212 protein-coding genes, 2 tRNA genes, 1 other RNA gene, 4 pseudogenes and 1 riboswitch (1 of these 220 only partly in view) are annotated in these 228395 nt (G+C 45.7%); of the genes and pseudogenes, 134 read left to right on the top strand and 85 right to left on the bottom strand.

Annotated features, from left to right (window positions below; genetic code table 11):
- Positions 1 to 240: two-component regulator propeller domain-containing protein (locus LRY47_RS13495; RefSeq protein WP_295226296.1), on the bottom strand; the 240-nt coding region annotated here is incomplete at its 3' end.
- A gap of 290 nt (positions 241 to 530) precedes the next feature.
- On the opposite strand from LRY47_RS13495, the gene LRY47_RS13490 reads away from it, so the two are divergent.
- From LRY47_RS13490 to LRY47_RS13440, 11 genes are all read left to right on the top strand, one after another.
- Entirely contained in the window at positions 531 to 2969 is a 2439-nt protein-coding gene (locus LRY47_RS13490) for a SusC/RagA family TonB-linked outer membrane protein (RefSeq protein WP_295226294.1), read from the top strand.
- 8 nt (positions 2970 to 2977) lie between these two features.
- Entirely contained in the window at positions 2978 to 3628 is a 651-nt protein-coding gene (locus LRY47_RS13485) for a hypothetical protein (RefSeq protein ID WP_295226292.1), read from the top strand.
- A gap of 11 nt (positions 3629 to 3639) precedes the next feature.
- Entirely contained in the window at positions 3640 to 5367 is a 1728-nt protein-coding gene (locus LRY47_RS13480; RefSeq protein WP_295226290.1) for a RagB/SusD family nutrient uptake outer membrane protein, read from the top strand.
- 11 nt (positions 5368 to 5378) lie between these two features.
- Positions 5379 to 5903 (top strand): TonB-dependent receptor plug domain-containing protein, encoded by a 525-nt coding sequence (locus LRY47_RS13475; RefSeq protein ID WP_295226288.1) that lies wholly within the window; start codon positions 5379 to 5381, stop codon positions 5901 to 5903.
- On the top strand, positions 5851 to 8349 hold the full coding sequence (locus LRY47_RS13470; protein WP_295226286.1) for a SusC/RagA family TonB-linked outer membrane protein: 2499 nt from the start codon (positions 5851 to 5853) through the stop codon (positions 8347 to 8349). The genes LRY47_RS13475 and LRY47_RS13470 overlap by 53 nt, the downstream gene beginning before the upstream one ends.
- 51 nt (positions 8350 to 8400) lie before the next feature.
- Entirely contained in the window at positions 8401 to 8628 is a 228-nt protein-coding gene (gene vapB, locus LRY47_RS13465; RefSeq protein ID WP_295226284.1) for a type II toxin-antitoxin system VapB family antitoxin, read from the top strand.
- Entirely contained in the window at positions 8625 to 9023 is a 399-nt protein-coding gene (locus LRY47_RS13460; RefSeq protein WP_366043847.1) for a type II toxin-antitoxin system VapC family toxin, read from the top strand. The genes vapB and LRY47_RS13460 overlap by 4 nt, the downstream gene beginning before the upstream one ends.
- A 118-nt stretch (positions 9024 to 9141) precedes the next feature.
- Positions 9142 to 9717 carry a sigma-70 family RNA polymerase sigma factor gene (locus tag LRY47_RS13455; RefSeq protein ID WP_295226280.1) on the top strand — a complete coding sequence of 192 codons (576 nt, stop codon included), beginning with the start codon at positions 9142 to 9144 and terminating at the stop codon, positions 9715 to 9717.
- On the top strand, positions 9695 to 10141 hold the full coding sequence (locus LRY47_RS13450) for a zf-HC2 domain-containing protein (protein WP_295226278.1): 447 nt from the start codon (positions 9695 to 9697) through the stop codon (positions 10139 to 10141). The genes LRY47_RS13455 and LRY47_RS13450 overlap by 23 nt, the downstream gene beginning before the upstream one ends.
- On the top strand, positions 10138 to 10848 hold the full coding sequence (locus tag LRY47_RS13445) for a hypothetical protein (RefSeq protein WP_295226276.1): 711 nt from the start codon (positions 10138 to 10140) through the stop codon (positions 10846 to 10848). The genes LRY47_RS13450 and LRY47_RS13445 overlap by 4 nt, the downstream gene beginning before the upstream one ends.
- Before the next feature lies 1 nt (position 10849).
- On the top strand, positions 10850 to 12208 hold the full coding sequence (locus LRY47_RS13440) for a Do family serine endopeptidase (protein ID WP_295226274.1): 1359 nt from the start codon (positions 10850 to 10852) through the stop codon (positions 12206 to 12208).
- A gap of 64 nt (positions 12209 to 12272) precedes the next feature.
- Here LRY47_RS13440 and LRY47_RS13435 read toward each other — a convergent pair whose 3' ends face one another.
- Positions 12273 to 13955, bottom strand: a complete 1683-nt coding sequence (locus LRY47_RS13435; RefSeq protein ID WP_295226271.1) for a methyl-accepting chemotaxis protein — start codon at positions 13953 to 13955, stop codon at positions 12273 to 12275.
- A 260-nt stretch (positions 13956 to 14215) separates the two neighbouring features.
- On the opposite strand from LRY47_RS13435, the gene LRY47_RS13430 reads away from it, so the two are divergent.
- Positions 14216 to 14662, top strand: coding sequence for a DUF3124 domain-containing protein (locus tag LRY47_RS13430; protein WP_295226269.1), 447 nt, complete (start codon positions 14216 to 14218; stop codon positions 14660 to 14662).
- Positions 14663 to 14948: 286 nt separating this feature from the next.
- On the opposite strand, the gene LRY47_RS13425 is transcribed toward LRY47_RS13430, so the two are convergent.
- Positions 14949 to 16208, bottom strand: coding sequence for an ammonium transporter (locus tag LRY47_RS13425; protein WP_295226267.1), 1260 nt, complete (start codon positions 16206 to 16208; stop codon positions 14949 to 14951).
- A gap of 249 nt (positions 16209 to 16457) precedes the next feature.
- Here LRY47_RS13425 and LRY47_RS13420 point away from each other — a divergent pair, with 249 nt between their 5' ends.
- The 13 genes from LRY47_RS13420 (at position 16458) to LRY47_RS13360 (ending at position 28640) form a co-directional block, all read left to right on the top strand.
- On the top strand, positions 16458 to 17177 hold the full coding sequence (locus LRY47_RS13420) for a glycosyltransferase family 2 protein (RefSeq protein ID WP_295226265.1): 720 nt from the start codon (positions 16458 to 16460) through the stop codon (positions 17175 to 17177).
- A complete protein-coding gene (locus tag LRY47_RS13415) occupies positions 17164 to 17826 on the top strand; it encodes a lipid-A-disaccharide synthase N-terminal domain-containing protein (protein WP_295226263.1) in 663 nt (220 codons plus the stop codon). Before LRY47_RS13420 ends, LRY47_RS13415 begins: the two co-directional genes overlap by 14 nt.
- On the top strand, positions 17774 to 19465 hold the full coding sequence (locus tag LRY47_RS13410) for a glycosyltransferase family 39 protein (RefSeq protein WP_295226261.1): 1692 nt from the start codon (positions 17774 to 17776) through the stop codon (positions 19463 to 19465). Before LRY47_RS13415 ends, LRY47_RS13410 begins: the two co-directional genes overlap by 53 nt.
- A 76-nt stretch (positions 19466 to 19541) precedes the next feature.
- Positions 19542 to 20843, top strand: a complete 1302-nt coding sequence (locus LRY47_RS13405) for a phenylacetate--CoA ligase (protein ID WP_295226259.1) — start codon at positions 19542 to 19544, stop codon at positions 20841 to 20843.
- Between the two features lie 10 nt (positions 20844 to 20853).
- On the top strand, positions 20854 to 21285 hold the full coding sequence (locus LRY47_RS13400) for an ACT domain-containing protein (RefSeq protein WP_295226257.1): 432 nt from the start codon (positions 20854 to 20856) through the stop codon (positions 21283 to 21285).
- 130 nt (positions 21286 to 21415) lie between these two features.
- Complete coding sequence (locus tag LRY47_RS13395; RefSeq protein ID WP_295226255.1) at positions 21416 to 22279, top strand: branched-chain amino acid ABC transporter permease; 864 nt, start codon at positions 21416 to 21418, stop codon at positions 22277 to 22279.
- Entirely contained in the window at positions 22276 to 23211 is a 936-nt protein-coding gene (locus LRY47_RS13390) for a branched-chain amino acid ABC transporter permease (protein WP_295226254.1), read from the top strand. The genes LRY47_RS13395 and LRY47_RS13390 overlap by 4 nt, the downstream gene beginning before the upstream one ends.
- A complete protein-coding gene (locus tag LRY47_RS13385; RefSeq protein ID WP_295226253.1) occupies positions 23204 to 23956 on the top strand; it encodes an ABC transporter ATP-binding protein in 753 nt (250 codons plus the stop codon). The genes LRY47_RS13390 and LRY47_RS13385 overlap by 8 nt, the downstream gene beginning before the upstream one ends.
- The gene (locus LRY47_RS13380) at positions 23949 to 24674 is read left to right on the top strand and encodes an ABC transporter ATP-binding protein (protein ID WP_295226252.1); all 726 of its coding nucleotides are present in this window, start codon (positions 23949 to 23951) and stop codon (positions 24672 to 24674) included. The genes LRY47_RS13385 and LRY47_RS13380 overlap by 8 nt, the downstream gene beginning before the upstream one ends.
- Complete coding sequence (locus LRY47_RS13375; protein WP_295226300.1) at positions 24671 to 25972, top strand: phenylacetate--CoA ligase; 1302 nt, start codon at positions 24671 to 24673, stop codon at positions 25970 to 25972. The genes LRY47_RS13380 and LRY47_RS13375 overlap by 4 nt, the downstream gene beginning before the upstream one ends.
- The gene (locus LRY47_RS13370) at positions 25956 to 26540 is read left to right on the top strand and encodes an HD domain-containing protein (protein WP_295226251.1); all 585 of its coding nucleotides are present in this window, start codon (positions 25956 to 25958) and stop codon (positions 26538 to 26540) included. Before LRY47_RS13375 ends, LRY47_RS13370 begins: the two co-directional genes overlap by 17 nt.
- Entirely contained in the window at positions 26506 to 27039 is a 534-nt protein-coding gene (locus LRY47_RS13365; protein WP_295226250.1) for a hypothetical protein, read from the top strand. The genes LRY47_RS13370 and LRY47_RS13365 overlap by 35 nt, the downstream gene beginning before the upstream one ends.
- Before the next feature lie 263 nt (positions 27040 to 27302).
- Positions 27303 to 28640, top strand: coding sequence for an MATE family efflux transporter (locus LRY47_RS13360; RefSeq protein WP_295226249.1), 1338 nt, complete (start codon positions 27303 to 27305; stop codon positions 28638 to 28640).
- On the opposite strand, the gene LRY47_RS13355 is transcribed toward LRY47_RS13360, so the two are convergent.
- Positions 28621 to 30597: an EAL domain-containing protein gene (locus LRY47_RS13355; protein ID WP_295226298.1), complete on the bottom strand. Its 1977-nt coding sequence runs from the start codon at positions 30595 to 30597 to the stop codon at positions 28621 to 28623. The two genes, LRY47_RS13360 and LRY47_RS13355, sit on opposite strands and share 20 nt — an antisense overlap.
- Before the next feature lie 187 nt (positions 30598 to 30784).
- On the opposite strand from LRY47_RS13355, the gene LRY47_RS13350 reads away from it, so the two are divergent.
- From LRY47_RS13350 to LRY47_RS13340, 3 genes are all read left to right on the top strand, one after another.
- Positions 30785 to 31153 carry a response regulator gene (locus LRY47_RS13350; RefSeq protein WP_295226248.1) on the top strand — a complete coding sequence of 123 codons (369 nt, stop codon included), beginning with the start codon at positions 30785 to 30787 and terminating at the stop codon, positions 31151 to 31153.
- A 141-nt stretch (positions 31154 to 31294) separates the two neighbouring features.
- A complete protein-coding gene (locus tag LRY47_RS13345; protein ID WP_295226247.1) occupies positions 31295 to 31633 on the top strand; it encodes a metalloregulator ArsR/SmtB family transcription factor in 339 nt (112 codons plus the stop codon).
- 29 nt (positions 31634 to 31662) lie between these two features.
- Positions 31663 to 34269, top strand: a complete 2607-nt coding sequence (locus LRY47_RS13340; protein WP_295226246.1) for a PEP/pyruvate-binding domain-containing protein — start codon at positions 31663 to 31665, stop codon at positions 34267 to 34269.
- Here the strand turns inward: LRY47_RS13340 and LRY47_RS13335 are convergent.
- Positions 34209 to 34502 carry a hypothetical protein gene (locus LRY47_RS13335; RefSeq protein ID WP_295226245.1) on the bottom strand — a complete coding sequence of 98 codons (294 nt, stop codon included), beginning with the start codon at positions 34500 to 34502 and terminating at the stop codon, positions 34209 to 34211. The genes LRY47_RS13340 and LRY47_RS13335 overlap by 61 nt on opposite strands.
- Positions 34503 to 34674: 172 nt before the next feature.
- Here LRY47_RS13335 and LRY47_RS13330 point away from each other — a divergent pair, with 172 nt between their 5' ends.
- From LRY47_RS13330 to LRY47_RS13320, 3 genes are all read left to right on the top strand, one after another.
- The gene (locus LRY47_RS13330; protein ID WP_295226244.1) at positions 34675 to 35460 is read left to right on the top strand and encodes a carbon-nitrogen hydrolase family protein; all 786 of its coding nucleotides are present in this window, start codon (positions 34675 to 34677) and stop codon (positions 35458 to 35460) included.
- Between the two features lie 114 nt (positions 35461 to 35574).
- The gene (locus tag LRY47_RS13325; protein ID WP_295226243.1) at positions 35575 to 38394 is read left to right on the top strand and encodes a hypothetical protein; all 2820 of its coding nucleotides are present in this window, start codon (positions 35575 to 35577) and stop codon (positions 38392 to 38394) included.
- Positions 38395 to 38576: 182 nt separating this feature from the next.
- Positions 38577 to 38786 (top strand): hypothetical protein, encoded by a 210-nt coding sequence (locus LRY47_RS13320; protein ID WP_295226242.1) that lies wholly within the window; start codon positions 38577 to 38579, stop codon positions 38784 to 38786.
- 21 nt (positions 38787 to 38807) lie between these two features.
- Here the strand turns inward: LRY47_RS13320 and LRY47_RS13315 are convergent, their stop codons facing one another.
- The gene (locus tag LRY47_RS13315) at positions 38808 to 40160 is read right to left on the bottom strand and encodes an HD domain-containing phosphohydrolase (RefSeq protein ID WP_295226241.1); all 1353 of its coding nucleotides are present in this window, start codon (positions 40158 to 40160) and stop codon (positions 38808 to 38810) included.
- A gap of 140 nt (positions 40161 to 40300) precedes the next feature.
- On the opposite strand from LRY47_RS13315, the gene gltX reads away from it, so the two are divergent.
- Together gltX and LRY47_RS13305 are read left to right on the top strand one after the other, a co-directional pair.
- Positions 40301 to 41767, top strand: a complete 1467-nt coding sequence (gltX, locus tag LRY47_RS13310) for a glutamate--tRNA ligase (protein WP_295226240.1) — start codon at positions 40301 to 40303, stop codon at positions 41765 to 41767.
- An 11-nt stretch (positions 41768 to 41778) separates the two neighbouring features.
- Positions 41779 to 43458 carry a glutamine--tRNA ligase/YqeY domain fusion protein gene (locus LRY47_RS13305; protein ID WP_295226239.1) on the top strand — a complete coding sequence of 560 codons (1680 nt, stop codon included), beginning with the start codon at positions 41779 to 41781 and terminating at the stop codon, positions 43456 to 43458.
- 75 nt (positions 43459 to 43533) lie between these two features.
- On the opposite strand, the gene LRY47_RS13300 is transcribed toward LRY47_RS13305, so the two are convergent.
- The 6 genes from LRY47_RS13300 to LRY47_RS13275 form a co-directional block, all read right to left on the bottom strand.
- Positions 43534 to 46527 carry a hypothetical protein gene (locus LRY47_RS13300; RefSeq protein WP_295226238.1) on the bottom strand — a complete coding sequence of 998 codons (2994 nt, stop codon included), beginning with the start codon at positions 46525 to 46527 and terminating at the stop codon, positions 43534 to 43536.
- 135 nt (positions 46528 to 46662) lie between these two features.
- Complete coding sequence (locus tag LRY47_RS13295) at positions 46663 to 47691, bottom strand: spermidine/putrescine ABC transporter substrate-binding protein (protein ID WP_295226237.1); 1029 nt, start codon at positions 47689 to 47691, stop codon at positions 46663 to 46665.
- Positions 47688 to 48455 (bottom strand): spermidine/putrescine ABC transporter permease PotC, encoded by a 768-nt coding sequence (gene potC / locus LRY47_RS13290; protein WP_295226236.1) that lies wholly within the window; start codon positions 48453 to 48455, stop codon positions 47688 to 47690. Before potC ends, LRY47_RS13295 begins: the two co-directional genes overlap by 4 nt.
- Positions 48452 to 49303, bottom strand: a complete 852-nt coding sequence (potB, locus tag LRY47_RS13285) for a spermidine/putrescine ABC transporter permease PotB (protein WP_295226235.1) — start codon at positions 49301 to 49303, stop codon at positions 48452 to 48454. Before potB ends, potC begins: the two co-directional genes overlap by 4 nt.
- Positions 49296 to 50390: a spermidine/putrescine ABC transporter ATP-binding protein PotA gene (gene potA, locus LRY47_RS13280; RefSeq protein WP_295226234.1), complete on the bottom strand. Its 1095-nt coding sequence runs from the start codon at positions 50388 to 50390 to the stop codon at positions 49296 to 49298. The genes potB and potA overlap by 8 nt, the downstream gene beginning before the upstream one ends.
- A 104-nt stretch (positions 50391 to 50494) precedes the next feature.
- Positions 50495 to 51673 carry a class I SAM-dependent rRNA methyltransferase gene (locus LRY47_RS13275; RefSeq protein ID WP_295226232.1) on the bottom strand — a complete coding sequence of 393 codons (1179 nt, stop codon included), beginning with the start codon at positions 51671 to 51673 and terminating at the stop codon, positions 50495 to 50497.
- Between the two features lie 124 nt (positions 51674 to 51797).
- Here LRY47_RS13275 and LRY47_RS13270 point away from each other — a divergent pair, with 124 nt between their 5' ends.
- The 12 genes from LRY47_RS13270 to LRY47_RS13215 all read left to right on the top strand — a co-directional run bounded on the left by LRY47_RS13270 (position 51798) and on the right by LRY47_RS13215 (position 63324).
- Positions 51798 to 53483, top strand: a complete 1686-nt coding sequence (locus LRY47_RS13270) for a methyl-accepting chemotaxis protein (RefSeq protein ID WP_295226229.1) — start codon at positions 51798 to 51800, stop codon at positions 53481 to 53483.
- Positions 53484 to 53585: 102 nt separating this feature from the next.
- Entirely contained in the window at positions 53586 to 54284 is a 699-nt protein-coding gene (locus LRY47_RS13265) for a response regulator transcription factor (RefSeq protein ID WP_295226228.1), read from the top strand.
- Positions 54281 to 55846: an ATP-binding protein gene (locus tag LRY47_RS13260; RefSeq protein ID WP_295226226.1), complete on the top strand. Its 1566-nt coding sequence runs from the start codon at positions 54281 to 54283 to the stop codon at positions 55844 to 55846. Before LRY47_RS13265 ends, LRY47_RS13260 begins: the two co-directional genes overlap by 4 nt.
- Positions 55847 to 55952: 106 nt before the next feature.
- Entirely contained in the window at positions 55953 to 56588 is a 636-nt protein-coding gene (locus LRY47_RS13255) for a YkgJ family cysteine cluster protein (RefSeq protein ID WP_295226225.1), read from the top strand.
- Between the two features lie 85 nt (positions 56589 to 56673).
- Positions 56674 to 56973 (top strand): c-type cytochrome, encoded by a 300-nt coding sequence (locus tag LRY47_RS13250; protein ID WP_295226223.1) that lies wholly within the window; start codon positions 56674 to 56676, stop codon positions 56971 to 56973.
- Between the two features lie 4 nt (positions 56974 to 56977).
- Positions 56978 to 57886: an SCO family protein gene (locus LRY47_RS13245; protein ID WP_295226221.1), complete on the top strand. Its 909-nt coding sequence runs from the start codon at positions 56978 to 56980 to the stop codon at positions 57884 to 57886.
- Entirely contained in the window at positions 57876 to 59492 is a 1617-nt protein-coding gene (ctaD, locus tag LRY47_RS13240) for a cytochrome c oxidase subunit I (protein WP_295226219.1), read from the top strand. Before LRY47_RS13245 ends, ctaD begins: the two co-directional genes overlap by 11 nt.
- Complete coding sequence (locus LRY47_RS13235) at positions 59485 to 60084, top strand: cytochrome c oxidase subunit 3 family protein (RefSeq protein WP_295226217.1); 600 nt, start codon at positions 59485 to 59487, stop codon at positions 60082 to 60084. The genes ctaD and LRY47_RS13235 overlap by 8 nt, the downstream gene beginning before the upstream one ends.
- Positions 60085 to 60092: 8 nt before the next feature.
- On the top strand, positions 60093 to 60392 hold the full coding sequence (locus tag LRY47_RS13230) for a cytochrome C oxidase subunit IV family protein (protein WP_295226215.1): 300 nt from the start codon (positions 60093 to 60095) through the stop codon (positions 60390 to 60392).
- A 1-nt stretch (position 60393) separates the two neighbouring features.
- Positions 60394 to 61605, top strand: coding sequence for a cytochrome c oxidase subunit II (coxB, locus tag LRY47_RS13225; protein WP_295226213.1), 1212 nt, complete (start codon positions 60394 to 60396; stop codon positions 61603 to 61605).
- Entirely contained in the window at positions 61606 to 62442 is an 837-nt protein-coding gene (locus LRY47_RS13220; protein ID WP_366043820.1) for a protoheme IX farnesyltransferase, read from the top strand.
- Between the two features lie 60 nt (positions 62443 to 62502).
- On the top strand, positions 62503 to 63324 hold the full coding sequence (locus LRY47_RS13215) for a hypothetical protein (RefSeq protein WP_295226209.1): 822 nt from the start codon (positions 62503 to 62505) through the stop codon (positions 63322 to 63324).
- Here the strand turns inward: LRY47_RS13215 and LRY47_RS13210 are convergent.
- The 5 genes from LRY47_RS13210 to LRY47_RS13190 are packed head-to-tail and all read right to left on the bottom strand — an operon-like array spanning position 63321 to position 66905.
- Complete coding sequence (locus tag LRY47_RS13210) at positions 63321 to 63617, bottom strand: AzlD domain-containing protein (RefSeq protein WP_295226207.1); 297 nt, start codon at positions 63615 to 63617, stop codon at positions 63321 to 63323. The genes LRY47_RS13215 and LRY47_RS13210 overlap by 4 nt on opposite strands.
- Entirely contained in the window at positions 63604 to 64284 is a 681-nt protein-coding gene (locus LRY47_RS13205) for an AzlC family ABC transporter permease (protein WP_295226205.1), read from the bottom strand. Before LRY47_RS13205 ends, LRY47_RS13210 begins: the two co-directional genes overlap by 14 nt.
- Positions 64285 to 64328: 44 nt before the next feature.
- Positions 64329 to 64955 (bottom strand): LysE family translocator, encoded by a 627-nt coding sequence (locus tag LRY47_RS13200; protein WP_295226203.1) that lies wholly within the window; start codon positions 64953 to 64955, stop codon positions 64329 to 64331.
- Between the two features lie 3 nt (positions 64956 to 64958).
- A complete protein-coding gene (locus tag LRY47_RS13195) occupies positions 64959 to 65981 on the bottom strand; it encodes a radical SAM protein (RefSeq protein WP_295226202.1) in 1023 nt (340 codons plus the stop codon).
- A 42-nt stretch (positions 65982 to 66023) separates the two neighbouring features.
- On the bottom strand, positions 66024 to 66905 hold the full coding sequence (locus tag LRY47_RS13190) for a LysR family transcriptional regulator ArgP (protein WP_295226200.1): 882 nt from the start codon (positions 66903 to 66905) through the stop codon (positions 66024 to 66026).
- A 93-nt stretch (positions 66906 to 66998) separates the two neighbouring features.
- On the opposite strand from LRY47_RS13190, the gene LRY47_RS13185 reads away from it, so the two are divergent.
- Positions 66999 to 67595, top strand: coding sequence for a LysE/ArgO family amino acid transporter (locus tag LRY47_RS13185; RefSeq protein WP_295226198.1), 597 nt, complete (start codon positions 66999 to 67001; stop codon positions 67593 to 67595).
- A gap of 11 nt (positions 67596 to 67606) precedes the next feature.
- Positions 67607 to 68956, top strand: coding sequence for a deoxyribodipyrimidine photo-lyase (gene phrB, locus LRY47_RS13180; RefSeq protein WP_295226196.1), 1350 nt, complete (start codon positions 67607 to 67609; stop codon positions 68954 to 68956).
- Positions 68957 to 68972: 16 nt separating this feature from the next.
- On the opposite strand, the gene LRY47_RS13175 is transcribed toward phrB, so the two are convergent.
- Entirely contained in the window at positions 68973 to 70571 is a 1599-nt protein-coding gene (locus tag LRY47_RS13175; protein ID WP_295226194.1) for a methyl-accepting chemotaxis protein, read from the bottom strand.
- Between the two features lie 199 nt (positions 70572 to 70770).
- Between LRY47_RS13175 and LRY47_RS13170 the strand changes: the two genes are divergently transcribed.
- Positions 70771 to 71034 (top strand): hypothetical protein, encoded by a 264-nt coding sequence (locus tag LRY47_RS13170; protein ID WP_295226192.1) that lies wholly within the window; start codon positions 70771 to 70773, stop codon positions 71032 to 71034.
- Here the strand turns inward: LRY47_RS13170 and LRY47_RS13165 are convergent.
- Positions 71018 to 71917, bottom strand: a complete 900-nt coding sequence (locus LRY47_RS13165; RefSeq protein ID WP_295226190.1) for a CorA family divalent cation transporter — start codon at positions 71915 to 71917, stop codon at positions 71018 to 71020. The genes LRY47_RS13170 and LRY47_RS13165 overlap by 17 nt on opposite strands.
- Before the next feature lie 153 nt (positions 71918 to 72070).
- Here LRY47_RS13165 and LRY47_RS13160 point away from each other — a divergent pair, with 153 nt between their 5' ends.
- From LRY47_RS13160 to LRY47_RS13125, 8 genes are all read left to right on the top strand, one after another.
- Positions 72071 to 73060, top strand: coding sequence for an MFS transporter (locus LRY47_RS13160; RefSeq protein ID WP_295226188.1), 990 nt, complete (start codon positions 72071 to 72073; stop codon positions 73058 to 73060).
- Entirely contained in the window at positions 73020 to 73265 is a 246-nt protein-coding gene (locus LRY47_RS13155; RefSeq protein WP_295226186.1) for a hypothetical protein, read from the top strand. The genes LRY47_RS13160 and LRY47_RS13155 overlap by 41 nt, the downstream gene beginning before the upstream one ends.
- Before the next feature lie 78 nt (positions 73266 to 73343).
- Positions 73344 to 74963, top strand: coding sequence for a methyl-accepting chemotaxis protein (locus tag LRY47_RS13150; RefSeq protein WP_295226184.1), 1620 nt, complete (start codon positions 73344 to 73346; stop codon positions 74961 to 74963).
- A complete protein-coding gene (locus tag LRY47_RS13145; RefSeq protein ID WP_295226182.1) occupies positions 74963 to 75874 on the top strand; it encodes an ATP-binding protein in 912 nt (303 codons plus the stop codon). The genes LRY47_RS13150 and LRY47_RS13145 overlap by 1 nt, the downstream gene beginning before the upstream one ends.
- Before the next feature lie 89 nt (positions 75875 to 75963).
- Positions 75964 to 77328 (top strand): sigma-54 dependent transcriptional regulator, encoded by a 1365-nt coding sequence (locus LRY47_RS13140; protein WP_295226180.1) that lies wholly within the window; start codon positions 75964 to 75966, stop codon positions 77326 to 77328.
- An 851-nt stretch (positions 77329 to 78179) separates the two neighbouring features.
- A complete protein-coding gene (locus LRY47_RS13135; protein WP_295226178.1) occupies positions 78180 to 80138 on the top strand; it encodes a HAMP domain-containing sensor histidine kinase in 1959 nt (652 codons plus the stop codon).
- A 12-nt stretch (positions 80139 to 80150) separates the two neighbouring features.
- On the top strand, positions 80151 to 81152 hold the full coding sequence (locus tag LRY47_RS13130; RefSeq protein WP_295226176.1) for a phosphate/phosphite/phosphonate ABC transporter substrate-binding protein: 1002 nt from the start codon (positions 80151 to 80153) through the stop codon (positions 81150 to 81152).
- Between the two features lie 62 nt (positions 81153 to 81214).
- The gene (locus tag LRY47_RS13125; RefSeq protein ID WP_295226174.1) at positions 81215 to 81655 is read left to right on the top strand and encodes a redoxin family protein; all 441 of its coding nucleotides are present in this window, start codon (positions 81215 to 81217) and stop codon (positions 81653 to 81655) included.
- 193 nt (positions 81656 to 81848) lie between these two features.
- Here LRY47_RS13125 and LRY47_RS13120 read toward each other — a convergent pair whose 3' ends face one another.
- From LRY47_RS13120 to LRY47_RS13060, 13 genes are all read right to left on the bottom strand, one after another.
- Positions 81849 to 83045, bottom strand: a complete 1197-nt coding sequence (locus LRY47_RS13120) for a class I SAM-dependent methyltransferase (RefSeq protein WP_295226172.1) — start codon at positions 83043 to 83045, stop codon at positions 81849 to 81851.
- Between the two features lie 160 nt (positions 83046 to 83205).
- The gene (locus LRY47_RS13115) at positions 83206 to 83694 is read right to left on the bottom strand and encodes a HyaD/HybD family hydrogenase maturation endopeptidase (RefSeq protein ID WP_295226170.1); all 489 of its coding nucleotides are present in this window, start codon (positions 83692 to 83694) and stop codon (positions 83206 to 83208) included.
- 1 nt (position 83695) lies between these two features.
- Positions 83696 to 85378 (bottom strand): nickel-dependent hydrogenase large subunit, encoded by a 1683-nt coding sequence (locus LRY47_RS13110; protein WP_295226168.1) that lies wholly within the window; start codon positions 85376 to 85378, stop codon positions 83696 to 83698.
- A 20-nt stretch (positions 85379 to 85398) separates the two neighbouring features.
- On the bottom strand, positions 85399 to 86610 hold the full coding sequence (hybB, locus tag LRY47_RS13105; RefSeq protein ID WP_295226167.1) for a Ni/Fe-hydrogenase cytochrome b subunit: 1212 nt from the start codon (positions 86608 to 86610) through the stop codon (positions 85399 to 85401).
- Complete coding sequence (gene hybA, locus LRY47_RS13100; protein ID WP_366043810.1) at positions 86610 to 87584, bottom strand: hydrogenase 2 operon protein HybA; 975 nt, start codon at positions 87582 to 87584, stop codon at positions 86610 to 86612. The genes hybB and hybA overlap by 1 nt, the downstream gene beginning before the upstream one ends.
- Positions 87562 to 88665 carry a hydrogenase small subunit gene (locus tag LRY47_RS13095; RefSeq protein WP_295226163.1) on the bottom strand — a complete coding sequence of 368 codons (1104 nt, stop codon included), beginning with the start codon at positions 88663 to 88665 and terminating at the stop codon, positions 87562 to 87564. Before LRY47_RS13095 ends, hybA begins: the two co-directional genes overlap by 23 nt.
- Before the next feature lie 1036 nt (positions 88666 to 89701).
- On the bottom strand, positions 89702 to 90649 hold the full coding sequence (locus LRY47_RS13090) for a clostripain-related cysteine peptidase (protein WP_295226161.1): 948 nt from the start codon (positions 90647 to 90649) through the stop codon (positions 89702 to 89704).
- Between the two features lie 67 nt (positions 90650 to 90716).
- A complete protein-coding gene (locus LRY47_RS13085; protein WP_295226158.1) occupies positions 90717 to 91133 on the bottom strand; it encodes a hypothetical protein in 417 nt (138 codons plus the stop codon).
- On the bottom strand, positions 91130 to 92542 hold the full coding sequence (gene pyk, locus LRY47_RS13080; protein ID WP_295226157.1) for a pyruvate kinase: 1413 nt from the start codon (positions 92540 to 92542) through the stop codon (positions 91130 to 91132). The genes LRY47_RS13085 and pyk overlap by 4 nt, the downstream gene beginning before the upstream one ends.
- A gap of 59 nt (positions 92543 to 92601) precedes the next feature.
- On the bottom strand, positions 92602 to 93342 hold the full coding sequence (locus LRY47_RS13075) for a HesA/MoeB/ThiF family protein (protein ID WP_295226155.1): 741 nt from the start codon (positions 93340 to 93342) through the stop codon (positions 92602 to 92604).
- Between the two features lie 91 nt (positions 93343 to 93433).
- Positions 93434 to 94354, bottom strand: coding sequence for an MFS transporter (locus tag LRY47_RS13070; protein WP_295226153.1), 921 nt, complete (start codon positions 94352 to 94354; stop codon positions 93434 to 93436).
- A gap of 434 nt (positions 94355 to 94788) precedes the next feature.
- A complete protein-coding gene (locus LRY47_RS13065) occupies positions 94789 to 95349 on the bottom strand; it encodes a hypothetical protein (RefSeq protein WP_295226152.1) in 561 nt (186 codons plus the stop codon).
- Between the two features lie 180 nt (positions 95350 to 95529).
- On the bottom strand, positions 95530 to 97041 hold the full coding sequence (locus tag LRY47_RS13060) for an FAD-dependent oxidoreductase (RefSeq protein ID WP_295226150.1): 1512 nt from the start codon (positions 97039 to 97041) through the stop codon (positions 95530 to 95532).
- Between the two features lie 107 nt (positions 97042 to 97148).
- On the opposite strand from LRY47_RS13060, the gene LRY47_RS13055 reads away from it, so the two are divergent.
- The 4 genes from LRY47_RS13055 (at position 97149) to LRY47_RS13040 (ending at position 101189) form a co-directional block, all read left to right on the top strand.
- A complete protein-coding gene (locus tag LRY47_RS13055) occupies positions 97149 to 97544 on the top strand; it encodes a cytochrome c3 family protein (RefSeq protein WP_295226149.1) in 396 nt (131 codons plus the stop codon).
- A gap of 300 nt (positions 97545 to 97844) precedes the next feature.
- The gene (locus tag LRY47_RS13050; protein WP_295226147.1) at positions 97845 to 98753 is read left to right on the top strand and encodes a transporter; all 909 of its coding nucleotides are present in this window, start codon (positions 97845 to 97847) and stop codon (positions 98751 to 98753) included.
- Positions 98754 to 98980: 227 nt separating this feature from the next.
- Complete coding sequence (locus LRY47_RS13045; protein WP_295226145.1) at positions 98981 to 100675, top strand: FAD-dependent oxidoreductase; 1695 nt, start codon at positions 98981 to 98983, stop codon at positions 100673 to 100675.
- A gap of 13 nt (positions 100676 to 100688) precedes the next feature.
- Complete coding sequence (locus tag LRY47_RS13040; protein ID WP_295226143.1) at positions 100689 to 101189, top strand: cytochrome c3 family protein; 501 nt, start codon at positions 100689 to 100691, stop codon at positions 101187 to 101189.
- Positions 101190 to 101317: 128 nt separating this feature from the next.
- On the opposite strand, the gene LRY47_RS13035 is transcribed toward LRY47_RS13040, so the two are convergent.
- The 3 genes and pseudogenes from LRY47_RS13035 to LRY47_RS13030 form a co-directional block, all read right to left on the bottom strand.
- Entirely contained in the window at positions 101318 to 102934 is a 1617-nt protein-coding gene (locus LRY47_RS13035; RefSeq protein ID WP_295226141.1) for a sigma 54-interacting transcriptional regulator, read from the bottom strand.
- A 229-nt stretch (positions 102935 to 103163) separates the two neighbouring features.
- Positions 103164 to 103442 (bottom strand): restriction endonuclease, encoded by a 279-nt coding sequence (locus tag LRY47_RS14210; RefSeq protein WP_366043845.1) that lies wholly within the window; start codon positions 103440 to 103442, stop codon positions 103164 to 103166.
- 49 nt (positions 103443 to 103491) lie between these two features.
- Positions 103492 to 104076 (bottom strand): annotated as a pseudogene (locus LRY47_RS13030) (winged helix-turn-helix domain-containing protein); the annotation flags it as partial.
- Positions 104077 to 104163: 87 nt separating this feature from the next.
- Between LRY47_RS13030 and LRY47_RS13025 the strand changes: the two are divergent.
- A complete protein-coding gene (locus tag LRY47_RS13025; RefSeq protein WP_295226138.1) occupies positions 104164 to 104310 on the top strand; it encodes a hypothetical protein in 147 nt (48 codons plus the stop codon).
- Positions 104311 to 104328: 18 nt separating this feature from the next.
- On the opposite strand, the gene LRY47_RS13020 is transcribed toward LRY47_RS13025, so the two are convergent.
- The 6 genes from LRY47_RS13020 to LRY47_RS12995 all read right to left on the bottom strand — a co-directional run bounded on the left by LRY47_RS13020 (position 104329) and on the right by LRY47_RS12995 (position 109253).
- Positions 104329 to 104414 (bottom strand) — tRNA-Leu (locus LRY47_RS13020).
- 86 nt (positions 104415 to 104500) lie between these two features.
- The gene (locus LRY47_RS13015) at positions 104501 to 106366 is read right to left on the bottom strand and encodes a cation-translocating P-type ATPase (RefSeq protein WP_295226136.1); all 1866 of its coding nucleotides are present in this window, start codon (positions 106364 to 106366) and stop codon (positions 104501 to 104503) included.
- Positions 106367 to 106373: 7 nt separating this feature from the next.
- A complete protein-coding gene (locus LRY47_RS13010) occupies positions 106374 to 106649 on the bottom strand; it encodes a metal-sensing transcriptional repressor (protein ID WP_295226134.1) in 276 nt (91 codons plus the stop codon).
- A 149-nt stretch (positions 106650 to 106798) separates the two neighbouring features.
- Positions 106799 to 107953, bottom strand: coding sequence for an SH3 domain-containing protein (locus LRY47_RS13005; protein ID WP_295226132.1), 1155 nt, complete (start codon positions 107951 to 107953; stop codon positions 106799 to 106801).
- A gap of 92 nt (positions 107954 to 108045) precedes the next feature.
- On the bottom strand, positions 108046 to 108879 hold the full coding sequence (locus tag LRY47_RS13000) for a PhnD/SsuA/transferrin family substrate-binding protein (RefSeq protein ID WP_295226130.1): 834 nt from the start codon (positions 108877 to 108879) through the stop codon (positions 108046 to 108048).
- On the bottom strand, positions 108834 to 109253 hold the full coding sequence (locus LRY47_RS12995; RefSeq protein WP_295226128.1) for a CoA-binding protein: 420 nt from the start codon (positions 109251 to 109253) through the stop codon (positions 108834 to 108836). Before LRY47_RS12995 ends, LRY47_RS13000 begins: the two co-directional genes overlap by 46 nt.
- Positions 109254 to 109295: 42 nt before the next feature.
- Between LRY47_RS12995 and LRY47_RS12990 the strand changes: the two genes are divergently transcribed.
- Complete coding sequence (locus tag LRY47_RS12990) at positions 109296 to 109580, top strand: flagellar basal body rod C-terminal domain-containing protein (RefSeq protein ID WP_295226126.1); 285 nt, start codon at positions 109296 to 109298, stop codon at positions 109578 to 109580.
- On the opposite strand, the gene LRY47_RS12985 is transcribed toward LRY47_RS12990, so the two are convergent.
- Positions 109561 to 110652, bottom strand: coding sequence for a HAMP domain-containing sensor histidine kinase (locus tag LRY47_RS12985; protein WP_295226124.1), 1092 nt, complete (start codon positions 110650 to 110652; stop codon positions 109561 to 109563). The genes LRY47_RS12990 and LRY47_RS12985 overlap by 20 nt on opposite strands.
- Before the next feature lie 374 nt (positions 110653 to 111026).
- On the opposite strand from LRY47_RS12985, the gene LRY47_RS12980 reads away from it, so the two are divergent.
- The 11 genes from LRY47_RS12980 (at position 111027) to LRY47_RS12930 (ending at position 120969) form a co-directional block, all read left to right on the top strand.
- Positions 111027 to 111884 carry an SPOR domain-containing protein gene (locus LRY47_RS12980; protein ID WP_295226122.1) on the top strand — a complete coding sequence of 286 codons (858 nt, stop codon included), beginning with the start codon at positions 111027 to 111029 and terminating at the stop codon, positions 111882 to 111884.
- Positions 111884 to 113038 carry a poly-beta-1,6-N-acetyl-D-glucosamine N-deacetylase PgaB gene (locus LRY47_RS12975; RefSeq protein WP_295226120.1) on the top strand — a complete coding sequence of 385 codons (1155 nt, stop codon included), beginning with the start codon at positions 111884 to 111886 and terminating at the stop codon, positions 113036 to 113038. Before LRY47_RS12980 ends, LRY47_RS12975 begins: the two co-directional genes overlap by 1 nt.
- A 65-nt stretch (positions 113039 to 113103) precedes the next feature.
- Entirely contained in the window at positions 113104 to 113790 is a 687-nt protein-coding gene (gene elbB / locus LRY47_RS12970; protein ID WP_295226118.1) for an isoprenoid biosynthesis glyoxalase ElbB, read from the top strand.
- 222 nt (positions 113791 to 114012) lie between these two features.
- Complete coding sequence (gene surE / locus LRY47_RS12965; protein WP_295226116.1) at positions 114013 to 114780, top strand: 5'/3'-nucleotidase SurE; 768 nt, start codon at positions 114013 to 114015, stop codon at positions 114778 to 114780.
- A complete protein-coding gene (locus LRY47_RS12960; protein WP_295226114.1) occupies positions 114767 to 114898 on the top strand; it encodes a hypothetical protein in 132 nt (43 codons plus the stop codon). Before surE ends, LRY47_RS12960 begins: the two co-directional genes overlap by 14 nt.
- 13 nt (positions 114899 to 114911) lie before the next feature.
- Entirely contained in the window at positions 114912 to 117563 is a 2652-nt protein-coding gene (locus tag LRY47_RS12955; protein ID WP_295226112.1) for a hypothetical protein, read from the top strand.
- A gap of 13 nt (positions 117564 to 117576) precedes the next feature.
- Positions 117577 to 118194 (top strand): MotA/TolQ/ExbB proton channel family protein, encoded by a 618-nt coding sequence (locus tag LRY47_RS12950; protein WP_295226110.1) that lies wholly within the window; start codon positions 117577 to 117579, stop codon positions 118192 to 118194.
- A complete protein-coding gene (locus tag LRY47_RS12945; RefSeq protein WP_295226108.1) occupies positions 118195 to 118596 on the top strand; it encodes a biopolymer transporter ExbD in 402 nt (133 codons plus the stop codon).
- A gap of 3 nt (positions 118597 to 118599) precedes the next feature.
- Positions 118600 to 119337, top strand: a complete 738-nt coding sequence (locus LRY47_RS12940) for a hypothetical protein (protein ID WP_295226106.1) — start codon at positions 118600 to 118602, stop codon at positions 119335 to 119337.
- Positions 119337 to 120470 carry an SAM-dependent methyltransferase gene (locus LRY47_RS12935; RefSeq protein WP_295226104.1) on the top strand — a complete coding sequence of 378 codons (1134 nt, stop codon included), beginning with the start codon at positions 119337 to 119339 and terminating at the stop codon, positions 120468 to 120470. The genes LRY47_RS12940 and LRY47_RS12935 overlap by 1 nt, the downstream gene beginning before the upstream one ends.
- Before the next feature lie 55 nt (positions 120471 to 120525).
- Positions 120526 to 120969 carry a hypothetical protein gene (locus LRY47_RS12930; protein ID WP_295226102.1) on the top strand — a complete coding sequence of 148 codons (444 nt, stop codon included), beginning with the start codon at positions 120526 to 120528 and terminating at the stop codon, positions 120967 to 120969.
- A gap of 67 nt (positions 120970 to 121036) precedes the next feature.
- Here LRY47_RS12930 and bioD read toward each other — a convergent pair whose 3' ends face one another.
- Positions 121037 to 121639 carry a dethiobiotin synthase gene (gene bioD, locus LRY47_RS12925; protein WP_295226100.1) on the bottom strand — a complete coding sequence of 201 codons (603 nt, stop codon included), beginning with the start codon at positions 121637 to 121639 and terminating at the stop codon, positions 121037 to 121039.
- Positions 121639 to 122964: an adenosylmethionine--8-amino-7-oxononanoate transaminase gene (bioA, locus tag LRY47_RS12920; RefSeq protein WP_295226098.1), complete on the bottom strand. Its 1326-nt coding sequence runs from the start codon at positions 122962 to 122964 to the stop codon at positions 121639 to 121641. Before bioA ends, bioD begins: the two co-directional genes overlap by 1 nt.
- Before the next feature lie 50 nt (positions 122965 to 123014).
- Here bioA and LRY47_RS12915 point away from each other — a divergent pair, with 50 nt between their 5' ends.
- Genes LRY47_RS12915 through LRY47_RS12900 form a run of 4 tightly spaced genes read left to right on the top strand, consistent with a single transcriptional unit; the run spans position 123015 to position 125470 of the window.
- Positions 123015 to 124172 (top strand): 8-amino-7-oxononanoate synthase, encoded by a 1158-nt coding sequence (locus tag LRY47_RS12915; RefSeq protein ID WP_295226096.1) that lies wholly within the window; start codon positions 123015 to 123017, stop codon positions 124170 to 124172.
- On the top strand, positions 124169 to 124492 hold the full coding sequence (locus LRY47_RS12910) for a hypothetical protein (protein ID WP_295226094.1): 324 nt from the start codon (positions 124169 to 124171) through the stop codon (positions 124490 to 124492). Before LRY47_RS12915 ends, LRY47_RS12910 begins: the two co-directional genes overlap by 4 nt.
- A 31-nt stretch (positions 124493 to 124523) precedes the next feature.
- Positions 124524 to 124733, top strand: a complete 210-nt coding sequence (locus tag LRY47_RS12905; RefSeq protein ID WP_295226092.1) for a hypothetical protein — start codon at positions 124524 to 124526, stop codon at positions 124731 to 124733.
- On the top strand, positions 124730 to 125470 hold the full coding sequence (locus tag LRY47_RS12900; RefSeq protein ID WP_295226091.1) for a methyltransferase domain-containing protein: 741 nt from the start codon (positions 124730 to 124732) through the stop codon (positions 125468 to 125470). The genes LRY47_RS12905 and LRY47_RS12900 overlap by 4 nt, the downstream gene beginning before the upstream one ends.
- Positions 125471 to 125662: 192 nt before the next feature.
- On the opposite strand, the gene LRY47_RS12895 is transcribed toward LRY47_RS12900, so the two are convergent.
- A complete protein-coding gene (locus LRY47_RS12895) occupies positions 125663 to 127204 on the bottom strand; it encodes a sodium/solute symporter (protein ID WP_295226090.1) in 1542 nt (513 codons plus the stop codon).
- A gap of 18 nt (positions 127205 to 127222) precedes the next feature.
- On the bottom strand, positions 127223 to 127516 hold the full coding sequence (locus tag LRY47_RS12890) for a DUF485 domain-containing protein (protein ID WP_295226089.1): 294 nt from the start codon (positions 127514 to 127516) through the stop codon (positions 127223 to 127225).
- 489 nt (positions 127517 to 128005) lie between these two features.
- Between LRY47_RS12890 and LRY47_RS12885 the strand changes: the two genes are divergently transcribed.
- The 3 genes from LRY47_RS12885 (at position 128006) to LRY47_RS12875 (ending at position 131770) form a co-directional block, all read left to right on the top strand.
- Complete coding sequence (locus LRY47_RS12885) at positions 128006 to 129925, top strand: putative nucleotidyltransferase substrate binding domain-containing protein (RefSeq protein ID WP_295226088.1); 1920 nt, start codon at positions 128006 to 128008, stop codon at positions 129923 to 129925.
- 70 nt (positions 129926 to 129995) lie between these two features.
- The gene (locus LRY47_RS12880) at positions 129996 to 130385 is read left to right on the top strand and encodes a hypothetical protein (RefSeq protein ID WP_295226086.1); all 390 of its coding nucleotides are present in this window, start codon (positions 129996 to 129998) and stop codon (positions 130383 to 130385) included.
- A gap of 29 nt (positions 130386 to 130414) precedes the next feature.
- On the top strand, positions 130415 to 131770 hold the full coding sequence (locus LRY47_RS12875; RefSeq protein ID WP_295226084.1) for a hypothetical protein: 1356 nt from the start codon (positions 130415 to 130417) through the stop codon (positions 131768 to 131770).
- Here LRY47_RS12875 and LRY47_RS12870 read toward each other — a convergent pair.
- Positions 131743 to 132633, bottom strand: a complete 891-nt coding sequence (locus LRY47_RS12870) for a DUF6731 family protein (protein WP_295226082.1) — start codon at positions 132631 to 132633, stop codon at positions 131743 to 131745. The two genes, LRY47_RS12875 and LRY47_RS12870, sit on opposite strands and share 28 nt — an antisense overlap.
- Positions 132634 to 132703: 70 nt before the next feature.
- On the opposite strand from LRY47_RS12870, the gene LRY47_RS12865 reads away from it, so the two are divergent.
- The 3 genes from LRY47_RS12865 to LRY47_RS12855 all read left to right on the top strand — a co-directional run bounded on the left by LRY47_RS12865 (position 132704) and on the right by LRY47_RS12855 (position 133718).
- Positions 132704 to 133000, top strand: coding sequence for an MTH1187 family thiamine-binding protein (locus tag LRY47_RS12865; RefSeq protein ID WP_295226080.1), 297 nt, complete (start codon positions 132704 to 132706; stop codon positions 132998 to 133000).
- 65 nt (positions 133001 to 133065) lie between these two features.
- Positions 133066 to 133260 (top strand): hypothetical protein, encoded by a 195-nt coding sequence (locus tag LRY47_RS12860; RefSeq protein WP_295226079.1) that lies wholly within the window; start codon positions 133066 to 133068, stop codon positions 133258 to 133260.
- Positions 133260 to 133718 carry a hypothetical protein gene (locus LRY47_RS12855; RefSeq protein WP_295226077.1) on the top strand — a complete coding sequence of 153 codons (459 nt, stop codon included), beginning with the start codon at positions 133260 to 133262 and terminating at the stop codon, positions 133716 to 133718. The genes LRY47_RS12860 and LRY47_RS12855 overlap by 1 nt, the downstream gene beginning before the upstream one ends.
- A 33-nt stretch (positions 133719 to 133751) precedes the next feature.
- Here LRY47_RS12855 and metE read toward each other — a convergent pair whose 3' ends face one another.
- Positions 133752 to 135971: a 5-methyltetrahydropteroyltriglutamate--homocysteine S-methyltransferase gene (gene metE, locus LRY47_RS12850; RefSeq protein WP_295226075.1), complete on the bottom strand. Its 2220-nt coding sequence runs from the start codon at positions 135969 to 135971 to the stop codon at positions 133752 to 133754.
- Between the two features lie 139 nt (positions 135972 to 136110).
- Positions 136111 to 136225, bottom strand: a riboswitch (cobalamin riboswitch).
- Between the two features lie 191 nt (positions 136226 to 136416).
- Between metE and LRY47_RS12845 the strand changes: the two genes are divergently transcribed.
- Complete coding sequence (locus LRY47_RS12845; protein WP_295226073.1) at positions 136417 to 136818, top strand: hypothetical protein; 402 nt, start codon at positions 136417 to 136419, stop codon at positions 136816 to 136818.
- 242 nt (positions 136819 to 137060) lie between these two features.
- On the opposite strand, the gene LRY47_RS12840 is transcribed toward LRY47_RS12845, so the two are convergent.
- Complete coding sequence (locus LRY47_RS12840; RefSeq protein ID WP_295226071.1) at positions 137061 to 138338, bottom strand: type II toxin-antitoxin system HipA family toxin; 1278 nt, start codon at positions 138336 to 138338, stop codon at positions 137061 to 137063.
- A complete protein-coding gene (locus LRY47_RS12835) occupies positions 138332 to 138667 on the bottom strand; it encodes a helix-turn-helix transcriptional regulator (RefSeq protein ID WP_295226069.1) in 336 nt (111 codons plus the stop codon). The genes LRY47_RS12840 and LRY47_RS12835 overlap by 7 nt, the downstream gene beginning before the upstream one ends.
- A 229-nt stretch (positions 138668 to 138896) precedes the next feature.
- On the opposite strand from LRY47_RS12835, the gene LRY47_RS12830 reads away from it, so the two are divergent.
- A complete protein-coding gene (locus LRY47_RS12830) occupies positions 138897 to 139334 on the top strand; it encodes a hypothetical protein (RefSeq protein ID WP_295226067.1) in 438 nt (145 codons plus the stop codon).
- Positions 139335 to 139432: 98 nt separating this feature from the next.
- On the opposite strand, the gene LRY47_RS12825 is transcribed toward LRY47_RS12830, so the two are convergent.
- The 3 genes and pseudogenes from LRY47_RS12825 to rpsT (LRY47_RS12815) form a co-directional block, all read right to left on the bottom strand.
- Positions 139433 to 140332, bottom strand: coding sequence for a glycosyltransferase family 9 protein (locus tag LRY47_RS12825; RefSeq protein WP_295226066.1), 900 nt, complete (start codon positions 140330 to 140332; stop codon positions 139433 to 139435).
- 69 nt (positions 140333 to 140401) lie between these two features.
- Positions 140402 to 140518 (bottom strand): annotated as a pseudogene (gene rpsT / locus LRY47_RS12820) (30S ribosomal protein S20); the annotation flags it as partial.
- Between the two features lie 10 nt (positions 140519 to 140528).
- Positions 140529 to 140672 carry a 30S ribosomal protein S20 gene (gene rpsT, locus LRY47_RS12815; RefSeq protein WP_295226064.1) on the bottom strand — a complete coding sequence of 48 codons (144 nt, stop codon included), beginning with the start codon at positions 140670 to 140672 and terminating at the stop codon, positions 140529 to 140531.
- Positions 140673 to 140817: 145 nt separating this feature from the next.
- Between rpsT (LRY47_RS12815) and LRY47_RS12810 the strand changes: the two genes are divergently transcribed.
- Positions 140818 to 141159, top strand: coding sequence for a hypothetical protein (locus LRY47_RS12810; protein ID WP_295226062.1), 342 nt, complete (start codon positions 140818 to 140820; stop codon positions 141157 to 141159).
- On the opposite strand, the gene LRY47_RS12805 is transcribed toward LRY47_RS12810, so the two are convergent.
- Together LRY47_RS12805 and LRY47_RS12800 are read right to left on the bottom strand one after the other, a co-directional pair.
- A complete protein-coding gene (locus LRY47_RS12805; protein ID WP_295226060.1) occupies positions 141156 to 141800 on the bottom strand; it encodes an alanyl-tRNA editing protein in 645 nt (214 codons plus the stop codon). The genes LRY47_RS12810 and LRY47_RS12805 overlap by 4 nt on opposite strands.
- A gap of 5 nt (positions 141801 to 141805) precedes the next feature.
- Positions 141806 to 142537, bottom strand: coding sequence for a FadR/GntR family transcriptional regulator (locus tag LRY47_RS12800; RefSeq protein ID WP_295226058.1), 732 nt, complete (start codon positions 142535 to 142537; stop codon positions 141806 to 141808).
- A gap of 225 nt (positions 142538 to 142762) precedes the next feature.
- On the opposite strand from LRY47_RS12800, the gene LRY47_RS12795 reads away from it, so the two are divergent.
- The 4 genes from LRY47_RS12795 to LRY47_RS12780 all read left to right on the top strand — a co-directional run bounded on the left by LRY47_RS12795 (position 142763) and on the right by LRY47_RS12780 (position 147294).
- Positions 142763 to 143104 (top strand): cytochrome c3 family protein, encoded by a 342-nt coding sequence (locus LRY47_RS12795; RefSeq protein WP_295226056.1) that lies wholly within the window; start codon positions 142763 to 142765, stop codon positions 143102 to 143104.
- Between the two features lie 103 nt (positions 143105 to 143207).
- The gene (locus tag LRY47_RS12790; RefSeq protein WP_295226054.1) at positions 143208 to 144737 is read left to right on the top strand and encodes an FAD-dependent oxidoreductase; all 1530 of its coding nucleotides are present in this window, start codon (positions 143208 to 143210) and stop codon (positions 144735 to 144737) included.
- Between the two features lie 58 nt (positions 144738 to 144795).
- Positions 144796 to 146028, top strand: coding sequence for an OprD family outer membrane porin (locus LRY47_RS12785; protein WP_295226052.1), 1233 nt, complete (start codon positions 144796 to 144798; stop codon positions 146026 to 146028).
- A 102-nt stretch (positions 146029 to 146130) separates the two neighbouring features.
- A complete protein-coding gene (locus LRY47_RS12780) occupies positions 146131 to 147294 on the top strand; it encodes an MFS transporter (RefSeq protein ID WP_295226050.1) in 1164 nt (387 codons plus the stop codon).
- A gap of 6 nt (positions 147295 to 147300) precedes the next feature.
- Here LRY47_RS12780 and LRY47_RS12775 read toward each other — a convergent pair whose 3' ends face one another.
- Entirely contained in the window at positions 147301 to 147894 is a 594-nt protein-coding gene (locus tag LRY47_RS12775; protein WP_295226048.1) for a TetR/AcrR family transcriptional regulator, read from the bottom strand.
- Positions 147895 to 148121: 227 nt separating this feature from the next.
- On the opposite strand from LRY47_RS12775, the gene LRY47_RS12770 reads away from it, so the two are divergent.
- From LRY47_RS12770 to LRY47_RS12755, 4 genes are all read left to right on the top strand, one after another.
- Positions 148122 to 149663, top strand: a complete 1542-nt coding sequence (locus LRY47_RS12770; RefSeq protein ID WP_295226047.1) for an FAD-dependent oxidoreductase — start codon at positions 148122 to 148124, stop codon at positions 149661 to 149663.
- A gap of 24 nt (positions 149664 to 149687) precedes the next feature.
- Positions 149688 to 150068 (top strand): cytochrome c3 family protein, encoded by a 381-nt coding sequence (locus LRY47_RS12765; protein WP_295226044.1) that lies wholly within the window; start codon positions 149688 to 149690, stop codon positions 150066 to 150068.
- Positions 150069 to 150086: 18 nt separating this feature from the next.
- Positions 150087 to 151328: an OprD family outer membrane porin gene (locus LRY47_RS12760; RefSeq protein WP_295226042.1), complete on the top strand. Its 1242-nt coding sequence runs from the start codon at positions 150087 to 150089 to the stop codon at positions 151326 to 151328.
- A gap of 191 nt (positions 151329 to 151519) precedes the next feature.
- Complete coding sequence (locus tag LRY47_RS12755; protein ID WP_295226040.1) at positions 151520 to 152683, top strand: MFS transporter; 1164 nt, start codon at positions 151520 to 151522, stop codon at positions 152681 to 152683.
- Positions 152684 to 153070: 387 nt separating this feature from the next.
- Here the strand turns inward: LRY47_RS12755 and LRY47_RS12750 are convergent, their stop codons facing one another.
- On the bottom strand, positions 153071 to 153460 hold the full coding sequence (locus tag LRY47_RS12750) for a cytochrome c3 family protein (protein WP_295226038.1): 390 nt from the start codon (positions 153458 to 153460) through the stop codon (positions 153071 to 153073).
- A gap of 11 nt (positions 153461 to 153471) precedes the next feature.
- Entirely contained in the window at positions 153472 to 155040 is a 1569-nt protein-coding gene (locus LRY47_RS12745; RefSeq protein WP_295226036.1) for an FAD-dependent oxidoreductase, read from the bottom strand.
- Between the two features lie 430 nt (positions 155041 to 155470).
- Between LRY47_RS12745 and LRY47_RS12740 the strand changes: the two genes are divergently transcribed.
- The 4 genes from LRY47_RS12740 to mscL all read left to right on the top strand — a co-directional run bounded on the left by LRY47_RS12740 (position 155471) and on the right by mscL (position 161635).
- A complete protein-coding gene (locus LRY47_RS12740; RefSeq protein ID WP_295226034.1) occupies positions 155471 to 158524 on the top strand; it encodes a sigma 54-interacting transcriptional regulator in 3054 nt (1017 codons plus the stop codon).
- A gap of 155 nt (positions 158525 to 158679) precedes the next feature.
- Positions 158680 to 159921 (top strand): OprD family outer membrane porin, encoded by a 1242-nt coding sequence (locus tag LRY47_RS12735; RefSeq protein ID WP_295226032.1) that lies wholly within the window; start codon positions 158680 to 158682, stop codon positions 159919 to 159921.
- A 72-nt stretch (positions 159922 to 159993) separates the two neighbouring features.
- Positions 159994 to 161151, top strand: coding sequence for an MFS transporter (locus LRY47_RS12730; RefSeq protein ID WP_295226030.1), 1158 nt, complete (start codon positions 159994 to 159996; stop codon positions 161149 to 161151).
- 82 nt (positions 161152 to 161233) lie between these two features.
- Positions 161234 to 161635: a large-conductance mechanosensitive channel protein MscL gene (mscL, locus tag LRY47_RS12725; protein WP_295226028.1), complete on the top strand. Its 402-nt coding sequence runs from the start codon at positions 161234 to 161236 to the stop codon at positions 161633 to 161635.
- Between the two features lie 193 nt (positions 161636 to 161828).
- Here the strand turns inward: mscL and LRY47_RS12720 are convergent, their stop codons facing one another.
- The 9 genes from LRY47_RS12720 to LRY47_RS12680 all read right to left on the bottom strand — a co-directional run bounded on the left by LRY47_RS12720 (position 161829) and on the right by LRY47_RS12680 (position 173047).
- Positions 161829 to 162482 carry a molecular chaperone TorD family protein gene (locus LRY47_RS12720; RefSeq protein WP_295226026.1) on the bottom strand — a complete coding sequence of 218 codons (654 nt, stop codon included), beginning with the start codon at positions 162480 to 162482 and terminating at the stop codon, positions 161829 to 161831.
- A gap of 59 nt (positions 162483 to 162541) precedes the next feature.
- Positions 162542 to 163156, bottom strand: coding sequence for a 4Fe-4S dicluster domain-containing protein (locus LRY47_RS12715; protein ID WP_295226024.1), 615 nt, complete (start codon positions 163154 to 163156; stop codon positions 162542 to 162544).
- 10 nt (positions 163157 to 163166) lie between these two features.
- Positions 163167 to 165869 (bottom strand): DMSO/selenate family reductase complex A subunit, encoded by a 2703-nt coding sequence (locus LRY47_RS12710; protein WP_295226022.1) that lies wholly within the window; start codon positions 165867 to 165869, stop codon positions 163167 to 163169.
- A gap of 11 nt (positions 165870 to 165880) precedes the next feature.
- The gene (locus tag LRY47_RS12705; protein WP_295226020.1) at positions 165881 to 166348 is read right to left on the bottom strand and encodes a hypothetical protein; all 468 of its coding nucleotides are present in this window, start codon (positions 166346 to 166348) and stop codon (positions 165881 to 165883) included.
- A gap of 10 nt (positions 166349 to 166358) precedes the next feature.
- On the bottom strand, positions 166359 to 167786 hold the full coding sequence (locus tag LRY47_RS12700; protein ID WP_295226018.1) for a hypothetical protein: 1428 nt from the start codon (positions 167784 to 167786) through the stop codon (positions 166359 to 166361).
- Between the two features lie 181 nt (positions 167787 to 167967).
- On the bottom strand, positions 167968 to 168666 hold the full coding sequence (locus tag LRY47_RS12695) for a response regulator transcription factor (protein WP_295226016.1): 699 nt from the start codon (positions 168664 to 168666) through the stop codon (positions 167968 to 167970).
- Positions 168667 to 168774: 108 nt separating this feature from the next.
- Complete coding sequence (locus LRY47_RS12690) at positions 168775 to 169209, bottom strand: hypothetical protein (RefSeq protein ID WP_295226015.1); 435 nt, start codon at positions 169207 to 169209, stop codon at positions 168775 to 168777.
- Between the two features lie 95 nt (positions 169210 to 169304).
- Positions 169305 to 171680: a molybdopterin-dependent oxidoreductase gene (locus tag LRY47_RS12685; RefSeq protein ID WP_295226013.1), complete on the bottom strand. Its 2376-nt coding sequence runs from the start codon at positions 171678 to 171680 to the stop codon at positions 169305 to 169307.
- A complete protein-coding gene (locus LRY47_RS12680) occupies positions 171677 to 173047 on the bottom strand; it encodes a HAMP domain-containing sensor histidine kinase (RefSeq protein WP_295226011.1) in 1371 nt (456 codons plus the stop codon). Before LRY47_RS12680 ends, LRY47_RS12685 begins: the two co-directional genes overlap by 4 nt.
- 206 nt (positions 173048 to 173253) lie before the next feature.
- Between LRY47_RS12680 and LRY47_RS12675 the strand changes: the two genes are divergently transcribed.
- Positions 173254 to 173730, top strand: a complete 477-nt coding sequence (locus LRY47_RS12675; protein WP_295226009.1) for a hypothetical protein — start codon at positions 173254 to 173256, stop codon at positions 173728 to 173730.
- Between the two features lie 44 nt (positions 173731 to 173774).
- Here the strand turns inward: LRY47_RS12675 and LRY47_RS12670 are convergent, their stop codons facing one another.
- The 3 genes from LRY47_RS12670 to LRY47_RS12660 all read right to left on the bottom strand — a co-directional run bounded on the left by LRY47_RS12670 (position 173775) and on the right by LRY47_RS12660 (position 175968).
- Complete coding sequence (locus LRY47_RS12670; RefSeq protein WP_295226007.1) at positions 173775 to 174311, bottom strand: flavodoxin family protein; 537 nt, start codon at positions 174309 to 174311, stop codon at positions 173775 to 173777.
- A gap of 7 nt (positions 174312 to 174318) precedes the next feature.
- Positions 174319 to 175107 carry a LarC family nickel insertion protein gene (locus tag LRY47_RS12665; protein WP_295226005.1) on the bottom strand — a complete coding sequence of 263 codons (789 nt, stop codon included), beginning with the start codon at positions 175105 to 175107 and terminating at the stop codon, positions 174319 to 174321.
- Between the two features lie 468 nt (positions 175108 to 175575).
- A complete protein-coding gene (locus LRY47_RS12660) occupies positions 175576 to 175968 on the bottom strand; it encodes a TetR/AcrR family transcriptional regulator (protein WP_295226004.1) in 393 nt (130 codons plus the stop codon).
- Between the two features lie 205 nt (positions 175969 to 176173).
- Between LRY47_RS12660 and LRY47_RS12655 the strand changes: the two genes are divergently transcribed.
- From LRY47_RS12655 to LRY47_RS12605, 12 genes and pseudogenes are all read left to right on the top strand, one after another.
- Positions 176174 to 177607 carry a hypothetical protein gene (locus LRY47_RS12655; RefSeq protein ID WP_295226003.1) on the top strand — a complete coding sequence of 478 codons (1434 nt, stop codon included), beginning with the start codon at positions 176174 to 176176 and terminating at the stop codon, positions 177605 to 177607.
- A 9-nt stretch (positions 177608 to 177616) separates the two neighbouring features.
- Positions 177617 to 178081, top strand: coding sequence for a hypothetical protein (locus LRY47_RS12650; RefSeq protein ID WP_295226001.1), 465 nt, complete (start codon positions 177617 to 177619; stop codon positions 178079 to 178081).
- A gap of 17 nt (positions 178082 to 178098) precedes the next feature.
- A complete protein-coding gene (locus tag LRY47_RS12645; protein ID WP_295225999.1) occupies positions 178099 to 181155 on the top strand; it encodes a molybdopterin-dependent oxidoreductase in 3057 nt (1018 codons plus the stop codon).
- Between the two features lie 12 nt (positions 181156 to 181167).
- The gene (locus LRY47_RS12640) at positions 181168 to 181776 is read left to right on the top strand and encodes a 4Fe-4S dicluster domain-containing protein (protein WP_295225997.1); all 609 of its coding nucleotides are present in this window, start codon (positions 181168 to 181170) and stop codon (positions 181774 to 181776) included.
- A gap of 58 nt (positions 181777 to 181834) precedes the next feature.
- Complete coding sequence (locus tag LRY47_RS12635) at positions 181835 to 183100, top strand: radical SAM protein (RefSeq protein ID WP_295225995.1); 1266 nt, start codon at positions 181835 to 181837, stop codon at positions 183098 to 183100.
- Positions 183090 to 183758 carry a molecular chaperone TorD family protein gene (locus LRY47_RS12630; protein WP_295225993.1) on the top strand — a complete coding sequence of 223 codons (669 nt, stop codon included), beginning with the start codon at positions 183090 to 183092 and terminating at the stop codon, positions 183756 to 183758. The genes LRY47_RS12635 and LRY47_RS12630 overlap by 11 nt, the downstream gene beginning before the upstream one ends.
- 2 nt (positions 183759 to 183760) lie before the next feature.
- Positions 183761 to 183982, top strand: a pseudogene (locus tag LRY47_RS14205) (4Fe-4S dicluster domain-containing protein); the annotation flags it as partial.
- Positions 183983 to 184000: 18 nt separating this feature from the next.
- Complete coding sequence (locus LRY47_RS12625; RefSeq protein WP_295225991.1) at positions 184001 to 184774, top strand: 4Fe-4S binding protein; 774 nt, start codon at positions 184001 to 184003, stop codon at positions 184772 to 184774.
- A 186-nt stretch (positions 184775 to 184960) separates the two neighbouring features.
- Complete coding sequence (locus LRY47_RS12620) at positions 184961 to 185680, top strand: response regulator transcription factor (protein ID WP_295225989.1); 720 nt, start codon at positions 184961 to 184963, stop codon at positions 185678 to 185680.
- A gap of 485 nt (positions 185681 to 186165) precedes the next feature.
- On the top strand, positions 186166 to 186375 hold the full coding sequence (locus LRY47_RS12615; protein ID WP_295225987.1) for a type II toxin-antitoxin system Y4mF family antitoxin: 210 nt from the start codon (positions 186166 to 186168) through the stop codon (positions 186373 to 186375).
- Positions 186368 to 186676, top strand: a complete 309-nt coding sequence (locus LRY47_RS12610) for a HipA N-terminal domain-containing protein (protein WP_295225985.1) — start codon at positions 186368 to 186370, stop codon at positions 186674 to 186676. The genes LRY47_RS12615 and LRY47_RS12610 overlap by 8 nt, the downstream gene beginning before the upstream one ends.
- A complete protein-coding gene (locus LRY47_RS12605) occupies positions 186673 to 187593 on the top strand; it encodes a HipA domain-containing protein (protein WP_295225983.1) in 921 nt (306 codons plus the stop codon). Before LRY47_RS12610 ends, LRY47_RS12605 begins: the two co-directional genes overlap by 4 nt.
- Positions 187594 to 187770: 177 nt before the next feature.
- On the opposite strand, the gene LRY47_RS12600 is transcribed toward LRY47_RS12605, so the two are convergent.
- The gene (locus LRY47_RS12600) at positions 187771 to 188157 is read right to left on the bottom strand and encodes a biopolymer transporter ExbD (protein ID WP_295225981.1); all 387 of its coding nucleotides are present in this window, start codon (positions 188155 to 188157) and stop codon (positions 187771 to 187773) included.
- Positions 188138 to 188605, bottom strand: coding sequence for a TonB-system energizer ExbB (gene exbB / locus LRY47_RS12595; RefSeq protein WP_295225979.1), 468 nt, complete (start codon positions 188603 to 188605; stop codon positions 188138 to 188140). The genes LRY47_RS12600 and exbB overlap by 20 nt, the downstream gene beginning before the upstream one ends.
- Positions 188606 to 188845: 240 nt before the next feature.
- On the opposite strand from exbB, the gene LRY47_RS12590 reads away from it, so the two are divergent.
- From LRY47_RS12590 to LRY47_RS12555, 8 genes are read left to right on the top strand one after another with little or no spacing between them, the layout of a single operon-like run.
- Positions 188846 to 189730, top strand: a complete 885-nt coding sequence (locus LRY47_RS12590; RefSeq protein WP_295225977.1) for an ABC transporter substrate-binding protein — start codon at positions 188846 to 188848, stop codon at positions 189728 to 189730.
- Positions 189727 to 190743, top strand: a complete 1017-nt coding sequence (locus LRY47_RS12585) for an iron ABC transporter permease (protein ID WP_295225975.1) — start codon at positions 189727 to 189729, stop codon at positions 190741 to 190743. The genes LRY47_RS12590 and LRY47_RS12585 overlap by 4 nt, the downstream gene beginning before the upstream one ends.
- On the top strand, positions 190740 to 191516 hold the full coding sequence (locus tag LRY47_RS12580) for an ABC transporter ATP-binding protein (RefSeq protein ID WP_295225973.1): 777 nt from the start codon (positions 190740 to 190742) through the stop codon (positions 191514 to 191516). Before LRY47_RS12585 ends, LRY47_RS12580 begins: the two co-directional genes overlap by 4 nt.
- Positions 191516 to 193699 (top strand): TonB-dependent receptor, encoded by a 2184-nt coding sequence (locus LRY47_RS12575; RefSeq protein ID WP_295225971.1) that lies wholly within the window; start codon positions 191516 to 191518, stop codon positions 193697 to 193699. Before LRY47_RS12580 ends, LRY47_RS12575 begins: the two co-directional genes overlap by 1 nt.
- Positions 193700 to 193706: 7 nt before the next feature.
- Positions 193707 to 197597 (top strand): cobaltochelatase subunit CobN, encoded by a 3891-nt coding sequence (gene cobN, locus LRY47_RS12570; RefSeq protein ID WP_295225969.1) that lies wholly within the window; start codon positions 193707 to 193709, stop codon positions 197595 to 197597.
- Positions 197594 to 199450: a VWA domain-containing protein gene (locus LRY47_RS12565; RefSeq protein WP_295225967.1), complete on the top strand. Its 1857-nt coding sequence runs from the start codon at positions 197594 to 197596 to the stop codon at positions 199448 to 199450. The genes cobN and LRY47_RS12565 overlap by 4 nt, the downstream gene beginning before the upstream one ends.
- Positions 199443 to 200429, top strand: a complete 987-nt coding sequence (locus LRY47_RS12560) for an ATP-binding protein (protein ID WP_295225965.1) — start codon at positions 199443 to 199445, stop codon at positions 200427 to 200429. Before LRY47_RS12565 ends, LRY47_RS12560 begins: the two co-directional genes overlap by 8 nt.
- Positions 200429 to 201133, top strand: a complete 705-nt coding sequence (locus LRY47_RS12555; protein ID WP_295225963.1) for an energy transducer TonB — start codon at positions 200429 to 200431, stop codon at positions 201131 to 201133. The genes LRY47_RS12560 and LRY47_RS12555 overlap by 1 nt, the downstream gene beginning before the upstream one ends.
- Positions 201134 to 201262: 129 nt before the next feature.
- On the opposite strand, the gene LRY47_RS12550 is transcribed toward LRY47_RS12555, so the two are convergent.
- Positions 201263 to 201348, bottom strand: a tRNA-Leu gene (locus tag LRY47_RS12550).
- A gap of 158 nt (positions 201349 to 201506) precedes the next feature.
- Here LRY47_RS12550 and thrS point away from each other — a divergent pair.
- From thrS to LRY47_RS12510, 8 genes are all read left to right on the top strand, one after another.
- A complete protein-coding gene (thrS, locus tag LRY47_RS12545; protein ID WP_295225961.1) occupies positions 201507 to 203420 on the top strand; it encodes a threonine--tRNA ligase in 1914 nt (637 codons plus the stop codon).
- Between the two features lie 33 nt (positions 203421 to 203453).
- On the top strand, positions 203454 to 203981 hold the full coding sequence (gene infC, locus LRY47_RS12540; RefSeq protein WP_295225959.1) for a translation initiation factor IF-3: 528 nt from the start codon (positions 203454 to 203456) through the stop codon (positions 203979 to 203981).
- A gap of 18 nt (positions 203982 to 203999) precedes the next feature.
- The gene (rpmI, locus tag LRY47_RS12535) at positions 204000 to 204197 is read left to right on the top strand and encodes a 50S ribosomal protein L35 (protein ID WP_295225957.1); all 198 of its coding nucleotides are present in this window, start codon (positions 204000 to 204002) and stop codon (positions 204195 to 204197) included.
- An 18-nt stretch (positions 204198 to 204215) separates the two neighbouring features.
- A complete protein-coding gene (gene rplT / locus LRY47_RS12530; RefSeq protein ID WP_295225955.1) occupies positions 204216 to 204563 on the top strand; it encodes a 50S ribosomal protein L20 in 348 nt (115 codons plus the stop codon).
- Between the two features lie 192 nt (positions 204564 to 204755).
- On the top strand, positions 204756 to 205769 hold the full coding sequence (pheS, locus tag LRY47_RS12525; RefSeq protein ID WP_295225953.1) for a phenylalanine--tRNA ligase subunit alpha: 1014 nt from the start codon (positions 204756 to 204758) through the stop codon (positions 205767 to 205769).
- A gap of 14 nt (positions 205770 to 205783) precedes the next feature.
- Positions 205784 to 207814 carry a phenylalanine--tRNA ligase subunit beta gene (gene pheT / locus LRY47_RS12520; RefSeq protein WP_295225951.1) on the top strand — a complete coding sequence of 677 codons (2031 nt, stop codon included), beginning with the start codon at positions 205784 to 205786 and terminating at the stop codon, positions 207812 to 207814.
- 2 nt (positions 207815 to 207816) lie between these two features.
- Positions 207817 to 208149, top strand: coding sequence for a hypothetical protein (locus tag LRY47_RS12515; protein ID WP_295225949.1), 333 nt, complete (start codon positions 207817 to 207819; stop codon positions 208147 to 208149).
- 131 nt (positions 208150 to 208280) lie between these two features.
- Positions 208281 to 209030, top strand: coding sequence for an SDR family oxidoreductase (locus LRY47_RS12510; RefSeq protein WP_295225947.1), 750 nt, complete (start codon positions 208281 to 208283; stop codon positions 209028 to 209030).
- A 33-nt stretch (positions 209031 to 209063) separates the two neighbouring features.
- Here the strand turns inward: LRY47_RS12510 and LRY47_RS12505 are convergent, their stop codons facing one another.
- The 5 genes from LRY47_RS12505 to LRY47_RS12485 all read right to left on the bottom strand — a co-directional run bounded on the left by LRY47_RS12505 (position 209064) and on the right by LRY47_RS12485 (position 216212).
- Positions 209064 to 211202 (bottom strand): cation-translocating P-type ATPase, encoded by a 2139-nt coding sequence (locus LRY47_RS12505; protein WP_295225945.1) that lies wholly within the window; start codon positions 211200 to 211202, stop codon positions 209064 to 209066.
- A gap of 11 nt (positions 211203 to 211213) precedes the next feature.
- The gene (locus tag LRY47_RS12500; RefSeq protein WP_295225943.1) at positions 211214 to 211573 is read right to left on the bottom strand and encodes a metalloregulator ArsR/SmtB family transcription factor; all 360 of its coding nucleotides are present in this window, start codon (positions 211571 to 211573) and stop codon (positions 211214 to 211216) included.
- Between the two features lie 70 nt (positions 211574 to 211643).
- The gene (locus LRY47_RS12495; protein ID WP_295225941.1) at positions 211644 to 213341 is read right to left on the bottom strand and encodes a metallophosphoesterase; all 1698 of its coding nucleotides are present in this window, start codon (positions 213339 to 213341) and stop codon (positions 211644 to 211646) included.
- Positions 213342 to 213404: 63 nt separating this feature from the next.
- Complete coding sequence (locus tag LRY47_RS12490; RefSeq protein WP_295225939.1) at positions 213405 to 215222, bottom strand: metallophosphoesterase; 1818 nt, start codon at positions 215220 to 215222, stop codon at positions 213405 to 213407.
- 165 nt (positions 215223 to 215387) lie between these two features.
- Complete coding sequence (locus LRY47_RS12485; protein WP_295225937.1) at positions 215388 to 216212, bottom strand: GDSL-type esterase/lipase family protein; 825 nt, start codon at positions 216210 to 216212, stop codon at positions 215388 to 215390.
- Between the two features lie 144 nt (positions 216213 to 216356).
- Between LRY47_RS12485 and LRY47_RS12480 the strand changes: the two genes are divergently transcribed.
- The 6 genes from LRY47_RS12480 (at position 216357) to LRY47_RS12455 (ending at position 221206) form a co-directional block, all read left to right on the top strand.
- Positions 216357 to 217085: a glycerophosphodiester phosphodiesterase family protein gene (locus LRY47_RS12480; protein ID WP_295225935.1), complete on the top strand. Its 729-nt coding sequence runs from the start codon at positions 216357 to 216359 to the stop codon at positions 217083 to 217085.
- 54 nt (positions 217086 to 217139) lie between these two features.
- Positions 217140 to 218084 (top strand): 4Fe-4S binding protein, encoded by a 945-nt coding sequence (locus LRY47_RS12475; RefSeq protein ID WP_295225933.1) that lies wholly within the window; start codon positions 217140 to 217142, stop codon positions 218082 to 218084.
- 43 nt (positions 218085 to 218127) lie between these two features.
- An RNA gene (rnpB, locus tag LRY47_RS12470) (RNase P RNA component class A) lies at positions 218128 to 218473 on the top strand.
- Positions 218474 to 218629: 156 nt separating this feature from the next.
- The gene (locus tag LRY47_RS12465) at positions 218630 to 219301 is read left to right on the top strand and encodes a GntR family transcriptional regulator (RefSeq protein ID WP_295225931.1); all 672 of its coding nucleotides are present in this window, start codon (positions 218630 to 218632) and stop codon (positions 219299 to 219301) included.
- A gap of 22 nt (positions 219302 to 219323) precedes the next feature.
- Positions 219324 to 219992, top strand: a complete 669-nt coding sequence (locus LRY47_RS12460) for a GntR family transcriptional regulator (RefSeq protein ID WP_295225929.1) — start codon at positions 219324 to 219326, stop codon at positions 219990 to 219992.
- Between the two features lie 32 nt (positions 219993 to 220024).
- Positions 220025 to 221206, top strand: a complete 1182-nt coding sequence (locus LRY47_RS12455) for an HD-GYP domain-containing protein (RefSeq protein WP_295225927.1) — start codon at positions 220025 to 220027, stop codon at positions 221204 to 221206.
- 250 nt (positions 221207 to 221456) lie between these two features.
- Here LRY47_RS12455 and cysS read toward each other — a convergent pair whose 3' ends face one another.
- The 3 genes and pseudogenes from cysS to LRY47_RS12440 form a co-directional block, all read right to left on the bottom strand.
- A complete protein-coding gene (gene cysS, locus LRY47_RS12450) occupies positions 221457 to 222899 on the bottom strand; it encodes a cysteine--tRNA ligase (RefSeq protein WP_366043841.1) in 1443 nt (480 codons plus the stop codon).
- Complete coding sequence (locus LRY47_RS12445; RefSeq protein ID WP_295225923.1) at positions 222896 to 223675, bottom strand: ATP-binding cassette domain-containing protein; 780 nt, start codon at positions 223673 to 223675, stop codon at positions 222896 to 222898. The genes cysS and LRY47_RS12445 overlap by 4 nt, the downstream gene beginning before the upstream one ends.
- 2 nt (positions 223676 to 223677) lie before the next feature.
- Positions 223678 to 224723 (bottom strand): annotated as a pseudogene (locus tag LRY47_RS12440) (methyl-accepting chemotaxis protein).
- A gap of 1071 nt (positions 224724 to 225794) precedes the next feature.
- Here LRY47_RS12440 and LRY47_RS12435 point away from each other — a divergent pair.
- Positions 225795 to 226268, top strand: a complete 474-nt coding sequence (locus LRY47_RS12435) for a hypothetical protein (protein ID WP_295225921.1) — start codon at positions 225795 to 225797, stop codon at positions 226266 to 226268.
- A 56-nt stretch (positions 226269 to 226324) separates the two neighbouring features.
- Here LRY47_RS12435 and LRY47_RS12430 read toward each other — a convergent pair whose 3' ends face one another.
- The 4 genes from LRY47_RS12430 to purD form a co-directional block, all read right to left on the bottom strand.
- Positions 226325 to 226672 carry a cytochrome c3 family protein gene (locus LRY47_RS12430; RefSeq protein ID WP_295225919.1) on the bottom strand — a complete coding sequence of 116 codons (348 nt, stop codon included), beginning with the start codon at positions 226670 to 226672 and terminating at the stop codon, positions 226325 to 226327.
- 85 nt (positions 226673 to 226757) lie between these two features.
- On the bottom strand, positions 226758 to 227285 hold the full coding sequence (locus LRY47_RS12425) for a Sua5/YciO/YrdC/YwlC family protein (protein WP_295225917.1): 528 nt from the start codon (positions 227283 to 227285) through the stop codon (positions 226758 to 226760).
- Positions 227286 to 227351: 66 nt separating this feature from the next.
- Complete coding sequence (purE, locus tag LRY47_RS12420; protein ID WP_295225915.1) at positions 227352 to 227846, bottom strand: 5-(carboxyamino)imidazole ribonucleotide mutase; 495 nt, start codon at positions 227844 to 227846, stop codon at positions 227352 to 227354.
- Positions 227839 to 228395: the final stretch of a phosphoribosylamine--glycine ligase gene (purD, locus tag LRY47_RS12415; RefSeq protein ID WP_295225913.1), read on the bottom strand. Its footprint extends 733 nt past the window's final position; 557 of the gene's 1290 nt are visible here — the last part of the coding sequence; its start codon lies off the right edge, out of view — the gene reads right to left on this strand; it ends in the stop codon at positions 227839 to 227841. The genes purE and purD overlap by 8 nt, the downstream gene beginning before the upstream one ends.

The following is a 228395-nucleotide window of genomic DNA, read 5'->3' as shown; positions in this document are numbered from 1 at the left end:
GTTTTCATTCAATAAGCCCGGCCTGTACACGGTGAAGGAATAGCCATCGAACTTATTTAACCCATCCGGAGTGCCAATCCAGATAAAACCCCTGCTGTCCTGTAACATACATTCCACAACATTATGGGATAATCCATCCTCGATGGAAAAGCTTTTGAATTTAAAATCAAAGCCTTGACTAAATACGGAATGACAAAAAAGAATCAAAAAAATTATTTCAACTATTTTTATTTTATTCATACCAGGTATCATAATTTCCACTAAAATACTTCTATAATTTGCCAATATGTAAAGGCAGTAACACTGCTACACTACATTTGTAACATTTCTCTCCTTCGCTAATCAATGTAGTCGATACTTTTGATCAGACATATAAATATTCTGCCTATTGAAAAATCATTCCAATTAAATTAACCAACAAAAGACGGTCTTATAAGTACAATTTTAAAAGTATCAATTTATGAAAAAAACGAGTTTTATGAACTGTCGTATCTCCGATACCTGAAAAAACTACTCCTGACAATAAAAATATGTCTGTTTTTTCTACTGTTTCCGCAACGACCACTGTAACTGCGATGGATAACCCGGACGAAATAAATTCTGAGGTTGATCAACCTGACCAACGAAAGGAAATAACCGGGAAAGTGACTGATAATAAAAATGTGCCAATTCCAGGTGTAACAGTAGCTATTAAAGGAACTGTTACAGGAACGATTACCGATGGGGGTGGTAATTTCAAACTGGTTTACGCCGGAGAGGCAAAAACCCTGTTATTTTCCTTTGTTGGGATGAAAATCCAGGAAGTTTCTGTCGGCAATAAAAATTACTTCTCTATTGTAATGGAAGAGCAAACAGTTGAGGTTGGCGACGTTGTGGTAGTTGGATACGGTACGCAAAAGAAAGCTTCGATCACCGGTTCAATTGCAGCAATCGGGACGGAGGATTTGTTGCAGTCGCCCCAGGCAAACATCAGTAATGCCCTTGTTGGCCGAATGACGGGATTATTATCCGTTCAACGAAGCGGACAACCGGGAGAGGATGTATCAACCTTGAGAATAAGGGGTATCGGAACTTTTGCCGGAGAACAGGAACCACTTATCATGGTTGACGGAATTGAAGCAGATAATTATAATAATATTGATCCGAATGAAATTGAAAGTATCTCTATTTTAAAGGATGCTTCGGCGACGGCCGTTTATGGGGTAAGGGGAGCCAACGGCGTGTTGCTGATTACCACTAAAAGAGGAAAAGTAGGAAGGCCACAGGTCAGTTACACAGCCCAATATGCCATTTCACATTTTACAGATGTTCGTCATAGCATGAATGCCTATGACTATGCAACGAGTTTCAATGAAGCTAAAAAGTACGACGGGTATATTACAGGTGGATATGCGCCTCAATATTCTGATGAGGCTATTGCCCATTATAAAGCACACGACGACCCGGTTTTTTATCCTGATATAGACTGGTTTCCCTACATGTTTGATAAAAATGCCGGTCAAACCCAGCATAACGTGAATATTTCGGGAGGAACTGATAACGTCAAATATTTTATATCCGGGGGCTTTTTTGACCAGGAAGGTCTGATTAAGCATACGGATGTAATTGAAGATTTTGATGCCCAGATGAAATATAAAAGGTACAATATCCGTTCAAACTTCGATTTCAATGTTACCAAACGCCTCTCCGTGAGCATTAATCTGTCAGCCCAGATAGAACAAAGAAAGGGAACGGCTGCACCAGTTGAAAGAATATTTGAGGCCAGCTGGGCCGGGAATCCTGTTGATCATCCTGATCTTGCTGATACTGGTGGCAGATATGTAATTCTTGACGGCGCTACAACCACGATGACACCAATTTCCTGGTTATTAAGTGAAGGATATCAAAAAAATTACCGGGACTACCTGAACAGTTCTTTTCGGGTTGATTATGATCTTGGTTTTATTACCAAAGGATTGGTGACACATTTCACCTATTCCTATAATAATTATAACGAACATGATAAAAATTATAAGGCGCAAGCGGTGACTTACAGGGCTCAACGATTAGAGGATCAGTCTATCGTATACATCCCTCAATCAAATCCTGAACCGTATACTTTTACTGAAACGATCAGTAAAAACAGAAAGACATACATAGAAGTCGGGGTTAATTATGCAAGGAAATTTGGGTATCATAATTTGAGCGGCTTAGTCATGTACAACCAAAGCAAACGGCACGATCCGACTTTGCAGTACCTGGTTCCAAACGGGTACCAGGGTATTGTAGGTAGGGTAACTTACGATTTTAAGAGCCGCTACCTGGCAGAATTTAATCTTGGCTATAATGGGACGGAAAACTTTGCACCCGGGAAACGATTTGGCTTTTTCCCCGCCTATTCTCTTGGTTGGATCCCAACAGAAGAATTGTTCTTCCCCCAGAATGATTACCTGACCTATATGAAAATCAGGGGTTCATACGGAGAAGTCGGGAATGACAAAGTGGGTGGAAACAGATTTTTATACCAACCTGCAGCCTATAGCTATACGGATAATTTTTATCAGTTTGGAGAATACGGATCAACCCAAAATGGTTATCAGGGTTCTCTGGAAGGTATGCTCGGTAATCCCGATCTTACCTGGGAGAAGGCAAAAAAGTGGGATTTAGGAGTGGATTTGGCCTTACTAAAAGATAAAGTAAAAGCTTCGTTTGATTACTTTAGGGAAAACCGGAACAATATCCTTTCTTCCAGAAACACGGATCCTGTAATTGTCGGGGCAACACTTCCCGTCTATAACCTCGGTAAAATGAGGAATACCGGATATGAAATTGAGGCTTCATTCAGTGATAGGTTGGGCAAATTAGATTACTGGGTAAAAGCAAACTACAGTTACGCGCATAACAAAATCATCTATATGGATGAAGTAAAAATACTTATTCTTATCAAGACGAAACCGGTAGGCGATATGGACAATATTTCGGACTTATAGCCGATGGCTTGTTTAATACATGGGAAGAAGTTAATGATCCAAACAGGCCTGTTTACAATTGGCAAAGTAATAAAATTCAACCGGGAGACATCAGATATAAAGATGTCAACGGAGACGGAATAATTGACAATGACGATTCAGTTCCCATAGGATATTCTAATTTCCCTGAAAAGATATTTGGGTTCTCATTTGGCGGAGCGTACAAAGGATTTGATTTTTCAGTTTTATTTCAGGGAGCAGCCAATGTTTCTGTTCAATATTCAAGACGTTATATCATGGGATTTGCTGAAGGAGCAAATGCTCCGGACTATTTGATCGAAAGCTGGAGCCAGCAACGTTACGAAAAGGGACTTCCAATTAATTATCCTCATTTTAGCGCGGGGGATAATTCAAGCAACTATCAGAATTCTACTTTTTGGACCAGAGATGCCAGTTATCTTCGGCTGAAAAATGCTGAAATAGGGTACACCCTTCCAGATAAAGTACTCAGGAAAATCGGGATTTCCTACGCCCGTATATATCTTAACGGAAGCAACCTGACCACATGGGATGATATGCTTCCGGGTGCGGATCCGGAATCTACAGCGACCGGGGAAATAAATGTTGAGCCGTATCCGGTTACCCGGACCTTTAACATGGGAGTCAATGTCAAATTCTAACAATCACGACGATGAAAAATATTAAAATATTACTGCTTTTTGGCGCCTCTATTTATACGCTGTTTTCTTCATGTGACGATTATCTTGAAAAAGCTCCCGGAGTGGATGTAACAGAAGATACAATTTTCTCATCAAAGGTACAGGCCGATACTTATATCACCGGCACCTACCGATACGGAATTCACTCTATTTTACCCAGGAATGAGACTACCTATACCGGAACCCAATATGGTATAATGGCGACTGCAACAGATGAAGCGGAGTCCGGGGTTACGTGGCCCATCGAACAGAAGTGGAATATAGGTGATATCACGATTGATAATATCAGCGAACAAGACTTTCGGTTTGATATTCGTTTTGAGGCTATCCGCAGGACCAACATATTGATGGAAAGAATTGATGAAGTTCCGGATATAGATGCCGAATATGCCGGCCAGGTGAAAGGTGAAGCGAGATTTATCCGTGCACTGAATTATTTCGAAATGCTTAAAAGATATGGTGGTATGCCGATAATCGAGAAAAAATTTGAACTTAGTGATGATCTTTTACAGAATAGGAATACATTTCAGGAAGTTGTTGATTTTATCGTTTCAGACTGCAATGCGGCGATCGCCTCTTTGCCTGATGCATACACTTCTGATTTAAGAGGCCGTGCAACGAAAGGGGCCGCGTTAATATTAAAAGCAAAAACGCTTCTTTATGCAGCAAGTCCGCTTTTTAATACAGCAGATCCTTATCTCGATATGGACGACCCGTCTGAAAATAACCTGATTTGTTACGGCAACTATGACCTGAACAGGTGGGAACTGGCAGCCGATGCTGCGAAAGCGGTCATAGACTGGGCCCCTTCGGGAGGAATAAGTTTAATAACCAGCGAAGGCGCAGACAAAAATTACAGGTATATCTTTGAAAAAAATGATAATTCAGAAATTATCCTGGCTTGTAAAGCCTTCGGAAGTACCGGTATTTGGGGCTGGCCATGGACAAGTTTGATGCCTAAGGGATTTTACAGCGTTACCTGGTGGATGGGATATAGCATGACTTTTAATTTCCTGAAGAAATACGAAAAGCAGGACGGAACCTCTCAAACCTGGGACTTTGCCGGGGGGAGCGACCTAATTGAAAAGTACAATGAATTGGATCGTCGTTTTAACCAGTCAGTGGCTGTTGCAGGTTCCTATTGGAACGTCGATATTCCGATGGTAAATTCACAGGTAGATGGATCTTTCTATTCCGGATGTACCGGTGGTCAGTGGATTACTAAATTTATTCCCCAGAGTTTGACTAATTCTCAGAATTATGCTATGGCGAATGATATCATTTTCAGGTTGGGGGAAGCATACCTTGATTATGCCGAAGCATTAAACGAAGCAGAAGGACCGGTATCCAATGCCTATGATGCCGTTAATATCATCCGTCAACGTTCCGGGCAGCCTGATCTTCCAGCCGGCCTTGACCAGGATCAATTCCGGGAAAAGGTCAGAAATGAGCGGGCCATTGAATTGTTCGACGAAGATCACCGTTTCTGGGATGTCCGCAGATGGTTAATTGCTGAACAGGATGGAATCATGCAAGGTGCTTTTTACGGGTTGAAAGCCTATTCAAATCCGTCCCCACCTGATTTCAGATACGAGATTTATCAGTTTGAAACCCGGTCGTTTGAAAAGAAACTGTATCTATTCCCTTTCAGACGGGATGAGGCCTTGAAAGGATATTTGACCCAAAACCCCGGATGGTAATTTTCAACCTTATGAAATCATTAATACTGAAACTTATGACATTAAAATATAGCAGAAGCCTAATATTGGCCTTTTTGATCAGCATAGGCATAAGTACTTTCTCATTAGCACAGGATTCTATACAGTATATTACACCGGTTAACCGGCAGGAGAAAGCCCTCAATGTTGCGTATGGCACACAACCTGCCTGGATGGTAACAGGTGCGATATCCACGATAGACGGGAATGATGTTGAGGATCCTTTCACGACTCATTTCACAAACAGGTTGTTTGGCCGGATTCCCGGACTAACGGTTAATGCATCCAAGGCAGAACCCGGCAATGAATCCAACTCAATGTTCAGCCGCGGTATAAATACTTTTGGCGTTGCGCAGACAGGTATGCTAATCCTGGTTGATGGGATCGAGGCTAACTATTCAGACCTGGTTCCGGAAGAAATTGAATCTGTTTCACTTTTGAAAGATGCCTCCGCTACAGCTATGTATGGAAGCAGGGGGGCAAACGGGAGTATTGCTTATTACCACCAAAAGAGGTAAAAAAGGAGATCTGAAAATCGTATTCAGTGCCCAGCAAGGAGAACAAAGCGACAGAAGACTACCTAAATTTCTGGGGTCATATGATTATGCCAGGCTTTACAATGAAGCATTGGTAAATGACGGTAAATCTGAACTTTATACTGCAGAGGATTTGTCTGCATATCAAAATGGCACTGATCCTTATTTTCACCCGGATGTTAACTGGTACAAAGAAGTATTAAGAAACTCCTCTCCAATTTCCAATTATAACCTTAACTTTTCAGGAGGTGATAATTCCGTTCGTTATTTTGTTATGTTGAACTATGTAATGAACAACAGATTGTTCCGGAGAACCGGTAAGGCATCCGAGTTTAGTACCTCCAGCCGTTACAACAGGCTAAATTATCGTACAAATGTCGATATAAGCCTTACCAAAAGACTTTCTGCTTTCCTGACTTTAGGAGGCACTGTTGAAGACCGGTATAATCCCGGCGGAAACACAACCGATGAAATTTTCAATGCCATGTCATTAATTCCACCCAATGCCTTCCCTGTTTATAACCCAAATGGGACATTTGGTCGAAATCAATTATACTCCAATCCGCTTGGCGATATTCTGAATACCGGGTATTATACGTCAAACGGACGGACGATCCAAATTACGGGCGGACTTACGGAACAGCTTGATAAACTTACTCCCGGGTTAAGCATCACCGCCAGAATTGCATATAACAGCTACTTCCTTAGCCAGTCAAACAAAACAAGGACTTACGAGAGTTTTTCAATTTCAAAAAACAGTAATGGAAATACTGTTTACACAAAATATGGAGAAAATACCTCTTTGGAAGGGAGTGAATCTACATCCGATCAAAACAGAAACAGGGTTTTTCAGGTATCTCTTAGCTACGATCGCACCTTTGGCGCGCATACTGCAAGTGGAATCCTGATGTTTAATGAAGATAAGTATACGATCAGCGGAAATAATTTTCCTGTTATGCATACCAATTGGAGTGGCAGGTTAACGTATGCCTGGAATCAAAAATACATTGGCGAGTTCAGCTTCTCCTGTATGGGATCTGAAAATTTCCCGAAACACGACAGATATGGATTTTTTCCTGCAGGTTCTTTAGGATGGATCATTTCGGAGGAAGATTTCATGAAGGATAATAAGGTATTCAATTATCTGAAAATAAGAGGTTCTTATGGTCTGGTCGGAAATGACAAAATCGGTGGTGACGATCAAAGATTTATGTTTGACCAGATTTATCCTTATACTTCTGCATACTATTTTGGCTCTTCAAACGATATTTATTACGCCATTGTTCAGGGAGCTCCTGCAAATACCGATGTAACATGGGAAAAAGAAAAAAGCGCCAATTTTGGTATCGAAGCAACGTTATTGGATCATCTGGATTTTACGTTTGATCTGTTTAAGCGCGACCGGCATGACATTCTTGTCCGGCCAAACAGAACTGATCCTGATTTCATGGGTTATACAAAACCATATCTGAACCAGGGAAAAGCAGAGAATGAAGGTTTCGAAACGAAACTGCGTTACTACAATGATAACGCAGTCTTAACCTTTCAAACGCCGTGGCGCTTGTGGGTTACGATATTCTGCGCCGAAGGGACTTTGAAGGACTGGACGGGCATTGGATGGGACCTTCAACGGGGGAAATATATGCTTAGAATCGGTCAGATTGATTACGCAAACGTGTATCCTATATTCCATCATCTACAGAAAGAGAAAGGCTTTAAGCTCATAAAGGGCGTTCCTTCATACCTTAACACTGCAATACGCGAAGGCGTAATAGACCTTTCGCCGTGCAGCTGTATAGAATACGGGAGAAATCCTGAGAACTATTATATAATTCCCGATATTTCAATCAGCAGTATAGATCAGGTTAAAAGCGTTCTTCTGTTCTCCGACCTTCCCATTGAGGAGCTAGGCGGAAAGCAGGTTTACCTTACATCGGAATCGGGTACCTCCGTGGTGCTTTTTGAAATACTGATGCGTGAGCGTTACGGTATTGCGCCGGAGTTTACCAAAGAGAACACCGATGCGCCCGCGAAAGTCTACATCGGCGACACGGCGCTTTTCGGTTATTACAACGACAACGCGAAATATATATATGACCTCGGAACTCTTTGGAAAGAATTCACAGGACTTCCGTTTGTCTTTGCCCTTTGGATAATCCGCAAGGACACGGCAGATGCCAACCGCAAAGAGACCGAGGATTTTGTCAGACTGCTTGCCCGTATAAAAAAGGACAGTAAGGGAAACCTCGCATCCCTTATAGACCACTATCAGATGAAGGGGCTGACTTCCTATCAGATCATCGACTACTGGGAGATAATCAACTATGACCTCTCGGAAAACCATATAAAAGGGCTTCTGACCTATTACAGTCTCGCGCATAAAATTGGACGCATCAAAAAGATGCCCTCGCTGGATTTCTTTGTCTGAAAGGCTTGCTAAAAAATGTATATACATTATAGTATATACACGAGGTGCCGTATGAGCCATGCGAAGATTTTTAAAAGCGGAAACAGTCAGGCGGTAAGGCTTCCCAAAGAATTTCATATCAGCGCGGAAGAAGTTCGCATAAAAAAAGTTGGGAATATGCTTATCCTTATTCCTGAAGTAGACACATGGGATAGCTTTGAGCAGAGCCTTGATATGTTTGATGATTCTTTTATGCCCGACAGAAACCAGCCTGATGTTCAGGATCGGGAGGTCTTCTGATGTATATGCTGGACACAAATATCTGCATCTATATCATTAAGAGCAAACCTAAGAATGTCATTGAGAAATTCAGGACTTTCAGACCTTCTGATATATGCATGTCTTCCGTAACATTCGCCGAACTGGAATACGGCGTTGCAAAAAGCAGGGCTATTGAACGCAACAGGGATGCTCTGGCAATGTTTGTTGCGCCTCTTGAAATACTTCCGTTTGAAGGCACAGCTGCGGAAGCATATGGAAGTATAAGAGCAGGGCTTGAGACCAGCGGACAGGTAATCGGTTCCATGGATATGCTTATTGCCGCCCATTCAATAGCTGTTAATGCAGTGCTTGTAACTAATAATGTTAAAGAGTTTGAGCGTGTTAAAGGACTGCGGGTTGAGAATTGGGTATAATGTGACGCTTTTATGGAGAATGTAAAATTCCCTTTAAAAATATTTTTTACGGTAGTATATTTTTGTTTGAACTTATAGATTGGTGGTCAGTCTTATAACCATACGATTCGGAGGAAATGTGAAAGATACGGCAATTATCGAAAAAGTGCTGGATGGCGATTCACAGGCGTTTGAAATGCTGATACTCAAGTATCAGTCGAAACTTTTCGCCACCTCGATGAACGTGGTGAAAAACAGAGAGCTGGCAGAGGACATAGTTCAGGAAGCTTTCATGAAAGCTTTTATGAAACTTGATTCTCTGAAAAACAGAGAACAGTTCTACCCATGGCTGAAACGCATCGCCCTTAACATCGCCCTTAACCATTTTGAAAAAGAGAAAAGGGTGATGGATGTTGAGACGGAAGACGACGAAACGAGCTTCTTTGAAAACATCGGCAGCGGCGAAAGCCCTGAAGAACTCACTCTGAAAGAGGAACTTCACAAATATGTGAGAAGCTATGTGGATTCCCTTCCCGACAAACTTCGTGTGGTCATCGTTCTTCGCGAGGTCGAAGACATGAGCTATGAAGAGATTGCCGAGATGATGAACATACCGCTGGGAACTGTCCGCAGCAGGCTGTTCAACGCCAGACAGATTATAAAAGACAGACTCATCAATCAGGGGTTGGCAGATGGAATGTACCAAATTTCATAAACTGATTTCATCATACATAGACGAAGAAGCCTCTTCTCTTGAAAGACAGGCGGTCGAAAGACACGTTGCGGCTTGTCCCGCTTGCCGCTCTGAGCTTACGAACGAACTTCGCCTTAAAGACATGGTGAAACTTTCATATGAAAGAACTGCGGAAATCGACCTTTCAAAGAACATTATGGCTATGATCGCGCCGAAAGCCGAAAAGCCTGTTCAGAAAAAAGGTTCCTACTATAAAAAATTCTCTGTGTTTGCGGCGGCGGTTGCGGCTCTGTTTGTTCTTGCTTTTGCAGCTATCATGACCATGGGTACCGAAGAGACTCAGGTAGCAGGTAACGAAAAGCTTGAAGAATACGTTATTGAGCATGTGGGCGCCGGAGTCGCAGACTTCAACGGAACACTTGCTACTGTAAATTATAAAAAATGATCAGATTTTTCCTGTTTTTCGGTATTTTGATACTTTCCTTCGAGTCTTACGCCGCTGAACAGGTTTATTTTAAAGTGGCAGTGGACAACAGCACCTATACCGCCTTTATGGGCGGAAAAGCAGGGCTGGACAACACTACTCTGAACTATCTTGCATCAAAGATGCGGAACCAGCAGTTTAAATTAAGCGATATTGACAGGGCATATTATGATATAGCTCAGCCGGTATCGATGCGTTTTGCGGGCAGGGACGTTCTGCAGTACGATCTTAAACCCAAAAACGGCGACAGGTTCAGGCATATGCTGATGGTGGATTCCACTAACGAGATAGTTCATAAAGACGTGTACGACCCGTCGGGCAAGCTGGTGTATTCGTTCACCATTCTTGAGCCGGAGGATTCCTCTTCAAAGTCTGTTTCAACGGAAGGGAATCTGGACAAATCAGGACGCTGTTTTCTGGGGTTCTGTGTTGTCGGCAAAAGGATGCTTAAGGACGGAACATCGCACATAATGCTTTCGGACGGAATAAACAAATTTTCAATATTCAGAAAGAGAGTTTACGGCGAGGTTCCTGCAAGCAAAAAGATAGTTTACGGTAACTACGTTATGCGCAGAAAACTTGGCGACGAACTGTTTACAGTTGTCGGAACGATACCTTACAACGCTATGCAAACCATGATTGAAAACTACTCAAAACTGGAGGAATAGTATGAAAAAATTCCTGATACTGACACTATTTATTATTTCAACGGTAACTGCTTTTGCGGCAGGCACACCGGAGTCGTTCTCCGGAGTTTACAAATCCACAAAGGATGCGGTGGTGAACATCTCCACCACAAAAGTGATGAAAAGGTCTGCGCACCCGTCGATTAATGACGATGTGTTCAGAAGATTTTTCGGTGACGATTTCGGAAATATGGTACCCAGCGTACCCAAAGAGTACAAGACGACTTCACTTGGTTCCGGTTTCATAATTGAAAACAACGGGCTTATAGTTACAAACAATCACGTTATTGAAGGAGCAAGCGAGATAATCGTTAAGCTCAACGATGAACATAAATTTCCCGCAAAGGTAGTTGGCAGAGACCCGCTTACAGACCTTGCGCTTATTAAAATAGACCCGGGCAGCGTTAAACTTTCGTCTCTTTCACTTGGAGATTCCAATAAGGCTGAGATAGGCGACTGGGTTATAGCTATCGGCAACCCTCTCGGACTTGAGTGGACTGTTACAGCAGGCATAATCAGTGCGAAAGGAAGAGAACTCGGCAGCAGCCCATATGACAACTTTATGCAGACGGACGCATCAATTAACCCCGGAAACTCCGGCGGTCCCCTGATAAACATGGATGGTCAGGTTGTGGCTATCAATACGGCAATCATCCCCTCCGGTCAGGGGCTCGGCTTTGCAGTTCCGGTGAATATGCTTAAAGAACTGCTCCCGAAACTGAAACAAGGGTCTGTTAAGAGAGGCTGGCTCGGTGTTTCCATTCAGCCTATTGACGACAAGCTTGCCAAAGGTTTCGGAATGAAAGACGCAAAGGGCGCTCTGGTTGCGGATATCACAAAAGATGATCCTGCGGATAAGGCAGGTGTTAAGGCAGGCGACGTTATCCTTAAAGTCAACGGTCAGCAGATAACAGATTCCAAAGACCTCGTTACTCTGATAGGCTCATACAGCCCCGGACAGACTGTGACACTGGATATTCTGCGCGACAAAAAAGAACTTAAGATCCCTGTAAAACTCGGCACCAGAAAGGGCGAAGGTGAAGATGACGACAGTTCTGTCGGAACACCCGGCGCCACTATTTCAGTTGCTCCTCTTAATAAAGGCGAGATGGCAAAACTGAATCTGAAATACGGTGTTAAGGTTCTTAATGTTGATGAGAAGAACAACGCTTATGAGGCGGGAGTAAGACCCGGAATGATAATCCTCACCATTAACCGTGAGCAGGTGAGAACAGCGGCGGAATTTACCGCAAAATACAATAAGATACCAAAAGGCAGCGTGGTTGTGTTGCAGATATATGCATCCGGAAGAAGCAACTTCATAGCCTTCGATAAAGAATAATTTCAGTAAACGAAAAAGGCGCACCCGAAAGGATGCGCCTTTTTTATCTTAAACCTTTCTTCGGTTATATTTTGAACTGACTCATCAGAACCATGAGGTTTTCCGACTGCTTTTCAAGGTCGGAAACAGTTCTGGTTATCTCCGCCAATGCGTGTGTACTCTGCTCTATACCTGCTGAAATTGTCTGTGCGTTGTCGTTTATATTTTCAATAGCCTGAACCTGTTCTTTGATGGATGTTTCTATCACGCTGTTCATATTGCTCATGTCATCCACAGACGCCACTATCTTGTCGAAAAAGGTTGAGGTTGTCATCATGGTTTTAACACCTGAATCAACCTGAACAAGAGCAACGCCCATGTCGTCTGATGCTCTGTTGGATTCTTTCTGGAGGTTTCCTATAATACTGCTGATTTCGCCTGTGGCGCTTTGTGTGCGCTCTGCCAGTTTGCGCACTTCGTCGGCAACAACGGCGAATCCGCGTCCGTGCTCTCCTGCTCTCGCTGCTTCTATTGCGGCGTTAAGGGCGAGAAGGTTTGTCTGATCAGCGATATCGCTGATGACGTTCAGTATCGCTGTTATCTCCTGAGATGAATCAGCCAGACTTCTTACCGTTGAACCAAGTTCATCCACCTTGTTTTTTATCTGCTGTATCTCGTCCACAGCCTTTTTAAGCATCTTGCTGCCATCCATGGTGTTTTTTGCCGTTTCCTGTGCAACTCTCAGACTGGCATCAAGGTTTTCGTTTATAAGAGTTGATGAAGCGCTCATCTCCTCTGTTGCGGAAGCAACTCCTGTGACCTGTGATGCCTGATCTCCCATGGTCATAGAGAGTTCTTCTGTTGCCGCAGCAAGTTCCGTGCTTCCGGATGCAACGGAATGTGCGTTCTCCTGAACCGTGGACACTATGCCGCGCAGTTTGTTTATGAATTGATTGAAATATTTGGAAAGCTGCCCTATCTCATCTTCTGACGTCACTGGAAGCTGTTTTGTAAGATCACCTTCACCGGATGCGATATCCCGCAGAACGTCTGCCGCCGTTTGTATTCCTTTTGTCATTCTGCCTACCATTACTGTTGTAATGACGACCGTTATCACAAGTGCAACTACGGATAATCCGAATATGCTCAGAAGCATGCTTTTTATGCGCGCGTTTGACTCTTCTTTAAGCTTTTCCAGAGCTACGTCAATGTCGTCAATATAGACGCCTGTACCTATCATCCAGTGCCATTCTTTAATTTCAGTGGCATAGCTTAATTTCGGCATGTCTTTACCTGCGGATGGTTTAAGCCAGATATATTCAACGTAGCCTCCGCCGTCCAGTTTTGCTTTATCAAGCATATCTCTCACGAAATAAACGCCGTTGGCATCCTTGGTTTCCATAAGGTTTTTTCCGACAACTGCTTTGTTCGGTCCAACAGTTAAAGCCGTTCCGTCGAAAGTATATGTAAATATATAACCGTCACCTGCAAAGCGGATGCTTTCAAGGATTGCTTTTGCCATCATCTGCGCTCTTTCGGGTGTAAGTTCTTTATGATTAACGAGAGGTTGCATGGCTGTCAGAGCTATGTCCACATTGTTCTTCAGTTCCTCTTTTTTACCGTTGAGCATCTTTTCTCTTGCCTGTATTATCTGCTCTTCCGTTGTTTTTGTTACATCTCTGTAAACAGTGAAAAGAACTATGCAGGTAACGGTCAGAAGAGGAATCAAAACCAGAAGCAGTATCTTTGTTTTTACTGATTTCAACATGTCATTCTCCAGAATAATTTATTTAATTATATCGTCCATTAATTGCATTTGAAACAAAATTTAAACATTTTTTTCTTGACTTTAAGAGGATGTTTTAAGTATTTTTATCGTTTTTGATTCATACCTTTAACATTTTAAATATATATTTCAAGATAAAATAACAATTAATGTGTGCCTGATTCCGGTCTTAAGTGAATATTCCGGCTCATTAATGTTTGAAAAAAACTTCCAGGCGTTTATTATATGATGAGAGGTGCATTATGAAAAAAATGTTATTACTTGTTTTTTCGGCTGTTTTGCTTTCCGCGACAGCTTTTGCATATAAAGGGGCTTCTGTTTATGTTCCTGTGTATTCTCATATTTACACCGGAGACAAAGAAAAGCCTTTTCTGCTTGCCGCCACAGTCAGCATAAGAAATACGGATATGAAAAACAGAATAACACTGCTCTCTGCCGACTATTACGGTTCGGACGGAAAACTGATATCAAAATATGTCGATAAGGCGATTGTTTTAAATCCTCTTTCGTCAGTTCGCTTTGTTGTGAAAGAATCCGATACGGCTGGCGGTTCCGGTGCCAGCTTCATCGTCAGATGGAAATCGACAGCGGATGTTACCGATCCGGTCATTGAATCTGTTATGATAGGAGCAAAGACGCAGCAGGGGATATCCTTTACATCACGCGGAGTCATCCTTTCCCGCGACTGACGGTGATACACTGTGCATAACTGCGTCAGTTTTTCCTCAGAACGGCTCACATACAAATCCGTATGCTCACCGCCCGTTCGTCAAATCTTCCTTGTTCTGCTTGCGTCTGACCGTCAGTCAGTGCTTACGGTAGATAGCGTATAACTACTCGCTTCTAAGTGTCGAATAAGATTACATTTATACGTCTTCGCGAGGAGCGTAGCGACGCGGCGATCTGGTCTTTTTCTGATTTTGGACATAAAAAAAGGGAACCGAAGTTCCCTTTTTCAATATAAGAAATACGATCTTAGTTGTAAGCTTTCTCGCCGTGCTGATTAACGTCCGTACCCTCAGACTCCTGTTCGGGTGTAACTCTTATCCCGATGGTAGCCTTAAGAGCATAAGCAATAACCAGTGTGACTACGAACGAATACAGACCTGCGGAGAGAACGCCGATCGTCTGAATACCAACCTGTGCGGAGTTTCCGCTTACAAGACCTTTACCCTCGATAGCAAGAACACCCGTCATGATAGCGCCGAAAAGACCGCCAACGCCGTGTATGCCGAAAACGTCGAGAGAATCGTCAAGTTTAAGTTTGAATTTAAGTCTGACTGCATAACAGCAAAGTACGCCAACCAGAAGACCGAGAACAAGCGCTCCCCAGGGAGCAACGAAACCCGCCGCTGGTGTGATTGCAACGAGACCCGCAACTATACCTGAAGCAACGCCCAGTGCGCTGGGTTTGCCATGTGTCCATTCAATAAGCATCCAGCTTACGCCGGCAGCAGATGCCGCAATCATTGTGTTTGCAAATGCAAGACCTGCAAGAACGTTTGAACCGAGAGCTGAACCTGCGTTGAAACCGAACCATCCGAACCACAGAAGACCCGCACCTATGAGTGTTTGTGTCAGGTTGTGGGGAATTGTGGCGGATTTGAGGAAGTCCTTTCTGTTGCCGAGAACTATTGCAAGCGCAAGAGCCGCGCAGCCTGATGAGAAGTGTACTACGGTACCGCCGGCGAAATCCAGAGCGCCCATTTTAAAGAGCCAGCCGGAACCTGCCCACACCCAGTGTGCGACGGGAGCGTATACAACGATCACCCATGCGACCATGAAGATTACCCATGCGGAGAATTTCATCCTTTCAACAATAGCACCGCTGATGAGCGCGACAGTGATTATCGCGAACATACCCTGAAACATTGCAAAAACTGAAAGCGGAATGGTTCCTGACATCGCTGTCATGAAATCACCGCCCATGAAAAGGTACTGCATGCTTCCGACAAAAGGAGATTCGGTTTCACCGAATGCCAGTGTAAAGCCTATCACCATCCAGACAACTCCGACAACCGTGAGAGCTGTGAAGCTGTAAAGGAATGTTGAAAGAACGTTTTTCGCTCTGACCATACCGCCGTAGAAAAGTGCAAGACCCGGCATCATGAGAAGAACGAGAGCAGAAGACATAAGAAGCCAAGCTGTATCGCCTGTGTCAAGAGCCGGCGCCTCGTCGGCAAATGCCGTGAAAGCCGTAAGTACCAGAAGTGTTGTTAGGAGAGATTTTTTCATATCTGTCACCCCGTGTTTTAATCAGTGAGCTTATATGCAAACGACGTGCCAATTGGGCGGAAACTGTAGAATGCGCTTTTGTCATATTCTTAACACTCTATATGGTTATTATATCACCATTGTGTGGTTATATTTTAATCAGATAGCATGAATTGAACTTAATATTATTTGGAGTTGTCTAAAAACCGTAAATATGATAGTTATCTCTGTTCATATTTAATGAATAAAGAAATGCCCGTAGGATGACGGATGGAAAAAATATCTTATGTGATACCGGTTTATGACGAAGAAAATAATCTCAATCCCCTTTATGATCAGATAAAAAAAGTCTGCGAAAAGGTTGGCGGTGAGTATGAGATAATATTTGTTGACGATTTCAGCCGCGATAAAAGCCTTGAAATAATAAAATCTTTGGCAGAGCAAGATTCATGTGTCAAATATATAGCCTTTGCAAAGAACACCGGTCAGTCTGCAGCTCTTTACTCAGGATTTCAGCATGCGTCCGGTGATATTATAATCACCATGGACGCCGATCTTCAGAACGACCCTGCGGATATACCCGAAATGCTTAAACTTTTCGGCGAATACGATATGGTGAACGGATGGAGATTCAATCGCAAGGACACTCTTTCAAAACGTCTTGCCAGTAAACTGGGCAACAGAATACGCAATGCGGTCATAAAAGAAGACATACATGATACAGGATGCTCGCTTAAGATTATGCGCGCTTCCATGCTTAAACGCGTGAAAATGTACAAAGGTCTCCACAGATTCCTTCCCGCCATGATGAGGATGGAGGGTGCAAAGGTGGTTGAAATGAAGGTAAACCACAGGGAGCGTCACTCCGGCGTTTCAAAGTATACAAACCTCAAAAGGGGCTACGAGGCTCTTTATGACCTTATCTGTGTCCGCTGGATGCAGAAGCGTTATCTCAGAATAAGCGTCAGAGAGAATAATGTCGGCTCTTAATCCTTCAGTTCTTAAGACCGCTCTGATAGTGTTCGGTTTTGCCGGACAGGTGCTTTTCTTCATGCGCTTCATTCTGCAGTGGCTATACGCAGAAAAGTATAAAAAAAGCGCTGTGCCTATGTCTTTCTGGTATTTCAGTCTGGCGGGCGGTTTTGTGCTTTTGACATATGCGATACTGGTCAAGGATCCCATATTTGTTCTGGGTCAGTCCACGGGCGCAATAATTTATTTGAGAAATATCTCCCTGGTGATGAAGGAGAGAGGTACCAGACCCCGTTCGTTCGGGTTTTGGATGGTGATAATGCTGATAATCTATTTCGGAATGGTCGGCGTTGCCGCATATTATTTTCCGGATGTTGTCAGCAAAGACAAACCTCATTACACAGGGTTTATATTTGCGGTGGGTATCATCGCACAGGGAATGTTTTTTCTGCGGTTCCTCGTTCAGTGGATCATGTCGGAAAAGGCAAAAAAGAGCGTGTTTCCGGTTATGTTCTGGTGGTTCAGCCTTGGAGGCAGCGTTCTGCTTTTAATATATTCAGTAATGGTACACGATGCGGTGTTTATCGCCGGACAAAGTGTCGGAATTTTAATTTATGTCAGAAACCTATACTTCATCAAGCTTGAAAAACAGCCTCAGTCTGGTTGAAGATACCAGATTTTACATCTTTCTTGCGCTCTATTTTGTTGCGCTTCTGCTTCCCGCCTATTGGCTGGACATCATGGAAACAACGGATGCCCGATATGCCGAGATGGGCAGGGAGATGCTGCGCAACAGGGATTATATCACGCCTTTTTATAATGGTATAAAACACTTCCATAAGCCTCCGCTTACATACTGGATGACGGCTTTCGGTCTTGACATCTTCGGTGTGAACGGTCTCGGGGCAAGGTTTTTCCCCGCCGTTTTCTCTGTTCTGACGCTGATATACACCCGCAGAATGAGCTTTTCACTTACGGGAGACAGGGACAAGGCACAGCTCTCCGTACTGATACTGGCTTCGTCTGTACTGTTTCTGATTGTCAGCCGCGTCATATCCACGGATATCTATCTGACCTTCTTTACTGTTGCGGCTCTGGCATATATGTTTGAGCAGATATACGGTAATAAGACGCTGAAAAATGCCGTTTTTGCAGGTATATTGTTCGGTCTGGGATTTCTTACCAAAGGACCGATAATTTTCCTTTTCACTCTGCTGCCTTTTACGGTTGTCTGCCTTTTTGACAGAGACCACAGAAGGGCGTTCGGATGGCTTGATTATCTGCTGATGCTTGTTATGTTCGTTGTGGTGGCGCTGCCATGGTATATAGGCGTGGTCATGTCCAACGACGGACTTCTGAAATATTTCCTTTATGACCAGACTGTTGAGCGTGTCACTGATGCAGAGAGATTCAGCAGGTCACAGCCTTTGTATTTCTTTCCGCTGGTCATACTCGGAACATTCCTTCCGTGGCTGTTTTATTTCTTTGCAAATATCCGAAACAGCAACTTTGTTAAAGGCGGCTGGCACATATATCTTTATGTACTTGTTCCGTTTATTGTTTTTGAATCTTCCGCAAGCAAACTTGCAACGTACATCCTTCCGTTTTACCCTGTGATGGCAGTTCTGGCATCGGGCAGGGCTGAACGTCCTCTGATGCCCAAAGCGATAGGCTACATATTCGTTGTTCTGGGCGGACTTGTCGCTCTTGTGCCTCTTTTTGTGGAGCATCTTCGTGAGTTCTGGATGTTCATAGCCGGCGGTTCGGCGGCATACGTTCTGCTTATGACAACTATGATAGAGAAAAAATGGTTCATCCGCAGATATCATTTTTCGGTTTCCGCTGCAATCATTCTGCTCACACTGCTTATATACGGCGGCATGACGTTCGCAGGACCTTATATAAAAGGTTACAGGCTTTCCGGCGAGGATATAAAGAAATTCGACCCGCAGGGTAAATACGATGTTATCATCTATGCCGCGTTCACACCTTCGTTAAGCTTTTATCTTGACAGGGTGGTTCCGATCGTATTCGGAAAGAGGCGTGAAGTGCAGTTCCAGACCTATGAAGAATATAAGAACGTATGGATGAACACAAACGACGAGATGCTGGACTATCTTGATCAGCGCAATGAATATATTCTTTTTACATACAGGAAGAACGTTGACAGATATCTTGCACTGACAGGGGACAAATGCGTACTCTTTTCAGACAGAGGCGAGAAGAAAGTCGCCTATTTCTGTAAAAAGGGGACGAGACCAGGTGCCGAGATGCGTTTAGGCGACCTGCACAGATATATACCCTGATTAAACCGAATTGGTTTGACATTTCGCTCCTGTCTTGTTAAGTTTCTCTACCGCCACAAAAGGCTTGGAGCGTGCTATGATCTGGAACCAGCAATATGAGACCATGCCGCGGGACGAACTGCGGAAACTTCAGCTTATGAGACTGAAACAGCTTGTGGAGAACGTATACCACAGGGTGCCTTTTTACAGATGCTCATTCGATAAAGCGGGCGTTAAACCGGAAGATATAAAATCTCTGGACGACCTTCAAAGACTGCCTTTCACATATAAACAGGACATGCGCGATAACTACCCGTTCGGGATGTTTGCCGTTCCGCAGGAACAGGTTGTGCGTATCCATGCATCAAGCGGCACCACAGGAAAACCTACCGTTGTCGGGTACACCGCCAGAGACGTCGATACATGGGCGGAACTCATGGCGAGAACAATGTCTGCGGCAGGTGTCGGCAGGGGCGACATACTTCAGAACGCATACGGCTACGGACTGTTCACAGGCGGTCTGGGTGCTCACTACGGTGCTGAAAAAATAGGCGCATCCGTTATCCCCATTTCAGGCGGAAATTCAAAAAAACAGCTTATGCTTCTTAAAGATTTCGGTTCAACAGCTATATCGTGTACGCCAAGTTATGCTCTCAGCCTCTATGAAACGGCGATTGAAGAGGGCATTAAGATAGAAGACCTTAAACTCCGCGTCGGTGTTTTCGGCGCAGAACCCTGGACAGATGCCATGCGTCAGGAAATCGAGTCAAAATGGCAGATAGACGCGCTGGACATCTACGGTCTCAGCGAAATAATAGGTCCCGGCGTCGGTTACGAGTGCGTTGAAGAGAAACGCGGAATGCACATCAGCGAAGATCACTTCATTGTTGAGACCATAAACCCCGACACAGGCGAGGTTCTGCCCGCCGGAGAAGAGGGGGAGCTTGTTTTCACCACTATCACAAAAGAAGCTATCCCGCTCATAAGATACCGCACCCGCGACATAACCAGTCTGATAACCGATCCATGCAAATGCGGACGTTCGTCCGTTCGTATGCGGAAGGTTACAGGCAGAAGCGACGATATGCTCATCATCCGCGGCGTGAACGTATTCCCGTCACAGGTTGAGGCTATCATTGTGACAAAGCAGGAACTTTCGCCCCATTATCTGCTTATTGTTGACAGAGTGGACAATCTTGATACTCTTGAGGTGCAGATAGAGCTTGCGGAAGGTATCTTTATGGACAGAATCAGCAGGCTGCAGGATCTTTCCAGAGCTGTTGAGAAAGAGATAAAAGATATGATAGGCGTAACCTGCAAGGTGCGCATAGTTGAACATAAAACCATAGCCAGAAGCGAAGGCAAGGCTATGCGTGTGCTTGATAAAAGAAAGCTTTGAGAGGTGTAGTATGAAACTTCAGCAGATCTCTGTTTTCATCGAGAATCAATCGGGAAGGCTTTATGACGTGGCAAACCTTCTTGGTCAGAACGGAATAAACATCAGGGCGCTCTCTCTGGCTGACACGTCGGATTTCGGGATTTTAAGACTTATCGTCAACAATCCGGAAAGCGCTTATAAGATACTGAAAGACAATGAATTTACAGTTGGACGTACGGAGGTCGTGGCTGTTGAGGTTAAGGATCGACCGGGCGGACTTGCGGAGATTCTGGGTGCTCTCAGCAGAAACGAAATTAACGTAGAATATATGTACGCCTTTGTTGAACCCACAGGCAGCAGGGCGATAATGATATTCCGCTTTGACGAGACAGACAAGGCTGTTGAAAAACTTTCCGCAGAAGGATTTACACTCATTCCGGGAAGCAAGATTTACGGGATATAATATCAAATATTAAGAATGAGATCGCCGCGTCGCAGTGTTCCTCGCGAAGACATATATTCGTCTCTGCGAGTCATGGCATGACGAAGCAGTCTAATCCTTTCTGACGGAATAAATTTACGGACGGTTATTGATGCAATTTTTGTATTCGGGGCTTACCAGCGGGAGTATATACGGACTGGTTGCTCTGGGGTTTAACATTATCTACAACACCACGGGGCTGATAAACTTTGCGCAGGGTGAGTTTGTCATGCTGGGCGGAATGCTTATTTATACCCTGTTCTGCATGTTTGAGATTCCTTTTTACACAGCGCTTCCGCTGACACTCGCCGGATGTTTCATCATCGGCGTGCTTTATGAAAGGGTCTTCATCCACCTTGCCAGATATAAGACAGAGATAAACCTTGTTACGCTCACCATCGCCGCATCTATCATAATGCGGGATGTTGCAATGCATATCTGGGGACGCGACAGCCTTCGGGTTGACGATTACATCCCTGTGGTCAACGTTCAGATGCCGGGCGGGGTCATATCCAGCCAGAGCATACTGATAATTGCGGTCTCTCTGCTGGTGGCGTGGGGACTGAACTTCTTCCTCAAAAAATCAAAATACGGAAAGGCAATGCGAGCCTGCTTCGACGACCAGACAGCGGCAGAGACCTGCGGCATAAGCGTGCGCAACGTACGCATAATGTCGTTTGCGGTTTCCTCTGCAATGGCAGGTATAGCTGGAGTAATAATTTCTCCCATCACATTTGTAACATACGACGACGGTATCATGATAGGACTTAAGGGTTTTGCCGCTGCCATTCTCGGCGGACTGGGCAATTTCTGGGCGGCTGTTGCGGGCGGCATACTCCTCGGAATATTCGAGAGTTTCTCCGCAAGCGTGATTCCCTCCGGATACAAAGATGCCATGGCGTTTTTCGTCATCCTGCTGATACTTTTCATTAAACCGGACGGACTGTTCGGACGCAAAAAGGCAACCCGCGTATGAAAAGGCTCAATTTTACTTTTATAATCATTATGGCATGCGTGCTTGCCTACATCGGCACACAGGTTTCAAACGAATATTACATAGGCGTTGCAACACTGCTTCTGATACACGCAGTGAACGCGACGGCGCTTAACATACTGCTCGGATATACAGGCATCATCTCCATAGGTCAGGCGGCGTTCTTCGGGCTTGGCGCATATGTTGCGGCGGTTCTTTCCACAAACTACGGAGTGAATCCGCTTCTGACCATGCCTATAGCGGCTGCGGCGGCTTTCGCAGTTGCTTATCTGGTGGGGTCTCCCATCCTGAAACTCCACGGAAACTACCTTGCAATGGCGACGCTCGGCATGGGAATGATACTTTATATCTTCATGAACGAGATGGACTTCATTACAGGCGGTCCGTCAGGGTTTGTGGGAATAGGCGACATCATAATCGGTAAATTCGACCTCGCGGATGAGAAATCGTTCTTTGTGTTCATGAGCATCTTTTTTATGGTGTTCCTGTTCATCTGCGAGCTTTTCGATAAATCGTTTCTGCACAACAAGCTCAAGTTCATCAAGAACTCTGAGAGCGCATGCAGAAGCTACGGCATAACGCCTGCAAAAACAAAGGTTATGGTGTTTGCGTCCATGGCGGCATTGACTGCCTTTAACGGCGCTATATTCACCTTTTACACCCATTTCATAAGCCCCGTGTCGTTCAGTTTCAAATATTCCGTTGAACTGCTCGCCATGGCGACAATCGGCGGTCTGGGATATATCACAGGCGGCGTTGTGGGCGCTGTTCTTCTTGGGCTTGTGCCGGAACTGTTTTCCGCTTTTGAGGAATACGAAATGATAATTTACGGCGGACTGCTTGCCGTTGTTATCATGTTCCTGCCCGGCGGAATATCGGGAACTCTGAAAAGGCTGGTGAAGAGAAATGCTTGATATAAACAACATCGGAGTAAGCTTCGGCGGCGTACACGCATTAAGCAACGTTACGTTCGCCATGCCGCAAACAGGCATTTCCGCGCTCATAGGACCCAACGGTGCTGGAAAAACGACACTTTTCAACGTTATCACCGGATTTGTTACCCCGAAAGAGGGTTCTGTCAAATTTGACGGAAAAGAGATAACAGGTTTTAAATCAGAGCAGGTTTTCATGGGCGGCATATCAAGAACCTTCCAGAACCTGAACATCATACCGGAGCTGACACTCCGTGAGAACATGTATCTCGGTTTCATCGGCAAGGAGAGACCCTCCGCCTTTGCGACCATGACGAGGCTGAACAGAAAATACTGGAAAGAGACCTCGCAACGCATCGAAGAGTGTATGAACTTCGTCAACGTCACCGAATATGCGGATATGACGCCGGGAAGCGTGCCTTACGGCGTTCTGAAAAACTTTGAGCTGGGCAGGGCTGTTATGTCTAAACCCAGACTGCTTCTCCTGGACGAACCCGCCGCGGGGCTTAACCTTGCGGAGAAGGAGAATCTGGCGGACATGGTTCGCAAGATACAATCCATGGGTGTATGCATACTTATGGTGGAACACGACATGCAGTTCATTTCGTCGCTGGCGGATTTTGTGGTGTGCCTGAACTTCGGTCAGGTCATTGCCGCAGGAACCTATGCAGAGGTTCGGGAGAACAAAGAGGTTCTTAGAGCCTATCTGGGGGACGAGGATGCTTGAGGTAAAATCTCTTTCGGTTTCATACGGCGCTGTACAGGCGCTTTCAAACGTGTCGGTACACGTTGCGCCCGGGGAGTTCGTGTCCCTCATAGGCAGCAACGGCGCAGGCAAGACCACACTGCTTAACAGCATTATGAATATAATCGGCAACTCAAAAGGTAGTGTCACTTTCGACGGAAAGGACGTTACCAAGGCGAGAACGCCTAAAATCGTTACGAAGGGTATGGCGATCGTTCCTGAGGGAAGGCGCATTTTTTCAAACATGACAGTGCGCGAAAACCTTGAGATGGGAGGTTTCACCCGTCCCGCAGGAGAGGTTAAGACCAATCTGCAAAAGATGTTCGATCTTTTCCCCGTTCTTGAGGAGCGCCAGACACAGACCGCAGGGATGCTTTCCGGCGGTGAACAGCAGATGCTTGCCATAGGCAGGGCGCTCATGACCTCGCCGAAACTTCTGCTGATGGACGAACCGTCAATGGGGCTTGCGCCCCTTGTCATAAAAGAGGTATATGAGAAACTGAAAGTTCTGGCGGCGGGCGGTCTTACGATACTGCTTGTTGAGCAGAACGCCACCATGGCGCTGAAATATGCCCAGCGGGGCTATGTTCTGGAGAACGGACGAATCATTCTTCAGGGCAAAGCGTCCGAGCTGCTCGGCGACAACGAAGTGAAAAGAGCATATCTCGGAAAGGAGTACAAGGAAAAATGGGAGAGATGAAATTCTGGCAGAAAGACGAAGAAACGATGCCCGTTGCGCAGAGGCAGGTTTTTCAGCTTGAGAGACTCCAGACTACCGTTAACCGTGCCTATGACAAGGTTGACTTCTACCGTAAAAAATTCAACGAGCTCAATATAAAGCCGGACATCATAAACGATCTGTCCGATATATCAAAACTGCCGTTCACCACGAAACAGGATCTGAGGGATAACTATCCCTACGGAATGTTCGCGGTACCCCTGCGCGATATCGTGCGCATCCACTCATCAAGCGGCACAACCGGAAAACCTACCGTAGTTGGCTACACAGCGAGCGACCTTAAGAACTGGAACGACCTCGTTTCACGCGTTATGGTTGCGGGCGGGGTCAGCCGTGAGGATATAGTTCATATCTCATTCACATACGGACTGTTCACAGGCGGATTCGGGCTTCACTACGGCGCGGAGAACATCGGAGCATCCGTTATCCCCGTTTCAAGCGGCAACACGGCAAGACAGCTTGCCATCATGGAAGACTATAAAAGTACAGTTCTGGTTGCCACGCCTTCATATGCGCTTCACATAGCTGAGACTATGGAGAAAGCGGGGATCACAAAGGACAAACTGAGCCTTAAGATTGCGCTTCTCGGCAGCGAACCCTGGGGCGATAAGGTAAGAGCGGAGATAGAAGAACGTCTTGGCGTTCAGGCGTTCGATAACTTCGGTCTTTCCGAACTGATGGGACCCGGCATCTCCGGAGAGTGCGAGTGTAAAAGCGGTCTTCACATCAACGAGGATTTTTTCTATCCGGAGATAATCGACCCAGTTACATTACAGCCGCTTCCACTTGGTGAAAAGGGCGAACTGGTGCTTACGACGCTCAAACGTGAGGGTATGCCCCTCATAAGATACAGAACACGCGATATAACAAGACTTTACAGAGAGGAATGTCCATGCGGCAGAACTCTTATAAAGATGGAGAAAGCGAAGGGAAGGACAGACGACATGCTTATCATAAACGGTGTGAACGTGTTCCCGTCGCAGGTTGAGGAGGCACTTTCCAAGGTTGACGGTGCATCCCCCCACTATATGATCTTTGTACGCAAAAAAGGCGCACTGGACGAAATGGAGATAAAGGTTGAGGTTACGGAATCTATATTCTTCGACGAGATGAAGAAGCAGAAAAAACTTCTGGAAGACATCACTGCACAGCTTGCCAAAATACTCCAGTTCAAGCCGAAGGTTAACCTTGTCATGGGACAGACCCTCGAAAGATTTGAGGGCAAAGCGAAAAGGGTTGTTGATGAAAGAAATATCTGACAGAAGTGCCACGTTCTTTTATGAACTGGGCATCCTGCAGACCATGAAACGGTCGGGGCAGGACTATCTGGGGTCTGGCACCCAGTCCATTGCAGACCACATTTTCCGCACCGCCATGATAGGCTTTACCATGGCGAAGATGGTTCCGTGTGATGCGGATAAGGTGCTTAAGATGTGTATGTTTCATGATCTTGAAGAATCCCGCACGGGCGACCTCAACTATTTACAGCAGAACTATGTAAACTCCGACGATGAGAAGGCTCTGAACCATGTTGTAAAGGGACTTCCCATTGAGGAGGAGGTCAGTACCTGTATAGACGAATATGCCGCCCAGCAGAGCCTTGAGGCGTTGATAGCCAAAGATGCGGATACCCTTGAGCTTATCTTCTTTTTGAAAGAGCAGCTTGACAAGGGGAACAAGCAGGCGGAAAATTGGATAAAAGCCTCTTCTCAGAGGCTTAAGACTGACATTGGAAAAGAGATAATGCAGTCCTGTCTCGAAAGAATGTATTACGAGTGGTGGTACAGTAAGGATGAAAACTGGCGTCGCGGCAGTAAAAACTGGTAAGAAACACCCATCCCCCCTGCACACGGCTGCACTCTGCATCCGTCTGATATTTTTCAGTGAAAAAGCGCTTTACGCAGTATTTTTAAATAATGCACACATGTTCAATCTTGTGTGCATGTTCATAGTGACATTGTTTATTCCTTACAAAGACATGGACGGAAACGTCGCGCCTGCCGGAATGGATAGTATACTGGAAGGACTTGTTTTCACAATGATCTTCATCGGGCTTTTGTTCCTTTATCTGCCGAAGACCGTACCCGTTTTCTTAGGTTTTTTGCGGGTGATGCTTGGTTTCGAGGTGATGTCCCTGCTTCTGCCTTTCAGCTTTCTTGTTCCGCCGCAGCATCTTAAGATATTCCATACTGTATTTCTCGCGTGGTATCTGAGCCTCGTTGTTTATGCCTACAGCCGGATCAGAGGTTTCGGGTATCTGCGTTCAACTGTGATAGTTTTTCTGGTGTTCATCTTCCTGATGTTCATCCCCGCTCTTTTTTCGTAACGAATATTTGACTTGCTAATTATTTAATGCAGGAGTATATTTCCCAGACCAAACTGAGAGGTGCAGAAAAATGATTGAGTCGGTAATTTACAATCTTTGTGATTAATAATCGAAATAGTTCAACCCTCTCATCGTAACCATTTCAATTTACGGATCACATTCAAGGCAAATTTAGTCACAACAATTTAGTATTATTTTTAGGTGCAGTTTTGGAAACTGGTAATAATTCAGTCGTTCACGCAAAAAGCGGAGGCGTGCGTGAAATGATATCTATCGCGCTGCCGATGGTCATATCCAACGGGTGTGAAACGATTATGGTTTTTACGGACAGGCTCTTTCTCTCACGCATGGGAGCAGAGCAGATGAGCGCCGCCATGGGGGGCGGTCTGTTCATGTTTACAATGATATCCTTCTTCATAGGGCTTCTTGGATATTCTGCGGCAATCACAGCGCAGTATCTCGGTTCCGGACAGAGAGAGAAATGTCCGACGGTTACGTTTCAGGCGGTGCTTACCGCGCTGGCGGCTTATCCGTTGATAATTCTGCTGTTCATACCCTTGGGGCATTATGTGTTCAGGGTTTCGGGGATATCTTCGGTTCAGCTGGGATTTCAGTATTCATACTTTGACATACTGATGTTCGGAAGTGTGCTGATGCTTGTCCGTGCAGCGTTTTCAGGATTTTTCATAGGGGTCGGCAACACCCGCGTGGTGATGTTTTCATCCTTTGCGGCGATGATACTGAACGTCGGTTTCAGTTATGTGCTGATATTCGGCAAATTCGGTCTTCCGGCGATGGGTGTCAACGGCGCGGCATACGGAACGCTTCTTGGCGGTCTTTTCGCTCTTCTGATACTTATATACTCATACATACGATATGCGAAAAGCTCACGTCTTAACCTTAAGGTATCGTTCAGATATGATATAAACATACTCAAGACGCTTCTGCGGTACGGCTTTCCTGCCGGTCTTGAGTTTGTTCTGGGGCTCACGGCGTTCACCGCCATGATCTTTATGTTTCATGCCCGCGGTCCTGAGACTGCTGCGGCTGTAACAATAGCGTTCAACTGGGATCACGTCGCTTTCGTTCCTCTCATGGGGCTTGAAATGGGCGTGACCAGCATATTCGGAAGATATATGGGGGCAAAACGTCCGGATATAGCCCACAAAGCGCTGTTTTCCGGCATTAAAACCGGAGTGTTCTACTCAACGGCAGTGACGTTCTTCTTTGTGTTTTTTCCCGCAATGCTTACGGATGTTTTTCGTCCCGGGCATTACGATCCGGCATTTGAAAACTCAAGGGAACTCGCCGTGTTCATGGTGCGTACAGCATCCATTTACGTTGTTCTTGAATCACTTATAGCATCCTGCGCAGGAGCCTTGCGAGGAGCGGGCGATACATATTTCGCTATGCTTATAACGGTTGGCGGAACATGGCTGGTTGTTTTTGCTGTGTTTGTCAGTCTGCATGTGCTTGGCGTTTCAATGCATACGGCATGGATGACTATGGTTCTGACATTTCTGACAGTTCCTGTAATGCTTACCCTGCGTTACCGCAGCGGCAGGTGGAGAGATATAGCTGTTATAGGGAATCCGACATAAGTTTGTTGATGATTTCCGGAGATGATGGTCTGGCGAGCAGAAAACCCTGAATATCGTGGCATTTGAAGCTGCGCAGGGTATTCAGCTCGTCTTCCTGCTCCACTCCTTCCGCCGTAACTTTCAGTTTAAGGGTTTCCGCCATGGCTATGATAGCCTGAGTGATAGCGGCATTGTCTTTGTCGTTCATGATGTTGGTTACAAATGAACGGTCTATTTTAAGTCTGTCTATAGGGAAGAAGCGCAGATAGTTCAGTGACGAGTAACCTGTGCCGAAATCGTCTATGGAGAGTTTCAGACCAAGGTCTTTCAACTCTTTAAGTGTCTGGAGTGTCTGGTCGACGTCTGTCATAAGGACGCTTTCTGTCAGTTCGAGTTCTATGCAGGCAGGGTCTGCGCCTGTAACTTTTAATATATTCTTTATACTGTTAAGGAAATTCTTCTGCTTAAACTGCACTGCGGATATGTTTACAGAAGTGATTATCTTCTGTCCGGTGTTCATCTCCCACTCTTTGTTCTGGAAGCAGGCGCGCAGAAGCACCCACTCGCCTATGGGGAGTATAAGTCCGGTGTCTTCGGCAAGGGATATAAAACTTGCGGGGGGCATGATGCCCTTTTCCGGTTTATGCCAGCGCAGAAGAGCTTCCACGCCGAACATTTTTCCTGTGTCAACGTTGTACTGCGGCTGATATTCGAGATAAAATTCATCCCTGTCCATAGCATGACGCAGATCATTCTCCATAACAAGCCTGTGCATTACCTTGTTATTCATATCCAGAGAGAAGAACTGGAAGTTATTGCGTCCCTGTTCCTTCGCCTGATACATTGCCATGTCAGCGTTTTTAAGGAGTGTTTCTCCGTCTTCCGCATCTGAAGGGAACATACTGATACCGATGCTGAGGCTGGAGAAAAGCTCGTGTCCGTTGACAAACTGGGGTCTGGAAAGCATATTCATCAGCTTTCCGGCTATGTGGCTTACGGTCTTTTCGTCAACGTTCGTAAGCACAATGACAAACTCGTCGCCGCCCAGCCTTGCAACCGTGTCGCAGGAGCGGACGTTTGCCTTAAGAATGTTCGCTATATTCATAAGGAGCTGGTCGCCTGCGGTATGCCCCAAAGTGTCGTTTATGGTCTTGAAACGGTCTACGTCTATGAAAAGCACTGCGAACGTTTCTTCATTACGCTTGGAGTGTTCCACCATTATCTTTATGCGGTCGAGCAGAAGCTGGCGGTTTGGTAGTCCGGTAAGTGTATCGTAATAAGCGAGTTTTTGTATCTTGTCCTCTGCTTTTTTTCTTTCGGTGATATCCTGAATAGTGCCGACAATGGCTTCAGGTTTCCCATCGGAGTTTTTCAGCAGTGCCTTTGAGAAGATAACGTTTCTGCTGCCGCCGTCAGGCATGGTTATAACTGTTTCGTATGGCTTCAGCTTTCCGGTGCCGAGAATCTGCATATCTGTGCGTGCGCACTGGAATTTCCAGTCGTGGGATGTTATGTCGCGAACGGTTTTGCCTGCAAGTTCTTCTTTTGAAATTCCGACATATTTTTCAAACATTTTGTTGCAGCCTATGTATTTTCCGTCGGGAGTTTTATAGAAGATCGGGTTCGGGATGGAATCCATCATTGATTGAAGGAAACTGAGTCTGCTTTTCAGTTTTTCCTCTTCTGAAATATCTGAAAATTCTATGAGAAGAGTTTTTTTATCGGGAGAAACAGGTTTTATCCTGATGTTGTAAATTGAGATACCTTCATCAACTTCAAGTTCACGTCTGAAAGATGCTTTTCTTTCGCCTGAAAGCCTGAAATCGTCTATGTCTTTTTTCAGAAGCTCCATCATGCATTTTTTCCCGAAATGCCTGTGTGCAGCTTCGTTCAGCCTCAACGGAGTGTCCCCTTCAAGAAGCACCACCGGGTCGGACATATCTTCAAATAGTGTGCGAAAATTACTGGAACTTAAAATGACAGTCTCCGCAAAAATAATAATTATCTTACATTAGCAGTTTTCTTTTGGTTTTTCAATCATCTGATTTCATTCATGGAAAATGAACAAAAAGATAAAAACAGTGTATTTTGACATTAATTCTTTATTCTAACTTAAAAACATGTATAATATGTTTTAAGACAACAGTTTTATAAGAAGGCAGCAGATGGATTCATTGGAAAAGCTGAAAGAGTTCAAGGTTCTTTATGTTGAGGACGATGATATCACACGCGAAATGGCCTCAAGGATGATTTCTAAGTATTTTAAAGATATTGTTATTGCCGCCGACGGAAGGGAAGGGTTGGAAAAGTTCTCCTCCGAATCGCCGGATATCGTTATCACAGACCTCTCAATGCCGGAAATGAGCGGGTTTGAAATGATCTCACACATCAGAAAAATGAACCAGCAAGTACCGATCATCGTTACCACTGCCTACCGAAATGAAACTGAATGTCTTGAAGATGTCAACGCCGTTGTGTTTAAGCCAGTTAACAAAAAACTACTCCTTCAGGCGATATCAAACCTTTACGATTGATTTATTGTGAATTATGGCTAAAATTTAGCTATATAATAGTTTGATTTTTGACTATTTTGGGGATATGATTATTTGTTCTGATATTTCAAGAATTAACGGTGTTAATATCTCGTCAGAATTATTTTTTTCAGGTGGGTTCTAATGAATTCAAAGGTCGAAGTTTTTAAAGCATTGGGAGACAGCAACAGGCTGAGGATAGTTTGTATGCTTGGTATTCGCGATCTGTGCGTATGTGAGATCAATGCGGTTCTGCATATCTCCATGTCCACTATTTCGTCACACCTCAAAGTGCTTCGCAACGCAGGCATCGTTACCTCTAAAAAAGACGGCAGATGGATCATCTACAGCCTTAACAAAAAGGACAGCTTTGTTGCGGACATACTTAACGTTACAGTTAACGGTATGAAACAGGACGAAACGGTTGTTCAGGATACGCAGAAACTTAAGCATATTAATCCTAAGAACTGTTCGGAGCAGTAGTTTTTAAAAAAAATACTGGCAGAGGTTGAATGAACAGACGTTTGTCGGGCGGCGGCATTGTTACATTAGCGGGCGGTTTACGTCAGGGTGACGGTGTCGTTTTTCAGATGGAAAACCCGCAAAGCTATATGCAGATAGCGGAAACTCTGGTTTCCGACATGAGCGGCTTCGGCGGAAAATTTCATTTTATCAGCTTCTGCCGGGATTTTGATCAGGATATATTCTCTGAAAATATAACTGTTTTCCGTGTGGATCCCTCTGCGGGATTCGAGCGTTTTGTAGAGGAATGTTCCAGATACGTTATGCGCGTTGACGACGGCGATATTGTAATTATGGACTGTCTCACCGGGCTGATGGCTTACTGGGGTTCCGACTGGCTCATCGGTTATGCGTATCAGCTGATCATGGATTTTGCCAAGATGCGCAGGCTTACCACTTTCACCGCTGTTCAGCGGAAATGCCACAGGCAATTTACTTCCAGAAAGATAACAGACGTTGCCACAGTATCAGTCCGCGTAATGCGGGACAACATGGGCAGATATTGCCTGGTTCCCAGAAAAGCGAAGGACAGACACTCCGCGGCAATGTACAAACCATACATAATGGAACCGAAAAAGGGCGTGCGTCCAGTTCAGGATACGATGGAAGCCCTTAAAATGCAGAACCCTCCTGACAGACGGAGCGATATGCAGTATTTCACCTGTCTGGACGATCTGTTTCTCGGCGACGAAAACACCGAAGAGCAGGAGGCTGTGAACAGGCTTTGCAAAGTTCTGCTCGGCATGGACGAACGCATACTTGAGCTTGCCGCAAACAACTTCACCCTTGAGGAGATGAAGATAATCCGCAAGCGCACCATCGGTTCCGGTTTCATAGGCGGAAAGGCGGCTGGTATGCTCATCGCCAGAAAGATTATCCGCAAAAAACTTCCGCACCTTCTTAAATATTTTGCAGAAAGCGACGACAGCTTTTTTCTCGGCGCGGACGCTTTCTATACTTTTCTGATTTACAACAGCATATGGGACGATTATATCTCGTTTTCCCACGATCCCGACGGAAACAAGAGCAGAAGGCTCCACAGGCTTGTCATGAACGGCAAGATGCCGCCTGAGATACTGGAACGTCTGGAAGATCTTGTTGACTATTACGGTCACTTTCCCATCATCGTGCGTTCAAGCTCATTACAGGAGGACAGCTTCCGCAGTTCATATGCGGGCAGGTACGAAAGCCGTTTCTGCATCCTTTCCGGTGATGACGCGCAGATGCTTTCACAGCTTGGCGACGTTGTTAAGTCCGTCTTCGCAAGCACCTTCGCACGGGAGGCGCAGAGTTATAAAAAAGCGGCTAGGCTCCACGACAGAGCGGACGTTATGTCCGTGGTGATTCAGCGTGTTTCAGGAGTTTATCAGGGTAATTTCTTCTTCCCACACATAGCAGGTGTTGGACATTCTTATAACTCGTTCGTATGGGATAAAAAAATAGACCCCGAATCAGGACTTCTGCGCATGGTGGCGGGGCTTGGAACAAGGGCTGTGAGCCGATGCGGAACAGACTATGCACGGATGATAGCCGTCAACAGACCAAACGACAACCCTATGCCAGGCGCCGAGAACAAAAGGGCATACAGCCAGAGGCTGATGGATGTTGTTGATACTGTTGCAAACAGGATAAGAGAGATAAAACCGTCAGATCTCGATCAGGACTCTTTCAGACCGTCTCTAAACCTGATAGCGTCGAGAGATATAGAGACAGAGAAAACCATTTACCGTGCCACAGGGTCGAATATCACATCATGGATGGTCGATCTTGACCATGTGATAAACAGAACGTCAGTAATAAAAACGCTGGCAGAGGTGCTGAAAACCCTTGAAACGGAGTACAACAGCCCTGTGGAGATAGAGTTTACCATCAGCTTTCAGGATGAACAGCAGTATCTCATAAATATTCTGCAATGCAGACCTGTTCAGGTTCAGCGTATCAGCGATGAGGACAACCGCGCCGGAAGCCGAGAATATACCGTATTCAAGGCGAAGGGAACGTTCCTCGGAGGCAACAATTCAATACCCATTGATACGGTGATATACGTCAACTGGGAAGAATACGTTCTTCTGCCGCCTGATAAGAAAAAGGAATGTGCGAAGATAATCGGCATACTGAATCAGCGGGTGAAAGAGAAAGGGTTCAGCAGTGTACTGATGGGTTACGGCAGGTGGGGTTCCAGCGTAACGTCCCTTGGGGTTCCGGTGAGCTTTTCGGATATAGACGGTATGCAGGCAGTTGTCGAAATAGGCAGGATTGAGCGCGGGCTGGTGCCGGAGATGTCATACGGAACGCACTTCTTTCATGAAGTTGTGGAATCGAACATGACATATATATGCGTGCTTGAAGATAAGGAAAACTTCCTGATGGACGATACAATCGTTAAGGCTGTCAATATGATAAGAAAGGCTGTTGAAGAACCTGAAGGGCTTGAAAAAGTTATAGGCTACTTCAGATTCTCCAAAAAACCTTTAAGGCTGGTCACAGACATCCGCACACGCACAGTGGCGATATACCGCGAAATCCAGCCGTGGTATTATTTACAGTCGCAGCCGCAGCCGCCTTCTTCTTCGTCTTCCTCACAGCAGTTAAGCTGATCCGTGTCGATAAGAGCGAGTTCGCCGTTTGTGATGGCAATACCAACTTCCATACAGTTGTAGATGAACTCTTCAAAGCTCATTTCGTTTGCTTTCGCAGCTTCGTTAAGCTCTTCAAACATTGATTTTTCAAGATTGAATGCGAAGCTCATCATCTCTTCGGGAGTTCCGCAACCGTCGCTTTCACAGCCGCATTTGTCTTCCTTATGGTTGTTTCCGCCGCAGCAGCCCATATTTCACCTCATTTTTTGTTTATAAGAAAATAACAAAGGTTATTTTATTCCGAATTTGTGTGCTTGCTTTTAAAAAGCCTGCCTCATACAATATGAACAACAGTAACAACTGCAAGGTTTTTATCAGCTTTTGAATGATAATGCAAACAAAGACTTGTAAAAACGGTGATATATGAAACTTGCGATCTTTCAGATAAAACACGGACAGAATAAAAAAGAGAACCTCGATAAGATATTATCGGCAATCAACCTCCATGGGAAGGACTGCGACCTGATACTTTTTCCTGAAACCTGCATGGGTATTAAAACTGATTCGGTGTCGCTTTCCGATATGGCGGAGGATATACATAACGGAGAGTTCATATCCGCTGTTCGGGCAGCCTGTGCCGAAGCTCAGGTTCACGCCTGTGTATGTCTCTGGGAAAAGGCGACTGCCGAAAAAGTATATAATACTGCAGTGGTGGTTGCTCCCGACGGAAGTACAAAGGCTGTTTACCGCAAGCTGCACCTTTTCGATGCCCTGTCGGTTAAGGAATCGGACGATATGACCGCCGGAAGCGAGCTTCCGCCGACGTTTGAAGTGTGCGGAGTGAAATGCAGTCTCGGAATATGCTATGATTTGCGCTTTCCGGAGGTTTTTCGCGGTGCGGCGCTTGGCGGTGTACAGCTTTTTCTCATCCCTGCCGCGTGGTATGCCGGTGAACACAAATTAAATCATCTTAAAACGCTTCTTGCCGCGCGCGCCCTTGAAAACACGGCATATTTTGCATGTGCGGATATCTGCGGAGGCAGTTTTTCCGGTCATTCAGCAGTGTATTCCCCGTTCGGACTCTGCGAAGCGGAGGCTGGTGCTGACGAATGTGTCATATACGCGGATATAGACACTGATAAGGTGTCGTCTGTAAGGAAAATACTGCCCTGTCTTGAAAATATCTCTGCGATATTTAAAGAATTATGATTTTGTCCATGGTTTAAACACAAGTTGTCTTGTTTAGTTCTTTCTACACGTATATACTTCGGGTATTATTCAGGCTTTGATCGGAGGAACGTTGTGTTTAATGTCAGGTTGATCTTGTTGTGTATTTTCTCGGTTCTGCTGGTCTCATGCGGGGGCGGCACTACTGCTTCTAAAAGCAGATATTCAGCGAAAGTCAAACTGGACTTTGAAGACCTTACCACTTCAAAAAGCGGCGTAACAAGCAGGATGCAGGTCGGAAGCACGCTTATTAATTCCATAATAATAGGTTACGGCTACGGTTCAAACCTCAGCACAAAAGAGGTTATTTCCAGCGTTCAGAATGAAAGCGATATTTACATCAACGGGCTGGAACCCGGACAGGAATACAGTTTCAGCGTGTCGGCATACGGACCCACAGGCAGCATGGTCTGCATGGGCGGAGACACTGCGACCATTATTCCCGGGCAGGTTGTCGACGTCAATCTCGTATGTACATTTAAAGATAAATATGCGGTTGAGAACATGCTTCTGAGTGTTGCCTCACAGGGGATGGCGGGAACGCTTTCCGAAGAGGACGCGGAAGCCGTTGTTGCCACGAATTTCGGTGTTAAGGACGGAATGGACAGGGACGCTTTCATAGCCGATCTGAGGCAGGAAGAAGCGAATAAGTTTGCTTTCGATTCCGGTATAAGCCTTTCCCGTGTTGAACTTGTTCAATGGACAAGAAGCGCAACAGCCAAAACAACAGCCGAGGACGACGGAACACTTTCACAGAACAGCCATCTTATTAAACTGATATATTCCGACGGTTCGGTGGATTATGACGATATAGATATGGTCATTGAGGGCGGCGAATGGAAAATAGCAGGAAACGGTCTGCAGTACGGCATGAAAATACGCCATGCCGCCGTGGAGTTTGTTGACTACCCTCACACTACAATATACGGTCTTGAAGTTTATAAAAACTATGACGACGGTTCGGACAACATAGACAGCCTTTCGGTTTCAGGCGACGGGATAACGACAACAGGTTATACGAAAACGCTTAATCCCGATACCGGCGATTACGAAATGCGTCAGGACACGGCTTTTGACGAAAACCTTTCCATACCTGATGATATAAATTACGGACTTATACCCTACACAGGAGACGTTGCGAACGGCGCTTCTGTTGCGTTCGGCATAACGGAAGGTTCCGATACCGACAGCGAAACGTATCATATACGCGGTGGTCACGATTACGATTCCCCCGCATATTCCGAAATACCGACCATATCTCCCCTGACCAGCGCCGACAAGATGTCGTTTCTGGTTCAGATTCCTTCGTGGGTTATCCGTGCAGACGTGCATTACAAACTTGATGACGGGCAGGGGCAGAGCGACGAGGGCGAAAGCTGGCTTTCGATGCAGAAACCTTCATTCTATATTGATACAACATCCCTGACAATTTCAGGTATATCGGACGGTGCGTTCACTTTCAATTTTTATGACAGCAATGACAGTGTCTATACCGTTTATATGCCATACAGCTATTTTACGAATAACGCCGTTAACGGCGAGCTCACCGATGATTCCTTTCCCGCTCTTGGCGGCGGTTTCTCCGGCAGTCTTTCACAGGTTGTAGCGACGGGTCAGTCAGGTGTCACCCTGAACGACATTTTCTACAGTTCTTCTTCAGCTGTTTTCGCAGTCGGTTATTCCGTCTTCACCACGTCTGACAATGTAAACTATAACCCCATAGTTATGAAAGGCAGTTTCACAGCCAGGGGACACAGTATTAAAGCAGGGCTTATCAAGATGTCCCAGCATAATATGGAGCTTTACAACGCGCAGGTTGAAGGGGTTCTCGGAAATGAGGTACTGCTTGCGGCAGGCATTAAAGATACCAACAAGGTTGTTGTTATGCGTCTGTCTTCCGACCTTTCAAGTATAAAATGGGTTAACACCTATTCAAACGGCAACGACGGAACTTCATCCTTCCCGGGATTTGTTTCCATGGCACTCGTAAAGGATTCAACAGAAGTTGCCGTTCTTATGAAAGGTTACGAGAGCGGAGTTAAGACCGCGAATATGATCAAGATATCCGCGGCAAACGGAGCCGTACTTTCTGCCGTACATCTGGCGGATAATACCGGAGCAGATATAACTCCTGTGGCTATGGGTGTTGTAAAAAGCAAAAACAGAGTGGTGCTTCTTACACAGAAGGCGACAACCGGAGAAAACAGCACATGTAATATGCTTGTGTTCGATTCCGACCTGAACCTCATAGGCAACAGCACTGTTATAGAAAACAGAGCTGTCAAAGACCTCAATCTGGTGGTGGCAGGTTCTAACGACAAAATATATCTTTCATACTCTGAAAAGCATGAAAACCAGATACTTTATCAGCCTGTTCTGGATGAGCTTGAACATAATCTCAGCACCAATAACGGAACCTACGGTTTCAGCTTTGTGTCTCACAATGTGCTGACACCCGCAAATGCACAGCTTACTCTCGAATCTTATTACACTAAGCTTCAGGATAGCGGTGACAGGCTTTATATGTTTGTTTCGGGCGGTGATGATGATTCTCAGAATCCTGCACTGTATAATGCAGTTGCGGCTGTGGATATGGCAAGCGGAGATGTTCCGTGGATAATGAGCTTACCGGATATTATGGGTGTGACTGCTATGTCAGATGCGTCCGGTGATTCGCTCCTTATGACGGCGGGAACTCAACTGTTCAACTTTAATTCTGACGGCGAAGTTAAAGGCTACAGTATCCACGATGTCAGCACTGATCTGCATTTTACGACAACCTTGGTGACTCCTGTCTCCGCTGCAAATATAAATGCATCCGCTTTTGTACCGACTGTTAATGCAACCTCGTCTGATACCGAGATGGAGGCAGTCCAGTCAGTCACCGTCAAATCAAATCTGATATTGGTTTTCTGAACGTTATATATCTTCAGAATGGGGCATATGCTTAGCATATGTCCCATTTTTCTATTGTTTAACAGGTTTAACAAATATTGCATTAATTTGACATTAATTTTGGAACGGATGTGATATTGTGCGATATCAAGTGACGAATATCGTCAAAAAACATGTATTCTGATCAATGCGGAGTTGAGAAGATGGCTAAAAAGTCCTTTGAATGTAAAGACTGTGGCACAAAGATAACTGTTAAACAGGCCGGCGCTGTACGTTGCGAAACCTGCGGAGCAATTTACAAATGCTACTTTGAGATCAAAAAAGAATCCAAAAAGAAAGTGATCCCCAAGCAGGTGGCTCAGGAAGAGAAGCAGACATCAATGCTTCATTTCTTCGACGACAAGACCGCCTGAGGAAAGGAATATCACGGTTCATCACTGCAGTGCCGTGATGAACCTAATGTTCTTTTTACATATTTTATTATTCATTATTGCGTTTTTGAACAGTTCAAATGTTTTCATTTCATCTGCCTGACTTAACTGTCTGACACTGTTTATGTCTTCAAAATTATCAAGTACGGTTGAAGCGACAAGTTTGTCGAGTTTGCCGGTCTGAACCATCTCCTGTATTATCTGCGCCACCTTGTCTTTAGGCATGGAAGACCTGTATGGACGTTCCTCTGTGAGTGCCGTGACAATATCCGCCAGTCCCAGTATTCTGCATCCGAGATCAAGCTTGTCGTCTGTGAGATGGAACGGGTATCCGCTTCCGTCGAGACATTCGTGGTGAAAAGCCGCCCAGTTTTTTATTTTGTCAAATATCTGGAAGGTGTTAAGTATCGAATAGGTGTAATAAGGGTGCTTGCGCAGAATAAGTATTTCATCATCATTAAGAGCGCTCTGCTTATAAAGGATAGACGACGGGATGGCGAGCTTGCCTATATCGTGCAGATATCCAGCTATCATCATGGATTTGCAGTCGCGTTCAGGAAATCCGAGTTTTTCAGTTATGAGCTTTGCCACAGCCGCAACGCCTGCGGAGTGGTTTGCAGTAAACACACATCGGAAATCTATGATCCGGCTCAATAGTTTTGCAGTTTCCAGAATACTGTCAATGTCCATGTTGATATGAGAAAAATGGAATCTATGTTTAAGAAGTTTATATTTTTCCTGCTCCTCAATGTCGAACCAGAATGATTCCCTCTCTGACAGTCTGTTAAATGCCGCAAGGTGGTCGGGATTGAATTTTGTTCCGCCGAAACGGTTCACGTTTTCTATTATTCCGTTCTTCTGGTCGAGTGAAGGCTCTGTGCGGCTCAGAAGAACGTCTATGCGGTCTGCCAGATGTATCACCATGGCGCCATCCGGGATAACCTCGTCGCAGGTTTCAGCAAGGTGGTTTATTTCTCCGCCATATGGCGAATGATGGTATTTTACCAGAGCCGGAAGTTCAGGAAACAGTTTAAGGCAGGTGAGCAGGTGCGAACCTACAATTGCGTGACAGAATTCCGAATCACCTTTTTTGTCACTGGTGTCCGCCAGCTCAAGGAATTCGTTCTCCATAACAACGCCTATGTCATGTATGAGTGATGCCAGTACGATGTTTTCTATTTCTTTTGAAGGAAGTCCGGCTTCGGACGCAATGCTCCCCGCTATGAAGGCAACACGCTGATGATGGTTGTTTATCATGGGGTTGACAAGGTCAAGCGCCCTTGAAAGGGCGTAGGCTATGTCGAATGAAGTAGTGACGTATATATCAAAAGGATCTGAATCAAGCTTTTGGTTCATTTCTTCTCCAACGTGCAATAAAACATGTTCCGCAGATAAAAATAATAAAATGCTTCCGATGTTGAAAATAAACTTGGAATACGCTAGTATAACAGGTTAATCGGTATTGTGAATTAGTTTTTTCTTTTTCAGGAGTCAAAATGAGCGAAAATCGTATCAGGGTGCGCTTTGCTCCCTCGCCCACAGGCTATCTGCATGTCGGCGGCGCAAGAACAGCCCTTTTCAATTACCTGTTTGCTAAGAAAACAGGCGGAACGTTTCTTCTTCGTATTGAGGATACGGACAGGACACGTTTTCAGGAAGATTCTCTTAAAGAGATATTCGAGAGCCTTAAATGGATGGGAATAGAGTGGACGGAGGGTCCTGAAAAAGGCGGAGACTTCGGTCCTTATATCCAGTCTGAAAGGCTTGACATATATAAGAAATACGCACAGATACTCTGGGACAGAGGACAGGTCTACCCCTGTTTCTGCACGCCGGAGCGTCTGGAAAAGATGCGCAAGGAGAAGGAACTTCGCAAAGAGATACACGGCGGATACGACAGAAGATGCCGCGATATTTCCAAAGAAGAGGCTATGAAACGCATTGAGGTGGGGGAACCCTACGTTCTCAGGCTGAAAGCGCCGCTGGAGGGCAGCATATCATTCATAGACGGTATCCGCGGGGAGATAGAAACTCCCGTCACTATGGTTGACGATACCGTGCTTATGAAAACAGACGGTTACCCGACTTATCACCTTGCAAGCGTTGTTGACGATCACCTGATGGAGATTTCACACGTTCTGCGCGGCGACGAATGGATAGCCAGCACACCCCGTCACATCCTGCTTTATAAAGCGTTCGGATGGCAGCCGCCCGTCATAGCGCACCTTCCCGTTATCCTTTCGCCCGACGGCGGAAAGCTCTCTAAACGCAAGGGTGCCGCATCCGTAATGGATTACAAACGCGCAGGTTTTCTGCCGGAAGCTCTTCTGAACTTCCTTTCACTGCTGGGCTGGAACCCCGGTGACGACAGGGAGATAATGTCCGTTAACGAGATAATGGAAGCTTTCGATATGCACCGCATATCCGCAAAACCCTCTGTTTTCGACGAGCAGAAGCTTGAGTGGATGAACGGTCAGTATATGGAGCATTACGATTCCGCCAAACTGCTGGCGGACATAGAACCAATGTGGGCAGAGAAGGGACTTCCCGTTGCTGATTTCAGCGCAGAATACAAAGAACGCGTTGTATCGCTGTTCAAGACCCGCTGCAAGAAAGTGACAGAATTCGGCGAGAATGGCGGCTATTTCTTCAAAGATCCCGAAGAATATGATGCAAAACAGGCGGGCAAACAGTTCACTGCGGCTGTTAAACCTGCTCTTGATAAGATAGTTGAAAAGACTGACAGTGTTGCCGACTGGAACAGAGCGGCTCTGGAAGAACTTTTCCACGGCATAGCCGATGAACTTGGCATGTCAGCCGGAAAGATAAACCCTGCCGTAAGGCTCGCTGTAACAGGCGTGGGCGGCGGTCCAGACCTGTTCGACATGCTGGAACTGCTTGGCAAGGATTGCGTTAAACGCAGAGTTGCGGCGGCGTCCGCATGGATAGAAAAAAACGTATAAAGGATTGATACATGGAAGAAGAAGTATCCAAACCGTCCAATTTTATAAAAACCATAATCCGTAAGGATCTGGAAGAGGGCAAGAACGAAAGCCGCGTGCATACCCGTTTCCCGCCGGAACCCAACGGATATCTGCATATAGGACATGCAAAGTCCATCTGCATCAACTTCGGGCTGGCGAAAGAGTTCGGCGGCAAGTGCAACCTGCGCTACGACGACACCAACCCTGTTAAAGAGGATGTGGAGTACGTCGATTCAATCCGCGAGGACGTGCGCTGGCTTGGGTTCGACTGGGACGACAGAGAGTTCTATGCATCCGACTATTTTGAATTTTTCTACGAGTGCGCGGTCAACCTCATCAAAAAGGGCAAGGCATACGTCTGCGAACTGAACGCGGAAGAGATGCGCAAGACCCGCGGCACGCTGAAAGAGGCGGGCGTGGAAAGCCCCTACAGAAACAGAAGCATTGAGGAGAACCTCGACCTGTTTGAACGCATGAGAAAAGGCGAGTTTCCTGACGGCGAAAAAGTCCTCCGCGCAAAGATAGATATGGCGTCTCCCAATATGAACATGCGCGACCCCGTTATCTATCGCATCGCACATGCGCACCACCACCGCACAGGGGACAAATGGTGCATCTATCCAATGTACGACTTTGCCCACGGGCTTGAAGACTCCATGGAAAAGATAACCCACTCCATCTGTACGCTGGAATTTGAAGACCACAGACCCCTTTACGACTGGTTCCTTGACGAACTGGGCGTTTTTCATCCCCAACAGATAGAGTTCGCGAGACTGAACCTCACATATACCGTTATGAGCAAAAGGAAACTCCTTACTCTGGTTCAGAAAAATTTCGTGAACGGCTGGGACGACCCGCGTATGCCTACAATAGCGGGACTTCGCCGCAGGGGTTTTACGCCGGAATCCATAAGGAACTTTGCCGAGATGATAGGCGTTGCCAAAAGCAACAGTACTGTCGATTACGGTCAGCTTGAATACTGCCTTCGCGAAGACCTTAATAAAATAGCCCAAAGGGTTATGGTTGTAACAGACCCGCTTAAAGTGGTCATAACCAACTATCCTGAGGACAAAGAGGAATGGTTTGAGGCGGAGAACAACCCCGAAAACGAGGCGGACGGTTCAAGACAGGTGCCTTTCTGCCGTGAGGTATACATAGAGCGGGACGACTTTATGGAAAACCCGCCTAAAAAGTATTTCAGGCTCTCTCCCGGACAGGAGATGAGACTTAAACACGCATATTACATCAAATGCGAAGAGGTCATTAAGGATGCCGACGGCAATATCATTGAGCTTCGCTGTACGTATGACCCCGCAAGCCGCGGCGGCTGGACGGAGGACGGACGTAAGGTCAAGGGAACTGCCCACTGGGTAAGTGCCAGACATTGCGTAGAGGCGGAAGTACGCATGTACGAACACCTCTTTAATACTCCGAACCCCGATAAAGCACCGGAAGGGCTGGATTTCACCGCGAATATCAATCCCGATTCGCTGAAAGTCACCACATGCCTTGCGGAACCCTCGCTGAAAGATGTCGAACCGATGCAGAAGTATCAGTTCCTCCGCGTCGGATATTTCACAAGCGACAAGGACTCCAAATCGGGTAAGCCTGTGTTTAACAAGACTGTTGGTTTAAAGGATAGTTGGGCGAAAGCACAGAGCAACGGTTAGAATTTTTTTAATCATAAAATAAAAGGCGGAGAGCTTATGCTTTCCGCCTTTTTTATTCTACCTGATTCTTTATTGTCAGGGCATGTCAGCCAGATCCATAATAGAAAGTTCTCTTTGGGTTAAGCTGAAGGAACTAACGGCGATATCCTCAACATTCATATTGGTTATCACTGCGTTACTGAGTCCTATTGTGTTCAGGTCGTTCAAAGGGTCTCCCGTGGAATAACTTGAGAATGAAAATGCGTTGGTCGCACTGTCTATAGGGATATCTCCGACTTCTCCGTCAACGTTAACGCTGACAGAGCTGTTGAAATTTGTCAGGAAAACAGACGATGCCGCTCCTCCTGAAAGCTGTCCGCCGGGCATTTGCATATTCGGAATTATTATCGCCCAGTTATATCCGGTGCCGTTTGCAAGGCTGGATCCGTCAAAAGCCGCTTCTGTCAGCTGGGCGAGTACAGGCAAATAGACAGTTATAACTATGTCGCCGCCAGCTGAACCTATTGACATTGCATAGCAGTATATAAGGTTTTCTGTTCCTGAAGGTGCAGTTACTACAGCTATTCTTGGAGTGAAGTTTTCATAGCCGATGTTAGCGTTATCCATACTTATGAACGATACGGATTGTATTTCATATGCGGAATTGTATTCATTAAGATCGGTGGATATTTCCGCAACAGACAGGTCTGAATAGTTTTCTGAGAAAATTACATATAGCTTTCCGTTGATGCCTGCCGCCATATCAATATTATCAAGTAATGTTTCATCCGCATTATTGTCGCTGATTGAGTTCATAACACTGTCAAAACCTTGGTAGAACTCTTTTGAGTTCTGCAGTGTAAGCTCTGAATCCAGAGCCAGAATCGACAGGGAAGAATAAGCTGTTCCGTCGTCCGCACATGTATACGCCAGAACGGCAACTGCATCGTAAGGTTTAATTACTGCCATTTTTATGGGAACTATACCGCCGTTGGTGTTTGTTACGGTTGTTATACTGCTGTTGAGAATGCTTCCATCCTCTGAAGATACTTTGAGCATCATGACGGTCGAGTTGAATTGTGCATCCTCGTTCTGACCTTTGATAAGCAGCAGAATCTCTTCCGCGCTGTCGGTGTCGTCAACGGAATCCGATATCAGCGACGCGTCGATGAATTTGTGATATTCGTTATTGGCTGTGTCGCTGCTTTGATATTTTTTTATCCAGTCGATATCGTCGCCTGCGGCATTTATCTTCATAACACTTACGAAATTGTCGTTGTCGTAGTTTCCTGCTGCGATGAACTGTGAACCGTCGGATGTTTTAAACACCTTCACCCTGAACATGGTGTTTTCAGAGTTTGCATCCGTATGCTGAACAGAATATGCGCTTGCCGGTGTGCCGTCGCTGTTAAAGGACGCTACCACCGGTTCATAATAGCCATCTGAGTATATATCTGAAAATAATTCTGTACTGAGCACTCCGTAGAAAGAATTATCCGAATTGACTCTTATCCCGTTGAATTTTACGGAGTAATTCATTCCGTCTGTAGAGAGGCTTGCCAGATTGTAGTATCCGTCAACAACAATATCGTCGTCGCTTCCGCCTGATCCGCCGCCGGGTGTACATCCGTTGTCGGCGGATATGCCGAGATTTTCAAATGAGTAATATGTTGAAAAGGCTCTTCCTGTCGGATCGTATGTTGTTAACTTAATTTCTGAATATTGCGGAGAGCTGCCGAGTATGTCAGTCATATCTACAGAGGCTGTTGTTGCGTTGATAGGAACTTTCACAGAACCTGTTACAGCCGTTGAATGACTGTCTAAAACTAAAATATCTATCTGAGCCCAGCTCGGTGTGTATGCTGTCGGCATAGTGAGGTTTACAGTTTTTGTGCAGTAGTTGTCCTGCACAACGGTTGCGGTGGGGAAAACATCCTGTTCCATTTCGGCAGCGGTTATGCCGTCTCCGTCTATATACTGTGTGTCGGTTTTGGATTCGCTGTTGACAGTGGTTATCGCGAAAACGTATGGGTCGCCGTCATTAACGGCTGAGGCATTGCCGTACATTGTCATGTTTTCGTTTATCTCTTTGAAATAATAAGATGACGATGGAGAGGTCAGTTTTGCATATATCGGGTCGGAATCCGTGACTATTGAATAGTTTGCACTGCTTATGCCGTCTCCGGACATTGCGAAGGATGCGATACTGTCTTTAGATACACTTCCGGCACCCACTGTAATGCCTGCAAACTTATCAGGATCCGTCTGGCTGGCAGTGCTGAAAAGCTGTGCCGCCTGATTCTTTATGGAAAGGTCGTAACTGTGTCCGTTGCCCACCAGCTTCCATTCATCGTCTATCTTTGCCGCCCAAAGTTCTTTAAACCGGTATGAGCCGTCGCTGTAAATATATTTAACCTTTGCCGTTGCCGTGCTTTCAGAGGTTTTTGATGATTTTGCTTTAGGATCAAGCATCTGAACGGAAATAAGGCTGAGTCCGTTATCCTTCATTTCTATACGTTCCGCAATGAAGTCTGAAATAAAAGCGTCTCTGTCCAGACCGTTGTAAACGCCGAAATCGGAACTGTCGGCTACGTAGTCTTCCAGATCGGATTCCGTCATGGTTTCGTTTATCATTCCGGTTTCAATGTTGAAAACGAAATTTTCAATAGCATACTTGTCCTGAAAACTGCATGTCAGTGTTAAGTCTGATTCTGTGTTGGGGACTATTGTCAGCGTATCGCCGCCCTGACAGACAAGTGTGTCTGCACCGCTGTAAGCCGCTACGGTGAAGCTGTATTCTTTGCCCGCCTCAAGCTGCGAAATGGTTACGGAAGACTGGTTTTCCGCCTCAGTGGTAACGTCCAGAGAGGTCATGTTTCCACCTGTAAGCCCATATCCTATCTGAACTTTTGATATGCTTGTGTTGCCGATGGTAAACCTTGGAGAACTTTTTGTGCGTTTCTTTGTATCGCTGGGAAGCTGTAGTTTAATTGCTATGCTTGTTTTTGTTTTTGATGTTGTTGTCCCGCCTCCGCATGAAGCGAGAAGAGCGGTAATAAATACGATAGTGATCAGTTTAAAATAACGCATATTGCACCGTAGTGAGAAAGATGATCGATTATCCTCCAAAATGAAGAAAATCTCAATAGAAGCGGTGTCAGATATTTGTAACCTACCTGAAAGAGTAGGTGGAAAGCGGAGGTTAAAAACCTCCGCTTTGTTTAATTATTTTCCTGATTTCAGCAGGTTCCAGTATTTCTCGTAAACTTTGATGGCGTCGCCGACATCAAGCTGAAATTCGCCCTGTTTTATGATGCTGAGAGGGGGATAGATTGTCGCGTTGGTACGGACTGATTTGTCCAGCAGGGCAACGCCCGCCTTGTTGGGGCTGGGGTAACCTACTTCTTCGCTTATCAGTTTGGCGACTTCCGGTTTCATTATATAGTTGATGAACTTATGGGCGTTCGCAACGTTCTTTGAACCTTTGGGTATGCACATGCTGTCCACCCAGAAGATTGCTCCCTCTTTGGGGTAGATGTATTTGATTGCAGGGTTTTCCTGTGCGGCAGCATACATTTCACCGTTGAATGTAAGTCCCAGAGTTACTTCGCCGTTGATGAAAGGCACTTTGGGCGAGTCAGAGTTGTAAACGCGCACGTTGGGACGCAGTTTGCGCAGAAGCTCGTATGCCTTCTTAATTTTCTCCGGATCGGTTTCGTTTCCGGAATATCCGAGGATTCTAAGCGCAATATGAAAAACTTCGCGCAGGTCGTCGGTGAGTATCACCTTGCCTTTATATTTGGAATCCCAGAGGATGCGGTAAGTGTTCGCTTTCTTTTCGTCAACGAAGTCAGAGTTAATTGCAAGAGACGTTGAACCCCAGAGATAGGGAACGCTGTATTTGTTGCCCTCGTCGTAAGGTTTGTTCATAAGCGAGGGTTCCATGTTTTTGATATTTGGCAGAAGCTTTTTGTTCAGCGGGGTAAGAAGTCCTTCCTTCTGCATCCTGTTCACATAGTAGGTGGAGGGGAAGATAACATCATATCCTTTGCCGCCAAGCACTTTCACTTTTGAATACATCACCTCGTTGCTGTCGTAGGTGGTGTATATCACCTTGATTCCCGTCTCTTTTTCAAAATTGCTGAGAACCTGTTCGGGGATATATTCCGACCAGTTGTAGACGTAGACCACCTCTTTGGCGAAAGCTGAAGATGCCAAAAGGCAAAGAAGAATAGCAAAGATCAGTCTTTTCATTTTCTCTCCCTGTTAAGTATTTGAGATATCATAACTATCACAAGCGAAAGAGTGAACATCACTGTACAGAGGGCGTTCACTTCCGGCTTAACTCCCAGCCTGACCATTGAGTATATGCGCAGAGGCAGTATCTCAAAGTCGGGACCCGTTACAAAGAAGCTTATGATAACATCATCCATAGAAAGTGTAAATGCCAACAGCCAGCCCGCGGCAACGGCGGGAAGCATCATGGGAAACAGAACATGGCGCACTGTCTGAAATTCTGTCGCGCCAAGATCCCCCGCCGCATCGAAAAGGTTCTTGTCAAACCCCTTCATGCGCGACATGACAGTAACTGCCACAAAGGGGATGTTGAACGTTATATGTGAAAGCAGAAGGGTTATGAATCCCGGCTCCATATGTATTGTTATGAAAAGTATCAGAAGGCTGATACCCATGACTATGTCTGGCGCCATCATAAGGATGTACACCAGCGACATTATCACTTTTTTACCCCTGAACGTGTATCTGTAAAAAGCAACAGCCGCCAGCGAGCCTATTATCGTTGCGCAGGTTGCGGAGAGTGTTGCCACAAGAACGGAATTGCCCGCCGCCGTCATAAGTGACGAGTTGTCAAGCAGGCTCTGATACCATTTGAATGTGAATCCCTGCCACGATGTACCGAATTTTGAAGCGTTGAATGAATAGACGATAAGTACGAATATCGGCACATACAGGAAAGCGTAGACCAGAGTTGAATATCCTATTTTCAGCGAACGCATCATATGGCTTCCCTGCCTGTTTTCTTGGTGCTTCTATAGTAAATGTATATGACGATGAACATCAGTACGGTGAGTATCATACTTGCCGCCGCGCCCATGGGCCAGTTGCGGGTGAGCAGGAACTGGTTGCGTATGAAGTTGCCTATCAGCAGAGATTTTGCGCCGCCCAGAACGTCTGAAATGTAGAACAGACAGAGTGTCGGCAGGAAAACAAGCATGCTGCCTGCTATCACGCCGGGCATTGAGAGCGGAATCACCACATGCCAGAAGGTGCGCATACGTCCCGCGCCGAGGTCTTTTGCCGCCTCAATAAGTTTGCCGTCCAGCTTTTCAAGCACTGCATACAGCGGAAGTATCATGAATGGCAAAAGTGAATAGACCATACCCACAAGAACGGCCGTTTCCGTGTACATTAGCCGGAGCGGTTCGTCTATGATGCCCACAGCCATCAGTATATTGTTAAGCACGCCGTTGGTCTTGATTATGATGATTATGGCATAGGTGCGTATCAGTGAACTTGTCCAGAACGGAATGATGATAAGCACCAGCAGAAGGCTTTTGAATTTTCCTTTATATTTTGAAAGATTATACGCAAACGGATAGCCTACCAGAAGGCAGAGAGCCGTCGTTATGAATGCCATCTCGAACGAATCCGCCAGAACCTGTAAAAACAGAGGGTCTCTGATAGCCTTATAATTGCTTAGAGTGAAGACAGGAGATATTTCACCCGGAGTATTGCTGGTCATGAAGCTGACCGCTATGACCATCAGCGTCGGCACAAGCACCAGAAGGATAAGCCAGACGGAGATGAGTGTTACGGAAAAAGTTTTAAAACGGTTCTTCTCAGTCATCGGGAAGCAGTACCTCCCAGCCGTCAACCCATTTAACGGCAACCTTTTCACCTGTCTTATATTCAAATTCGGGGTCGTCCTCGTCAAAGAACTCGCTCGCCATTATCTGTGTTCCGCTGTCCAGCCGGACTGTGGAATCAAGCGTAGCGCCCTTGTAAGTCGTTTCTTCTATGATACCCTGAAGCGGATAGTCGCTGTCGGCATCCTTGATGTGTTCAAGTCTGATATCTTCAGGGCGCAGAAGGAGTTTCACTTTGTCGCCTTCGACATATGTATGTTTTTTGGTAAGCCGGCACTGCCTGCCTTCGACGTTTGCGCGGAGCTTGCCGTTAACTGTTTTTTCAATGACCGCCTGAAGAACGTTTATTTCGCCGACGAACTTTGCCACGAACATATTCTTCGGGTTTTCATAGACCTCTTTGGGGCTGCCGTCCTGCTGGATAACGCCTTCGTTCATAACAACCACGCGGTCGGACATGGAGAGAGCCTCCTCCTGATCGTGTGTGACAAAGACGAATGTTATGCCCAGTTTGCGCTGAATATGTTTCAGCTCGGTCTGCATTTGCTTGCGCAGTTTATAATCCAGAGCTGAGAGGGGTTCGTCCAGAAGAAGCACCTTCGGGCGCTTTACGATAGCCCTTGCTATTGCCACCCTCTGTTGCTGACCGCCGGAAAGGTTCTGCGGCATGCGATCCGCGAAGTTTGAAAGCATTACGGTATCAAGCGCTTCTTTGACGCGCTCTTTTATCTCAGCTTTCGGAACTTTGCTCATTTTAAGTCCGAAAGCGACGTTATCGAATACTGTCATATGGGGGAAGAGTGCGTAGCTCTGGAAAACGGTATTCACTTCACGCTTGTTCGGGGGGATGATGCTGACATCCTTGCCGCCGATGAATACTTTTCCGAAGTCCTGTGTTTCAAGTCCCGCTATGATGCGCAGAAGTGTTGTCTTTCCGCATCCTGAGGGACCGAGAAGCGTCACGAACTCCCCGTCCTTTATGCACAGGTCAAGGTTATAGACAACGCCGTGTCCGCCGAATGATTTAGAGATGCTTTCCAGTTTTACTATGTCGTTTTCGCTGCTCATTATCCACCGAGTAAAAGAATCTGTACTTATAATACAAACAATGTGCAGCAGTCTATAAAAAACTGACCCGAAAAGCAAGAAATCACAAAATTATAACAAAAGCATTATTCAACTATGCCGACAATTCCTTTAAGGTATTCTGATTCAGGGAAAAACGGGTTTATCGGATGATCGCAGCTCTGGGAGAGAAAACCTGTTATTCTTAAGGTTCTGCCTGCATCTTTTGCCGCCCATGCCACAGATTTTATGAAATCTTCTCTGGAAACCCTGCCTGAACAAGAGAAAGAAATGAATATTCCGTTATTTTTCATTTTTTTCATTCCGAGCATATTCAGGTCTTTATAAGCGCGCAAAGCCTGTTCCACAGAGGATTGGGACTTGGCGAGCTTGGGCGGGTCGAGAATTATGATGTCGTGTTTTTGTGAATCTGCGTTTCTTTCGCGAAGATACTCAAAAATGTCAGCTTTTACCGTATCAGGAGCCTCAAGACCGTTTAGGGCGAAGTTCTCCTTAAGGTTGGAAAGGGCATCAGCCGAGGAGTCCACGCTGGTGATGGATTTCGCGCCGTTTGCCGAGGCGTTCAAAGAAAAGCCTCCGGTATAACAGAAACAGTCAAGAACATCCTGACCCCTGGCATAAGCCGCCGCAATGCGTCTGTTTTCGCGCTGGTCAAAGTAATATCCTGTTTTCTGTCCGCTTATAAGGCTTGCGGATATCTTAAGTCCGTTCTCCTTTATAATAATACTTTCTGGTGTATTCCCGTATATACACTGCTCAGGATAACGTATCATCTCTTTCTTTGCCAGTTCGTCTGCCGGGCGGACATATATAGATAGCGGGCTTATTATCTCTGTCAGTGCTTCTTTCATCATCGGCAGATAGTAAACCGCTGAAGCGGTGTTTACCTGCAGTCCGACGTGTCCGCTGTATATATCGGCGATGTAGCCGGGCAGTCCGTCCGCCTCGCCGTATAGCAGGCGGTAGCTGTCTGTATTTTCGCTGTTTATGAGCCTTTTTCTGGCAGCGAGAGCTGATGTGAGTCTTTGTTTGAAAACTCCCGCGCCGAAGGTTTCGTCTTCGTTCCAGGAGAACAGCCTTAGGGTTATCGCGCTGAATTCGCTGTAAAATCCGTATGCGATGAACCGTTTTTCAGAATCGAGTACTTTTACTGTTTCGCCGTTTATGATTCCCTTGTCTGCGGAGTGTATTGCGCCGGAAAATATCCATGGATTTTTGTTCTTTGCCAGTTTGTCTTTGAGTTTTTTGAGTGTTACAGTTTTCATTCTTCTATTCACCATAATTGGATGATTATTTCAAGGTCATAGTAATATTTACTTGAAATTTATTAAATAAAAAGTAACAATTGTCAGAATAAATACACATAATTATTTGTTTTCCGGAGGCACGATGAATCTTTCCATAAGATACAAAATTGCTTTGATGGCAGTGGTTCCAGTTCTTCTGACAGCATTGTTCCTCAGTATTTTTACTTATTATCAGCTTAAGAAAATTGGAGAATCTGAAATTGCGGATTTCAGTGAGAGTATGCGCTTTGCGAAAGAGCAGGAACTTAAACAGTATATTGACATGGCTCTTTCTTCCATCAAAGATATTTATGACAACGCATCCGCCGACGACGAAGAGGCGAAGGCCAAAGTGGCGGCTAAGATACAGTCTCTTTATTACGGCAAAGACGGCTATGTATTTCTCAATGATGCTGACGGTATTGCGCTTGCGAACAGAGCCAAACCGGAGCTTATCGGTCAAAACCTGATAGATATGCAGGATAAGAACGGCGTATATCTTTTCAAAGAGCTTATAGCGGCTGCGGAAAAAGGCGGCGGTTACGTCAGCTATCAATGGTTTAAGGCGTCAAAGGGTACCGAAGTCGAAAAACTCAGCTATGCGGTTGCACTTAAAAAGTGGAACTGGGTAATGGGAACCGGCTTCTATATTGACGACATACAGGATGCCGTTAACGCAAAAGAGGCGAGACTTAAAAAGGTTATCGCCAAAACTATTATGATAATTGTCGGTATGTCCATTCTTATAACTTTCGGCATAGTGATAGTGGCATTCGTGCTTTCAAGCGTACTTACAAAGAGTATTAAAGCTATAAATCAGTTCCTTAAAGAAGTTTCAGACGGTGAGGGCGACCTCACCCGCGATCTGCCCGTTCTTTCCAATGATGAAATGGGTGAGATGGCGCAACACTTTAACAAATTTATAGGAAAGCTTAACGAAATAATTTCAATAGTTAAAGACGGCTCAGAAAATGTCGCTTCCGCAAGCACCGAGCTTGCCAGCACAACCGAGGAACTTACTGTTACGTTTCAGGATCAGGCAAGTCAGGTTACCTCTGTTGCCAGCGCAACAGAAGAGATAAGCGTCACTTCTCAGCAGGTTATGCAATCCATAAGTGAGGCGAACGATCAGGCAGCCAATGCAGAACACCTCACCAAAAGCGGAAAAGAACAGCTTTTAACCTCCGTTTCCGAGGTCATGGGCATCAAAGAAAAGGTTGAAAAACTCGGCAAGACAATTGACAGCCTTGCGAATTCATCCTCTGAAATAGGTAATATTACAAACGTTATCAACGATATTGCAGACCAGACAAACCTGCTTGCCCTCAACGCTGCCATTGAAGCGGCAAGGGCAGGTGAACACGGACGCGGTTTCGCTGTTGTTGCCGACGAGGTTCGTAAGCTTGCCGAACGCACTCAGAGCGCTACGAAAGAGATTGAAAACATTATCATAAGTCTGCAGAACGAAACCAAAACGGCTACTAAAGACATGGAGGAAGCAACGAACAAAGTTGTTTCCGGTGCAAAAGCCATAGAAAGCACGGAAACGGTTTTCGAGCAGATAGTGGATTCTGTCGGAAATATCAACGCGACCAACCAGACCATCAACAGCTCCATTCAGGAACAGGTCACAGCCATTGCCAACATTAACGATAATGCACAGGTGATATCGTCAGGCATTGACGAAAGCTCAAACGCTCTGGCACAGGTGACTACAACAGTTGCCGATCTCCAGAAGCAGGCGGATGACCTTCATTCAATGGTCAGCAGATTCAAGACCAGAGGTTAATACATCTCCGCATGGGTTGTGAATACAGGCTCATGCGGAGAATTTTGCTTTTCAGTGAAAATAATGTTAAACTTATCCATAGCTTAATAAATAAGGTGGCAGATGAGTACGACTATTCTGGTGATTGACGACGATCAGGAAATCCTTGATATTCTTAAACTCCTTTTAAATCTCGAAAAGTATAACGTACTTACGGCTCCCAATGGTATGACCGGACTCTCTCTGGCAAGGGAGAACAATCCTGCCATGATCATTTTAGACCTCAATCTCCCGGATATTGACGGTCAGCAGATATGCAAGATAATCAGGAGCGAACTGGATGTGCCGATACTTATCCTTTCAGCCCGCGATAACGTATCCGACAAAGTGGTCTGTCTTGAGTACGGTGCCGACGATTACATGACAAAACCGTTTGAGAACATAGAACTGATTGCCCGTGTTAAGGCGATTCTGCGCCGCGCCGAGAAAACTGTCCCAGCTTATGAGGATGAGAACGGCGAAAACACCGTTTTTCATCACATGAATATCGACAGGTCGAACAGACAGGTATTCATCAAGGGTGACAAGGTGAACCTTACTCCGAAGGAATATGATATTCTGCTCTATTTCATAGAAAAAGCGGGACAGGTTCTTTCCCGCGATACTATTGTTAACGATATATGGGGCAAAAATTCTATCTATTCATGGTCAAGAAGCCTTGATGTGCATATCAAAAATCTGCGCCAGAAGGTTGAGATTAATCCGAAGAATCCGGATATCATTAAAACGGTTTCCGGTGTGGGTTATAAGATCAGAAAATGAAACTTACCGTAAAGCTGATCATCAGCATAACGCTGGTGACAATCGTTATTATTCTTGCCATGACTAACGTCTTCATTGAGAATCAGAAGAAGATTCTTTTACAGCAGGCACACACTCAGGCGAAAACCATGTTCGACATGATAGTGGTTACACGCCAGTGGGTTGCGGAGAACAGAGACCAGATAAAGCCTGTTCCCGCCGTTGCAACTAAGGAACTTTCAAAATACGCGGAACGCATGACCGATTTCAGGTTTCACATAACCAGTATGCAGCTTATCAATCCGGAGAATGCACCGGATGAATACGAGATAAAGGCACTGGGACTGTTTGCGGAGGGTGCGAAAGAGCATCAGGAGATAATCACCGTCGGCAAGGACAGATTTTACCGTTATATGGCTCCCTTGTACGTCAATAAGGCGTGTCTTGAGTGTCACGATTATCAGGGATACAAAATAGGCGACCTGAGGGGCGGGATATCCGTTACCATACCCATGAAGTCTCTTGAAAAGGCAATGGCGGTGAATAACCGGAACTACCTGATAACAGGCTTTGCCGCATTCCTCGGAATAGTTTTTACCCTTACGCTTCTGCTGCGCATGATGGTGCTTAAAAACCTTTCAACGCTCACCGGTGCCGCTGTTTCCTATAAAACCGGCGACTTCACCAAAAAGGTCAATATAAAAACCGGCGACGAAATTCAGGAGCTTTCAGAAGCTTTTGAGATGATGCGCCACAGTATACTTGAGAACGAGGACAGGCTGAAAGAACAGCTCGCCAGAGTAACAGAACAGTACAAGACCGTTCTTGAGGTTCTGCAGACCAGAAACGACGAACTGAAAACCATAAATTCATTTAAATCAGATATACTTGATTCGCTGGCTCACGAACTGCGCACTCCTTTGACAAAGATAATATCTTATTCCGAAGTGCTTATTACACAAGGACTTGACTGTTCGCCGGAAGTTAAGGAAAAGTCCCTTGCTACAATCGCGAAAAGCGCAAGACTTCTTAACACTCTTTTCAGCGAGATAATAACGTTGTCCAGACTGGACAGTAATCAGTATCCTTACCACTTTATGCCGCTGAAAATCAGCAGGCTGGTTTCAGAGGTTGCCGCTGAACACGAAAAAGAGATAACTGACAAGAATATCAGCTTTGAAATAGAGATTCCCGAAGATGCAATGGTGTGTGCTGATGCGGAATCTTTCCGTCATGTGTTTGCAAACCTGATATCAAATGCTGTGAAATTTTCACGCGGCGGCGGCTTTATAAAGGTCAGGCTGAAAGACAGTGAAGAATACAGCATCATAGAGGTTGAAGATTCGGGCGTCGGTATCCCTTCTGATGAGATAGAAAAGATTACCAAACGTTTTTACAGGGCTACAAATGTTAAACGTGAATTTTCAGGTACCGGTCTGGGACTGTCAATTATCTCGCGCATAGTTGAAGGGCACAGAGGCAGACTGGAAATAGAATCCGAGCAGGGCAAAGGCTCACTGTTCCGTGTGTATGTCTCAAAGAGCATTGCGGACGAGGAATCTGTAGAACACGATGAACTATAGTTAATAAATAATTAATTTATTTATTATCTGTTTATTAATTTAAGTGAACTAAAATTCATTATTATCAGTGCTGTACACAAAGAGCTGTCCGTGTTATAATTATTTCATGGCAGGCATAAAGATATATGACTTCCACGAAACAGTTTATTCATCCGTCACTGATTCGGTGAAAGCCGGCGAAAGCCCCGCCGAAATCATGGACAGGATACATCAATTGACACAGCAGAGGGCGGCGGAGGATATTTCCGATGAGGAAGCGTCCCACATTAAGTGCCGCAGAGGCTGTAGCCATTGCTGTCGTGTCCACGTTCCCGTTCTGTGCCTTGAGGCTGACACCATCGCGGAATATCTTTTATCATCCCTTTCAGCAGACGATATTGAAGAGCTTAAGAGAAAACTTCATTACATCAAAGTGCATATCGCAGGATATGACGAACAGGAACGCATCATTGCTAACATCCCCTGCGGGTTTCTCGGCAGCGAGGGCGAATGTACGATACATCCGGTGCGTCCGCTTGTATGCCGTTCTGTCACGAGTGCCGATGCGGACGCCTGCAGAAGGGCGATGACAATGTCAATCTGCGAGGAGAACGCATTCATACCAATGAATATTTTACATAAAAGTATACACGATTCCGCTTTCATCGGGCTTGCAGATGCTATGAAGGATATGGGTATAGACTGCCGCAGTTTTGAGATAACGGAAGCGGTGCTTCAAAGACTCGGTAAACGTATTGTTTAATACCTTTACAATGTTTATTTGACGAAAGGCGTTATAAAATATAAAATTAAGAATGTCTCCTATTTTTGTTAGCGAGGTAATAACCATGAAAAAGACTATCGGATTTATTGTGTTTCTCACTGCAGTTTCAACAGCGTTTGCCGCTGCCGACGGCGCCGCACTTTATGCAAAGTGCAAAGGCTGCCACGGCGCCGACGGGTCAAAGAAGGCTCTCGGCGTAAGCGGAGTTATTAAGGGACAGCCTGCCAAAGATATCGAAGCCGATCTGAAAGGTTATCAGGCGGGCGAAGGCGGAGCTAAAAAAGCAATTATGCAGTCTCAGGTTGCCAAACTGACTCCCGAGGAGATCAAGGCTCTTGCAGACTATATTTCAAAACTGAAATAAGCCTATGATAAAGCAGACATTAAAATTTGCCGGCATTTTTCTGACAGTATTATGTCTGACAGGTTCGTTTACCACCCGCTCCGCTTATGCGGCGGATGGTGACGCCCCTGCGGAACATATGAACCATGAAGACATGCAAAATATGGATCATGGCGATATGGCGAAAGAGCATGTCCACAAGGAACCCACGCCTCAGGAACAGTCGAACGTCGGCGTAACGGAGCATCTTGGTTCCATAATACCCCTTGACCTTGAGTTTCAGACTTCCGACGGACGCACCGTCACTCTGAAAGAGATAGTGGATAAACCTACGCTGTTCGCCCCTGTTTACTACAGCTGTCCGAACGTGTGCAATTTCCTCCAGTCAAGGCTTGCGGATATCATCCCGCAGATGAAAATGAAGGTCGGAGAGACGTTTCAGGTGGTTTCAGTCAGCTTCGACGAATATGACACACCTAAAACAGCGGCAGAAAAAAAGGTCAATTACATGAAGGCGGCAAACGGCGCCATTCCTGATAACGGCTGGATATTTCTGACCGGTTCCAAAGAGAATATAGACAAGCTTATGAACGCTCTGGGTTTCAGGTTCCAGAGAAAGGACAGGGATTTTCTTCACCCTGTTTCAGTAATGGCGGTTTCCAGAAGCGGAAAGATAGTAAGGTACTTATACGGAACGGACATTCTTCCGTTTGAAATGACCATGTCGGTTGTTGAGGCAGAAAAAGAAACTCCCGGACTTTCAGTTAAAAAGCTGGTTGCTTACTGTTTCAGCTACGACCCGCAGGGTAAGAAATATGTTTTTGACGTTATGAAGGTTTCAGGCATCGTCGTTCTTCTGGTGATAGCCGTTTTTGCTTCATATCTGTTTTTTGGCGGAAAAAAGAGAAAAAAACGAGGTTCGCATGAGCAATAACTCTCTTTCGTTCTGGGAGGATTCGGGAAGCAGCCGTTCCGGTATCATGGCATGGCTGACCACCACCGACCATAAGCGCATCGGGCTTATGTATATGTATATCATTCTGGCGATGTTCATTGCCGGACTGTGTCTCGGACTCGCGATCCGGCTTGAGCTTATCGCGCCGGGCAGAACAATAATGGATGCACAGACATATAATACGGTTTTCACTCTCCACGGGGTGATAATGATATTTATCGTGGTGATCCCCAGCATACCCGCCGCAATAGGCAACCTTGTACTGCCTATACAGCTTGGGGCGGAAGACGTGGCGTTTCCGAGACTTAACCTGTTTTCATGGTACCTTTATGTAGGCGGAACGTTACTCGCTCTCGTATCCCTTTTTACAGGCGGCGGCGCACCGGACACAGGCTGGACGTTTTACGTTCCGTTTTCGGAGTTCACCACAACAAACGTATCAGTTGCCGTCATAGCGGTGTTCATTCTTGGCTTTTCATCAATACTTACAGGACTTAACTTCATAACAACCATTCACAGGCTCCGCGCGCCTGGCATGACATGGACGAAGATACCTCTTTTTACATGGTCGCTCTATGCCACAGGCTGGATTCAGGTTCTTGCAACCCCTGTGCTTGGTATTACGGTGCTTCTGATTTTTGCCGAACGGGTTCTGGGTGTAGGTCTTTTCGACCCGAATAAGGGTGGCGACCCCATTCTTTATCAGCACCTTTTCTGGATATACTCTCACCCTGCGGTGTACATTATGATACTTCCCGCCATGGGTGTTGTTTCGGATATTATCCCCGTCTTTGCCCGCAAACCGATTTTCGGGTATAAGGCGATAGCCTTTTCCAGCCTTATGATAGCCTTCGCAGGTTCGCTGGTCTGGGCGCATCACATGTTCACATCGGGCATGAGCGACACGGCGGTTCTCATCTTCTCGCTTCTGACATTCGTGGTCGCCATTCCGTCGGCTATAAAAGTATTCAACTGGACGGCAACCCTTTACAAAGGTTCCATATCCGTTGAACCCCCTCTGCTTTACGCACTGGGATTCATCTTCCTGTTCTCAGTCGGCGGTCTTACGGGGCTGATCCTTGGTTCTGCCGGAACGGATGTGCACGTTCACGATACCTATTTTGTCGTAAGCCACTTCCACTACGTTATCTTCGGCGGCACCGGATTCGGCATGTTTGCCGCGGCTCATTTCTGGCTTCCGAAGTATTACGGCAGAATGTATAACAAAAAAATAGCTAAAATCGCTTTTTATATCCTGTTCGTGGGCTTTAACCTGCTCTATTTCCCGCTGTTCATCATCGGGCTTGAGGGTATGCCCAGACGTTACTACGACTACCTGCCGCAGTATCAGGAGGGTCATGTTATCTCCACAGTGGGATCATGGATTCTTGCCGTCGGCATAATTATAATGCTTGTCAACCTCTGGAGAGGTTTTACGAAAGGCGAAAAGGTCGGGCGCAACCCTTGGGGTGCCGCCACACTGGAATGGGCTACCCCCACGCCTCCGCCCCTTCTGAACTTTGACGAGGAACCGGACGCATCCCGTAAACCATACGATTTCAGGGGGATAACGCCTGATGAGTAATACACATAAGGATTACGCCGGCGCAAAGCTCGGCATGTGGTTGTTTTTGTTTACGGAAGTGCTGCTTTTCGGCGGTATGTTCGTGCTTTATGCAGCATATCTGCATGAATACAGAGCGGATTTCCATGTGGGCGGAAAACAGCTGGACGTGTTCATAGGAACACTTAACACTGTGGTACTGCTGTTCTCCAGCTTTGCCATAGCGGCGGCGATCACTTTTATCCAGCAGGGAAAAAAGAAGCTTGCCGTTAACTTTACATATCTGACGATAGCCTGTGCGGGCATTTTCGTGATAAACAAGACGATAGAATGGCGCGCAAAATTCCACCACGGCATCTGGCCGGACTCTCCGCACCTTCGCGAGATGTCCCACGGTGAGAATATCTTCTTCGGGCTGTATTTCCTCATGACAGGGCTTCACGCCGTTCACGTCGTAATCGGAGCAATTCTGCTTTCGGTTATGGTGTGGTTCATGAAGAAGGACGTTATCAATCAGCAGGATTTTGTGAAACTGGAAAATGCAGGTCTTTACTGGCACATAGTTGACCTCATCTGGATATTCCTGTTTCCCCTGTTCTATCTTGTGTTGTGAGGTCTGTTATGAGTGAAAATCATGAACATCAACATCATATACTCAGTATAAAGACGGCAGGGATAATCCTTGTCCTGCTGCTTCTGCTGACCGGTACAACAGTTGCAGTGTCGCGCATTGACCTCGGCTTTCTGAACGTTGCTGTTGCGCTTACGCTGGCTGTTACAAAGGCTCTGCTGGTCATATTGTTCTTCATGCACATGAAATATGAGAACAGGTTTATGCAGATGATAGTTTTTCTGTGTTTCCTGCTGCTCGCCATTTTCATAGGCATGACGTTCTTCGATCTGGCATACAGGGGAGGCTGATATGGATACGACACTGATAGATGCCGTAAGCAAAGTTGACACGGCATTTAAATTTATATTCGGGATATCTTTTATCATCCTGTTTCTGATAACGGCGGTAACTCTGTATTTCCTTTACAGATACAGCAGAAAAAGAAACCCCGAACCGTCGCAGATAGAGGGCAATCTTGTTGCGGAACTCATCTGGACCATCGTGCCGTGCATCATAGTCGGCGCAATGTTCTGGTACGGCTGGGTAGGCTACAAGGCTCTTCGCGAAGCCCCAGCCGACAGTTATGAGGTCAAGTGTACCGCCCGCATGTGGTCGTGGAAATTTGAATATCCCAACGGAAAGACCAGCGACAAGCTGTACGTTCCTGCGGATACACCGATAAAAGTTGACCTGACTTCGGTTGACGTTATCCACAGCTTTTATGTCGCTGCGTTCCGTGTAAAAATGGACACAGTGCCGGGTATGCACACATATGTGTGGTTTAACAGCGGCGAACCAGCCGAATATGAGATACAGTGTGCCGAATACTGCGGCGTGCGTCACTCCTACATGCTTTCCAAGGTCGTTGTAGTTCCGAAGGAAGAATTTGACAAATGGCTGAACGCTTCATCCTCCGCCACGGAAGCTCCCAACGAAGGCGAAGAGGTGATGAAGAAACACGGCTGCTTCGACTGTCACACTACAGACGGAACAGAGCTTGTGGGACCCAGCTTTAAAGATATATACGGACGCGACACGGTTGTTATGGAAAACGGCAAAGAGAAAACAGTTAAAGCCGACGACGCTTATATTGAAAAATCTATTCTTGAGCCCGGAGCCGACATTGTAAAAGGTTACGAGGATATGATGCCTCCGACCGAGGTTTCCAAAGAGGAACTTGCAAAAATGCTTGAATACTTCAAGGGCGGCGGCAAACCTGCTGTTAGGGCAGGGGCTAAGGGTGCCGAGGTAGCCGAGCGCGAAGGCTGTACCGGATGTCACTCCGTTGACGGAAGCGAGATGGTCGGACCTAGCTTTAAGGGGCTGATGGACAGAAAGACAACTGTTCTGAAAGACGGCAAAAAGATGGAGGTCACTGCAAACGTGGAGTATATAATAAGCTCCATCAAACATCCGTCTGAGTACGTTGTTGACGGTTTTGAACCTTCAATGCCGGAATACGAAAGCCTCAGCGACGACGACATGAAAGCGCTGATAGAGTACATCAGCACACTGAAATAGATGCGAAGCATAAAGCATCTTGTCAGATTACGATTATCATCAATGGTAGGCCTTTCCGCTTTTGCGGGGGCCTGCCTTTCTTTTCGCCATATTGGTGTTACGCATCTTTTGGCTGTATGCGCGGCATGTTTTCTTTCTTTCGGCTGTTCCGCACTGAACCAGTATCAGGAGCGGGAGATGGACGCGATGATGACGCGCACAATGAAGCGTCCTTTGCCAAGGGGCTTCATAATGCCAAAAGAGGCGCTGATGTTTTCAGTTGTGCTGATACTCATAGGGTTCTGTTTCATAGCCATAAGCGGTAGCGTCGCAGCTCTGGTCATAGGTTTGCTGGTGGTTCTGGGGTATAACTTCATATATACGCCTTTCAAAAGGATATCTCCTTTTTCCGTAATGCTCGGTGCGCTGACAGGCGCTATGCCGCCAATGCTCGGCTACAGCATGGCAGGCGGCAACCCTTTCGACAGAGAGATATTGCTTGTCACAGCCGTGCTTTACCTCTGGCAGACGCCGCATTTTGCCGTTCTGGCTGACATCTATGCAGACGACTACAGACGCGCAGGTTTTAAGACGCTGACGTTTTCATACGGCGCGGACAAGAGCAGGCTGTTTGTTCTGGTCTGGGCTGTCGGGTATCTTACGGCACTTCTTTTCATCTCTTTTTCCGAAGTGTATAACAGCAGATTTACTGCCGTGCTGAATATCGCAGCTGTGATACCTGTTGTATTCTTCATCTTTGGCTATGCAAAAAAACCTATGCTCCGTTTCAACTCACTTAACCTTTCTGCTGTGCTGTTTTTTCTTCTTCTCATCGGCGACAGAGTTCTGATTCATTAATCCTTGCAGTATAAAGCATAACACGGTATCATCTCATTTCTGAAACAGCGGAGGTGCGTTATGAGCGCGAATGTTACCGAGGTTATGAAACGTCACCATGAGACTGCGGAAAAGTATGCCGCGGCGATGGAAGCTGCTAGGGAAAAACAGGAATTCATCTCTGCTATGAAGATATGCGCACAGGAGGTCAGGGCGCAGTATGAAGACCTTGAAGCCGTCAGTACGAAATACGCGGAACTTATGACGCTGGGCACTGCAAGTGCGGAACTGCGCGAAATGGCGGAGAAAACAGGCGACTGTTTCGGGAAGAGGATATCAAATATTTACTCAAAAACAGCCATGTTTTTTACCGACGCTGAGTTTAAAAAAGCCGAACAGGAGCTCTATCAGGTGCTTACTGAAAATCCGCTTTTCATGGGCGCTATGGAACAGGACGGAAACTTTGATGAAGTTGCAAAGTCCTTTGCAGGTTCTGTGAACGCCATGGCTGAAAAGCTGAACGCCGAAACCTCCGAAGCATCAGAGGAGCAGGTGGCAGAGCTTGAGGCTGTGCTGAAAGAATTCGATTCGCTGGCGAAACGCTATGCGGCGGCTCTTCAAAAGGCAGAGACCGTGCGTAAATTCGTAAATGCCAACGAGCTTTTCGTGGATGCGGTGAAAAAACTTGTTCCCAGAATGACAGCAGTGGCGGACACCATGCGCCTGCTTTCTGCAAAGAACGCTCTGCCTCAATCCGTTTCGGAGGCGGGCAAAAGCCTGCGCAACACACTGGGCAAGGAACTGTCTGAAATTCTGAAAGACAAACGCGACCTTATGACAGATGCGAAAGTGAAAAAATCCGTTGAAAAGATAGGAAAACTTCTGGAAACACTCCCTTTTTAAAAGATATATCTGAAGAAATTGATAGCCATGATGCCCACAGCGAGACAGAAAAGAAGTCCGCGTCCGGTTATCGCAGTGCCTATAACCACCATCGCCGAAAGTATTTCAGGAATTGAACCTTTTATTATCGTCGGAGCAACAATCGATACCAGTATTGCTATCGGGATGCTTTGCAGTGCGTAGCGGAATCTGGGCGTGAGTTTGACTTTTCCCGCTATATAGAACCCGAGAACACGGGTGATATATGTTGCTATCCCCATTCCGAGAATGGTCAGAAAACTAGTCTTGTCCATAACTTATCCATGCTGTAAATCCGCCGGCGATGCCGCCCGCCAGTATGTACCATTTCCCGCCCACATAATGCTCGAAAAGACAGGAAACTATGACTGCCACAACTATGACGGGTATGTCCTTTCTTCCGCGGAAACCGGATATAGCCATTGTTATGAACACAGCCGACAGAGCGAAATCTATACCCAGCTTTTCAGGAGAAGGGATGAAAGCTCCTGCCTGTCTGCCTATCATGGCGGAAGCCAGCCAGAGAAAATAGAGGATGAATCCTGTACCTGCAAGGTAACCTATGCGTTCGGCAGTGCGTGCCATTTTGCCCATGGTCAGCGCCCAGCCTTCGTCCACCATGAAGAACAGGCTGATGTAGCTCACCCATTTTTTCTCTTTTTCCGCATAGGGATATATTGATGCGCCCATGAGTATGTGGCGGATATTGACTATGAACGTTGAAAGGATCAGAGCGAAAACAGGGAGTGGAGAGTTCCACATTTCAAGCGCCATTATCTGTGATACTCCGGCAAAAACCACCATGCAGGACATGACGGTTTCCCATGTTGTCAGGACGCCCTGTGTGAGCATGCCGTACACAACCCCGTATGCCGCAACGCCCAGTGCAACGGGCAGTCCCTCTTTGATTCCGAGTTTGAACGCCTGATAATTCGTATTCATCGGAAAGGATTATACCGTTTTGTAATGAAAATTACATCAAGTTTTTATGATCTTTTTGAAAAAGCCAGCGCAACGCCCAGTCCCATCAGCACTGCACCTGCCGCCTTGTTAAGATAACCGGCACCTTTGGAGTTTTTGAGTTTTTCGCCTATCTGTCCGCTGAAAAGAGCGCAGGCTGAAAACACTATGAAGGTGCATATGATGAAGAGCAGTCCCAGAAGCGCCATCTGGATTGCAGGGTGTCCGTTCTGCGGTTTTATGAACTGCGGAAAGAAGGCAATGAAAAAGAGCGCAACTTTGGGGTTCAGAATGTTTGCGGTGATGCTCTGTATGAAAACAGCTTTGGGGCTTAATATCTTCGTGTCCTTTTCGGCGGTTGCCCCGCCTTTGCTGGTGAAGGTCTTCCATCCGATGTAGATAAGGTATATCGCGCCCGCTATCTTTATGGCGGTGAACGCCAGAGCGCTGGAACGGATTATTGCCGACAGACCCACAATGGCAAAGGTGGTGTGTGCTATGTTGCCGAGGGAAAATCCCGCCGCCGCCGCCATGCCGCTTTTGTGTCCCTGGGTTATGCCGCGGGTGATGACATAAATGATGTCAGGTCCCGGTGTGATGGCGAGCAGGAGTGATGTGGAGCAGAAAAGGATGATCTGTGTGCTGTCGAGCATGTTTTATGCCTCCGCTAGAACGTTGTGCTTTTTGTTATAGTATATGGAAGGGCGTTTGCCAACCTGCCAGTCTGCTTCTGCGAAAAGTTTTGAGCAGTCGGCAACGGACATTCCTCTGTTCTCTTCCGTTTTTTCGTTTGTATCCCTCGGATTTGCGCCGACCTCTGCCCAGAAAAGGGTTGCACCTGACGAAGCACCCAATATGTTCGGTTCGTGGGTACAGTTGCCCAGAACGCTCATGGGGGTGGCGATGCGTGTGATGGCAACAATCTGCGCCAGACGCAGTTCGGAGATCATTCCGTATTGTTCAAGGTCGGAACCGGGTATGGTTATCCTGCGCATTGCACCGCTGAACGCGGGGTCGAATGATGCCGCAAGGAGTATTTTTTCGGCTATTTCGTCGTTGGTGTGTTCAGGTCCGATGGGTTCCACGCAGGTGCCGACAACAAGACCCGCATCCTGAAACGCGCGTATGGATTTCAGCCGCTGTTTAACGGGTGCGTTGGTTTTGTCCCCTTCGCCCATGCGGATTGCGTGGTATGTGCCGTTGAATCCTGCATTTTTCATTTTGACAGCCTGTTCGGGGGACATGTCGCCAACGTTGGCTATCATGAGGGTTTCAGGACGAAGCATTTTACGGACTTCCTGCGAAATCTCCATGAATTTTCCGAAATCGTAGTTTGCTGTTGTCATAAGGAAAACTGCGGCGTTTTCCGGTGCGTTGTCAAAGCCTTTTGCGTAATCTATTGATTCCTGAACGGTGAGTTCCTTTGGTTCCTTGAAGATGCCGTATTTTGCAGCAAATGCGCAGAAGCGGCAGTTTACAGGGCAGGGCGCAAGGTTCAGTGCGAACTGTCCGTGTACCTCCGCTGTGTTGTCTGTCAGTTCACGGGAGATTCTGGCTCCCTCACCCATCAGCAGGTGAGCTTCTCTGGATTTAGGGTCTATTTCAAGCATCGAAACAACTTCTGCGTGTGTAAACGCTTCTTTGTCACGAACTTTCCTGATTATATCGTGAACGTTCATATATGCCTCCAAACAAACAAATAATTTCCAGAATATATTACATTATGCATCTTTACAATAGCGAATCAGTGCTTTTGTAAGTGCGTCCAGAGGCTTTGAATCTATGTTCCATCTGTGCCAGTAAAGATGTGCTTCGACAGTGTGCGGAGCCGCCGCATCGGCTATCATTCCCTGTTCGAGATACGCTTTGCACTGCTGGTCGGGCATCATGCCGATGCCGAATCCACGCATAACGGCATCCAGATATTTTTCAACGGACGGGATGAACAGTTCCGGATGGGCAACGTTCTCCTTGCCCAGCGCCTTGCGGAACATCTGGGTGTGAAGTGTGTCCCGCTCGTTATAGATTATCACAGGAACATTCTGTAATGCTTCCTGAGTAAAGCCTTTCGGAAACCATTCTTCATGTTTTTCGGGGGAAACGTACATCCGGTAGGTTGTTTTGCCGAGATAATGCACACTGCATCCCTGCATTGGGGTGCTTCTGGTGCTGATACAGCCGGACACTACGCCGTTTTTCAGCATTGAATGGGTAACTTCCTGATCGTCCACACGAAGTTTTAAAAGTATCCTTTCACGCTTCACCGTTTCTTCTATGGCATCAAAGAACCATGTGGCGAGGGTATCGGCGTTCAGACCTATGCTGACGCTTGTGAAGCCGCAGTCCTCATCGTGACTGAGCGCTTTTTCAAGTTCATCCTCAAGGGAACGCACTTTATTGAAGTGCGCCATGAACGCTTTGCCAGTATCTGTTGGCATGGGAGGATTTGAACGCACAAGGAGAACGGATTTCGCCGCGTCCTCAAGCTGACGCACACGCTGCGAAACTGCCGACTGGGTTATAAAAAGTTTTTCAGCCGCCTTTTCAAATCCGCCGCACTCGACGACAGCGCAGAAGGCTTCCAGAAGTTTGTAATCATACATAGATTAATATTAGCAAAACTTATGTATTATGAAAACAATTAATTTTACTTTTTATGAGCTATGTCATATGTTCTCTTACGAAAGGAGAGCGAAATGACTGCATTTGTTAGCGGATTTTCAACAGGAGCCGGACTGATAGTAGCGATAGGAGCGCAGAACGCGTTTGTTCTGACCCAGAGCGTAAAGAGAAATCACCATTTTAAGGTGGCTCTGGTGTGCGCCATATTCGACGTACTGTTCATCATGACAGGCGTTGCAGGTGTAGGAACTTTTGTTGCGTCAAACCCGACCCTTATGAAGATAGCAACTTGGGGCGGAGCGGCTTTTCTTTTCTGGTACGGTTTTCTGTCCCTCCGGTCTGCTTTTTCCGCCCGCAGGATGGAACTGAACGAAAAGACCGATTCCAGCGTAAAAAAAACTCTCCTCGCTACTCTGGCTGTCACAGTGCTTAATCCTCACGTCTACCTTGACACAGTGCTTCTTGTTGGAAGCATCAGCGCCGGATTCATCGGAAGCGGACGCTATGTTTTCGGGCTTGGCGCGTCAACTGCATCCATCGTGTGGTTTTTTGCGCTTGTTCTTTTCGGTTCCGCTCTGGCAAGAGTGTTTGCCAGACCCATCGTATGGCGTATTCTTGACGGACTTGTCTGCTGTACAATGTGGGGAGTGGCAACTTCGCTCATAATATAGTACAATGCCTTATGGATATAAGGCGTACTTTTTCACTCAACGGCAGACCAGCAAAGGCTGGCAAAACAATCTACTGGATGTCCAGAGACCAGCGCGCAAAAGACAACTGGGCGCTTATCTATGCCGCAGAACTGGCTATGGCGGCGGACAGCGCTTTTGCTGTACTCTTCTGCCTGTCACCTGATTTTCCAAACGGCAATTCATTTCATTACAGATTCATGATAAACGGGCTGAAAGAGACCGCGCAGGAGCTTGAAGCCCTCAATATACCGTTCTATCTGCTAATCGGCAGACCCCATGAAAAAATACCGGAATTTGTCAGACAGCACAAAGCGGACACGCTGATATGCGATTTTATGCCGCTGAAAGTGCCTATGGCATGGCGTGCGGACGTTGCTGCGGCTCTTGATATACCCGTCATTGAGGTGGATGCTCACAACGTTGTCCCCTGCCGTTTCGTATCGCAAAAACAGGAATATGCCGCGAGAACCATCAGACCGAAAATACATCGGGTTCTTGGGGATTTTCTGACGGAATTTCCTAAGATGCAAAAGCAGACGACCGTTTTTTCTGAAAACATTCAAAAACCTGACTGGGCGAGGGCGGAAGCGCTTTATTCATACAGCGGTGCTTTCCCGATTGTTTCGGGCGCTAAAGCGGCTATGGAAACCCTGAGAGAATTTGCCGACGAAAAGCTATCTTGTTATGACGAAAAACGCAACAATCCAAACTTTGATGCTCAGTCAATGATGTCTCCTTATTTTCATTTCGGACAGGTTGCTCCACAAAGGGCGGCGCTTGATGTTATGAAAGCTGATGCGCCTGATGAGGATAAGGATGCCTATATTGAAGAACTGATCATCCGCCGAGAACTTTCAGATAATTATTGCCTGTACAATCCTGAATATGACAGCATAGATGGTGCCGACAAGTGGGCATTGAAGACCCTTGACGAGCACAGAAACGACAGACGGGAATATATCTATCCCTATGAAGCGTTTGAAACTGCCCAGACACACGACACGCTTTGGAACGCGGCGCAGATGCAGATGAGGCTGACCGGAAGGATGCACGGCTATATGCGGATGTACTGGGCGAAAAAGATTCTGGAATGGACTGAAAGCCCCGAAGACGCTTTCAGATATGCTCTGCTGCTGAACGATACCTATGCGCTTGACGGGCGTGATCCGAACGGCTATGTGGGTGTGGCGTGGAGTGTTGCCGGTGTGCATGACAGGGCATGGACAGAGCGTCCGGTTTACGGCAAAATACGCTATATGAACCGCAACGGATGCCGTTCAAAATTTGATGTGGACGGGTATATAAGAAAGATTGAAAACATAAAAAAAGGCGGTGTGTGATTACACCGCCTTTGCTTTATACCGTAAAGTGTTTAAGCATGGACGAAAGCTCCATCGCCTTTGCGTTCAGCGACGCGGCGATCTGGCTTACATCGTCCCCTGCGTGAGTATTCTGCTCGGAGAGTTTGTAAAGTTTCTGCATTATGAGTATCAATTCTTTTGTTCTGGTGGCAATTAGTGTTGTCTTGCCGACAAGTGTGGCGGAGGTGTTCAGTGAAACGCTGAGTTCGTCTTTTGTGCTGGTCGCCAGATTTATCAGGTCGTTGGACTGGTCAGCGACACCGAGTATTTTTTTGGACAGTTTATCGGTTTCTCTGCTGATTGACTCAACACTGTTGACCAGTTCGCTTGTGGTAGTGTTTATATTGCCCAGTGAAGCCTGTGTGCGTTCTGCCAGTTTACGAACCTCGTCTGCGACAACTGCAAAACCGCGCCCGTGTTCACCGGCTCTTGCCGCCTCAATGGAGGCGTTCAGCGCCAGCAGGTTTGTCTGGTCTGCAATGTCCGCTATCATACCCAGAACAGACGATATCTGCGCCATCTGCTCGTTGAGAGCTTTGATGCGCTCTGAAAGTTCCGACTGTCTTTTGCTGTCCTGAACTATTGAAGCGGAAAAAGTGTTGAGATGAACGGTGAATTCCTCAAGCTGCTTGTTACCTTTTTCTATGACTTCCGTGGTGGTTACAGCCATCTCTTCGGTTATATCAAGCTCCTGTCCAACTTCGGATGTAAGCTCGCCGCTTTTTGAAACAAGTTCCATCTGTTCATGGATGTTGTTGGAAAGGGATTCTGCAGTTGTTGAAAGCTTTATACTTGATTCGTATGTTTCATCAGCGTTGCGCATTGTCGACGATACCACTTTGTGTACCGTATCTATAAAATGATCCACATGGGTTGCGGCAGTGCCGATCTCGTCGTGACTTTTAACGTTGAGTCTCAGTCTGAGGTCTCCGTTGCCCTCGGATATATCCCTCATTTTGGTTTTGAACGTGTTTATGAATCCTATCATCACCTTTGATGCAAACATCAGAAGCATTACGGATAAAATTATGATTGCGGTGAAGAATAGCTGGAGTCTCAGCATGTTCATGATTTTTGCCTCGGAGCTTTCCTGAAGCATGGTGACAGCTTTGTTCATTTCTGCCATGAGCGGCATGTTGTTCTGCATTATGTATTCGAGATCCTGCTTGTCGCCTGTTTCAAGATATTTTGTAAGATTAGCGGCAAACGTATCCCACATCAGTTTCACTTTTTCAAGCTGTGCATGTGCCGGATCGCCCACGGCATAGATGAAAACCATTTCACCCTCAGGGTCGTTGGAGAGCGGGACTTTGCCTGAATTCAGAAGTCCTTTCAGGGTTAGATCGAAATTTTTAACTGAACCTGCGATATTTTTTTTCACTTCGTCTTTTGCTTCACCTCTGCTCAGCTCATATGTCAGTATCTCTTTCGTCATTTTTTGAGATATCATGCGCTGGCGACCGGCGATATTGACGATCAGTGCATCTTTCTCCTGACCTTCTATAACTATCCAATTCGCTATAAAAGATATGATAACAATAAGAAAAACTACAGCGGTAGGAATAAAGAGCTTTTTCATAATGCTTAATTTCATAAGAAAACCTCATATTGTGTTGATTTGATAATAACAAGAATCTTTACATTTGTCCGCATAAACTTGTTTTAAAACCATCCTTGAAAATGGTAGTGATTGACGTGAATACTCTTGTCAGCAGCATTTAATTAAAAGAGAGTAATAAAGTCCTGTTTGCGTTTTGTTCAAAATGCTATATATTGAACCAATGGTGTTTTATATGCAAAACTATAAAGTGAATGTTGAAGGCATGGGGTTTGAATACGGGACGGTTTGCGTTCCGTGTGTGTTTGCCTTCATGGATGAAATGAAAAAGCAGGAAGGGATTGAAGATGTCAGTTTTGTCATAACGGAGAAGCTTTTTTATGTCACATCTGAATGCGGGCATAAAAAGACGGAAAAAAGAACTGCGGAAGCACTTGAAAAAGCCGGTCTCCGGCTTGGCAAAGATTTCCGTATGGTTTCTCTTACTGTTTCCTGTTGAAACGTTCCAGTCTTTTGAACGCAACTATCTGTATTAAGATTACAAGCACCAGCACTATGATAAATGTTGCAAAGCCTTTTTCACTTTTACCCCCGGGAATCCCTCCAAGGTTGACCCCGAAGAGACCGGTCAGGAAAGTTACCGGAAGAAACACTGCCGCCAGCATTGATATGAAATACATGTTTTTGTTTATTCTGTCGTTGGTGATTGCCGCCACTTCGTCCTGAAGGACATAGCACCTGTTGTCAAGTGCGTCCAGATCCTCTATGAATTTACTGATCTTGTTTATACATTCCTGAATCCTCTGTTCTTCCGAAGCATTGAACAGGCTACCTTTCGCCGCTGCCAGTTTTGCCGCAGCATCCTTTTGCGGTGAGAAATAGCGGGTGAAAGTTATGACTGCACGCCGTATTTCAGATATCTGCCTGCGCTGGTTTATATCGGATTCATCTATAATTTTGTATTCAAGCTCATATGTACTGTCTTTCAGATCGGTGATGTAGCTTTCCGCCCGCTCGGTGAGAAGTTCCAGCAGAAGAGTGACAAATTCGCCTGTGGTGCGCGGGGCTTCTTCTGTTTTAAGTGCGGCTGCGAGGTCTTCAACAGCATGGCACTGGCGTTTTGATGTTGAGATTATCCTGTCGGGCTGAACAAACATGCGGATGGAGACCATGTCGTGGGGATCCCGTTCAGAGTTCAGGTTAACGGCGCGCAGGTTGACCATATATCCGTTCTGATAGAAAGCCGTACGCGGACGTGTGTCCTCTTCCAGAAGGCTGTCGATGGCCAGAGAGTCTATGTTCTCCTGTTCGTTCAGCCAGCTCAGCGTTCGTTCACTGTCCGCTTCCATGTGTACCCATGAGAGTTTTCTTTTTATATTCACTGAAGGATGAGTGCGGTCAGTGTCAATCCATCCGTTTGTGTCCGATAGTATAAAACTATATGTGATATATGACTTATCCATTGAATATTACCTCAAAAAGAGTATACCTGATATAATCGAAGCGTTCTATTATTATTTGGAGAGAAGACTTTAATGTTGAGTTCATTCAAAATCAAAAACCCGTCAATTTATATTATATTTCTTTCACTGATCGGAGCAACCCCGCCTCTGGCAACTGATATGTATCTTTCGGCTATTCCCACTATAGCGGCAGACTGGAACGTTCACGTTTCCGTGGTCAATCTTTCTCTGGTTCTCTGGTTTGCCTCTTTCAGTTCGTCTCTTTTGATATTCGGACCACTTTCAGATAAGTTCGGACGCAGACCGGTACTGCTTTTCGGTCTTTGGCTTTTCGTTATTTCCAGTTTTCTGTGCGGATTTGCAACGAACCCGCAAATGCTTATCCTTTTCCGCATTATACAGGGAATGGGAGCCGCCGCGCCGTCCGCCATGGTTATGGCAATATGCAGGGACAGATATGAAGGAGCAGAACGCCAGAAGGCGCTGGCATATATAGGTGTTATTCTTGCAGTTGCGCCGATGGTTGCGCCCTCCATAGGCACAATGCTTCTCGGACTTGGATCGTGGAGGCTTATATTTTTTGCACAGGGTACCATGGTGCTTATCACTTCGATGATAGCTTTGGGATATGAAGAGACATCAAAAGAGTTTATTAAGGGGAGTATCATTTCTCTTTTTCTGCGCTATAAATCGTTATTGTTCAATAGAGAATATGCTGTGGCAACAACCGTTATGGGGCTTTCCATCTCCCCGTTTTACGGCTTCATAGCGTTCTCTCCTATTGCCTACATTAAGGTATACGGGCTTTCCGGTCAGCTTTTCAGCCTTCTTTTCGGGCTTAACGCAGTTTGCGCCATGGCTGGGTCATTTGCCAGCGCTAAACTTTCCATAAAGCTCAAACAGTCCAGAATGCTCACCACAGGTTTTATCGGTACGTTTGTCGGCGGACTTTTTGTGCTGCTCTTCAACCACCTCGGTTATGAATTTTTTGCAGCCGGTATGTTCATATTTGCTTTTTTTTATGGGTTTCAACAGACCTGTCAGTTCAAGTCTTGTCCTTGAGCAGGTTCGTACAGACATAGGCTCTGCATCATCCTTCATGGTTTTTTATCAGTTCATGGCGGGCGCTCTCTGTATGTGGCTCGTTACACTGCCTCACCCTGATCCTCTGCGCTATTACGGTTATATGATAATGTCTATTTCGCTGGCTGTGCTTATCATATGGCCATTTCTCTTTATGTGGCTCAGAAAAAAGGGAAGAATATAGCACAGAACATTCACTTGTTAAATTAAGACGGAATCGGTATATTCTATTAGCTAATAAGTTTTTATTTTGAGGTGCGTTATGACCATAAGGGCAAAGCTGAATTTATTTTTCTCTGTACTGTTCGCTGTTTCCGTATTTACCGCCGTATATCTCGGCGTCAAACTTTCGGGGGCGAAATCCGCTTCTGAGATGCAGGATTCCAGAACCCGTGAGATTCTTGATGTTAACCTCCTGAAAACTTACAACAGCGGCATTGCTCTTGCGGCAATGGATATTATTGTCGACAAAGATTCAATGCAAATTGCCCCTGAACTCATAGATGAGATCAGCGCTCACTACAAAGATATTGATGCAATGACCTCCGGTTTCCGCGACTATGCAGATACGGAAGAGGAAAAAGAGGCTATCGAAAAGATACTTGCTCTGTTTGCGAAACAGAAAGAAATCATTGAAGGCGAACTCTTTCCGGCTGTAAAAAACGGTGGCGGAGATGAAGTTTTTGCCGCTCTGGATGACAAAATAGATGGTATTGCGAGCGAGAACAGCTCTGAAATTGACCTGCTGGTATCATCCATTACAAACGAATATGAGATGGCATCAGATATAAACAGAGAGGCTGTGAGTTCTGCAGCATTCTGGGTATACACAACTTCGGTACTGATAACAGTCCTTTCCGGTCTGATATATCTTTTCGTTTATACGTCAGTAATTAAAAGATTATATGGTTTTATTCATATCCTTAAGGATTTTACAGGCGGCAAGGGAGACCTTACGCGCCGCATCAATATAAATACCAAAGACGAGATAGGCGAAATGTCAGGTTATTTCGACAGTTTTGTCGGCAGTATTCAGGAGATAGTCTCCGACGTTAAGGAGAACGCATCCGGACTCAGCGTCAGCGCGGAAGAGCTGAACTCCACAATGAGAAATATGACAGACGCGTTTATGGATCGCTCCCGTCAGGTTGAGTCGATAGCGTCTGCCATAAGTCAGATAAGTGCTACCAGCGATGTCATGGTTGATAACATTCAGCAGGCGTCCGTGCCTCTTAACGAAGCGGTTTCAAGTACAAATGACGGAGCTGAAAAGCTTGAGATGGTGAAGTCCGGCATGGAAAGCATTACTCATTCAACTGCGAAACTTGCTGAAACCATAGAAAGCCTTACGACTTCGTCTGGGCAGATAGGAGAGATACTGAACGTAATCAGCGATATCGCAGATCAGACGAATCTTCTGGCTCTCAACGCTGCCATCGAAGCGGCAAGGGCGGGGGAAGCGGGCAGAGGTTTTGCAGTTGTTGCCGACGAGGTTCGTAAACTTGCGGAGAGAACCCAGTCCGCCACATCTGAAATAGATTCTATTATAAGAACCTTTATTGCGGATACTAAATCGGCATCAACCGAAATGGGAACCGCAGAAAAGAACATAAATACAGGTAATAAACTTATTGAAGAGACAGACTCTTCCTTTAAAAAGATAGTTGATGCTATTAATGAAGTGAATCTCAGCAACAGCGCTGTGCGCCTTGCCATCGGCGAACAGAGCGAAGGTATTCAGAATGTTAATGAGAACGCCGTGCAGATGTCGCAGGGACTGGAACAGAACGTAAACACTATGACAGAAGTGAACAGCACCATAGACCAGCTTGCGCAGCAGGCGACACATCTTAATGCTATGGTGGATAAATTCAGGGTGTAATGAGCAGATTTCTTAAGTTTTACAGAGCGATCATTATTATTGACGATAACGGAGACACTGTCTATGCGGATGAAGTCGGCAAACTGCTTTTAAACGAGAGCGACGCCGCATTAAAACTTAAAGATGCCGGTGACGGAACCGTTATAAGCATAGTGAAGAATTCCGTTGCTTCGGATTATTCAGTTGCTTCTGAAAAGGTCGGAGGCAGCGGTTACAGTCTGATCATCCTTGAGAATGTCAGTGAACGCGAAAGAGCATCCAAACTTTTGTCGCTTGGTGAGATAATGCCCTCTCTGGCGCATGAGATACGCAATCCTCTTGCAGGCATAGGGGTTCTTCTTGATGACATCCACGACAGAATGACCTGTGCGGAGAATGAAAGACATCTTCTCCGTATGGCAATATCTGAATTTGATCGTCTGGAAAGGATGCTTACCGACGTGCTGACATATTCCGGCGGCGATCTCCGCGCCATGGGCGAAGAGGATATTGCGGCTGTGCTTTCCGAAGTGCTGATGCTCAACAGCAAGCTTTGCGTTATCAACAGAGTTAACGTCCAGACCGATATCGAACCGGATATCCCGCACATACTCGCCGACGGCAGCAAACTGCGCCAGGCATTTCACAATCTCATTATCAATGCGGTTCAGGCTATGGCAGGTGGCGGAAATCTGACAGTGACCGCAAAGGCGGCAGACGGCTGCATTTGTATTCACTTTAAGGACACAGGCTCAGGAATCTCCACGGAAAAGCAACATATGATCTTTGAACCTTTCTTTACCGATAAAAAAGACGGAACAGGAATAGGACTTTCCGTTGTTCGCGACATAGTACGCAGGCACGGAGGCGAAATCACCGTTGAGAGCGAGTCCGGTAAGGGTACGGATTTTTGTATCAGATTTAATTTATAGTGATGGCGAAAAACCGCCATGTTTTTCTTGCTATATTTTCATAATACCCTATACTGCTTTTTATACACATTTATTTGCATGGATCGGATATGGAAAAAATACTCGTTGTCGATGATGAAATATTTATTCGCGAAAACCTCGAAAGAACTCTCACATTAAAAGGATATGACGTTGCTGTTGCCCAGAACAGGCATGAGTCAATTCATATGCTCACTGAAGGGGATATTGACCTTGTTCTTCTCGATCTGAATCTTGGCAGGGACAGCGGACTTGATATCCTGCGGGAGATGAAAGAGGTGGATCCTGAAATTCTTGTAATAATCATAACAGGTTATGGAACCGTTGAAAGTGCTGTTGAAGCTCTTAAGATGGGTGCCTACGACTATATCAAAAAACCTTTCAAGGCTGATGCTCTTCACCTTATCGTGCGGCTGGCTCTTGAGACCAGAAGCCTCAAGCGTGAACTCAAATCATATAAACGTGACGGCTCGGTTCTGCCGGAAGTTGTCGGTGTCAGCCCGGCTATGACTGACGTTTTCATGAAAATCCGCGAGGTTGCCAAACACGAGACAGCTACAGTGCTTATTACGGGTGAAAGCGGCACGGGGAAAGAGGTTGTATCCAGAGCGATACATAACCTTTCGCCGCGCAAGGGCAAGCCGTTCGTCGATATAAACTGCGGGTCACTTCCGTTCAACCTGCTTGAGTCCGAGCTTTTCGGACATGAAAAGGGTGCGTTTACTGATGCCAAAACAAGAAAGATAGGTCTTTTGGAGGATGCAGCCGGAGGAACTGTATTTCTGGATGAGATAGGCGAGATGGATATGAACCTTCAGGTGAAGTTTCTGCGGGTTCTGGAAGAGAGAAAGATACGCAGGCTGGGCAGCACCCGGAATATTGACATAGATGTCCGCATTATTGCGGCAACAAATAAAGACCTGCGCGCCGCCATAAACGATAAGGAGTTCAGAGAGGATCTGTTTTACAGACTCAATGTGTTTCCTCTGTCTCTGCCGCCGCTGCGGGAGCGTACAGAGGATATAGCACCGCTCCTTGATCATTTTATCAAACGTTACAACACTGAGTTCAAAAAGAATATTAAAGAGGTTTCAAAAGAGGCTCTGGAGCTTTTCAAGGCGTATCAATGGCCGGGTAATATCCGTGAGATGAAGAACATTGTGGAACGCATCTGTATCATGTACAGCAAGGAGATCATCACCCCTGATATGCTGCCTCGCGAAATTTCCGGTGAAAAACCTAAGAACGGGGTTCAGAATAATTTGCATATACCCCACGAAGGAATGGATTTTGAAGCCGCTATGGAAAACATCGAAAAACAGCTTCTTTCGGAAGCTCTTGTTCTCACAGGTGCAAACGTTCTGCGCACCTCCAAACTTCTGAACATCCCCAGAGGCACTTTAAGGTATAAACTGGAAAAATACGGACTGGTGTAAAAAGTCCGGAGCATATCTCTACATGAGTCGCATATTATAAGATGAGACTGCTTCACCCCTGCAGGGTTCGCAGAGACGAGGTGAGAGAAGCAATCATTGTTTTTTGTGCTTAGATGCGGGTTATGCAAGGAAGGCTTCTGTGAGACGAGCAAGAGCGTACTCGAATGTACGCGTTGCGAGCGAGCGGAAACTGACGAAGCAGAACGCAGCAGCTAAGTGCAAGGAAAAGAGATAAAAAAGCCCTGCCGGTATTGGAGACCTCAGCAGGGCGAAAAGCGGTTGATACCGCCTATGCATCTATTGATTTGTGGCTATTTGCTTTTTTACTGTCCTGTCAGCGGGCAATCCGCCCGCCGAAAAGACACTCCCCCTCGGCTTACGCCGAACCCATGTTTAAATCTGATACCTATTGCGTACGTTTCAGTACTTATTAGAGCAATGCGTGTGCCAAAAATGTAATATTTATATTTAGCGTCTCTAAGTATTTGAAAGATAATGAATAGTTTTTTTATTTGGTTCCCTTTCCACACTTTTACTACAGTGCCGGTGTGGCGAAAATCTGCCAATAAGTCTTTTATTCGTTTTTATGTTGGCTGTTTTTCGCCAGCAAGCATCGTAATAGTTATATATGCTATTGCTATTGAAGAATATTTTTGATAATTCAGAGTGTATTTTATGAATCAGTGATTAATTGAAGTTAAGTGTATTGTATTTACTTATGGAATTATTTCTAAATCTATTGTGAATATCCTCAAAATGATATAAGATTCAACTATAGAATACACAGACAAGGCTGGCTTTTTACTACTTTCCGTACCGCTTTGTAATGCGGTTGGCCCGGAGAAAGCTGTATGATTATCCCTGAAATTAAGAGCGTCAGAACAAAGCTTTTTATTTTTGTGATGCTCACAATACTGCTTATGTGTGCCGTTTTTGCAGTCACTCTGTACACTATGACCGTGTCAAATATAAACTGGCGCACCGCCTCTTCCTTCAGAACCTCCTTCGCAGTTCTCAACGAAAAGATCAAAAGTCTTCAGGTAGACCTTCTTAAATACACAGACGTTATATCGAGTTCGGATTATTTCGGGATAATGGATTTTTCTTCTGAGACCGGACTCTTTAAAGAAGCGTCGAAGCTGTCTGAGATGGCGAATCTGGGCAACGTCGGAGCGCTTGCCGTTTATGACGGACAGATGAAACTGCGGGTGTTTGCTTTTCGTGAAAACGGAGACTATTACGGCGGTTATATTGATACAGGCGGAAAACCTGTCATTATCAGAAACGGTGAGATACTTCCTGATTTCGGGAATGTGGCTTTCGTAAAAGATTTTCTTTCAAACTCAAAACACATCCGCAGAGGCTACAGTTTCAGCGATATTTCGGGAATTCTTACGGTTCAGTATTCGGCGGAGGCTGTAAGAAACGGCAGCCGTATGACCGTTATGTCAGCTGATTTTCTGGACAGCACTTTTGTGCGTCAGGTTGAGGCCGCCACCGGAATGGGATTTACTTATTATATCAATGGCTGGACGGTTTTTGACGATACAATAAGACCTGATAATAAGTACACGACACTTTTCCCTGAAAGCTTCACCACTGCTGAACGTATGCAGCGTGCGGACGGTATGAACATATATTTCCAGAGATGGGTGATAGACGGCGATACGTCGGTGGATTTCGGATTTTCCGCCCACGACTATGCCGTGCGTGACATCCGCCAGAGCATCCTCATGGGATTTATAATGATATCATTTTTTGTTCTGGTTCTTGTGGTGCCTGTAAGTCTGTTTTTGCTGAATTTAGCAGTGACAAAGCCTTTGAAAGAGCTTCAGACAGCGGTGCGCAAAGCCGAGTCTCTGGATTATGACCAGTTCTTGCCCATAAAGAGAAGCGATGATATCGGTGAGCTTGTTTCCGCATACAACGAGCTTATCAAGCGGATAAAACAGCGCGAGACAGAGCTTCAGGATATCAACGGCAGACTTAAGAACATGGTTGAACTTGAGACCGGACTCAGGCAGAAGAACGAACAGCTTCTCTTTGAACAGCAGAAGTTTGTGGATATGGGACGCATGGTTAACGCAATTGCGCACCAGTGGCGTCAGCCGCTTAACATTATAGGACTTGCCGTTCAGAGTTATCTGATAACCCAGCGGGACGGGCGGTTTGATGTGGAAGAGGCGGCCGATTTTGAAGAGAAGATAATGACAATGCTTCAGCATATGTCCACCACGATAGATGATTTCAGAAACTTCTTCCGCGCGGACAAGACAGAAAAACAATTCTCCATCATTAACAGTATGATAGAGGTTATAAGGCTTATAAGCGCTCAGATGAAATACAACGGTATCACACTGAACTATACATGCAGAAGCGGCGGCGATATATTCGTTTATGCCGAAGGTATTAACGAAAATCCGGGAAAAATGGCTGAAACCGCTATCGTGAGCGGATTTCCGGGCGAAATGAAACAGGCGGTTCTGAACATAATTCAGAATTCAAAGGACGCCATACTCAAAGAAATCCGCGCCGGAAAAATAAATGAAGGTATAATTGATATAATACTTGAAGCGGATGGGAACCAGATCACCTTCTATATATCCGATAATGGCGGCGGGATAGACGATACCGTAATGGAAAGGATGTTCGAGCCGTATTTTACCACAAAACAGAACGAGGAAGGTACGGGCATTGGTCTGTATATGACCAGAGCCATCATTGAAAACCACATGAAGGGCAGCATCACCGCATCCAACACAAAAGATGGCGCTATGTTCACTGTGATACTGCCGAAATTCACTGCCTAGGCGAGGAATTTTATGCGTAAAATGATTCTTCTGGCTGTCTTCGCACTGCTTTTTGCCGGATCAGCTCACGCTGACAGGGAAAAAGTATTCACTGTTGGTGTCAGGGCGTATAACGGTATTCAGGAAGCCTATCAAATGTGGTCTCCCACACTTGCATATCTTGAACAGCAGCAGAGCAAATACTCTTTTTATCTGATGCCTGTTTTCGGCTTTGAACAGATGCGCAAACTGATGGAAACGGGGCAGATTGATGTTGTCATAACACAGCCCGCCGAAGCGGTTATTCTGAAAGAGAAGTACGGTGCGCGTATAATACTGACAGAACTTAAGGAATACAACGGAAAAACAGTTTCATATTTTTCTTCTGCTGTGTTCACCCGCGCAGACAGAAACGACATAAACTCGTTCAGGGATATAAAAGGAAAAGTGTTTGCCGGTATAGATCCGGAAGGGTTCGGGGCTTACTGGATGGGGCTGAAAGAGGTGCGAGACGCTGGACTTAAAGAGGGCAGAGACTTCCGCGTTGTGTTCACCGGAACTCAGGATAAGGTGGTGGATTATGTCCTTTCGGGCAAGGCGGACGTCGGAAGTGTCCGTTCCGGCATACTTGAGAACATGGCAAAGAAAGGAAAAATAGACCTGAAAAATGTGAAAGTGCTGAACAGTGTTTCAGACGGACTGCCTCTTCTGCACAGCACAAAGCTTTATCCTGAATGGGCGTTTATGGCGGGAAAGGACGTTCCTGATCAGGTTGTTACGGATATTCAGAACATCATGACAAACATTCCCCATGACGCACCCGTGCTTAAAGACAGCAATTATGCAGGATGGATAATGCCGGTCAGCTATATCAGCATATACGAACTGATGCGTTCGCTGAATATAGGGCTTTATGAGAAAAAATCGTTTATGGGCTTTTCCGAATGGCCGTTCTATCTTAAAGTGCTTATACCTATCGCGGTGATCTGGGTGCTGATATTGGCGTATGTAGGATATTCAGTATATAGAAAATAGTTTATATTGATTTAATTCCCCGTCGGAGGTATGTTTGCGTATATTTTATTGTTGAGGGAAATATGCGCAAAATATTTTTTATTACACTTCTGGTACTTCTTACGGCTCAGCTTTTTGCCGCACCTTTAAAAACTGTTGAAGCCGAAGACATAGTCAGAATGTCAAAATCCTTTAACGGAAAGACTGTTGTCGTTTTCTGGGCTCCCTGGTGTCCGCACTGTATGCGTGAGATGCGCATGCTCAGAAACAGTCCTGAATTTATCAAAAAGAACAACATTCAGATTATCGGAATAACAAAACCTGCTGACGAAAGATATGCCGAATCCACTATTAAAGAGGAAAAATTTCCTTTTAAATTTTTCACAGGATCGATTGCTCTGCACAAGGAGCTTATGAAGATAGACGCTGTTCCTTTCACTAAGGTATATAACAGTAAAGGTGAAGTGAGCGATGAGGAATACGGCTCCCAGACACTCGAAGACATAGAGGTAATGCTTAACTGAATCTCAGTATGAGATTCGCGGAGTTTGTTGAGGCTGCTTCAGCAGACGAAACGAACATAGCGTGAGCGAAAGGAGGCTTCTGCCGACTACTAGCCGAAGGCTGAATGAGTCCAAATATTGACAATTGTCGAATAGAGCGTTGACGTATTTTTTCCATGGATGGATAAAAATACGCATGAATAATAGGTAATGCTTAACTGACTTTCATATAAATACATTTCAGATATGCGCCCTCGGCGAATCCCACGGGATGGTCGGGGGCGTTCAGTGTTCTTTCAATTTCAGTAAATTTTCTTCCCGAACGTTTCATGGTTTTCAGCACAGTAGTGAAGAAATCATCAGCGCTGACCCTTGCGGAACAGGACGCGCATATGAGTATTCCGTCCTTTGCAGTCAGATTCACAGCCAGTTTTGTGAGCTTTTCATATGCCGCCAGTGCGTTTGGTATGTCCGCCTGTTTTCGTGCGAAAGAAGGGGGATCGACAATCACCATGCCGAACCGTCTGCCTTTGTCTGCGAGTTCCTTCATTGCCTCAAAAGCATCAGCGCAGAGCGTTTCGTGAGGACAGATAATTTCGGGGTTCAGCGCAAAGTTGCGTTTTGCCGCCTCCAGCGCCTGCGGAGCGATATCAAGGCTTATGACAGACCTTGCGCCGCCTTTTGCCGTGTAAAGCGAAAATCCACCGTTATAGGCGAATATATTAAGCACGTCTCTGTCTTTTGCCAGCTTTCCTGATCTTGCTCTGTTTTCCCGCTGGTCGAGAAAGAATCCGGTCTTCTGCCCGTTCACAGGATCGGCTTCAAAGAGTATCCCGTTTTCAGAGAAGACAACGGCTCCATCGACAGGTTTTCCGTAGAGGATGCATCCGTCTGAATATGACCCTTTAGGGGCGACAGTACGGGACAGGCGCAAAACTATTGTCTGCGGGCGCACCAGCTCTTTAAATATATCGCAGATAAGCTCCAGATGGGGCATCCATGCTGATGTATCCAGTTTTATCACCAGAACATGACAGTAGATATCCGCCACCAGCCCGGGGATGCCGTCGTTTTCTCCGTGGATGAGACGGAATCCGTCGGTGGATTTATCGTTTATGAGTGATTGTCTGGCAGAAATTGAATATTGTATGGCCGTTTTCAGCCATTCATTGTCAATGGTGGTTTTTGGCTTCGTTGTGAGTATCCTGATTCTTATGGGAGAGGTGGGGTCATAAAGTCCCAGACCGATGAAATCCCTTTTGGAGCTGAATATAGCCGCTATGTCGCCTGCGTCCGCCTCTCTTGCGGTTTTAAGCACTGCATCAGCATAGACCCATGGATGACCTTTCTTTATGCTCTTCTCTGCGGCAGGCGTCACCTGAACCGAGACTGCGGGTGCTATGGGCGGCATGTTTGCTCCTTTGTGTGATGTGGGAATATACAGGAAAACAGAGGAAAATACAAAAGAATAAGTATCAGACTGCCGCGCTTACGCTCGCAGAGACAGAAAAGAATAAAAGGGAGTGATGAAGGGGGTTATTCCATCACTCCCAAAGAAGAGGTATGGGAAATTATGCCGCTATAACGGGCGACAGAACAATATCCATCCTTTTAAGTTCGTCAATGATAAGAGCTTCTATCTCGTCAAGTCTCCGGTCAACTTCGGGGCTGAGTTCCACCGAGCTGTCGAGGCTTGCGGGGATAACACCGTAAAATGTTATCGTTTCTGGTGCTTTTTCTCTCAGCTCGCTGAGGGTAAGCACTTCCTGAAGTCCTATCTGGTGAGGAGACATCTTTGCGGGAATTTTTTCCAGCATGATATCTTCTTTTTTGTAGACCCTCAGTTCACCGGGAACACCCTTTGCGTCGAGGCTGTCTACGATAATGACGTGGGCGGTCTCCTCAAGTTTATGGGTGGCAAGAATACCCATAGTCCCGCCGTCATAGAACTCGACATCATCTGAAGGTTCATATTTCTCATTCATCCTTTTTACAAGGTGAACGCCAAGCCCTTCGTCGCTGAGGAGCATATTTCCTGCTCCGAAGACCACCACCTGCATATTATCTAACCCTCACGTTTGTAATCTCTTTGCCCTCAGGGTCGATAGAGTGCACTGCACAAGCTATACAGGGGTCGAAAGAGTGAACAGTTCTGATAACTTCCAGAGGTTTGTGTGCGTCTGCAACGGGGTTTCCTTTGATACTTGCTTCATAGGGACCTGCTGCGCCGTTTTCGTCTCTGGGGCCTGCGTTCCATGTTGAGGGAACAACAGCCTGATAGTTTTTAAGTTTTTTGTCCTCGATAACCATCCAGTGTGACAGTGTGCCTCTGGGTGCTTCGTGGAAACCAACGCCTTGGTATTCGCCTTTAGGCATTTCAGTGTGGTTAGCGTACACTGTGTCGCCTTTGGCGTAGTTTTCGATAAGCATATCGAGGTATTTAAGTGATTTTTCAGCCATGATGACGGAGCGGATTGCACGTGTAACGTGGCGACCCATGGTGGACTGAAGCGCGTTAACGCTGATTCCCAGTCTGCTGCATACGCTGTCGACAAGAGCTTTAACTTCTTTGTCGCCTGCGGCATAGGAAGCGAGGATCTGAGCAACCGGTCCGACCTGAACGGGTCTGCCGTCAAGTCTGGGCGCCTTGCACCATGTGTATTTGCCGTCGGGGTTGAAATCTGTGTATTCAGGTTCTGTAACGCCTTCAAAGGGGTGTTTCGGTTTGTCGTCTCTGTACCATGCGTGAGCAGTTGATTCAGTGATTCCTTTGATGAGCGCTTCGTCAGTGTGAGTGGTAAGTTTACGGAAGTTTTTAAGGTCTCCTCCGTGGATGATACCGCCTGACATGTCGAATTTGGTCATTTTGCTGTCAAGGGGGAACTCGGGAACAGCGAGGTAGTTGTCTACGCCGCGTCCGTATGTAAACCAGTCTTTGTACATTGAACCGATAGCCACAACGTCGTTGAAAAGAACTTCTTTAACGAAGTCTCTTGTCTCTGTCATAAGGCTTCTGAGCAGTGCGATGCGCTCCATGTTGATTGCTGCTTCGTTATCCATGTTAATAGCCGTAGCAACACCGCCGAGGCAGAGGTTTTGTATGTGGGGGTTCTTACCGCCGAGGATAGCAACAGCGGCAGCAGCCTTTTTCTGATAGTCAAGGGCTTTCAGATAGTGAGCGGCAGCCATAAGGTTAGCTTCTGGCGGAAGTTTCATTGCGGGGTGTCCCCAGTATCCGGAACCGAAGATACCGAGTCTGCCTGTCTGTACGAAAGCAGTCAGTTTTTCTTTAACGGCTCTGAATTCAGTTTCGCTGTTTCCGGGCCAGTTTGATATAGACTGAGCAAGCTGTGCAGTCTTTTTGGGGTCTGCGGAAAGAGCGGAAACGATATCAACCCAGTCAAGTGCTGACAGGTGATAGAAGTGAACTATGTGATCCTGAACGGAGTGCTGTGCGATGATAATGTTACGCACGAGCTGCGCGTTAAGCGGAACTTCAACGTTCAGAGCATTTTCAAGTGAGCGGATAGAGCTGATAGCGTGTACTGTGGTACAAACGCCGCAGAATCTCTGTGCGAAAACCCACGCGTCTCTGGGGTCGCGTCCCTGAAGGATTTTTTCGATACCTCTCCACATCTGTGCGGAAGACCATGCTTTGGAAACCTTGCCTCCCTCCACTTCAAAGTCAATGCGGAGGTGTCCTTCAATTCGTGTAATAGGGTCAATTGTGATTCTATTGGACATCTTCGTTTTCTCCTAAAAAATTAATGAGCCTTCGCTGCTTCCGCGCCATGCTCGCCGTGAACTTTGGGCATGATGGGGAACAGTTTTACGAGTAACATGTATCCGAGTATCTCGAATGCAACGAGACCCACGGTGATAAAGAACTCAGGCAGTGAAGGGAAATAGCTCCAGTTGCCGTGAGGCTTAAATCCGATAAGGTAAACATTGAAACGGAACCAGCCGCCGCCTATCAGAAGGAACATCGCAGCGATGAAAACCATTCTGGGGGATCTTCTGTATTGGTTCCACATCAGTATGTATGTACCTGTGAGTATCAGAAGCATTTCAGCCATAAACATCCATGAATAGAAGTCTCCGGCGAAAGCCGCGCTGAGCTGTCCTCTGATATAAAGATCTATGAAACGTACTGCCAGCCATATCCCTGTTACATAAGGAATGATTTTTGAAAGCTGCTGAACTTCTTTTTCAAAAGGTCTTCTGAATGCCATCGATGAAGCGAAGGATTCAAAAATTACTGTTGCATAGCCTATGTAAAGGGCGTTGATGATGAACAGCAGGGGAAGCATCTCTGTGTGCCATATGGGATTCAGTTTAGACTTGGCTATGATAAGCATCGAGCCGAGTGAAGACTGGTGCATAGATGGCAGGGTGATACCAAGAACAACTATGAAGATCAGTACCTTGTCAAGTTTAGGGTAGATGATCATTGCATAGTGTTTGATTTTCGGGAACTTGTCGTTTTTCATATGAATGAAGCGCTCAAGTATCGCAGGCAGAACTTCGATGATAAGAACCACGTTGTATGCCATGATACAGACCGCAACTTCAAACATTACCGAGTTCGGCTGCCAGCGCGAAGGGATGAAGAAACTGTAAGCGTTCCAGTAACGCCCCACGTCAACCATAACGGACATACCGGCAAGCATGTAACCGAACATACTTGTAACCAGAGCCGAACGGATAAGGGGGTGATATTTCATCCTGTTCATGATGTAAATGACAAGCGCCATGGCGTAGCCGCCGCACGCAAAAGCCGTACTGGTTGCAACGTCATAAGCGATCCAGATACCCCATGGGTAGCCGTCTGAAAGGTTTGAAACGGCGCCGATACCCATCACAAATCTGTATGCGATGAGCAGGAAACCGAGAACTGTAAAGAAAAGAAGCACATAGAAGGCAGGAGTAAGGATCTTCGCCCTATGTACCTGATATTCGTCGTGATGTCCGGCCATTAGTGTTTGCCCTCCTTCTCTTCTTTCTCCTTCTTAAGCTCTTGTTCGATTTCAACTGCAAGCTCGTGTTCTGTCTCGTGTTCGTGTGCCACTTCTTCAGCAGATTTCCTGTTGCGCAGGGCGACGAAAGCAAGGAAACCGTACAGTGCAACGGGGGCTATAAAGCCTTTGTAGACTGTGTGCTGTACGTGTTCGGACATAAGAGCCGCAGATTCTGATTCGAGCTCAGGGAATCCGAGGTTGCTGAAATCTGTTCCCGCAAGGTAGATAACGTTTGTTCCGCCGACTTCAAACTCGCCGTAGATATGTTTTTCATATTTACCGGGGTTTTCAGCCTGACGACGTTTTGCTTCCGCCAGAAGGTCTTTGCGTTTGCCGTAGATAACAGCGTTCGTGGGGCAGACCTCGCAGCATGCGGGGATATTTTTCAGTTTAAGGTTGGTAAATTTGCAAAGGTCGCATTTTACTATTTTCGGGAATGTCTCCGGCCATTCAAATTTGGGTATGTTGAACGGACAGGCAACCTGACAGTAACGGCAGCCTATGCAGATATTTTTGTCATAGAAAACGATACCTGTGCCTTTTTCTTTCTGCATTGCAGAAACGGGACATGCGGAAACGCATGACGGTTTGATGCAGTGCATGCACTGGTATTTTACATAAGCGTGCTTTTCCGGGTCTTTTTCATCTTTATAAAGTTTGATGATGTTTCTTGTGCGGTAGTCAAGATCCTCGGGAGCATCCCATACCCTGTCGCTGTCGCCGGGCATAGGTGCTGCCGCCATGTCGTTGACCTGCTTGCACTTTGAAACGCACGCCTTACAGCCGACGCAAAGTGTTGAGTCATAGAACATGCCTACGGCTTCGTCATCGGCTTTGATTTCTTGCTGCGCGGATGCAGAAAGGGGCGCAATCATCAGCGCTCCGCCCACTGCGGCAGTTTTCAGGAAATCACGCCTTGTCTTCTTCATCATCCCCTCCTTTAGGCAGCTTGTTCGCCATGATCGCACTTGCTGCGATAGCGGCGCCTGCTACCATACCGATAACGCCGGTTGTGACCGGATCAGCACCTTTGCCGCGGGGTGCGGGGTTGGCGTTGGGGTAGAAATCGGGCGGAGTAATTTCATGGATCTGCGCTTTGTCATAGATGGATGTGTGGAACATAACATCGGGTTCTGTACAGCCGATGCAGGGGTGACCCATAGAAACAGGCCATACACCGACGTCGTTGAAACGCTGTACGGAGCAGTTTGCAAATGTAACGGGACCTTTGCAGCCGAGTTTGAAAAGACACCAGCCTTCAGAGTGACCTTGGTCGCCGAACTGTTCTGCGAATCTGCCCGCGTCAAAGTGGGGTCTGCGTTCGCAATGTTCGTGTATTCTTCTGCCGTATGCAAATTCGGGTCTGCCGAGTTTGTCGAGTTTGGGCAGTTTGTTGAATGTCAGGTAGTAAAGGATTGTTGCAAGCAGGTTGTAGGGGCTGGGAGGACATCCGGGAATGTTGATTACAGGTTTGTCCTTAACAAGGCTTGAAGCCGATACAGCCTGCGTTGGGTTGGGGTCAGCAGCCTGAACACCGCCGAAAGCAGCGCAGGTACCGATGCATATAACAGCAGCAGCGCCTTCAGCGGCATCTTTAAGTGAGTCCACCGCTTTTTTGCCTGCTACTTTGCAGTAGATTCCGTCTTCGGCGAGTGGCACAGCGCCCTCAACGACGAGGATGTATTTGCCCCAGTTTGCTTTCATGCTGTCTTCAAGTGATTTTTCAGCCTGGTGACCGGAACCGATCATAAGTGTTTCGTGATAGTCAAGTGAGATAAGGTCGAGGATGAGTGCTGCCGGATCCGGATGTCCTGAACGGATGAGGGATTCGGAACAGCCTGTACATTCCTGGAAGTGAAGCCAGATTACGGGCGGTCTGTTGTCCGCTGTGGCCGCCTCAGCAACCTTTGTGTGCATAGCGTAAGGAAGACCCATCAGAGCGGTCAGACCTGCGGTAAGACGCAGGAAATCACGTCTGTGGAGCCCTGTGCTGAACAGAGTGTTATCAGACATTTTAAACCTCAAAAAGTTAAAATTAGTGGATCAGTGAAACGTAAACAATAATAGGGATCTTCAAACGTATGCAAATAATGAATAGTTCGGTCTATATATGTGTGTGACCGTTAGTATCTAAATACATACAAAATAAATTAATGCAATAGTCGATTCTTAGTTGATTTTTTTTAAAACACCGATTCAAACAGTTTTCAAAAATCGCAGAGGGATAGTTTTTGTTTTTTTCTGTTTTCAGATAAATTCATATCTTTTAAATATGTAATCATTGAAATATGTTTAATGACAACTGTTTTGCTCCTGTTTTTCTGGCTGTATTTTTTTTAGTAATACTATTAAAATGTTAGTATGAATTGCATGTGTTCATAATAAATTGTTTAAAAAAATATTTAAAAATCCACATGTCTCTTGAAATAGAACTTTGTTATACATGATATTTTGACGTTACATGCATTTTTACCATATTTATCCTCTGAAAAGGTTCTGACGCTCAAAATTATGGTATACCGTATACAGTATCCATTGGTTTTCGGCTTAGATTCTAAGGCAGTGAATCAAAGGCAGTGTTTTTATAATGCCGTCTGTTTTTTAAGGCTTATAAATTAAGCTTATATCCTGTTCATCCCAACGGATGCAGGGAGCATGTCAGCTGACCTCATCCTCAGAGCCAGCGCCACAGTGAGCGCTTTCGTTGCTATGCTCAGCATTTCCCGGAGGTTGAATGTCCTTTCAATCCGTACTGAAACCATGTCTCTTACTGATTCAAATTGCCAGAGAGATCTCGGATCGTCAGACGACAAAGGATAGATTGTATAGTCCGTGCGCCGACAGGTTCCGCCCCCCGTCTCCCATGTTTTTAGGCACTGCTTGTGGAAGAGGTAATCGAAAACAAGCTGTAGATCCGAATCAGTTATATCCGCGCAATGTTGTATTACACTTCCGCCGATCTGAATTGTGTTGTGTTTGTTTATCATGAACTTAATATCGGACTTTAATGTTAAAAATCAATGAATAAATTGTACTGAATCTGTCTTATTTAATAAAGTCTGAGGATATCAGCCCACTCTGTGCCGAGATTGTTTTGTTTCAGAAAAAGCCTGTATCCGTAAAGTGTCTGATTAAGAATAGTGCGCCTGACCGGAAAGAAAACTCCCACGCCTTTCAATGATGCATTTCTGCTGTAAGTCTCTATGAACAGGTCTTTATGTTCAACTTTCAGAGCGTTGAGAAGTCCGTTAAAATCACCGCTTATGCCGAACAGAGTAACTGCACTTTCCGGCAGATTATTGTAGGGGCGCACGCTCAGTTTCCTTATTCTGTCGCGGAATAGACCGACTGTTTGGTTAAGCGGTTCTCCTGTGTCCGCAATGAAGACTGTGAGGGGCTGATCGCTGTTTTCATATGATTTTCTGTAACCGTTCAGATATGCTCTTGCTGCATTTTTTGGTGGAACCTCTGCATGTCGGACAAAATAGTCTATGAAAACGGCATAATCGTTTCCCTTTGCAGGAACCGTTGTGGATGCCGAAACGATATACTTTGCAGTGTCCTTAAGCACCAGCAGGCTCTCAATACTGCCCATATAGCACATGTCGAGACCCAGTACGTCGGGTTCGATACCTTTGAGCGCCTCGCGTATCTGGAGCGCGTTTAAAGACCCTTTATCATTCATATAGGGCGGTACGCCGTGTGCAGTTATGGAATAGAAATATCTGTCTGACTGGTAGTTTTTCCGTACATAAGAAAAGAAGGCTTTCAGTGTGTCAGTGCTGTATGTTTCTGTTGAAATCCCTTTTATATCAATGAATCCGTCGCAGTCTGAAACGTAGGTGATGTCTTTGAGATTTGAAACGTCATCACTGTTCTTTTTCCGGTCGTGCAGAAAGATTATTTTTGTGTTCTTGGGTCTGTTCCGGCATATCTCCTGAACGTTCTCCTGCTGTTCGTGATAGAAATTTATCCCGTCCGCAAGATAGAAAGCCAATGTCCAGCTTTCAGCGGCATTGGCAGCGTAGAATAACGAAAAAAGAATAACGACCGTCAGAAAAGGTTTAATCTGCGGTGTCCTGCGTGTTCGTGTTCTGTCTGTGTTCGTCCAGAGCGTTATGCCCTGCAGCTGTGAGTATCAAAGCAACGCAAAGCAGGAATATTTTCATATAGACCATCGGTTTAAAGTTATGAGCGCGCAGTTTTTTAAGCCGCAGCGCAATACCTGTCAGCGCGGTTGCCGCAATTATCAGAACACCCGCAACAAGTATCAGCGGGCGCTTATCTGTTGTGAAAAAATGCACCAGAAGTACGGCGAACAGTGCCGGAGTCAGGTAAAAATGAATTTTTACCAGCAATGGACGCTTGATATTTACGATCCCTTTTATCTGGGCATACTGAAAGGCAGCCATGCCCATCACCACAAGGCACACTAAAAGCGTGACCGCCAGGGAACCTGTTATGTCGTGCAGTTCTCTCATATTTCAAATACCTTCACCATATTTGTTGAGCCGCGTACACCGAGGGGTGTTCCGGCTGTGATAACGATTCTGTCTCCGGATTTTGCAAGACCTTTTGCCACTGCAAATTCGGCAGCGTTCGCAAAAAGTTCGTCGAGATCTGAAAATCCGCCGCAATGTCCGGGAATAACGCCCCAGAACATATTAAGCTTGCGGAATGTGCTTTCGTTTGGGGTAAGCCCCAGGATAGGACATACCGGACGAAAACGCGCTACGGAAGAGACTGTGAAGCCAGATTCAGTATACGCCACTATTGCTTTTGCGCCAAGGTCTTTCGCAAGCCAGCTTGCGGAGCGCCCGACAGCCCATGAAACGGATTTTGTGTGCGTGTCCTCTGACGGGCTGTTTACGCCCATTTCATAGTTGATGTGGCTTTCCGTAGCTTCCGCCAGTTTGTTCATGACGTTGACTGCTTCAACGGGGTAAGCGCCGGATGCTGTCTCTTCGGAGAGCATTATGCCGCATGTTCCGTCGAACATGGCGTTTGCAACGTCGGTACATTCCGCGCGGGTGGGGCGGAAGTTGTCCACCATGCTTTTAAGCATCTGTGTGGCGGTTATGATTATCTTACCCTCTTTGCGGGCTTTTTTGATTATCTGCTTCTGAACCACAGGCACTTCATAAAGGGGCATTTCCACACCGAGGTCGCCGCGGGCAACCATTATACCGTCGACCATTGGGAGTATCTCGTCCAGATTTTGCACTGCCTGCGGTTTTTCTATTTTTGCGATGAGCAGGGGAGAGCTGCTCTGCTTTGCCAGTATCGAACGTATCTTAACAAGGTCTGCCGCGCCGCGAACGAATGACAGCGCGACGGCGTCCACGCCTTTTTCAAGTCCGAACATCAGGTCGGCACGGTCTTTTTCTGTGAATGCAACTATGCTGAGGTTGGTTGAAGGCATGTTAACGCCCTTTTTGGTGTATGCGGTGCCGCCGTTCATAATACGGCAGGTAACTATATGTCCTTCTATAGCCTCAACTGTAAGTTCCATTGCGCCATCGGCAAGGAGAACTCTGTCGCCGACGTTCAGGTCTTCGGCAAGATTGGGGTATTGTACCGGTATGATTTCGCCTTCCGCATGTCCTTCCGATGCAAGTTGACATGTCTTGCCTGATTTAAGCTCAATTCCCTCTTCGGGCAGGATGCCAAGCCGTATTTTAGGGCCGCAGAGGTCTTGCAAAATGGTTATTGATGTGCCTTTTTTGTTCGCCAGTTCGCGGATGGTATCTATCATCTCACCGTGGGATTCATGTGTCCCGTGGGAGAAGTTAAGGCGGGCAACGTTAAGCCCCGCATCTATAAGCTGTGAAAGTGTTTCCTTGTCTCCGGAAGAGGGTCCTATGGTTGCGACGATCTTTGTTTTTCTCACGTTTGTTCCTCCAAATAAATCATACCATAAGGATAATGGATACGGAGGAATTTACAACCTTATTTGTGTGAACATACGGGGCATGCAGGGTTGCGCTTGAGCGTTGGCATAACTGTGCGCATTTTCATGAAGTCTATGTGCATCATACGCCCGTTGAGCGGTTCACCGTGTCCTGTGAGTATCTTGATCATTTCAACCGCCGCCAGACAGCCTATCGTTCCTGAAACAGCGCCGAGGACGCCGAATCCCAACTCTTTCCAGTCCTTGTCATTTTCAGGCATGTTGCATGCGAGACAGGCTGTTTTATGGGGTACCACTGTGAAAAGATATCCGTACATGTCGTCCATTGCCGCCTCGACCATAGGAATGTTCAGGTCAACACATGCCTTGTTCATGGCGAGACGCTCGGGGAAGTTCGGGCGGGCGGACATTGCTATGTCACATCCTCTGATCAGTTCTTTTGCCTTTGACTTTGATTCGTCCAGACGGACGTTGTGCATCTCCAGTCTCATGTCCGGATTTATCTTTATCAGGTTTTCATATGCTATTTCAATGCGGGGTTCACCCACACGGTTGATATCCATGAGCAGCTGACGGTTCATGTTGGTTTCGGTGAGGTTTCCATAGTGGGATATGATGAGCCTGCCGATGCCTGCACTGGCGAGATACGCCGCAGTCGCTCCGCCAAGCCCGCCGATGCCGCCCACAAAGACCGATGCATTTTTCAGCTTCTCCTGCTTTTCAGGTGTAAAGTCCTTCATCATCATCTGGCGTCTGTAGCGTTCGTTGTAATCGTGCATGGCGAAACCTCCCTTTCGGGTCAGTGTATTACCATGAATTTTGGTTGGCAAGTGGGAATAACGGTTTGGAGGATAACATTATCAAAGGTTCTTATTCTTTTGATACAAACCATTTTGTTACAAAGAAGAATGTTTTGGTATTAAGGAAGAGAATAAATGAGCACATGGAAACCAGACCAATGATGCCTGAGTTCACAAATATATCTTTTATAGGCACATACTTGGTTAATATTGAACAGAAAAAGGCGCCAACAGCATACCCGATACCCATGACGCTGTTAAGTCTTCCAACGGCTTCAACCGATGTGTTAGGAGACACATTGTTCAAAAGCAGTGTCACACTTGAAGGCTGAGACATGGCGCTGAAAAAACCACAGAAAGCTGTGAAAATTATTGCATCATTGAACGAGTCTATTAACGGAAAAAGAAGATACGCCGTTGATGTCATTATTCCGCCGATAAAGACAAATAACCCGTTGGTCTCTTTGTCTGCAAGATCACCCATAGGTTTAAGAAAAATACTCATCATTGTAGCAGGGATGGCGAGAATAATCCCGACTTTTAATGAGCTCAAATGTGTTTCATTTACAAGGAAAATAGGAAAGAAAATGGTCATACATGCCAGCATTACGGATTTACCCATTATAAAAAAATAAAGAGAATATTCCGCCTTTGAGATACTTTCATCTGAATAGACCGGATTCTCATTTACGAAATTATATTTATCGTTAATTATAAAATATTTATTTATGGCAATAGCGATGGCGCACAGAATACATAAAGCTATAAAAAGCCACCTGAAACCAAGAATGTCTTTTATCAGACCGCCTAAACACGGTCCGACTGCAAGTGCGGCATAGAATGAAATATCAAATATGCCGAACGACCTGCCTTTATCTAAGCTGTGTGAATTTACTTTTGAATCAAGCATTCCGTATATCACAGGTCTGAAAGATGCACATGCGATTCCCTGAATGATCCGCAATACGATGATAACGTACAATCCCTGCATGAATAAAAAAAAATACTGCTACCAGGCTGTAAAGAGCCAGACTGAAAAACAGAACAGACTTTAATCCGTATCTTTCAACTGCCATTCCTATAAAACGACTGAATATTATCTTAGACAATTGATAAGATGCTGCGGAAGCACCGAGAAGAATTGCCGTTGCGCCGATGCCACTGTAGTAAATGGAAAAAAAAGCATCAGACATGCAGAAACCGAGATTTATGCAAAAATTTATCAGAAAAACAGCAATGAACCATTCTTTAAAATTAACTGTTTTCATTGCCCATGAATCCAGTCTATCCCCTTACGGACTTCGCAGGAGCTGAAATGGTAAACACCATATTCTTTGTATATGAGATTTTTTTTAGTGAAATTATTGATAAGTCTATCAATTGTTATCAGGCTGACATACAGGAGACCGGACAGTATCTCACGGTTTACCTTAAAAGGTATGGTGAACCATTTTTTTTGATATCAATGTTGAAGTGCAAAGCAATAGCTCCCATGAGTATCCAGAATTTGTCTTCCGCAGGCAAAGTCAGCATTGCCAGCATAGATGTTATTTCGGATCTCATGCAATATCCGCAATAGGTCATGAAAGAGTTATAAGCTTTATTATTTTTGCTGAAATAGCGATCAAGCTGTTTGAATGGGACAGCTATAGCCTCTGAATTACATAATGCTGTGGTTCTCAGAGGAGGCTGGTGTTTAACAAGATATCTTGCATAGCCGCATATTGTGCAAGGGATGCATATGTTTGATATTAAAAACGGTTTACTCAGCTCATGGTAAGTTGTCAGGCTTACGAGTAATCCTGAGGTGAGAAAGATGACTTTCTGGGAACTTTCATATTCGGACGTTATGATCTCGTGTTTTTCATATTTTGAAGGTTTTCCTTCGCTCTGAATGAATGATATAAAGTCATAATCTTCAAAAACGGGTGACAACCACGGCAATATGCTGGTGCTTGAATTATTAGTTGCGTCAGAGATAAGCATTTCACCCTCCATTACTTATATGACGTTTTGCATGGCAATTAATGTGCCATTTGTAAATAATTGTTGAGCAAAGGATTGTTTTGAGATGATTTCTATAAAAGAGAATTATTTTATATTTTCTGGAATTTTCATGGTTTAGAAACGGAGCCGAACTACACGGCTCCGTTCTTTGATGTTGGGTTATTTGTAGTTATCTGCAATATAGCTTATGGATAATCTGCCTCCGTTGATTGCCCATGAACTTGCTGTTCCTTCGGCTATGTGCATATCGTAAGAATCGCTGTAAAGACCGCCGGCGTCCTGTCCGATAGCAAAAAGTCCGGGAATTGCTTTTCCGTTAGTATTTATAACCTGAAAGTTTGAATTAACTTTTGCTCCACCTGTGGTTGAATACATGCGCAGACTGCCTTTCAGAGCATAATATGGCGCTTTATCCACCGCGCGCAGCCATTTGGGGTCTTTGTAGAACTGGCTGTCATATTTTGCTTCGGTCATTTTGTTCATGTTTGCAGCAGTAGCTTTGAGAACTTCAGGATCCATTCCTGTCATTTTGGCAAGTTCGTTTAGCGAATTTGCTTTAAACGCCCACCCTTGTTTGATACCATCTGCCAGCATACTATCAAAATTTTCTATTTTTTCCATTCTCTCAACAACGCCGAAATAACCTCTGATCAGACCGGTATTTTCCCAGAGTTTCTTGGTGTTTTCGTCAAATACAGCAAAACCTTCTCCGCCTACGCCTTCAAAAGCGTTTGAAATGTATTCAAGAGATTGGGTTTCATCAACAACTCTGTTACCTTGCAGGGATGTGAAAAGATATGGCTGATTAAGAGCCGCAATCATTTTGACATATTTGGCACCTCTGTGGAATTGCTGGTCTGTGGAGACACCTTGAAGCCAAAGACCTGCCTGCATCACAACGTTCATGTTGACCAGCTTGGCTCCTGCTGCCTCCATCATTCTTATACCGTCGCCTTCACGTCCGGCAGCGCCGGCATACTGATAACCTGCATAAGGAAGATATTTTTTGATCATTTCCTTGTTGCAGGGGAATCCGCCAGTGGCAACAATAACTGCCTTTGCGTTAACGGTGACTTTTTCGCCGTCAGCGTTTTCAGCAATCACACCGACAACTGTGCCATTTTTTATGATGAGTTGTTTGGCGGGGGTCTCTGTCAGTATTGTACCGCCGTTGTCTTTGATCTGCTGTGCGAAAGCTTTGATCAGAGATGAACCGTGTCCGCCTTCAAACATGTGCCATGTTCTGTTTCCGTCGATAAAAGCTGTCGTTACTTTTTCAAAGTGAATACCATGCTGTTCAAGCCATCTTATTGTATAAGGTGTTTGTTTAAGCCACGCATTAAGAACATCAGGATCAATGCGCCAGTGGTGAAAATTCATGACAGTTTTAAACTGCTTCTCAGGGTTGATACCGATATTTTCTCTGATCTGCATATCACTGCCCACTGCGAAAGTACCCTCCATGTAGTTGCCTGAACCGCCGATGCCGGGCATCTTTTCAAGAATGATAACTTTCATCCCCTTTTCCAGAGCAGCTACTCCGGCTGTCATGCCGCCTGCGCCTGCACCAATAACAACAACGTCTGTGTTGTAAACTTTATCCGCGTAAGCATATGCGGATACAAGGATAAAAAGAAACGTAAAGACAAATGATAAGCCAATTTTCCTCATTTTAACCTCCCTGGTATTTGAAAACCTTGAGTGCAGAATAAAAGCAAACAAATGGAATAAATACCATCATATGATGGTTTTTTTAACTAGTTAAGCTGTTAAAAAAATTGAAATTGAAAGAAGGAGCAGCTTTTATGATGTTTCAGAGAAAACGGGTTGTATTTATTTTCTCAGCCGTCTTTATTGTCTTTTCTTTTAGTGTCTATGCGCAGAATACCATCAACCCTAAACACTCAGATGCTGGGTTGACCTGCAAAGATTGCCATGCCACAGGTACCCCTGATAAAAAAGCGCCGGCATCGACTTGTAAATCTTGTCATTCTAAAGAAGATTTAACCAAAGTTGTTTTGTTTGAAGATGAGACCGGAAAAAAACAAAACATCAATCCGCATGATGCCCATGCGGGCGATCTGCGTTGTACGTTGTGCCATAGTATCCACGGAAAATCTAATCTGTATTGCAATACCGGATGCCATCATACTTTTAAATATGATGTACCTTAATCTGCTCGTTTCATATTCCACCTGTCCTTTTCCTTCTTGGGCGTATTTAATACGCCCTTTCTTTTTGTTTAACATATCATATTACAACCATTTACTTTCTTATTTTAAATAACCAGATCCAATCGGTCTTTTGTTTTAAACATTCTCATAAATAGAAATGTTTCTATTTTTTGGAAGATATTCATAAAAAGGAATAAAGAGTTTCTTTCTTTATGGTGTTGTTAAATAAAGATAATTTCCTTTTTTCGTTCTGTGGCACCGACGTTGCTTAACGTTATTATCAATTTTTCGGAGGTTTATATGAATCTTTGTTTTTTTGTAAGAAAGCTTGGAGCAATTCTTTTTCTTTTTGCAGCTCTGGTATTTCTTCTTTCAGTTAACACTGCCCATGCGCAGAACTATGGTGTCGGATCTGAAGGTATCAAGGGTGCTACCTTGCCAGGTCCCGGATATTATTATGTCATGTACAACCAGCTTTATTCGGCTGACAAAGTTACTGACAAAGACGGAGATGAAATTCATAACGGCTTTGATCTCACCACAGTTGCCAACGTACACCGTTTTGTCTGGATCACGGACAAAAAGATACTCGGAGCCGATTACGGAATGAATCTGATAGTTCCGCTTGTTAATGTTGACATAGAAATGTCAGACCTTGGCGTAGATGAATCCAGTTTTGGGCTTGGCGACATCAACTTAGAACCTTTTGTTCTGGGTTGGCATGGACCTCAGTATGATTATGTATTCGGGCTTTCGATGTATTTCCCAACAGGCTCCTATGACAAAAATGACCCTTCTTCAACGGGTAAAGACCACTACGATATTATGCTTTCGACCGGAGGAACTTATTATCCGGATGCCGCTAAAAAGTGGAGTGTGTCTGTTCTTACCAGATATGAGAAGCACCTTAAAAACAGAGATCTTGATGTCACTTATGGTGATGACTTCAGTCTTGACTGGGGTGTCGGTAAAGTTGTGGGACTTTTTGATGTCGGAGTGTCCGGTTATGCTCACTGGCAGATTACTGCGGATGACGGTGATGATGCCACATCAAACGATAAGGATAGCATTATGGGAATTGGTCCTGAAGTGAACTACGCAATTCCGTCAATAAAATCTCAGGTAAAAGTGAAATTTTATAAGGAATTTAACGCAAAAGATACCACCGAAGGAAACGCTTTGTGGGTTACATTCGCTAAAGCGTTTTAAATTTAGTCCTCCATGTGATGAAAAGAGGGGCGTGAAATGCCCCTCTGAATATTGTTCTCAAAGTTAGAAAGGTATTCCAATTTTTAGAAAAAAGCGGTTGGGTTCATTTGTGTAAGTCTTTATATATTAGATATTTATCCTCATATCGCAAATGGCACCAGCATTGCTTTTTACTTTAACAGTATCCGGACAGTTACATCCGGATAACAAAATAAGGAGAAGTAGCAATGGACGAAAAGAAAAAAGGTACAATTTCCAGACGTGACTTTCTCAGAGGGAGTATGATAGGCGCTGCTGCCGCAATATCTGTAGCAGCCGTTCCTTCTGTTAGTGAGGCTTACCCGAAAGCTCCTCATGATCCCAGAAAATGGAGTTGGGAAGCACCTGCAAAACCTATTTCCAAGTCAGATATTAAAAAAACAGTTAACACTGATGTTCTGGTTATCGGAGCCGGTCTTTCCGGTATAGTTGCGGCATTATCTGCAGCGGAATGCGGAGCCAGCGTTCAGGTCGTTGATAAAAATGCGACATGGGCGGCAAGAGGCGGACACATTACAGCTTTTGGCAGCAAAGTTCAGAAAAAAATGGGTATCGAGAACGATCACCGTCAGATAATCCGTGACTGGATCGCTTGGGCTCAGGGACGCGTTGAAGAAAGTCTTCTTTGGGAATTCGGCAGGAAAAGTGGCGCATGTATGGACTGGACAGTTGATATAGCCGCTAAACATGGTCTTGAAGTAGCTATGTGGGACGGATATTACAAAGGACCGGATTATACCGAATATCCTGTTACGCATTTCTTTTATAAAAAAGGCGGTAATGCTGCATATGTGAACGGCGTTGCAACTGAAGCCGGAAATATTGTTCTTGTGCCTGCATTGGAGAGTGAAGCAAAATCCAAAGGCGTCGTTTTCAACTATAAAACTCCGGCAGTGCGTATTCTCAAAGACGCGTCCGGTAAAGCATCCGGTGTTATTGCCGGAAGAGCAGGTAAGTACACTCAATTTAACGCAAAAAGTGTAATTATTGCTACCGGTGACTATGCATCCAATCTGGAAATGAGAGAATGTTTCGCTCCTTTCACACTTCTTGCAGATGCTCAGATATATTTCCCTAATAAGTGTAACACAGGTGACGGTCTTGTTATGGCTATGCAGGCTGGCGGCGCAATGCAGAGACATGATCCCCATGCTGCTGTTATCCACCTTGAGGCAGGAGCCGGAAGCTATGGTTTCCTTCACGTTAACGCCTTGGGTGAAAGATTTAAAAATGAAGACGTCAACACCCAATCCAAAAGCTGTACCAAAGAACTTGAACCAGGCGGTATCGCTTGGACAGTTTATGACAAATACGGTATTGATCAGGTTAAACAACAGCTTGATGCAGGATTGGCAGGCGGTCTTTTCTATGGTCAGACATTCCAGAAGTGGGGATCAGGTTTTGATGTTGAGATGGAAAAATCCATTCAGCAACAACATATCAAGGATGGAAAAATTCTTGTGGCTGACTCTATAGAGGAACTTGCGCGCAAAATGAATGTTCCGGCTGATAAATTTAAGGCTACAATCGCCCGCTACAACGAACTCTATAAAATGCAGGACGACCCTGACTATGGTAAGAGAAAAGAGCTTCTTACCCCAATTGGGACGCCTCCTTTTTATGCAGGTAAACTGATAAGCACTATTCTGACCATGTGCGGCGGTCTGCGTACTGATACCAGCCTTCAGGTTCTGACTGAACAGGGAGAGCCCATCAAAAATCTTTATGTTGTCGGTTCTGCACAGGGCGAATTCTTTGCCAATGACTATCCTACCATTTGCCCCGGTATCGGTCACGGTCGTTGCATAACTTTCGGCAGAATGGCAGGGATACTCGCAGCCGGAGAAGACCCAGACGTACTTATTCCTTCGATAAAAATATAATTTTATGAGGACTATGATGAAGATTACCTGTGTTTTATTATTGTTATCTATTCTTTTCTGTGGTCTTACGACATGGGCGGGGTCACCTTCCGATGATGGCTGCATAAAAAAATGTCACATTATCAAACCATATGTTAAGAACTCAGATAATCCTAATCTGCTTGTTTCAAAACATAAAGCTCAAGGGCTTGGCTGTGAAAGCTGCCATGAACGTGATGCCGCAACAGTTAAGGAAGAAGAAAAAAGATATAAGAGTAAAGACTACTCAGATCCAATTGAGCAAAGGCAGTACGAAGCTGAATTCTGTTTGAAATGCCATGAGAGCTATCAGGCAGTTGCTGAAAGAACAAGTCATCTCAAAGAGGAATGGGGACGTAACCCGCACGAATCACACCTCGGAGAAATTGACTGTTCCGAGTGTCATAAAATGCATGGACCATCTAAATTTGTCTGTGCCGAATGTCACACAGCAAACTGGAAAGAACGTCTGCCGCAAGGTTGGGTCACAGAGTAGACCGTAAACGTTAGGGGAGCAACGGAGGGGTGTTCCCCTTTAATTTTTTATGATTTTTGTTGATAAGTGTTGAGTATATTTGGAAAACACAAAAGCGGTCTGACAACATGTCACGACCGCTTTTTATTTTAAAGATCAATGTTGTAATCTTTAAGTTTTTTATACATTGTTGAAAGCCCGATCTTAAGTTTATCTGCTGTCGCCTGTTTATCATTGTTCATAACTTCCAGAGCAGCAAGAAGATATTGTTTTTCCATTTCCTGCATGGGGATAATACTGGAAGCAATAGTCGGAATGTGTGCCCTGTTCTGCAATTCAGATGGCAAATTATCTTTGCATATCCAGTTTTCATCTGAAAAAGCCACAGCTCTTTCTATTGCATTCTGAAGTTCTCTTACATTGCCGGGCCATTCGTAACCCATGATAGCTTTTGCCGCCTCAGAGTTTATTCCTGTAACCGTCTTATTCATTCTTTTTGAGGAAGCTTTTAAAAAAACATGTGCTAATGGCAGGATATCTTCCGGACGGTCGCGAAGAGGGGGGATATCAATTTCAATTACGCGCAGCCTGTAATAAAGGTCTTTTCTGAAGTTGCCGTCTGCAACCTCCTGCGTCAGATTTTTATTTGTTGCGGCTATGATGCGGACATCAATTTTTCTCGGTATATTGTCGCCTACACGTCTGATTTCTTTTTCCTGCAGAACTCTTAAAAGCTTTATCTGCATAGGAAGTGATGTTTCGCCTATTTCATCGAGAAAGAGAGTGCCTCCGTTTGCAGCTTCAAAAAGCCCCATGTGGTCTCTGTTGGCTCCTGTGAATGACCCTTTAACGTGACCGAAAAGCTCACTTTCCAGAAGAGTATCCGAGAATGCACCGCAGTTGACTGCTATAAAAGGCTTCTTTGACCTGGATGAATCATCATGTATGAATCTGGAGATAACTTCTTTACCGACGCCGCTTTCACCTGTCACAACAACGGATGAATCAACTTGCGATGATCGTTTTGCTATATCTATGATATTTTGCATTTTTTTACTGCGCGCAATGATTCCGTGGAAAAAGTCGTTGTTAAAGTCATATTTGCTTCTGCACTGTTTCAGCGATTCCTGTGTTTTGTGGAGTTTATCTGAAATTTCGTTCAAAAGCGCATTGGCAGAAGAGATTCCGTAAAAAGGTAGCTGTTCGGCTAATGTTGCTTCATCCCATTCGTCCTTGGGCTTTGACAACATTATGCAGTGAGGGTCACCTTTTCCAACACATTCAGTCTCGAAACAATAAGTTTCCATTCCGGTTCTCGATGATTCAAAACCGCTGGCAAAACCTGTGATGGTCCAGCAGATCGCCTCTTCGGCAATGCCAAAATGGAGCAGGTGTTGCTCTGCTTCATAAGAATTTATGAGCTCGCATTTGATTATAAAATTTCCGTTTGGCAGGTATTTTCTATCAATGTCAACTGTGCATGTTGCTCCATAAAGAAGGTGGTGTGAAGCTCCGGCACAAAGAACTTCAAGAGCTTCAGGGTCTTGCGCTCTGAGTGTCTCTCCGATCCTGTATCCATGGGCATACCCAAATCTGGTAAGTACATTTCTGGCGCCGAACACTCCGAACATTTCGATCAGCTCACGTCTGAGAAGTCCAAGCGTCATTGCATCAAACATGAGCAGTCTTTCCCCTGTGACACTCATGATTTTTTCTGTTTCTGTGAAGTCAATGTAATCACGTAAATCTATCTTATGGATTTTCATATTTCTGCCTCAAGTTATTGTACCATAAATAAAAAAAAATTCAATTTTGTGTGAGAAAAATGTGCATAATTCGGCATGTTTACAAGAAAATTTATCTTTTTAGTTCGGATATTTTTGAGTAGTTCGATGGTATTAAAAGACCGATATTTTCAGATGTAAAATTAAGTCATGGAATATTATTATGTCATCTTTATGGCAAGTGTGAATAACAAGGATAAAGGGAGAGTATTTAAATTACAAAATAGTCTGAGTTGATTTCTTTTATTTCGATTGTATCCACAGTGGATACCCCAACATTATATTTTATCATGAAAGAAGTCAGTTGTTTTCCATCTATAAGAATAATTTTTTGATTATTAAGTTTAGTTACAAATTCTTTTGCAGCATTAGAAAAATCGGATGTTGTTATAAAAATCCCTTTTGTTGCATTCTGGCCAGAAAGAGCACCTGAAAAATCCCTTACATCCGCAGGGGAAACAGGTTTTTTCCACCTTTTTTGCTTGGATATAAATTTTGTCTAAACCAAGGATATCCTCTTTTATTACACCATCAACTCCACCATCATTTGAACGACCTATGGCTAGGCCTGCGTCTTCAAAAGAACCTCCGTAGCCCATTGATAATAGTACGTCAATTACAATTTGCTCAAAATATGATGGTGAGCATTGCATAATATTATCAAGCAATTCTTTTGATAAAGTATTTTTTATGTTTTTTGCTATCTCTTGAAGTTGCTCAAGAGGTGTTTGCGTAGATTCTTTTTGAGAATCATTTTTTGAGGAATTACTGTTTGTTGAAGTAAAATCGACAAATTCTCTAAATTGAGATAATATTTGTTTATTTAATTCATTAATTGATTCATCAGCAAGTAGTTTTTTCCCTCTTTTGGTTATAACAAAAGAACCTCTTTCTGGATAACTTATTAGGCCAGCCATTTTGAGATATGTTTTTGCCCAAGCTGCCCTATATGCAAAAACAGTTCTGTGACTGTTTTGATTTGGCATTCTTACCGTACGTTCTTCTTCAGACACTTTCATTGACTGCGCAAGTTCATCTATTACATTGTTAAATATTCTTTCTCTTCCATCTTCTACTAATTTAAGCATGGGGTATAATATTTGATCATAACTAGGTATTGCCATAATTCACCAATTCGTTGATTTTTAGTAATATTATACCGGATATGAAAATTGTGCAATTCTTATGCCTTCGGTGGGGGGACTCGCTTTTTGTCTGCCTGCGTCGTGCAGTCAGCCAAAAAGACCAGCCTGCTCACTTCCGCCTACATCCTGTCGGCTCATCCTCCCTATCCGGTCGGCGTTCGCATCCGTTCGAGTCCCACCAAGGCAGAATACAAAAAAAGCCACACCCTTTAGGGTATGGCTTTTTTTGTATGCCGAGGGGGGGGACTCGAACCCCCACAGGATTAACTCCCACAGGTACCTGAAACCTGCGTGTCTACCAATTCCACCACCTCGGCTCTCACCGCTTCATCAGCGGTAAGGGGGTTTATACCGTTTTATGCAATTCTTGTCAAGCTACTTATTTCGTATCAACAATAAAAATTTATGCCGACCTGAACTTAAGAAGCACAGCCGAATTCAGTATAACCGCAACCGAACCCACGTTATGTACCAGAGCGCCCATAATTGGGTTCAGCGTGCCGTTCATTGCAAGGATTATCGCCGCGAAATTTAACAGCATTGAGAGCGTCAGATTCAGCTTTATAGTACCCATCGTGCGCTTTGCAAGCTTCATAAGATGTGGAATGTTTTTGATATCGTCGCCCACCAGCGCTATATCTGCCGCATCAACCGCGATATCGCTGCCTATGCCGCCCATTGCAACGCCGACGTGTGCCTTTTTAAGTGCGGGAGCATCGTTTATGCCGTCGCCTACCATGCACACCATATCGTTGTCTTTCTGGTATTTATCAATTGCCTCCATCTTGTCTTCCGGCAGACAATCAAATTTTACGTTATTTATGCCCGCCGTCCGCGCAATGAAGTTTGCGGCATGCATGTGGTCACCTGTCAGAAGTACACTTTCAACGTTGATTCCGCGCAGTTTGCGGACTATTTCCCTTGTTTCCGGTCTGATAACGTCTGAAAGGGCAACAAAACCGACCGCTTTGCCATCTTTTGCAACATAAATTACAGTGCAGCCCTCGTTTCTGTGTTTTGTCGCGTCATCAAGCATCTCTTCCGACAGTTCTACGCCATTTTCTGCCATCATGTCAGCATTTCCGGCAAAAATCTGCGAGCCTTCTATAACAGCCTTAACGCCTCTTCCTGCCTTAAGCGAAAACTCCTCCGGCTGGGGCAGGGCGTGTTCGGAAACTTTTTTATAATGTGTTGTAATTGCTTTGCCCAGCGGGTGTTCGGAGCGCTGTTCAGCCGCCGCAGTGAAACGGAGCAGTCCTTCGTCGCTCAGCCCTTCCTGATAGCTTTTGGCATATGTGACTTCCGGCTTGCCGAATGTCAGTGTTCCTGTTTTGTCAAAGGCTATTCTGGAAACCTTTGCGAGTCTCTCAAGTGCGTCGCCTTCGCGTACGAGTATGCCGTATTTGGTTGCGTTGCCGATGCCCGCCATAATGGCTGTGGGTGTTGCAAGCACGAGAGCACACGGACAGAAAACAACAAGAATGGTGACCGCGCGGATTATCTCGCCTGTGAAAAACCATGTTCCTGCCGCCGACACAAGGGCTATGACAACAATCCATGTCGCCCATCTGTCCGCCATTCCCACGATCTTTGCTTTGCCTGCGTCCGCAGATTCCACCAGCCTTATCATTCTCTGGATAGAGCTGTCCTCGCCGACCTTTACCGCCTGCATATCGAATGCGCCGAACTGGTTCACCGTACCGCTGAAAACCTCGTCTCCTTTGCTTTTGTCAACGGGAAGAGATTCACCGGTCATAACTGACTGGTCCACGGAGGTTTGACCGGAGATGATTGTCCCGTCGACGGCTATGGTTTCGCCCGCCAGAACGCGCAGAGTGTCGCCCACATGCACTTCTTCCGCCGGAATAACGTGTTCCTGACCGTCCCTTACGACCCTTGCCGTTCTTGGGGTCAGGTGAACGAGTTTTTCGATGCCGGCGCGTGCTTTCGCCACCGTGCGTTCCTCAAGCATAGCTCCCAGAGCCATGATGAAAGCTATCTCCCCTGCGGCAAAGATCTCCCCGATGATAACCGATGCCACGAGAGCCAGAGAAACCAGAACGTCCGCCTTTATATCAAATTCAGTTACCAGCCCGATGATGGCTCCTTTGATGATAGGCAGACCGCAAAGGATTATGGCAACCCATGCTATGTCCGGTCGGATGTCAACAATTTTGAAGAAACTGAGAATCAGAGATATGAAGGACAGTGCCAGAAAAAGCATTGTCCTTTTTTCGTCATCTTCAATAAAATCCTTAATAAATGCCATATGTTACTTACCCCATCCTTGAAAAATGTTCCACCGCCTTTGCAAAATCGTCGATTGTCTTTTCAGCGTCGCCGTGTTTGATTCCGTCGTAGACGCAGTGGTGAAGGTGTCCCTCCAGAACCATTTTGCCAACCTTGTGCAGGGCGCTTTTCGCGGCGTTTATCTGGATAAGGATGTCCTCGCAAGGAACGTCCTTTTCAACCATTTCGGAAATGCCTCTGAGCTGCCCTTCAATTTTTTTCAGTCTTGTCTGAACTTTAGGTATGTCGATACACTGACGCATATTGCCCTCCGCTAACATATACCCCATAGGGGTATGGGGTATATTTAAATTTATTGATATTGATTGTCAATATAAAACTTTAAAAAGGTATAAAAAAACCGCCCGATCGTTTCCGAAGGGCGGTTTTGAAGTTTGTGATGTTGTTATTGTCAGCGTTCGAGATACTCAGCGGCAACCCAGCCTTTTCCTGTGTCCACCCAGCCGTATTTGCGGTCGTATTCGCAGACGGTGTCGCCTTTGCTGTAGGTTTTGAGAACTTTTGAACCAGCATCCGGCTTTTTGCGGGCTTTCAGAGTGGCGGAGCCGACAGTGAAACATTTTACATCTTTGAGGTTGGCAAGGTTTACCCAGCCTTTGTCGCTTCTGCCCCAGTCGTCGTTTATCTCATAGAGGCATACTTTGTCGCCCCTGTCGAAATTGCCCACAAGCTTTGATTTTTTTGATGCGGTCTTTCTGATATTTGCTTTGCTGTATGAAACGTACATACATTTGATGATTTTGTCTTTAGGTGCTTCTTTTTCTGCTGTTTTTCCGCCGGAGGGTTTATCAGAGACATATTCAGTGCTGACCCAGCCTTCTGAGGTTCTTATCCATCCTTTCTGGCTTTCAAGAACTTCGATTTTTTCGTTTTTCTGGTATTGTCCGACAACATCTGCCCTCAGGTCTGCAAGGGAGCGTATATTCACTTTTGCGCCGGTAACATATTTATACTCAGCTTTCGGCTGATTTTTAGGTTTGACGGTCTCTATTGTTTTTGTGTTTTTTGATGTTTTCTGATTTCCAACCGGATTGTCGTAATTGTATTCCGTCATGCGGGTTTTTGTCTCTTCCTCTGCGGCGGCGGTTTTCTGTTCTGGCTTTGCGATGTCGTCAGGCATTTTTGCGGAGAGGAATTTTGTGTTTACCCATCCTTTGCCTGTATCAATCCATTCGCCGATGCGGTTTTCTTCGCAGATATAGCTACCTTTTTTATAGACTCCGGTTCTTTCTGAAAGAAAAGAAGGATTATTTCTGATATTCGTGACCTGAGAAGTTACATAATAACATTTTGTATCGGAAGAGGATGTCTTCTCTGTCTGCTGTTGTTTTTGGGGTTGTTTGGAGAATTTTGTATTATCCTGCCATTTGACAGGGTCTGCAACAGGAGCTGTTTCCTGAGTTTGCTGGCTTGCCGGAGTTTCTTTAAGACCTATACCTGTCTGTCCCAGAATACCCCTTACGTTATTTTTAGGTTGTTCGTCCGCAGAGGCGGAATTGACTATAAGAAATGCGGAAACTATTGCTGGAAATATATATTTTTTCATACGAACCTTTGTCTGTTTTAATGAATATGCATTATAACAGTATGGTCGCTTTTGTCCATATTTTTTTAAAAATGTTAAATATTATGTACTTTTTATGGAACAGGAAGGCTTTTGAACAGGTTTTTCCAGTCAAAATCAATGAGCGATAAGCTGTCTATTACTGATTCCCTGTTTTTCTCTTCATTACCGAACACCAGACATGAGCGGATGAGAAAAGATTTGTTTTTATCGTTGCGGATATAAAGGAACAGCCCCGGAACACTTTCTGTTTCTGCAATTGTACGAAAGGTTGATTTGTAAAGCGGGGGCAGGACGTTTTCATAGTCGGTATATTGAGTTGCTCCCGCGTCAGCTTTTTTCAGGAAAACCTGTGTGAATACGTCGTCCCAGCTCTCTGCGAAAAGACTGGCGAAAGGAGCGCCGTAAAGCATTTTGCGCATGTGGGAATAGGAGAGATAGTAGCCGCCTGTGGAGTATGAGGAAGAGAAAGCGACGGTTTTGTTTTTCAGATCGCTTATCCATTTAACCGGAGATTCTTTGAGAACAAAAATGCACGATTTAACGTATAGGCTGTTGTTTGCAGTAACCACCATATCAGGAATATTCTGATGATTTCTATGTATAATAGCCGACGGATATATGGAAAGGAGAGCCATATTTATGCGCCCTTTGGTCAGGGCATCTGCAGTTTCCTGCGGGCTGTCTGTTTCGACTATTTTATATCCGGAGTATTTTCCGCTGTGCATGATGAAATCTGCAAACGGGCGCAATTCATCCGTGCCTTTAAAATAATCGTTTTTCAGTATGCCGATTTTTAGTGTTTCGGCGTATGACAGACCGGCAGATAAAAAGAGAGCGGCGGCAAAAACCGCCGTCCGTATTATTTTCCTGCAAGCCCCAGACGCAGATATTCTTTGAATATGCATTCATCCTCTACATAGGGAATATTTGCGTAGGCTGCTATTTTTTTAGCCTCTTCAGATTCGACGCCTTCCTGAAGCCAGATGAGCTTTGCATTTTTTCCGGCTGCCTCGCGGACGACTTCTGCGGCAAATGCACTCTGGCGGAAGATATCCACGATATCAGGTTCAAAATCCAGTTCCTCCACACAGTCGACCGTGGGGATACCCAGAACCTCTTTTTCTATGGGGTTGACGGGAACGCATTTATAGCCGTTCTTCATCAGAAATTTCATTATTCCGTTGCTGGCGCGTTCGGGTTTATTTGATGCGCCCACTATCGCAACTGTTTTCGCGTTTGAAATAAGTTCCTTAAGCTGTTCATCTGTGAGATTGGTCATTGAAATCCTCCGATTTGAGTGTATTATAGCAGAAGGGAACATATGATACAAGGATTGTATAACAGCCTTAACGGCATGAATACACAGGTTGATGCTCTGGACAGAACGGCGAACAACGTTGCCAATATAAATACGCCCGGATATAAAACCGTTGAAACAGCCGCCGCTGACGAAAATATGGACAAGGTTGATATACAGTGGTCCGGTGTGGATGCCGGAAAAGAGATGACCGATATGCTTGTGGAAAAGCGTGCCTTCCAGTTTAACGTTGCCGCGTTGAAAGCTCAGGACGAGATGCTCGGAACAGTTATCGACCTGAAAGGCTGAGAGGCAGTTCTATATAAAATACCGTTCCTGTTTCCTCGGTGGAGCTGAAATAGATGGCTCCTTTCAGATACCTTTCGGTAAGAAGCCTCATGCTGTATGTACCAAGTCCCCTACCCATACCCTTGGTGGAGAATGAACGCTGAAAAATTGACGCCTTTGTTTCCTCTTTCATTACAGAATTGTTCTGGACGTAAATGATAAGTCTGTCGTTTGTAACCCTGCTTCCCATTATTACCGTGTCTTCTTCTCCCGATGCCTCGACAGCGTTTTTTGTCATGTTTGTAGTGACTCGTTTAAGGATGTTCTCGTCGGTGTTGATGATTGTTTCTTCCCTGTCGTTTTCTATAACGAAGGTTATGTTTTTGTCCGGTGTGGTCTCTTTGAAAAAGGAAGCAACTGAAACGAGTGCTTTCGTGATGTCGCATGGTTCCTCTCTGAGATCCAGCTCGTCTTTTTCCGCCAGCGCCAGCATATAGCTTGAGCGCAGTTCATTGTTCAGGCTGCTCATGGCGCCTGTCAGCAGAGGGGTTGTTTCTTTTATAGCCTCAATATCATCTTTTTTCGCATAACTGTCGATAAAATCGACTATTAGGGACAATCCGCCTGCAAGATTGTTTATGTCGTGGAAGAATATCTTTTCGAGAGCCTGCTTTCTGTTTTCTGAACTGGTGTCCAGTACGCAGAAAAGGGTAAATTCGTTCGCTTCGATGGTTATTCTGGAGGTGCTGACTTTAAGATCATAAGCAGTTCCGTTTTCTGCTGTGATGCGGCACTCTTCGATGTGTCTTTCCGTGTCGGTCAATGCGGCGGTTATCGCCTGATATGCTCCGCAATAACGGCAGAACTTTGTTGCTCCGCATACATCGGCGTTTTCAAGTGCGTTGACACATCTGAAAACATCGCCTGGTCTTAAACCTGTTGCGGGGTTAAGTTGATTATTTTCTGCAAAATCAGCAAATTGTCTGTTGAAAAAGACAATTCTGCGTTCATGGTCTAAAATAAACAGCATTTCATGCACCGTTTCTGAAACAGTGTAAAGAACCGGAAACTTGTCCTTCAACAGATTTGTCATATTCATGTTATACTTAAATTCGTCCATATTTTACCTATAAAGTATATTCTTTTTAACTGATGTTTGCATCTTTTTTTTCCAAAAATGGTGTATTGAATTAAAAAAGATTAACTGATACTATTTTCGTGCTTACCTCTTAATGAACAAAGACCTTTGAAAAATGTCATTGCTTCACAAAGGATGTTTGAGGCGTATTTCATATCATAGCATATGTTCGTTTCATATGCGTTGATGCAAATTGTTTAAAAGATTAACTTGAGTTAATCCGAATGATTTACGATTATAACTGTGTGCGCGGAGCGCATTTTATATTATAACAACGAAAACAGAGAGCGGACATCTGCGGATGCCGATGCTCCTGACAGGATGTGACAGTGAGCGAACAGGAAAAAAACACAGAACAGACTGCCGAAAAAGGCAAAAAAAGTTTTGGTAACACAATAGTATTGTTTATCGTATTTTTCATCATCTTCACGGCGCTTGTGACGGGCGTTGCATTTTTTGCGGACAAGCTTAAGCGCTCCGGCAAAGAAGCAAAGACCACTGAGCAGATTGCTCCCGGGGATATGACTAATCCTGACAACGGTAAATCGTTTACTGTTGACGGCGAAGGAAACAAGACGGAAACTGCTCCGGCTGTTCAGCCTGCGGCACCGAAACCTGACGGGGAGAAACCGGATGTTGTTTTAAGCTCCCCTCCTGTTGATACTGCAAAACCGACACAACCCGCCGCTCAGCCGGAACCTGCGAAGCCAGTTGTTAAAGAGGAACCCGTTAAGGCTCCGGAACCTGCGAAACCTGTTGTGAAAGAAGAGCCTAAGCCGACGGCAAAACCTGTTGTTAAGGCGGAGACTCCCAAACCTGTTGTAAAGGCAGAGGTTCCGAAACCGGCAGTTAAAGCCGAACCTGCAAAGCCTGCGGTTAAAGCTGAAACTCCTAAACCCGCGGCAAAACCTGCACCAGTTGCGGAGAAAAAAGCTGCCGTTGCGAACAAACCCGGAGAGTTTTACGTTCAGCTTGCATCTTTCAAAAGCCTCGATCTTGCGAAAGAGGAATTCCAGAGGATGAGCCCGAAGGTGAACGATCTTCAGCTTGTTCAGGTTGATCTGGGTGAAAAGGGTGTATGGTACCGCCTCAGATGCGGAACACCGCTTCCTTACGACAAAGCACTCACAAGAGCGGACGAGATAAAAGCTAAAACCGGATACAATCCAGATATAATGAAGAAATAATGCTTATACGCTTTCTGATAATGACAGCCCTGCTTTTTTCGGCAGGGCTTTCTTTTTCCTCAGAACAAAATCCAAAAATAAACGGCGTTCAGGTGTTCGTGCTTGACAAAGCTTATGACGGCAATCTTGACGTTTTTTTCAGCGGTCTTAAAGCAAAAGGATACGATACGGTATTTCTGCGCGTATTCCACAACGGTTCCGACAGATATCATTTCAATGATGAAAATACGGACTGCAAAAGCGGAGTTTATTTTAAAACTTACAAAGCGTGCGTTGTGCGGGACGTGCTTGGTGAAGCTGTTGTTTCCGCCAGAAGGAACGGGCTTAAAATATACGCGTGGATGGCGACCCGCTCGCTTACTTTTCTAAAAACACCGGAGTACATTGAAAAATCTTTTGCTGTTGCCGGTGTTGTTGACGGCTACGGTGCTTCCATATTTGACAGCGTAGTACGCGAAACTCTGAAAGGACTGTTCGCCGACCTTGCGAAATACGATATTGACGGCGTGCTGTTTCAGGATGATTTCATTATGCGCTATTCAGAGGGTGCATCAGATGAAGCCGTTAAAATGTATGAGAGCGAAACATGTAATAAGCTGACTTACGATACACTTTTCGGGTGTCAAAACGATTATAAAATCACAAAAGTGTCGGGTGCCTGTGCGGAGACTTTTCTGCCGTGGGTGCGCTGGAAGAACGGGAAACTTATGGACTTTTTCGGTGAATTGAGGGATTCCGCTAAGGCTGTTGATCCGGATATAAAATTTGCCGCCAACGTGTATTACGAAACACCCATAGACAGAGCGAAAGGTCTGTCGTGGTATTCCCAGAGCATACAGTCCATGCTTGCCGCAGGATTCGACTATCTCGCCGTGATGGGGTATCACGATCAGATAGCTGCAGAGATGCGCAAGGACACTGACGAGGCGGTTGATGTGCTTTATGAGATGGCTGAGAACCTTGTTGCCGCCACGGATGATGAAAGCCGCATAATCCTGAAATTACAGATAACATCTTTCGATAAAACGCGCAAAGTTGACGAAGGTCAGATAAAGATGCTCTGCCGCATGACATCCGACTATCCGTCCATAAGCCGCGTGCTTGTACCTGTCAATTCACTTGAGGATGTCAAAGATATCTGCTTTTCCAACTAAACTTGTCCTATTGAGAAAACCTTGTTACAGTATAATATTAACAGTATAAACCATAGGAGGATACCATGCCCAGAATAGGAATAGTGCTGAGCGGATGCGGGGTTTATGACGGTGCCGAAATACATGAGGCAGTATTATCTATGTATTACCTTAAAAAATACGGCAACGAACTTCTCATCATGGCTCCGAATGTGGAACAGGCTCACGTCGTTAACCACCTTACAGGAAAGGTTGAAGAGGGGCAGAAACGAAATGTTCTGGAGGAATCCGCAAGGATTGCCAGAGGAAATATAACCGATATAGCCAAAGTTACTGTGGACGATTTTGATGCATTGCTTTTTCCGGGCGGTTTCGGAGCGGCGAAAAATCTTGTTTCCTTCGCTTTCGACGGAGCGGAATGTTCAATCAATCCCGACGTTAAAAGGCTCATCAAGGCTACAGTTGATGCGAAGAAGCCTCTTGCCGCTGTCTGTATCGCTCCTGTTGTTGTGGCGAGAGCTCTGGAAAATTCAGGTATCAAGGCTAAGCTGACAATAGGCAACGAAGAAGCAACAGCGCAGGCTATAAACGACATGGGCGCTGAGCATATTGAAAGCCCTGCGAAAGAAGTCATCATCGACGCACACCACAATATAATCACTAATCCGGCTTATATGCTGGCGGCAGATATAGCCGAGGTGGGCGAGGCGATAAAGAAAACGATGCAGGCATTGTCAGGGATGGTCAGTAGCAACTTATCGGCAGGGTGCTGATAAAAATAATCATGGTTAGTTGAGGGGCGCCCGCCCCTCATTTTTTGTTCTGCCGTTGACATACTTCGCTCTGCCGCGTCAGTTCCCGCCTGCATTTTTTTCCATACTGTTGTTATATTAATATAAATTTCGGGTAAATTTAACTAAACAATCGTTTATCTTCTTGATAAATCATTATGTTTGATATATGCTGAATATTATTACTAATGGATTGGAGGCACTATGCGGATTCTGCTTGCGAATGACGACGGTATATATTCTGACGGCATATATGCGATGTATAAAGCGCTGAAAGAGTTTGCTGATGTTACAGTTGTGGCTCCGATAACAGAGCAGTCAGCCGTCGGTCATGCAATAACGATCGCAGACCCGCTTCGTGTCACAGATTTCTTTAAATTCGGCGAATTTTTCGGCTACGGCATAAAAGGCACCCCTGCCGACTGCGTTAAGATTGCTCTTACCAACATAATGGACGAAGCTCCCGACCTCATTGTTTCCGGCATCAACCACGGCGCAAACGTCGCAAGCAACGTTATCTATTCAGGTACTGTGTCAGCCGCGACGGAAGGAGCAATGCTCGGCATACGCTCCATAGCGGTAAGCCTTGCCACCAAAGAAAAATTCGATTTCAGCCATGCCGCACAGGTCGGCGCATATTTCGCAAAATATCTGCACAATTCTGATATGCCTGCAAACACTGTACTGAACATAAACGTTCCTGCCTTGTCTATGAAGAATATAAAGGGATGGCGCTTTGCCGTACAGGGCAATGCAAAATTTCTTGACACCTTCGAGAAAAGACGGGACCCGAGAGGCTACAGCTATTACTGGCTGACAGGTGAGAAGAAGGAGTCCGATATGGACGAAAATTCCGACGACCACCTTGTTTCAAACGGTTTTGTCAGCGTTACTCCGCTGATGTTTGACATGACAGATCATAAGATGTATAAACATTTGAAAGAAAAGGGAGACGAAGGTGAATTCAGTTAAGAAATTCATACTTGCTGTGCTTCTGGTTTCCGCTTTCAGCGGAATCGTAGGATGCGAGGGCGGATGTTCCGACTCAAACCCTACCTCGCCGGATCAGTCACAGCAGCAAAGCAACTGATAAAAAAGGGTAAATGAAAAAACTTACTGCGATAATAGCTCTTTTTGTGTTGAACTCTGCAGCGCAGGCTGCTGTAAGTCTGCCGGACTTCGCCTTTACAGGTCAGGAGCTGACGGGATTTTCTATCCGTCCCTCTTTTAAGCAAGTGTCCGTTTCGTTCAGTGTTCAATCAGGATTTGACAGCTATTTAAAGCAGGAAAGCTTTGAACTTAAGCAGGTGGATTCCAAAGAATACCAGTCTGCCGACCCTGGCGGGATGTATTCGGGAAGCTTCGGTACATCTCTGTCCTCAGTTTTCGTGGGCGAAAAAGCCTATCGCAACAATATCGTAAAAGGCTATCTGGACAAACAGTATCTGTCCGTTATCCAGTCTTATGAAAAATATTATCCGAAAATAGCAAAAACTCAGTATGAACAGGAGGTCAATCTTGTTTATGCGTTTGCGCTCCTTGAGACAGGTTCCATAAGCAAAGCGATGGATATAATGAAGGGCGTTGCATACGGCGAAAGCACGTTCGCCGGAGCGGCTTCCGACAGGATAATGCAGTATTATCTTGAAACAAGGCTTTACGAAGAGGCGGATATTTTCGCCTCCGGTCTGAAAACCGTAACTCCTTATTCTCTTTACGGCTGGCTTTACAGCCTTTTACAACTCCAGAGATATGAAAGGGTGATTTCCACCTTCAACGCTCACAGCGAGATAACTTCTAAGGACAAAAGATTCTACGATTTTCTTATAACCGCTGAATACAGCCTTGGTAAGTTTGACGAGGTAATAGCAAACAGGGAGAACGCCGGAAACAACACAATGGCTCTCCTTGCTGATTCCTGCCTTGTCCGCGGCGATGTCAAATGTGCCGTAAACAGCTATAACAGTATCCCCGACAACAACATGAAGAACGTTATCTACGGTAAGATTGCCGTTGCCGAGGGGAACCATAAAGAGGCTGAAAAGGTTTTAGCCGCACTTGATTCCGACGAGGACAGGCTGAACATCTTCTTCTTTTACATCGGCAGAAATTTCCCATTCATAGATCTTTCCTTCATGGACAAGTTCGTGTTCGAGAGCAAGATAAACAACGACTACAATAAGTTTTACAGAGGTATCTGGTACCTTTCAAAAGGCGATGAGATGAATGCTATCCGCCAGATTGACGGTATCATATTCAACCGCGACCTGATAAACACAGCTTACTATTACAGAGGGCTTGCCTATTCGTCCATAGACCCCCACAGAGCACAGAGATATTTTCTGCGGTTCATGGAGCTTTCACAGGACGAACAGAAGCTTATGGTGACAAGATATATGCTTGGTCAGATATACTATCTGGACGGGCGTGCCGACGATGCGCTGATGCTTCTGCAACCCTGCGCGACGGACTACTGCCGTGTGCTCAAGGGAAAGATATTTATAGATAAGAAAGACCTCAATTCTGCATGGAGCAGTGTTGACGGTGTTAAAGGAAACGACGCGGCGTTCGTCCGGGCATCCATACAATACAACAAAAAGAACTACAAAGACGCTCTGGCACAGCTTAAGCCTATATCGCCCAAAGACGTTCAGAGCGATCTTCTGCTTATGCTCACCTATCTGAAACTCGGCGACAGTTCATCCGCAGGAGACGTTTTCAACAGGCACTCCAAAGACGAACGGTTCATGGATGCCTATCTGGATAATATGATGCTTGCCGGGCAGTATCAGCAGGTGCTTAAGCTTACCGACGGCAACAAGGACAGATACAGACTTGTACGCTCGAAGGCACTGTTCTCTCTGGGACGTTATCAGGAAGCGCTTGCAGGGTTCAGAAGTCTTGTGGACAGCGGGCTTCATAGCTTTGACGCATGGTATGGGATTCTGACATGCTATTCGGCAATGAAGGACGACAAGAGGTTTGACGATGCGGCGCGTGAGATAACTCAGGTTCGCCAGCAGTTCGACAGAAAAGATTTCCTTGTTTTGCAGGCGGCTAAGATGGCGCTGGACACTAAAGATACCAGACTAGCCACCATGCTTCTTAATCATTTCTTTGATAATTATGATGTTTCACCATATAAACGCGATGCGTACCTTCTGCGCGGACAGCTTTTCCGCGACACAGGCAGACTTGAGCAGTGCCTTGAGGATGCCCAGATGATGCAGAAGGGCGGACGAAGCGACGAAGGGCTTTTCCTTAAGGGCGAGTGCCTCCAGACATCGAAACCCGACGACGCAAAGGTCATATTTGAAGACCTTGCAAAGAATTCCGACAGGTACAGGGAACTAAGCTATGCCAAACTTGTCGATCTTGAGAGCAACCCGAAAGACCTGAAACCGGCCGTTCTGTTTTTCAGAAACAGAGATACCGATATATATGTTAAAGGGCTTGAGAAATATTTCTCAATGCTATCCGCTTCGCAGCTGACAGGAGAAAAAGCTCTTCTGGACGGGCTTGTAAAGGATGCCAACCCCGCTGTTTTGCCTCTGGCATACTATTACAGCGGAACGGCGCAGTACGGTGCGCGCGAATATGAAACTTCCGCCGCGACACTGCTTAAAGGTTATTACCTTTATCCGAACTCAAAATATGCCGATAAGAGCCTTGATAAGGCAGCAGATGCCTACGACAATCTGGGCAGAAAGGACGAGGCGGAGATAATGCGTAAAAAAATTAAAGGTACAAAATAACAGGAGGATATTTATGTTCGAGTTCAATATGGAGCTGATGCAAAAGGGCGGGGTGCTGATGTATCCCATTATTCTGCTCTCGGTCATTGCTCTTGCCGTGTTCCTGGAAAGGCTTGTGAGCCTCCGTGAATCGAACTTTGTCCCCAAAGATTTCATGGACAGGCTGATGGAAAAGCTGAACAATAAGGACATTGAGGCTGCGAAGACAATGTGTGCAGAGAACAAATCGTCAATATCCATCATTGCCGCCGATATCCTTAAAAACCTGAATCTGCCCTTTGCAAGGCTTGCGGAAACCGCTGAGGAATCAGGCAGATTTCAGGCGAAACGTCTTGAAAGATTCCTGCCGACACTTCAGGCAGTATCCACAATCGCCCCCATGCTGGGTTTCCTCGGTACGGTGTTCGGTATGATAAAGACCTTCATGGCTCTGGCAACATACGGCGCAGGAAATGCACAGCCTCTTGCGGAAGGTATCGCGGAAGCGCTTATCACAACAGCTGCAGGTCTTTGCGTGGCTATCCCCACTATGGCGTTCTACTATTTCGTTCGTTTCAGAAGCGAACGCATCACAGGGGAGCTTGAAAAATCCGCAAGCAGGATAATGAACGCAGTCGTTAAAGAGGACTAAATGAAATTCTCCAGAGACGAAAAGAAACACCCTGAGATCAACGTTACGCCGTTGATAGATATCGTATTCATACTTCTGATATTCTTGATGGTGTCAACGTCGTTCAACTTCACAAACTCCATAGATGTGAACCTTCCCGCGGCAAAAGGGGACGAAAAGCCCCTCGTTGAAAACATCCGCATCGTCATGACAAAAGACGGCGTGGTCACCGTTAACGACAACGCTGTTCAGATAACAGGTGTTGAATCTCTTCTTGAAGAGTTCAAGAAGACCGCTCCTGATGCAACAGTCATAATTGAGGCGGATAAAGAGGTTTCACACGGGAATGTCGTGACTGTTATGGATGCCAGCCGCAAGGCGGGATACACTAAATTTGCGATAGCTGTTGAGGAACAGGAGTAACATTTGAGATTTACACTCTTTCTCCTTCTGTCTCTGCTGGTGCATATTCTCATTATTGTGAACGTGCACGGGCTTCATATGTCGAAGGCGGAAAAACCTCAAAGCAAAATAATCGACGTGGAGATAGTTCCTCCCGCTCCGAAAGTGGAGGAGATTCAGCCGGAAATACCGGAGACCGCAGAAGCGGACAAGGGGGCTGCGGAAGAGGGGCAGAGCATAGCGGGTAACGTTATTCCTGCACCCAGCGCCACTATCCCTGAAATAGAGATCCCCAAAATGTCCACTGAAGATCTTACGAAGATAACCATGCCTAAACTGAATTTCAATTCAGAGGTGAAATCCGGTAACTCTCAGGCGGAAGAGTCTCTGAAAAGCGAAATAGCGTCCGAGGCGGAAAAATATCACCGTTCGGAAAAACAGTCTGCGGGTGAACAATCGACCGGAAAGACCGCCGGAAGTCAGGACGCCAGCGATTTCTTTAAAATCAAAAACCTCGGCGGCAACAGAAAGCTGGTTTACACTCCTGAAAAACCGTCTTTTTCCCTTACATCAAACACCAATGTCCGCGTGGAATTTAAAGTTGACCGCGGCGGAAACACATACTCGATAGTTCTGTTAAACAGAACAGATTCTAATATAGAAAGGCTTGCCATTGACTTTGTGCGTAAATTGAAGTTTAATGCCGTTCTGAACGCAGATGCGGAATCTGCGGAAATAACATTATACTTCAGAGTGAGATAGTGGATACAAGTCTTCAAACCTACGTTGAGAACCTTGTCCGTGAAAAAGGACAGATAACCTTTGCTGAATTTATGGACATTGCCCTTTATAAAGAGGGGATGGGATACTATCAGAGAGAGAACCCTTTCGGACAGCAGGGAAGTTTTTACACGTCCGTCAACGCATCCGAATCATTCGGGCGCACACTGGCGAAATCCTTTGTTTACATGATAAAAACTCTGGGACTTGAAAATTCCTTCTGTGAGATGGGCGCGGGAAGCGGAATGCTTGCCAACGACATCCTCAACTATCTGAAAGGGAACGAAAAAGATATCTATGATTCACTGTCATACACGATAATAGAAAAGAGCGGCTATCTGATAAACCGTCAGCGCGAGCTTATCGAGCAAGAACATAAAGGAAAGGCAGTCTGGAAGACATTTGAAGAACTGGACAATTTTTCCGGTGTGTTTTACAGCAACGAGCTTGTGGACGCTTTTCCTGTTCACCGCGTCATACGCATGAACGACGAGCTTAAAGAGCTTTATGTCAAAGAAGTGGACGGCAAACTCCGCTTTTTCCCAGACGAACTGTCAACTCCCAAGCTGAAAGAGTTTCTTGACGCTATCAATCTGAAAGTTGTTGAAACCCAGATAGTTGATATAAATCTCGATCTCAAATCATGGGTGCAGGCGCTTGCTGATAAGCTTAAAAAGGCTGTTGTCGTTACAATCGACTACGGATTTGAAGCTCCCATGCTTTACCAGTCATACAGACGGGACGGAACCGTCACCTGTTATTACCGCCACACACAGAACAACGATTTCTTTGAGCGGATAGGCTATCAGGACATCACCGCGTTCGTGGATTTCACCTCCCTCTCCCTTTACGGCTCAGAGAAAGGGCTTCGGCCCCTTGCATATATGCCCCAATGGCTTTATCTGGTTCAGTCCGGCATACTGGAAGAGATTTCCGCCTGCAAGACCGACCTGCAAAAGCAGTCTGTTAAGGCACTCATCATGCCGGAGGGTGGTTTCGGGACTAATTTTCAGGTGTTTGTACAGGGTAAAAACGTTGATATAACACCTGATTTCAAATATACCCGCTCAGCACGCGAGGTGCTTGACGAGATGGGGAAAGTTTTTTCCTCCTAAAACTGGCACGACATATGCTTATTAGTCCTCAGAACAAAGTTTACAGGGGGCTAAGATGATAATCTCAGGAAAATATTACCCGACGCAGGATCTTACAAATAAAAACGAAACATCCTCTACGTCTTCAACTAAAAGTTCAAATGTCGACAGCATTGTTGCACTTAGAAGCTTCTTTGGCGAAAGCGAAGATTCACAGCCAACGGGTTTTGCTGATACAGTTGATATTTCTGCAAAAGCACTCTCCGTTCTTGAGGACTACGTTCAGTCTTCCGGTACAACGGAGAGCGATTCTCTTCTTAACTATATAAAGGGCAATGCGCGTGAGAAATTCCTTGGCACATATGACAAAAGCGCCATGGAAGAGCTTCAGGGCGCAATGCAGTCTTTCAGCAACAAAGAGCTTGAAGACGTGTACGAAAAGGTGAAAGAGGCGAACCAGCAGCTTTCAGGCGGGTTCATCTCAATCGCTTCCAGAAACGGCGTACAGTCGCTTCTTTAATACGATAAGCTCCTGCGAAGACCCATAATCTGCGCAAAAGCTTTGGCTGGCTTATACAGTCTATGATTTAAAACTCTGCAAATTCCATAACATCGCTGAACACAGACCTGACGGCATTGTCCGTCAGGTCGTTCAGTATAGAGATGTTGAATTTATCCGATTTTGCCGCCGCAAAGTGGTTGTTCACCGCAAATCCTGCGAACGGCAGATTCTCTTTATCCAGAAAATAATAGTTCAGCATGGCGTGATTAATGCATCCGAGCTGGCTGGGAACCACTATCACGGTTTCAAGTCCGCAGTCCTTTGCTATGTCAAAGTTCATGTACCCCTCGTCCAGAGGAACCATGAGACCGCCGGCGCTTTCAACTATCAGCCAGTCGAAACCTTTTATCTCGTTTATCTTTTTTATGGTGTTCTCGTATGGGAAATCGTCGAACGCCAGATATGGAGCGGCAGGGAATTTCGCCGTGTTGAGAGTATACGCGTGTTCCGGTTTCAGTCCCGACATGTCTATCACGGTCTGTCTGTCGTCGTCTTCTGGATATCCTGTCTGTACGGGTTTCACATAACAGACGGAATCGCCTTTTTCCAGCAGATATTTGCAGAGCAGTCCGCAGTAATGTGTTTTTCCTATTCCAGTGTCGGTTCCCGATATGAACAATTTTCTCATCACAGCACCTCGTAAACGGATTCATAAGCTATGTCGACAAGTTTCACCATTTCGTCTTCGGTTATGACATATGGTGTCATAAAGTATATCACATCACCCAGATTACGCAGATATGCGCCTTTTTCAATAGCTTTTCTGAATATCTGAAATCCGGTTCTGGCTTTCCAGTCAAATTTTTCTTTTGTTTTTGTGTCTTTGACAAGTTCCACGGCGGAGACGCAGCCGAGATGCCGCACCTCGCCCACATGTGGTTTGCCGCTGAATTTTTTATCAAGATATTCATGCATCACGGGGAATTTTTTACCGTTGTTCTCAACAACTCTGTCCTCGCGGAATATCTTCATGGTTTCGACCCCTGCCGCGCATGCAAGCGGGTTGCCTGTGTAGCTGTGGCTGTGGAGAAACGCTTTAAGCGTGGTGTATTCGTCGTAGAACGCGTCATAAATGCCGTCGTGGGTCATGACGACGCTGAGAGGCAGATAACCGGATGTTATGCCTTTTGAGAGGCAGAGGAAATCAGGACATACGTCAGCCTGTTCCAGAGCGAACATTGTTCCCGTTCTGCCGAACCCGCAGGCTATCTCATCGAATATGGTGTGTATGTCGTAATGTGCCGCCGCCTGAACAAGTTTTTTCAGATACACGGGCGGGTACATCTTAAATCCGCCTGCGCATTGGAGAAGAGGTTCCAGTATCACGGCGGTAATATGTTCGTGATGCTCCGCCATTGCCTTTTCCATGTGACAGAAACATTCGGCATTACATGAAGTGCGCTCTTTTTCGAACGGGCATCTGAAGCAGTCGGGACCCTGAACACGCACGTTCTCCATCATTATATCGCCGAAAAGCTCCGTATAAAGCTCTTCGCCGCATACCGAAAGTGCGCCGAGGGTTTCGCCGTGGTATCCGGCGTCAAGGTATATGTATCTGTTCTTCTTGGGATTTCCTGTGTTGTATCTGTAGCCGTAGCTCAGTTTCATGGCAGATTCCACCGCTGCAGAACCTATATCTGCGAAGAATACTTTTGTCAGCTTTTCCGGCGTGAGTTTTACCAGATCGTCGGCTAGGATTTGTGCCGGAGTGTGCGTTATGCCGGCGAATATAACGTGTTCTATCTTGTCCATCTGGTCGGATATCGCCTTTTTGAGCCTCGGGTTATTATGTCCGAAGAGGTTCACCCACCATGAGGAAACGGCGTCTATGTATCTTTTGCCTTTGTCGTCTATGAGATAGATGCCTTCTCCCTTTTCAATTTTTATTATAGGGTAGGTCTCGTGATCTTTCATCTGTGTGCAGGGATGCCATATGGGCGTGTTAACTTTCATGATTCTTCCTTATTCATTGACAGGGCTTGTGCCTCTGATATTATTTCCCCATGAGAGATAAAATCAAGAAAAAACTGAACGAACTGAAGGAGCAAAATCTTTTCCGCACTATGCCCGACATAAGCGAGGGCGCCGGTAAGTTCGTTAACGTTGATGGAATAAAATACCTGAATCTTGCTTCAAACAACTATCTGGGGCTGTCGGAAGTTGAGGCGATACGCGAGGCGTCCGCAGAGGCTGTGATGAAGCTTGGCACCACCAGCGGCGCTTCCCGCATAGTGACAGGGAACTACAGCATATACGATGAACTGGAACACAGGATAGCATTGTTTAAACAGACTGAGAATGCGCTTGTTTTTAACAGCGGTTATGCGGCTAATCTGGCGATATTTTCTGCTCTGGCAGATAGAAACACTATCGTCTTTTCCGATAAATTGAACCATGCCAGCATAATAGACGGCATACAGCTGAGCGGCGCAAAACACATCCGCTATAAACATAACGACATGGCAGATCTTGAATCTCTGCTTGAAAAGCACAAGGATATAAAAGACAAGATAATAGCCACCGACACTGTGTTCAGTATGGACGGTGATGTGTGCCGCCTGCGGGATATTGTTGAGCTGGCGAAACAGTACGGGGCGCTGACGGTTATAGACGAGGCTCACGCTTCGGGCATCTTCGGACGCGGCAGCGGCTATGCACACGAGGCGGGGCTTGAAGCTTCGGTTGATGTGCATATGGGTACTTTCAGCAAGGCTTTCGGCTCGTTCGGCGCATATGTTGCCGCAGATGCGGATATCATAGATTATCTGCGCAACAAAGGGCGCTCGTTTATCTATTCCACATCACTTCCTCCCGCTGTGGTTGCGGCGAATCTGGCGTCTGTCAACTACGTTCGGGATAACCACGACATAGGTTACAGACTGCTTGATTTTTCAGACAGCATCCGCAGTTCCCTGCGTTCTATGGGATTTGACACAGGACTCAGCGTAACGCAGATAATCCCCATTATCCTCGGCGAAAACGAGCGGGTTCTTCTGGCGAAAGATTTTCTGATGGAAAAGGGCATCTATGTCGGTGCCATACGACCGCCCACCGTTCCCGTGAACACGGCGCGGCTGAGGCTTACCATGCGGCTTGACGTTATGGACGAGCAGGAACGTATTCTTGACGCATTCAGGGCGCTTAGAGCGAGCGGGATATGAAAGACGTTTTTGTATCAGGCTGGTGCGGGTTTCCCGAACTGTTCGGCAATTTTGCCGACAGGTTTGATTTTAAAGTGCCGTTCATAGATGAGATCGACTTTGAAAAGCTGTCAGGCAGAAATCTCGTCTGCTGGTCAACCGGTTCAAACCTCGCGCTGAAAGCCGATAAGCTTAACTTTGAAAATATAGTTCTGGTCTCGCCGTTCATCAGGTTCACCGATTACACCTCTGAACGGGTGCTGAAACTCATGATAAAAAAAATTCCGTGCAACACCGGAAACGGTCATAAAGGATTTTCTCGCCGCCTGCGGCTGTCCTGAAACAGAATTGCCAAAAATACCTGATTATCAGATGCTTGTAAAAGGTCTTGAATATCTGCTTGAAAGCGGAGAGGGCATACAGCAGCACAGACCTGAAATGACAGTTATACACGGTGTAGACGATGGGGTTGTTAACGTGTCTTCGGGTATGGCGGTGGCGAACAAGTTTTCCTCTTTATTTGTTCCGGTTGCGTGCGGTCATTTTGTGCCGCCGGAGATAATTTCGGAATATCTGATATGAAGATACACATCAAGCATGCATTCTGTTTCTCTTCGGAATCATACGACAGCTCGTGCGACATACAGCGTATTGTTGCAGAACACCTTGCAGAGCTTCTGCCGGAAGGCAGTCAGGACAGAATACTTGAGATAGGAACAGGCACAGGCATATTCACTAAGCTGCTGAATGAAAAATGCGGAGGCGCTTTCTGTGTGGATATTGCAGATGCTCTTCTTGCCAAAGCAAAAAAGAATTTCCCTGAGAATCATTATATCTGCGGCGACGGTGAATGCCTGCCTGTGATTGGAGAGTTTTCACTTATAACAGGTTCATCCGCTCTTCAATGGTTTCAGAGTCCGCAAAAGAGCATCCCCGATATGCTGAAATGTCTGAAAAATGGCGGTAAATTCGCTTTCTCTGTTTTCGTGGAGGGGACGTTCGTTGAGATGTCCATTCTCAACCAGATGACAGGCTTCGGCTCTGTTTATACTCTGCCGGATGAGGATGTATTTGCGAAAATATTTGAAGATTGCGGAGTGTCTGTTAACAAAGAGGTGTGTGAGTACGTTCTGCATTTTGACAGTGTCTCGGAGTTTCTGAAAAAGCAGAAAGGCACAGGTGCAACCTTTAGCGGCAGGGACTCACTGACCTCAAAGGCATCCTATAAAAAATTTCTTGAACTCTATCCTGAGCTTTTCGGTGAAAACGAAAAAGTTCCTGTCACCTATAGAATTCTTTATATCAGCGGACAAAAATAAAAGTAAACTTAGGTTTTTTTATCGGCTTGTTGCATATACTTAGATCGCTTCGGGTAAACCCTCGCGAAGATTAAACATGTTTATGTGGGGAAGCCGTAACAGCTGATGCGCAGTCTGATTTTCTTACTGTTTTTTGGCAAAAATAAAGGGGAGCCAGGCTCCCCTTTTTATGGTTGCAGTGAAAGTAATGTCTTATTCTGCACCGATTCCAAGATATGTTCTGATCTTGTCATCTTCAAATTTTTCCTGAGCTTCAGGCTCGGGGGTGAGGAGTGAAACCACTATTGCCACGATGAAAGCCGCTGTCATAGAGAACACTGCGGGGTTCTTCATGGGGAAGATGGCAACTTCGTTGTGGAGAACTTTAACCCATACTGTGGGGCTGAGGATGATAAGCACTGTTGCAGTGATACCGCCCACAAGGATCGACCATACTGCACCCTGTGTTGACATCTTTTTCCAGAGTATGGAAAGAAACAGTGCAGGGAAGTTTGCACTTGCAGCTATGGCGAATGCCAGACCCACGAGGAACGCAACGTTCTGGTCTTTGAAAAGTATACCAAGACCGACAGCCAGAATACCGAAGATAACAACGGATATTCTCGCAACCTTAACCTGCTCATCCTCTGTTGCATGTCCTTTCTTGAACACGCTTACATAGATGTCGTGGCTCATGGCAGACGATGCAGCCAGTGTCAGACCGGCAACAACCGCCAGAATGGTAGCGAACGCAACCGCCGCGATGAAACCAAGGAAGGGTGTTCCGCCGAGCATTTCAGCCAGTGCGGGAGCAGCCATGTTACCGCCTGCGTCAATACCTTTTATAGTCTCTTTGCCTATGAGAACAGCAGCAGCAAAACCAACAATCGGGATAACTATATAGAAATAGCCTATGAAAGTTGTTGCGTATGCAACAGATTTTCTTGCTTCTTTAGCATCCGGCACTGTGAAGAATCTCATAAGGATGTGCGGCAGACCGAGCAGACCGAACATCAGTGCAAGACCAAGTGAAAGAGCGTCCAGAGGACTTGTGACAAGTCCGCCGGGGTTAAGCATGTTGTCTGCGGGATACATTGTAACAACTTCTGTATAGAGGTTGCTGAGGCTGAAGTCGAACTTTGCCAGAGCAAGCACTGTAAGGACGGTTACACCGAAAACAAGGAGTACGGCTTTGATGATCTGTACCCATGTTGTCGCAAGCATACCGCCGAAAAGAACATAAAGAAGCATAACCACGCCCACTATGATCTCTGCCATTTCATAAGGCATGCCGAACATGAGCTGGATAAGTTTACCGGAACCAACCATCTGAGCGATTGTATAGCAAAGGACAACGAGCAGACCGCCGACAGCTGAGGCTATGCGGATGGGACCTGATTTAAGTCTGGATGCCACAACATCTGCAAAGGTGAATTTTCCGAGGTTACGCAGAGGTTCTGCGATAAGGAACATAAGTGCGGGCCATCCGACAAGCCAGCCCACTGCGTATATAGCGCCGTCATAACCGCTGAGAGCGACCATACCGGAGATACCGAGGAAAGACGCCGCAGACATATAGTCGCCTGCGAGAGCCAGACCGTTCTGGAAACCTGTAACGCTGCGTCCGGCAGCATAGAACTCACTTGTAGTTTTTGTCTTCTTTGCCGCGAAGTAGGTTATTATCAGAGTGAAAATAACCACCAGAACAAAGAAGAGAATGGCGGTGCCGTTAGGTTGACCGAGTGTTGATTGCATAGTGTTCTCCTTGTTCTGTTACTGCAAGTCTTGTTTCAAAGACTCAACTTTTTTGTCATACACTTTGTTCGCCCACGCAACATATATAAGCGTAAGCAGCCACGAACCGATGATAACGGCTGTGCAGAGAACGATACCTACGGTGATGTTCCTGCCGACCATAACGGCCAGGAAATCACGGTGCAATGCTACAAGGAAAATGTAGCCGTAGTAGATCACGAACAGGATCGCCAGCATTATAAAGCTGAATGTCCAGCGTGTTCTGACTAAGTCTTTGAACTTTTCAGAGTTCGTAAAGTCTCTAGCAGTCATTTTTGCTCCTCCTGATAAAAATCTGCAAAGGTGTTAAGTCATAGAAAACACGGTTAACATGTTTTTTACCCTGTTAACCATGGCACGAATATAAAACACTTTTTAATTATAATCAACAATAAAAATGAAGCGAAATTAAAATAATTTTCTAATTGGTTTTGTGATGATAAATTTCAGAGATGAATGTTGTATGGATGTTTTCTTGTAATATGCTTATAGATAACAGTATAATTCGTGTAGTTACAAGGTTCGGGGTGTTATATTTCGGTGCAGGGTGAAAAGGCTTTAAAAAAGCCGTAATCCGCTGCTATGGATTGTATACAGTATTCATTGTTCTGAAAAATCCTTGTTTTTCAGCAACGGGTTAATCTTCGCTTATAAATATCAATAAATGGCGAACAATAATATCACGATGTTCTATAATAGTGAAACAATATTTATTTTACTTCCTGTTGAAATGATGTATAATTAACTCATGCAGATATTCATATGTTTAACATAGGTCTGTGCGGAGTGAATATGCAGTATTCCGAAATTTCATCGATTCAGGAAATAGTTGATACAGCGGCGAAATTGCCGTTTTTTTCTTCTGTTCCGAAAGAAAGACTAAAAAACGCGATAATGAAATGCGAGTCTGTTACGGCTGATGCTTCCGAAGCACTCTTTAAAAAAGGTGAATCATATCATAAAGGGCTTTATATCCTTTTAAACGGAAGAGTCCGTATGACAGACGGGGGCAGCCGCGAAGTGATAATAGACAGCGGAGGGGTTATCGGTGTGTCCACTTTTGTGGGGAAATCCACATACAGAGTGACCGCATATGCTGACACCGCCTGTCTTATGCTTTTTATGCCGGAGCTTTATGTCTATAAACTGATGGAGGATGTTCCGGAGTTCCGCAGCTCATTCCACAGCCTTGTTTCCGAACGCAATGCGGAACTTGAGGGGAGGGCGAGCTGGTCTGTTGCTTCGACAACCTATAAACCGCTTGGAAGCTACATGTCCTCGCCAGTGCTTGCAGTTAACTCTTCCGCTTCCGTTCTTGAGGCATCAAAGCTTATGGCAGAGGCGAATGTCGGCGCTATCGTTATCGTTGATGACGAAAACGTTTTAAAAGGACTTCTGACATCCAAGCATATTGTGCAGAGATTTATTCCCGATATGCAGAACAATCCTACAGATATATCCGCGGGAAAATATATGGAACGCAATCCCGTGGCACTTCCAGCGGAATATCCGCTTGTGGAGGCGCTTGCGCAGATGCAGCACACCCGTGCTGACTATGTTGTTGTTGTCAGCGCAAACAGCCCCGTCGGGATACTTTCCAACAATGATATTTCAAAGATGCTGTTTCATAATATTAATGTGTTCGTTACGTATGTGGATAAGCTGGAGACTCTGGATGAACTTAAAAAGGCATATTCGGACATGTATTCTGTTGCCGCCTCCCTCATGGAAAATTCCAGGGTGAGCTATGACATACTGCCGGTTCTCTCTTCCGTGCATCTTAACATACAGCGCAAGATATACAGGCTTTGCGGCGAAGAATATTATAAAGAAACCGGATTTGACCTGACGAAAGTACGTCACACGCTCATGATAATGGGTTCAGGCGGACGGAGGGAGATGGCGCTTGATCCTGATCAGGACAACGGATTTATCTTTGACGACTCTGTGACCGATGAAGAGATCGCCATGTTTATAAAATTCGGTGCAAAATATTCAGATGCACTTGAGTATGTCGGATATGAAAAATGCCGCGGAAAGGTGATGGTTACAAATCCTGATATGTCGCTGCGCATTTCCGATTGGAAACTTAAGATATCCCGATGGGTATCGAATCCCGGATCAATAGGAATAATGTGGTCATCTATAATTTTTGACTTCGACGGGTTCGCCGGAGACGAGAAACTTGTCTGGGAACTCCGCAATCATATTAACCAGAATATTAACAACAGTCCGATATTTCTGATACAGATGCTTGAGCGTGACAGCGGTCTCAGGATACCGCTTTCCATGTTTGGAAAGTTCATAGGTGAAAAAGACGGAAAACACAAGGGAGAAATAAACTTGAAATCCTCCGCGTCTGCGTTTATAGTTGATGTGATTAGAGCTTTCACGCTCAAACACGGATTGAACGATCTGAACACCGTGGAAAGGATGAAGACCCTGCGCCGTATGAATGTCATCAGCGAGGAGCTTTACCTGCATACGCTGGAAGCGTATGAAACGGTTGTCGACATCATTCTGAAAAGTCAGGTGGAGAAAGCCGCAACGGGCGTTCATGTAAATAAATATATTAATCCCGATGAGCTTTCCCTTTATAACAGGGAAAGGCTGAAGAAGGCTCTGGGACATGTCCAGAAGCTTTTGAACATCGGGCTTCGTTATTTTAAGGGGCATCCGTGATGCACACGAATAGTGGATATATTAACACGGGTTTCGGGGGTAAAGTCTCCCGAAATTAGAGGAGACAGTGATGAAGAAGCTTGCCGTAGTTATGTCTGTGCCGTCAACAGCAGCAGCACTTAAGGCGATGGCGCAGATAAAGAACAAACTGGGGCAAACCAAGAGAACCAGAGTGATGTTCACCGAAGACGGGAAACTCACTTTTGTATCGGGGATATTGCAGAAATCCATAAAAGATGTTGCTCAGCTTGATAAATACAGCGGAAGCGACGTTCTGATCCTTCCTTCTTACGGCGATGAATCAGGAGCCGTTCCCGGTCTTTCAGATATAAAAATGTTTCTTAACAACAATCTGGGATTCAGTATTTTTGTATGCGCAGTTCCGGAGGACGATGACGCAGAGCTTGCATCTGTTACAGATAACATTGTGGACATTGTGAAATCCAACATGGGGATCTGATAGCTTCTCTCATTAACTCAGGATGCTTGATGAATTCTTTTCGTGTTGCTTTTACTGGCAGTCACTCCCGTTCCGTCACCTTTGCGCATATTGCCAAAAATCTGACGGAACAGGGCGCTGACGTTTATTTCATTATGCCGGGCGCGAAATACCGCATAAAATATCTGACGGATATGGGGTTTGACCGAGGCAGGATCCTTGACCTTGCGGAAATCGACCGATCATATGACGCCGATGCGCTTTGTGCTATGGAGAAGTTCAGCAGGGTAACTGCCGCTCATATGATAATGAGCGACAGACTGCTTAGCAAAAAGCGCGTGAAAGGGGCTTACGGATACCTTTGCGGTGTTTTCAAAAGCGTTTCAAAGTTTATAACCGACAACAAAATAGATATTGTTTTCTCAGAAGCAACGTGGGCTTATGAACTTGCTGCCTGCTCCGCATGCGAATATGCAGGCGCAAAATTCATCGTACCGCACAGTGTTCGGATACCAGAGGGCAGGTTCGGATTTTTCAGCGGTATATTTCAGGATAAACTGATACGGCTGAACAGGGCGGAAAAATCTTTGCCTGTTCCGGCGGAATTCAGTGTACCGCAAGTTCCTTTTCAATATAAGCTATTTTCAAATAGAAATTTTTACGGTTTTTTCAGACACTTGGGCAGGTTCCTGAACAAAACGGCAAAGGACGAGACCGAACAGAGCGTTTTCGGTCTGACGGCAGAGCGTGTTAAAAGAGCTGTGAATATAAAAATGTCCGGTTTTGACGCAATGCAAACCATGCCGGAAGCGGATTTTGTGTACATGCCCCTGCATGTTTCACCGGAAGCGTCTCTGGATATTCTGGGCGGATTCTGGCAGAACCAGCTTGAACTTGTGCGAAGTGTTGCACGTTCACTGCCCCACGGTATGGTCGTTGCGGTACGCGAACACCCGGCAGGGTTGGGATGTCGGCATTTCAGCTTCTTCCGCGAAACAGCAAAACTTCCGAACGTGGTGAATATCTCTCCGTATGCAGACGGTATGGAACTGATAAAAAACGCGAAAGCTGTTGTTTCGGTGTCCGGTACTGCATGTTATGAGGCGGCGTTCGTCGGTGTTGGGTCGGTGGTCTTTTCCGATGTGTTTTTCTGTGATTTGCCAACTGTTTTCAGATGCAGAAGTGTGGAGGACATCAGGAATATACTTGCTGAGGCTATGTCTGTGAAATATGACGAACATGCTTTGGCGGAGTTTCTGGCGGATATCACTGCAAATTCATACGCGGGGTGTGTTGATTCTGCGGATATGAATCCGCTTGCTATAGAAAAAGAGAACGCCCGCGTTGTTTCACAGGCGTTCATGGATATCATTGAATATTATTCTTCGTCGGAAAAATCTTTATAGGCGGCGTCGATGTCGTCAAGATGAAGCTGGTACGCTTCGTAAAGAGTTGCTTTTGCCTCGTCGGGCGCTATGTGCGTTCCTGCTATGACGATTTCTGTTTTATGCTTTAATCTGGCGTTGTAGAGGTCAAGCTCCGCTGTTTGCTGTTCCTCGAAACTCTTACCCATTATTTTAAGCTTTCCTGCGTAGTTCTCTTCCATCACAGAACGGATGAAGTTCTTTACGGCATCCTTGTGCAGACTTCCCTTGCCATGCCCCATGGATACGGAGATATCTATTTTCAGCCCAGAAAGAGTTTCGAGCATTTTGAAATTCTCGCCTATTTCGCTGTCCAGAACGTTGCCCACAAAGTCCGATGCTGGCGCCTCTATGGAGAGGTTCAGCTTGCGGAAGATTTCCCAGTTGGTCACCTGATCGTATGCGCTGTTGATAAAGATGGGGCAGGCACCTGCGGCGCTGTCGCCTGTGAGCCAGCGGGCAAAGTCGGAGAAAGCGGATGCGGACGGACCGAAGCCGCCGGAAAGCGTCAGAAGCGCCTGCTTTTCAGGGTCGACGAGAGCATAGCTTACGTCTCCGAGACTTCCGCCCTCTGTGGGAGCCTCCTGAACAACACCTTCGCGGTTGAACCACACGGGGAGGAAGATCTTTTCCTTTATGAGACTGACTATATAAAGCTTGCGGTCGGACACTGTTATCGGTTCAAATATTTTGAACATCAATTCACAGCTTTTTCCGTCGAAAAAGCCGAAGTCCATGCCGCCGGCGGACAGAGCGTCCAGCTTGAAATCCATATCCTGATAAAAGGTGTCCACTGCGGATTCCAGCCTGTAAAAATTCACCGTTACGTTTTTTCTTTCTGCCATTCCAATTTCCTTGAGTTTAAGTATTGCCATCTTATACTAAGTTACAGAACAGTCAATAAGGAGAGAGACGATGAGTGCTATGGCGTTCGTTTCAATCACCCCGCTGGGCGAGGGCGAGAGTGTTTCAAAATTTGTTGCAAAGTCTGTGCAGGTTATCAAAGACAGCGGACTGAGCTGGCAGCTGACCCCTATGGGTACTGTTATCGAAGGGGAAAAGCTCGACGAGGTGTTCGCGGTCATAAACAGGGCGGTTGAGGCTCAGGATGAGTGCGAAAGAATATCAATTTCCGTGAAGATTGATTACAGAAAAAATAAGTCTTTGGGGCTAAATACGAAAGTCGATTCCGTGATGAATAAGCTCAAGTAAAACGTTAAAGTAATGCCGTCTGCTTCCGAATTATACTCTATCAGCAAATATTCGGAGAGGATCAGATGGCGGTTAAAGAAGGTACGGAAAACTTTACTGACTTTCAGGATCGAATCAGGGAACTGCATCTCGTAATAAAAAGCTGCGAACGCCACGGCGTTCAGGCAGACGAGCATGTGGGAAGGCTGAAAAAGGTCGTTAAAGGGATGGAAGAAGTTATGAAGAAATCCATTTCTTTTGGCGGCGGAGCAAAGATCTGATGCAGTTCAGTACAGTTTGTACATTGGCGGGAATCGGTGCGACACTTCTTCTTTTCGGGGTGTGGTTTGTTGTGGGCATTCTGCTTGAGAACAGACGTATCAAACAGAAATGCCTCCTGCTTGCAGATTCCATATGTGTTCTGAGAAACAGCAGTGGAGAACTGAACGAAACCCAGAAAGCCTGCTTCGAGCATCTTGCGGATGCTTTTGAAACCTATATCAAACCAAACGCAAAATATAAATCGGGGCTTGTGCGTGCGCTGAACAGCATATGCGGGTGCAGTCACAGCCAGCTTGATATGTTCGACTGTTTTGAGCACCGCCATGTGAACAGCTTTTTCAGGGATATGGTAAACCGGAGCGGGTACCTGTTCATTAATATGATATACATGGCTCAACTTGAACAGAAAGGCTTCCATGTAGCCGATATGGGCGGCGGTATTTCCGACAGATTGTAATATGAAGCCGCCGTTTCCGGCGGCTTTTTCTGTTTATCCTATAGCTTTTTCGTCATTTTTTTCTATTCTTCCCCGCATTAAGATGGCGGCTGTTACCATGTTCTGTAATGCAGACAATGTTTCTCCCCATCCTCTTGTTTTAAGTCCGCAGTCGGGGTTTATCCACACCTGTTCGGCTGAAATATACCTGAGTATTCGCTCTATACTGACCGAAAGCTCTGTTGCTGTGGGGATGCGGCTGCTGTGGATATCATACAGACCGGCACCTATACCGCTTTCGTAGCCGTTGCGCTTGAAGCTGTTCAAAACACCCATGCCGCTTCTGCCTGCTTCAATGCTTATAACGTCGGCATCCAATCTTTTTATATGGGGCATTATACTGTCGAACTCGCTGTAGCACATGTGCGTATGTACCTGCGTGCTGTCCTTTAAGGCAGATGTTATCAGCCTGAAACATCTCACGGCATCGTCGAAATACTGCTCCTGAATATTTTTATCCAGCGGCATTGCCTCTACAAACGCAGGTTCATCTATCTGTATTATTGGTATACCCGCTTCTTCAAGCTCAAGAGATTCTTCCCGCAAGGCAATTGCTATCTGCTCCCAAACGGTTTCCTGCGGCATATCTTCGCGCATAAAACTCCACTTGGCGATGGTGACAGGTCCTGTGAGTATCGCTTTCATAGGTTTATCCGTGAGTGATGCTGCATATTTTGTCCATTTCAGAGTTATTGGTTTTGTGCGTTTAACATCGCCGTAAATAACAGGAGGTTTTACGCATCTGCTGCCGAAACTCTGTACCCAGCCGTTTTCAAGAAAACAGAAACCGTCGAGATTTTCACCGAAATATTCAGCCATGTCGTTCCTTTCCGGTTCTCCGTGAACAAGTACGTCAATACCCAGCTTAAGCTGATGCTGAATATTCGCATATATCTCCTGTTTTATTGCGCTTTCGTAAGCGTCCTCATTAATTTCGCCGTTTTTGAGCTTCCTTCTAAGGCTCCTTATCTGTTGTGTCTGGGGGAAAGAGCCTATTGTTGTGGTAGGCAGGAGAGGGAGGTTGAGCTTTTCCGCCTGAATCGTTTTTCTGATGGCATAAGGACTTCTGTCAGATGTTATTTCTGTTCTGACAGCCGATGTTGATGTTGAAAAATCTGTTTCGGCTGCCTTATGTGTCGGTAATGACGCGACCTCATAGCATTTCTGCACTGCAAATGCCATTTTATTTTTCAGTTTTTCATCCAGTTTGTGTTCATTTCTTATATCTGCAGGACAATGGAGGAGCGAGCATGATGATGCACATAGAACCCTGTCTTCGCCCAACTTATTCGACAGCATGTCCAGTATGCCTTTTGCTTTGTCCATATCCGTTTTCCAGATATTTCGTCCGTTAACAACTCCGGCGGACACCGACATATGAGCGGGCAGCTCGCTGATATAATCCTTCAGGTCATGTTTTAAGCTCGTCATGTCCAGATGGATCACATCATACCCGGAATCATATATCGGCGTCGCGTTTAAGAGGGGGTCGCCGAAGTATGTTGTCAGCATCAGTTTTCTGTCTGATGCCGCATCTTTTATTTTTCTGTGAGCAGGGATAAACGACAGCCATGCTTCCTTTTCCATCTCTGTGCTGAGAATCGGTTCCTCTATCTGGATAAAAGAACACTCCGCAGGCAGGTGTTTTATTGCAGCGCAGTATATTTCAGCCAGCTCATCCATCAGTTCCCATTTGTTTTTTATCCATACAGGGTTTGATAGTGCCAGAAACGTAGCCGGACCGATAAGCGCAGCTTTCGGTCTGTATCTGTGTTTGATAGCCAAAACAACACCGGATGTCAGTTGAGTGAAATCAGGTTCCTGACGGAATTTAACGTCGGGTTCAGGAACTATATAATGATAGTTTGTGTTGAACCATTTTTTCATAGGGAGGGCTTGGAAGTTCCGCAGAGCATCTCCGCGAGCCATGGCGAAGTATGACTCCATTTTGCTCAGGTTGTTGAATGTGTAGCGTCTGGGCAGCATGCCCAGCATAAGTGTGGTATCCAGCATCCTATCGTAAAAGGAAAAATCTCCTGTCGTGACATAAGACAGTCCGGCTTCCTTTTGGATTCTGAAAGATTCCAGCTTCAGTTTTTCTGCTGTTTTTTCAAGTTCAGTTAGTGACTTTTTGCCCGCCCAGAAATCTTCGAGGGCGAATTTCAGTTCTCTTTCGGAACCGATGGATGGGAAACCGAGGATGTGTGATAGCATTTGAAACGCTCCTTTCAAAATATTTTGAAAAAGAGCAGGACAAATTGTGCCGCATATGAAGAACGGCAGAAAACGTTATATAGTTTTCTGCGTATCTGTCTGTAACGCGAGACAGTCCGGCTCCTTACAGATCCGGGTCGTCTTCTGGCTTCCGGCTCCCTCTGTGCCTTGTCCTTCCCGATTTTATCAGTGGACAGAGGCGGGATATATGCCGGTTACAGCGGCGCGTCCGCGACGGATTTTCACCGTCTTCCGTTTCCCGTTCTGTGTGTGTTAAAGTTTATATCCTCTTTAATTTAAAAAATCAAAAGAAAATTTTTCCGGCAGTTTTTTCCTTCCGTTTATAAAAGGGGGTAATTTACTCCATATTTTGCCTGTTTTTTGACCATTTTTTTGGCATGCGTTTTGATATGTATTATTCGTAACAAATATCGGGGGCAAGAAAATGGCACAACTTGCAGCAACAAAGGTGAACGGTCACGGAGTTGAATACGGATTCGACATTCATGTGGCTGCACCCGAGGAAAGGATTTTAGACAGGGTTTACGACTTCCCCGAAGCTCTGCCCGAAAAAGCGATGGATATGCTGGTTGATCTGGCAAGCGACGATTCCATTTCAAACAGAGAGATGGACTTTATTTACTTCCAGATAATCACACTGCCGATGATGGCGGCTTCAGGAATGTTCGCAGACCAGAAGCAAAGGTTTCTCGCAGAAAACAAATGCAGTTTCAAAGATTATGTTCGATACAGACTGAACCGCCTGAGTCTTATGTCTGCAAACGGCTATGACAGACGGTTTTGCGAGCGTATCAGGCAGCTCCTCTGGAGATTTACTGTCGTTTGACCTCGCGTATGTCTTTAAACACGGCGTCGAAAGCGTGACTTGTTCACGAAATACTGTCCTGGGGGTGTGATGATGCACCCCCGTCCTATTTTCAGAGTCTTTTGTACCTTTCTAATCAAGTTCGACATTTTTCTAATTAGTCTGACAATTTTCTATTTAGTTTGACAGTTTGAGTTTTATATAATTTGGAAAGCATCAAAGAATATGACTAGAACTGCGTATTTATAATAATGCGGTCATCCTTAATCCTTGGATTTAATAAATTTGAAGATTTCCTGTGTCGCAGGTCCAGAGACTCCAGTGTCTTTTGCATAATCCAGCCAGTTTATGACTACGCTTTGTATTTGTTCAAAAATAGCCTTCGGTTTTTTGATATTCATTGTGTTTGCGATTGCGAGTATGTCAGTTTCTGTGATGTTGTCTCGTTTGCCGTTTACAGACATCTGGTGTCTGCTGACCCATATGCTGTCTGGCTTATAACTGAATGTCATGTCGAATGCCGGAGCTAAAGACCACTGCCCCTGTTCGTTCATCAGGAAAGCTATGTTTTTGGTGTGATCGTCTCTGTTATATGTCAGTACGTTAAACACCATTCTCCTGAACATCTGCTCCGCATCGCCATATGGCAAGCGCAGACTTCTCATTACCTGAAAAGCATCCTCATATGAGTAGGCGGTCGGATTATTGAAGTCGAAATGGGCAAGTCCGCACAAAGACTGCATATGTAGCTTTTTGTTGCCTTGTCTGTCGAAACGCTTTGTCATGAAATGTGCATGGTTGCCTATTTCGAGCAGACGGCACTCTGACATAACGATACCGCAGTCCAGAGCCATTTTGTAATATGCATATTCTATACGACCTAATCCTTGCGGGCTGATGGATTGGTCAACACCATCGAATTTAAGCAGTGTGTGGGTAAAACCTTCAGGAACTGCAACCTGTCCGGATATGATTTCTCCGGTCTTGTCGTTTACGGCTATCACAGCCTTGGCTCTCGCACCACCTGCGGAAGTCCCTATGGCAAGAATATCTTTCATCATTTCTGCTGAATCAGCGGAAGTTTTCAGTTGTTCGCGTCTTGACAGGATATTTGCGACAAGAGCTGTCATCTCTTCGATATCTATTTTTGCAGCGTTGGAACGTTCGTGCAGGGCAGGGGAATACTCCAGAGCACCCATGCCTCTGTTGCCTATATAGCAAAGTTTTTCTACTGGGTTCATGTCGGCTTTTGTTCTGCCGGTTCTGCTTAACCATTCATCAAGGATTGTGTTTCCGAACTTATCCGGCAAAGAGTCCGCAAGCATTCCGGGCAGCCCTTGAAACGTGTCTTTTGGTAATGCCTGGAATTGGTATATTGTGTTCTGCGCTCCGTTTGCGGGCATTGTAATAGGTGATGGTTCGCGAACGCTGTTGTTCGCAAAGTCAGGATAATATTGAAACAGAGCAACCTGTCTGTCGGCATCCCATGACACCGCGCCTATTCTTTTGTTCCATAAATTAACTGTAGCGATGTTTACCATTCGGATTCATCCTGTTTTGCTGTTTTTTTCTGTTTTGACGCTCTTTGTCTCTGTTTACCCTTCATCTCAGCTAACGCTATGGGGCTTACAAGCTGTGTTGGGATAAAGTTGTCGAGCTGGTCAAGCATCTCAAGCGTTCGCATTATGGCTATGATGTTACTTATCTTGGATGATGTGTTTCCGGATTCTATATTCTGGAGTGTGCGCAATGATATGCCGGACTTCGCGGCAAGGGTGTCCTGTGACATGTTTCTGTTGATGCGAGCAGTTTTGAGTCTTTCTCCAATTTCATTTACAATGGCTTTGTCAGTTAGGTTGTAGTAGTTCATGAAAGTAATATAGATGGCGTTGTTGCGTGTGTCAATATGAAATAAAATGCGTAATAATGTCAATAAATTGCAATAATATGTGAAATAGTGCGTTTTGTATATGTAAGAACTCTGGCTATTTTTTGGAACTATTGTATGGGAGGGTTACAAGCCATCCTATTTTTTGATTGAAATGCTTAAATGATATATCCATTATAATATAATCAAATATTTATTTGCAGGTGCTCTGATGAAACAAATAATATCTGTTCTTCTGATGCTCTTTTCTTTTGCAGTTTATGCAGGCACGGTTCAGGATGTTGAAAAAGGCGAGCAGGAGGGCTCTGTTTCAAAAAGATGGGTCATGGATATTCTGAAAAATGGTAATACTGACAACGTTGTCTTTATGGATGCCCGCCCAATTTCATTTTATAATAAACAGCATACTGACACTATAGGTCATCTTGACCCTGACGTTTTCTATGAAGACGGCGGATGTGAAAAGGCTTTGTCTTTGATACCGAAAGATAAGATTGTCGTACTCATATGTCCCGGACCCCGCGCTCAGGAGTCTTATCAGAATCTTACTGATTCAGCGGCTAACGGCGGCTGCGGCTACACAGGCGGCAACGTATACTGGATACGCACTAACGTCCTGTACCACAAAGACCGTATTGAAGTGAAATAGCGTATAGATGTGAATGTTATGCAAATCACATATTTTGTATATCAGGTCTGCGACAGCAGAACGTAGGCTTAAATGAAGGCTCTGTTTCGGCAGATCCTTTATCTTATCGTTTCAAAAACATTTTCAACGCTGATCTCCTGCATGCAGAGATTTTTTTTGCAGGCGTGTTTTCCGTCCTTTTCGCATGGGGCGCATGGCAGGTGCGACATTATTATTCTGCCTCGAACAGGCGGCATACACTCTTTCGGGTCTGTGGCACCGAACAGAGCCGTTATCGGCGTTTGTGTGCATGCGGCAAGGTGTGTAAGCCCGCTGTCGTAGCCTATATATCTTTCGGCTCTGCTGATTATGTGAAAACAGTCTGAAAGGCTTGTTCTGCCTGTATAATCATAAATTTTAGGATGGCTGACGTTCAGCTTTTCCTCTTCAATTCCCAGCAGAGCTACGCAATAATCCGTTTCATTCGCTATTCTGAGTGCCAGTTCCGCCTGTTTGTCCCATATCTTTTGTGGGGTATACCTGCGGAAATTTTTGCCTCCGCCAGCTGAAATAGCTATGTATGGTTTTTCTGGCAGTTCAGATGTTGATTCTTCCGGCTGAAATGAGTACCCGAAATCATATCCCATGCCGACAGTTTTAAGATGCCATAGATGCCTTGACGTGCCTGATTTTTTCGCTGAACAGGCGCAGTCAGTGCCTGATATTTTTGCCAGAAAGTGCCACTTCTGGTCTGTATGGAATATATATGCTTTGTCAAATTGACTGAGCAGGCTGGCGATATGCAGGGCTTCAAAAGGCATGAGCTGGCTGTAAAGCCTTTTGGAGCTGAAAGTAACTATGTTGTCTATCAACTTATGCTTTTTCAGCACATGGGCGTATTCTGCGCCGCAGATGAGAGAGATTTCGCTTTCTGGATATTTTTTGCGTAGAGCTGCAAGGGCTGGGGTTATCTGGATAAGGTCGCCTATGGCACCTGTTTTAACAGCCGCTATTTTCATACGCGCAACGCAAAAAAGCCGAAATCCTTCACGGAATTTCGGCTTTGCATAACTTGTTTGATAAAGCTATTAAGCAGTTTTAAGAGCGTTAAGCTTCTTAGCAAGTCTGGACTGACGGCGAGCCACTTGGTTTTTGTGGATAACGCCTTTAGATCCGATAGAAGCTATAGTTGCAGTAGCGGCTTTGAAAGCTGCTTCAGAAGTTTGTGCGTCGCCTGTTTGAGCAGCGGCGGCAAACTTTTTTAACCATAGTTCTCATTTTAGACTTGTATGACTTGTTTCTAAGATTTCTTTTTTCGCTCTGACGGATTCTTTTCAGTGCAGAAATTGTGTGAGCCACGTCATTCACCTCTATTTATTCTTATGAGCGGATAAGACTATCAGAAAGACTTTCTGATGTCAATAACTAAACATATTCAAACTTGCGCTTGATATACATTTTCCCCAGTGATAGATTACCATAAACCATATACGGAGATATTGATATGAAAAAATATATAGCTGCCCTGATATTTGCCGCACTTGTGGCAGGATGCGGCGCCCAGACCGCTTCTGTTGCCCCTGCTGACCAGACGAGACTGGAAGCGCTGGAGATTCAGCAGAAGAGTGATTCCGAGCGTATTGCAAAGCTGGAAAAAGAGCTCAGCGAAACAAAAGAGGCGCTTGAACGCTCACAGAGACAGTCAAAACAGCTTGGTGAAAGCTACGACACTCTGGTCAATATGTTCAAAGATTACAAACAGGTCGTTGTCGGTCTTATGGATAACATGAAAAAGATGATGAACGGCGCCTCTAAAGATAAAGAAGAGGCTCCTAAAGGTAATTAATCAGCAAGATATATTTCAATACGTTCTTTGCCTTTGCCGGGGTTGACACGTTTAAGGGTCAGCCCGCCTATCTCCTTTGTGCTTCTGATATGAGTTCCGCCGCATGGAACCTGCGCGAAGCCGTCTATACGCCAGAAACGGTGTTCGTTCTTAACGTCGTCAAAATCACAGATTATTTTATGATCCGCCGTGATCATCTTTGCCAGTTCATCATTCAGAAACTCAAAAGTTGATGAAATGTTGCCATCCCACATGAAATCCACACGCGCTTTGTCATAAGTTATATTAGCGCCGATTTTTTCAGGGTGTCCGAAGTTCTGATAAACAAGCTCAAGAACCAGTTCCGCAGCAAAGTGCAGTTTCATGATCCTGTATCGCTTTTCCCAGTCTATGCACACTTCAACGTTGTCGCCAAGGCAGAGTGTATGGTTCTGCGGAAGTGTATAAAATATCTCAAAACCGTCCCGTTCCGCCTGCAATATCTCAAATCCGCCTATTGTTCCGATGTCGGACTGTTGTCCGCCCTCGAAAGCATAAGCGACGGTATGGCTGAGTGTTATCCTGTCGCCATCCACAGACATGATCAGTCCTGTGCATTTTGTAAGATAGGGGTCTTTCCAGAATAGTTTTTCAACCGGCATAGCTGTTACTTGGAGTAATGCGTTCTGAAATTCTCTTCCGCCGCAATGAGCCTGTCTCTGAATTCATGAAGGTGATCATGCATGGCTTTAAAAACTGCTTCATCGTTCCTGTCAAGAAAAGCTCTCAGAAGTTCGTCGTGCATGCCTGCCGGGTGAACTTTGTCAGGGTGGAAAGAGGGCTGCAGATCTTTCGTTACCTCGCGGACGAGGATAGCGAGAGATTTTATAATGGCTTCAAGGAATCTGTTTCCTGTGAGTTCCGCTATGAGATAGTGTAGATGGGAACGGTTGTAAACCATGTCGTCGTTTTCGCCGGATAAGGTGTGTTCAGATTCTACTATCTGTTTTATTTTATCAAGGTCTGCGTCGGTACAGTTGCGGACAGCAAGTTTTGCGGCTGCCGGTTCTATGAGTATCCTTGCCTGAGCTATTTCCGGAAGTGACATTTTTCCGGACATGAAAAGGTCGAAACATGCATTGCTGAGCCTTTCAAAAGTGATATGTCGAACGAAAGCCCCGCCTGTTGAACCCTGCTTAATTTCGACGAAAGAGTTTGCCTCGAGAACTTTGATAGCTTCACGGACAACGGTACGGCTGACCTGAAACATTTCAATAAGTTCCCTTTCTGAAGGGAGCTTGTCTCCGGCTTTGTATTGCTCTGTCAAAATGGCTTCTTTCAATTGGTTATAAACTTCGTCTGAAGCCTTTACTTGTTTAATAGGAGTAAATGTCGGCACTACAATCTCCAATAAATTAGGACAATCATATTAATAATACATATTACTGATTATGAGAACAAAAATTTTAAAATAAGTTCAAGAGTTTTTCAAGCGAAATCGTTCAATCATTAATATTTAAATGTATTATATAAAATATATGACATTTGAATTGACGACGCCTTTTTTAAATGTTATACATTTGACATATGATAGTTATATATTTCATCTTAATGGAGAAGCGAAATGAGATCTTCTAACTTATTCATTTTTGTTTTTATCTTCGCGGCTGCTCTTGCGCTGGTTTTCACAGCCAACGCAAATGAGCTTAAGGGCAAGCACAAAGAGGCTGCCGTGGCATGTGCCGACTGCCACAAAACTGATACTCCCGACAAACCCGCTCCTGTGACCTCCTGCAAAGAGTGCCACGGCGGCTATGCGGAAGTGAAAGAGCTTACCAAAGGAGGAGAGGTTAATCCGCACGATTCGCATCTCGGCGAAGTGGATTGCAGAGACTGCCACAAAATTCACGCCCAATCACAGCTGGTTTGTGCTTCATGTCACAACTTTGAGCTGATCGTACCATGACAGCCGTCCTTTGAGGACAAAGAGGGGGGAGACTATTTTTTTTCAGGCAGTTTAACACGTGAGCTTGTGTCAAAGGACACAAAATATAAAGTGAGGTAACACAATGAACCGTCTTTTATCAATCAAAGCAATCTTAACTTTCTTCATTGCATTGGTCATGTGTATGCCCGCGTATGCCGACAAGGTCTACAATGTAGACTACGTCATCGTCGGCGGCGGTGCAACAGGTCTCAGCTCTGCTGTTCAGGCTCAGCAGCTCGGTCTTAAAGTTGTTGTCATGGAAAAACAGGCAATAACAGGCGGAACAGGTAACTTTGCCGAAGGTCTTTTCGCGGCTGAAAGCAGCCTTCAGATCAGGCAGGGTATCGACGTTTCAAAAGAGTTCGCATTCAAAACAATCATGGACTACAGCCACTGGAGAGCAAACGCTCCTCTGGTCAGTGCATTTGTAAACAAATCCGCTGAAACCATCGAATGGCTGAAACAGTTCGGCATCCAGTATGAATATATAGGTGTCGGCGGCTTCGGCGGTCCCCTTACATGGCACGTTGTCGGTGACTATGAACAGGACGGAAAAACATACCACCATGGAAAAGCCGTTATGATGGCTCTCACAAAAACTTTTGTGAACAACGGCGGTACACTTCTTCTTGAAACACCTGCAAACGATATCATCAAAAAAGATGGTAAAGTTGCCGGAGTCATCGGTTCCACAAAAGATGGCGAAAAGGTAATAGTTAACGCTAAAGCCGTTCTTATATCAAGCGGCGGATATGCGAACAACAAAGAGATGATGAAGAAATATTCCAGATATCCTGAAATGATCTTCATCGGTCAGATAGGCAAAATGGGCGACGGTATCCAGATGGCATGGAAAGCAGGCGCAGCAGAAGAGGGCGTTGACGTAATGCAGTCATACAGACCCGGTCTGGCAGGTTTCCACCCCGCATCACAGCTTATCGCTGCGGCAGTTCAGCCCTATCTTTTCGTAGACCCCAAAGGTCACAGATATACTGACGAGTCAAACATAACAGAGTGGCCTCAATCAGGTAACTCTCTGGAAAGAATAGGCGGTACCGCTTACTCTATCTATGATGACAACTCAAGACAGATGTTCATCAATCAGGGTATAGATATGCCCCTTGGTGAATGGGTAATTTACGGAACAAAACTTGACAAACTTGATGACGAATTCAATAAAGAACTCGCCAAAAAGAATGGCAACGTTTTCAAATGCAACACAATCGAAGAGGTTGCCAAAGCTATCGGTGCTGATCCTGCAATTCTGAAAAAGACAGTTGCGGACATCAATAAAGCGGCTGATATGCACAAAGACGACCTTTACCACAAAAACGCAAGATATCTGCGTTCAGTATCAAAAGCTCCCTTCTATGTGACAAAGCTCCACCCCAGAGCGCTGGGAACACTCGGCGGTGTTAAGATCAACGAAAAAGCTGAAGTTGTTGATGTTGACGGCGAGGTAATTTCCGGTCTCTATGCGGGCGGTCTTGACGCAGGCGGTATGTATGGCGACAGCTATGACCTGAAACTTGGCGGCGGAACATTCGGTTTTGCCATCAACTCAGGACGTATAGCTGCTGAAAATGCCGCTAAATACGTTAAAGGTAAATAATGACACGGTGTCCGGTGAAAAACGCCGGACACCTTTTACGACTTTGTCAGGAGGAAACATGAAACGCAAGATAGCTATAGCAGCAGCTCTCGCACTCGGTCTTACATCAACTTCTTTTGCGGCGGACAACCTTAAGGATATGTTTGCCCAGAGTTACGGAAAAGGCGAGATCAGAATGCTTGATTTTAAAAGGGACTTTGATGAGGACACCACAACAAGAAGAGACAACGCCATCGGCGGTCTTCTTTATCTGCACACAGGCGACCTGAAAGGCGTAAGCTTCGGCGCTACTTTTGCCGTTGCCCGCGATATGTACAGCGATGACGACGATGTTGTATACGGACTGCTCCAGAGAGGAGCCGACGGTGACCATGAAGGTTTTACCCGCATGCAGGAATATTATATTCAGGGCGACTGGTTCAACACAAAGATCAAATACGGTGCTCAGGAGCTTAACACTCCATTCATGAACAAGCACGACATCCGTATGCTTCCGAAAACTTATAAAGGTTTGACCATTGAGAACAAATCAGTGGATAACCTTACCCTTTCGGCTTACTACATAACAGATTATATGGGATGGGCTGACGACGAATTTATTTCAGCTTCCAAATCTATTTCTTCTTCTATTGACGACGATAAACCGGTTCTTGTTTTCGGCGCTCAGTACAACATACCCGTAGATTCTGTTAAGTCCAGTGTTCAGGCTTGGCATTACAATATGCCCGATATCTTTAATGAAACTTACCTGAATGCCTCCGTATCCAAAGACTTTGGCGGCGTGACTGTATATGTATCGCCGACTGTCCTTGATCAGAGGTCACAGGGTGATGAGCTTGCAGGTGAACTTGATACGGATCAATATGGTTTCAATGCAGGTGTTAAGTTCAAAGGCTTTGACATCACAGGGTTCTACGCGAAAACAGGCGACGACGATCTGCTTGTTCCGTGGGGCGACACTAAGGTCATAATTCAGCAGATACTTGCATCCGGCAGAGCAGAAGAAAAAGCTTATGCGGGCAAGATCAATTATGATTTCGGTACGCTCGGCGTTAAAGGTCTCAGCGCTTATGTATTCCACGCTGTATATGATACACCCGAATCAGGTTCCAATGCATCTGCCGACATGAAAGAGACAGATTTCAGCATCCAGTATGCTTTTTCCGGCGCTCTTGACGGTCTGGGACTCAGAACCAGATATGCCATGGTCGATGTCGATGACGGCGAAGATTATGATGATACACGTTTTTATGTAACGTATAAATTTGCTTTCGGTGGGGCAAAGAAGTAGAGAGAGAGTTTTTCCTTTATCCTCCAATGTAGTACACGCGAAAGAACCACTGGCTAAGGCGGGGAACCCCGAACCCCGCCTTTCCATTTACCGGAGGCGGAAATGGACTACAGACTTAAAATTCTGTTTATTATAAATCTTGCTGTTTCTCTTGGATTTGCCGTATCCGATGCATATTTCTCACTCTATGCCGGAAGCATCGGCGCAAGAGGGTTGATGTTTGCCTTTGCTGTAGGGGGTTATTTTGCGGCGAAGATATTTTTCAGCCCTTTTACGGGGATGCTTTGCGATAAAATAGGAAGCGGAAGAATGATAATGGCGTCAACCGCAGTCTATTCTATTATCGCGCTTTCATATGTTTTTTTCAACGACCTCCTTATAGTAACAGCTCTGCGTATCCTGCAGGGTCTGGCAGCCGCTATGTTCAGACCTGTGATACTTGCCTCCGCGGGGAGTCTTGCTCCCCGCACGCGCAGGGCGTCTTCAATGGGTGCGTTCGATATATCTTTTTATGCGGCAACCGCCGCCGGACCTCTCCTTGGAGGTATCATAAGGGATACTTTCGGCTTCAGTGGGCTTTTTCTGCTCCTGTCTGCTCTCTGCATATCGGCGTTTGCTGCGTCCGTTCTGTATGCTCTGGATGCGGTGGAGAGGGTTAGTTCTGATGAAGACGGTACCTCTTTTTCAGATGTTATAAAAAATCCTGTAGTTGCGGCACTTCTGGCGTTTATCTTCGGGAGGGCTTTCACGATATCGGCTCTGTGCATCTTTCTGCCTATCTATCTTGAACAAACAATGGGGCTTTCGCCGTTCCGCACAGGCATTGTAATGTCTTTGTCCACCATTGTGATGATAGTTTTTCTTCGCCCTATGGGAGTTCTGGCAGACAGATATCCGAAAAATCTGATGATAATTTCCGGCGGTCTTTATACTGGTATGCTTCTGGTTTTTCTGCCGTTGGTTGAAAGCTATTACGGTATTCTTCTGATATGCGGTCTGGTGGGTGTTTTCAGTGCTATGTCACAGCCAGCCTGTTCAGCTCTTCTGATAGAAGAGGGTGAACGTATGGGGCTTGGTAAAACAGCTGGAGTTTTTAACGGAGCACTCAATCTGGGCTTTGCCGTTGCACCTTTGGCGGGTTCTCTGATCCTTTCTTTTCTGGGTATTCGTTTCGTATTTTACTTTGCCGGTGTTTCCGCTATGCTCGCCATGCTTGTCAGTTCGTATCTCATGATATCGTTTTCCCCGGTGGAAGCTGATATATAGTTTTCATTATTCTGTCCATATCTGATCAATAACATGCCGGAGAAGTTCATCCACTTTGGCACTGTCGGCACTTGGTTTTTTAATACTTCTCATAAGAAAGCTTTCAGATATATTCGCCATAAGCTCGATTCTCGCTTTCAGCTCATCTTCGGGGACATTGGGGAATACCGGTTTTACGGCAAGCAGTGCAAGGTTTCTGTATAAGATGTCAGCGTTTGTAAGCATTTCCGCTACAACGGTATTTCTTGCTGCTTCCGCGTGTATTTCCAGTAAAAGTGCTCTTTCTTCGTGATCATTAACGAATTTCTCTTTAAAATATTCAATGTGAAAGCATGCGATATCTCTTCTCAGTGCAGTTGAAGCAATCCATTGGAGATGTTCTTGGGTTGAGTGTTCGACTATACCGTTTATAATTTCATTCTTATTATCGAAATAGTGATAAATATGACCGACACTCATATTTGCACATTTTGCTATTTCATTCATGCTGGTTGCATGGAAACCTTTGTATGCAACGCATTTTCTGGCAGCTTCAATAATTTTTGTTTTTTTTAACGCATCACGTTTTTCTTTTGTGAGCGATATTTTCTTTTCTTTCATGACCTTATACTACCTGAAAAGCTTTTTTTAGTCAATAAATAGGGTTTTTGTATATGAGATATATACATCTGAATATTGATTTATAAAAAAAGTAAATGTTCATTCTAATTTCTCCTGTAATAACGCTTATTTGCCAGTTTATAATAAATAATATATTGACAACATGACTTTGTTTGAGTATTAAAAAAGTGTGAACGTTCATTCTAAAATATTAAAGGAGATTTATTATGGGCAAAATTAAAACGTTTCTTATGTCTTTTGTTCTTCTAATGGTTTCATCTCTGTGTTTTGCCGCAACCGGAACAGTCCAGCAAAGCTATGATGTTGTCGTTATCGGCGGCGGAGCTTCGGGTGCGGCAGCGGCTCTTTCTGCCGCTCAATCCGGATCCAAAGTGCTTTTGATTGAAAAAGCCAGAGAACTGGGAGCTTCACAGTTTTCTTCCGGTATGATGGGTGTCAACACCTCTCTCCAAAGAGCGCGTAATATGAAGATTACTCCTTTAGAGGTATTTAAGCAGATGGAAGATTACACGCATTTGTTTTTTAATGCCAGACTGGCGAGAACAACTGTTGAACACTCTGCTGAAACCATTGATTGGCTTATGAAAAACGGTGCAAAAATATGGCTGCCCGATATGCCGCAGCAGTTTGCACATGATGCTGAAAAACCGATCATTTATCACAGATGGAACAGTAATCAGGGAGTTAAAGCAATCGGTGCTTCTTTTGAAAAAGCAGGCGGAACAGTTCTGCTCAGAACTACAGGTTCAAAAATCTTAACTGACGCTAACGGTGCTGTATGCGGCGTTGAAGCTGTCGGTGATGACGGTACAAAATATTCTTTTAAAACCAAAGTTGCTATTGTTGCCACCGGAGGATTTCTCGGCAATCAGAAAATGATGGATGATATGGGAATAGTAGGACACCCCATGGGCTGGCTTTATAATGACGGCGACGGTCTGAAAATGGCATGGGATGCAGGCGCTGCAAAATATCACGAAACCGTAACCGAGTATCACGGTACAGGTATTGTTGAAAAAGGCACCAATAAAGAATCTGTTTTTATGCCGAAACTTGAATCCCTTATCCATGTGCCCATTCTTTGGCTGGATAAAACTGGTCAGCGTTATTACAACGAACATCATGTTTACGACAACGCATATGTAGCGAACGCACTTGTTCCCGTTGGCGGAAGTGGTTTCGTGGTTTTTGACCAGGCTATGCTCAATAAATTCATGACATCAAAAACAGGCATGATTGATTCATTCGCAAATATCAGAAATATCCCCGGTCTGGAAAATGGTCCTATTCCTAATCTCCAGAAAGATCTGGAAGCAGCTATGAAAGAAGGAATTGTCTTTAAAGGCAACACGCTCGAAGAACTTGCCGCAAAAGCCGGATTTCATAAAGACGATTTTGTGAAACAGGTCGCAGATTACAACAGATATGTAAAAACAGGTGTGGACGAACAGTTCGGTAAACCGAAGGCTGATCTTCTTTATCCTGTGTCTAAAAGTCCCTTCTATGCACTTGAAGTTACCGCATATAACCTTACTACCATCGGCGGCATCAGAGTTAACGAGAAACTTGAGGCTGTTGACAACGATATGAACCCGGTTAAAGGTCTTTATGCTGTGGGCAACGTTGCAGGCGGTCTCTATTCAGACAGCTATATGACCGTTGAAGGTTTGACAGCAGGTTTTGCTGTTGTTTCAGGGAAGCTTGCGGGTGAAAACAGCTCTGCATATGTCAAATCTCTGAAAAAATAACAGTGCAGACAAGAGGGTAATAAAATGAAACAAATATCCAGAAAAATAATAAGCATGATCTTTGTGATATGCATAGTGCCTGTAATTGCGTTTGCAGCGGCTCAAAATAACGAATTGCTTGCTCAAAAACACCTGAAACAGGGAGTTGCATGTACAGACTGTCATGCCATCGGAGAAGAAAAAGCTCCTGTCAAGGTAGATACTTGCCTCTCCTGCCACGACGGATATGAAGGCATGGCGAAAAAAACAGAGAAAAAGGGTGACGGAACCTACCTCAGTAACCTGAACCCCCATAAATCTCACCTTGGCAATGTTGAATGTACCGAGTGTCACAAAGGACACGAAAAAGCAGCTACTACAACATGTGAAAAAAGATGCCACACTTTTGGTTTGGTACTCCCTTAAGTTTAAAAGGAGAATATTATGAAACTTAGAAGTTTATTAACTTTTACAGTGGTGTCTTTGTTTGCCGCACAGGCTTATGCCGCAGACAGCATTGCTGATATGTTTTCGGAAGGTTCCGTACACGGTCAGATCAGGGCATTTTCATATACTTATGATAATGAGGGTTCAAGCCGCGACCTTGGTGACAATGTAATAGGCGGGTTTGTTTACTATAAAACAGCTCCGCTTCACGGAATCAGTCTCGGATTGACTTTTGCCACTGCGAATAACTTTCTGAGCGATGACAACAAGGGCAATTATGGTCTGCTTGATGAAAGTACTGCCAGCGAACATAAGAGCTATACAAAAATGATGGAGTATTATATTCAGGGCGATTATTTTGACACGACATTCAAATACGGCGCTCAGGAAATTTATACGCCCATCATGAACATGGACTATTGCCGTCTGCTCCCGAAAACTTATAAAGGTCTTTCAATCGCCAATAAAAGCATCGATAACCTTGAGCTGGACGCTTATTACATCACAGGCTATTCAAACTGGAACGACAGTGACTATATGCCTATAATGAGCTCTGTAACTGATTCTGATGATGAAAATCCGCTTCTTATCGGCGGCGCAAAATATCATGTTCCGACTGAATCCGTGAATCTTGGTATAGAGGGATGGGTATATCATATGGATGATGTATTCAACTCACAGATGGCAATTGTGAATCTCTCCAAAACAATCAATGATGTGAATGTTTCATTCATACCTTCATATCTGAAACAGGATTCTGCGGGGGATGATCTTGCAGGCAAACTGGACACATATCAATACGGATTTCAGACAGGTGTCAATTTTAACGGAATAGACCTCAAAGCATATTATTCTAAAACCGGTGATGATGCTCTGTTTACTCCATGGGGTTTTGGAAAGGTCATTATGCAGCAGTATATGGTCTCCGGAAACAGAGCTGAAGAGGACGCATACGGTGTTCTTGTGGGATATGATCTCACAAAAATCGGTCTGACCGGTCTTTCCGCATATGTTTGGTATACCGTTTACGATACTCCTGACAGCGGAAGCAGCGCAACTCCTGATGCAGTTGAGACAGACTATAACCTCCAGTATAAGTTCGGCAAAAACTTTAATGGGGCTTTGGACGGTCTCAGTCTTGAGGCAGGATTGGCTGATATCAATTATGACGGCGCTGAAGATGCAAAAGAACTCAGACTGCGTCTGATATACAGTTTCAAATTTGGCAAGAACAGTTAAACAGCCTCCTTTTATGCGGCAGATGGTTATCTGCCGCATGATGTTTTTATGTAACGTATAAATTTGCTTTCGGTGGGGCAAAGAAGTAGAGAGAGAGTTTTTCCTTTATCCTCCAATGTAGTACACGCGAAAGAACCACTGGCTAAGGCGGGGAACCCCGAACCCCGCCTTTCCATTTACCGGAGGCGGAAATGGACTACAGACTTAAAATTCTGTTTATTATAAATCTTGCTGTTTCTCTTGGATTTGCCGTATCCGATGCATATTTCTCACTCTATGCCGGAAGCATCGGCGCAAGAGGGTTGATGTTTGCCTTTGCTGTAGGGGGTTATTTTGCGGCGAAGATATTTTTCAGCCCTTTTACGGGGATGCTTTGCGATAAAATAGGAAGCGGAAGAATGATAATGGCGTCAACCGCAGTCTATTCTATTATCGCGCTTTCATATGTTTTTTTCAACGACCTCCTTATAGTAACAGCTCTGCGTATCCTGCAGGGTCTGGCAGCCGCTATGTTCAGACCTGTGATACTTGCCTCCGCGGGGAGTCTTGCTCCCCGCACGCGCAGGGCGTCTTCAATGGGTGCGTTCGATATATCTTTTTATGCGGCAACCGCCGCCGGACCTCTCCTTGGAGGTATCATAAGGGATACTTTCGGCTTCAGTGGGCTTTTTCTGCTCCTGTCTGCTCTCTGCATATCGGCGTTTGCTGCGTCCGTTCTGTATGCTCTGGATGCGGTGGAGAGGGTTAGTTCTGATGAAGACGGTACCTCTTTTTCAGATGTTATAAAAAATCCTGTAGTTGCGGCACTTCTGGCGTTTATCTTCGGGAGGGCTTTCACGATATCGGCTCTGTGCATCTTTCTGCCTATCTATCTTGAACAAACAATGGGGCTTTCGCCGTTCCGCACAGGCATTGTAATGTCTTTGTCCACCATTGTGATGATAGTTTTTCTTCGCCCTATGGGAGTTCTGGCAGACAGATATCCGAAAAATCTGATGATAATTTCCGGCGGTCTTTATACTGGTATGCTTCTGGTTTTTCTGCCGTTGGTTGAAAGCTATTACGGTATTCTTCTGATATGCGGTCTGGTGGGTGTTTTCAGTGCTATGTCACAGCCAGCCTGTTCAGCTCTTCTGATAGAAGAGGGTGAACGTATGGGACTTGGAAAAACAGCGGGAGTTTTTAACGGAGCTCTTAATCTGGGGTTTGCCGTTGCACCTTTTGCGGGTTCTCTGATTCATTCTTTTCTGGGTATCCGGTTTGTATTTTACTTTGCCGGTGTTTCCGCCATGCTTGCCATGCTTGTCAGTTCATATCTCATGATATCGTTTTCCCCGGTGGAAGCTGACGTCTGATATATCCTTTTGAGCTATATAAATCTTATTCTGATACAATCCTTAAATCATCTTATTGTGATAATATTAACAATATTGCAATAAGAGGTGTACGGTGCGTGTTTCACTTGTTATATTTTGTATTTCGTTTTCATTGACTGTTTTTGCTCAGGAAAAAAAGGCGGAATATGAAAAGCCGCTCTTTGCATTTAACTATCAAAAAGAAAATATATTGCCGCAAAAGAAGAAAAATGAGGATTTCAGGCGAGGTTGCTGTTCGCACCACGGCGGTGTGTGCGGATGCTCCGGTGGGCGGGCGCTCTGTTGTGACGGAACTCTAAGCCCCACATGCGGCTGTGATTAAATAAAAAGCGGGACGAAATTGTCCCGCTTTTTTAATGAGGTTACTTATTTAACCTTAACTTCTATCTGGTGGCACCAGTTGCAGTGCATTTTCTCTTTAGGTGCTTTGTGTACGGTGTGGCACACTGTACATCTGACCGGTCCCTGGTGGGAATCGTGCATGTTGAACTGTCTTTCTTTGCCGGAGTTGATATAGGTGCGCATTTCACCTGTATAGTTTCCGTTGCCTGAGTCGTGGCATTTGATGCACGCACTGTGGTGGGGCATCTTTGTGGGTTTGTTTGTCCCGTGGCAGTCGATGCATTTAAGTCCTGCCTCTTTGTGTTTGAGTGTGGACACGATCTCTTTGCCGGCGGCAGATGAAACACCTGCGAAAGCGAAGAACAGGCATACAGCGAAAAAGGCTGTTGTTATTATATGAAATTTTCTGGACATTATGCTGCTCCTTATCTTCCTAATTCGTTTTTGATTATGTTCTGTGCTGCCAGTCTGCCTGATGTGAGTGCGAAACCGCTTGCAGAACCTTCAACGAGCAGGTCATATGAGCTGTCGTAAAGTCCGCCCATGTCCTGACCTGTTACATACAGACCTTTGATGGGTTTGCCGTGAGTTGTGAGAGCCTGAAACTCGGTATTGATCTTAACTCCGCCGAGTGTAAGGAAGAATGCACGGATGCCTTTCAGAGCGTAGTAAGGTCCCTGATCCTGAAAAGCGATGATGTGTTCAGGTTTGCGTCCCCATTCGGGGTCTTTTTTGTCGGCAGCGTATTTGTTTACACTGGCAACACTTTTTTTAAGGTGGCTGACATCGACGCCGATCTTTTTAGCGAGTTCTTCAAGAGTGTTTGCTTTGAAAGCGTAACCCTGTTCGATACCTGTCTGGATACCTTGATCGAGCTCTGTCATTTTCTGACCTACTACAACAATTGCGTTGAAGGGGATCAACGGACCGCTGCTGATCATTCTTTGTTTCATGCTTTCGTCAAAGATGCTGTACATAACGCCGCCGTTAGATGTCATGGCGTTGTAAACGTTTGTGAAACTTGAACCCTGTGATTCGTTATAAAAACGGTCGCCTGTTTGGTTTACCCAGAGGAAAGGCTGGCTGAGAGCCGCTCTTGTTTGTTTCAGGGAGTCGGAACCGTTGAATTGGAATATCAGCGGAAGGTGTTTGTCATCAAGATAGGGGCTGTTCCCTGCGACAGTCTGCATACCTGCAAGACCTGCGCCGACAGCTTTTGCCATATTGATACCGTCGCCTTCGCGTCCGTCAAGAACGGGGCCTCTGTAGAAGATGGGTTCATACATGCCTTCGCCGCTGCTGTCTGTAACATATTGAGCGAGCATTTTTTTGTTGCTTTCAAATCCGCCTGTGGCAAGGATTACGCCGCCTTTTGCTTTAACTTCATATTTTTCGCCGTATGCAGTGTCTGTGGCGTAAACGCCGATGACGCGTCCTGATTTATCAGTCATAAGCTTTGTAACGGGAGTTTCAAGGAATATCTTTCCGCCCTTAGCATAAATTTCTTTCTGCATGGCTCTTACAACGCTTGCTCCGTTGTGTTTGTAGCAGTGCCACACATGGAGAGATTTTTCTTCGGGGAAAGTTGTTTTGATACCTTTGAACTCAACACCCATATCTTCGATTCGGTCGATGGTTTCGCCGGAGTTTTCAAGCAGAGTTCTGATAACCGCTGCGTTTGCGCGCCAGTGGTGGAAATCTATCGCAGCGCTGAATACTTTGTCAACGCTTGTGTCATATCCTGCTCTTGCCTGCATTTTTGTGCCGACACCTGTTGAGCCTTCGGGATAGTTACCTGCACCGCCAAGACCGGGCAGTTTTTCAAAAACGACCACCGAAGCGCCTTCACGCACGGCTGTCAGCGCTGCGGAAAGACCGGAAAAGCCGCCTCCGACAACAACAATGTCTGCCGTCAGCTTTTGCACAGCAAACGCATTTGGAACTGCGAATGCGAGCAGAGCGCACACCATGATAACCTTGTTAAGCAATCTCATTGCTTCCTCCTTAAAAAATTAATACGAGACTCCACGGAAAATTATTGAATATCCGGGGTCTGTCATAACGTCTATTACTCAATTAGCGTGCCATAAAGTATGGGTATTAGATTTTTGATTGTTATTAAACTGTTATGGTCACAGAACAGATTCTTATGGCTGTCTTGTTAAGTTTCGTGAGACACTGTGTCTCATAAATAGTGTTTCAAAACGACCGAATGTCGGGCATTATGATACAATTTAGCTTTATCAATAATGGTTTAACATGATTAATGTTGTGGAATATGATTTTCGGACGTGATATACTTGATCATTAAAAAAAAGTAGTCCGACATAAGGATTGTATGCCATGCAAATGAGAAGCCTTAAAACGAAATTCATTTTCAGCGTATTACTTATATTTTTTCTTATTTTCCCAGCATTTACTTATATGGGTATCTGGTATTTTAAATATAATGCAAAAAAATCTGTTCAGGCACAGCAGTATGAGCTTGTGGCAAAACTTGCTGACGAGATAAACACTAAGCTGATAATTCTGACAAGAGTTCTTAAAAGTTCGGCGGACAGTATAACTCAAGACAGCTTTAAAGACCATGCGTCCGCAGACAACTACATCAAGAAGCATATCTCGCTTAATTCGGTGTTTGACGACAACATTATGCTGTTCAATGAGAACGGACAACTCCTTGCGGAATCCGGTGATAACAGCCCCGAAAGGATAATGATGAGTTTTATCTGGCGCGATTATATCAAAGTGCCGATGAAGACGCATAAACTATACATCTCCGCACCGCTTAGAGCCACTGCCAGTACAAAGCTCACAGATCCGATGGTTGTCATTGCCGCACCGGTCATCGTTGACGGACATTTGAAAGGAATCATAACCGGTTCAGTGAACCTGTACAGGAAAAATATATTTAACAACAATGAATTCAGTCACCTTAACAACGACGGCTGGATATATCTGGTCGATGCAAACTCAAACGTTATAATGCATCCGGACAGGAGCAAGATATCCGGTAAGGCTGATGTCATAGAGAACCCGATCATTTGGGATATGATCAAGCAAGGTTCTGGAAGCATAGAGTATAAGGACGGGAAAAAACAGGTGATTCAGTCTTCTTTTAGCAGAGTTCCCGTGGCAGGCTGGACAGTTATAGCAAATTACAGATCCGACAATATCTTCAAGCACATATACATGGCGGAATCAACCCTTATCTTCTTTGTTATAGCGGGAGCGTTCATTGTTTTCTTCATGCTTTCATTCGTTGTCAGAAATCTTATAACTCCTCTTGTTTCTCTGAAACAGCAAGTCGACAGTCTTTTACATGATCCCGAAAGTGAAGGACTTATAAAGGTGGATTCCAACGATGAGGTGATGGAAACCGCCAACGCCATTAACAGACTGCTTATGCAGATAAACAGCAGCAGGCAGGAGCTTAAGAGCAGTAACGACATTTTGCAGACCGTCTGCGACTTTTCAACTGATTGGGTATACTGGGTGAACGATCACGGAAGGCTGATATATATTTCCCCTGCCGCGGAAGAGATAACGGGTTATTCAAAAGAGGAGCTTTCTGATTATCCTTTTTTCTATGAAAAGCTTATCCATCCGGACGATTATGAGAAATGGCTGAAAGCTGAACAATCCGCCAGATTGTCCCATGAAGCATTTAAGACAGATATAAGGATAATCCGCAAAGACGGCTGTATCAGGTGGCTGAGCAATAACTGCAAAGGGATATTCGATAACGACAGTTTCATCGGTATGCGCGGTGCATATACAGACATAACCAACGCCAGAACCGCCGAGGAAAAACTTGTTCTCAATGAGCGCAAATATCGCGTACTTATTAAAAATTCAAACGCCCCGATAGTTCTCACCGATGAGGAATTCAATATCATAGAGTACAACGAAAAGGCGTACTCACTTCTTACTTGTTCAGGCGGTTCATCGGTGCTTGGCTATCTCAATGTCAGCAAAGAGCGCATAGCTGAACAGCTTAAAGCCAATCCGAAAGATCAGAGGGTAGAGGCAGAGTCTGACCTGATAATCTTCGGCAACGTATACCATTACCTCTGGCATATCAATATCCTTTCGTATAAGGAACACGGCGTGTCGGGATATATGATAGTAGGAACCGACATAACCAGCAAAATGAAGAGGAACGAAGAACTCAGCCGCATGGCAATAAAAACTGAAATAACGAAATATGTCAGACATATGGAGGCGATCATCAAGAGCGTTTCGGAGGGCATCCTTTCGTTTGACAAAAACGGGTGTATGACCTGTTTCAACAACAGTGCGGGAGATCTTTTCGGGCTTGGAAACGAAGATATTGGCAAGCCTATGGAAAACATAAACGAATTCTTTGCATCAACACTGATATTTCCCGTTAAAAAAGCATCAAAAACAGGCAACCCTATGCATACCGTCATGGCGGAATATTCAAAAGATGACCATACACGACAGCTCCGGCTGAACATAACTCCTCTGCTGGATAACGACGGAAAGAATTTCGGTGTCCTTGTGGTTGTGTCCGATGAGACGGTTTCTATTCAGACTGCCGTTAAAAGCGGTTTTGACAATATGATAGGCAAGAGCGCAAATATGATGAATCTTTTCGGGATGATGCGTTCTCTGGCGGATGTGGAATCCACCGTTTTGATACTGGGTGAGAGCGGTACGGGAAAAGAGCTTGTTGCCTGCGGAATCCATGAAGCGGGTAAGCGCAAGGACAGACCTTTCATAAAGCTGAACTGCTCTGCAATACCGGAAAACCTGCTCGAAAGCGAGCTTTTCGGGCATGTCAAAGGAGCTTTCACAGGGGCTTATAAAGATAAAACAGGTAAATTTGAAGCGGCGGACGGTGGGACGATATTCCTTGACGAGATAGGGGATATCTCGTCAAACGTTCAGGTGCGCCTTCTTCGGGTATTACAGGAGAAGGAAGTTGAGATAATAGGAAAGAACGAACCTGTTAAAGTTGACGTGCGGGTCATAGCTGCCACAAACAGAGACCTAAGGGATATGGTGGCGAAGGGGCAGTTTCGCGAAGACCTCTATTACAGGCTTAAAGTCGTTACTTTGAATGTGCCGCCCCTGAGGGACAGAAAAGAGGATATAATCCCGCTGGCGTCTTCGTTCATAGAGAGATTCAACCGCAAACTCGGCAAGAATATCGTGGATATGGCGGACGATGTAAAAAAGATGCTGTCTGAACACGACTGGCCGGGCAATGTGCGTGAGCTGGAACATGTTATGGAATACGCCTGCCTTATGGCTGGAACGTCTTTCCTGACCAGAAATAACCTGCCGGCGGATTTTGCAGGGAGCAGACCGCAAACGTCCGACGAAGAGAGGGAGATGATAATCAAGGCGCTGGACGAGGCGAAAGGTTACAAAGCAAAAGCGGCGCGCATCCTGAAAATGGGCAGAGCGACACTCTACAGAAAATTACAGGAATACAATATAGAGTACTAAGACACTTCCGGTGAGACATACTGTATCGTCAAAACAATGGATAATAATGTGTCTCTCTGAATATTGTATTTATTGACAATGTCTTATCTGTTACGAACATGATGGCATGCTTCTTGAGTATAGATTTTGCATATTTCTTACTTAAGGAGAGTGCCATGTACTTCAGAAAAATACCGGTTTTAATCGGTTCTCTTGCCATCCTGACAACCTCCACATGCTTTGCGGCTGACAATCTTAAAGATATGTTCAGTCAGGGCAGTGTCAGTGGTGAACTCAGGTCATTCTATTATGACCGGGACTTCGACGGTGATCAGACGGAAAGGGAGGACTATGCAACCGGCGGGCTGTTCGGCTACAAATCCGCCGCGCTTAAAGGTATCAGCTTCGGGCTGACATTCGCAACTGCCAACGATACCGGAAGCAGTGACAGCAAGGCTGTTTACGGACTTCTGCCTAAAGACGGCAGCGGCAACCACGACAGCGTCACCAGAATACAGGAGGCATACGTTCAGGGCGAGTGGTTTGATACCACCGTAAGATATGGCGGTCAGATGCTCAACACCCCCTATATGAACGGAAACGATATCCGCCTTCTTCCCAAATCATATAAAGGTGTGTCCGTCAGCAACAAGAGCATAAACAATCTTGAGCTTCAGGGATATTACATCACAGGATACATGGGCTGGGCGGACGACGACTATATGGATATGTCGGAATCTGTCAGCAGTGCAGCAGACGATAACAACCCCATGCTCATAGGCGGCGCGAAATATAAACTTCCAGTCAGCGCGCTTGATGCGTCTGTTGAGGGATGGGTATACAGTATGTCCGATGTCATGGACATGACATATTATAAATTTACGGCGGCAAAACAGATAGGCGAATATAAATTCAGTATTTCACCAACCTATTTCAAACAGAAATCAAAAGGCGACGAACTTGGCGGCGAGCTTGACAGCGACCAGATAGGTCTGGTTGCCGGTGCATCCGCATACGGCGTTTCCCTGACGGGTTTCTATGCGAAAACAGGCGACACAAGCCTGCTGACGCCTTGGGGTGACAGCCGTGTCATAAACCAGCAGGTACTTGCCTCACAGTATGCAGAGGAAGAGGCTATAGCTGCTATGGTCGGTTATGACTTCGGACAGCTTGGTGTAAAAGGACTTTCGGCATATGTGTTCTACGGTGTCTATAATGCGCCTGAAATCGGCGGGAAATCAACTGATGCAGACGAAATGGACTACAACGTTCAATACAACTTCGGTAAAAACTTCGGCGGTATTCTGGACGGATTCAGCATCAGAGCCAGATACGCTGTAATAGACAACAAAGATTCGGATGATTACACGGACACAAGGATATATCTGAAATATTCTTTTGCCTTAGCAGGTAAATAAGCCTCCAAATAGGGGAGGAGGGAACTCTTTACGGGGCGGATACAGCTCATCCGCCCTTTTCACGGAGATTGTATGAGGGCGGTCATCCTTTTTCTTATAAATTTTTTGATAACGCTTGGCTTTTCTGTCAGCGACGGTCTTTTTTCAGTCATTTTTAAAGACACGATCGGCAGCGGTATATTTTTAAGCCTTGCCTTCGTTTTCTATTCCGCCTCCAAAATCATATTTTCTCCTTTTGCCGGGCGGATGCTGGACAGAGTGGGATCAGAAAGAATACTGCTGTTCTCTCTGGTTTTGTACTCACTGGTGTCCGCCCTTTTCATTTTTTCAGATAATAAAACGATCATCCTTGCCGCGCGCATATTGCAGGGCGGGGCATGTGCCTTTTTCCGTCCGGTTCTGCTCTGCCTCATATCTTCGGATGCAGGATATTCAAAACTCGGCAGACGTATCGGACAGTTCGACATATCATTTTATCTGGCGTTGGCGGCGGGACCTCTTGCGGGAGGTTTTCTGCTTGATCTGTCTGGTAAGACCGGAGTTTTTGCGGTTATAGCCGCGTGCTGTGCGCTGTCTTTACTTTTGTTCCTCCTGTTCTCAAGATGCCCTGATACGTGTAATGCCGCAAAACAGCACAGGGTCACCGACGAATCGCCCGCCGCCAATTCCTCCCTCAACGGGCTTCTGGTGTACATATTTTTTAAGGCATGGGGCATATCTGCAATATGCATGTATCTGCCTCTTTTTATGCATGCGGAAGGCTTTTCAGCGTCTCATATTGGTTTCGCGGTGGGGATACCGCCGCTTATCATGGCGTCGTTTCTGATATTCACAGGCAGGCTTTCGGACGTTTTCAGAAAGCATAATATGATATTCGCAGGGGGAGCCGCGGCTTCGCTGGCATACCTTTGTCTGCCGCTCGCGTCCGATATGGCTTCGATACTGGTTGTGATAACTGTCAGCGGCATAGCAGGCGCTGTTTCACAGCCGGCAGGTTCTGCACTTCTTCTGGAAAGTTCGCCGGAGGGACGCACCGGAAGAACAGTATGTCTTTTTAACGCTGTGATGGGGCTTGGTTTTTCTGTCAGCCCCCTTGTTAACGGCATATTGTTCAAACTTTTGGGTGCCGGTAATATCTTTGTCATTTCAGGTCTTTTGGGTCTCGCATCTTCCATCTATTTCATACTGAGCAGCGGTCAGGTTGCCGGAGATGCCGCTCAGTGTGATTAGTTTCAATCAGCACTTCTGAGATTTGATCAGACACTTTTTCATATGGTACAATAAGATAATACTTACCATATAGGAGTGTGTTATGTCTATCATGCAGGAATTCAGAAAATTTGCCATGCGCGGCAACGTAGTTGATATGGCTGTGGGTATCATAATAGGTGGTGCTTTCGGAAAGATAGTTTCCAGCTTTGTTGCCGACGTACTTATGCCGCCCATCGGTCTTCTTCTCGGCAACGTCAGTTTCAGCGATCTTTCGATAACTCTGAAAGAGGCGGCGGGCGAACAGGCGGCTGTAACTCTTAATTACGGAACTTTCATTCAGACAGTGCTTGATTTTGTGATAATGGCGTTTGCGGTGTTTATGATTATAAAGGCTATGAACAGCATGAAAAAGAAAGAAGAGGAAGCGCCTGCCGCGCCGCCCGCCCCCGGCAAAGAGGAAATCCTTCTTACAGAAATCAGGGATATCCTTAAGAATAAATAAAAAAAGTATCAGCGGCTGCCGTTCCCCCCAAAGGCTAGTCCCCTTAGCGGCGCCGCTGACAATCCTGATGCTGACTCTCAGGTATGACGTACTAAAACATTTTTAACATTTGCTAGGTAAAGCGAAGGTAATGAACTACATGATTTCCTGTAGTTTTTTTCAAAGGGCGGCATGCGAACCGCCCTTTATTCCATCACCTACAGGACAAACCGGTCAGCGCTTCTTTAATTGCGCCTCTCAGCATTTGTGCAATTCCTTTATAAAAATCCGTAACGGAGTTTTCGATCATATTGTCAGTAAATTCCTCCACCCATGTCGAGGGGTGTTCTTTGAGAAATGAGATTATCTCCTCTTTTTCGACAGTGGAATCTTCAGCTGCCGCTGATGCCGCACAGAGATAGTTCAGGTATGCACACTCGAACGCGATATGGTCGTCGGGTTCTCTATTGAGATTGTTTATTTCAAGTCCGAATTTTCTGTATCTTCCGCGGACTTTCAGCGTAGCTTCGCCGAAGATTGTCTTATCCTGCTCTTTGTAAACGGATTCCCATGGCGGGGCGAACAGGTGCCCGGGACCGATGAAAAGTCTGTTAAAATTTCCCAGAAGTTCTGTGAAATCTTCGTCTTTATAGTTTTTAAGGTAGTTTTTCAGCAGTTCGAGTCCTGTTTTTGACTCTTCGCTGTCGGAAAAGCACCATTCGTCAAAGAGCGCCGCATTCTCTTTAACTGTGTTGATATATTCCCTTTCGGGAGCGTCCAGCAGAATCTTGTTGAAAAAACTGAAAGCTGCCATTGCTTCAAGATATTTTTCGCTGTCCGCAAATGCTTTGTTCTCTGTAGTGTTCATAATTCTATCCTTTAGGTGTTGGGAGGGCAGGGGTTGTTAAAACCCCTGCCTGATGCGTCTTAGAATACTTCTTCCTTGTTCATGACAACATTGCCGGATGACGCGTCTTTATGGAGCTTAAAGACGGCATTGGGTTTGGTTGTTGTCGGGAAGGATGCCACGGTGTTTGCATCACCGTATTTTGCCTTCAGCGCTTCGATCTCGCCGAAGTCAAGCGCCCTTGAGGGGCAAGCCTTGACACAAGCGGGGTCGGGTATGCCGCTGGAATCTTTTTCATCAGTACACATGATACATTTTTTCATGTGCTGTGCTTCATAATCGTATACCGGAGCTGTGTAGGGGCATACTTTCTGGCATCCGAAACAGGAGATACACTTGGAAGCATCGTAAACAACGATGCCGTCCGCATCTCTTTTCGTATATGCGCCTGCTGGGCATACGTTAAGGCATGCCGGATTGTCGCACTGGTTGCATGACATGGAGACATAAAATGCGAACACGTTCTTGCTGAAAGCGTCTGTGTCAGCACTGCTCCATGTGCCGCCGGAGAATTCATAAACTTTTCTGAATTTTTCTCCGGTGTTCAGGTTCTGTCTGTCTTTACAGGCGACAAAGCAAGCTTTGCATCCTGTACAGTGTTTGGTGTCTATGTAGAATCCGTACTGTTTGCTCATCTTATCCTCCTTAGCCTACTCTTTTGACGGCAGCGAGAACGCTGTGCTGACAGTTGCCTTTAGAAACAGGTCCGGGGCGCAGGCTGGTGAGGACGTTCATGCATCCGCCGTAGTCCACAACGTCCGTGTTGCCTATTTCAGCTGTTGTGAGAGTGCCGGAGTGTACTATGTCGCTGCTGTACCATTTGCCGCCGGGGTTATACCATGCTCCCTGAGGCAGACCGATAACGCCGGGCATTACCCTCGACGTTACTTTCGCTTTAATACGCACTTTGCCGTGACTGTTGTAAATCTCAACTGTGTCTCCGTGGGCAATGCCAAGGCTTTGAGCGTCGTCTGTGTTGATCCAAGCCGTCTGCATGCTTGCTTCCCTGTTCCATTCACAGTTGTAGTAGGTTGAGTGGGTTCTTTGTTTGTAGTGGAAGCCCACAACCTGAAACGGATATGTGCTTCTTGCGGGGTCTTCGTAACCGTTCCAAGCCGCATAGTATTCGGGAAGAGGGGTTATCTTGTCCATTCCGTCGTTATAAACAGCGGGGAATACCCACTGGTGTTTGAGGTTGTAGAGACGTTTGGAGAATATCTCAAATTTACCTGACGGAGTGGATACTCTGTTGGATGTCGGGTCGCTGACATAACTTTGAAATGCTACAGAGGGGGTAGCTGTTGTGCTTACATGTTTGATCAGCCCTTTTGCATGACATTTTGCATAGGTATCCTGACCGAGAGCCGATGTGAACACTCCCTGATCTCCGTAGTTTGTCATAGACTGGTTGAACAGGTATTCAAGCCATTCGTCCTGAGTTCTGCCCTCTGTGTATGCGGATTCGATACCGAGTTTTGCTGATATAAGGCTCATCATTTCATAGATGGTCTTGCACTCGAACATGGGTTCCACTGCTTTGTTCTGGAACTTGATGTCACAAGTGTTTCCGCCTTCGTTTGTGGACATGTCGTTCTGCTCGAAGTTGGTACAGTCTGGCAGGATGTAGTCGGATATCATGGCAGAAGGAGTGAAATAGTTGTCTATGGTGACGATTGTCTGTACAAGGTTTTCGTCTTTGTACATATCCATTGTGCTGTTGACGTCTGCGTGCTGGTTAAGCATACAGTTGCCTGCGTAGTTCCATATGAACTTGATGGGCAGAGGCAGGGCAGTGTCCTGAGTGGCAAGTCCTCTTACACCCCAGTTTCTTCCTGTCATTACAGTGTTGTCTTTGATAGCCTGAGGCCATGCAAAGTTGGATATGGTATATGTCACAGGGTTTGCGGGGAAAGTGCTTGACCATGCATCCATGCTGATTGAAACTGATGCTGCCGCTTCCCTTGCTGCCGAACCGCCGCCGACGATACCGATGTTTTTGGTGAGGATGGTTATCAGACCCACTGCTCTGGAGTTTGCGCCGCCGAGAGAGTGTCTCTGAAGACCCCAGCCCTGAATGACCATCGCGGGGGACTGGTTGACGAGCTGTTTTGCGAAGGATTTAATGGTAGCTTCGGGAATACCTGTTATAGCTGATGCCCATGCGGGTGTTTTCGCTATGCCGTCGGTTCCGAGACCAAGTATATATGATCTGTATGAGCTGTTTGCGGGGATAACGGGTTCTGTTGAGTCTGTGTTTCCCCATGCTTTGTCATATGCCGGTTCATAGTAGCTTTCGGAACCTGCCGTAACCTCAACCACGCCCGCAAGTGAAGCTTCGCTCCAGCCCACGCTGCGTGCGTCTATCCATGTTTCATCGAGAAGACCTTCACTGAGCAGATAGTTTGCCATACCAGCCACAAGAGCTGAATCCGTTCCGGGGCGGATAGCTATCCAGTCCGCTTCAAGAGCGATCGCCGTGTCGGTGTAATAGGGGTCAACAATGAGGAATTTGAGGTCGGGGTTAGCCTCTTTCGCTTTTTGAAGGTGATATGTGAAGTGTTTCGCAGAACCCATTCTGGTGTTCGCAGGGTTGTTGCCCCAGAGAACCACAAGGTTGCTGTTCACTGCATCAGTGATGGTGTTGTTACTCCAGCTTGTTCCTTCAAGAAGGCAGAGTTCTGCGGTGATCTGTGAGGTTGAATAGTCTGAATAGTGATCCAGCCATCCGCCCCAGAGGTTGTGCAGTCTTGCCATGGGAGTTGATGCGGGCGGCCATGAGCATGAAAATTTCCCGCATATTGTACCTGTTGCATACTGGATGTAGAATGCGCCGGGACCGTAGTTGGATTTAACCGACTGCATGCTTGCGGCTATCTCGCTGATCGCCTGATCCCATGAGATGCGCTCGTACTGTCCGGCGCCTCTGGGGGTGCCTGAAACTCTCTTCATGGGGTATTTAAGCCTGTCCGCGTTGTATATTCTCTGGCGTACGGAACGTCCGCGAACGCATGAACGCATCTGATAGCTTGCGCCGTATGCGCCGTATGTATCGTCGGATTCGTTGTCGGAGCTTACGCGGACAACCACGCCGTCCTTAACATAAAGCTTAAGGGGACAGTTGCTTCCGCAGTTAACGTTGCATGCAGACCATACAGCTTTGTCGTAATCGAAATTTTTTGGCTCGATTACTGTGTCTGAACTGTCATAGTCGTCGTCTATCTTGTCTGATCCGCCCATGGAACCGCAGCCTACAGTTGCTGCCGCGCCGAGAAGCGCGCTCCATTTCACAAATGTTCTTCTGGAAATATCCAGAGCTTTATCAATACGTTGTTTATCCATTACTGACATTTTTGCCCTCCTTAATTACTGATCAGTTCTCTGGGACCGTGCGATGTCATGTGGCACGTTCCGCATGTTGTTTCCTGAACAGGATAGTGGCATCCGCTTCTGCAGTGCAGATTCTTGTCGTTAGTGCTTATTTTTCCGCCCCAGTCACCTCTGTGAGATATGGGTGCGGCAGTCTGGTGACATGCGAAACAGCTTGCCTCTGTGTGGCACACGAGACATTTGTCTCTGTCCCACTGCGCCCTGAGACCGTGAGTTTTGCGTTTGAATGACGCGTTGTGGTCTCTTGGCGGTGTGTCCGCGTGGCATTTTATGCAGGACGTACGGTTTTCGTGGCAGTCCAGACATGAATCGGGATCAGCCTTGCTCTCTGCGCCGTGCTGTTTGATCCACATGTTGTCGTGTGTTTCCGGTTTTGATGTCTGATATGCGAAAACTGTCATGCATATCAGGCAGAACATTATAGATATTACATATTTCATGATACCCGCCTTATATAGCCAGACTGAGCCACAGCTCAACGCTGTAGTTCTGTTCAAGGTCGGTGTTCAGGTCTTTGAGTATCTGGCTGTTTTCATAGCTGACATCAACAGACAGAGCGGCTCTTTCGCTGAATTTGTGTTCGCCGCCGAGATATATCTCGCGCACCCAGTTCTTTTCCGAACCGTCGTCAAGGTCATACTCGAACCTGTTGAATCTGGAACCGAGCCATACGTTTGTTTTGTCTGAAACGACCTGTGTAAGTTCGCCGCCGAAAGCAACCTGTGAGTTTTCCTCGGTATCCACACTTTCCGCTACATTCCAGTAGTCAGCAGTAAGAGACAGGAAGGTGTCGGGCGTGAAAAGACCTATGAAATCGAGGTTGCCGGAATATTTAACATAGCTTCTGTTGTCCAGAGTGTCCTCTCCGGTTCTGTTCTTGACCTCTGCGCCAAGCCCTGCCGCCATGTATTTTCCCAGACCCTGATAAACCTTCGCCTTCACTTTGGTGTATTTGCCGTAAGGTGAGAGCGAATAGGTTATGGGGTTTGAAATATAAGTGCCTTCGCCTTTTCCTATCTCATCCAGAAGCTGCTGGAATGACAGGGTGAGTGTTGTTTTTGTGGGGCTGTTTCTGTATACACCGTCGAGTGTATAGAATCCGTTGCCGTCCGTGTTGCCGTACTCGCCTGATACCCTGCCTTTTGCATAGGTATAATCCGCGCGCAGTTTATAAATGTCGGATGTCTCGTCGTCCATGTCCACATAGGTGTAACCGGAAGAGAGTTTCAGCTTGTCGGTCAGCTTTGCCACAAAGCCTGTGCCTGCGGCTTTGGCATCATTGTCGTCAAGATAGAACGTGTCCGGCTGCCCGCCGAAGGCATAGACCGTCAGTTTGTTGTTCAGCAGTGTTACATCCCCGTCAACACCGTTCATGTGGATGGTGTCCAGATGGGTCACATACTGGTTGCCTATTGTCAGGTTGGTGTTTTTTACCACACCGGAGAATTTCAGGAATCCCTGATACATTCTTACAGCCCATCCGCTGTCTTCCGCATCCAGGATGTCGTCTCTGAAATAGTAGCGTCCGGACTGTTTGTATCCGCCGTCGCCGTCAATATCCTTGCCGGCACGCATGAATAAAACTCCGGACATGGTGCCCTGACCGACTGTGACATTTGATATGTCAGCTTTCAGATACTGATAAAAGTTCTGATCAGACTGATAATCATTGTCCAGCAGCTTGTAACGCGATGTGAGAGAAACGTTTAAAGTGCCGTCGCCGAACTTGTGTCCGTTTGCGGTCTTTGTTATCCCCTGTGGCGTCGTATGAACCTGCCAGCTCTCAGGAGTCGTGTAATCCGCATCCTCAAGTCCGGAGGCAAAAACGCTGCCGGCACCCAAAGCCAGCATAAAAATACATGAAAGTATTTTTCTCATCGTTGCTTCCTCCTTTATGATAGAACAAGAAGAACTTATTCTTAATAGAGGTTATCAATGACAGAGTGAAGCATTGGTCAAATGATTAAAAAATGTAAAGAAATAGTGTGAAAAAATTCGTTATATATGAGATGAATAACGCCGTGCAAACACAATATAATGACTATTTGAAAATCAAATACTATTCAGGTTCGCCCTGCGTTTCGACATGGTTATCGTCTATTTTATACCCGCGTCCGCGTATGCTGTGGAGAAGCTGTTTTTCATAAGGTTTATCCACCAGCTGACGAAGGATATAAAAGTGGGACTTGAGCGAGTTGCTTACTGGCGGCTGATCCTTCCATATGTCGTATTCCAGCTCTTCCTTTGATACTATCCCCGGATATTTTTCCATCAGTCTCAACAATATGCGAAAACATACATGAGGCAGGATGATGGAGTCGCCGGATCTTTCAACTGTGCCTTTTTCAGGGTCGAGGCTGAGGTCGGCAACAGAAAAAGCGTTTGTCACGCACTGTCTGAACCTTCTGGACAGAGCTTTCAGACGGATGAGCAGTTCCTCAAGATCGAACGGCTTGGTGAGATAATCGTCAGCACCGCATTCAAAACCGTTTATCTTGTCGTCCAGCAGAATTCTTGCTGTCAGCATCAGTACGGGGATTTTCAGCCTCATGACCTTTCGTATGTTTGAACAGACCTCGAATCCGCTCATACCGTGGAGGTTTATGTCCAGTATCACGGCGTCGTAGGTATTGTCTTTCAAAAGCTCAAGAGCCATTTCTCCGGACATAGCGTAATCCATGTCGAATCCTCGTCCTTCCATAAATTCAATAATGTTCTCCGCTATGTCCAGATCATCTTCAACAAGCAGAAATTTCATTTAAAATGCTCCATGTGTATATATACATAATAATAACGAAATTACGGTCAAATTATGGTGAAGTGCTGCAAAATGTCTAATAGTTTGTGATGACGCACCTCGTTTATGTCAATCTTTGCGTTTTGCAAGCAGGCTCAGATAACGCATTATCTCCGTCTCTTCCTGTTGAGAGATGCCGGAGAGAGTTTTCATGGACTCAAGTATTTTTTTCCAGTGAGCCGCTGTGTACATATCCGGATCGTATGCTCTGTGGCATGTGCCGCATCGTTCATAGTACAAAGAGTCCATTTCGGTGATGGCGTCACTGAGGTTGCATACCAGCAGTCCGTCTTTTGCGGAGGCTGTGAATGTGGCGTAGAAACCGTTGTTTCCGATATTTCCCGACTTTACATTGCCGGTAGGTGCCTCTGAGGAACTGCTTTCAAAAAGCTCCCCTTCGTTCGATATCCAGAACTGTTTTCTTATTATCCATTTTTTGCCGAGTTTTTCGCTTTGTACTGACGTTCCTGTATATACAATGGCAGAAAGGCTGCCGTTTTTCATTTTTAAAGGTTTGCTCAGATACATCGTCTGCACCTGCGAGGTTGTACCCGCATAAAATGCAGCGAAGCAAAGCACAACTATTATAAGTACTTTAATTAGAGTCTCTCCCTGACAGGCGGGCTGTCATATGCTGTATTGCGCGGCAGTTTGCCGCCTGCTTTGCGTATCGCGACAAGGCAGGTGTTGGCGGATATTGCCTGTGCCAGTCTTGATGTGGGGCGGTCTGATGTCAGTATGTTCACCTGACCTGATACGCAGCGTGAGTTATCTTTTGAAGGGTTTTCCGCCGCATACCATGCGCCTTCTTCAATTGCAAGCACGCCCCTTGTTATCTTTTCCGTCGGCACCACACCGGCAAGAACTGTTCCGCGTGAATTATAAACTTCAACTGTGTCTCCGTGCTTCAGTCCCATGCGGCGTGCGTCGAATTTGTTCATGTATACCGGTTCGCGTCCCGCTACTTTATGTTTAGCCCCTAGAGATGTATTGTCAAGCTGCGAGTGCAGTCTGTGTATCGGGTGGGGAGTTATGAGCTGGAAAGGATATTTTTTCGCCATGTATGATGCGGGACCTTCTGTCGGCTCTATCCATGCTGGATAACCGGGGCAGTCGTTGTAGCCGAAAGAAGCGACCTTTTCGGAGAAAAGTTCTATCTTGCCGGAAGGCGTACGCAGATAATTTGCTACCGGATCTTTGCGGAAATCCGCATGTCGTACATATTCTCTGCTGGATTTAGGTGACGTGAAATGCACGTAGCCTTTTTTCCAGAAATCGCTGAAGCTTACCTTCGTGCGCATTTTGCTGTAGCTCCATCTTATCCACTCGTCAACGGATTTGCCTCCGGTATAAGCTTTCTCGAAACCGAACCTTTTTGAAAGCTCAAGGAAGATGTCGTAATCGTTTCTTGCATCGAAAAGGGGTGATATTACCTGTTTCATTGCAAACGCGTACTCTATGCCGTATGAAGAACCGAAGGATATATCGTTGCGCTCGAAGCTTGTTGTTGCGGGAAGCACAATGTCGGAATATCTTGCTGTCGGAGTCCACCATGGCTCGTGTGTGATAACAGTGTCAACTTTACGGAACCCTTCCACAAGCTTGTTTACATTCGGCTGGTGTCCGATAGGGGTCACGCCTGCGGAATATATCAGCTTTATGTTCGGATACGTCAGTTTTTTACCGTTATAGTCTATCGTTTTGCCGGGGTTAAGCAGCATTTCACCCATTCTTGATGCAGGGATAAGTATATTTACGGGGTTGCGTCCCTGTGAGAGCATTAGAGGCGCTCCGACACCAGTATAGGGTGCTCCGGCACTGCAATAGTGGATGTTGAAGTATATGCCGCCGCCTGCCAGTCCTATCTGCCCTATCATGCTGGCAAGTGCCACAAGGCTCCAGTGGAACTGTTCGCCGTACTGTATCCGCTGAGGAGCCCAGCTTCCCGTCACCAGTGTTCTGTGTTTCACTGCCATGCGGGCAAGCTCTTTTATCTTCTGTGCAGGAACGCCGCATATCTTTTCCGCCCATTTTGCGTTTTTGACCTTTCCGTCTTTTTCGCCGCGGAGATATTTCAGAAATACATTGAATCCCACAGTGTACTTGTCAATGAATTGTTTGTTGTAAAGTTTCTCTTCATAAAGCGTATAGCACATTGCGAGTATCATAGGCACGTCGCTTGCCGCTTTTATCGGCACCCATTCGCTTCCGAGTTCGTCAACGGACATGTTCTTCGTGGGGTCTATGGTTACAAACTTTATACCTTTGTCTTTCATCTTGCGGAGCCACGCGCCGTCGGAGTGAATGGGAACGTGATAGTCTATTTTGTTGGTTTTAAACGGGTCTGCTCCCCACATAAGTATGAGTTCCGTTTTGTCCAGAACAACTTCTCTGGATGTCTGCTGACTGTATACCTCTATGTCGCCCATGACGTGGGGCAATATCTGTGTGGCGGCTCCTGCGGAATAATCGCCGACTATGTCCGTAAATCCTCCGAAAAGTCCAAGCATCCTTGCCTGAAGCGATGCCGCCTGATGTATTCGCCCGGGGTGAGCCCACCTTGCATATGTTGTTTTGAATATGGATTCGTTGCCGTATTCGCCTTTAGTTTTGGCAAGCGCCTCTGCTACAAGGTCAAGAGCCGTTCCCCAGTCAACGCGGACAAACTCTTCTGCGCCGCGCATGTGTCTGCGGTCGCTACCGTCGAGATAGCTCTTTCTTACGCAGGGGTATTTTACCCTGTTGCGTGCATACACCGCGTCTTTGTGAGCAAAAAGAAGATCTACGGGATCAAGATCTATGTCCATTGCCTCTATACGGACTATCTTTCCGTTTCTGACGTACGCTTTGAGGGGTCCCATGTGTGTCGCATGGGTTATAACCCTGTCTCCTGCTGCCAGTGCTTCAGGATTGCAGGTAAGCATTGCTGCAAAAGCTCCCGCCATTTTCAGAAACTCTCTGCGGTCTGTATTCATGCAATTACCCCGTTTGATAACGCCGCAGGTTTGCACACACCGGGGCAATTTTGCTCCGGTCTGCCTTTGCTGCTGCAGCATAATATTATTTTACTTCCTTTTCCCTCTTCAGACTGAATATTCAGTCTCCAGTCGAGCTGAGAACACATCCTGTGTACTATTGAAAGTCCGAATCCGAATCCGTCTGCCTTTGAAACACCGCCCACAACGTTTATATTGTCAAGGACATGTTTCGGTATACCGGGTCCTGAGTCCTGTACGGAGATACAGGGTCCGTATATTGATATTATTATCTCCCCCTGCTGCGTATAAGTCATGGCATTGCGTATAAGATTACCTAAAATGATGGTAAGTATTTCAGGCGCAACAGGAAGAACAGCCTGTTCATATTCGTTCAGGGTTATTTTTATCTGTTTGTTACGCATAAGATAGAGATTGTTATCAATGCACTCTCTTGCAACCTCGGCAACTCTGCTGGTGCCGTTTGTGTCTCTGCGTTCCTGTCTTGAAAGCCAGAGGAACGAATTTATCAGGTGTTCCATATTCATCGCGGCGCGTTTAAGGCGGGAAAGAACATTCTGTTTTTTGAAATCATCGTCGCGCACATCGTCGGAAAGTATCTTTATTGCCCCCTGCATAACCGTAAGCGGGGTACGCAGTTCATGGCTGGCATCCCTTGCGAAAGCCTTTTCTCTGTCTATTGCCGACTGCATCTCGCGGATGGCGTGTTCAAGGGTGGTGGCGAGGAAGCCGACTTCGTCGCTTTCAAACTTCTGTGCCATATCTTTTGGAAGATAGCCGGTTTCGTCCTTAGACTTGACTATTTTCGTGAGGCGGACAACAGGTGAAACAGCTTTGTAAGCCGTTATTACTCCCAGCATCAGACCCAAGATGAATGTCGGCAGAAGGGTTATCATAAGATATTCCCTGATGATGTTCATCATGCTGTGATCGTTCAGAAGAGTTGTGACATTAAACAGAAGATAAAACCGCTGTCCATCTTGTAAGTCTCTTATATTTATATAATAATTCTGTTTATCATTCTGCTTTTCATAGTTGCCTTCTTTCAGGTGCGAAAGCTCTTTCACAGCCCATTCCGGCATAAGATCCTCACCCAGATAGCTTGTCATATAAGGTGAATCCGGCACGGGTATTTCTGAGCTGAAAGCTACTGGTGATATCGGGGAGCGGGAAATTGATTCGATATATCGTTCAGTTTCAAGCTGAAGTCTTTTTTTCAGTGCGTATTGTTCGGTATATTTAGTGGAAATAAGGATACCTGCAAACATAGCAGTACCAAGCAGTATGCTGAATCCGCAGAATACAAGAACAATCCTAAACCTGAGCGATTTACTTATTATATTCATGATAAAACCAAATTTCCCCCTGCTCAATATAGGCTCAAGAATGTATGTATCAAGTATAATCTCCATAATTTTAAATGCAAACAGGTGAAGCATTGGTGAAGCAAAAATAACGGTGTGGAGATTTCTGAGTAAGATTATGTTCTTATTCGGGTCGTCATACGTTTCCACGAGTGTGTTCCGATAATAAATAAAATAAGGAGACCTTTATGAAGTATATTATTGCTGTTCTGATTTTACTGACACTGTCCGGCTGTGCGGACAAAGAGAAACTGGTTTCATCAAGCGGAACCCCTGAGGCTCTGGTGAAATGCACTGACGAGAAAAAGGTGCGTATCGCCGTTAAACTTTGGATAGCGGAGAGCGGATACTTTCTGGTCAGGGACAAATATGACTTTATTCTTTTCAGAAAGCCGGAAGAAGGGCTTGGGGTTTCAGTTTCCAATATGATGTCGAAGGCTGTGAATCCGGCTAATCCGTCCAAAAATTATTATGAAGCTGAGTGCAGATTCACCACTGCAGGTGACTCAACACGTGTGACTGTGACGCTTTTTAAAAGCAGGGTGGATGCCTTCGGAAACAGAGAATCGGAAATGGTGACCGACATGGAAGAAATAGAGAAATTTAAAGAAGAGATTATGCTGCCTATGAAGAAGATGGTGGAAGGTGAGTGCAGTTCCAAATGACGATGATATGAAGAGCCGGTATTGAGAATACCGGCTCCGGTTTTTCAGATATTTTTACCGAGTTCAAATGCTTCTTTCATAGCGTCCGTGTTTCTTATCTCTCCGGTGTTCCATACGGAAACTCCGTAAACGGTTCCTTTCTCTTCAGAGCCGTCAAGACAGTCTATGAAACCCCTGAGACCTTCAAAAGTCCTTTCCAGCATATTTTTTCTGTCGACAGCCGCTGTGGCTATAAAATAGAACTCTTTGTTCCGTATCCTCTGATATCCGGCGCAGGTTCTGTCTATCATTGTTTTTAGCTGTGCGCACATAGAGTAGAAGTAAACGGGTGTTGCCAGAACTATGACATCTGCCGTGACCATTTTTTCTATCAGTTCAGCCATATCGTCTTTCTGGGGGCAGGCTTTGCCTGTGGTGCAAGCAACGCAGCCTGTGCAGTAGTTTATCTTTTTGTCTTTGAGCAATATCTTTTCGATACTGTGTCCTATTTCGGATGCGCCTTTTATAAATTCGTCACAAAGGATATCCGAGTTAGCGTTCTTTCTTGGTGAAGATGATAATACAAGTACATTTTTACTCATTATAACCTCATAAGCACTTACCCGAAGCGAATATAGCTCCGTTCGGTGCGTTTTCAAATATTTTCGTTCCGTAGACCAGCGCTTTTTTATCCACTGTCATGTCGGGCCAGAGTCCGAATTCAGCTTTCAGGGATTTTAAAAGTGAGATTGCAGTGGGGGTGACGGTTTCTCCGCACCCTTTGAATGAGCGCACTGGTATGCCTTCCAGCATTTCAAGAACAGCCGGCGCCGGGACGGGGATTATACCGTGGGCGCAATGGACGCTTCCGTCGGCTATGGGCAGAGGGCTGACCACGAACCTGTCGGGTGCGATATCCGCGAAAAGCTCGCAGACAACGCAGATGTCAAGTATGCTGTCGAGAGCGCCAACCTCGTGGAAATGTATCTCGTCTGCACTTTTGCCGTGAACACTCCCTTCGGCTTTGGCGAGAAGTGTGAACGTTTCTATGGCAAGTGCTCTCCCTTTGTCGCTCATTGCGCTTGCGTTTATGATCGCCATTATGTCACTGAGTGTCCTGTGTTCGTGCTGGTGGGGCAGATTAACCTTGGCATGCCACCCGTAAATTCCGTTTACCTGCTTTTTGATTATTTTTACTGTGCCTTGCAGTTCCGGCATTACAGCGGAAAGTATATTGTCCAGAAGTGAATCTTCGGATGTTATCATTTTCAGAAGACCCGTCATCAGCATGTCGCCTGACAGTCCCGAATTGGCTCTCACTGTCAGAATCCTGCCTTTGGTGTGATTATGATGGTGTTCGTGACCATGCTCGTGCTGATGTTCGTGCTCGTGTTTCATAGGCTGTTTACCACCCTTGCAGCGGCACATGCCGCGCTGTATCATTCTCGTTGTACTCGTCAATATAGCTTTTTGGACGGGATATTGTTAGATCGATTACTACTTGATTCTTGCCTGATACTGCAAATTTGAGTGTATTTTTAGTTCTGCCTATGCTTATAGAAGATATATTATTAATCGCATTATATTTTCTCTAGCAGGTACAGGTTGTTGGTCTCTGTAAAAAAGTTAGGAGTAATAAGTAACTTGCATTTAATCTGTACTGCAGTCTTTGATTGAATTCCATAAAGCGTTTATATAAACGTTGATTTGCTTTTCCGTGACAGTGTGAGGGAAATATGTATGTAAAGCCAGGTCATATACAGGCATGTAACAGAAAAGCGTGGATGTCAGCCCCAGTGTTTGCATGACCGGGTATCTTGATTCAAGCTACTTTGAAAAAATCCATGACCATAAGGTTATTTACCGTTATATCCAGAACTTTTCCATTATCTGTTTTGACAGAATGAGATTTCCCATTACAGACATCTGTCTCATAGTACTTGCGTGTGCAGGTTTCTTACACAGATAATCATATACGTATCGCACAATATATTTGAATTTTTCCTCGTCGGATTTAAATTCCGATATGTCAAGTTTCAGAAGCGCTTCCTGCATTTTTTCATTTATGTGAATGGTAATCTGGAACATCAGATCTTCTTTATTTTTAAAATAATAATAGAGGGTGGATGTGTCCACAGACGCGGCTTTTGCGATATCTCTCATGCTTACGGAAGCAACGCTTTTTGTGGCTATCAGGTCTATTGTCAATTCGATTATATCATTTCTGTTTTGTAAAAAATTTCTGCTTTTTTTAGTCATTGTTATTCATAACACACAAAAAAATGTAAGTCGACAACAAACGTTGGATACATAAATTTATCATAAGTCCAACAGTCGTTGGAATTTCACTTGACAGCTATGTCGAACAGGTGCTTAGATATATTATCCAACGTTAGTTGGAATAGCGCAATGGGTTATTATATTTTGAAATAACCGTTATTGCAGAATAAACAAAGGAGAAGCTATGAAACATTTTTCAGTATTAATGTTTTCATTGTTGCTGCTTCCCTGCGTTCTATTTGCCGGCGGGCTTGAAGATGCTGATTACACGACCCCTGATTCATGGTCACAGCATCTGACGGCAGACGGCTTTAAAATGCAGGCTGTTCAGCATGATATTCTCGGCGGCAGTATGGACATGAGTCTGACGACCAGATACCGATATCTGGCGAATGACTATGCCAACGACCAGAATATCTACCAGTATTTGCGGATGCGATATTCGGATGCCAAACTTGGTTCCGGTACAGTATCCGGTGCCCTGTTTTTCCGTGCCGCGCATGACATCGACGGCAGAAACGGAAAACACTGGGGTGATAACAGGTATTATTTTTATGATGACATCCTTGATGCGGAGACAGACGATAACGAATCGGCATCACGTCTTTATCAGGGATATCTGAAATTTTCCGGAGTGGTTAAGAATACGGAACTTACTCTTGGACGTATTTATGTTGACCGTATTGATACTTTCCAGCTCGACGGAGCCGATGCACAGTTATCCTTCCTTGACAGTAAAGTAAAACTGTTTGCATTCGGCGGCCGTCCTGTTTCCTTTTATGTAGACACTGATGACGACAGTGTTTACGGGGGAGGAGTAGAGCTGGCACCACTGAACGGTCTGAAACTCAGAGGAGTGTTCAGCAGCCTTGATATATCTGATGACACAAAAGACCTCCAGAAAGTTCGGGCAGATTATTCTTTTAACGGTTCTTCAGTTTACGGAGAATACGGGCAGGTTGACAGCGACGGCTATTATAAGCTTGGCGGCGTTTACAGATACAACCCGACAAAGACAACTCTGTCAGTCAATTATGAAGAACTTCTCGATTCCATCGGTAAAGAGAACGGGTACTATGTCTCTAATCCTCTGACGTACACTCTGTATCCTTACGGGGATTACAAAAAGGTTAAAGTGAGGATTTCTCAGGGAATAACAGAACACGTTGTAGTCGGTGCCGGGGTTGAGTATAAAAATGCCAACGGTTATGAACTTGATAACCGTGATTACAAGAAATACACAGCCTATCTCGACCTTGCAAGGATTCCGTCCAAAAACACCTATATCTCTTTCAATGTGGATTACTGGGATGTTGACAGCACATCGTATGGCAAATCAGATAAAAGCGTAACGTTCGGCGGTCAGCTGACACAGGTCGTATCCGACAATCTGGACATATGGCTTGGCAGCAGATTTGAGCGTTTTGAATATGATGTTGAAGACGACGAGACAAAGGACTGGATCCAGACCCATTATCTCGGCTGTCAGTATACTCTGAACAACCGTATCAGTATCACAGGCGATGTGAGCCTTGAGAAGAGCGAGATACTGGAACGCGACTCAACCGATTTCGACCAGAACCTTATCGCCGAGGTCTGGCTCAACATATCAATATAAGGAGCAGCGATGAGAAATATAACAATAGCAGGATTGTTTCTTCTGTTTGCAGTTTTTACCGCTGCGTATGCATACCAGAGCAATAAGCCTGAGACCCATACAGCTGACTGGATGAAGCTTCACGGTCAGGCGTCGGTATCAGATCCTGAAAGCTGTAAAGACTGTCATACCGACAGGGTTGAGTGTATCACCTGCCATCAGGAGGTTGCTCCACGAAGCCATAACGGTTCATGGAAGCGTCTGACCCATGCTTATAAGGCGAGATGGGACAGAGAGAGCTGTCTTGTATGCCATAAAGAGGACTCGTGCACAGAGTGCCATAAGTCTACGCCGCCCATCACTCACCGCCCCGGCTGGGGAGGAGAGGGCGACAGCCAGAACCGTCACTGCGGCAGCTGCCATTACCCCGTGCAGGAAACAACCTGCGGCACATGCCACGAGACGAGTCACAGTCCTTCAAGTTACAGTAAATAGCAGATTTGGAGATAACCATGAAAGTCACAGAAATATTAAAGAATAAAAAAGTAACCAGACGTTCGGTTCTTCAGGGAATGTCTGCGGCGGCAGCTGCTGCCACCCTTGCCGGTTGCGGCGGAAGCGGGACTAAAACTTACTTTGACGAATCAGACCCTAACCTTCAGCCGCCTGATGTCGGCGGTGAATATGTTTTAGGTTCAACTCCTCACAATTGCGGCGGCGGATGCGTCAGCAAATACTATTTGGAAGAGGGTGTTGTAAAAAGAATAGTAACTGATGAAGACAGAGAGGACGGCGATGTCTTTGCCGGTAAAGCTCAGATACGATCATGCCAGAGATGCCGATCCAAGGTTGATTGGTGGTATCGTAACGACAGGCTCACAAAACCTCTTAAGCAGACAAAAGAAAGGGGAGATATCACCGGTTTCGTGGAAATATCATGGGATCAGGCGATATCCGAAATAGCTGCCAAAATAAAGGGCCTTTATACCACATATGGCGGAGCAACATTTTACAACTGTCTTGCTCCATCTGACAGAACATCCCAGGGCAACACGATTGCTAACCTGACAAAACTTCTCGGATCTGATTGCAGCCCTGTGCAATGGGTTCTTGACCTTAGCTATCCTCAGCATACTTATTCGTATTTTTTCATAGACCATGACGGATTTGCGCAGGAGACCGCAACCTCAGTGGCACTGCGCGTGGCAAATAACAGAGCGGATATCGAAAACTCCGACAATCTTGTTCTTTGGGCGTTTAACCCCGCTGAAGCCAGAGTCGGACCGCAGACAGCATGGTATATAACAAATGCCAGAGAAAAAGGGGTTAAGGTCACTGTTATTGACCCCAGATTTACTCCCACAGCGGAAGCATTCGCAGATGATTATGTAGGCATAACAGGTACGACTGATGCTGCTCTTATGCTTGCAATGCTGCATGAGATGATAGTGAATACATGGGATGAATCGGGAAATCTGCTTGCAGATCCGTGGCTTGACGAGGCTTTCATCAGAAAATACGTTCACGGATTTTTTGATGATACGAATCCGAAACACTACTATGCGGATATAAGTGCAAATGCAACTGCATATCAGGTTCCCGCAGGTGCGTCACTTTCAGCTTATATTATGGGAACCGATGACAGGCTTACCAATGCGGTTATGTCTTCCGAAGCCGCTGACTATACTAACATGACTGCAGGCACAACAGTGAATCAGGGTGTGTCAATTTATCCTGACACAATAGGCTACAACGTTCCCGCTACTGACGGTCTTTACGGAAAAACTGCTCCCTGCTATGGTCAGATAACAAAAACACCGGAATGGGCTGAAAAAATTACAGGAGTTTCTGCTGATAAAATCAGAGAACTTGCTGAAATGTATGTAAAGACGAAAGTTACAACATGGGTTTCAGGCGGTCTCCAGCGCCACACTGAGGGTGATATGCCTGTAAACCTCGGTCCGATCCTTTCTGCTGTTACGAAAAATATCGGTGTTGAGGGCAGAAGCTATGGATTCTCCCATGAGGTTAATTACAAATATCCGGGAACAATGAGCGATAAGGTTGCACTTAACGGAAATAACCCCGGTTCTTCAAGCATTCAGGCTGATTCATATGATATGACCAAGCTCACGCTTCAGGGTGGGGAGCTTGGACCTTATGTGGGCAATACTGCCAGAACAAACCCTCTCTGCAACGTAATCATGATGAACGGTCTTTCTCTTCCTGTCTGGATAGATTATGTGAGATGTGCCGGAACATCAAACGTTTCAAAATGGAACTACGGAAGATCTAATACCGTTACAACACCAATTAAAGGACTTTTCTGTTTTGGCGGTAATTTTGTCAATCAGACAGGAAACTCCAATGAGATAGTTGATGTCTGTACTGCTAAAGACGGTAACGGCAACTACAATGTGGAACTCATCCTTACAGGAGACCTGTTCTTTACAGCCAGTTCTCTGATATCCGATTATGTCCTTCCCTGTGCAGGACCGGGTGAGAAATGGGGCGAAACATGCGGCTGGCTCACTGCCGAGGCACTTGTTATGCCCAAAATCACTGATGCTCCCGGAGAAGCTCTCAACGAGTTTGAGATATCCAGAAGAATTGCTGCTGCATGGGGTCAAGAAGAGGAGTTTAAAACAGTCGGTGACGGAACAAACACAGTCGTAAACACAGATTATGAATGGTCGGAATACAACTGGAACAAAGGTTACAGCGAAGGTCAGATAGATCAGGACTGGGACGCAATACAGCTTGTGGGCGGCGTCAATATGCTTGAACAGCGCCCGAATAAGGTGAAACGTATTGCCAAAGAAGCCTTTATAACGGATCCTGCCGCAAACCCTCTTAACACTATGTCTGGAAAGATTGAGGCATATTATCAGGCAATGCTTGAGGATTATGAGGCTGCCCAGTCCAGTTTGGACACAGTGACAACCGATACCGACGGATCGTCTGTACTCAAAAACAGCGGGCATATATACACCGCTTCAACATCTGCAAACTCAACAAGCCGCAGATTCGTTTATCCAATTCCGATGTATATTCCTGCCGTGGAAGCAATGCACGCAGATGATTCACACCCGGATCTTCTCGGCCTCACTGCAAAGGGATTTATATTCAAGAAACAGACCGGACATTTCAATTACCGCGCGCATTCAACGATGGGTAATGAAAGTCTTCTGAATGAACTCTATAAGCGTAACTCTGCAGGAGAGAGAGCTTATCTTGATCCCTCAAGAAGTTATACAGACGGGGTCTGGGATAGTGATATCTATGAACCTGTATATCTGAACCCTGTGCATGCATCGGAGCTAGGTGTTGCTGAAGGAGACAGAGTGAAGGTTTCCAACTCCAGAGGGGTTCTTTATGCCTCTGTCCGCTTTACAAACAGAATGGCTCCGTATAACGCCGGAATAGGCGATGGCGGATGGTTCAGCGTTGGCACCGACGGAGTAGATATCGGCGGCGCGACAAACTCTCTCTCATCAGGCAGACCTTCACGTATAGCGTTTGGTATGTCTATGAGCAGTGATGACCGTTTGAAAATTGAGAAGGCGTAAGGGGAGTTCAAAATGTCACAAAAAGGATTTTACTTTAATCAGACGAGATGTATCGGCTGTGATGCCTGTCTTGTTGCATGTAAAGACTGGAACAGTGTGAATGCCGGTCCCGCCTTCTGGCGGAGAAGAACCGAAACAGAAGCAGGAGGTTACCCCAATCTGCAGGTTTACCAGCTTACAATGGGTTGTAACCATTGCGCAAACCCTGCCTGTGTCAGTGTTTGTCCTATGGGCGCAATACACAAAAGAGATGAAGACGGCATAGTCATTGTTGACAGGACTGCTTGTATTGCCTGCAAAATGTGCCTTGCTGCCTGCCCTTTCGGGGCACCTCAGTATGCAGACGATACTCAGGAACCAGAAAAGGATGACTCATGGAACGTTGACCATCCAATGCAGAAATGCACTGGCTGCTGGGACAGAGTGGCGGCAGATAAGCAGACAGCATGTGTTGGAGCATGCCCTCAGAGGGCGATAGATTTCGGAGTTCTTGAAGATCTGAAATCAAAATATTCCGGTACAGAGTCGACTGTTACGGGTTACCCCACACAGGCGGTTAACTCGGCAAGTTCAACTTTAGGGAAGGATCTTGAGCCTTCCATAATATTCAAAAGGAAATAGTAACCCGTATTTACCGGAGGCAGTTTGCGCTGCCTCCGGACTATAAAGTTGTGATGCTATGATAAATAAAGAAATCAGCAGATACGAACGTATTTATTGTGAATTTGAAAAAGCTGTCCTCGGAGAAGGACTGGCTTTTGCAGACGACAGAAAAGCGGAGACGGAAAGTCTCATCGCGGAAATTAAAGCTTTGGGCGGCACTGTCGGTATCGGTTCCAAAAGCGTTGTCGTAAATAGACGATCCGCCGCCTGTGATCATTGCAGAACCGGAGCCGGATCGAAAACATTTATTATTTCTCTGGACTGTAACAGGGACTGTTATTTCTGTTCCAACAGAAATCAGGAAAACTATGATCAGAAAATCAATACAGTTTTTAATATAAAAAGAGAGTTTGAAGATTATTCCAGAGCTGCGGCTAAAGTCAGATCTGTCGCTTTGACAGGGGGCGAACCGTTGCTTTATCCCGATGAGTGTATAGATTTTTTCCGTACAGTAAAGAGATATGACCGTAAAATACATACGCGGCTTTATACAAACGGCGACCTGATGACCGATGAAATTTTAAAGATGCTTTCAGGCTGTATCGACGAGATAAGAATATCTCTTAAAGATACAAATGGAAAATACGACAGCATGGAGCTGGAACAAAAACTTTTACTGGCAAAGAGGTATATCAATCATGTGACTGTTGAAATGCCTGTTTTGCCTGATTCGTATGATGAAATGATACCTCTTTTAGATGTCATGGAGAGCTGTGAAATTTTCAGCGTCAATCTGCTTGAATTCCTCTTTCCGTGGCAGAGACCACAGGAATACACGGACAGAGGTTACGGTATAAAACACCGTCCTTACAGAATATTATACAAATATGACTACGCAGGCGGTCTTCCGGTTGACGGAAGTGAAATCGTTGCTCTTGAATGTGTCCGATACGCTTTGAAGAATAATTTCAAAATAGGGGTACACTATTGCTCCCTTGAAAATAAGCTTACATCCCAAATATATTCTCAGAATGCCGGAACTAAAATCAGCACTTATGAAATGTTTGACGAAGATGATTTTTTCATAAAATCCGCAAAAGCATGGGGTGAAGATGCCTGTGTAATAAAAAGGGCATTGGACAGTCGGGGGCTATATTATTGCTTTGATGAATCTGTCAGCAGTATTGAATTCAGAGTGACTGATATAGATAAAATCAGTCCGGAGAAAGATGCGGAAGCAGCTATTTCGTACTGTGTGACAGAGTGTTCAGGACAAAATAAATATATAAGAGAAATCAGTCTTAATAAAGTTGTCATAAAAGGAGCGGAAAATGAATGCTGAAGCAATTGATATGGATTTGTTTATGAAGGGCAGATTTAATCTTTATTCTGAATTGTCAACACTCTTCAGCTCATTTTTATCATATGAAAGGGTAAGTGTTCTGAGAAGCCTCATTCTGTTATATCAAGAGGCGTTTGGTGCTGAAGAGAAGCTTGCGGCAGAAATGATCATATCAAAAATCACCGCATGGATGGATACAAACCGCGCAAAGAAGGACAATGTTGATTTTGAGCTTGAGATGGCAAGAGAGCACACTAAATATTTCGTATTGGGAGTTAAAAAAGTTCCCGACACTGCTTCTGCCGTATTATCCGTGAAAAAACTTATCAAAAGGGAACAATGGGTGGATTGCAGAAGATACTACCGCAAATATGGATTCAGCTTGCCGGCAGGGGCAGGTAAGCTTGAGGATTCCCTTGAAATCCAGTGTCTCTTCATTTGCACGATGATACGGAAAAGATTTGGCGCAGAGATATCAGAGGAGTTCCTTTCCACACAAAGAGATTTTATCGGAAATCATATGTTGAACTGGCTGGGGCTTTTCGGTGAAAAATTAATTGCAATGTCGTCTGCTGACAGTATTTATAACGCATTAGCAATGGTGCCTTATGTTTTGGTCAAGACCGATCTGGAGTGCATCATCGGTTTGTCGGAGTAAACATGCTCAAATTATTCGGTGGGATGCAGAATACAGGCTATTCCCCTGTTAAACCGGAATCCAACCATTGTATTGCGATGTTTCATAAGAATGTGGAGTGTCGCGACTGCAAAACCGCTTGTAATACCGATGCGATAAAAATCGGCAGACCGGGAACAGGTATATCTGTGGACAGCTCTAAATGCACAGGATGCGAAAAGTGTATATCCGCGTGCAACTACGGAGCTTTTAAACGTTCCGGTATGACGGAAAAGAAGTGGTGTGACAGTATAATTGATGGATTGAATACAGCTGAGCTTGTTATCGGATGTAAACCGATAAAAGCTAAAAATATGAGAACAGTAAACTGTTTGGGAAGCATACATGTTGTTCATGTTCTTTATTGGCTTAGTAAAGGTATTAAAAAGGTAGTTTTTAAATTTGATGACTGCGGTCGTTGCGGAAAAGCAGATGGTGACACCCGTATTGCGGAACAGCTGCGTTCACTTGAGACTTTTACGGCAAGCCTTAAAGGGTGTTCGGTAGAAATAAGCCTTGGTGAAAATGAAATTACGCTATTTGCCGATGGTTTTGCAGTATCAGCAGCAAGCGGCAGATTAAGAAATCAGAGTTTGAGCAGAAGAGATTTTTTTAAAACTTTAGGTCGGGAATTCGCTGTAAGTGTGAATGATATCGCAGACGCTGTTACAGTTCAGGAAAATTCAGCGGTTGACTTTAATGGCAAAACTGGACTTTCCCATAGGGTTGTTCTTTTCAGAGAGACGTTTTCTTTAATTAAACATCTGGTGACGAAAGACATTCTTTTAGATAGAAAGTTTCCCTTGTGTACACTGCAAATAGACAAAGAAAAGTGTTCAGGATGCGGAATCTGCATAAAACTTTGTCCGACAGGTGCGTTGAAAGAGGATACCGAAGGCAGTTTTAACCATAACTCATTGTTGTGTAACGGCTGCGGTGTATGCACCAAAGCCTGCAATAAAGGCTGTATTTCAGTGAATGAGAAAGTTTTAATATAATAGAAGTTAATTATATGTTTGTTAGGGCTGACATATAAGCGGTTTTTATTGTTCTGGGGGGTTGTTGAAATAGGTTACGCGCAATTGCCCAGCCCTGACATCTCTTGTAGGTGTTTTAAGAAAAGCCGCTCTATTTTGAAAGGGGCGGCTTCTTCCAATGAGTGATAAGAATGAACGGGTGCTTTCATGCTTGAATTATTATCTGAAAATATGTGTCTGAGACTTCTTCTTATTGAAGAGGATTACGATTTGGCGGAAGAAATAATAGATTATATGGAAAAGAGGCATTGTTCGACCGACTTTACCGCATCTGGACAACAAGCTATCTCTCTTCTGAAGGATAACGTTTATGATGTGATACTTCTCAGCATCAATCTTCATAGAATGAACGGTTTTGATATCTGTTCCAATATCAGACAGGTTCTGTGTCTTAAGATTCCGGTCATTATTCTGACAAACAGGATAGATTCATCAAATATACTAAAAGGCTTGAGATGCGGAGCCGACGATTATATCTCAAAACCGTTCAGACCTGATGAATTGTTTACCAGAATACAGGCGGTTTTAGAAAAACAGAAAATCCATTCCTGTTCCGGTTTATTTAAAATAGGTGATCTGACCCTTGACCCGGAGAAAGGAATTGTAAAGCGCGGGGAACATAATATCAGGCTTTCCGCAGTATGTTTCCGTATTCTTCATCGGCTGGTAGAAAAATCTCCGGGGTTTGTTTCCCGTGGGGAGCTTGAGTACGATCTTTGGCGTGACCAGCCTCCTCTGAGTGACGCGCTGAAGGCTCATTTTTGGGTTCTGCGAACCCTTGTTGATAAACCTTTTAATAAGCGTCTTATTTATTCGGTTAGGGGAAGGGGTTATAAAATTGAAGATCTGGAAGTGCATATCAATTAGTTTTTTCATATAAATTTTAACATCCTCAAATATATGATTATCAAAGCTCACTCCCGCATACCCCCGCTTTTTCCTGTTTGCTGTCAGAATTCTGCCAGAATGAGTTTTTGTAATTTGGAATTGTTAGCGTAAGCTCCTTCTGCTAGTGGACAAATTCTGAACAAGAGTTTTTTGCATTTGATGTCCCTCCAGACTAGACTTCCTAAGACTTGGTCTTCATTCTGACGTAAAACTCCAGATATTTTTGGTTCTGGTTTATGAGAGAATGATACTTGTGAAGAAAGATGTACTTTAAACATTTAAATATATATTCAAAAGAATTCCCTTTATAACGGGAAATACTTGCAAAAACTAATCTTTATAGCTCAGCTTAATAAAAACTGGAGATTATTCCCTTTATGGAGGGATAAATACTTGATTTTTTAATTTCGGTAGTGAATAATAGATATAAGCACTAAATATTCCCTTTATGGAGGGTATTTCTGATGGAGCTTGCAGAAATTATAAGAGATGTCAGAAAAGCGGCAGGACTTACACAGAAAGAGCTTGCCAATCACGCCGGAGTTGCCAAAAATCTTATTTATGATCTTGAGAAAGGAAAGATGACTGTAAAGTATGAAAATATACTGAAAGTTTTGGATGTTCTTAATATCAAGATAGAATATATCTCTCCTTTAGGTAATAGAAATGCGTAAGGCAATAATTTTTCAACAAGGGAGACCTGCCGGATATCTTGCCGAAACTGAACACGGGTATGAATTTCTGTATTTACCAGATTACTCCGGGTCTGCAATTTCTTTGACAATGCCAGTATCTGATGTGCCTTATATTTTTAATGATTTTCCACCTTTCTTCGACGGGCTTTTGCCTGAAGGTTATCAGTTGGAATCTTTGCTCAGAAGACTGAAAATTGACCGCACAGATTCATTCTCACAACTGATAGCTGTGGGGGCTGATCTTGTCGGCTCTGTCACAGTTGAGGAGGTGACAGAATGAAATGCCCTATTACCTATATGGAAACTGACAGCAGATACAGCACTGATGGTTTGAAAGCGATTAACCGAAACCTAAAAAAATTGCATGATTTACCCTACACCAAAGACGAGCTCCGTTTTGAGGCAGCAGCAAGGTCTGAGAAAATGTCCATACAGGGTGTCCAGCCTAAATTGTCTGCAAGATTGAACATAAAAGATGGCATTTTGGAACTTTGCGACAGGGGAGGGCAATATATTCTGAAACCTCAGTCCGCAGACTATCCTGAACTGCCAGAAAATGAAGATCTGACAATGCGGCTGGCAAAGACATACCACCTGGAAGTTCCCCTCCATTTCATGGTTTATGGAAAAGACGGCTCTTTGACATATGTTATCAAGAGATTTGACCGTAAAGGCAAAAATATGAAATTGTCGGTTGAGGATTTTGCTCAGCTGTCAGGTGCGACAAGAGACACCAAATATCGTTCCAGCATGGAGCAGGTTGCAAAAATAATAGAAAAATATTGCACCTTCCCGCAGATCGAGAAAGAAAAGCTTTTCAGGCTGACTCTATTTTCATTTATTACAGGCAACGAGGATATGCACCTCAAAAACTTTTCCCTGATATATGAAGGAGTCAAAGTTAAGCTTTCCCCTGTTTATGACCTTCTGAATACGACAATAGCGATTCCAAACCCAATAGAGGAGCTTGCATTGCCTCTAAAAGCGAAAAAAAACAAAATAACGAAGTCAGACTTTATAGATTATTTTGGTACAGAACGACTTGGTTTGAATGAGATAATAATTGATAAAGCGGTCTCCCAGTTACAGTCTGTTTCTGCTGAATGGGAGAGTACAATCAGAGCAAGTTTTCTATCTAAAAATATGCAGGATAAATATATACAACTACTCTTAGAGCGTCAGCAAAGGTTATTTTAGAATTACAAATATTAAATATATAATAAATATATTTGCATGCAAACAAGTTGGCAATTTGTAAATTCAAAATACGAAAACTAAATTTATGTATTAATTTATTCTGTCAGATATTGATATTTTATCTTTGCTAATTTGGAGGGATATGGGAACTATTTGCCATGTTGCCGTTCTTATTATTTATTTCTTCACAGCCGTTTTCAGGTCTATCTGTTCAAAGCCTTTGGATTTGAGTAATGTCATAAGGTCAACAAGCGGCTGAACCTCTGATTTTTTGTCGGCGTAAACGGATATGATGTGTTTTTTGTCCAGATTATCAATGAATTTGCTGAAATCATCGAGGGTGACATCTTTACCCCCGTAAATATAATTCCCTGATTCCGTAATCTCAATTGAAACGGGTTTTATGCTCTGCTCAGTGTTTTCAACTTTCTTCGCTTCAGGTAGTTTGACTTTCACAGCTCCGGTTGAGATAAAAGTTGCCGTAGCCAGCACGATTGTCAGAAGCACCAGCATAATGTCGATGAAAGGAACGACATTTATGGAATCAAAACTCTTCTCCCGCATTAATTGCCTCTTTGTGTAATATCATTTCATTTATTTTTCTTATAAGGATGTTATAGAGGATTACCGCCGGTATTGCGGTGACAAGTCCCGCCGCTGTTGCCTTAAGCGACATGGCAAGCCCCGTCATGATGGCTTCCACGTCCGCCGAACCGCTGATACCTATGGCATAGAACGTCTGCATTATACCCAGTACAGTGCCCAAAAGCCCGACATATGGTGCATTCGTTCCAACAGTTGCAACTATATACACTCTTTTTGTAAGTGCTGATTCGTATGCCTGAACAGTTTTGAAACTGTCGTGCCGTATTTTGCGGAAATAGCTGAACCGCTCAACCGCCACAGCAACAGCGATGATGCTCATCAAAGCCAGCACACCCATAACTCCGTAATCAACTGCCAGTGTTATGCCGTTCATGTGTCCCTCCGTTATCAGCAGAAACTTTATCACGCCGAATCTCATTTCACAAGTCAAAGTAATATGATTGTATAAATAGTATTACTGAATCATTGACATGTTGGAAGTGGCGTGTTAATTGTATGACTTATTCAAGAAAAGTATTATTCATTATTTGCACTAAATTTTATTAAAAGTCAATAAGTGGTGTTTCTTATGAAACTTAAAGTGTTTTTTTCAATTTTAGTGTTTATGCTATCTTTCCACTCATACGCAAGACCAATTCGCATTGTTGTGCTGAACAGTGACGGACTTGAGGTCATGCGAGCCTTGAAAGCCGATAATATGGTTGTCGGCATCAGTGACGTCATAGCTAAAGAGCCTTCTTTCTGGGGTAAGTATGCAAAATATCCCGTGGCTGGCGGCTGGCGTGACCCCGACTATGAAGCGATAGCGAAACTCAGACCAGACTATGTTTTGAGCTATGTGAAATCTCCGGGTGCAGAGGCAGAGGATAAATTCGGCAGACTTGGCATAAAGATGCTTCGTTTTGATTTTTATAAAATTTCATCATTTGAGAGAGAAGTAACTGAATTTGCCTCTGTGCTTGGCAGACAGAAAGAAGCAGCGGAGCTTCTATCGTGGTGGAAGCCGCTTTACAACAGGATAAAAAACGATACCTCAAAAGTTAAAGAACTACCGAAAGTATATATCGAGGGCTACGGCATATTCCGCAGTTCCGGTCCCGGTTCAGGCTTTCATGAGATGATCACTCTTGCCGGAGGAAAAAATATAGCCGGAGGTGCATCCATCCCGTATCTGGAGGTAGAACCTGAGTGGGTCTACACCCAGAAGCCTGCCTATGTTGTTAAAATGATTCCCGACAGGGACTGCTACGGCGGCGGATGCGGCGGCAGGCTGAAAGAAACCTATGACGAGATAAAGAACCGTCAGGGGCTTCGTCTTCTGGATAGTGTCAAAAACGGCAAAATTCTTATTCTTACGTCTGATCTGGGACCCGGACCCCGCGCGCTTCTGGGTGTGGTGGAGATGGCGAAAAGACTTCATCCGGAACTGTTTAAGCATCTTGATCCGGCAGCTTTGAACGCAGAATACCTTCGCCGTTTTCAGGGGCTTAAATATTCAGGAGTATACGTTTATCCTCCGGTGTCCAGATGACGGCGGTTCTTAAATACAGAAAGTATGAGTTAAAACGCATCCTCATCGTTCTGCTTCTTGCCTTTCTGACCGTCGTTATGGTTGTTGTATCTGTGTTCATGGGTTCTTCCGGAACAGGTTTTAAGGAAGTGTTGACAGGGCTTACCGATAAAGGCTCATCGGACTACATGATACTGTGGGAACTCAGGATTCCCAGAATCGTGATGGCGGTTCTCGTGGGCTGGGGGCTTGCTCTTTCGGGCGTAGCCAGTCAGATATCCCTGCGCAACCCTCTTGCATCTCCTTTTACACTTGGCGTTTCGTCCGGCGCAGCTTTCGGTGCGGTGCTTGCTATTATGTATGGTGCAAGCGTCCCATGGATAATTGCTGCCTGCGCTTTTGCTGGTGCAATGCTCACCACGTTGGCAGTGCTTGCCATCGGTCGGGTCAAGGGTGCGTCACCAGAAGCTTTTATTTTGTCCGGTGTTGCCCTGATGTTTCTGTTTTCCGCTCTTACATCCCTTATGCAGTACACGGCAACTCTCCAACAGGTTCAGGCAGTTGTGTTCTGGATGTTCGGGAGTCTTGCCAATTCAACATGGAACCAGATAGGCATAACGGCTGCTTTTGCCGTTCTTCCGAGTGTTTGGTTCATGCGCAGAGCATGGGATTTCAATATGATGATAGAGAGCGATGAGACAGCGAGAGCCTGCGGAATTAATACGGGGAGACTCAGATTCACAGCGATGATGCTTGCGGCTCTCATGTGTGCATCTTCCATCTGCTTTACCGGTGTAATAGGTTTCATAGGACTCGTTTCACCCCATATCTCACGCCTTCTTCTTGGCAGTGATCATAGATTTCTTTTTCCTGCGTCAGGTCTTGTGGGCGCAATACTTGTCATAACTGCGGACACAGCGGGCAGAACACTCTGGAACCCGCAGGTCATTCCGCTCGGAATAATGACGTCATTTATCGGAGTTCCTTTCTTTCTGTGGTTAATACTTAAAAAAAGGATGGGAGGACACATATGATAGAGGTGACCTCTCTTTCGTTTTCATACGGGAAGTTAAATATATTGAACAACATCAGTTTTTCCGTACCCAAAGGGCAGGTGACCGCTCTTATGGGACCAAACGGTTCCGGAAAAACCACACTGCTGCGTTCTGTTATGAATATTCATAAGCGGAGCGGCGGGCTGGTGACGGTAAATGGTCGCCCGCTTGAGAGTATCCACAGGGACGAGTTTCCCCGTGTGATGGCATACGTTCCGCAGCATATATCCAACCGCTTTCCGGTTAAGGTGTTCGATGCGGTGCTGATGGGCAGACGGAAGAACCTTTCGTGGCATATTCCTTCTGCTGATATTGATGCTGTGGAGGCTGTGCTTGATCGCCTTGGGCTTTTAGAGCTTGCCATGCGGGATATGACTCAGCTCAGCGGCGGTCAGCGTCAGAAGGTTGCTCTGGCAAGGGCTGTGGCACAGGATGCAGACTACATAATACTGGATGAACCCACAAGCAGTCTGGACGTGCGCCACCAGATAGAGACTATGGAAATAATTTCTTCACTGGCGGCGGAAGGAAAGGGGGTGCTCATGGCTATACATGACATTCAGCTTGCGGCAAACAGATCCGACAGAGCTTTAGTTTTAAGCGGCGGCAGGGTGTATGCATCCGGCAGTCCCGCAGATATTTTAAATGAGGAAATGCTGAGAAAAGTATACGGAGTAGAGGCGGAAGTGACTATGGCAGGAGGTATTTCCGTCGGTATACGAGGTCTCAGTTTTAATAAAGAGGAGGAGTAATGAAGAGAATTTTACTTGTAACGGTTATTGCGCTGGCAGCCATGTCGGCACCCGTTTTTGCGGAGGATTCCGCAACACTTGAAGAGACGGCTGTTACAGCCACCAGAACCACCACAGCGGTTGAGGATGCACCTGCCAGCGTGAGCGTAATTACTGGCGATGAAATCAAACAACACAGCATATCAACCATCGACGATGCACTCAAATATGAAACAGGAGTTATGGTCGGCAGAAATAAAGGGATTATGTCTGCGACGCCCAGCATAGCCCTGAGAGGGCTGAACGGTCAGGACAGAACGCTTATTATGATCGACGGTATCCCTGTTAATGATGGTTACAGTGCAGGGGTGACATGGACACAGCTCGGTGTTCAGAACGTTGAAAGGATAGAGATTACTAGAGGTCCTGCGTCCGCTCTTTACGGCGGTCACGCTCTTGGCGGAGCGGTGAATATCATCACCCATAAACCCGCAGGAAGAGAGGGACAGGTCACTCTGGGAACCGGAAGCGACGGCACAAGAAAACTCAGTCTTTCATACGGTGATACTTTTTCCGATAAATTCGGTATCCGCATCGGGTACGAGCAGGAAAAAACCGACGGCTATGCAACGGGACTTGTGAGAAGAAGCGTGACATCCACAGTACCCACTGGCACACAGCTTTACGGCGGAGAGGCAACCACAAGCACTGCGGGAGCAGATCAGGTTATTGTAGGCGACACGGGACGCAACTGGGCAGAACGTCAGAACGTAAACCTTCAGACTTACTATACCCCCGATGCAGTTAGTATGCTTAACCTTAATATCCAGTGGGGACGCCATCAGTACGGTTATGACAGTCCCAATTCATATCTGACCGACGCAAGCGGAAACACTGCTTACAGCGGATATGTTGTGACTGAAGACGGCAGATACGCAACAGTAACACCCAACAGCTTTGTTTATTACAATGGAAACGGAGATGAAACCTATACGACTTATTCCGCTATTTACGAGAGAGATTTCGGCAAAGTGAATCTCACCGCAAAACTAAGCTACAGTGATAAGGATAAATGGTACACTTCCGCAGGAAGCTCCGGAACATATGATACCGCGGCAGGCACTCTGTCCGACTCAAATGTGAATACATGGTTCACTGATATTCAGGCTACAGGAAAAGCAGGCTCTAAGCATACCGTTACAGGCGGCTTCACCTACAGAGCCGACGACTATGATGCTTCAGGCTATTCTCTGTCATTTTACAGGGATGAGGACAGTAAAACTGCTAAAACGGACATTACACAGGGCAAGACAGACAACTACGGACTTTATGTTCAGGACGAATGGCTGCTTCCCGCTAATTTCACGATTTATGCGGGAGTGCGTTATGATTCCTGGAAGGCAACAGACGGTAAATCCGGTTCAATTGGGAGCGTTGAGGAGTTTGAAGAACCGTCAGACTCGGCTGTAAGCCCGAAAATAGCTCTCGTCTGGAAACCGCTGAAAGAAACCAGTCTCAGAACGAGCTACGGTACTGCTTTCCGTCCGCCCAGCATATACGACCTTTACAGAACATGGAAATCAGGAACAACCACTTATCACTCAAACCCCGATCTTGACCCTGAAAAGCTGAAAAGCTGGGAGCTCGGTTTTGATCAGTTCTTCTTTGCTAAAAAAATGAAGCTGACCGGAACCTATTACAGAAGCGAACTTAAAGATGCTCTGGAAAGAACCGCAACAGGTTCAGACAGATATATGCAGAACGTGGGTAAAGCAAGAATCGACGGTATCGAGCTTGGCATAGAATACCTGCCTGTAAAAAATCTGAAACTTTATGCGAACGCAGCATGGGTTGATTCAGAGGTTCTTGAGAACGATAACAATCCCGATTCCGAAGGCAAGAAACTCACTGACGTACCGGAAAAGGTATTCAACGTGGGCAGCAGCTACAAATGGAGAATGCTGACATTCGCTCTGGACGGTAACTATCAGGGCAGAATTTACACAGCGGATGACAATACGGACGTAGATGACGTATACGGCGGGTATACCGAACGCTGGCTGTGGAACACGAAAGTCATTGCCGAAATCGGCAAACACTTCGAGGTTTCCGGTGCAATAAACAATATATTCGACAAAGAATACTACGACTACTATGTGGGCAGAGAGAGAAACTACATGGTGGAAGTTACAGCGAAGTTTTAGAGGATAAATGATGCGGATAACGGGCATAGTATGGAGCAGCCATGCGCAGGCACTTATAAAAGGAGCCGCAGAGCTTGATTTTGTCAGGCTTAACATGTTCGGCTCAAAAGACATAGCAAGGGACGAATCTCTCCTGAAACAGGCTTTTGAAGATGCGGAAAATTCCGATGTGGTTCTTCTTTACCGTTCAGCCGATGTGTTCTGGCAGGAGGTTGAAGACCACTTTAAGGGTTCGGAAAAGACCGTAATATGTCTTAGCCACGATCCGTCCTACTGGGCTTTGTCAAATGTGTCTGTTCCCATACTGAGAAAGTGTGCGGAATATCTGCGCGCAGGGGGCAGCCGGAATGCGGCGGGGCTTCTGAGCCTCATCGCAAACGAGGTAATGGGAATCGGCTGCCCTGTTCCGCCCGTTTTCGAGTTTCCATGGCAGGGGGTGCATCATCCCTCTGCCCCTTCTGATCATTACGAGAATATTGATGATTACCTTGACTGGTACGATACCTATTGTATCGAAAAAGGGCTTTCGGACGCCCCCTGCGCCGGTATTCTTTTCAGCAGACACTATTGGGTGAACGGACAGCTTGATGTCGAGCATGAGATGATACGCGCGCTGGAGGATAATGGTATGCGGGTCATTCCCGCTTTTTCCAACGGAACGCGAGACAGCGATGTCGGCGCACTCGGCAGCGGCGGCACGGTAGAAAAATATTTCATGCGCGGCGATGAGGTAATCATTGATGTTTTTGTGAAAATGCTGACATTCTTTCTGGATCATTCCAGAGGTAACAGCATGGCAGATACCAAGGTTTCCATGGGTGGCACTGAGCTTCTGAAAAGGCTCAATGTTCCGGTGTTTCAGCCTGTGGTCTCCTCCTCAAAAACCATTGAGGAGTGGGAGGATGACCCGATAGGGCTGAGTGCCGATATCCCGTGGTCGATAGCTATGCCGGAGTTCGAGGGGGTGATAGAACCCTTCTTCATCGGCGGAATGAAAAAAGGCGAGTATGGTTCCGTGTCTGAACGGACGCCCCATAAGCGTCGATGCGGTGACCTTGCAATACGCATTGGGGAGCGTGTGCGGCTCGGAAAATCTCCTGCCGCTTCAAAACGGGTCGTTTTCATGCTCCACAATGCCGCATGTGCCTCAGTTGAGGCAACAGTCGGTTCAGGAGCCGGGCTTGATACAACAGAGAGCGTTGTCAGGCTGATGCATCTGATGAAACGGAACGGATTCGATGTGCGTGATATTCCGGAAAGCGGTGAAGCTCTTTCGCAGATGATTCTGACGAAAAAGGCGATAAGCGAATTCCGCTGGACGACGGTGGATGAGATAGTGAACAAGGGCGGCGCACTGGCGCAGGTGGACGTTGACACATATTGCAGCTGGTGGGACGAGCTGCCCGAAAAGATAAAGAACAGAATGTGCGAGGTCTGGGGCAATCCTCCGGGCGAGGCTGTGGGCGGCATGCCTCCGGCTATGGTGCATGACGGTAAGATAGTTGTGACGGGGCTTGATTTCGGAAACGTTCTGGTATGTGTACAGCCCAAGCGGGGCTGTGCGGGTGCGAGGTGTGACGGCGAGGTCTGCAAAATTCTGCATGACCCAGATATTCCGCCTCCACATCAATATCTCGCCACATACAGGTGGATTGAGAAGGAGTATGGAGCGCACGCAGTGATACATGTCGGCACGCACGGAACTCTTGAGTTTCTGCCGGGTAAGGGTGCAGGGCTTTCGGAAGCCTGCCTGCCCGACATAGTAATAGGCAAACTCCCCCATCTTTATATATATAACGCTGACAACTCCCCCGAAGGGATAATAGCTAAACGGCGCAGTTATGCCACGCTGGTGAACCATATGCAGGCTCCTCTCATACACGGCGGGCTGTACGGCGACTATCTGGAGCTGGACAGAATGCTTGGCGAGTGGGAACAGGCTAAGGTTTCGGATGCGGGCAGATGTCATATGCTGGAACATATCATCATCGGGCTTCTGGAGCAGATGAAGATGCAGGAGGAGCTTGGCTTCTTCGATCTGAACGCCGCCCGTTTTTCTGAGGTTAAGGATTCGGCGCATGGCGTTCTCAGCCGTATGCGAAATACCAGAATTCAGGACGGGATGCATATTTTCGGACATCTGCCGGAGGATGAAGCTGGCTACGTTTACGGCGTACTGCATTTTGATACTGCGGCGGATACGTCTCCCAGAAGGCTTGCGGCAAAACTTTTGTCTATGGACTTTGATTTTATGCTGAACAATCAGGGAACCACTGATGAAGACAGCGGATTTGACGGCGGAACCATGCTTGAAATGACTGATGCGGCGGCACAAAAGCTGGTACGGCTGTGTATGACTGCCGGCGCCGATGAACTTATAAACAGAATCACAGAGGAGTTCGGCGACTGCTCCGAACCTGAAAAATATTTGGCACTGCGGGAGCGTGCGCTGGATATACTGGAAAGATTAAGGCTTTCCACAGAAGATTTATCAATGCTTAATGCTGTAGATGGAGGATATACCCCTGCGGGCGCATCGGGTTTGATATACAGAGGCAAAGATGATGTTCTGCCCACGGGGCGCAATATGTTCTCTCTTGATCCGGAGAGTGTACCCACCAAAGCGGCGGCTGTTCTGGGCAGAAAACTTTCTGATGCGCTGATAAACAAGTATTTGAACGAAGAGGGCAGATTGCCGGAAAACGTGGCGTTCTACTGGATGTGTGCCGACATTATGTGGTCGGACGGAGAGGGGATGGCGCAGATGATGCATCTGCTGGGCGTGCGCCCTGTCTGGGCGGCAAACGGCAGGGTGCAGAGTTTTGAGATAATGCCTCTGTCGGAGCTTGGAAGACCGAGAATAGATTTGACAATCAGGGTCTCGGGCATAACAAGGGACAATTTTCCCGACAGGATAGCTCTGATTGACAGAGCAATTCAGGCTGTGGCGGAACTTGAAGAACCCATTGAGCTTAACTTTGTGAGGAAACACTCACTGGAGAATATAAAAGAGCAGGGAACAGACCCTGCTGACAGAAACGCATTCCGGCGTGCATCGCGCAGAATCTTTTCTGCCGCACCCGGAACATACAGGGCGGGTGTGAATTTGGCTGTGTATGCTTCCGCCTGGAAGACCGAATCCGACCTTGCAGACATATTCATCGCATGGAACGGCTATGCCTACGGCGATGGATATTTCGGAGAGGCTTCATACGAGGAGCTTGCCCGCTCGCTTGCGACAGTTGACGTTACTTTCAACAAAATAATGGACGATGCTCACGACCTTTTGGGTTGCTGCGGCTATTTCGGTAACCACGGCGGACTGAGTGTCACTGCCGGACATCTCAAAGGCGAAAAGATAAAAAACTATTACGGTGATACCAGAGAACCGTCAGCAGTCGAAGTGCGTACACTTTCGGACGAGATACGCAGGGTTGTAAGGACAAAACTTCTGAACCCGAAATGGATAGACGGCATGAAACGCCACGGTTACAAAGGCGCGGGAGACATCTCCAAGCGCATCGGCAGGGTGTTCGGCTGGGAAGCGGCGACAGGCGACGTTGACGATAAAATTTTTGATGACATCACCAGAACTTTCTTGGCGGATAAAGAGAACAGAGAATTTTTTGAAAAGCACAACCCGTGGGCTTTGGAAGAGGCTGCGAGAAGGCTTATTGAGGCGGAAGCCAGAGGGCTTTGGAACGCCGACCCGGAAATGCTGGATACGCTCAAAGACACTTATCTTGAGATAGAGGGTTGGATAGAGGAGCGTATGGGCGACATAGAAGGTGATTTTCAGGGCGGAAGCATCGACATCATCGGCGCGGATGAGGTTGCAGGCTGGAAAGAGAGTATTGATAAGATAAAGGACGCTGTTCAGAAGGTAAAAAAGAAATGACCCATCAGCCTGTTTTTCCTTTTATATCTATAGTCGGTCAGGAGGAGATGAAGCTTGCCCTGCTTCTGAACGCTGTAAACCCGAAGACCGGCGGCGTGCTTTTGCGTGGTGAAAAGGGGACTGCAAAATCTACTCTGGTAAGGGCTTTAAGCGCACTTCTGGACGTTCCGTTCGTAAACCTGCCTTTGAACGCAACTGAAGACAGGCTGGCGGGGAGTATTGATCTTGAGATGACAATGACCATCGGTGAGCGAAGTGTCCGTAAAGGGTTGCTGGCTGATGCTCACGGCGGATTCCTTTATGTTGACGAGGTGAATCTGCTGGACGATCACATCACTGATATCCTATTGGACTGCTCCGCATCAGGTGTTGTTCATCTTCAACGCGAAGGTGTTTCAGAGGTCTACAATTCAGAATTTGTTCTCGCAGGTTCAATGAACCCCGAAGAGGGTGAGCTGAGACCGCAGTTTCTGGACAGATTCGGGCTTTCTGTTCAGGTGACAGCTTCTGCATCCGCTATGGAGCGGGTTCTTTTGATGGAAAGCCGTGAAAGATTTGATGCCGATCCGCAGAGTTTTATTGCGGCGGCACAAGAGAGGCAGACAGAGCTTAAAAACAGAATACAAGCGGCACGCACACTGAGCGTGTGTGTCGATGATTCCATAATAAACTACATCGCCGAAACGGTGCTGAACGCCAATGCGGCGGGGCACAGGGCGGATATCGTCATAGCAGAGGCGGCGAAGGCTCATGCCGCTCTGAACGGCAGGGATAAGGTTCTGTGTGAGGATGTGGACGCAGTGGCTGAGTTCGCTCTGGCACACAGGCGCAGACAGATGGAAGCGCAGAATCCGGAAACCCAGAACGCCCCGAAAGAAAATAAACCTCAGCAGGATAAAGATAATCAGGAGACACAGGACAGTTCTCAGAGGACAGAGAACAACAGTCATGAAAGTGAGGGCAGCTCACAGCAACAATCCGAAGGTGCCGGCATGGAGACTGTTTTCAGTGTGGGTGAGCTTTTCGGCATAAAGAAGATAGAGACGGCAAAGGACAGGAAGAACAGAAAAGGGAGCGGCAGACGCTCACGCACCAGAACAGACGCAAAACATGGCAGATACGTTCGCGCCACCGAAAACAGAGGCTCTGGCGATATTGCCATAGATGCCACACTGCGGACAGCTGCGGCTAATCAGTTCATGCGTACACCTCCCGCAGGGTTCGCCATAGCCATTGAACACTCGGATATCAGAGAGAAGCAGAGGGAAAGGCGGATAGGTAATTTTATCCTGTTCATAGTGGATTCCAGCGGTTCTATGGGCGCGAGGGCGAGGATGGCGGCGGCAAAGGGAGCTGTGGTGTCACTGCTGCTTGATACTTATCAGAAGCGGGACAAGGTCGCTATGATAGCCTTTCGTGGCGAAGGGAGCGAAATTCTTCTTCAGCCCACATCCTCTGTTGAGCTTGCAGAAAGAAAACTGAGGGAACTGCCAACAGGGGGCAAAACTCCCCTTTCGGCGGCAATAGAGGACGGACGCAGGCTCACAGGCAGATATTTAAGACATAATCCTGATTCCAGACCTGTCGTTATCATTATGACAGACGGGCGGGCAAACGTGCCTTATGCAGATAGTGCAAATCCCCGCAAAGAATCTCAGGAGCTTGCCGCAAACTGGGCAAGAGAACAGAAAGACGTCAAATTTATAGTTATTGATACTGAAAAGAAAGGACTGGCGGATTTTGCATTGTCGGGGGAACTCGCCTCGGCACTGGGTGCGAAACTGCTTGAAATAAAAGATTTAAAGGCGGATTCGCTGCTGAATGCCGTCAGAGGGAGTTTTTCTGATGAATAGAATCGTATACCCTTTTCCCGCCATCGTGGGACAGGACGACCTTAAACTTGCACTTATACTTAATGTTATAAATCCGTCCATATCAGGAGTTCTTATACGGGGCGAAAAAGGAACGGCAAAATCCACGGCGGTGAGAGCCATTGCCAACATCTTACCCGAAATTGAGACGGTGGACGGATGCCCGTTCAACCTGCCGCAATACGGCGCTGTGCTTTGCCAAACCTGCAAAAAAGCGGAATGTGCTTCCGCTACGACAATGAAAAAGCGTGTTCCCGTTATGGAACTTCCTGTCGGAGCAACGGAGGACAGAGTTGTCGGTTCGCTGAATCTGGAATCCGCTCTGAAAGGCGGAAAAAGACAGTTTGAACACGGACTGCTGGCAGGTGCAAACAGAGGGATTCTGTATGTGGATGAAGTGAACCTTCTGGAAGATCATATTGTTGATGTGCTTCTGGACTCTGCCGCAATGGGCGTTAATACAGTTGAGAGAGAGGGCATATCCTTTTCCCATCCTGCAAAATTCACTCTGGTTGGTACAATGAACCCGGAAGAGGGTGAGCTTCGCCCTCAGCTTCTGGACAGATTCGGGCTGTGTGTGACAGTGGACGGCATACGGGATGTTGAAAAACGTGTCGAGGTTATCGAACGCAGACTGGATTTTGAAGCCGATCCGGAGGCGTTTGCAGATAAATGGAAAAACGAGTGTGCGGCGCTCACCGATAAGATAATTAGCGCTTTTGAACTTCTGAAAACCGTTGAGGCGGACAGGGATGCTATGATGCGCATTGCTGTTTTGTGTATGGAATCAGAAGTGGACGGGCACAGAGCGGATATAATAATGCTGAAGACCGCAAAAACTCTCGCTGCCTGGAACAGTAGAACTTCTGTTTTGGATGAGGATATTTCTGCGGCGGCAAGACTTGTTCTGCCGCACAGGATGCGCAGACAGCCCTTGCAGCAGGTTGGCAGGGCGAAATAATGATCCATCTGCTGAAATCTCTGTTGATTCATGCAGTAGTTTTCGGATGTGTCTTCTGGCTGTCCTCTTCGTTTGCTCAGGTGAAAAAAGAGGAAAATGTGCAGACAATCAGACTCTCCACATCTGTGGTGCAGGAATCTGTCGAAGAATCGATAAAAAAAACAGCTGAAGCTCCGAAACCGAAAACAGACAAATCTGAACCTGTTAAGCAAGTTCAGAAGAAAAAAACTGATCATGAAAGGAAAAAAATTGAGGTAAAACCTGTTATAACCGAAGCACCTGTGGCTGTAAGCTCTGTGGTGTCTCAGGCTGTTTCCGAAGTTGCTGAGGTTAAAGAGACGGTTTCCGCACCTGTCTCATCAGAAATTTCAGTTGCAAAGGCTGTACCGATTCAGGTGGCAGAACCAACAGAGGCTGAGGTCTCTGCCAGTTACAGACAAGCCAATCTTCACGGGATACAAGCGAAAATTAAAAATAAACTGGTGTACCCCATGATAGCCAGAAAGAATGGTTGGGCGGGGCGAACCGAAGTCGTTTTCAGACTTGAAAAGGACGGGAGCGTGAAAAATATCCGCATAGCAAAATCCAGCGGTTTTAACATTCTGGATAGTCAGGCTGTCGAGGCTGTCAGCTCCGCAGCTCCATTCGCCGCACCTCCCAGACCCATCGAACTGACCCTGCCTGTAACTTTCAATCTGCTATGATTATGTTAATTGTACTTAATAACGTTTAATATGGAATGCGATTCCAATATAAACAATGGTCGAGTAAAGGTAAATAATATGTGCATGTGAAAATAAAAAAGCCCAGCAAATGCTGAGCTTTTTTTCGTATGCCGAGAGGGGGACTCGAACCCCCACAGGCTTTGACGCCCACAGGATCCTTAGTCCTGCGTGTCTACCAGTTCCACCACCTCGGCCTTGCGAGAAACAGAAATTACATGAACACCAAATAAATGTCAAGAAACTTTTTTCACTTTTTTTATTTTTATTCTTTATTATATTCCTCCCTAATATGTTGACAAAAAAAGTGATAATAATTATACTTTATCGCTCTAATACCCATAGGGAGACCATTATGAATATTTATCTTCCCGATGGCGCAAAGCTTGAACTCGAAGCCGGTGCAACCGCTTTCGACGTAGCAAACACCATCAGCAAAGGACTGGCGAAGAACGCTCTCGCCGCAGAAGTGAACGGCAAACTTGTTGATATTTACGCCCAAGTCGGCGATAACGATAAAGTTAGAATCATAACGGAAAAAGACACGGAAGCACTTGAAATTCTCCGCCACTCAACAGCGCACCTTATGGCGCAGGCTGTTCAGAGGCTCTTTAAAGAAGCGAAAGTGACCATCGGTCCCGTTATCAAAGACGGCTTTTACTATGACTTCGACATGGGTGATAAAAAATTCACACCTGAAGACCTCGAAGCCATCGAAAAAGAGATGACAAAAATAGCCGCAGAGGCTTTGCCCTGCCGCCGCCGTGACGTTACGGCGGACGAAGCGAGAAAAGAGTTCGCAAACGAGAGCTATAAACTTGAACTCATCGACATCATCGGCGAGGATCATGTTTCTCTCTACACTCAGGGCGACTTCACCGACCTCTGCCGCGGACCGCACCTTGACAACACCAAACGCATTAAGCATTTCAAACTGCTTTCCGTTGCGGGGGCATACTGGCGCGGCGATGAAAAGAACAAGATGCTTCAGCGTATCTACGGCACAAGCTGGTTCAAAAAAGATGAGCTTGACGCATACCTGAACATGCTGGAAGAGGCGAAAAAACGCGATCACCGTAAGCTTGGCAAACAGCTTAAGCTGTTCACCATAGAGGACGAAGTTGGCGCAGGATTCCCCATATATCTCCCCCGCGGCGGCGCGCTTCGTGCCACTCTGGAAGAATTTGAACGCAAGGAGCACCTCAAACGCGGATACGAAATAGTGTACGGTCCCCAGATACTTAAACAGGATCTGTGGAAACTTTCCGGTCACTATGACAACTACCGCGAGAATATGTATTTCACAACCATCGACGACGTGGCATTCGGCGTTAAACCTATGAACTGCCTTGCTCACATGATGGTGTTCAAGTCCGAAATGAGAAGCTACCGCGACCTGCCCCAGCGTTATTTCGAGCTTGGTACTGTTCACCGCCACGAGAAATCCGGCGTTCTTCACGGGCTTATGCGTGTGCGCGCGTTCACCCAGGATGATGCACACATCCTCTGTACACCTGAACAGCTCAACGACGAAATTGTTGGTATCATAGATTTTGTGAACGATGTGATGAGCATCTTCGGGTTCGAGTTTGAAATTGAGGTTTCAACCCGCCCCGAAAAATTCATCGGTTCCGTTGAAAACTGGGAAAAAGCGACAAACGCTCTTTTTAATGCTCTGAAAGTCAAGGGATTGCCCTATGAGATAAACGAGGGCGATGGCGCTTTCTATGGTCCCAAGATTGATATCAAGCTTAAGGATGCCATTGGGCGCTTCTGGCAGTGTGCTACAATTCAGGTTGACTTCAACCTGCCCGAACGCTTCGACCTCAACTATATAGGCGAGGACGGACAGAAACACAGACCCGTTATGCTCCACAGAGTTATTCTCGGTTCTGTTGACAGATTCATCGGTGTTCTTACTGAACACTTCGCAGGTAATTTCCCTTTCTGGATATCCCCTGTGCAGGTACGCGTGATAAACATCACAGACGGGCAGCTTGATTACTGCAAAGAATTGGTAGCAAAGCTGAAAGCAGAAGGCTTCCGTGTGGATTCAGACTTCCGCAACGAGAAGGTCGGATTCAAGATCCGCGAGGCGCAGCTTGAGAAGATTCCCCATATGATAATCATCGGTCAGAAAGAGATGGATGAAAATCTTATTTCCGTGCGTTTGCGTAACGGAGAAACAAAAAATGAGCTTGCTTTTTCAGAGTACATTAGTGTATTAAAAGAGCTTGACCAAAATAAGACATTAAACCTCTGGAGGTGATATATAAAGGTCGGCGGCAAATTCGGTCCCAGTGTGGACAAAGAACGGATTAATGAAGCTATTCCCCATAAAGAGGTAAGGCTTGTTTTGGATGACGGGACACAATATGGCGTGTGTTCCATAGACGAGGCTTTAAAGCTGGCTGACAAAGCCGGGCTTGACCTTGTTGAGGTTGCTCCCACGGCGAAACCTCCTGTCTGCCGTGTCATGGACTACGGTAAATTCAAATTTGAAAAAGAGAAAAAGGACAGGGAAGCCAGAAAAAAACAACGCCAGAATCAAGTGGACACAAAGGAAGTTAAATTCCGTCCGAAAATTGAGGAACATGACTATAACGTCAAGCTGAAGGCGGTACGCAAGTTCCTTGAAGCCGGAGACAAGGTCAAAGTAGTCCTTAGATACAGAGGACGCGAGATGATGTTTCAGGAAGCAGGACTGGAATTACTTAATAAAGTCAAGGCAGACGTCGCAGACGTCGGTGTCGTTGACCAGAAACCAGAGATGATGGGTAAACAGCAAATCATGATGATTTCACCTATTGCGTCTCAGGCTGGAAACTAATTTAGAGGAGTTTTCTAAATGCCAAAAATGAAGACCCATAAGGGCGCCGCAAAAAGGTTTAAAATTACCGGAAGCGGCAAAGTTAAAGCAAAGAAATGTAGTCTCAGACACATTCTGACTAAAAAGACTACGAAACGTAAGCGTGCGCTGCGCCAATCCACCATCCTTGAGGGCAAAGATGCGCAGAATATTAAAATTTTGCTGCCCTATATGTAAGGATTAAGGAGGTTAACAGTGCCAAGAGCTAAAGGCGGTTTTAAAACCCGCAGAAGAAGAAAAGAGTGGCTGAAACGCTCCAAAGGTTTCAGAGGACAGATTAATAACGTCTACAAAAAGAGCCGTGAGGCAGTTGAGCGTGCGCTTAACTTTGCCTTCGCAGGCAGAAAACAGAAAAAACGTGATTTCAGAAAACTGTGGATCATCCGTATCAATGCCGCAGTTCGCCAGCACGGACTCAGCTACAGTGCATTTATGGGCGGTCTGAAAAAACACGGTATCGAGCTGGACAGAAAAGTCCTTGCCGATATGGCGGTTAAAAGCCCCGCTGAATTTGAACAGCTTTGCAAGCAGGTTAAAGCCTGATTAAGCTAAAACAGAGGGGAGCCAAAAGCTCCCCTTTTTTATACAGCCTCAAGAGGGCTTGGAGCTGTGTAAAAAATTAAAGAGAGATTGCTTCGTCAGGTATACCTTCCTCGCAAAGACATCTATTCGTCTCCGCGAGCATTTGCGAAGCGGTCTAATCCATCTGCCTACAATCCCTAAGGGAGAAAATACATGCAAGTCGATTTGAATTCTATCAGACAGTTTGAAACGGAGATTGCGCAGGCTACCTCCACACAGCAGCTTTATGAGGTAAAAGTCAAATACCTCGGCAAAAAAGGTATCATAAGCGAACTCAGCAAACAGCTCAAAGACGTCCCCAACGAACAGAAAAAAGAGTTCGGAATGATGATTGGCGAGCTTCGCAACTCTTTTGAAGCTCAGTATGAAGCGCAGGAGAAAAAGCTTGCGCAGGCGGAGCTTTCTGCAAAACTTACGGGCGAATCTCTGGACATAACCATGTCCGGTCTTCCTCTGGTCAGCGGAAGCATCCACCCCATAATGTCCGTTTACTATGAAATAGTTAATATATTTACATCCATGGGCTTTGAAGTGGCTGTGGGACCCGAGGCGGAATCCGATCAGTTCAACTTTGAAATGCTCAACATCCCCAAAGAACACCCCGCGAGGGACATGCAGGATACGTTCTACATATCCGAGGATATCCTTCTGCGTACACATACTTCACCCGTTCAGGCAAGGACGATGCAGGCACAGGAACCCCCTGTGAAGATCATCGCCCCCGGAAAGGTTTACAGATGCGACTATGACCTGACCCACACACCTATGTTTCATCAGGTGGAAGGTCTTCTCGTGGACAAGGGCGTAACCTTCGGCGACCTGAAAGGCACGCTTACGGAGTTCATCCAGCGCATGTTCGGGAAAGACATTCCCGTGCGTTTCCGTCCCAGCTTCTTTCCCTTCACAGAACCCAGTGCAGAGGTTGACATGGGCTGTGTTATCTGCGGACAGAAAGGATGCCGCGTGTGCAAAGGCACAGGCTGGCTTGAAATTCTTGGATGCGGAATGGTGAATAACGAGGTTTTCAAACACGCGGGTTACGATACAAGCGTATACAGCGGCTTCGCCTTCGGAATGGGCATCGAGCGCATAACCATGCTTAAATACGGCATCGGCGACCTTCGCTCATTCTTTGAGAACAACCTGAAATTTTTAAGGCAGTTTTAAGGCGGAGGCACAAAATGAAGATAAGCATCAATTGGATAAACGAATTTGTAGATACAACCGGAATCGACATGCAGGAGCTTGCCGCTAAACTTACAATGGCGGGACTTGAAGTTGAATCCGTTGAAACCAAAAGCAGACTTGAAAACGTTGTCGTGGCAAAAGTTCTTAAATGCGAAAAACACCCCGATGCGGACAAACTGTCCCTCTGTGTTGTTTCAACAGGCGACGCAGAATATCAGGTGGTGTGCGGCGCACCCAACGTAAGAGCCGGACAGACGGTTGTTTTTGCCAAGATAGGCGCTGAATTGCCGGGCGGATTCAAGATAAAAAAAGCAAAAATACGCGGTACTGAATCTTCCGGTATGATATGCGCGGAAGATGAAATAGGCATTTCCGACGACCATGACGGCATCATGATACTTCCTGACCACCTTGAGGCGGGAATGGATGTCAACGATTACCTTGGTCTTCCCGACACCGTTATGGAGATAGGCATTACCCCCAACAGGGCGGACTGCCTCAGCATGGTGGGCTATGCAAGGGAGATAGCGGCGCTTTACGGTCTCAAGCTGAAAGAAAGAAGCTGGAATCTTGCGGAAACTGACGACAAAGCCGAGAATTACGGCGGAGTTGTAATTGAGAATAAAGAGGCTTGCCCAACATACATGGGCAGAGTGATAAAAGACGTTAAAATTGGTCCTTCACCCGTTTGGATGCAGAACCGCCTGCGTGCTGTGGGCGTGCGTCCCATCAGCAACGTTGTTGACGTTACAAACTATGTAATGTTTGAATACGGTCAGCCGCTCCATACATTCGACCTGCGTGAGATTGACGGAAAGATAATCATCCGCAACGCGAAAGCGGGCGAAAAACTTCTTCTGCTGGACGAAAAAGAGCGCACTTTCAATGAGGAAATGCTCCTTATCACCGATGAAAAGAAGATATTGGCTCTTGCAGGTGTAATGGGCGGAGAACACTCCGGTATCAGCAACGACACCAAAGACGTGTTCCTTGAATGTGCATATTTCGAGCCGAAACAGACAAGAAAAACAGCAAGAAAACTCGGAATGACTTCCGATGCCGCATACAGATATGAAAGGGGCGCAGACCCTGCGAACCCGGTTAAGATGGTTGACTACGCCGCGTACCTTCTTCAGGAGGTTGCGGGCGGTAAGGTTTGCAATGGAAAACTCGGCGAATATGCCGAACCAGCAGAGAAAAAGGTCACTGTTGATACCAAATGGATAAACGGCTATCTGGGTACGTCCATATCAGACGAACAAATTGTTAAAATACTGTCCGATCTGCACCTGAATCCTGTTGTCAACGGCACTTCCGTGACCGTTACAGCACCTTCATACAGAGTGGATATCGTGTCCGATCAGGATATCGCGGAAGAGGTTGCGAGAATGTACGGATATGACAATATCCCCACAACGCTCCCACGCATAGATGCCGATTCAAAACCCATGAGCAGACTGCTCACCGCAAGACGCGACATCGGTTATCAGATGAAGACAATGGGTTTCAACGAGGCGATAAACTACTCGTTCATGAAGGACGATTTCCTTAAACTGTTCGACGACGAAGCCAAGTTTGTGAAACTTCTGAACCCCATATCAGAAGACATGAATACTATGAGAACATTTGTGTTCCCCGGGCTTCTGGCTACTATAAAATATAACCTTAACAACGGCTTCAAACAGGCTCGCTTCTTCGAGTTCGCTTCGTCATTCACAAAGACTGACAGGCTGCCCGAACAGCGTATGAAGTTTGCGGCGGCTGTTGCAGGCGATTTCTGGTCGATGAGCTGGGCGGCACCGAAAGCGATAGAACCTTTCTTCGCTCTTAAAGGTGTACTTGAAAACGTGCTGAACGCATACAAGATAAAGGCTGAATATGTCAGAAGTGACAGACACTTCCTTCACCCAGGCAAAGCGGCAGAAATAGTTGTTGGCGGCAGATCCATCGGTTTCATCGGTGACTTCACCCCGCAGTTGCCGACGAAGCTGACATTCGCGAGAATGTCGTGCTGTTCGAGATAGATATGGAAGAAATGATTGAAAACGCGATATTCCAGTATAAATTTGCGGATTTCAGCAAGTTTCCGTCTGTTTACAAGGATATTTCCGTTGTGGTTGACCGTTCAACAGCTTCCGTTGACATGATAAACTGTATAAAAGGTACCAGCAAGCTTGCTGAAGACGCTTTCCTGTTCGACGTTTATGCCGGAAAGGGCATAGAAGAGGGCAGGGAGAGCCGCACATATCGCGTGTATTTCACCGCATCCGACAGAACTCTGACGGATGAGGAGACAAACGCACAGCTCCAGAAGATGATAGATAATCTGACCAAAGAATTTGGTGCAGTGCTGAGATAAATCAAAGGCGGTCTTCTGACCGCCTTTTTTGTTTCAATTTGCAGAATCAGGCAAGCATTTAACATCTATGTGCCTTCAAATATGCCGTCGCAGGGATTATTATATATAAAATTCATTGCGAGGTGCTTCTAATGATAACACTCATAACTGGCGGAAGCCGCGGACTTGGAAAAAACATGGCGCTCAAACTTGCAGAGCGTGGTCACGACATAATTCTCACATATAACAGCAAAAAAGACGAAGCAGAGGCGGTTGTCGCCGAAGTGAACAAACTCGGCAGAAAGGCGGCGGCGCTCCAGCTCGACGTTTCAAAAAGCGGAACGTTTGCCGGATTCGCCGATTCGGTTAAAAAGGTGCTGTCTGATGTTTTCGATGCCGTATCATTCGATAATCTGGTGAATAATGCAGGAATAGGCATAAATGCCCCCTTTGCGGAGACCACAGAGGAACAGTTCGACCTGCTGGTGGATATACACTTAAAAGCTCCATTTTTCCTGTCGCAGAAACTTCTGCCTCTTATAAAAGACGGCGGACGCATCATGAACATTTCGTCCGGTCTGGCAAGGTTCTGTATGCCCGGTTACAGCGCATACGGCACCATGAAGGGCGGTGTTGAAACATTGACACGCTACATGGCGAAAGAACTAGGAGCAAGAGGCATCAGCGTTGTTGTGCTTGCCCCAGGAGCAATCGAGACAGATTTCGGCGGCGGCGTTGTGCGCGACAATAAACAGGTGAACGACCATGTGGCTTCTGTCACGGCGCTCGGTCGCGTCGGTCTGCCCGATGATATCGGCGGCGCAGTTGTTGCTCTGTTGTCTCCGGAATCAAAATGGATAAATGGAGTAAGAATAGAGGTTTCTGGTGGTATGGTTTTATAAAAAAAGGCGGTCGGGTGACCGCCTTTTCTGGTTTTACTTTATTTCTCTTACCAGCCTCATACCGTTCAAAGTGACCAGTATAGATGCCCCTGTGTCGGCGAATACCGCCAGCCAGAGGTTTGTTATCCCAGCGAAAGTACCGACTATAAATATGAACTTTATCAGCACTGAGAAGGTTATATTCTGTTTTATGACTGCGACTGTCTTTCTGCTCAACCGCATCAGATAGGGCAGTTTGCCTATGTCGTCTGACATTAGGGTTATGTCCGCAGTTTCAAGCGCCGCATCGGTTCCAGCCGCACCCATAGCTATCCCTATATCCGCTGTTGCAAGTGCCGGAGCGTCGTTCACGCCGTCGCCCACCATGGCAACCTTGCCGTATTTTTCCGCAAGGGGTTTAAGCGCCGCTGTTTTGTCTTCGGGGAGAAGTTCGCTGTAGCAAGCGTCAAGCTCAAGTTTTTCCGCTATCATGCCCGCCGCCCGTCTGTTGTCACCTGTCAGCATGGCGACACATTCTATACCGCCGTTTTTAAGCTCTCGAACGGCTTCTTTCCCGCCGTCCCGCAGAACGTCTGCAAGTGCCATATATCCGAGTATCTCTTTATCGGTTCCTGCGAAAACAACTGTTTTGCCCTGCTGTTCAAGCTTTTCCTGTTCCGCTTTATATGCTTCCGCAAGTCCGCTGAAAAGTTTTTTACTGCCCACATAGAAGGTTTTGCCGTCTATGTCCGCCTTAGCGCCCATTCCGGGGAGTGCGGCGAAATTGTCTGCATGTTTCAGTGCTTCGCGCTCAACTGATGTCGCTATGGAATGTGCCAGCGGGTGTTCGGAGAATCTTTCCACCGATGCCGCGAGTATTTTAAGTTCGGCTTCGTTGCCGTTCACCGCGTAAATGTCAGTCAGCACAGGCTTACCGGATGTAAGTGTTCCGGTTTTATCAAACGCTATCGCTTTTATGCGGCTCATTTGCTCAAGGAATATTCCGCCCTTTATAAGTACGCCGCGTTTGGATGCGTTGCCGATGGCGGAAACTATTGATACTGGTGTGGATATCACAAGCGCACACGGACAGGAGATTACAAGAAGCACCAGCGCCCTGTAAAACCATTCGTCAAAGCTTTGCCCGAACAGAAGCACCGGAACCGCCACTATAAGCACTGCCGCAACTATGACAGCGGGTGTGTACCACGCGGCGAATTTGTCCACCAGTGTCTGCATAGGTGCTTTCTGCGCTTGCGCTTCCTCCACCATGTTCATGATGCGGCTGATGGTCGAATCCGCCGCCAGACGGGTGACTTTTATGTTCAGTGTTCCTGTGGTGTTCAGGGTTCCGGCATACACGGAATCCCCTGTCTGTTTTTCAGCAGGAACGGATTCGCCTGTTATGGAAGCTTGATTAACAGCAGAAAAGCCGCTGACCACGTCGCCGTCCATGGCGATCTTCTCGCCGGGTTTTACGAGTATCACGTCGCCGACGTTAATGTTGTCGACGTGGAGTTTTTCTTCATATCCGCCGCGGATAACCACAGCTTCGTTGGGTGCTTTTTCCATGAGCGAGCGGATGGAACGCCTTGTTCTGTCCATTGTGTATGACTGGAGGGCGTTGCCCAGTGAGAACAGAAATACGACTGTCGCGCCTTCGCTCCACTGACCTATTGCTCCCGCACCTATGGCAGCTATGAGCATCAGCAGATTGGTGTCCATTATCCTTTTGCGAAGGCTGTACATGCCTGTAAGTGCAACATGCCAGCCGCCTGCGAACATCGCAGCAACAAAAAGGGGCGTGCTGTCAAAGATTAATGCGGGGATCAGGAACAGTCCCGAAAGTATTGTTCCTATTGTTTTGTGGTTTTTAAGCCACGAAGAGCTGTGTCCGTCGTCGCTCCCGTCGGATGATATCGCTTTATAACCCGCCTGTTTGACGGTACGCATTATTGCGGCGGAAGTTGTATTGTGGCGCACTGTGAGTGTTGCCGATGTGAAGCTTAAACGGGCGAAAAGAACATTATCCATCTTTTTCACCGCAGCTTCCAGTTTTGCGGCGCAGTCTGCGCAGTCCAGTCCCTCTATTCGGAAAACGGACTGAACCCCGCCTTCCGGCATCTCTTCCTCTTTGTGTTCCTGTTCGTTCGGATGACAGCAGCAGCATCCGCAACTTTCCTTATCTGACATATTCAGGCTCCTTACTGATGATTTATGTGGTCCAGACCCATGCACAGAAGCCCGAGTATGTGTGCATCGTCCAGAGAATATATAACTTCTTTTCCTTCTTTTCTGTATTTCACCAGACGGTAGCTTTTCAGCATCCTGAGCTGATGAGAAATAGCAGACTGACCCATGCCGAGTGTTTCCGCAAGGTCGCAGACGCAAAGCTCGCGTCCCGTGAGCGAGTGGAGGATTTTTATACGAGTGGGGTCACCGAGTATTTTGAACATTTCGGCGAGACGCTGAACGTCTGAATCGGGCAGCATTGCCGATTTTGCCAGACAGACAAGGTTTTCGTCATGATTACAGTTCTTTTCGCATACTATTCTGTCTTCCATATTACCCTCAAACGAATGAATATATATTCATACGTTAGTTGAAAGAGCGGTGTGTGTCAAGTGATGAGTTTTAAAAAATTACGGGTGCGAAGATGCCGTTGGTGTTGACGACCGCCCAGACGGTCTTTGAAGATGTGTCTATCCCGTATGTGCCGAGAGAATATTCAGGTTTCCATGCGCCTTTTACAAACTGTTTCACTCCGCCGATGTTAAAATCTGCGGCGTTTCGCCAGAATCCGTCTGTGCCGAGCTTTGCCAGAACAGGTTCACCTGTTTTATAACTCATTGACAGAGTATATATATCTGTATTTGTCGTTGAAAAATCCATTCCTCGCAATGAGAGAATATCGCCAGCCGTGGCGCTGTCCTGCGGGTAAAATCCGGTATTGATCTCGACGCTGAATCTGCGACCAGCAAAATCTTTTGCGTCGCGAGTGTTTATACCGCCCAGTATTCTTGTCCGTGTTCCGTTTTCAGAGGTTATGTCCACAGTGGAATATGGCTTGCCGTACTCTATCAGAAAATCCTTTCCGTTCAGGCTGTAACCGAAAGTTTCCTTATGGCTGAAAGTGAGATATGGGGTATCTGCTATTGTATCCCCCGTGCGGCAGACAGACGAATAGTAGTCGAACGTCATGTGATCGCCGTCAACCGTGACGATATAATAACCTATGGCGAAAAGCTCCTGACTGATGAGCTTCTGGCGTTTTCCCTCACAAAAGACCTCGTCGTTGGAAGGTCTCCGCGGGAAGTAGAATTTTGAACTGTTAGAGGCTGTAATTAGCTGGCTGACATATGCCGTTTTGCCGTCTTTCGTATAAACACGGCTTCTGTCATGCATGTGGTCGTGACCGCATATCAGATATCTTGCCCCGTTCTCTGTCATGGCTTTTATAAATTCGTCCTGACCGGGTGTGGATGCCGACGGTTCAGCACCGAAAAGTATTCCTCTGTTGTGCTGTGTCAGCAAGCCTTTGTGGGTGAACACTATGGCGTGTCCGCTTTTGTCTCTTTCTTTCAGGCGGGAGATTATCCATTTCTGCTGACTGCGTATAGTGTGTTCCTGTCCGTCAGGTGCTTCATACTGGTCGGCGGTGATGAATCTGACGTTATTATGGTCGAATGAGTATGACAGACCTTTCAGCGTGTCGGAAGGGAATGAAAAATCTGTTCCCAGCTTAAATGCTCCTGTGGTGCGCCTTATGTTGGGCAGTCTCTCTGCATCCGGATTGAAAGCCCCGTATGCGCTTATCTGCGCCTTTTCGTCATTCTGCCAGCCGCCTGACGTCTGGGGGAAATGCTCTATAAATTCGACAGCGGTTATCTGTGAATCGTCGTGGTTTCCGCGTATGGGAAAGAAAGCTATGTTATTATTGTAAAGTGCCTGTGCATATCGTGCTCTGATACCCATTGCGTCAGCAGTTGAATATACGTCGGTTTTGCCGGTTGTTTTATTGTAAACGGCGAACGGTTGTCTGCCGCTGTCGGTGAGGTCGCCAACCTGTAGAACCAGCTCGACCTTATGCCTTATGAACTCTGCATTGAGAGCGTTTATTATCTCGACAGCGCAGGAGGCAGGGTTCTTTCCGTTGTCGTCACCCATCCACTGACTGTCTGACATTATTCCGAATTTCCATGAGGATGATGATGGTATTTTTGAAGAGGGAAGGGGCTTTACCGTTTGTTTTCTCTTTTGAGGAAAACATCCGGAAGATGCCGCTGCCAACGCCGCCATGAATAGTTTTACGAAATGCCTTCTGTTTAACATAGGCTATCATAACACAAAAAAGGGTGACCGAGGTCACCCTTTTTTTCTGAGGCTAAGGAGTATTTATATACCTTTTACTGCTGCGAAATATCCGTTGCTGTTGATAACAGCCCAAACTGTTTTGGATGTGGTGTCAACACCCCATGTTCCAAGTGTATAGCCGTCTGTCCATGCGCCATTAACAAACTCTGGCGTTCCGTCGGTGTTTGCGTTGACCGCGTTTTCCCATACACCGTTTGCATTGAGTTTTGCAAGACCGAAAGCCTGATCTTCTATGTCAGCGTCGGTTATGCCTGTTTCAGAATAGCTCATTGAAAGTGTGAAAACGTCTGTTTCAGTGCTTCCCATAGTGTAGTCCATGCCTTTCAGACTGAGGATATCGCTTGATGTCGTGTCGTCCTGCGCATAGAAACCTGCGTTAACTTCAACGCTGAAGCTTCTTCCTGAAATATCTTTAGCTACGTTTGCGTTTTTGCCGTCAAGAATCACAGCTCTTGTTCCGCCTGTGCTGGTAATGTCGACATCGGTGTAGTCGGAACCGTAAGCGATAAGGAAGTCGGTACCGTTGAGGCTGTAACCGAAAGTTTCCTTTTTCTTAAATGTCAGTGTGGGTGTTGTTGATATAGAGTCGGAAGAGTAGCTGGGTGCTGAGTAGTAGTCAAATGAAACATGTTCACCGTCAACCGTTACGATGTAGTAACCGATTCCGTAAAGTTCCTGACTGACTATCTTCTGTCTGATACCGCCGCCGTATGTTACGTCGTTTGAAGGGCTTGCGGGGGTATAGAACTTTGAGCTGTCGGAAGCCGTTACAAGCTGTGTCACCTTAGCGGTAGCACCATCTGTGGTGTAAACATGGCTTCTGTCGTGCATGTGGTCGTGACCGTTGATGTAGTATTTAACCTTGTTGTTGGCAAGACTTGTTATGAAAGCATCCTGTACGGCAGCGTCAGTGCTTGTTGTGTTAGCTGGGCTTGCGCCGAAGATGACGTCAGTGTGATCCTGCGTCATAAGACCTTTGTGTGAAAGAACAAAGGCGTGTGTTCCTGTCTGTCTGCTGGAAAGGACGGAGTTTATCCATGACTGCTGTGATGAAACAGGGTAAGACGTACCGTCTGTTGAGGTGAAGATGTCAAGTATGACGAATCTAGCGTTATCATAGTCAAACGCGTATGAAAGACCGTCAAGAGCTGTTGAGGGGCTGGAGAAAGATGAACCCATATCGAACGAAGATGTATTTGTTCTTGTTATTGTGGGGAGGTAAGCTTCGTCAGGGTTTTGTGCCGCATAAGCCGCTGTCTGAACAGATGTTACGTTGTGTACGCCTGTTGTTGTCTGTGGGAAATAGTTGTTGAACTCAAGGGCGGCTGACTGTGAATCGTCGTGGTTTCCTCTCATGGGGAAGAAGCCTATGCCGTTGTTGTAGAGCTGCTGTACATACCTTGCTCTGACGCCCATAGCATCCGCAACTGAATAAGTATATGTGAGATTTGTTTTTGTATTGTTCGCAGTGAACGTATTTCTGCCGTCGTCGGTAAGGTCGCCGACGTGGATGACGAATTTAACGCCGTGTTCTACGAATTTTGTGTTAAGAGCGTTGATTATGTCAACGGCACAGGATGCGGGGTTTTCGCCGTCGTCATCCTTAGTCCACTGAGTGTCTGAGATGATACCGAATTTCCATGCGCTTGCAGAAGGAACGGTTGATTTCGGAACGTAAGTTTCGGGTGTTTCGGGACTGGCAGGCGTTTCATTTGAACTGTCGCTGTCGTCTCCGCAGCCAACCACTGAACCGGCTGCAACAACAGCCATAGACGCAGCAGAGAATTTTATGAACTGGCGTCTGTTGATTCCTTTTTTGTTGTTTTCATTTTCTGACATAATGTCACCTCATTTGGTTTTCGCTATTAACGCTTAGAAATGTCAGAAATGTAGTATGATAATATTGTTAATCTGTAATAAAAAAAATATATTTGTATGAAACTAAAATGTTTCTCATTTGTATATTGAGACAAAAGGGGAAATGGCGGCATGTGCCGCCATATATTATTCTGAAGGAACCGTTATTTTTCCATTTTCAGGTACAGTTTCCGGTGTTTCTGCAGGTGCCGGTTCAGCGGCAGAAGGGGTTATTTTTTCAGGAGCAGTTAAAGTATCTGTGACAGCAGGTTCAGTTGCAGGAACTGCATCGGGGGACACAGGCAGAAGGTCTGACGGAGTGTCCGACATATAAGGAGTGAGAATGTCGCGCCACAGTGTATAGCCCTGAGCGGTGAGATGTGTTCCGTCATATGTGTATTCGTCTTTCAGAAAACCTTCGGGTGCAAGTGTCGGGTTCAGGTCGATGAAAGCGTATCCGTTCTTGTCCGCGTATTCTTTCAGAAGTTTGTTAAGCTCTGCTATCCTCCCATTGTACACGTCATATTTGGGATTCAGTTTACCCAGGTATATTACTGACTGGATATGCGGTTTTATGCCCTGTACCACCAGAAAGTCTATTATTTTGGTGTATCTGGCGAAGATGGATGCGGGAAGCTGATATTTGGAGATATCGTTTATCCCTGCAAGCACAAAAGCTTTCTCTATTCTGCCTGTTGTGGTGTATTCAAGGCGATCCAGCATCCAGAATGTAGTGTCGCCGGGGATGCCTCTGTTTATGATGTCGCTGCGCTTCATCAGCTCGTTCCAATAAGCACCGTAGGTAATGGAATCGCCGAGCATAAGTATGCGTCCGAACTCGTTGATACCGTACATCTTATACATCTCAGCAGTTCTTTCGTATCCTGTAGGTTTTGTGAATTCTCTTTTTGGTGTTGCAGCCTGTACCAGTATGGATGATACAAGCATGAAAATTATTAATAGAAAACGCATTTTCGTTCCCTCTGTTGTATTTGCAGCGAATGTTCTACAGCAAAAAAAATAAGAAATCCAGATATTTTATATAAGGTGTATTGTATATTTGTAAAACCTGCTTGTGCCGTTGCCAAACTCCATTTACAGGAGTATTTTATTACTATGAAAATTATTGCGCACAGAGGCGCTTCTTTTTTTGCGCCGGAGAATACAATATCCGCTTTCCGGTTGGGAATAGAGGAGGGGGCGGACGGCATTGAACTTGATGTGCGGCTTACGTCCGACGGAAGGATAATTGCCCTGCATGACGTCACCACCGCAAGAACAGCTGATAAACTTTTCCGCGCGGACGAGACGCCATTCTGGCTCATTGAGACGTGCGATGCCGGAAGCTGGAAATCATCAAAATATAAGAACGAGCGTATCCCGTCGCTGGACGAGGTACTCGAATCAATGCCTGAAAACCGTGAAATATATATAGAGATAAAATGCGGCACCGAGATAATTCCTTTTCTTTCAGAACTTTTACCTGCACATCCGCGTCATAGAGATAATGTCGTGATATTCGGGTTCGGGTATGACGTTGCAGCAGAGGCAAAAAGAGTTCTGCCGGAATACAGGGTGCTTTGGATTGGCGAGTTCGGATTCAATATCCAGCTTGAAGAGAGTATGTACGACCATGCAGAAAAACTCGTAAGGCGCGCGAATCTGGATGGTTTTTCCACCCGTGCCGACAGAGCGCATGTGCCTGTTATGCGTGAACGCCTGAAAGACCTTTATCTAAATGTCTGGACGGTGGACGATCCTCAGGATGCCCTTTTCTATCAGGAAGCAGGCGTTGACAGTCTCACCACAAACCGCCCCGAAAGAATCATAGACATAATTTTTTGACCTGTGTCAATTACCGATTCAATTATTTATTTTATCTATATTTCAGGGGGAAACATGAGAAACAGACGTATTGTACAGCTTATCTTTTTTGTATCTTCAATCTATCTTGGCTTTATGTTCGTAAGGTTCCTTAACGCCGTTAAAAGCGGTAATTTTGATGTGACGAAGCCGGGCGGTGTTGAGGCTTTTCTTCCCATCAGTGCGCTGGCAGCCCTTAAAAGGTTCATCGCAACCGGAAATTACGACTGGGTTCATCCTGCTGGGCTTAGCCTTTTCATTATTTTCATAGTTATAAGTTTTCTTTTTCGCCGCTCATTCTGCGGATATGTATGTCCTGTCGGGTTTGTGTCCGAACTGGTTTCGCTTATCGGGCGCGGCAAAAGGGTGAACAGATACGTCGGATATGTGCTTTCTGTGCTGAAATACGGACTTTTTGCATTTTTTGCATACATAATCCTTTTTTCAATGCCCGTTTCGGCGATAGAAGGCTTCCTGAACTCGCCTTATAACAAGCTGGCTGATGCCAAAATGCTTGAATTTTTCGTATCTCCTGGTGTGTCCACAATGGTTTTTGTTGTTGCTATGATCACCTTTACGCTCATCTTTAAGGGATTCTGGTGTAAATTTCTCTGCCCTTACGGCGTTTTCCATTCTGTCATTGCTGCGTTTTCTCCATTTGTCATTAAACGCAATGCAGATGCCTGCGTAAACTGCATGAAATGTACGGAAGCATGCCCCATGAGTATTCAGGTACACGAGTCAAAGCTTGTTCTCAACCCGGACTGTATCGGATGCCATGACTGCGTAGCTGTGCGTCAGAACGAAAAATGCCTTCAGACATGCGGAAAAGATATTAAAGCCAAATATCTTCCGTTTGCAGTCTTTGGCATTACGGTTGTGCTTATTGCTGCTGCAATAGCCTTCGGACTGTGGCAGAGCAGGGTTCCATCTTCGGAATATGCCTTCTGGCTTTCAAAACTGGAACAGCTTTCCCATTAAAACAGTTGTCAAAACTCCGTTTAACCTATACATTTTATAAGTGAAAGAAGGCCGGACGGTCGCCGGCGCCTTTGCGCGCGGGAGGAAAGTCCGGACACCACAGGGTAGGATGACCGATAACGTCGGTCTGCCGTGAGGCAGGGACAGTGCCACAGAAAACAAACCGCCGTGTGAAAACACGGTAAGGGTGAAACGGCGGTGTAAGAGACCACCGCGTCTGCGGTAACGCAGGCGGCAGGGCAAACCCCATCCGGTGCAATGCCAAATAGGCAGACAGTTAAGGATTACCCGTCCTTTGTCTGCGGGTGGGCAGCTTGACCCTGCGGGCAACCGCAGGGCTGGATAAATGACCGTCAGAACAGAATCCGGCTTACTGGTCTTCTTTCTTTTTATTGTGAACACAAGTGTCTTATTTTTTAAATGGTTTTATTTAAAATCATTCCGAATACCCGTTGACGGCGAAAAAAAAACAGTTATATTTGGTTTATTGTATACTGTATACTGTGTACTTTTTAAGCAGAGTATTCAGGTAAGGGGTTGGCTGCTTGAATCAGGATGTATTCATTGAAAGTAAGCCGCTGCGGGAAAAGATCGCCGATATAATCAGAACCGACATAATTAAAGGCGTTTACCGCAATGGCGAAAGATTGGTCGAGCCGAAGCTCGCCAAAAACTTAGGAATCTCCAGAACACCCATAAGAGAGGCTCTGCGCCAGCTTGAGGGAGAGGGATTCATCGAAATCGTACCCAGACGCGGTGCTGTGGTCAAGGAACTGACCATCAAAGACATCGACAATCTGTATGCCATCAAGGCAAATCTTGAAGGACTTGCCGCCAGACAGGCAACTGTAAACCTTACAAACGAGCAGATAGAAATTCTTATCGGCATTAACAGAAAATTCAGAGATTATGCCGAGAAGAACCCCGGAATACCGGACGAACACCACAAAGACAATATCGACTTCCACAACGTATTCATAGCTGCATCAGGTAACGAAAAGCTGGTGGATATCCTTGACGGTATGTCTAAAAACTTCCAGAGACTTAAAAGCATGCTCATGTCAGATGCAGGCAGAGCGGCAAACGCTGTTAAAGAACACAAAAAAATAATAGATGCTTTCATTTCCAAAGATCCGGATCTTGCTGAAAAGACAGTGCGCGAACACATTATCAGCGGCTGGGAATACCTTAAACAGCGGATCAATAATAACGGCTGATATTTTATAACGAGGAAAGCCCGTGGCTGCTAAAGACATAAACATCGACAATACCCCGCTCAGTGAAAAGATAGCGACGACTATAAGAAACAGTATCATAAAAGGACAGCTTAAGCCCGGAGAAAGGCTTGTTGAACCTAAATTATCAGAGATGCTCGGCATTTCCAGAACGCCTATCAGAGAGGCTCTGCGCCTGCTTGAAATGGAAGGATTCATTGAGATAATCCCCAGACGCGGCGCAGTTGTAACAACGCTCACAGAGAAAGACATTGATGATATCTTCGTCATCAAGATGAAACTGGAACCGCTGGCATCAAAGCTTGCCATTGGACATATCGACAGTCACGACCTTGATAAAATGCGGGAACTCGTAAAAAAGATGGATTCCGGTTCTGCCAGAGCCGTTTCACAGATGATTCACTGGAACTATGATTTTCACAGAATTTTTATCTATAAATGCGGGAACGAAAGACTTATAAAAATGCTCGAAGGGCTCCAGCAACAGTTTAAAAGAGCCACGGTTTATTCTTTCACAATTGAAGGGAGAACCAAAGAAGTTAAGGAAGAACACAGCGATCTGCTTGAAGCGTTTGAAAAAGGAGACGCTGATATGGTTGAGCGCGTTGTTGAAAAACATGTTTACAACGGCTGGCAGTTCATCAAAAAACAATACGGCTCTTCTCAGGATTAACTTTCAGCTGAATTTTTTTAGGCGGGATCCTAATGAAAAAGATCAGTGTCAGCGAGCTGCGGATCGGTGACAAAGTAGTCAAACTGGACAAGGGCTGGTTTGAAACGGGTCTGCTTACTCACAAATTTACAGTCAAAGATACTGCTGTTATTCAGAAACTGAAGGATAACGGAGTATCTGATGTTTTTATCGAAAAAGATGACCTTGAAGCCGCAGTCATTGACATTTTTCAGGGTAAACCTGAAGAGATCATTGAACATAAAAAAGAAATCATCAGCAAAAACTACATCAATCTTGGCGAAGTTTCAAACGCCAGAACTCTTTATACTGAATCTGTCAAAATTGTGCATAGCGTCCTCGGCGACATCCGTTCGGGGAAGATGTTCAACGAAAACGCCGTCAAGAGCGTGGCCTCAAATATTGCCGAGATAACCCTTAAAAACAGAGGGGTTATGGCGAGCATGACAAAACTTAAATATCACGACAACTACACCTTTCTTCACTCCATGAACGTCAGCATTTTTGCGTCCAGTCTGGCGGCGCATCTTGGGATGAACAAAGATGAGATTGAGCTTATCGCGCAGGCGGGACTTCTGCACGATGCCGGTAAGATGCTTGTCCCCATAGAAATACTTAACAAACCGGGAAAGCTTACGGAAGAAGAATTTAAAATTATGAAAAACCATGTCATCTTAGGATATGAGTATCTTGTAAAACAGGGACTTCCTAAGAAGATGCTGAATCTGGTTTTGCAGCATCATGAAAGATACGACGGCTCCGGTTATCCGCAGGGGCTTAAAGACGAGCAGATATCCGTTGAAGGTAAGATAGGCGCTGTTGTTGACATATATGATGCAATAACAAGTGACAGGTGCTACCACAAAGGAATAGAGCCGCCGGCAGCGCTGAAACTTATGTTCAGGTGGACAGACAGCCACATAAACAAAAAGATATTCGAGTTCTTCGTGATGAATGTCGGTATATATCCCGTCGGCTCACTGGTCTTGCTGGACACTAACGAGCTTGCTGTGGTGGGCAGAATGAATACCGTTCGTCCAACAGAGCCTTCCGTTCTGGTATTTATGGACAAGGTGGGCAGAAGGATACCTGTTCAGATGGTCGATCTGTCAAAAAATATTTTGCATAAAAAGAAAATTCTGGGTCCGGTGAATCCGGAGAATATAAATATTCCCGATGAAGTTTATTTTTCATAGACGGGATGAACGAAATTAAATGATAAGATGTGGTATCCTGCTGGTGGAGTATATAAATTTGGGTTGTTTGAAAAAAATAGGGATAATGGAAATAAATTGAATAAATTTATTGAACTATTTTTGATTCCATTTATCTTTGAAGTATAATCCAAAACGAACAGTAACAATCCTTGAGCGAAAGCTCTTTGTATATCCCCTGTAGGTTCTAAGAAATAGAAAAGGCAGACTTCTCCGGTCTGCCTTTTTGCATTTAAAGGTTTCTTATCTTTTTCGCCCTGTAGATTGTGCCTTCGATGGTGTCAAGAAGTTCTATTCCCTTTTCTTTCAGACCGTTGCGTATCTCATCCGCTTTCGCGAAATCTTTGTTCTTTTTGGCTTCCGTACGCTGGTTTATGAGGTTTTCAAGCTCTTCTTCAGGGATAGACAGGTTCAGTCTGAACCATTCGGAAGGGGTGTATGTGATGATTCCGAGGACTGACGCCATTACCGCGAAAACTTTTTCACAGGCTTCTTTAAGCACTTCAAAGCTGTTTTTTTCAGGTCTTGCCGCAAGGAGTCTGTTGAATTCGCGTACCGCCTCAAAAAGTGCAGCCAGCACTTCCGGAGTATTGAAATCGTCATCCATGGCATCGTCGAATTTTTCCATAAAAACGTCGGATGCATTCATAGCCTCTGCCGCAACGTCAACGCCTTTTTTGCCGGCGTTGAATCTGTTCAGCTCGTCCAGCATGGTGTATATTCTGTCCAGAGAGCGTTCCGCTTCCAGCAGGTGATCCTGCGAAAAGTCCAGAGAGCTTCTGTAATGTGTTGTCAGAAGGAAAAAACGCACTATTTCGGGATTGAACTCTTCAAGCACGGTTCTGATTGTGAAGAAGTTACCCAGAGATTTGGACATCTTCTCCTGATTAACGTTTACGAACCCGTTGTGTATCCAGTATTTTGAGAACTCGCATCCGCAGGCTGCCTCAGACTGTGCTATTTCGTTTTCGTGGTGGGGAAATACAAGGTCGCGTCCTCCGCCGTGTATATCGAAAGGCAGACCGAGGATATCCTCGCTCATTACGCTGCATTCAATGTGCCATCCGGGGCGTCCGGGTCCCCAAGGACTTTTCCAGCTGGGTTCGCCGGGTTTTGAAGCCTTCCAGAGAACGAAGTCGAACGGGTTTTCCTTGTTATCATTGACCTCTATGCGAGCGCCCGCCATCATGTCGTCCAGCTTGCGGTGTGAGAGTTTGCCGTAATCCTCAAACTTCTGCACGCGGTAGTAGATGTCGCCGTTTGACTCGTATGCAAAACCCTTTGCGATAAGAGTTTCACACATCTCTATCATTTTGCCGATGTAGTCTGTTGCTTTCGGTGTGAAGTCGGGGCGCATGATGTTCAGCGCATCCATATCGGCATCGTGTTCTTTTATGAATCTGTCGGTAAGCTCCGTCCAGAGGATGTTCTGTTCGTTGCTTCTTTTGATTATCTTGTCGTCTATGTCAGTGAAGTTCTTAACAAAAGTAACTTCGTAGCCTTTATGGAGGAGGTATCTGCGGATGACGTCGAAAACGGTGGAGCTTCTGGCATGTCCTATGTGACAGAAGTCGTAGACGGTAACCCCGCAGACGTACATCTTAACTTTTTTATCTTCAATGGATTTAAAAACTTCTTTCTGTCCTGTGAGCGTGTTGTAAACGGTCAGCATTATTCACCCTTGCTGGCGGCAATGAGCCGCTTTGTATATTCCTGTTTCGGGTTCTCAAGAACTTCCTGAGCTGTCCCGTATTCCACTGCCTGTCCTTTATTCATGACCAGTATGTCGTCGCAGAGAAAGGAGACCACGGCAAGGTCATGTGATATTAAAATAAACGTCAGGTTATTTTCAAGTTTTAATTTTTTCATCAGGTTCAGAATCTGCGACTGAACTGATACGTCAAGGGAGCTTACGGGTTCGTCAGCTACGATTATTTCAGGATTGAGCGAGAGCGCACGCGCTATGGAGAGCCTCTGGCGCTGTCCGCCGGAAAATTCGTGGGGGTATCTGTCCAGATATTCGCTGTCCAGACCCACCATTGAGAGATAGTTCTCACATGTTTTACGCACGTCCTGTTTGCCTGAGTATTTTATTATGGCATCCTTCATGGATGAAAAGATGGTCAGCTTTGGGTTAAGACTCAGATATGGATCCTGAAATACCATCTGAACGTTTCTGCGGTACTCTGCGTAGTCTTTTCCGAGGGCGTGTATATCTCTTCCCTTATAAAGCACTTCGCCGACGTCCTGTTTGATTATTCCGGTCACTATCTTTGCCAGAGTTGTCTTTCCGCTGCCTGATTCGCCCACTATGCCCAGCGAGCGCCCTTTTGTTACGGAAAGGCTGATATTGTCCACAGCCTTTATGATAGTAGAAGAGCCTTTGAAGATTCCCTCAAAGGCTCTGTATTGTTTGGTTAAGTTATTGATCTGTAATAATTCACTATTCAAATCTACACCTTGAACTGAGCCGTATTCTCCTTGAGCTGGTGTGCCAGTTCGCCTATTTTGTTTGAGAACTGACTGACCTCATCTACTATAACCTTATTATCGGCTGATGCAATACTAACATTTGTCACTGTTGAGGTAATATTATTTATAGCGTTGGACTGCTGTTCAATTATGGTCAGGATAGGTTCCACGCTTGCCGCCGCTTTCTGCATCTGGCTTACGACCTCTTCAAAGCCTTCTCCCACAGTATTTATTGCCTCTGAACTGTTATTAACGTCCTCAATTCCAGTGTTTATCTTCGTCACAACGTCTGTGACGTTTTTCTGAATGGAGCCCACCATGCCGGATATTTCCTGAGTGGAGGTGCTGGTTTTTTCCGCCAGTTTGCGCACTTCATCCGCGACAACGGCGAATCCTCTGCCGGCTTCACCCGCCTCGCTGCCTCAATAGCGGCGTTAAGCGCAAGCATGTTCGTCTGCTCGGCTATGTCCACTATGATGCTGACAATGTTGGTTATCTGCTGGCTGGCTGTTTTCAGGTCGCTGAGATTCTCCGACACTGCCGTAAGTCCTGCTGCAACGTTGTTCACCTGATCTATGGATTGTATCAGTCTGGAGTTGCCCTCCAGAACTTTGTTTCTTGCGTTATGCACTTCGCCTATGCCGTTCTGTACGCTCTCTATGATATTGGAAGTAGATGAAGAGAGCTCTTCTGCGGCGGATGCCACAGCCGACATTTCAATACTTGTGTTGTTCAGGTTGTCGTTCATCTGCGCCATAAGCGTTACGGTCTGGTCGCTGGTGGTGTTCAGATAGTCGGTACTGTCTTTTATGTTATGGACAAGTTCGTAAAGATTACACTTCATCCCGTTTATGGAATCAGTGAGATCGCCGAACTCGTCCTTAGAAGTTTTATTTATGTCAGGGCAGGTAAGATCGCCTTTTTTAATGCAGTCCGCCACTTTCATGATGCTCACCAGAGGGGTTGTTATCTTTGTAGCGGAGAACAGACCCACGAGTACCGCAAGTACGAGTATCACGCCGAGCATGATGAACGTTGTGCTGGTTACGCGGCTTGATATCGCAGATACTTCTTTGATACCGCTGTCCATCTGATTTTTCGCAGCGGATTCAACTGTGTTCAGCATGGTTTCTGTGGCGGATACCGTCTTTTCAAGCTCCGTTATCTGGCTGAAAAGGCTCTGTTCAAGATGCAGAGCTTTAATCCGTATCTCCTGCATCCTGCCTGCAGCTTCGTCCATCTCCTTTGTTGCGCCAATAAGCAGTTTCATCCTGTCCTTAACGAACGCATTGCCCGTGGAGGCGGACATAGTATTGGTTCTTTTTACAAGGTTATTATTGAACCCGCGCAGGGAATATATTCCCTCCTCAACGTCAACATCGTCCTTTGATGTCATAAGCTCTGAGATGTAAACCTTTATCTCAAGCGGCTCCTCCATCATTCTTTCAAGATATGCAGTGTTTCCGCCGGATTTTTTCAGCTCGTTCATGCTTACGGTAATAAGACCCTTCTGCTTGCGGAAAATGGAGTCCATATCGTCGAAAAGAAGCATCATTTCATCGTGAACTTTGATATATTCCTTTTTAGTTTTGAGAAATTCATCGGATTTAGCTTTAAACTCATGCCCCATCCTGTCGAGTCCTTCGGAATCTTTAACAAGATCGACAGCTTTGTCAATGTTTTCAAAACTTTTCGTGTTTTGCTGTTCATAACGTTCTATCTCTTTGATGTCAGTTGTGTTTATGGCACTTTTCAGCGCGATTACAACATTCTTGAATTCATTGTTGATAGTTCCGGACGCTTCCTTATCAGCAAGAATAGTGTTCAGGTTTGAGCTGATGAACCCGTTCACTTTGCTGCTGGAAGAGATGAAGGAGAGAGACAGGATAACAATAAAAGCAGACACAAGGAGATAGGACAGAATCAATTTTACTTTAATACTCATTTAATCCCCACATATTTCGTTCTATCCAATTTAATATATAAATAATTATATCGATATCTGATTATAACATAAATTTCAAAATTGTTTTATTAATATTGAAATAAATTTTGTTTTATTGTAGAACCAAACTCATTAATACATAAGGAATTTGATATGGCAAAAGTACAGCTGACAGAAAGTTTTGAACAAATGCATGATATCTATAGGAAAAAATACGGTAACCAGCGATTGTTCAGGTCGATGCGCTATAAGAACGGGAACGAGCCTGTTTTTTATATAGGCGTTCCCGGGCTTTTTATTGCAATAGCTATTTCGCTGATAACCATTATAACGGTATATCTGCTGTATCAGCCTTTCAAATGGTATGTATGGGTTCCTTATGTAATTATTGCATTTTTCCTTTTCAGAATATCAATAAAGATGGACAAGGTACGTCAGGTGCGCTTCATGCTCTGGTCGCTTCTTGATATGGCGAAGCAGAGGATTGAAAAGGCAAACGAAACCGAGGGCGAAGAGCTGAAAGCAAACCTTGCCAAGGCAAAAGAGTTCCTTGAAAAGGCTCACCAGTTTGCCGATGAAGCGGCGATACCGGAGCAGATAGCAGAGATAGATAAAGAAATGGCATAAAAAAACCCGCCGAAAAAGGCGGGTTTAATTTTTCCCTTATGCGTTAAGTAATCAGATTACTTGTGGCATTTTGTGCAGGATTTGCCTTGAGGTACTTTTTTCTCAACGTGGCAAGCCCAGCAGAAATCGTCGTGAGCAGCGTTTTTCATGCCTTTGACACCTTTCAGTTCAAGGGCTGCGCCGGTTTTCTGATTTTTCAGAGCTCCGCCTTTGTCTGTCATGTGACAGTCAACACACTGAAGTTTACCTTGGTGTGTGGCGTGGGGAAATTGAACTGCTTTCTTAGTGGGAGCAGCAACCTCAAATTTCTGCGCAAGGTCGATAGTAGCGGGACCTGTAGCAGCTGCATAGGCAACAAGTGCGAACGCGAATACAACCATCATTGAAATGATAACTTTTTTCATGATGTCTCCTCTCGATAAAAGTTTGGCAATATTAATCCCGTCTAAAGAAACTGTCAATAACCGATATTGATGATTTACAACATTTTCAGAAGCTTTCCAGGCGGCTTATATCGAAATTTCCGCGTATAAGAAGCGGTTGCTGAGATGTCAGGTCTATGATGGTGGATGAGACAATTTCAGTGTTTTTCTCTATGATAAAATAGTGGACTAAGTCTTTGAAATTGTTGAGTATATTTGCTATTTTAGGGTCGTAACCGACACCGCTGGGGTTTGCACTGGTAGCGCTCAACGGTCCCAATTTGTTAATCAGTTGTTTTAAAATTGACAAATGGGGTATTCTGAGTGCTATGGTGCCGTTCAGTTTGTAAAGGTCATCGACATCGTTTTTACCCTTTAAAAGGAGAGTGAAAGAACCGTTTCTCCATAAAAAATCCATAATTCGTTTCTGGCGTTCATCGAAATAAGCAAGCTTTTCCGCCTGTTCAAATGAGGATATCAGCACAGGAAATGGCTTGTTTCTGTCTCTGCCTTTTATGTCGAAAATCTTTTTGTTCGCTGTTTTGTCGGACAGGGGGGGCGCCGATGCCGTAGATTGTGTCGGTGGGAAAGACAACGGGCTCTCTGTCGAAAAGAGCCCGCCTGAATATCTCTTCTGCGTTTCTGAAAGGTGCTGTGAGCATCAGAGCATTTCCTGAACCGCTTCGTTGTCCTTATAAACTTTTTGTTTCATATCTTCTTTGTATTGCGCGACCTTCTTCGCAACTTCCTTGTTGGAACGTGCGATTATCTGTCCTGCGAAGATTCCCGCGTTTTTAGCTCCCGCTTTGCCTATAGCCATGGTTGCAACTGGAATGCCTCCGGGCATCTGAACCATTGAGAGAAGTGCATCAAGCCCGTTCAGTGATGTGGCGGAAACGGGAACGGCTATGATGGGAAGGTTTGTTTCGCTTGCGACGACACCGGCAAGGTGCGCGGCGGCTCCGGCGAGGGCTATTATAGCGTCAAGACCTCTGTCTTCCGCTGTTTTTGCCCATTCAAGGGTGCGTTCAGGGGTTCTGTGTGCGCTGGAAACGATCACTTCATATTCAATGCCGAAACCTTTAAGGATGTCCACAGCCTCTTTAGCAATTTCAAAATCGCTTTTGCTGCCCATTATTATTCCGACCTTATTCACCTTTGAGCCTCCTGAGAGCCTTTGCTCCGATATCTTTTCTGTAGTGTACGTCTGTCCAGTGTATTTTTTCAACAGCTTTGTATGCTGTTTTGATGGTCTCTTCAAGAGTGTCGCCTATGGCTGTCACACCGAGAACGCGCCCGCCTGTGTTGACGGTTTTGCCGTCTCTGTCGGCTGTTCCCGCGTGGAAAACCTTTACGCCTTCAACCTTGTCCGCTTCCGCGATACCTGATATTTCGTAGCCTTTCTTATAATCTTTGGGATAACCGCCGGATGCCATCACCACGCATACGGTGGGGTTGGTGTTCCATTCTATCTCCACCTTGTCCAGCGTCTGGTCTGTACAGGCGAGGAAAACGGGGATGATGTCTGATTTCAGACGTGAAAGCACGGGCTGAGTTTCAGGGTCGCCGAAGCGTGCGTTGAACTCAAGCACTTTCGGTTTATCGTTATGTATCATAAGTCCCGCATAGATAATGCCTTTGAAGACGATTCCGTCTTTAGCCATTGTTTTTATGAGGGGATATGCGATCTCTTTTGTAACCTTGT

It is taken from the genome of Seleniivibrio sp. (assembly GCF_021209385.1).
GTDB lineage: Bacteria > Chrysiogenota > Deferribacteres > Deferribacterales > Geovibrionaceae > Seleniivibrio.
Note: the sequence above shows the minus strand (reverse complement) of the source record. Positions and strands in the feature narration are given on the sequence as shown.

Coding starts and splice junctions, on each gene's coding strand:
- LRY47_RS13490 (WP_295226294.1), top strand. CDS start 531: ATGTCTGTTTTTTCTACTGTTTCCGCAACGACCACTGTAACTGCGATG.
- LRY47_RS13480 (WP_295226290.1), top strand. CDS start 3,640: ATGAAAAATATTAAAATATTACTGCTTTTTGGCGCCTCTATTTATACG.
- LRY47_RS13475 (WP_295226288.1), top strand. CDS start 5,379: ATGAAATCATTAATACTGAAACTTATGACATTAAAATATAGCAGAAGC.
- LRY47_RS13470 (WP_295226286.1), top strand. CDS start 5,851: ATGGAAGCAGGGGGGCAAACGGGAGTATTGCTTATTACCACCAAAAGA.
- vapB (WP_295226284.1), top strand. CDS start 8,401: ATGAGCCATGCGAAGATTTTTAAAAGCGGAAACAGTCAGGCGGTAAGG.
- LRY47_RS13450 (WP_295226278.1), top strand. CDS start 9,695: ATGGAATGTACCAAATTTCATAAACTGATTTCATCATACATAGACGAA.
- LRY47_RS13445 (WP_295226276.1), top strand. CDS start 10,138: ATGATCAGATTTTTCCTGTTTTTCGGTATTTTGATACTTTCCTTCGAG.
- LRY47_RS13440 (WP_295226274.1), top strand. CDS start 10,850: ATGAAAAAATTCCTGATACTGACACTATTTATTATTTCAACGGTAACT.
- LRY47_RS13435 (WP_295226271.1), bottom strand. CDS start 13,955: ATGTTGAAATCAGTAAAAACAAAGATACTGCTTCTGGTTTTGATTCCT.
- LRY47_RS13430 (WP_295226269.1), top strand. CDS start 14,216: ATGAAAAAAATGTTATTACTTGTTTTTTCGGCTGTTTTGCTTTCCGCG.
- LRY47_RS13425 (WP_295226267.1), bottom strand. CDS start 16,208: ATGAAAAAATCTCTCCTAACAACACTTCTGGTACTTACGGCTTTCACG.
- LRY47_RS13420 (WP_295226265.1), top strand. CDS start 16,458: ATGGAAAAAATATCTTATGTGATACCGGTTTATGACGAAGAAAATAAT.
- LRY47_RS13415 (WP_295226263.1), top strand. CDS start 17,164: ATGTCGGCTCTTAATCCTTCAGTTCTTAAGACCGCTCTGATAGTGTTC.
- LRY47_RS13410 (WP_295226261.1), top strand. CDS start 17,774: ATGTCAGAAACCTATACTTCATCAAGCTTGAAAAACAGCCTCAGTCTG.
- LRY47_RS13405 (WP_295226259.1), top strand. CDS start 19,542: ATGATCTGGAACCAGCAATATGAGACCATGCCGCGGGACGAACTGCGG.
- LRY47_RS13400 (WP_295226257.1), top strand. CDS start 20,854: ATGAAACTTCAGCAGATCTCTGTTTTCATCGAGAATCAATCGGGAAGG.
- LRY47_RS13395 (WP_295226255.1), top strand. CDS start 21,416: ATGCAATTTTTGTATTCGGGGCTTACCAGCGGGAGTATATACGGACTG.
- LRY47_RS13390 (WP_295226254.1), top strand. CDS start 22,276: ATGAAAAGGCTCAATTTTACTTTTATAATCATTATGGCATGCGTGCTT.
- LRY47_RS13385 (WP_295226253.1), top strand. CDS start 23,204: ATGCTTGATATAAACAACATCGGAGTAAGCTTCGGCGGCGTACACGCA.
- LRY47_RS13380 (WP_295226252.1), top strand. CDS start 23,949: ATGCTTGAGGTAAAATCTCTTTCGGTTTCATACGGCGCTGTACAGGCG.
- LRY47_RS13375 (WP_295226300.1), top strand. CDS start 24,671: ATGAAATTCTGGCAGAAAGACGAAGAAACGATGCCCGTTGCGCAGAGG.
- LRY47_RS13370 (WP_295226251.1), top strand. CDS start 25,956: ATGAAAGAAATATCTGACAGAAGTGCCACGTTCTTTTATGAACTGGGC.
- LRY47_RS13365 (WP_295226250.1), top strand. CDS start 26,506: ATGAAAACTGGCGTCGCGGCAGTAAAAACTGGTAAGAAACACCCATCC.
- LRY47_RS13360 (WP_295226249.1), top strand. CDS start 27,303: ATGATATCTATCGCGCTGCCGATGGTCATATCCAACGGGTGTGAAACG.
- LRY47_RS13350 (WP_295226248.1), top strand. CDS start 30,785: ATGGATTCATTGGAAAAGCTGAAAGAGTTCAAGGTTCTTTATGTTGAG.
- LRY47_RS13345 (WP_295226247.1), top strand. CDS start 31,295: ATGAATTCAAAGGTCGAAGTTTTTAAAGCATTGGGAGACAGCAACAGG.
- LRY47_RS13340 (WP_295226246.1), top strand. CDS start 31,663: ATGAACAGACGTTTGTCGGGCGGCGGCATTGTTACATTAGCGGGCGGT.
- LRY47_RS13335 (WP_295226245.1), bottom strand. CDS start 34,502: ATGGGCTGCTGCGGCGGAAACAACCATAAGGAAGACAAATGCGGCTGT.
- LRY47_RS13330 (WP_295226244.1), top strand. CDS start 34,675: ATGAAACTTGCGATCTTTCAGATAAAACACGGACAGAATAAAAAAGAG.
- LRY47_RS13320 (WP_295226242.1), top strand. CDS start 38,577: ATGGCTAAAAAGTCCTTTGAATGTAAAGACTGTGGCACAAAGATAACT.
- LRY47_RS13315 (WP_295226241.1), bottom strand. CDS start 40,160: ATGAACCAAAAGCTTGATTCAGATCCTTTTGATATATACGTCACTACT.
- gltX (WP_295226240.1), top strand. CDS start 40,301: ATGAGCGAAAATCGTATCAGGGTGCGCTTTGCTCCCTCGCCCACAGGC.
- LRY47_RS13305 (WP_295226239.1), top strand. CDS start 41,779: ATGGAAGAAGAAGTATCCAAACCGTCCAATTTTATAAAAACCATAATC.
- LRY47_RS13300 (WP_295226238.1), bottom strand. CDS start 46,527: ATGCGTTATTTTAAACTGATCACTATCGTATTTATTACCGCTCTTCTC.
- LRY47_RS13295 (WP_295226237.1), bottom strand. CDS start 47,691: ATGAAAAGACTGATCTTTGCTATTCTTCTTTGCCTTTTGGCATCTTCA.
- potC (WP_295226236.1), bottom strand. CDS start 48,455: ATGATGCGTTCGCTGAAAATAGGATATTCAACTCTGGTCTACGCTTTC.
- potB (WP_295226235.1), bottom strand. CDS start 49,303: ATGACTGAGAAGAACCGTTTTAAAACTTTTTCCGTAACACTCATCTCC.
- potA (WP_295226234.1), bottom strand. CDS start 50,390: ATGAGCAGCGAAAACGACATAGTAAAACTGGAAAGCATCTCTAAATCA.
- LRY47_RS13275 (WP_295226232.1), bottom strand. CDS start 51,673: ATGAAAACTGTAACACTCAAAAAACTCAAAGACAAACTGGCAAAGAAC.
- LRY47_RS13270 (WP_295226229.1), top strand. CDS start 51,798: ATGAATCTTTCCATAAGATACAAAATTGCTTTGATGGCAGTGGTTCCA.
- LRY47_RS13265 (WP_295226228.1), top strand. CDS start 53,586: ATGAGTACGACTATTCTGGTGATTGACGACGATCAGGAAATCCTTGAT.
- LRY47_RS13260 (WP_295226226.1), top strand. CDS start 54,281: ATGAAACTTACCGTAAAGCTGATCATCAGCATAACGCTGGTGACAATC.
- LRY47_RS13255 (WP_295226225.1), top strand. CDS start 55,953: ATGGCAGGCATAAAGATATATGACTTCCACGAAACAGTTTATTCATCC.
- LRY47_RS13250 (WP_295226223.1), top strand. CDS start 56,674: ATGAAAAAGACTATCGGATTTATTGTGTTTCTCACTGCAGTTTCAACA.
- LRY47_RS13245 (WP_295226221.1), top strand. CDS start 56,978: ATGATAAAGCAGACATTAAAATTTGCCGGCATTTTTCTGACAGTATTA.
- ctaD (WP_295226219.1), top strand. CDS start 57,876: ATGAGCAATAACTCTCTTTCGTTCTGGGAGGATTCGGGAAGCAGCCGT.
- LRY47_RS13235 (WP_295226217.1), top strand. CDS start 59,485: ATGAGTAATACACATAAGGATTACGCCGGCGCAAAGCTCGGCATGTGG.
- LRY47_RS13230 (WP_295226215.1), top strand. CDS start 60,093: ATGAGTGAAAATCATGAACATCAACATCATATACTCAGTATAAAGACG.
- coxB (WP_295226213.1), top strand. CDS start 60,394: ATGGATACGACACTGATAGATGCCGTAAGCAAAGTTGACACGGCATTT.
- LRY47_RS13220 (WP_366043820.1), top strand. CDS start 61,606: ATGCGAAGCATAAAGCATCTTGTCAGATTACGATTATCATCAATGGTA.
- LRY47_RS13215 (WP_295226209.1), top strand. CDS start 62,503: ATGAGCGCGAATGTTACCGAGGTTATGAAACGTCACCATGAGACTGCG.
- LRY47_RS13210 (WP_295226207.1), bottom strand. CDS start 63,617: ATGGACAAGACTAGTTTTCTGACCATTCTCGGAATGGGGATAGCAACA.
- LRY47_RS13205 (WP_295226205.1), bottom strand. CDS start 64,284: ATGAATACGAATTATCAGGCGTTCAAACTCGGAATCAAAGAGGGACTG.
- LRY47_RS13200 (WP_295226203.1), bottom strand. CDS start 64,955: ATGCTCGACAGCACACAGATCATCCTTTTCTGCTCCACATCACTCCTG.
- LRY47_RS13195 (WP_295226202.1), bottom strand. CDS start 65,981: ATGAACGTTCACGATATAATCAGGAAAGTTCGTGACAAAGAAGCGTTT.
- LRY47_RS13190 (WP_295226200.1), bottom strand. CDS start 66,905: ATGTATGATTACAAACTTCTGGAAGCCTTCTGCGCTGTCGTCGAGTGC.
- LRY47_RS13185 (WP_295226198.1), top strand. CDS start 66,999: ATGACTGCATTTGTTAGCGGATTTTCAACAGGAGCCGGACTGATAGTA.
- phrB (WP_295226196.1), top strand. CDS start 67,607: ATGGATATAAGGCGTACTTTTTCACTCAACGGCAGACCAGCAAAGGCT.
- LRY47_RS13175 (WP_295226194.1), bottom strand. CDS start 70,571: ATGAAATTAAGCATTATGAAAAAGCTCTTTATTCCTACCGCTGTAGTT.
- LRY47_RS13170 (WP_295226192.1), top strand. CDS start 70,771: ATGCAAAACTATAAAGTGAATGTTGAAGGCATGGGGTTTGAATACGGG.
- LRY47_RS13160 (WP_295226188.1), top strand. CDS start 72,071: ATGTTGAGTTCATTCAAAATCAAAAACCCGTCAATTTATATTATATTT.
- LRY47_RS13155 (WP_295226186.1), top strand. CDS start 73,020: ATGGGTTTCAACAGACCTGTCAGTTCAAGTCTTGTCCTTGAGCAGGTT.
- LRY47_RS13150 (WP_295226184.1), top strand. CDS start 73,344: ATGACCATAAGGGCAAAGCTGAATTTATTTTTCTCTGTACTGTTCGCT.
- LRY47_RS13145 (WP_295226182.1), top strand. CDS start 74,963: ATGAGCAGATTTCTTAAGTTTTACAGAGCGATCATTATTATTGACGAT.
- LRY47_RS13140 (WP_295226180.1), top strand. CDS start 75,964: ATGGAAAAAATACTCGTTGTCGATGATGAAATATTTATTCGCGAAAAC.
- LRY47_RS13135 (WP_295226178.1), top strand. CDS start 78,180: ATGATTATCCCTGAAATTAAGAGCGTCAGAACAAAGCTTTTTATTTTT.
- LRY47_RS13130 (WP_295226176.1), top strand. CDS start 80,151: ATGCGTAAAATGATTCTTCTGGCTGTCTTCGCACTGCTTTTTGCCGGA.
- LRY47_RS13125 (WP_295226174.1), top strand. CDS start 81,215: ATGCGCAAAATATTTTTTATTACACTTCTGGTACTTCTTACGGCTCAG.
- LRY47_RS13120 (WP_295226172.1), bottom strand. CDS start 83,045: ATGCCGCCCATAGCACCCGCAGTCTCGGTTCAGGTGACGCCTGCCGCA.
- LRY47_RS13115 (WP_295226170.1), bottom strand. CDS start 83,694: ATGCAGGTGGTGGTCTTCGGAGCAGGAAATATGCTCCTCAGCGACGAA.
- LRY47_RS13110 (WP_295226168.1), bottom strand. CDS start 85,378: ATGTCCAATAGAATCACAATTGACCCTATTACACGAATTGAAGGACAC.
- hybB (WP_295226167.1), bottom strand. CDS start 86,610: ATGGCCGGACATCACGACGAATATCAGGTACATAGGGCGAAGATCCTT.
- hybA (WP_366043810.1), bottom strand. CDS start 87,584: ATGATGAAGAAGACAAGGCGTGATTTCCTGAAAACTGCCGCAGTGGGC.
- LRY47_RS13095 (WP_295226163.1), bottom strand. CDS start 88,665: ATGTCTGATAACACTCTGTTCAGCACAGGGCTCCACAGACGTGATTTC.
- LRY47_RS13085 (WP_295226158.1), bottom strand. CDS start 91,133: ATGAGAGAACTGCACGACATAACAGGTTCCCTGGCGGTCACGCTTTTA.
- LRY47_RS13075 (WP_295226155.1), bottom strand. CDS start 93,342: ATGCACGATTACAACGAACGCTACAGACGCCAGATGATGATGAAGGAC.
- LRY47_RS13070 (WP_295226153.1), bottom strand. CDS start 94,354: ATGCAGGGATTGTACGTTATCATCGTATTGCGGATCATTCAGGGAATC.
- LRY47_RS13065 (WP_295226152.1), bottom strand. CDS start 95,349: ATGCTTATCTCTGACGCAACTAATAATTCAAGCACCAGCATATTGCCG.
- LRY47_RS13060 (WP_295226150.1), bottom strand. CDS start 97,041: ATGAGGAAAATTGGCTTATCATTTGTCTTTACGTTTCTTTTTATCCTT.
- LRY47_RS13050 (WP_295226147.1), top strand. CDS start 97,845: ATGAATCTTTGTTTTTTTGTAAGAAAGCTTGGAGCAATTCTTTTTCTT.
- LRY47_RS13045 (WP_295226145.1), top strand. CDS start 98,981: ATGGACGAAAAGAAAAAAGGTACAATTTCCAGACGTGACTTTCTCAGA.
- LRY47_RS13040 (WP_295226143.1), top strand. CDS start 100,689: ATGATGAAGATTACCTGTGTTTTATTATTGTTATCTATTCTTTTCTGT.
- LRY47_RS13035 (WP_295226141.1), bottom strand. CDS start 102,934: ATGAAAATCCATAAGATAGATTTACGTGATTACATTGACTTCACAGAA.
- LRY47_RS13015 (WP_295226136.1), bottom strand. CDS start 106,366: ATGGCATTTATTAAGGATTTTATTGAAGATGACGAAAAAAGGACAATG.
- LRY47_RS13010 (WP_295226134.1), bottom strand. CDS start 106,649: ATGCGTCAGTGTATCGACATACCTAAAGTTCAGACAAGACTGAAAAAA.
- LRY47_RS13005 (WP_295226132.1), bottom strand. CDS start 107,953: ATGAAAAAATATATATTTCCAGCAATAGTTTCCGCATTTCTTATAGTC.
- LRY47_RS13000 (WP_295226130.1), bottom strand. CDS start 108,879: ATGCATATTCAAAGAATATCTGCGTCTGGGGCTTGCAGGAAAATAATA.
- LRY47_RS12995 (WP_295226128.1), bottom strand. CDS start 109,253: ATGACCAATCTCACAGATGAACAGCTTAAGGAACTTATTTCAAACGCG.
- LRY47_RS12990 (WP_295226126.1), top strand. CDS start 109,296: ATGATACAAGGATTGTATAACAGCCTTAACGGCATGAATACACAGGTT.
- LRY47_RS12985 (WP_295226124.1), bottom strand. CDS start 110,652: ATGACAAATCTGTTGAAGGACAAGTTTCCGGTTCTTTACACTGTTTCA.
- LRY47_RS12975 (WP_295226120.1), top strand. CDS start 111,884: ATGCTTATACGCTTTCTGATAATGACAGCCCTGCTTTTTTCGGCAGGG.
- elbB (WP_295226118.1), top strand. CDS start 113,104: ATGCCCAGAATAGGAATAGTGCTGAGCGGATGCGGGGTTTATGACGGT.
- surE (WP_295226116.1), top strand. CDS start 114,013: ATGCGGATTCTGCTTGCGAATGACGACGGTATATATTCTGACGGCATA.
- LRY47_RS12955 (WP_295226112.1), top strand. CDS start 114,912: ATGAAAAAACTTACTGCGATAATAGCTCTTTTTGTGTTGAACTCTGCA.
- LRY47_RS12950 (WP_295226110.1), top strand. CDS start 117,577: ATGTTCGAGTTCAATATGGAGCTGATGCAAAAGGGCGGGGTGCTGATG.
- LRY47_RS12945 (WP_295226108.1), top strand. CDS start 118,195: ATGAAATTCTCCAGAGACGAAAAGAAACACCCTGAGATCAACGTTACG.
- LRY47_RS12930 (WP_295226102.1), top strand. CDS start 120,526: ATGATAATCTCAGGAAAATATTACCCGACGCAGGATCTTACAAATAAA.
- bioD (WP_295226100.1), bottom strand. CDS start 121,639: ATGAGAAAATTGTTCATATCGGGAACCGACACTGGAATAGGAAAAACA.
- bioA (WP_295226098.1), bottom strand. CDS start 122,964: ATGAAAGTTAACACGCCCATATGGCATCCCTGCACACAGATGAAAGAT.
- LRY47_RS12915 (WP_295226096.1), top strand. CDS start 123,015: ATGAGAGATAAAATCAAGAAAAAACTGAACGAACTGAAGGAGCAAAAT.
- LRY47_RS12910 (WP_295226094.1), top strand. CDS start 124,169: ATGAAAGACGTTTTTGTATCAGGCTGGTGCGGGTTTCCCGAACTGTTC.
- LRY47_RS12905 (WP_295226092.1), top strand. CDS start 124,524: ATGCTTGTAAAAGGTCTTGAATATCTGCTTGAAAGCGGAGAGGGCATA.
- LRY47_RS12900 (WP_295226091.1), top strand. CDS start 124,730: ATGAAGATACACATCAAGCATGCATTCTGTTTCTCTTCGGAATCATAC.
- LRY47_RS12895 (WP_295226090.1), bottom strand. CDS start 127,204: ATGCAATCAACACTCGGTCAACCTAACGGCACCGCCATTCTCTTCTTT.
- LRY47_RS12890 (WP_295226089.1), bottom strand. CDS start 127,516: ATGACTGCTAGAGACTTTACGAACTCTGAAAAGTTCAAAGACTTAGTC.
- LRY47_RS12885 (WP_295226088.1), top strand. CDS start 128,006: ATGTTTAACATAGGTCTGTGCGGAGTGAATATGCAGTATTCCGAAATT.
- LRY47_RS12880 (WP_295226086.1), top strand. CDS start 129,996: ATGAAGAAGCTTGCCGTAGTTATGTCTGTGCCGTCAACAGCAGCAGCA.
- LRY47_RS12875 (WP_295226084.1), top strand. CDS start 130,415: ATGAATTCTTTTCGTGTTGCTTTTACTGGCAGTCACTCCCGTTCCGTC.
- LRY47_RS12870 (WP_295226082.1), bottom strand. CDS start 132,633: ATGGCAGAAAGAAAAAACGTAACGGTGAATTTTTACAGGCTGGAATCC.
- LRY47_RS12865 (WP_295226080.1), top strand. CDS start 132,704: ATGAGTGCTATGGCGTTCGTTTCAATCACCCCGCTGGGCGAGGGCGAG.
- LRY47_RS12860 (WP_295226079.1), top strand. CDS start 133,066: ATGGCGGTTAAAGAAGGTACGGAAAACTTTACTGACTTTCAGGATCGA.
- LRY47_RS12855 (WP_295226077.1), top strand. CDS start 133,260: ATGCAGTTCAGTACAGTTTGTACATTGGCGGGAATCGGTGCGACACTT.
- metE (WP_295226075.1), bottom strand. CDS start 135,971: ATGCTATCACACATCCTCGGTTTCCCATCCATCGGTTCCGAAAGAGAA.
- LRY47_RS12845 (WP_295226073.1), top strand. CDS start 136,417: ATGGCACAACTTGCAGCAACAAAGGTGAACGGTCACGGAGTTGAATAC.
- LRY47_RS12840 (WP_295226071.1), bottom strand. CDS start 138,338: ATGGTAAACATCGCTACAGTTAATTTATGGAACAAAAGAATAGGCGCG.
- LRY47_RS12835 (WP_295226069.1), bottom strand. CDS start 138,667: ATGAACTACTACAACCTAACTGACAAAGCCATTGTAAATGAAATTGGA.
- LRY47_RS12830 (WP_295226067.1), top strand. CDS start 138,897: ATGAAACAAATAATATCTGTTCTTCTGATGCTCTTTTCTTTTGCAGTT.
- LRY47_RS12825 (WP_295226066.1), bottom strand. CDS start 140,332: ATGAAAATAGCGGCTGTTAAAACAGGTGCCATAGGCGACCTTATCCAG.
- LRY47_RS12810 (WP_295226062.1), top strand. CDS start 140,818: ATGAAAAAATATATAGCTGCCCTGATATTTGCCGCACTTGTGGCAGGA.
- LRY47_RS12805 (WP_295226060.1), bottom strand. CDS start 141,800: ATGCCGGTTGAAAAACTATTCTGGAAAGACCCCTATCTTACAAAATGC.
- LRY47_RS12795 (WP_295226056.1), top strand. CDS start 142,763: ATGAGATCTTCTAACTTATTCATTTTTGTTTTTATCTTCGCGGCTGCT.
- LRY47_RS12790 (WP_295226054.1), top strand. CDS start 143,208: ATGAACCGTCTTTTATCAATCAAAGCAATCTTAACTTTCTTCATTGCA.
- LRY47_RS12785 (WP_295226052.1), top strand. CDS start 144,796: ATGAAACGCAAGATAGCTATAGCAGCAGCTCTCGCACTCGGTCTTACA.
- LRY47_RS12780 (WP_295226050.1), top strand. CDS start 146,131: ATGGACTACAGACTTAAAATTCTGTTTATTATAAATCTTGCTGTTTCT.
- LRY47_RS12775 (WP_295226048.1), bottom strand. CDS start 147,894: ATGAAAGAAAAGAAAATATCGCTCACAAAAGAAAAACGTGATGCGTTA.
- LRY47_RS12770 (WP_295226047.1), top strand. CDS start 148,122: ATGGGCAAAATTAAAACGTTTCTTATGTCTTTTGTTCTTCTAATGGTT.
- LRY47_RS12765 (WP_295226044.1), top strand. CDS start 149,688: ATGAAACAAATATCCAGAAAAATAATAAGCATGATCTTTGTGATATGC.
- LRY47_RS12760 (WP_295226042.1), top strand. CDS start 150,087: ATGAAACTTAGAAGTTTATTAACTTTTACAGTGGTGTCTTTGTTTGCC.
- LRY47_RS12755 (WP_295226040.1), top strand. CDS start 151,520: ATGGACTACAGACTTAAAATTCTGTTTATTATAAATCTTGCTGTTTCT.
- LRY47_RS12750 (WP_295226038.1), bottom strand. CDS start 153,460: ATGTCCAGAAAATTTCATATAATAACAACAGCCTTTTTCGCTGTATGC.
- LRY47_RS12745 (WP_295226036.1), bottom strand. CDS start 155,040: ATGAGATTGCTTAACAAGGTTATCATGGTGTGCGCTCTGCTCGCATTC.
- LRY47_RS12740 (WP_295226034.1), top strand. CDS start 155,471: ATGGGTATCTGGTATTTTAAATATAATGCAAAAAAATCTGTTCAGGCA.
- LRY47_RS12735 (WP_295226032.1), top strand. CDS start 158,680: ATGTACTTCAGAAAAATACCGGTTTTAATCGGTTCTCTTGCCATCCTG.
- LRY47_RS12730 (WP_295226030.1), top strand. CDS start 159,994: ATGAGGGCGGTCATCCTTTTTCTTATAAATTTTTTGATAACGCTTGGC.
- mscL (WP_295226028.1), top strand. CDS start 161,234: ATGTCTATCATGCAGGAATTCAGAAAATTTGCCATGCGCGGCAACGTA.
- LRY47_RS12720 (WP_295226026.1), bottom strand. CDS start 162,482: ATGAACACTACAGAGAACAAAGCATTTGCGGACAGCGAAAAATATCTT.
- LRY47_RS12715 (WP_295226024.1), bottom strand. CDS start 163,156: ATGAGCAAACAGTACGGATTCTACATAGACACCAAACACTGTACAGGA.
- LRY47_RS12710 (WP_295226022.1), bottom strand. CDS start 165,869: ATGTCAGTAATGGATAAACAACGTATTGATAAAGCTCTGGATATTTCC.
- LRY47_RS12705 (WP_295226020.1), bottom strand. CDS start 166,348: ATGAAATATGTAATATCTATAATGTTCTGCCTGATATGCATGACAGTT.
- LRY47_RS12700 (WP_295226018.1), bottom strand. CDS start 167,786: ATGAGAAAAATACTTTCATGTATTTTTATGCTGGCTTTGGGTGCCGGC.
- LRY47_RS12695 (WP_295226016.1), bottom strand. CDS start 168,666: ATGAAATTTCTGCTTGTTGAAGATGATCTGGACATAGCGGAGAACATT.
- LRY47_RS12690 (WP_295226015.1), bottom strand. CDS start 169,209: ATGAAAAACGGCAGCCTTTCTGCCATTGTATATACAGGAACGTCAGTA.
- LRY47_RS12685 (WP_295226013.1), bottom strand. CDS start 171,680: ATGAATACAGACCGCAGAGAGTTTCTGAAAATGGCGGGAGCTTTTGCA.
- LRY47_RS12680 (WP_295226011.1), bottom strand. CDS start 173,047: ATGAATATAATAAGTAAATCGCTCAGGTTTAGGATTGTTCTTGTATTC.
- LRY47_RS12675 (WP_295226009.1), top strand. CDS start 173,254: ATGAAGTATATTATTGCTGTTCTGATTTTACTGACACTGTCCGGCTGT.
- LRY47_RS12670 (WP_295226007.1), bottom strand. CDS start 174,311: ATGAGTAAAAATGTACTTGTATTATCATCTTCACCAAGAAAGAACGCT.
- LRY47_RS12665 (WP_295226005.1), bottom strand. CDS start 175,107: ATGAAACACGAGCACGAACATCAGCACGAGCATGGTCACGAACACCAT.
- LRY47_RS12660 (WP_295226004.1), bottom strand. CDS start 175,968: ATGACTAAAAAAAGCAGAAATTTTTTACAAAACAGAAATGATATAATC.
- LRY47_RS12655 (WP_295226003.1), top strand. CDS start 176,174: ATGAAACATTTTTCAGTATTAATGTTTTCATTGTTGCTGCTTCCCTGC.
- LRY47_RS12650 (WP_295226001.1), top strand. CDS start 177,617: ATGAGAAATATAACAATAGCAGGATTGTTTCTTCTGTTTGCAGTTTTT.
- LRY47_RS12645 (WP_295225999.1), top strand. CDS start 178,099: ATGAAAGTCACAGAAATATTAAAGAATAAAAAAGTAACCAGACGTTCG.
- LRY47_RS12640 (WP_295225997.1), top strand. CDS start 181,168: ATGTCACAAAAAGGATTTTACTTTAATCAGACGAGATGTATCGGCTGT.
- LRY47_RS12635 (WP_295225995.1), top strand. CDS start 181,835: ATGATAAATAAAGAAATCAGCAGATACGAACGTATTTATTGTGAATTT.
- LRY47_RS12630 (WP_295225993.1), top strand. CDS start 183,090: ATGAATGCTGAAGCAATTGATATGGATTTGTTTATGAAGGGCAGATTT.
- LRY47_RS12625 (WP_295225991.1), top strand. CDS start 184,001: ATGACGGAAAAGAAGTGGTGTGACAGTATAATTGATGGATTGAATACA.
- LRY47_RS12620 (WP_295225989.1), top strand. CDS start 184,961: ATGCTTGAATTATTATCTGAAAATATGTGTCTGAGACTTCTTCTTATT.
- LRY47_RS12615 (WP_295225987.1), top strand. CDS start 186,166: ATGGAGCTTGCAGAAATTATAAGAGATGTCAGAAAAGCGGCAGGACTT.
- LRY47_RS12610 (WP_295225985.1), top strand. CDS start 186,368: ATGCGTAAGGCAATAATTTTTCAACAAGGGAGACCTGCCGGATATCTT.
- LRY47_RS12605 (WP_295225983.1), top strand. CDS start 186,673: ATGAAATGCCCTATTACCTATATGGAAACTGACAGCAGATACAGCACT.
- LRY47_RS12600 (WP_295225981.1), bottom strand. CDS start 188,157: ATGCGGGAGAAGAGTTTTGATTCCATAAATGTCGTTCCTTTCATCGAC.
- LRY47_RS12585 (WP_295225975.1), top strand. CDS start 189,727: ATGACGGCGGTTCTTAAATACAGAAAGTATGAGTTAAAACGCATCCTC.
- LRY47_RS12580 (WP_295225973.1), top strand. CDS start 190,740: ATGATAGAGGTGACCTCTCTTTCGTTTTCATACGGGAAGTTAAATATA.
- LRY47_RS12575 (WP_295225971.1), top strand. CDS start 191,516: ATGAAGAGAATTTTACTTGTAACGGTTATTGCGCTGGCAGCCATGTCG.
- cobN (WP_295225969.1), top strand. CDS start 193,707: ATGATGCGGATAACGGGCATAGTATGGAGCAGCCATGCGCAGGCACTT.
- LRY47_RS12565 (WP_295225967.1), top strand. CDS start 197,594: ATGACCCATCAGCCTGTTTTTCCTTTTATATCTATAGTCGGTCAGGAG.
- LRY47_RS12560 (WP_295225965.1), top strand. CDS start 199,443: ATGAATAGAATCGTATACCCTTTTCCCGCCATCGTGGGACAGGACGAC.
- LRY47_RS12555 (WP_295225963.1), top strand. CDS start 200,429: ATGATCCATCTGCTGAAATCTCTGTTGATTCATGCAGTAGTTTTCGGA.
- thrS (WP_295225961.1), top strand. CDS start 201,507: ATGAATATTTATCTTCCCGATGGCGCAAAGCTTGAACTCGAAGCCGGT.
- rpmI (WP_295225957.1), top strand. CDS start 204,000: ATGCCAAAAATGAAGACCCATAAGGGCGCCGCAAAAAGGTTTAAAATT.
- pheS (WP_295225953.1), top strand. CDS start 204,756: ATGCAAGTCGATTTGAATTCTATCAGACAGTTTGAAACGGAGATTGCG.
- pheT (WP_295225951.1), top strand. CDS start 205,784: ATGAAGATAAGCATCAATTGGATAAACGAATTTGTAGATACAACCGGA.
- LRY47_RS12515 (WP_295225949.1), top strand. CDS start 207,817: ATGGAAGAAATGATTGAAAACGCGATATTCCAGTATAAATTTGCGGAT.
- LRY47_RS12510 (WP_295225947.1), top strand. CDS start 208,281: ATGATAACACTCATAACTGGCGGAAGCCGCGGACTTGGAAAAAACATG.
- LRY47_RS12505 (WP_295225945.1), bottom strand. CDS start 211,202: ATGTCAGATAAGGAAAGTTGCGGATGCTGCTGCTGTCATCCGAACGAA.
- LRY47_RS12500 (WP_295225943.1), bottom strand. CDS start 211,573: ATGGAAGACAGAATAGTATGCGAAAAGAACTGTAATCATGACGAAAAC.
- LRY47_RS12495 (WP_295225941.1), bottom strand. CDS start 213,341: ATGTTAAACAGAAGGCATTTCGTAAAACTATTCATGGCGGCGTTGGCA.
- LRY47_RS12490 (WP_295225939.1), bottom strand. CDS start 215,222: ATGTCAGAAAATGAAAACAACAAAAAAGGAATCAACAGACGCCAGTTC.
- LRY47_RS12485 (WP_295225937.1), bottom strand. CDS start 216,212: ATGCGTTTTCTATTAATAATTTTCATGCTTGTATCATCCATACTGGTA.
- LRY47_RS12480 (WP_295225935.1), top strand. CDS start 216,357: ATGAAAATTATTGCGCACAGAGGCGCTTCTTTTTTTGCGCCGGAGAAT.
- LRY47_RS12475 (WP_295225933.1), top strand. CDS start 217,140: ATGAGAAACAGACGTATTGTACAGCTTATCTTTTTTGTATCTTCAATC.
- LRY47_RS12455 (WP_295225927.1), top strand. CDS start 220,025: ATGAAAAAGATCAGTGTCAGCGAGCTGCGGATCGGTGACAAAGTAGTC.
- LRY47_RS12435 (WP_295225921.1), top strand. CDS start 225,795: ATGGCAAAAGTACAGCTGACAGAAAGTTTTGAACAAATGCATGATATC.
- LRY47_RS12430 (WP_295225919.1), bottom strand. CDS start 226,672: ATGAAAAAAGTTATCATTTCAATGATGGTTGTATTCGCGTTCGCACTT.